The organism is Paenibacillus beijingensis (assembly GCF_000961095.1).
Classification (GTDB): domain Bacteria; phylum Bacillota; class Bacilli; order Paenibacillales; family Paenibacillaceae; genus Paenibacillus_O; species Paenibacillus_O beijingensis.
Map to the genome: position 1 here is coordinate 5,423,952 of NZ_CP011058.1, position 228,569 is coordinate 5,652,520.

The window sequence follows — 228,569 nt, forward strand, 5'->3', positions numbered from 1 at the left end:
TATGGAGTGAAGCTTGACCCTGAAACCGAAGTCGCGATTCTGTTCGGCGGCAAAACCGGTCTGATTGAAATAAGCCAGTGCCTGCTCAATCCCGGCGATTTGTGCCTTGTGCCTGACCCGGGCTACCCGGATTACTGGTCGGGCGTCGCGCTCGCCGGCGGGCGGATGACGTATATGCCGCTATTGGAGAGTAACGGCTTTCTTCCGGATTACAGCTCGGTCTCTCCTGAAGATGCGAAAGCAGCCAAGCTGATGTTCATTAATTACCCGAACAACCCGACCGGCGCCGTGGCGGACGCTTCCTTTTATGCGGATACCGTCGCTTTTGCCGAGAAAAACAACATTGTCGTCGCCAGCGATTTCGCATACGGAGCGATCGGTTTCGACGGACGCAAGCCGTTCAGCTTTCTCCAGACTCCGGGCGCAAAAGAAGTGGGTGTGGAATTTTACACCCTTTCCAAAACGTACAATATGGCGGGCTGGAGGGTTGGCTTCGCCCTCGGCAATGCGAAGATCATTTCGCTGATCAATCTCATTCAGGACCATTATTATTGCAGCCTGTTCGGAGGCATTCAAGAGGCGGCGGCGACGGCGCTTATCGGACCGCAGCAGTGTGTAGCCGAATTGAACGACAAGTACGAGAGCCGCCGTGAAGCCGTATACGGAGCGCTGTCGGAAATCGGCTGGAAAGCGGCCCGCCCGGGCGGATCGTTCTTCTGCTGGCTGCCCGTGCCGAAGGGCTGGAAATCGGAGCCGTTTGCAGATACGCTGCTTGAGAAAGCCGATGTCGTCGTTGCTCCTGGAGTCGGCTTCGGTAGCCACGGCGAAGGCTACGTGCGGCTCGGGCTGCTCAGCGACGAAGCGCGCCTCGTAGAAGCGGTGCAGCGTATCGGCAGGCTCGGGTTATTCGGCTGATTCGGCGTAAAATAAGACGGCTTAGAGCCGCTTCCACTTTACAGGCCATGTCAGAACGTGGTATGCTGATGGAACAGTTGAACTTCAAAACGTATTGACGGGACCATTAGGCAGTAAGGACGCGCATAGAGAGTAAATTTCTCGGCTGCAAAAATTTACCGCGTCTCCTGACCGAACCCACCCCTGAACGGCCGGCGATGAGCCGGACAGCGCCTGCTGTTACCAGGCCCCAAGACGGATGGCGCGCCACCATGAGCGCCGTCAATAAAGGTGGTACCGCGGAAGCGTCAGACTTTCGTCCTTTTTAGGACGGGAGTCTTTTTATTTTATATCTGAGGATGTGAGTTCCGATGGCGGAATCCATTGTAGTAAAAATCGGCAGCAGTTCCCTGACGTCCGGAGCCGGCGAAATAAACCGCGAGCGGATCGCGTTTTACGCGTCCGAGCTCGCCGCACTTCACGCTCTCGGATATCAAGTGCTGCTCGTAACATCGGGGGCGGTTGCGGCGGGCTTCCGCACGATCGGCTACCCTTCCCGCCCGAAGCATCTTCATGAAAAGCAGGCGGCCGCCGCAGTCGGGCAGGCGCTGCTGATGCAGGCTTATCAGGAGATCTTCGGCGGACACGGAATCGGTACGGCGCAAATATTGCTGACCCGGCCGGACTTCGCCAGCCGCAGCCGGATGAACAATGCTCTAATGACGATTGAAGAGCTGCTGCATCAGCGGATACTTCCGATCATCAATGAGAACGACACGGTCGCGACGGACGAGTTGAAATTCGGCGACAACGATATGCTGTCGGCACTGGTGGCCAATCTGGTCAAAGCGCAGCACCTGTTTATTCTGACCGATACGGACGGGCTGTATACGGCTAACCCCCGCCATGACCCGAATGCCCGCAAAATCGAGCATGTCGAGCAAATTACGCACGATTTGATGCAAATTGCCGGCGGAGCGGGCACGGCGGTCGGCACCGGCGGCATGCGTTCCAAGATTGAAGCGGCGCGCATCGCCATGCGCGGCGGCGTGCCGGTATTTATCGGCCGTCTCGAGCAGGCGGGCGACCTGCTGCTTGCGCTGCAGGGCTCGGATAAAGGCACTTATTTTCATACCGATCAGCACTCGCTGCCGCTCAAGAAGCAGTGGCTCGGCTTTCATTCGCTGTCGCAGGGCACAATCGCCGTCGACGACGGCGCCGCCAAAGCGCTGCTCACCGGAGGCAAAAGTCTTCTTCCCGCCGGCGTACGCTCGGTTGAAGGCGATTTCCACCCCGGCGACGTCGTCGACGTTACGGGCTTAAGCGGCGATCCGATCGGCCGCGGCGTCGTCAACTATGCGGCATGGCAAATTCAAGCGGTCGCAGGGCTTTCCACAGAGGAAGTGAAGCGCCGCGTCGAGGTGAACCGGATCGAAGTTATTCATCGCGACGAATGGATCACATTAGCCAATTAAAGGCAACGATAAAGTGAAACGGAGAGGAGCAACGAACTAATGAGCGTAACGACGAACGAAGTGCGCGACAAAGCGAAGCTCGCGCGATCAGCCGCAGAAGAGATGAACCTGCTGACAACGGAGCAAAAAAACGAGGCGCTCGCCGCCATGGCCGACGCCTTGATTGCGAATACCGCCGCCATTATCAGCGCCAATGAACTCGATCTTAAGCGGGGCAAGGAACAAGGAACGCCGGCTTCCCTGCTCGACAGATTGGCCCTTAATCCGGCGCGCATCGAAGGTATTGCCGAAGGATTGCGCCAGATTATCGCACTGCCCGATCCGGTTGGCGACAATCTGGAAACGATTGAACGTCCGAACGGACTGCATATTGAGAAAATCCGCGTTCCGCTCGGCGTCATCGGCATTATTTACGAGGCGCGCCCGAACGTGACGGTCGACGCAGCGGGACTTTGCCTCAAGACAGGCAACGCCGTCGTCCTGCGCGGCGGGTCGGCGGCACTGCTGACGAACCGCACCGTTGTCGACGTGCTGCGCACCGCCCTGTCGGCAACCGCCGTTCCGAAGGAAGCGCTGCAGCTGATCGAGGATCCGAGCCGCGCTTCGGTCGACACGATGCTCAAGCTGAACGGACTGCTGGACGTCATCATTCCGCGCGGCGGCGCCTCCCTGATCCGCAACGTCGTGGAAAATGCGACCGTGCCCGTCATCGAAACGGGTGCCGGCATTTGCCATACGTTCATCGACGAAAGCGCCGATTACCGGATGGCTTCGGATATCGCGTTCAATGCGAAAGTGCAGCGGCCTTCCGTATGCAACTCGATGGAAACGCTGCTCGTGCATTGCGCCTTCGCCGCTTCCCACTTGCGGAAGCTGGCGGACCGGATGCTGGAGGCCGGTGTGGCGCTCAAAGGATGTGCGGAAACACTCCGGATCGTGCCGGAAGCTTCGCTCGCAACGGATGCCGATTATGCGACGGAGTATAACGATTACGTTCTGAACATCCGGATCGTCAGCGGCATCGACGAGGCGCTGCGGCATATCCGCAGGTTCGGCACGAAGCATTCGGAATGCATCGTCACCGAAGACGCGGCGAATGCCGACCGCTTTCTGCGCGACACCGATGCGGCGGCGGTTTACCATAATGCGTCCACCCGCTTTACGGACGGGTTCGAATTCGGATTCGGTGCGGAAATCGGCATCAGCACCCAGAAGCTGCATGCGCGCGGCCCTATGGGGCTGCCGGCGTTAACAAGCACCAAATATATCGTTAAAGGCAGCGGGCAAATCAGACAATAATGAAGCTGAAAATTATGGCGAACCCGCCGGATACGATTTAGCTTTTGCATTAACAATAAAAGGCTTCCTGCAAGGAGGAACGGCAATGACTATAAATTCCATAACCGAAGCGGACTCGGTACAGAGAACGGGTGTTTCCGGTCTCAGCCTCGTCTTCTACGGAGCGGGATCGATGGCGGAGGCGATTGTGAAAGGGCTGCTTCATAAGCGACTGACAACGCCCGGTCAAATCGGCATGTTTAACCGGAGCAACGCCGAGCGGCTGGAACAGCTGCGGAACCAATACGGCGTATATACGGCTTTGGAGCAAAGTGACAAAGAAAAAATGCTGCAAAGCGCCGATATCATCTTCCTGGCCATAAAACCGAAGGACGCGGCGGAATCGCTCCGCACGCTGGCTCCTCTTCTGAACGGCCGCCAAATGATCGTTTCGCTCATCGCCGGATTACCAATCCGGACCATTGAACGGCTCCTTGGGCAAACCGTGCCTGTTATCCGCACGATGCCCAATACGAGCGCAACAGTTGGCTTGGGGGCGACCGGCCTTTCATTTTCGGATGCGGTAAGCGCACATCAGCGCGATCTGGCCGAAGAGCTGTTCCGGGCCGTCGGAATGACGGCAGTCGTCGAAGAGCCGCAGCTCGATGCGGTTACCGCCGTATCGGGCAGCGGTCCGGCTTATATTTACTATATGATGGAGACGATGATGGCTGCGGGTCAGAAGCTCGGCCTTTCGCCGCAGGCGGCGCGCGAACTGACGCTTCAAACGGTGCTCGGCGCGGCGCATATGGTGATCGAAACCGGCGAAGAGCCGGCGGAGCTGCGCCGCAAAGTGACGTCGCCGAACGGTACGACCCAGGCTGCGATCGAGACGCTTGAATCGCACCGCTTCTCCGAAGCTTTCATGCATGCGATGGAACGGTGCATGAACAGAGCCCGCGAATTGGGAGCTGAAATTGAAAGGAGCGCCGGTGAATGAGCGAGCGATTGAACGGATATTGCACCGCAACATACCGCTGCTACGACGATAAAGCCGATTTTCATAAAAAAGCGCTGTCGATCGCCGTCGGACTGACGGTCGGCAGCTGGACCGACCTTCCGGAAGCGCGCAAAGCGGAGATGGAAAAACATTTGGGCCGCGTCGTTTCCGTGGAAGTGCACGAAACGGACCGTCCGGGAGAGCGTTATGCGGACATCCGCATCGCGTATCCCGACATCAACTTCAGCCGCGATATTCCGGCGCTGCTCGTCACCATATTCGGCAAACTGTCGATGGACGGACGGATCAAATTGACCGACATCGACGTCTCGGGCGATTTTCTGACCGCTTTTCCGGGTCCGAAGTTCGGCCTGGAAGGTGTTCGGGAGCTGCTTGGCGTGCACGACCGTCCGCTGCTGATGAGCATTTTCAAATCGGTCATCGGCCATGATCTCGACGGGCTGCAAGAGCAGTTTTACAAGCAGGCGCTCGGCGGCGTCGATCTGATCAAAGATGACGAGATTTTGTTCGAAAATCCGCTTACCCCGCTCGAGAAACGGGTTGAAACGTGCATGGAAGCGGCGCGGCGCGCGTCCGCACAGACCGGACAAAAGCTGCTCTACGCGGTCAACCTGACCGGTCCGGCTTCCAAGCTGGCTGCGCAGGCGCGCAAAGCGATCTCAGCCGGTGCTAACGCGCTGCTGCTCAACGTGCTCGCTTACGGCTACGATACGCTGCATGAGCTGAGCAGCGACCCGGAAGTCAACATCCCGATCGCCGCGCATCCGGCGCTTGCCGGCGCGCTCTACCCTTCGCCGCATTACGGCATCGCCGCACCGGTGCTGCTCGGCAAGCTAATGCGGCTCGCGGGAGCCGATCTCGTGCTGTTCCCTTCCCCTTACGGCTCCGTCGTCATGCCGAAAGAGGAAAATATGGCCGTCAAAGAAGCGCTGCTTCATCCGCTGTCAACGTTGCGGACAAGCTTCCCGGTTCCTTCCGCCGGCATTCATCCGGGACTTGTGCCGCTCATTTTGCGCGACTTCGGATCGGACGTTGTCGTCAACGCCGGCGGCGGCATTCACGGCCATCCGCTCGGTACCGCAGCCGGCGGCGAGGCGTTCCGCCAGGCCATCGCGGCCGCTTTGAAAGGCGTGCCGCTGGCGGAAGCGGCCGGAGAGCCGGGCCATGAACCGTTGAGAGCGGCGATTGACGCATGGGGCGTGAAGGAAGCATGAGTACGGATCGAAAAAAAGTTATTTTTTGCGATTTCGACGGGACGATTACGGTCAATGACAACATTGTGGCGGTCATCAAGCATTTTAATCCGGAAGGCTGGGAAGCGATTGTCGACGACATTATTCAGCAGCGCATCACGATTCAACAGGGTGTAGGCGCTTTGTTCCGCCTGCTCCCCGCTTCCATGAAGAAGGAAGTGGTCGATTATGCGATCGGCAATGCAACGATCCGCGCCGGTTTCGCCGATCTGCTCGCATACTGCAAACGCCAAGACATTGAATTTTATGTCACGAGCGGCGGCATCGATTTCTTCGTTTATCCGCTGCTGGCGCAATTCGGCATTCCCGAAGACCATATTTACTGCAACGGCAGCGATTTCAGCGGCGAAAGGATTGAAATTACGTGGCCCCACTCCTGCGACGACGAATGTGCAAGCGGCGGCTGCGGCATGTGCAAGCCGGCCGTTATCCGGCGGTTCCCGCAGGAGCACTTCGAAAGGATTTTGATCGGGGACAGCGTAACCGACTTTGAAGGCGCGAAGCTGGCAGAGCTTGTTTTTTCCCGCTCGCATTTGACCGAGAAATGCCGGGAGCTTGGACTCCCTCATGTCGAATTTGAAACGTTCCACGATATCATTGCCCATCTGGAGCAGGAAAGGACTACGGTACGATGAGTCATGCAGTCATTACACTGGAAGAAAAACAGCGCGCTTACGCGCAGCTTCACGAGGTGAAGGCGCTCTTCTCGCAGCGCAATTGGTTCGCCGGAACGAGCGGCAACCTGTCCGTACGTGTGGGCGATTTTTCGCCAGAGCAGTTCCAATTCGCCATTACGGCCAGCGGCAAAGACAAGTCGCAGCAAACGCCCGAAGATTTTCTGCTGGTGGACCAAAGCGGGAAGCCGAGCGAGCCGACCTCGCTTAAACCGTCTGCGGAGACGCTCATCCACTGCGAAATTTACCGGTTAACCGGCTGCGGAGCCATTTTTCATGTGCATACCGTGTTCAACAACGTCATTTCGGAATGGTTCTGGGACCGCAAATCGGTTCCGGTGGACGGCGTCGAATTGATCAAAGGGCTCGGAAATTGGGAAGAGGAAGCGCACATCGACATTCCGATCGTCTCCAACTTCGCCGATATTCCGCGCATCGTTCCGGAAATTACAGAGCGTCTGCAGCACGACATTCCCGGAATTATGCTGCGCAAGCACGGCATTTACGCATGGGGTAAAAACGCGTTCGAAGCGAAGCGCCACCTCGAAGCGTTTGAGTTTATTTTTGAATATGTTTACCGGTGGGAGCTGCTGAACCGTTCCCGCTGAGCGGCCTTTAATAAGAGGCTGTCCCATAAGCAGGCTTTATGTCGGGTTTCAAGCCCTTCTGCTTCAAAAACGTAAACGAACCGATCAAGGAGCTATCCTTGGCCGGTTCGTTCGTTTTTATCGCTCTGCACGAAGGGCGACTTTTCAAAAGCATGCGTTCGCTCGTACATCTTTTTTCTTTTTATTTTTAGACTGGAGTTAAAATTCCTGCAAATATACTTTTTTTGTCGGTCCCATCTTTCGTTCGGGCGATAAAACCTGGGAATTCCTGCACCATCTCGAAGGTTTTCCCTCCAGATAGGCAATTTGGATCGATAATACCTGCACAATCGCAGGTTTAGCGATAAGGATCCCCGACTCTGCGCTGGTTTAGCGAGAAAAGGAAAGGAGCTCCTGTTCCGCTGCTTTGCCAGCGGAACAGGAGCTCCTCTTTTGTTATATTTAGGACGAGCTCAATCCGCTTCAGCCTCTGCCCCCGCGGAACTTCGCCGCATGGGCGCGCGCTTCCTCGACGCTGTTCACCCGGTTGCGGCTCCATTCCAGTAATATCCGGTCGATATAGCGAAAATGGAGCTTTCCTGCGAAAACCGCTTCCTTCAGCGCAAAGCGGATCAGCTCGTCGGGATAGCGGTCTTGATCGAGCCAGCCGCTGATCGTCTCACATTCCATCGGCGAAAGAGGACGGCCGAATTCCTGCTCGAACAGCGTGAACATATCGCCGCCCGTTTGCATCTGCTCGCCGTGCAGCGGTTGGAAAGCTGCGGACGCCGTCCTTTTGCCGCCTCCGGAGCCCAATTCCCGCTGCGCCGTTTCACCTTCTGCAAGCTCCTCTTCGGCCGCCCATAGAGCCGCCCGCTGCAGCCATCCGCTCCAGTTATAGCGCTCGTAGAGGATACCGGAGACGGGATCGAGCGCTTCGTCGATTTCCAGCAGTCCGTCCTTCATCAGCTTGCCAAGCAGCTGCACGACCGTCTTCGGCGAAGTGCCGAGCCGGTGAGCGATCTCCTCCGGCGTCGGAAATTCCTTGCTTTCCGCTTCCCGGAACGCCATCAGCTGCAGCAGCAGCATCGCATCCGTATCCGTCAATCCCAATTCCCGATAAGAGCGGAGCAGCAGATGCGGTATGTAGACGCCTCGTTCCCCCAGCATTGCCGTCATTCCCCGGGCGTACGCTTTCAAGATGTCACTCATAAATTCATCCGCACCTTTTTGTAACATTAAAATGCCGGAGCATGCGCGCAGCGTTAATAACCTATCGGCGCATGGTCCGGCATCGTTCATCTATTGCTGCCTAATTGTCGGTTTATGCTTCAGCCGATACCAGCTTGAACGTATCGCGCGCAATGATCAATTCCTCATTCGTCGGCACGACAAGTACGCTCACCCGGGAATCCGGGGTGGAAATGATGCGCGCTTCTTTGCTGCGCTGGGCATTCAGCTCCGGATCAAGCTCAAGTCCGAGGAACGTCAAGCCGCTGCAGACCGTTTCTCTGAGTACGGCGCTATTCTCGCCGACGCCCGCCGTAAATACAAGCGTATCGATGCCGTTCATTGCCGCCGCATATGCTCCGATATATTTGCGTACGCGGTACGTATACATATCAAAAGCCAGCTGCGCGTGGCTGTCGCCTTCTTTCATCGCATCCGTAATTTCCCGCATGTCGCTGCTAAGGCCCGAGATCGCCATCAAGCCGCTGTGCTTGTTAAGCATCGAATTGACTTCGCTGAGCGTCAGATCTTCTTTATTCATCGTATACGGCACGATCGCCGGATCAAGGTCCCCGCTGCGCGTACCCATCATCAGTCCTTCGAGCGGCGTCATCCCCATGCTCGTGTCATACGACTTGCCTTCCAGAACGGCCGTACAGCTAGCGCCGTTTCCGATATGGCAGCTGACCAGCTTGAGCGACTCCAGCGGCTTGCCGAGCACCTTCGCCGCCTTGTCGCTGACGTAAGCGTGGGAAGTGCCGTGGAAGCCGTAACGGCGGATTTTGTGGCGCTTGTACAGCACCATCGGAATCGGGTATAAGTAAGATGATTGCGGCATCGTCTGATGAAATGCCGTATCGAATACGACCGCCTGCGGCACGCCTGTGAGCACCGCTTCAACCGCCTGAATGCCCATCATGTGAGCCGGATTGTGAAGCGGAGCCAGATCGAACAGATTGCGGATTTCAAGCTTGACTTCCGGAGTCACCAGCGCAGACTCGCGGAATGTTTCGCCGCCGTGCACGATCCGGTGTCCGACCGCGTCGATTTCATTAATGGAAGCAAGCACACCGACTTCCGGATCGGTAAGCATGTCCATCACGCGGCGCACGGCCGTCGTATGCTCGAGAATTTCGCTTACGGACCGCACTTCCGGTTTGCCTGCCGGCTCATGTGTGACGATGGAAGAATCCATCCCGATCCGCTCCACGCGGCCGCTGGCCAGAACGGACTCGTCGGTCATGTTATAAAGCTGATATTTTAGCGATGAACTGCCTGCATTGATTACGAGTATTTTCATGTCCGGTCCCCATCCTTATCATATTGGAAAAACCCTGCGCCCGATTTGACGCCGAGCTGGCCTGCACGCACCATTTTTTTCAATATAAACGATGGCCGGTACTTCAGCTCCCCATATTCGCGGAACATTGTCTCCAGAGCGGCTTCAACGGAATCGAGCCCGAACCGGTCCGCCATTTCGAACGGCCCGTGCTGGAACGAATAGCCGATTCGCATCGCACTGTCAATATCTTCAACCGAGGCGGTTCCTTCCTCGAGTACATGAAGGGCTTCGTTAATGAAAAGGCAAATGAGGCGCGTCGTAATAAATCCGGGCGATTCAAACACCATGACGCCTTTTTTATCAATAACCTGTTCCACAAATTGTTTCGTCCGGTCAAACGTCGAGTCGGACGTTTTCAGGCCGCGCACAATCTCGACCACGTCCACCTTGAACACGGGATAAACAAAGTGCATGCCGATAACCCGTTCAGGGTGTGCCGTTACACTGGCGAGCTCCGTCAAGCTAAGCGTCGACGTGTTACTTGCCAGAATGACGTCCGGTCCTACGATGCGGTCGATTTGCTGGAACACGCTCTTTTTCCGTTCCAATTCTTCGGACACGGTCTCAATAATAAGCTCGCAATCCGACAGCTCCTCCATCGCTTCGCAGCGGTTAATCCGGTTAAGAATAAGCTTCTTCTCCGCCTGCGTGAGAGCCCATTTTTCAATTTGCTTATCAAGGCTCATTTCGATCATCGAAATGCTGTAGTTCAGCTTTTCTTTCGTCTGCTCAAGCAGATAAACATCCAATCCTTTGTAAGCCAGCATTTCAGCAATGCTTTGTCCCATTGTGCCGGCTCCGATAACGCCTACTTTACGTACAGTCACTGTCATTCTCCTCTTTGCGGGTTTCTCTCTTTAAGTTGCCACACCATTGAAATCTTAAGCCCTTATCCCATAAGTTTATAACGTTTTGACGAAAAAAAGAAGACGGACAAAGCGTCCGTCTTAAGATTGTCGAAATTTGAACCGTTTTTCGCGGATTATGCCGCTATTTTTGTTTTATTTGTGAATATTCAAGATAAAAAGGAGCGCTGCAGCTTGTCGGGTCAACGGTTAACACCCCATACGGCTGCGTTACGCGCTTTGAATCCCGGATGAAGTCATCATATCGCGGAAACGGTCGCCGTGCAGCGTTTCTTCGGTGATGAGGATGCCGAGCGAATGCATAAACAAATCGCGCTGTTCGGCAAGCATCCGTTTCGTCCGATCCATTAACCCGTCCAAAATGGAGCTTGTCACTTTTGCCCAGCCGTCGGGCGTCATCATGCTGGCGTCAATGATGCCGAGCTCGGTGAGCCCCGATTCCACCATCGTGCGTACGATGCTCATCGCCTGGTCGAAATCGCCGCGCGAGCCGGTGCTGCGGCCTCCGTAAAACATTTCTTCCGCAGCCGCTCCTCCAAGCGCGATCATAATTTGCGCTTCGAGGAAATCCTGCGTGTACAGGTAACGGTCCTGCTGCGGGTTGTGCCGGACGTAGCCCAGCGCCTGTCCGCGCGGGGAAAGCGCCACCTGCGACACGCTCCCGGGGCGGACCATCTCGGCGGCGATCGCGTGGCCAAGCTCATGAATGGCAACGCGTTCCCGCTCTTCGTTTGTCGCTTCACGGTCGGTCTTCTCGCCCATCATCACTTTGTCGATCGCCATCGACAAATGCTGCTGGCCGATGAGCGGCTTCGCTTCGCGGAGCGCATAAATGGCCGCTTCATTCATGACGCTTTCCAGCTGGGCGCCGGAAAATCCGAACGATTCTTCCGCTACCCGTTCAAGACTGGCATCTTTAGCCAGCGGCTTGTTGCGGCCATGAATATTCAAAATATGCAAACGCCCTTTCTTATCCGGCAGATCGACGCCGATATGGCGGTCGAAGCGGCCCGGACGCAGCAGCGCGCTGTCCAGCATTTCCTTGCGGTTGGTGGCGGCGATGAGCAGAATGCGCGGCGATTCGTTCGTATGAATGCCGTCCATCTCCGTCAGCAGCTGATTGAGCGTTTGATCGTATTCGCGATGCTGGCCGCCGTCGCGCTTGCCGCCGATGACGTCGATCTCGTCAATGAAAATGACGGCGCTTGCCTTGCCCGCCTTCGACGCCTTTTTGCGTGCTTCCTTAAACAGGTCGCGGATCCGTCCGGCGCCGACGCCAACATACATTTCCACAAATTCGCTGCCGGATGCGGCGACATAAATCGAGTCCGTATAATGAGCGGCGGCTTTGGCAAGCAGCGTCTTCCCCGTTCCCGGCGGACCGGTCAGCAGTATGCCCTTCAGCGGCCGGATGCCGAATTTGGCGATTTCCTCATGGCGAACGAGAAAATCAAGCGCTTCAATCAGCTCCTGCTTCGGGCGCTCCTGTCCGCCGATATCGTCAAACGACAGGACGGCCGGAGCTTTTCCTTTCGATTCGCGCGCGCCTCCCGCAGCGGCAAGCTGTCCTCTGGAGCGCAGCACATAAAAGATGCCGCCGGCCATCAAAATGGCGAACACAATCGGTAAAATATTAATGCCGCGAGTGAGTAAGAACAGGAGCAGTACAGGAACGAAACCGGCCAGTATTTCCCATTTATACTTACGCACCAGGCCACACTCCTATCTTGTCGCCGATTCTCGGCAGTACGATATATTTGACGGCCGAGTCCAGTTTCATCGTAATATATACATTCTTATCGTCCATATCCGACGTGACAACAAGTCCTTTGTGCGTCCGTTCCAGCTTCTCCATCGCTGCAGGTATTTCCGAATAGCGCCTGCTCTCCATCGCTTCCGCAATGGTGAACAGCTCACCCGACCAGATCTGATCCAGCTTGGCGCTGGATTCGCTCGTAATGTCCAGATTCAGCTTACGGCCGCCAATCGCGTTCTTGCCTTTCTCCGCAATCTCCTCGTATAAAGAACGGAGATCCGCATCGCTGCCGAGCGTCAAGTTGACCGTAACCGTATCCGTGCCTACGACCGGCTTGACCGATTCCACACCGGGAAGCGAACCGATCGCTTTCACCAGCGGTCTTTCTACCGCCGTATGCTCATACAGATACCAGCCGCCGAACAATAAAGCAGCGGTTACGATCATCGTCGTAAACACGGGCAGCAGCTTCAGCTTCAACATGATGAATAATGCCCCCTTCCTGCCTGGTAGCCGACTTATTCGCGGCTAATCGGTATATTACAATTGCTATACTCTAGTATATCATTGTTGAAAAATAAAAGTATAGTTGAGCTGCAATAAGGAAAGTATACCATAGCGCCAGCGGCGGGGGGCGTGTAATATCAGGAAACGTCAGGTTGAATATTTTGCCGGCAGTCTATAAGTCTCAATCAAATTTCCGCTGCGGAAATCGTAGAAATCGTAGAAATATTTGCGCGCCCCGTTCTCGATGCGGGAATAGAGCAATTCCCACGCGGGCTCCCCATTAATCATGCCGGAGATCGAATGGGTAATGTCCACGTCCGGACTTTGCGCAAGCAGCCGGTCGCGGATGCTCTTCGCCGTTTGGGCTTCCGAAGCCGGAATGGTGCTCAGCACCTTCCCGTCTCCATACCAAATGTAGAACGCTTCGCCGGAGCCGTTCACGCCGCGAGTCACCCATACTGTCCGGTCCCACACATATTTGTGCGCCTCATCTACGGAAGCCAAGCTTGCTTTTTGCTTGACTTCGGCCATTATTTGAGCTTCTTCGCTCCAGCGCGGCGCCTGCATCGAACGATACTCTGCATTGAGCAGCAAGACGATGATCAATGCGAGAACAGTAATGAGCACCGTCCACTTGGTGCGCGACATGAGCGGCGGCCGTTTGTAATCCGACCTCATCAGCCGTTCAACAGCCTTTCAAAACATTGCTGAGCTTCATATTTAATCCGCTCCTCGTCGAGCAGCGTGCATTTTCCGCCCTTCACAACCTGGCGGCCGTCTACCCATACGTGCGCAACGTCGCGGCCGGAAGCGGAATAGACCAAATGCGAAACCATATCGCTTTGCGGATAAAAATGCGGTTGATCCGTATCCAGCGCAATCAAATCGGCCTTCATGCCGGGCTTGAGCACCCCAAGCTTATCGCCTTGACCGATCGTGCGGGCGCCGTACACCGTCGCCATGCGCAGCGCTTCAGCAGCCGGCACGACCGTCGGGTCGAAGCCGGCGCCTTTATGGATCAGCGCAGCGAGGCGGATTTCGTCGAACAGATCGAGGTTGTTGTTGCTGGCAGCGCTGTCCGTTCCGAGCGAGACGGTTACTCCGGCGCGCAGCAGCTCCGGCACGCGGGCGACGCCGCTCGCCAGCTTCAAATTGCTTGCCGGGTTGTGGGAAACACCGACTCCCCGCTCCGCGAGCAGGGCGATTTCCTCATCGGTCAAATGAACGCCGTGCGCCACGAACGACGGGCGCGAAAACATGCCGAGCTTATCCAAATGCTCCACCGGACGGCAGCCGTAATCGCGCACGTTCTGCTCGACCTCGGCCGCCGTTTCCGACATATGCGTATGCATCGGCAAATCGAGATCGTGGGCGGCCTGGACGAACTGCTCAATGAAAGCGGGCGGACAAGTGTACGGAGCATGCGGAGACATCATCGTCGTAATGCGCCCGTCTGCCGCTCCTCTCCAGTCCTTTGCGAACGATACCGCTTCTGCGAGCTTTTCCTTTTGCACTTCGGGCGGACAGAGCCCGATCGCGCCGCGCATCAGCACTCCTCGCAAGCCGGCCTGCTCCACCACCTTCGCCACTTCGTCCATCCGGTCGTACATATCGACGAAGGCGGTCGTGCCGCTCTTCAGCATTTCGATAACGGCCAGAGCCGTTCCCCATTTGACGTCCGCAGCGGTAAACTTCGCTTCCATCGGCCACATTTTGTCCTGCAGCCATACCTGCAGATTTTGATCGTCTGAGTACCCGCGCAGCAGCGACATCGCCGCATGGCCGTGCGTGTTCACAAGTCCGGGCATGAACAGGAGGCGGCGGCCGTCCACTTTGTCCGTGATTTGCTCCGATCCTTCGGGAGCCTCCTCCCCGACATATACGATCTTGTCGTCCTCCACGACAAGATAGCCTTTCACTAGCGGGTTGCTCTCATCCATCGTAATGAACGTCCCGTTCTCGATTATCCATTTGCTCATTCGTATTCGGTCCCTTCCCTGTCCATATAATAAGCCAAGCTCAGCAGCTGCGTCGTGAAATCGGCGTAATGAATCCGCACGTCCTCGGTCGATTTCAATACGGCCGGCGCAAAATTCAAAATCCCTTCAATGCCCGCTTCCACGAATTGGTCCGCTACATTTTGCGCTTCGGATGCGGGGACGGTAATGATGCCGATCCGGATGTGGCCCTGCTCGACCGTCTCCTTCAGCTTGTCCATCGGCAGCACCGTAAGCGAGTTGATCGTGGTCCCGATCTTGTCCGGGCTGGCATCAAAGATGGCGGTAATCTTCATGTTGTCCTTCAAGTAAGTATTGTAATTGCACAAGGCGTGCCCGAGGTTTCCTGCGCCGACGAGCGCGACGTTCAGCGTCTGGTCGAGCTTTAATATTTGGCGGATTTTTTCGATCAAATAGGTGACGTCGTAGCCGATGCCCTTGCGGCCGAATTCGCCGAAATATGCAAGATCTTTGCGGATTTGAGCGGGATTGAGCTCCAGCTTCATGCCGAGCTCCTGTGAAGATACCGTTTGCACATCCCGCGAAAGAAGCTCGTTCAACACCTGCAAATAGACCGGAAGCCGCCGTACGACGGCTTCGGATATCGTTTTGCTCATCTTCATGGTCCTGTTTGCGTCTCCTTTCGCTCCTCCGACAGCCATTCTCTCATCCGCGGCACCATCTGCCCGACATGCATATGCTCGATCTTCGGACCCGGAAGCGAATAAAGAAAATATTTGCCGTAGTACGTTTCGATTACCCGGGTATCATAGATCAGGACAATCCCTTTATCTTTGGCGGTCCGGATCAGCCTGCCGAAGCCTTGCTTGAAGCGGATGACGGCCTGGGGAATCGACAGCTTCATAAACGGGTTTTGCTTCGCCTCCTGCAGCAGCTCCGCTTTCGCTTCCTGCAGAGGTTGATTCGGAGGCTGGAATGGCAGCCGGACAATCGCCAGGCAAATCAGCGCGTCGCCCGGAATGTCGACCCCTTCCCAGAAGCTGCTCGTGCCGAGCAAGACCGACGCCGGCTGCTGCCGGAACCGTCTCGTAAGCTTGCTCCGGTTGCCGCTGTCAATGCCTTGCCCGAGCACGTTGATGCCGCTGCCGGCCAGCGCATCTTTCAGCGGGTCGTATACTTGCTTCAGCATCCGGTAGGATGTGAACAGCACAAGCATCCGGCCCCCCGTTTCGCGCGCCGCTTCGGAGAGCGAATCGACGAGCGCGCTTAAATAAGCCGGATCCGGCGTGGCCCCCTTGAGGACCGGAAAATTTCGCGGAATCATGACAAGCGCCTGATCCCGGTATTGAAACGGAGAAGGCAACTGCACCGTTTTCAGCCGTTTCTCATCCAGTACGTTCAGCCCGAGCTGCTCGCAAGCATACTGAAATGACTTCTGCACGGAAAGCGTTGCGGACGTCATGACGACACTCTTTTTTACATCGAAAAAATATTGCCGCAGCTGCTCGCTCACGTCTGCAGGAACCGCAAAAAGATGGACCGACTTGCTGCGGTACGACGCGCTCGCCTCGATCCAATACACCGTTTCCGGCTTATCCGCCCGCACGAACAGGCGCAGCTCATCCCGCAGCCGGGCCGCGTCTTTGACCGCGCCGCTAAGATCGGTCAGCGTCCCCTGCAGCGACGAATCGTCCAGCCGGTCTTTCATTTCCGTAAACAGCTTTTCCAGCGTCTTGGCCGCAGAGTTCAGCTCCGCAAACAAATTCGCTTCCTCGGCGGCGATCGCTTCCCATCCCTTCGGCAGCTGCCCGGCGCGCAGCCGGTATACGGCCTGACCGGTTTCGCTTTGTGCGGACGGTGACGATCCGGCGAGCTGATACAGCATTTCGAACAGCCGGTCCCACATCTCCTTGAGTTCTCCGAAAACGGGCACAATCGTATCGATCGTTTCCGTCCAGGCGGGAACTTTGTCGTCGCTCTCGCCCGCAATCCTTAAGCGCAGCTGCGGCAGCAGCCCGCTGCGGGAGTCTTTTGCCATCCGGGTAATGAAATTGACAAGGGAAAAATAGGAAAGCTGCAAGCCAAGATGCTTGCCCGCTACTTCCTCCAAATGATGCGCTTCATCGATGACCAAAAATTCATACGTCGGAAGAAGCCGGTTGTCGGCGCGAATGTCGGTGAACAGCATGGAATGGTTCGTAATGACGACATCGGAAATGTTCGATTCCTGTTTGGCGCGGTGATAGAAGCAGCGTTTGAACCACGGACATGCCCGGTTCAAGCAGGAATCGGCATCGCTGGCTACCGTTTCCCAGAAATCCCCGCCCTTGTTGCCGAAGTTCAGCTCTTCCTGGTCCCCTGTTTCCGTCTCGCCGAGCCAGACGGTCATTTGGGCGGCCGTCAGCCGGTCTTCGGCGGGCGAAACAAAATCGTTTGTCTGAATTTTACTTTCAAATTTGCGCAGACAAAGATAATTGCCTCTTCCTTTGAAGACGGACGCTTTGAACGGAAAAGGAAGCACTTCTTGCAGCAGCGGCAAATCACGCTGCCGGATTTGCTCCTGCAAATTGATCGTATGGGTGCTGACGATTATTTTTTTCTCTTCTTTTACCCCATAATATAATGACGGTATCAAATAACCGAGCGATTTGCCCGTTCCCGTTCCCGCTTCGATGAGCAGATGGCGGCTTTGCTGGAAAGCGTCCTCGACTTCGCGAAACATCGTTTGCTGCGCTTCCCGTTCTTCATAATCGGGAAAAATAGAGCGGAATTTGTCCTGCACGCCGCTTAAATATTGCTCAAACGATACGCCGTCGAGCGCGCCTGAATCTTCATCGGCGTCTCTTGGCGGCTTTTCTTCCGTCCATTCGCCCACTTTAAGCGCGAACTGCCGGAAATAACTATGCGAATCGGGATCCATCGGATTCACCGCTTCTCTGAGCGCCAATTCCTCCTGCAGAAACCATGCCAAATCGTCATCCCGCATAAACCCGGCGAAGCGCTGCAAAGTGAGCAGTGGCAGGGAACGGATTTTTTTGACGCATTCAGAGAACAGAATCGCCGTCGCCATCGCGTCGCTGTCCGCCCGGTGATGCTGGTCGTGGCGAATGCCGAAGTGCTCCGATACGCTGCCGAGCTGATAAGAGCTCAGCGTCGGATACAGCATACGGAGCATTTCGACCGTATCGAGCCTTCGTCCCGTAAAGGACGAATAGCCGCAGCGGTCAAGCGCACGGTTCAAAAAGCCTGCGTCAAAGCTGACGTTATGCGCCACGAGCACCGCATCGTCAAGAAGCGGAATTAACGAAAGGAGCATTTCGTCCGTTTCGGGGGCATCCTGCACCATCGAATCGTCAATTCCCGTCAGCTGTGTAATAAAAGCAGGGATGGGACCCGACGGCCGGACGAACGAGTTGAACGTCTGAACGACATTCATCTCTTCATCCAGCAGTACGAGTCCCACTTGAATCATATCGTCATCGGCGCCTGTGCCGGTTGTTTCCAAATCCAGTACCGCATAATTCATGGAGATTGGTTCTTCCTCTCACAGACAAGTCAGCTCCGCACTCCCGAAATAAAGGGATAATTGACCGGGAGTTTCTTTGCATGACTTTAAGTTGTTTAACGGATCCGTAAAGCTCGGATCGGTCTGATGGGCTTTTAAAAAATAATGCTCGGCATATTCCAAATTAAGGCGGATCGCTTGAATGCAGCCCAGCGCATTAAGGCCAAGCGCCCGCCATTTCGGATGTTCCGTCAGTTCCACCAACAGGCGGAAATGCCGTTCCGCGTCGCCCCACTGCTGAAGGTGCATGAGCGACATCGCCAAAAACAAACGGGCCAAATTGCATTCCGGCGATTCATGGACGGCCTGCTGGAATTGATCGGCGGCCTGCCGGAACATAAATAATTTGAAAAATCCTTGCCCTTTGGCCACATACTCGGCAATTTGCGAGGAGGATGCGAACAGGACGGCCGGTTCCGCCTTGTCCTGCTTCTTGGGCGCGCCTTTCGCCGCTTCCGCTTGATGCGGCACTTCGGCTGAAACAGCCGCGCCTTTAGCAGACGGGGCGGCAGCCGCCTGTACCGTCCCGGCTTCTGCAAGCTCGGCAGGCGTCAGAGCCGCTCCGATCGCAGCCGCCGTTTCGGGATAGGCGTCTCTAAAGTCCGCCATCTTCTCCTCCAGTTCCAGCCAGCACTCGATAAAATTGTCGCTCATGGAACGGAGCATTGCAAGCTGTTCGCATAATTCGCGCTTGTGTTCTTCATTTGCGCCGGGATAACGGGAAATGATGCCGCTCAACATGTCGTTCATCGCCGTAAACATGTGTTGAATCATTGTCAGCACCCGCCTTTGTTGAAAATCAATGAATGAAGCCGCCTGCTAACCCGAAAACCGTCCTTAGGAAACGGTCCTGCAGGTAACCTCATTCTTTGTTTCGGCGGGTGTTTTCATACCCGGTGCCAGCCTTTGCATAAGTCAGGCACGGCGATTGCAGGCAATCCTTTATAAAGTGACGGCGTGAATTTCTTCCGTCATCGTTTGCACGGGCACATTGTTTTGATCCAGGATAATCACTTTCGGTTTGTGGACGCGAGCCTGATCCTCCGCCATGCCGGCATATGAAATAATGATGACGGTGTCGCCCGGCTGAGCCTGTCTTGCGGCCGCCCCGTTCAAACAAATGACTCCCGAGCCGCGGGGGCCGGGAATGACATACGTTTCCAAGCGGGCGCCGTTGTTGTTATTGACGATCTGTACCTTTTCGTTGGCCCAAATATCCGCCGCTTCCATCAAATTTTCGTCGATCGTAATGCTGCCGACATAGTTCAAATTCGCTTCGGTCACGGTCGCGCGGTGCAGCTTCGATTTCATCATCGTTCTAAACATGGCTGCTGATCTCACCTTTCGCCGGATTCATAATCATGTTGTCAATCAGTCTCGTCGCGCCAAATTTGACGGCGAGCGCCACAATAAGCGGCTGCTCCAGCCCCGAAAGCAGCTGCTCCCCGTCCGGCTGCTCCAAAGAAGGATAATACAGCACTTCCGCATAATCGATCACGGCCATCGGAGCCGAAGCGATGCTTGCATGAATGCGGCTTGTTAATTCCTGAACCGTAAGATCCGGCTTCCGCATCCATTCCCGCGCCTGCCGGAGCGTCGCGGACAAAATGAGCGCCTGGCTCCGCTCTTCCGGAGACAGATACTTGTTGCGCGAACTGAGCGCGAGGCCGTCGGCCTCGCGCACCGTCGGACAAGGGACGATCTCGATGGGCATATTCAAATCGTTTACCATTGTCGTAATAACCGCAACCTGCTGGGCATCCTTCATTCCGAAATAGGCGCGCCGGGGCTGAACGATATTGAACAGCTTGCTGACAACGGTGCCTACCCCGTCGAAATGCCCGGGGCGGGAAGCGCCGCACAGCCTTTCCGTCACTCCCGATACGAGCACCGTTGTTTGCGGTTTGACCGGGTACATTTCCTGAACGGACGGCATAAACACCAGATCGGCCCCCACTTCAGCCGCGATAAGAAGATCGCGCTGCTCGTCGCGCGGGTAACGGTCCAAATCTTCGCCCGGCCCAAACTGCAGCGGATTGACGAAAATGCTCAAAACGGTAATATCGTTTTCGCGTTTGGAACGGCGCAGCAAGCTGGCGTGGCCTTCGTGCAAATAGCCCATCGTCGGCACAAAGCCGACGGTCAGAGCCGCGTTTGCCCAACGGAGCTGCTGCAGCTTTTGCTTCAAATCGTCGATCGTGCGGCAGACGGTGACAAGGTCTGCCGGACTTGTTGTCGTCATTACGCTCATAATGCTGCGCCTCCTCCGTAAAGCTGCTTCATTATGACGCTTTCCATCGGGAAGGCGTGCTTTTCCTCGGGAAAAGCTCCGCTTCTTACGTCGCCCACATATTGGCCGATCGCTTCGCGGATTGTGCCGCCGACGTCCGCGTATGTCTTCACAAACCGTTTCGGCCGGTACGGCGAGGCGTATTGGATCAAGTCGTGGAAGACGAGCACTTGGCCGTCGACGCCGCGCCCCGCCCCGATGCCGATCGTCGGAATGCCGATCGAAGAGGTAATCGCTTCGGCCAGCGGCTCCGTTACAAGCTCCAGCACAACCGCAAACGCGCCTGCCTGCTCGAGTGCTTTGGCGTCTCGAATGAGCGCTTCCGCTTCTTTTTCCCATTTGCCCTGCACTTTAAAGCCGCCCAGCTGATGAACGGATTGCGGCGTAAGACCGATATGGCCCATCACCGGAATTCCGGCGCGGACGCAAGCGGCCACTTCCTCCGCTATATCTTCTCCGCCTTCAATCTTTACCGCGTGCGCATGGCCTTCCTGCATCATTCTCGCAGCTCCTCGCAACGTCTCCTCACGGCTGATGCGGGCGGTCATAAACGGCATGTCCACCACCCGGAACGTCGACTGCGCGCCCCGCGCTACGGATCGGGCATGATAAACCATATCGTCCAGCGTTACCGGAATCGTGGTGTCGTAACCGAGCACGACGTTCCCGAGCGAGTCGCCGACGAGAATCATATCTATTCCCGCTTCTTCCGCCAGCCTGGCGGACGGGTAATCGTAAGCGGTCAGCATCGTTAACGGCTGCCGCTGCTCTTTCATGTTCTTCATCTTCGTAATCGTAAGCGGTTGACTCATGACACTTTGTCCCCTTCCCACCGCCGCCTTCAGTGGCGGGGTGTATCATAGTTTGAACACAAATAAACCTTTTAGCCGCCGCGTAAAAGGTCCGCAAACCAAAAAGGAACATCTGCATCCCGCAAAGCTTCCTTCTGTCTCGGTCCAAGCGGCTCAGAGCAGAATACGCATTGCCTTCCGTCAACTGTTACGGTATTAAAGGCACCTGACTCCAAGTGCGGTTCGAGATCCGATACCGCCTTAGGTCAGCTTCAGTATAGCAAATTAAACGGAACCCGTAAATGCGCCGGCAGCCGGGCGATCGAGGGTCAGACTCCCGGGTGCACGCAGTTTATCCGATCGGCTAGTCCCGGTTTTCCGGTTCCCCCATCTCAGCCGAAAACACCGTTCTTTCGGTGCCGTCGCTCTCGATCACCTTCAGTCCGCCGGCATCGTGCAGCCCGACCGGCACGCCTTCGATCTTCCCCTGCGGCGTAATCAGCACCGCGGGCTTGTGCAGCGACACGCTGAGCGCCTCCCACAGCAACCGAACCGGTTCAAATCCGCTGCTTTCATACGTTTGGTAGAGCTGCTCCCATTCGTTCAGGAACGAAGCGATAACGGCCGTCCGGTCGATAGCGGCCCCCGAAGCGATCCTCAGCGAAGTAGCCCGCGGAAGCAAATCTTGCGGATAATCGTCTTCCTCTAAATTGACACTGATGCCGATGCCGGCGATCACATAGCGCAGACGCTCTTCTTCGGCTGCCGATTCCAGCAAGATGCCGCTTATTTTTTTACCCTCTATCAACAGATCGTTTGGCCATTTGATTCCGATATCGAGCCCCGTCAAAGTGCGCAGGCTGCGGCAAAGCGCAACCGCCGTAAGCAGCGTCAGCTGGGGGGCAAAATGAATCGGCAGCCGCGGACGCAGCACCATGCTCATCCAGACGCCCTTGCCTGCCGGCGATACCCACTGTCTTCCCATTCTGCCTCGTCCGCTCAGCTGCTGTTCGGCAATGACGAGCGTTCCATCCGCAGCTTCTTCCTCGGCAAACTGCCGCGCGACGTTTTGCGTGGAGTCGACGGAGCCGAGCAGATGAATCCGCCGCCCGAAAGAAACGGTCGTCAGCCTTTCCTGAATACGCTCCGCCGACAAGCTGTCGGGCTTGGACCGAAGCCGGTACCCGAGACGACGGGACGCATCGAAACGGTATCCCTTTTCTTCCAGCTTGCGAATTTGCTTCCACACAGCCGTCCGGCTTACATTGAGCTCCTGGCTGAGCGCTTCGCCGGAAACGTATCCGCCGTCATGCTGCTCAAAATAGCGGATCATTTGTTCAACGTTCATGATGCTCGTTCTCCTTCTCCCTGCTCCATTGCCTGCACCAATCGAGCAGCGGCTCCCGCTCGTTCGCTACATGATCCATCGCCACTTCCAGCAGCAGCCGCCTCATAAGCGCTCCAAGCCACGGTCCGGGCCGCTCCTGCAGTTTGCCGGCAATTTCCCGTCCGTCCACGTTCAGCGAAGCAACTCCGTTCTCTGGAATCTGCATCGTCCACTGCCGCAAGCGGGCAAGCCGCTCCGGCCGCTCCGGCAATCGCGTCATTCGCTCCGTCATATCGAGCCAGCTGCGGACAGCCGTTATGCCGCAGGCAAGCGCCGCGGACACCCACATCTTGCGCATGCTGAAGTCGTCCGGTTCGGGATTCGACCACCACTCCTTCGCCTCCGCGTCGACCGCTTCGTGAAAAATAAGCTTACTCATGAGCGCATCGGCCCTTGCCTTCGAAAACTTTAACCTTCTAAACAATTGGCCAGCCGATTTGGAATCGGCTTCCAATGCAAGGCTCAGCGCCGCCCAGCGGTCGTCGGCATCGGGCAGCAGCGCCAATCCGCCCAGCGCGGCGGGACGCGCTGCCGTGAAGGCCGGTGGCAGCGGCTCTTTCGTATGCGACAGCAGTCCGCTGGCATGCAGCCAAGCTGCAGCCGATGCGGGGGACGGCCCCTTCATCATTTTGTCCAGCTCCGCTCCGACCCGTTCCATCGCAATATAACGGAGCAGCGGAGCGCATTCCCGCAGCGCTTTCCAAGTACGGTGTGAAATGGAAAAGCCGAACACCGAAGCGAAACGGATGGCGCGGATCATCCGCAGCGCATCCTCCGTGAACCGTGAGCGGGGGGTTCCAACCGCGCGGATAACGCCACTGCGCAAATCTTCCAGCCCGTGAAAAGGATCGATGATCGTCCCTTTCGGATCGAGCGCCATCGCATTGACGGTAAAATCACGGCGCAGCAGATCTCCGTGCAGATCAGCGATAAACTCAACCTCCTGCGGCCGCCGGTGATCGGCGTAACCGCTCTCGGTGCGAAACGTCGTCACTTCATACAGTTTGCCGCCTGTCTTTACCGTGACGGTGCCGTGCTGTAAACCGGTCGGTATCGAATCCGGAAACAACTCCATAACGTCTGCCGGCAGTGCGGAAGTCGCAATATCGACATCGGCAAGCGGCCTGCCCGCCGCCGCGTCCCTGACGCAGCCGCCGACAAAAAAGGCTTGATAGCCGTTAGCCGCCAGTCTGTGCAGCAGCGGGAGCGCTTCCTGAATTAAAGCAGGCAGCGGCTCCAGTCTGCCGCTTGGTTGTACCGGCATGAGATCACCTCCGGCGTCAGTCTTCGCACACCGCCGGAACGGGAACGGGGGCTTTCATTCCCAGCACGCGGTAATAGATTTGCTCGTATTCGTTTGTAATCAGCTTGTCGCAAAACCGGTTCCGCGCCCGCGCAATGCAAGCTTCGGAAAATTTGCGGTACATCTCCGGATTGGTGAGCAGCCTGACTGCATTGCGCGCCATGTCGGCCGTATCTCCGATCGGTGACAGAAAGCCGGTTTCGCCGCTCGCGACCAGCTCGGGAATACCGCCGGCGAGCGAGCCGATTGTCGGGACGCCGCACGCCATCGCTTCGAGCGAGACAAGTCCGAAGCTTTCCTTCTCGGAAGGAAGCAGCATCAAATCCGCTAACGAAATCACTTGCGCGACATCCTCTTGTTTGCCGAGAAAGTGAACGTCGTTCTCCAATCCCAGCTGTCGGATCTGCCACTGAATCTTGGACAGCTCCGGCCCTTCGCCGACGAGCAGCAGCTTAGACGGGACATGCTCTCTTACCCGCTTGAACACATCGATCACATCTCCGACCCGTTTAACCGGGCGGAAGTTTGAGATATGCATCAATATCTTTTCGTTCTCGGCTGCATACTCGGAGCGGAAAGCTGAAACATCCCGCGGATAGTAAATCCGTTTATCGACAAAATTGTAGGTCAGATCGATCGGAACCGAAATATCGAGCAGTTCCTGCGTTTCCCGGATGAGGTCGCGGGAGACGGCGGTTACGGCATCGCTCTTGTGAATGGCAAGCCGAATCAGATCTTTGAGCGATTCGTCCTGTGCGAGCACCGTTATGTCCGTTCCATGCAGCGTCGTCACGGTTTTGAAACCGTCGCCCGCCATCTGCTTGGCGATATAAGCGCACACCGCATGCGGAATCGCATAATGAACGTGCAGCAGGTCAAGCTGCTGCATCTTGGCCACTTGGGCCATTTTGCTGGCGAGGCTGAGATCATAAGGCGGATACCGGAATACGTAATAATTATTTACCTCTACCTCATGAAAAAAAATGTTTTTATGAAACTGTCCGAGGCGGAACGGAATACTGTGCGTAATAAAATGAATTTCGTGCCCCTTTTCCGCCAGCAGCTTGCCGAGCTCCGTCGCGACGACTCCCGAACCGCCCAGTGTCGGGTAGCAAGTAATGCCGATCTTCAGTTTTTTCCCCATAGCTTCACCCCCGCGGTTTTCATTTTGGAATCTATTCAATGTCGCCCACGGGCAGTTATTATTCCTCGGTAAATAACGACACGGCATGGGGGTTCTTAATCGCAAAACCTTCGGCCGAGCTCCAGCCCCTGGCTTGTCCCAGCAGCGAGTCCCTCGCCTCCACTCTTTCCAAATAACGCTGGTTAAGCGGCGTCTGCACAATATCGCTTCCGGGGCCGCCGCTCTCAAACTGGGACCGGTAAGCGGACAATGCGGTTCGCTTAATGTCGCTGTAGCCGCTTATGTCGACGACAAGCGAAACATCTTTAATGTCGTTAATATAATAATAAACCAATTGCTTCACTTGAACCGGGGGAAGCTCGGGCATGTACCGTCGCAGCTTGGCGTTGAATACCGCTTCTTCCACCAGCGCGCTGCAGGCGTTATGGTCGGGATGGCGGTCCTGCCAGTATGGCGCGAATACGATCCGCGGCTTGCGCAGCCTGATTTCGGCTACGATCGCGCCGATTTGCTCCGGAAGGGGACGAAGTCCGCGGTCCGGCAAATTGAGACAGCTCCGCGCAGAGATTCCGAGCGCAGCCGACGCCGCCTCGGCTTCCTGCCTTCGCAGCTCCACCGTACCGTTCGAGGACATTTCCGCCGCCGTCAAATCGCAGATGCCGACCTTCAAACCGGCTTGCACATGCTTCGCGATCGTCCCTCCCATCCCGATCTCCGCATCGTCGGGATGAGCGCCAAAGATAAGAATGTCCACCTGCTCGTTGTTCATGATCGCTTACTCCGGTTTATACTTATGAACAAGCTCGCGCCAGGCGAAATCGCCTCTTTGCAGCGCTTTTACGAGCAGCTCGGCCGTCGCGATGTTTGTCGCAAGCGGAATCCCCTGCACATCGCATAGACGCAGCAGCGCGTTGATATCCGGCTCGTGAGGCTGGGCCATTAACGGATCGCGCAAAAAGATGATCAAATCCATCTCGTTGGTTGCCACCATCGCCCCGATTTGCTGATCGCCGCCGAGCGGTCCGGACATGAAGCGGTTAATGGTCAGCTCGGTTCGTTCCATAATGCGCGAACCGGTCGTTCCCGTCGAATACAGTTTATGCTCTTTAAATACCGGTTCATAAGCGGTTACGAAATTGACCATCTCATCTTTTTTACGGTCATGGGCAATGAAAGCAATGTTCAACATAGTAATTACTCCTCTCTGAAAAAACGCATCGTTGTTAGTCCATAATATGTTCGAAACCGTAGATAAGGCCCTCGTAGTTCATCACCTTTTTGATTGCGTGATTGACTCCAGGCATATATCCGGCACGATCGTAAGAGTCGTGGCGGATTTTGAGCGTTTGGCCGAATGCGCCAAAAATAACTTCCTGCTGTGCGAATACGCCGGGCAAGCGGACGCTGTGGATCCGGAAGCCGTCGTAATAACCGCCGCGCGCGCCTTCGATCAGCTCTTCTTCTTTCGGATTGCCCTGCTTCATCTCACGGCGAACCTGCGAAATCAACTCGGCCGTTTTGACGGAGGTGCCGGACGGCGCATCAAGCTTCTGATCGCCATGGTATTCGATAATTTCAAGATGGGGAAAATATTTGGCGGCTTCCGCGGCGAATTTCATCATCAGAATGGCGCCGATCGAGAAATTGGGCGCTACCAGGCCGCCGATGCCTCTTTCCTTGCACAGCTTGTCCAGCTCGCGAATCTGCTCCTGCGTCAGTCCGGTCGTTCCGACGATCGGACGGATGCCGCGCGTAATGGCTTCCAGCGTATTGGAATAGGCCGACTGGGGCACCGTGAAATCGACCAGCACGTCAATGTCTCCCCGGCCGAGCGCCGTTTCCAAATCCCCGTCCACCGTAATGCCGCACGGCTCCGTTCCGGCCGCAGTACCTGCATCCGCTCCTTTGGCGGAAGGAGCCATTGCGGCAGCAAGCGAAAGCGACTCATCGGCGAGCACCATTTTCACGACTTCTTTACCCATTCTTCCGGAAGCGCCTGCCACGGCCACTTTAATGCTGCGGTTCATATTCAAATCACCTGTTCCTTCGTTAGTTTTGTCTGCTGATGCGGATCTTGCGCAATCGTTGTTTCCGTCTGGCCTTGGCAAGCAGTTTCACCGTTTCCGCGTGCTGCGGCTCCAGCCTGAGCGCTTCCCGGGCGTACTCTACCGCTTCATCGAACCTGTTCATCCTCAAATAGGCCGATGCCAGCTGATAGTACGCTTCAAAGCAGAGAGGATCCAGCTCCACTGCGCGCCTCAGCATTTCGATAGCCGACGGCGGTTCAACCGAGCCTCCGATCGTCATCGCTTTGAAGTCGATCACGAGCAGCTTCGCCTGCACGGTGCGCAAATGATATTCGTATTCTTCCTGCCCCGGATCCAGTTCCACTGCTTTTAGGACGCATTCAAGCGCTTTGTCCCATTTTCCGCTGCGGGCGCATGATATCGAGCATTTATAATGATACGAAGCGTTGCCCGGATCAGCGGCAATCGCCATTTCAAACCACCCGATCGCCCCTTCAAAATCGCCGTCAAGGATGAATTCGTAAGCCTTCTTCACGCAGCTTTCACCATCCATCCGCCCATCCTCCTTTCGTTTTTGCGAAGCAAAAACGGTTTGCAAGCCAATGCTTTGCAGGTGATGGTACAGCATATGTATCAATTAGGACTGCGGTTCGCTATTTTTTCGGGTCCAGCGGTCCGCGTCGCGCGTATTGAATTTGTGCATGATTTTGTCATGAGCTTCCGTCAGGCTGATCCCGAGTGAGTTGGCAAAGCAGGATAAAATGAACAATATATCGCCCAGTTCCATTTCGATGGAATTGTCCGCTTCGTCCGGTTTTTTCGGCTTTTCGCCATATGTATGATTGATTTCCCGGGCAAGCTCTCCGACTTCTTCGCTCAGTCTTGCCATCAGCGATAGCGGGCTGAAATAACCCTCTTTAAATTGCGAAATATAGCGGTCAACCTCGCGCTGGATTTCCGTTAGCGATTTCTCTGCCATGTCGAAAGCCTTCTTTCTTCAGGTATCAGTTCCTATGTTATCGTAAAGAGGAATTGAAAACAATGCTTTTTGCCGGGACGAAAAAATGACATACTAGGAAAAGCCGCCGGCAATGGTCTTGCCTCCGGCTAAAACTTAAGTACAATGAACTGCGTCCGCTGCGAGGGCGGATCATTCTTCAGATCGCTGTTGTCCTTGGATTTCTTGAATTAATACTAGAAATCCAAGGGCAAAGGCGAACGCTCCGCTTCTCCAGAACGATTCCGCCCTCTCCGCTGCTTTCATCGGATTTAACGATTGCCTCCGGCAAAACCTAAGCTTATGCTTACGAAGTGGTTTTGCCTCCGGCAAAACCTTAAGGAGGTTCAATATGTCAATACTGAAAAGAGGCGGCCGGCTCCGGACCATTATTCCCGTCCTGTTCGGCTGTGCGGTGTACGCCTTCGGGCTGCAATATTTCGTGCTGCCGAATCAGTTGATGGAAGGCGGCGTTACCGGAATTGCCATCCTGCTCAACTATGCGCTCGGACTAAAGCTGTCGATTATGACGATTGTCCTGAACGTGCCGCTGTTCGTGCTCGGACTCCGCGTTCTCGGAAAATACTCGATGATGATGACCATTATCGGCACGGTCGGCTTGTCGCTGTTTTTGGCCTTATTCGAAAAAGCGATTCAATTGGGCTGGATCGTCCCTTTCCGGACGTCGCAGGATTACATACTGGCAGCGCTGTACGCGGGGGTAACGCTCGGGGCCGGGCTCGGCATCGTGTTCCGGTTCGGAGGAACGACAGGGGGCGTCGATATTGCCGCCAGAGTCATTTCGAAATCAAAAGGCTGGAGCATGGGCCAAATCATTCTCGCTTCCGATGCCATTATTATCGGATTGTCGCTGCTTTACATCCCAATCGAAAAAGTGCTTTATACGCTCGTATCCGTCTTTATCGCGTCCAAGCTGATCGATTTCATTCAAGAGGGAGCCTACGCCGCAAAAGCATTTTCCATTATTACCGTTCACGGCGCGGAAATTGCCCGGGCAATTACAAAGGAGATGGAAAGAGGAGTGACGTTGATCCCTGCAGTGGGAGCTTACTCGGGGGGAGACAAGCAGATCGTCTACTGCGTCGTCTCCCGGCAGGAAATCCGCATGCTGAGAATGATCGTTACCGGTATCGATCCGCGCGCATTTATCGTCATTAACGATGTGCACGACGTGCTCGGGGAAGGATTCAAAGACTCCTGACAACACTCCAAAGCGAGAGAGTCCTATTTACGGACGACTCCAAGCTTTTGCTCCGGTTGCTTCTTTCTCGGATAAATAAGCACGCCGTTCTGTCCACCCCGGTAATTTCGCCATCCGACCAGAGCCAGCACAGCCGAAACAAACCAAACGATAACATAGATCCAGAAAGGAGGCGAAGCGGCCGGGAAATCTGCGGCGATTACCGGCTTTTCGTTTATCGTTCCGAACTCAAACAACCCCTTCATCGAGCTTTCCAGCGATTGTATCGCCTGCATGGTCAACGCCTCATGAAAATGCTCGTTGTTTGCATGCTGCAGCAGCCGGGCCGTATAGCCGACCTTTTCCTCCACTTCTTCCACGGTTTGGCGCGGTCTTGTCATGAGTGCCGCCGGTTTCAGCAGTGTCCAGTGCTCGGCAAGCAGCGACATTTCCGCATGCCCCTCAGATCCGCCCCCCTGTCCGTCAAGCCGGCTCTTCCATGCGTTCGACAACCTGCCTAAATCTTCAAGAACAATGCCCTTATATTCCTGCCACAGCGGCGAATCGGGGTTTGCCAGCGCGTCGGAAGCGAGCCGGATTTGCGAGGCGGCAACCGTCAGTCCGTTATCGCCGCTACCGCTGCCGGCAATCGTGAACGCGCGCTCCCCTCTTTCCAGGCTCTTCTCCAGCGCAGACCAGCCTTCCTCGGTACCGAGCATGCGCAGTGCGGGCTGCTTTAGCCACATCTTCGTATCGCGAAGGGCGTAATAGCTTTGCTGCCGGTTTCCATACTTGACCAGCTCATACAGCTTGCCGGACGTCATCTGGAACTTGCGCACCGTCGTATTTGGCTCGGTGCGCCCGGCCGCAGGTTCGGCGTAAGCGCCGCGCAGCGCGCCGACGGCAAGCAGCGCCGCGCACAGCATCATAATGATCCAAGGCCGCCGCTTCGGCATGGACATCCCCTCCTGCCTTACACTATGACGGAACCTCCTGAATTAGACCGCTTTCCTCCTTTTGCCTGATGCGGCGAAATATGACGAGCAAATATACGAGAAGCAGACTGAACACGGTCAACCCGACCGTAAATACGCAAATTGCCGGCACGTTATCGTCAAGCACGTCCGGCAGCCACGGATAAATGCCATAACTGTAATCGACGGCGTCATTAATAAACAGCCAGCAGGCTGCTGCCAATGCCGCCACACGACCGAAGCTCAGGAACGAAGCAAAAATAACCGCTTCAACAGCCATGCTGAGATGGGAGACAACCAGCATCCAATGCTGCCACTCCAAAATGTCGCCCTGAGCCGCACCGGCAAAAATCATGACGACCGCCCATATGCCGTATTTGATTGAGGCGACGGCGCCAAGCGCTTCGACAAACGCCCGGACGACGGTCCGCGGCGGAGCGGCCGGGCGAAAAATCAGGTAGAGCAGTGACAATGTAAAAAACAGACTGGCAGTAGGACTGTCCGGCACGAAAACAAGCTGCCAAAGAGGATGACCGCTGCGGCTCGTATATACGAGCTGATTCCAGTACCATTCATACCCGTAAGCTGTGCCCAGCAGATTGACAATAAATAAAGTCCACAAAACCGGTCGGCTCGTCCAAAAGGTTCTGCTCCAAAAATACGACATTTGCATCTTGCGCCTCCAGTTCATCAACTAATCTGTAAACGGTCATTCAGGCTCGCGGCTAATAGACCGATTTTGGGCATTTAAAAGCCCATTCTTAATTTAGCACTTTAAGGTATGAACTTCCAACAATGAAAAAACCCGACCGCTTTGGCGCGATCAGGTTTGCGAACGGTTATTCGGCTTTCTTCTGTTTGGCAAGCCACGATGCCAATTGGTCGATCTCGCCTTCGTTCAGCGTGTCTTTGAATGCCGGCATGTTGCTGCCTTTGCCGTTCGTCACGATATCGACCAACTGTTCCTTTGAATATCGTTCCCCGATGCCGTGCAAAGACGGGACCTGGCTTCCGCTTCCCTTTAAATCGGTGCCGTGACAGCTGATGCAGGCCGCTTTCTTCGTCAGCTCGACGGCCGGATCATTCGGATCGACCAGAGCCGTTTCAGCTTCGGGTGCAGAAGGCTTCTGCTCTTCGACGCCAGCCTTGCCCGCCTGCGCCGCTTCGCGCGCTTTTTCCTCCCGTTCGATATGCTCCGGAACCGTGTTTGTCAGTTTCAGCTCATACTGATAATGATCCCACGATACTTTCGTCAAATAAATGACGGAGATGAGCGACAGCAGCATCAGCGAAGCTGCGACGGGCCGGCGGTAAAACCGCCTTTCCTTGCCTGTGTCAAGGAAAGGAGCGAGCAGCAGCGCCCCGAACGCGATGCCGGGCACGCCCACAACACCCAGAACGACATAATCGCCGGATACCCACGGGTATTTGAGCAACTGGTACAGGAATAGGAAATACCAGTCGGGCATCGGAATAAAAGCGGCGTTCAAAGGATCTGCAGGATAACCGAGCGGCGCCGGCTCCGCAATCGTCAGAACGAGAAAGCCGACAAGGACGACTGCGCCTACCATCCATTCCTTCAGCAGGAAATTCGGAATGAACGCTTCCGATCTGCCGGGATAGGAAGAATAATCGGGCGGCACCGGCCTTTCGCCTTCTCGTTTGCGGACCCTGGAATCGCCGACGTAAACAACTTTTTCGTTCGATTTACGGCCATGCGCCATCTGATCTCCCCCTTACGTTTTTTCCGTTTAAAAACCACTTTACATCGAAAGGCCGTGGCTTACAGCGGTCCGGAAATGCCCTGCTTGCGGATCATAAAGAAATGTGCCGCCAGCATGGCAAGGAGGGCGCCCGGAAGGAAGAACACATGGATCGCAAAAAAACGGGTCAACGTCATGGCGCCGACAATTTCTCCGCCCTGCAGAAAGGTGCTTATATACGGGCCGATCCAAGGCACGGAATGCGCAATTTGAATGCCGACCTTGGTCGCAAAGTAAGCCTTGTTATCCCACGGAAGCAGGTATCCGGTAAAGCCCAGGCCGAGCATAATGAAAAAGATCAGCATCCCGACCACCCAGTTCATCTCGCGCGGCGCCTTGTACGAGCCGGTAAAAAAGACGCGGAGGGTATGTAAAAACATCATCACGATGACGAGGCTCGCTCCCCAGTGGTGCATTCCTCTCACGATGGAGCCGAAAGCCAATTTATGCTGCAAATAATCGACGCTTGCGTAAGCGTGATTAATATCCGGAACGTAGTATATTGTCAGAAACATGCCGGACAAAATTTGGATGACGGTAATAAAGAAGGTCAGTCCCCCGAAACAATAAACGAAAGCGGAAAAGTGATGCGCCGGATTGACATGCTCCGGAACCTCATGGTCGGCCACATCTCTCCACATCGGCGTCACGTCAAGACGTTCGTCGATCCAGTTGTATACGTTTTTAAACATACCTGCAAACGCCTCCTTGTTATACCCGTCTATTGGGAACAATTTCGCCGAGGTATACGTATCCGTTTCTGATGTCCACTTCATATTCGTCAAGCGGCGCCGGCGCCACGACCAAATTTTTGCCGTCGACGGTGTAGCGCGCTCCATGGCAAGGGCAGACGTATTCATTGTTCTTTTCCGTATTCCAGTTGATGGTGCACCCAAGATGCTTGCAGACGGGGGAGAGGGCGAATATGTTACCGCTCTCATCTTTCATAATCCAGGCCGATTGCTCAGGATCGCTAACATACCAGCCGTCGACCTGATGGATTTTAAAATTGAATACGGCAGGTTCCATCGTTTTAATCTCCGATTCCGCCACTACCTTAATCCAGTTGCCCTTTTCTTTCTTCTCCAATAGAGGATCGACGGCGAACCGGATCATCGGAAGCACAGTGCCCATGGCCATGAAAGCGCCTGCACCTCCAAGCGTGTAAGTTAAAAACTGCCGCCGCGTCATCTCATTGCGCCTTCTTGGATGGTGCGCAGTCTCGTTCGATTCGTATTGATCCACCCAGATAACCCCCTATGCCAACTGATGTTGAACCAGGACATTCCGAATAATAGCTCAGGCTTACAATAACATGAACGATATGAACATTACGGTTGTCCCCAGAGCCGACGCACCCCCGCATTCATTTCGTCCGCGCCGTGCTTGCCGCCCAGCACCAAATCCGCATGCATCAAAGCCGGGACCTGTTCCAGCAGCGTAAGCGCAATAACATAACGAAAACCGCTTTCCTTGAGCCTGCTGCAGACGGCATCCAATCCTTCCGTTAACGAAGCTTCATCGGCTCCCGTATAATGGTATGCCGGATACGTGACGATTCTTCCTTTAAAAGGAATTTCGAGCAGGTACAGCAAATCGCGAAGCCGCTCCAGCGTTTCGGTCACGATGTAAGGGGCTTCATTTCCGGACAGTCCTGTGACGGGCAGCAGACAGGTGTCCAAATACGGCTGAAGTTCGAACCACGTCTCCCGGGGCAGGTCATTGAACTTCAATGTCGGGCACACCTCCTTTTGCAGGCATGGAGCTGCCGTTTCATACGGCCCCCGGTTAAAGGCTTGTCACCATTATCGTAACGTCTTTGTCCGATTTTGCCAATCACTTTTTTTTACAATTTAAGCGTTTTCTTATCTTCCGCTGCCCATAAAGCAGCCCCCGCCTGTTCGGAACATGAATTCCGCATTGGCGGGGGCTGCTTCTGCCGAAAACCTATTAAAGTTTTAAAGCACTCCATTCCGATGACAGACGACGAAACGTATCCTCGTCCCCCTGTTCGAGAGCGCTGTCGATTGCTGCATACAGCTTTTCCGTCCTGTACTTCAGTATCGCCTCGTCCAGTATCATTTCGGCAGCAAGGCCCAGCATCGTTTCGTAATTTAATTTCATTTTATCCATAGGATACACACCTCCATGTACGGATTAAGAGATCCTATATCTGTTGCCGACTACCGTGCTGATTCCACTTTCATGTTCCCGGACGTCTCTACTGTTCATGGATTGCTTACGGTATTGTCTGAACTAGAGTATAGGCTTAAGAAGCGGCGGCTCTACTGAAATTATATTCAACTGCTAGCGTGACGCCCGTATATTGGCCTTTGTTTGAGCGGAATGTTTCTTTGCCTATCCCGGCAATCCGTCCGCTCCAAGGCAGCGGACTAGCGATCCCGCGGCAGTTCGATATAATCGTGGTGCTCGACGTGAACGCCTGCAACAACCGCTTTCCCGAGCCGAGTCATGACCGCTACAGCGCCGTAATTCGCATCTTCACCGATTCTGAGCAGCCCCAAGTGCAGCATCATGGACAAAATTCGTTTATCGAAAACATCGTCCGGCGTATCGTAAAAATACGATTTTATGTAAGGGGTCAGCGCACTGCGGAGCGAATCGACGGTCACCCATTGCCCGGCCAGCGCATCGATCCAGTGAACGAACGACAGCAGATTCGGTATCGCCCCTTTGTACAGCCTGAGCCAGAAGCGGTACAACTGAGTCGGTTCATCGCACCGTTTCTCTTTCACCCATTCTTCGCCTGCAGCCGTCAATACGAGGCTGCCGTCATTCTCTTCAATCCTCGAATTATAGTAGCAATAGTCGTAGAGAAGCGACATCCGCTCCGGATATTCCCGGAATCTGCGGCCGTATCCGAATCTCCATGCCGTCTTTTGCGGTAAATCCTCGCGGACGCCGAAGCTTTCGATTGCCGCCTGAATGCTGCGCCGGTACATAAACCCCTCCGCAGTCAGCGGCACTTCATTGTGGCGGACAAACCGGAGAAACGCCAAAACGTCTTCATTTAGCAGCTGCTGCTCATCCCGGTAAACGGACGGCTCGTCCGTATAAATCAAGCCTGCCGCGAACCGGCGGCGCATCGTTTCCTGGAAACGGCGCTTCAGGTCGTCCGGTACCTGGAACAAGTAACGGTCGGGTCCGGCCAGTCCGTTGAACAGCCATCCCTGATGCTTGAACCTGGCAATAATATCTCTCGGGCTGTCGCTGGGCACTTCGGCTTTCGCTTTCGCTTTCGGTTTCGACTTTGATTTGCGGTTTTTGGCCGGCTTTGAGTCCGTCTGACCCGCACTGCTGGCTTGCGGTTTGTCTGCATCGAATTTGCTGTTGTGGACTCTCGCAATAAGCTCTTCCAGACTGAATGCATTCCGTTTCTCAAATAGAAGAGAGTTGATGAACCGCAGCTCTTCCAGCTTCATGCTGCCGATCTGCGCCTCGAACACCTCTTTACGCCCAACCGTTGACAGAATCGACTGGATAAGCTCGTTTTTAGAGTTTCCGTTGCACTCGCAGCGGTACGCATCCGCGATCCGGTTAAGCTGCTTGATGTCCGCATATCCCAGCATATCCGCAAGATTCATCCGTCGACTCCTCCTTTCTGATCCAAGCTAACAACATCTCAATTTGGTCATCCGGCATCGCTTGTTGTACTACCATTATGGGAATATATTCGAAAAATATAACCGCCCTCAAAGCGAATCGTGCAATTGCCGGTCCATTCAACACCAAACCGATGCATCGCTCTTCTTACGTAATGAGCGGTCAATGTCTCGCGGAGAAAGTTTCGGGGGGAACTCTAAGAAAGTATTTAGCGCGAAATAGTTCGTCGCTATATTTTTGGCTGTGTCGAAGGCGTCTGCATCTGACCCGGAGCATTAGCACGAAGCCAAACCGGTGCCGGAGTTTCGCCAAACTTCCGCAGCATGTTCAAGCCCTTGCCTCTATCCATTATTAAAAGCCCCAAACGATGCCAACCGCCGGTTCTCGCAAATTCATATCGTCTGAGGTCCTGCCGGCTTGTCCCGGCTTAAATCTGAAACTTTAAGGCACGTACGGTAAAATACGTATGGTATGGTAAACGATGCACGCCGTAAACTGCATCCATTTGCAGCAAGCCAATTGGCCGAATATCTGCGGACACAGACCAGCATCGCATGGCTTACGAACCGAGTCATCGTTATTTGTACATTTTGAACCTGTTCCAAGCTCTAACGAATCATAGAGTCACTATTCTACTCCTATCGACTCGGTTGGGTTGTTTTTGATGAAATAATGATTGTAGGGTTCGTTATCGCACAAGAAGTCTAATTATTCCTGAAATAACGTTTTTACGATTCTTTAGCCAGTTTCATAAGCCGTTCACTGCCGTTCACTGCTCGAAGACTCCACCTACGTCAAGATTGTCCCAAACCCTGCGGCCATAACTAAAAACCAAAAACGAGGCGGAAGACTACTCTCACCCCGTAAATTTATAAAATTCTATTATGTTAACAAAAAACGAACCGGCCAAGGATAGTCCCTTGATCGGTTCGTTTTCGTATTATGAGGTCAGCCAGAAAATTTCTGGTTGGCATTTCTTCATCGTCGTTATACGAAGGCCTTAGCCTGGTGTTCATTTTCGGTTTTTGAAGCCGGGACAGCTCCATGTGCCTGCCGCCGGGGGCAGCGGTTATTGAAGATGAAGCGTGCAGTTATGTAGTACCGGATCCCAACGATTGTCCTTGAATTCCAGCACGGAGAAGGACATATTGCCTATGTACGAATTGTCCAAATGCTCGCACATCAAAGCCAGCATCTGGGCAAGATAGCTTCCGTGCGAGACAACGAGCAAATTGGCTTCCGGCATATTATTGCGCCACTTTGCCAGAAACGCAGCCGCTCTATCCTGTACGGAAGCGTCGCTTTCGACGCCGGCTTTGCTGCTGGAGCGCCAATCCGCGCCCCACGTCTCGATTCTTTCCGCCTCGGTCGTGCCTTCGATAAGGCCGAACGAACGCTCGCGCAGCAAAGGCTCGCCCGGCAAGAGCGGGACGCCGATCGCCTCGGCCACGATTCGGCCCGTTTCGGCCGCGCGCGACAAATCGCTCGTTACTACCGCGTCCCAACGTTCATTTTCTCTGACCAAACGGTCTGCGAGCAGGCGCGCTTGCGTAAGTCCTTCTTCATTCAACGGAATGTCCGTTTGTCCCTGAATTTTGCCGAGGGCGTTCCATTCCGTTTTGCCATGACGAATTAATCCGATTTTCATTGCCGCCTGACGCCCTCCTTGTACGATTTCAAAAGCTGGTCAATGGCGCGTACGAGCCAGCCAGTTCAGCATCAGCATCGCCATAATCAATCCGAGAATCGACAGCGCAATCCAATACTGCGGATAGGTCGGCACCACTTTAAGCACAAGCGGATCGCTGATGCTCGCAACGGGAACGTCCGCGTAATAGGCTGCGGTAAACGCGCTCCCTTCGGATGCGTTGGCCGTTTCGATCAATCCCGTCATTTGAGCCGTATCCGGGGAAGCCGTCTGATTGTTAAATACGAGAACAAGCAGCGCCGTCGCGAACATGGCCATGCAGCAGGCAACGGCGATAGCCGCGTTGCGCCTGAAGCTGCGCGTGAATTGATACGTCTTATGGTAAACCGGCATATACCAGGTCTGTTCGGCGTAAATCCGCTCCATCACTTCCCGGTTGATATGGTCGAGCGGCCCGGTTATGTCTTCGCTCTCGGAAAGGTTGCGGATCAGCGCCTCGCTTTCCTCCCATAAGCGAAACTCTTCCTTGCAGATTTCACAGTGCTCCAGGTGCGTATCGACGTCCAATCGCTGGGAATCGTTCTCCGGGGCGTCCCAGTACACGCTGAAGAGCTCCTGCACTTCATGGCATTTCATCTCGTTCGCATCCCTTCAAATTCATCACTCTGCGTATCTCCGAAGTAAGGCTCCAGCTGCGATTTGACACTGGCCCTTGCACGGAATAACAGCGATTTGACGGAACTGACGGTTTGTCCCAAAATGGCAGCGATTTCCTGATAATCCAATTGGTCATATTCACGAAGTATAAGAGCCGAGCGCTGCTTTTCGGGCAGACTGTTTATCGCTTCGCGAACCAGGTTCATCCTCTCGGACTGCAGCACCAATTGTTCCGGCACCGTTTCAGGCGGCGCAACGGGCAAGTATCCCGTTTCCTCGAGCGATACGTTTACGCTGCGCTGTTTGCGCAGTTCGCTCAAAACGGTATTTCGCGCTATGGTGTACAGCCAGGTGGAGAACGAAGCGTCCACTTCGCGGAAGGAATGAATGCTGCGGTAAGCTTTATAAAACGTTTCCGAACAAAGATCTTCCGCCAGCAATTCCAATTTGGCACTCTTCAGCATATGAAAAATAAAACTCAGGATTTTGCGCTGGTATCGCCGCATCAATTCCGAATATAGCTGTATATTGCCGTCCTTGATTTCTCGAATTAACTGGGAATCGGTCATGACAGGCGAAAACCTCCTTGCCTGTAGGTCCTCCCGATCCGGTATATATATTTTACCGAGTCGGCGGTGAAAAGTTGCGGTGCACCGGGGTATAAAGTTCATTTTACATGAAAAAGAGGCATAAGCCTACAAAGTTTGCGCTTGTACGTCCATATTTCGAGTTGCTGCGACCAAAATCCTGCTTCCGTTTTCGACAATCGATCACTAACTAATCCATATTTTTACATCGTAGCCGCACGTTAGTATTGTATCACAGTACAAAGGCGGCGTCGCCCTTTATTTCTCGGGCAAGTACAAAAACACGAAAAAACGCTCCTCGTTAAGAGAAGCGTTCATCGCGTTGCCTTTGCTTTCAGCCCGTTTAGCCGATCCACAAAGCGTCGAGCGAATATTGGCCTGCGCCTGTCAGCGCCACGCCTAGAGCGACGGTTAGAAGCACCAGGTTGTATTCATAGCCGTTTGCCGTCACCCATAAGCCGTTTGCGCCGTGCACCTTCACAATCGCGACCAGCATCGGTACGATGATCAGAACGGCTCCGACCCATGTGAGCAAACCGGCTCCGAACAGCAAACCTCCGATCAGTTCCCCGGCTCCGGCCACAAAAGCGACAAGCGTTCCCGGCTTCATGCCGATCGACTCAAACCAGCCGCCAGTTCCTTTCAGTCCGTATCCGCCGAACCAGCCAAACAGCTTCTGCGCTCCGTGACCGATAAACAATAGTCCGATAACGACCCGAATAATAAGAAGACCCCAATCCAACGTATTCATATTTCCCAACCCTTTCGTTTATGTGATCTTGAATGAACTGCTTATGAACTTATATTAATGCCACTAACTTACTTTTGTCAAGTTAATAATTATATGATTGCAACATTTATTTATTCACCTTATTACAAAGCTTAAACCTGCTTGCCTCACACCCAATGCTGCACGCTAGAGGCTAGAGGATCCGTGCCTCTCTCTCGGCACGCCAAACAAAAAAAACCGCCTCGTAAGAGGCGGCCCGCACGACAAATGCGAATATTGGATAGGAGTGGAGAGAAACCATACTGTACTTTTATTATATGTATCCGTTTTCATTTTGTCAATAAGCGCTTTCATTTTTTTGTGAGTTAAATAAATTGACGTCATAATCGCTCTTCTATGTTAAAAGCTGAGCGGCTGGTTTAATGACAAGGGAGGGTTAGAATCGCCTGCCCTAACCAGCCGCGTCATACTAAGGCAGCCGCTTTAACATCATTCTTTTAAAATCGAACCGAATGATTAAGTCCTTCCAGCAACGTGACGGCCTGATCCAAGTCTTCCTGCGTGCGGAACGACAGCCTCAGCACCCCCGGCACATCCTCGCGGCTTTCGATAATTTGCAAATTGCTGAGGTTGATTCTGCGGCTGCCAAGCTCCGTTGCGATCCGGCCGATAATGCCGGGATGATCCGGCACGTCCACGTAGCATTCGTATACCGACTGAAGCATCCCTTTGCGGCGCTCGGGAAGCTGCCTGCGGAACTCTCCCGCCGTCCGGAACGCTTCGCTTACGCCTTCGCCGTCTTCATCGCGCAGCATTTGCGCGAACCGCTTCATTTCCTCCTGCCATTCCTCAATAAGCTCCAGCAGGACATGGCGGTTATTCAGCAAAATGTCGCGCCATACGACAGGTTCGCTCGATGCGATGCGCGTAATATCGCGGAATCCCCCGGCCGCGAGCGAAGCGTACAGGCCGTTCGTTTCGTTATGCTTCCGCACCTGATTGACGAGTGCGACCGCAATCAGATGCGGAAGATGACTGATCGCCGCCACGATTTCGTCGTGCTCTCCGGCATCGACGCGCACAATTTTGGCGCCGGTGTGACGAAGCAGCGCGGACAAGCGCTCCAGCGCATCAATCGGCGTGGCCGGCTCGGGCGTAAGCACGTAAAACGCATTTTCAAACAAATGCTGCGACGCCGCCTCCACTCCGGAACGCTCGGAACCGGCCATCGGATGGCCGCCGATAAATACCGCAGGCTTCAGGTCGGCCGCGCGCGCACAATCGGTTACGGACGATTTCGTGCTGCCGACGTCGGAAATGATGCACCCCGCCTTCAAATCCATGGCACTGAGCTGCCGGATATAGTCATCCAGCACACCTACCGGCACGCATAGAAAAATAAAATCCGCCGCTTCGGCCGCTTCCCGCAGCGAAGTCGTCGCCGAATCCACCACGCCTCTTCGCACATACTTTTCCGCAAGCGAAGCATCAGGCGAATGTCCGATTACGTTTAAACCCGGTTGACCTTTTAAACACAGCGCGAGCGATCCTCCAATCAGCCCGACGCCGCAAATAACGATTGTCGTTTCCAATTAATCTAGCACCGCCGCTTCCTGCAGCACCTGTTTCAAATGCGGCATTATATTTTGCATTCCATCTAAAAAAAACCGTCCATGAATGCCCAACGATTATTTTCGCATATCTTTCAGCTGTTTTAAAGTATTTTTGTTCGTATTTACGGGTGCATGCGAAAAAAGGGCCGGAGCATCCGCGCACATACGCGAAAGCGCCGGCCCTTAAGCTTTGCGAAAGCTGCGGATCGTTAGCCGGTCGGACTTAACGTCCCCCCGTCCCTCAAACTCTTAATCCGTGCACGAAGTCGTAAATTTGCCGCAGCCCTTCCTCTTTGCCCTCAGGCTGGCTAAGAAGCGGCAGAACCTCTTCGATTTTGCGCACGATGGCGCTGCCGACGATAACGCCGTCGCTCTGCCCCGCGAAACGCTCGATCTGCTCGCGGCTGGAAATGCCGAAGCCGACGGCAATCGGCAAATCGGTCGCGCCGCGGACCGATTGCAGGAATTCGTCGATGCCGCTGTGGAAATCGGAGCGAACGCCGGTTACGCCGAGCGAAGATACGCAGTAGACGAAACCGCGCGCTTTGCTTGCGATCCGGGCAACCCGTTCGTTGGAAGTCGGCGCCACGAGCGGAATGAGATGAATGCCCGCCGCTTCCGCCAGCTGGCGCATCTCGGCATCCTCTTCAATCGGCAAATCGGGAATGATGAGGCCGCTGATTCCTTTTTCCTTGGCAAGCGCGATAAACGTTTCAAGACCCATTTGCAGAACCGGATTGTAGTAGGAAAACAAAATAAAAGGGAGCTTGACGCCGGCCGCACGCGCATCCTCGGCCACCTGCATGCAGTCGCGGATCGTAATCCGGTGCTTCAGCGCCCGTTCGGAAGCGCGCTGGATGACCGGTCCGTCGGCGAGCGGATCGGAATAAGGAACGCCAAGCTCAATCATATCCGCTCCCGCTTCCTCCAGCTTCGCAATAATTTCAACCGAAGTCTTAAGATCCGGATCGCCCATCGTCAGAAAAGGAATGAGCGCCGGCTTGCCGTTCTTCTTTAAAGCTGCAAAAACCGAGTCGATCAAATTCATTGCGCTTTCCCCCCCAGATAGCCCATAATCGCTTCCACGTCCTTGTCCCCGCGGCCCGACAAGCTGATTACCACAGTCTTGTCGCTGGACAGCGTCGGTGCCAGCTTCATCGTCTGGGCGACGGCGTGGGCCGATTCAAGCGCCGGGATGATGCCTTCCGTACGGGAGAGCAGCTGCAGCGCCTCGAGCGCTTCGGCGTCGGTAATCGGTACGTATTCCGCTCGTCCGGAGTCTTTCAAATACGAGTGCTCCGGTCCGATGCCGGGATAGTCCAGTCCGGCCGAGATCGAATGCGCCGGCAGCACCTGGCCTGCCTCATCCTGCAGCACATAGCTGAGCGAGCCTTGGAATACGCCGTGACGCCCTTTGGTCATCGTAGCGGCGTGCTCTTCCGTTTCGACGCCGCGCCCGGCCGCTTCCACGCCGATCAGGCGAACGGATTCATCGCCTACGAACGGGTAGAAAATGCCCATCGCGTTGCTGCCGCCGCCGACGGCCGCGACGATATAATCCGGCAGCCGTCCTTCCTCTTTCAGCATCTGCTCGCGCGTCTCGTCGCCGATAATGCGCTGGAAATCGCGCACAATCATCGGGTACGGATGCGGTCCCGTTACCGAGCCGAGGATATAGTACGTGTCGTCGACGTTGCTGACCCAGTAACGCAGCGTTTCGTTACACGCGTCCTTCAGCGTGCGCGTTCCGGACAACACCGGCACCACTTCGGCGCCGAGCAGATTCATGCGGAAGACGTTCAGCTGCTGCCGCTTCGTATCCTCTTCACCCATAAACACCTTGCATTCGAGTCCGAGCAGCGCCGCAACCGTCGCCGATGCGACGCCGTGCTGGCCCGCTCCGGTCTCGGCAATAATTTTTTTCTTGCCCATCCGTTTGGCGAGCACGCCCTGGCCGATCGTATTGTTGATTTTATGGGCGCCCGTGTGGTTAAGGTCTTCGCGCTTCAAATAAATTTTTGCGCCGCCCAAATGCTTCGTCAATCGTTCCGCGTAATAAAGCGAAGTCGGCCGTCCCGAATATTTATCAAGCAAATAGCGGACTTCCGCTTGGAATTCGGGATCTTTAGAATAATGCCGGTACGCTTCTTCCAGCTCCATCAGCGCGTTCATCAGTGTTTCCGGCACGTAACGCCCGCCGAATTTGCCATAACGTCCGTTTGAATCCGGTACCTGGGTCATGATCGCATCACCTTTCCTGTAAAAGCTTGAATTTTTGTTATGTCCTTGACACCATCGGTTTCCACGCCGCTCGATACGTCGACGCCGTCCGGACGGTAACGTATCGTTAACTCTTCGACATTGCCGGGATGAAGACCTCCCGCCACATAAAGATGAGCGCCGATTTCGAAAGCGGCCTTCTTGTAGACTTCAATAACGGACCAGTCGAACGTTTTGCCGGTGCCGCCCCCGGCCGTATCGAGCAGCACGGCGTCTACGGCGCCGGCGTACGGCGCCAGTTTGGCGCGAGCCGCCCTTTCCGTATCGCCTTCCGCCGCCGAAAATGCCTTCCATACTTCAAGGCCGAAGCGCCGCTTTACTTCCCGCGACTGCTCCGGCGTTTCCCCGCCGTGCAGTTGGATAACATCCAGCGGAACCTCCAACAAGACGCGCGCAAGCTCTTCAGGATCGGGATTTACGAACACCCCGACCGTGCGCGGAGCCGCTCCTTTGTCGTTCCTTAAGGCTCTGACGTCCGCCGCCAGCTGAAACGCCTGCTCCGGTGTCACCCGGCGCTTGCTGGGCGCAAACACGAAGCCGACTTCGTCAACGGCAAGTCCGTCCATGCCGCGGATCGTGGCGCTGTCCCGGAGACCGCAAATTTTGACGCGAACGCCTCCGCTCGCCTTCGCCCCTCCACTCATGAGCGGACCGCCGGCCCCATCAGCCGTTCAACGGCTTCGCCGACATCGCTCTGGCGCATAAAGTGTTCGCCGATGAGCACGCCTTCGGCGCCCACCGATTGCAAATAAGCCAAATCCTCCGGTCCGGCGATCGCGCTCTCGCTGATGACGTTAACGCCCTTTGGAACAACGCCGATCAGGCGCTCCGTCGTTTTCAGGTCGGTCACGAACGTATGCAGGTCGCGGTTGTTGATCCCGATCAGCTCAATGCCTTCGATTTGCAGCGCCGTCTCCATTTCGCGCTCGTTGTGCACCTCAACCAGCACATCAAGGCCGATGGAACGGGCGGTCTTGTACAGCTCGCGCAGCTGCTCCAGCGTCAAAATCGCCACGATCAGCAGCACGGCATCGGCGCCGATCGCTCTCGCTTCGTAAATTTGGCGGTAGTCGATCACAAAATCTTTGCGCAGCAGCGGCACCTTCACCGTCTCCCGCACCAGCGTCAAATAGTCATTGGAGCCCTGGAAATAGTCGCGGTCGGTCAATACCGAGATGCAATCGGCGCCGGCCTGCTCGTAAGTTTGCGCCAGTGCCGCCGGATGAAAGTCCGCGCGGATCAGCCCTTTGGAAGGTGATGCCTTCTTCACCTCGGCGATCAGTCCCATCGGACGGTTGCGCCCCGTCGTCAAGACGCGCGTAAAGCCGCGGCACTCCGGCATGGCGGAAACCGTCCGTTCATAGTCGGATAGCGAGAAGCGTTCCGCCAAAGCGGCAACCTCCGCACGTTTGGTCGCAACGATTTTATCGAGAAACATGAGCCAACTCTCCTGTCTTTTGAATAAGCTGCCGCAGCTTGGCCGCAGCTTCGCCGGAATCGATCATTTCCGCGGCTGCGGCAACCCCGTCCTGCAAGCTCGCAGCTTTGCCGCCAACATAAATGCAGGCGCCGGCGTTGGCGAGCACGATATCCCGGTAAGCGCCCCGTTCTTTGCCGTCAAAAATCGCATGAATGATGCCGGCATTGACGCTCGCGTCGCCGCCTTGAACCTCGCTTAGATCGCGCTTCGCAAGGCCGAGCTCCTCGGGCGTCAGCTCGTAGGTGCGGACTTGGCCTGCGGACAGCTCGGATACTTGCGTCGGAGCCGAAATGCTGATTTCATCCAGGCCGTCCAAACTGCTGACGACCATCGCCCGCTTCAGCCCCAGCTCCCGCAGCACTTCCGCCACCGTCTCCGTCTTTGAACGGTCGTACAGCCCCAGCAGCTGCCGGTCCGCGCCGGCGGGATTGGCCAGCGGCCCGAGCATATTGAATATGGTCCGAACGCCCAGCTCCTTCCGCGGCAGCGCGGCATGGCGCAGCGACGGGTGATGCATCTGCGCGAACATGAAGCAAATGCCGATATCGCGCAGACACGCTTCGGCCTGCTCCGCGTTTAGCGTAATTTGCACGCCCAGCGCCTCCAGCACGTCCGCGCTGCCGGCTTTGCCGGACATGGCGCGGTTGCCGTGCTTGGCGACACGTACGCCGGCCGCCGCGGCGATGATCGCCGATGCGGTCGAAATATTGAACTTGTGAACGCCGGAGCCACCCGTGCCGCAAGTGTCAAGCAGCCCTTCCCGCTCGGTTTCGACCCGGCTGGCGAATCCCCGCATCACTTCCGCAAAGCCGGTTATTTCTTCTTTCGTTTCGCCTTTCATCCGCAGCGCGACCACAACGCCGGCAATTTGGGCCGGTGTCGCTTCACCGCTCATAATCGTTTCCATAACCGCGCCCGCTTCCAAGCGGGACAAGTCGCGGCCTTCCAGCAGCTTGTTCAGCACATCCTTAATGGTAACTTTCGCGCTCATTGTACGAAATCCTCCCGGGAATTCAGGACATAGTCGCTGTTAATGATCGAAACGAAATCATCCGGCACTTTATTGGTCGGAAACACAGCTTCGGCCATGCGGATCGCCTTCAGCATCCCTTTCGCTTTGTTTACCGTCTCCATGTACTCGCTCTCCGCAACGGAATCCCACACGATGCCGGCCCCGGCCTGTACGTACGCTTTGCCGTTCTTGAAAATAATGGTGCGGATCGTAATGCACGTATCCATGCTCGCCCCGCTGAAGCCGAAGTATCCGATCGCGCCCGCATACGCGCCGCGCGCTTCGTTTTCCAGCTCGGCGATTATTTCCATCGCCCGCAGCTTCGGCGCTCCCGATACCGTTCCCGCCGGCAGGCAGGAAATAAAGGCGTCGAAGAAATCTTTATCCTGCCGGATCGTCCCGCTCACGTTGGAGACGATATGCATGACGTGCGAGTAGCGCTCGATTTCCATAAAGGAATCGCACTTGACGCTTCCGAATTCCGATACCCGCCCGATATCGTTGCGGCCCAAATCGACAAGCATCAGATGCTCCGCCCGTTCTTTCTCGTCGGCGAGCAGCTCCTTCTCCAGCCGCAAGTCTTCGTCCGGCGTCCCCCCGCGGGGCCGCGTGCCGGCGATCGGCCGCGTCTCCACCTTGCCCGCGTCCACTTTGACGAGCGATTCCGGCGAAGTGCCGACGATGACCTCATCGTCCATTTTCAACACATACATATAAGGGGAAGGGTTCGTCATGCGCAAAACGCGGTAGACTTGCAGCGGATCGACATCCGTTTCGATACTGAACCGTTGGGAAAGGACGACTTGAAAAATGTCGCCGGCGCGGATATATTCCTTCGCCCGGTCCACGTTGGCGATAAACTGCTCCTTCGTCACGTTGGACTGCACGTCGCCCAGCTCCGGATCGGCCGGAATGACGCCGCCCGCAGTGAGCGGAAGCGGAACGGGCTGCTGCAGTTTCTCCAGCGTCGCGTTGATTTTCGCGCATGTTTGTTCATATGAACGGGCAATGTCCGCATCCGTCGCCCCGTCCTCGATATGCACGTTGCCGATCACTTGAATTTGCTGCTTGAAGTGGTCAAAGACGAGAATCTGATCGCAAAACATAAACTGCAAATCGTTCATCGCCAAATCGTCAACGCGGTGGGCAGGCAGCTTCTCGTAATATTGCAGCAGATCGTAGCCGAAAAATCCGACCGCTCCGCCGGTAAACGGAGGCAGATCCGGCAGCTGGGGGCTGCGGAACGAACGCAGGTGCGCTTTCAACAGCTCCAGCGGCTTGTCGGCCAATATATATTTCTCGCCCCGGCGCTCCAGCACCATCTTGCCCGACTTCCCGGACACCATCATAAACGGATCGGTTCCGATAAACGAATACCGCGCCCATTTGGCTCCGCCCTCCACGCTTTCCAGCAGGAAAGCGCGGTTCTCCTTATAAAAATGCTGGAACAGGCGGATCGGCGTCTCCGTGTCCGCCATCAGCTGACGGACGATCGGAATCAGGTTGTAAGTGCCCGCCATCCGGATGACGCGCTGCAGTTCGTTTGGCATGATCGATTCTCCTCCGGGTTTGAATTTTGCATGAAAAAAGCTCCCGCCGTAAGCGGAAGCGTTCGTTATATGAGTATATAAGATGGCCAAAGAGAACCTTTAACAAACAGGCAACGCAAGAGATAATATGCCTCATCTGCGCAACATACCTGTAATGGCCGCCTATATCCGCATACGCATCCTCAATAACGGACCGTATATCGAACCGCCGCCAGTCTCAGCTCTTCTCGTCTCAAAAAACGCTCATCTCATCTGTACTCATCGATACGTTCAGCTAGGCTGATTACTCATTCTGCACTCGGTATTGCTCTCAACTGTCTTTCACTATACACCGCGATGCGGTTCTGCGTCAAGTTAAGGAACGTTTATTATGCCTTGCTCAAATCCGGCCGCAGCACTCGCGCGCCGCCCAAATAAACGTGATTGATTTCCGCCTGCCCTTTATCTGTGTTGACAAGCACCATCAGCCGGATGCATTTCTCCAGGCTGCCTTTAACCGGAACTTCCAGCGAGCACATCAGCGGGACAAGCTCCCAGCCGCTCAAGCGGCGGATGGCAACCGCCGGAAAAGTATCGTCCAAATCCGTTGTTACCGTAATAAAAACGCTGCAAATATCTTCGGGCAAAATGGCGTTTTCAGCCACAATCTGCTCCACCATCTCGGATGTCGCCTGCAGAATCTGATCTCTATCGTTGGCTTCGACCGTTATGGCTCCGCGTATTCCCCGTACACTCATGCCCAATCGGCCTCCTGTTTCAACTCATTCACGATGTCGCGAATCATCGTTACATCGATCTGTTTATTAATTTCCACCTTGCCGATTGCAGTCGGAACGATAAACGTTACCGTGCCTTCGCCAAACTTTTTGTCGTGCATCATCGCTTTCATAATGGCATCGGTATCGTATTGCTCCGGCAGCCGCACCGGAAGCCCGCATTTGCCCAGCACGCGCCGGGTCACCGTATACACATCTTCCGGCGCCCCCAGCCGCACGCCCAGCTTGGCGGAACCGATCATGCCGATCGCGATCGCTTCACCGTGCTGAAACTCACCGTAGCCGGCGACCGCTTCCAGCGCATGGCCGATCGTATGTCCGAGATTGAGGATCGCCCTCAGACCGTTCTCCCGCTCATCCTGCGATACGACAGCCGCCTTGACGGAGCAGCCTTTGTAAAGGGCATATCCGAGCGCCTCGGCATCCAGTGCAAGCAGCTTCTCCGCATTGTTGTCGCACCAGGTTACGAATTCCGCATCCCAGATGAGACCGTGCTTCACGACTTCCGCAAGTCCGGAGCGCACATCCCGGGCCGGCAGCGACTGCAGCGTGCTTAAATCGTACAGCACCAGCTCCGGCTGGTGAAACGCGCCGATGATATTTTTGGCAAGCGGATGGTTGACCGCGACTTTGCCGCCGACACTGCTGTCATGAGCCAAAATCGTCGTCGGAATTTGCACAAAACGGATGCCTCTCATATAAGAAGCTGCGACAAAACCGGCCAGATCGCCGACGACCCCGCCTCCGAGGGCGACAATCGCCGATTTGCGGTCGAGACCCGCTTCCAGCGCTTTTGCCGTGAGCGATTCCAGCATCGCCAGCGACTTGGAGCTTTCGCCGGAAGGCACTACCGCGCTGGCAGCGGTGTATCCGCCATTCTGAAGGCTTGACATGACGCCGTTCAAATAATGCTGGGCGACATGATCGTCGGTCACGACAAGCAGCGGCGACTTGCGGCTGATGCCGTGCTTGTCGAACAGGGACGCGATATCGTTTAAGATACCTTCTCCGATATAGATTGGATAGGAGCGTTCACCTAGATTAACCATCAGCTCACGCATCTTAGTAACGCCCCACTTGTTCCAGATACGAATTGAGGTTGGCGCGGATTTCCTCGATGGAATCGCCGCCGAATTTCTCCAGAAACGCGCGCGCCACTTCCCAGGCGACGACATGCTCCATAACGACGCTGGCAGCCGGAACGGCGCAGCTGTCGGAGCGCTCCACTTGAGCGGTAAACGGTTCTTTCGTGTCGATGTCCACGCTCGCCAGCGGCTTGTAAAGCGTCGGGATCGGCTTCATGACGCCGCGCACGACGATCGGCTCGCCCGTCGTCATGCCGCCTTCGAAACCGCCCGCGCGGTTGCTGGCGCGGTGGAAGCCTTTTTCTTCGCTGTACTTGATTTCATCGTGCACCTGCGAGCCGCGCAGCTGCCCCGCTTCGAAGCCGATGCCGATTTCGCAGCCTTTGAACGCGTTAATGGAAACGACCGCTCCGGCAATGCGCGCATCGAGCTTGCGGTCCCACTGCACATGGCTGCCGAGTCCGACCGGAACGCCTTCCACGATGCATTCGACAACGCCGCCGATGGAATCGCCGTCCGCTTTCATCTGATCGATGTACGCCGTCATTTTGTCTTCGGTTTCTTTGTCCACGACGCGCACCGAAGACGCTTCCGTCCGCTCGATCAGTTCGTCAAGCGGCAAATTATTCGGCGGCGCTTCGATTTCGCCGATCCGGATCACTTGTCCGCCCACTTTAATGCCGAATTCGGCGAGCAGTTGGCGGGCAACGGCGCCGACGGCGACGCGCGCAGCCGTTTCCCGGGCGCTGGAACGCTCAAGCACGTTGCGCAGATCCTTCAGATTGTACTTCAAGCCGCCGTTCAAATCGGCGTGTCCGGGTCTTGGCCGGTGAACGCGCCGCTTCTCTTCGTCACCGCCCTCGATCGGTTCGATATTCATGACCGAAGTCCAATGCTTCCAGTCGTTGTTGGCAACGACGAGAGCGACCGGAGCGCCCGTTGTGCGCCCGTGGCGCACTCCGCCGACGATATTCGCCGTATCTTTCTCGATTTGCATGCGCCGTCCGCGGCCGTGGCCTTTCTGGCGGCGGTGCAGTTGAAAATTCAATTCTTCAAAATCCAGCTGCAAATTGCTTGGCAATCCTTCAATAATAGCGGTCAGCTGAGGACCGTGTGTTTCACCTGCTGTCAAATAACGAAGACTCAAAGTCGACTTCCCCCTTTAGAAAAAAAGCAAGCGCATCGCAAGGCGCCTCTTCTTGCCGGCCTAAAACCGGCGCTGTACTGCCGTAAAACATCTTTGCCCATTATAGTATAGGCAGGGCGGTTTGACAAGAAAACCCGCGCAGCGACAACGGCTGGCGGGTTTGTGTCGAAGGTTGGTGGATATGAGGCAACGATGCAAAGCTCAATCCTGTTTGCGGTAAAAAAACGTCTCCACCGTCTCGAACCGGTACTGTCCCGGCGAAAAAATCTGTTCCGTACTGCCGACGAACAATATTCCGCCGGGCTTCAGCGCCTGCGAAAACTTGCGATAGAGCAGATGCTTCGCTTCTTCCGTAAAATAAATCATCACGTTGCGGCATATGATCAGATCGTAAGGTCCGCCGAAATCATCCTGCAGCAAATTTTGCTGCCCGAAGCGGACGGAGCGGCGGAGCGTTTCCGCAATCGAATAGCCGTCCGCCTCTTTCTTGAAATACCGGTCCAGGTAGAAAGGCGGAACGTCCTTAACCGAACGCTCATGGTACAAATCGGCCTTTGCTTTCACAAGCACGCCCGCGTCGAGATCCGTCGCCTCAATCGAGCATCGCTCAAGCGCGTTCAGCCGGTGCATAATCATCGCCAGCGTGTACGGCTCCTCTCCCGTTGAACAGGCGGCGCTCCAGAAGCGGAGCTTGGCGCTCCCGCGCAGCATCTCCGGCAGAAACCGCTGCTCCAGCGCTTCCCACCGGGCTCTGTTGCGCCAAAATTCCGATACGTTGATCGTCATCCGGTCCAGAAACTCGTCCATCATCGACGAGTTGGCGGCCATCGCCTGCCAGTAAGCGCCAAACGTCGCGAAGGCGTATTTGTTGCGCAGCGTCGTCAGGCGGCGTTTCATCTGCGCTTCTTTATACTGGGAAAGATCAATTGCAGTGCTTGCTTTAATGCGGCTTATAAACTGCGCAAAGTCGCGGTCTTCCATTCCCCGGTTCCCCCGTGTTTCGTTTGGTGCGCCTTAAATCCAGCTCTGGATGCTTTTTTCGTATGCCACAAGCTCCTTCTGCTCGAAAAACAGGTTGATTTCCCGCTCGGCGTTCTCCGGAGAATCGGAGCCGTGGATCAAGTTGAAATTCGTATGTACGGCGAAATCGGAACGAATCGTTCCCGGCGCGGCATCGCGCGCGTCCGTTTTGCCGATCAAAGCGCGCGTCAGCGCAATCACATGATCCCCCTGCCATACCATCGCAAATACCGGTCCGGACGTAATAAAATCGAGAAGAGGCGGATAGAAAGGTTTCCCTTCATGCTCGGCGTAATGGCGCTCCGCAAGCTCCCGGCTGACAAGCATGAACTTGGCGGCGACGAGCTGCAGCCCTTTTTTCTCAAAACGGGAAACGATTTCGCCGATAAGACCTCTTTGCACTCCGTCGGGTTTAACCATCAAAAATGTTTGTTCCATCATAAGTCCTCCCTTGTGTCGAGTTTGGCCGTTCCGGTACCTTGCGTACTGCAACTTGCGACGGATCGCTTATTAATAGTTGCGGGTATTGATAAAATGGGCGATATCCGTCAGATTTTTCTTCGCCGGAAGGTCAGGCAATCCCTGCAAAGCATGGAGCGCTTTGCCAATATAATTTTCGGCAAGCTGCTCAGCTTCATGAATGCCGTGGCTGGAACGGATCAAATTGATCGCCGTGCGCGTGTCCGCATTGCCGTCGTGATCGCGGATGATCCCGATTTCACGATACAGCGCATCGCGCAGAGACGGCTCCCGCAGCGCCAAAATAACGGGCAGCGTAATGTTTCCCTGACGGATATCGGATCCGGGCGGCTTGCCGATTTGTTTCTCCGTGCCGAGCAGATCCAGCAGGTCGTCGCGGATTTGGAACGCCATGCCGACGTTGTAGCCGTACCGGTACAACCGGTTGCATACATCGCGCTGCGCCCCGGCGGCGATCGCACCGAGCTGGCAGCTGATGGCGATCAAGAGCGCCGTCTTGCGCCGGATGCGCAGCAGGTAGTTGCGGACGCTTTGCTCGGTGTTGAAAAAATCGCGAATCTGCTCCATTTCGCCGATGCACATCTGCACCATCGCTTTGGACAGAATCTGGTGAATTTGCGGATTGCCGAGCTCTGTCACGATGGTCAGCGCCTTTGCAAATATGTAGTCACCCGTATACATGGCGATCCTGTTGTCCCATTTGGACTTGACCGTCGGCTGCCCCCGCCGGGTTTGGGCATCGTCGATGACGTCGTCGTGGACCAGGCTCGAGCTATGAATCAGCTCCAGCGTAACGGCAATCCGCTTCAACACGTCCAGCCTGTAGTCGCCGAACTTGCCCGCAAGCAGCACAAAAACGGGACGGATCCGTTTGCCTCCCGCTTTGAGCAGATGAAGCGACGTTTCGCCAAGCAGCGTCCGGTCGCTCGCCACGCTGCGCTCCAATTCCTGTTCGATTTGGTTCAAATCGCCTTTCATCTTGGCGTAAAGATCAAGTAGTTTCATTCATTCACCTGCTCAGCAGTTTGGGTCGGACGAAAAAATTCCAGCTTCACTTCCCGCTCCAGCAAACCGAGACGCCTCGCGTAACGGAAGTAAAGTTCCAGACCGGCTTGCCGCCCGGAATCGAAATCATATTTCAATCCTGAAAAATAACCTCTCCAGTACATCTCGTCGCCGCCAATGAAGGAGACGCCTTTATGAATTAGCGGCTTTAGATTGCGCAAGCTCCGGAGCTTGCTGGCCAGCATCGACCGGTAAACGGCATCGACCGCTTCGGGATTGCGCTGCGCCGATTCCTTGCGAACGGCGGCAACGGCATACGTCATGCCCAGGCCCGTCCACTCCTGCCAAAGCCGCCCCAAATCGAGCACCTGCAGCTCCCGGTTGCTCCAGGAAGCCCGGATCGCCGAATCGCCGATCAACAGCGCCGCATCCGCCGACCGCAGCATCGTCTCCAAATCCGGCTCACCGGTAATGTAAGCCGGATTTCCTTTCAAATGCAAGCTCATCAAAATTTTGAGCAGATTGACGGAAGTGGCTGAAGTCGCAGTGAGCGCGATCGTTCCCTTCAGCACATCTTCAAGCGGTTTTTTCATAAACAGCAAAATCGACTGCACAGGTCCCTCGGAGCTGACCGACAAGTCGGGCAGGAGGACGTACTCATCCGCATTCGCCCCGTAGGCGAACGAGGAGACGGTGGACATATCGAGTCCGCCTTCCCTCAGCATGCGGTTCAGCTCTGCCGGGACACGGTAGACGACTTCATATTGAGGCGTGCGGTCCTGCACGTAATGATACAGCGGCCAGGCATTGGCATAATCGATACGTCCGATGGCGATGCGGTGATTAGCGCTCATTCGGCTCATCTCCCCATCTTCTGTACAATTGATGATCGATTCCCATCACGTCCAGCAGCTTGCCTACGAGAAAGTTGACCATATCGTCAAGCGTCTGCGGCCCGTAATAAAAAGCCGGCATCGCTGGCACTATGCTGACGCCCATTCGGGAGAGCGTCAGCATATTTTCCAGATGAATGGCGTGCAGCGGCGTCTCGCGCGGCACAAGAATGAGCCTGCGCCCTTCCTTCATCGCAACGTCGGCCGCCCGGGTGAGCAAGTCGTCGGAAATGCCGTGCGCAATCGAAGCGAGCGTGCCCATCGAACAAGGGGCGATGACCATTCCTTCCGCCTTGTACGAACCGCTCGCAATGTTTGCGCCGATATCGGCGTTCGGGTAATAATGCAGCCGTCCTCCCGCCAGCGCCGCCCCGAACTTCGCTTCAAGCGCATCCTGCCGCCGCGCGGCGTTCCAACCCTGCTCCTCCTTGAGCACGCGCCACCCCGCATCTGTCACGACCAGCTCCACGTGGGCATCCGCGGCGAGCAGCTCTTCGATGAGCCGCACGCCGTATATGGAACCGCTCGCGCCGGTAATGCCGACAACCCAGCGGCCGCTTCCCCCAGATGCCGAGCGTTTCGTTACCATTGCCGCAGCACCACCAGATCCAGCAGCGTGAACGCCAGCATGACGATGCTGAGCGTACCGTTCATCGTAAAAAACGCCGTTTGCAGACGGCTCATGTCGGCCGGCTTTAAAATCAGATGCTCGTAAAACAGGATCGCGACCGACAGCACAATGCCGATCAGGTACAGCCAGCTCAAATCCGTCAGCATATATAAAGCGATAAAGCTGGCGGCCGTAATGACATGAAACAGCTTGGCCAGCCTCAGCGCACCCGCGACGCCGAACCGCGCCGGTATGGAGAAGACGCGTTCCCGGCGGTCGAATTCGAAATCTTGAAGGGCGTATATCGTGTCAAAGCCCGCGAGCCAAAAAATGATGCCGACATACAGAATCCAGGCCGGAGCCGCGAACTCTCCCGTTACGGCCACCCAGCCGCCAAGCGGAGCGAGTCCGATCGTCAGGCCGAGAATAAGATGACACAGCCATGTAAAGCGTTTGGAATATGAATAGATGACGAGCATAAAGACGGCGATCGGCATCAGTTTCAAACAGATCGGATCGAGACGGGAGGCGGCAATAAACAATAATATAAACGAGATGATGACGAAAAATGCGACTTCGCCGGTCTTCAGCAGTCCGGCGGGCAGCGCTCTTTTTTCCGTGCGCGGATTTTTGGCGTCGATCGCCTTGTCAATGAGGCGGTTAAGTCCCATTGCCGCACTGCGTGCGCCGAACATGGCGAGCGTAATCCAGCCGATGTCCGCCCAGGAAGGGAGCTCGCCGTTCATCGTCACCGCGCCGAGCAGCGCTCCCATATAAGCGAACGGCAGGGCAAAGATCGTATGCTCGAATTTAATCATTTCCAGAAAAATGTTCAGTTTGCGAATCATGCTCCGTCTGTCTCCTTTTTCCCGATATGCAGCGCCGCGATTCCTCCGGTGAGCGAATACGCGCGCACATGGCGCAGGCCGGTTTCGCGGAAAATATCCGACAGTCGGTTCATATCGGGAAACGCTTTAAGGGAGTCCGGAAGCCATTTGTACTGCTCGTACGACTTCGCAACCAGCTTACCGACCAGCGGAAGCAGCCGTTCGAAATAAAAATAATAAAGCGATTTAAACGGCTGCGTCGTCGGCTTGGACAGCTCGAGGCAAACGACTTGCCCGCCCGGTTTGACAACGCGCTGCATCTCGCGCAGCACCTGCATCAAATCGGGAACGTTGCGCAGGCCGAATCCGATCGTAGCGTAATCGAATGTGTTGTCTTCGAACGGAAGCTGCATCGCGTTGCCGCGGATGAGCTCGACCCGCCGCTCCAGCCCAAGCTGCTTCAGCTTGTCGGCTCCCACATCGAGCATGCTTTGGCTGAAGTCCAATCCGACGACCCTGCCGGTGCCGCTTGCTTGCGCGATTGCGATCGTCCAATCGCAAGTGCCGCAGCACAGATCGATCGCCGTCGCTCCGGACTGCACGTTCATCTGTTTCATGGTGAATTTGCGCCAAGCCTGATGTCTGCGGAAACTGAGCAGATCATTCATAAGATCGTATTTGGGCGCAATTTTTTCAAATACGGCGTGAACATGCTGTTCCTTTGCTTTGGGATCCATTAGAACGAAAGTCACCTCATCTCGGTTAACGTCGGCGCTGTCGCCGACAAAGGGTACAGCAGCTTTTCTTTCAACTGCAGCAGCTCGGCCGCAAGCTTGTCCGAGTCAAGCCGCCGCGCCAATGATTGCAGATGCTCCGCGCAGCCGTGCAGCTTGTCCGTCAGCTTGCCGCGGATGTCGAATTTGATGGACAGCGAATGGATAAACGCAGGCTGCAATTCCGCATGCTCCGTAAGTAGCCGGCGTTCTTCCTCGTTGCCGTTCTCCAGCACATGCCAGTATCCCCAGCTGCCTGTAAACCGGTCATCCGTACGCGCCAGTTCATCGCGCACCGCTTCGCAGAGGCATACCGTTTGCAGCAGTTCCGGCCAGTTGGAAACGTATTTCTCTTCGAGCAGCGCCGCAAACCCTTCAAACATCCCCGCTTTCAGACGGGCGGTTTCCACGATATACTCTTCAGCCGTCAGGTTAAGCTGTTTCGCCTTCACGTATAAACCCGTTTTCATCCGGTTCACTTCACAGATGGCTTCGCTGAGTCGCCCCACCATCTCGATCTGTCCCGCCTGGGACAGCAGCTGGTAGAAACGGCTGCTGAAATAATCGCCGGCCAAAATGCGCAATTGGCGGGAACGCATATCCTTTAAAGTTAAAGGAGCTTCTTCAACATCGACCATATCGTGAGTGTCGAGGCCGAGCTGGACAAGCGATACGACCAGCGAATACAGCTCGCTGTGCTTGGCGGCAAAGCGCTGCCGGTTCAAAAAAGCGAACAGCAGGCGGATGCGCGGATCGGGAAAAGCCGGCAGCTCGGTATGCCGCTGGATCATGTCGTAATCAACATATTTTTGGGCTATTTCGGGAATGCGGTAAGGTTTCATCGGGTAAGCCTCCGAACAGAACGGACCATAGCCGCTCAATAATCTAAATTATTATAGCATAATTATTGACACGAGTCACAGTCCGCTCCTTGTTCTTCACAATTCGTTAACGGGTGGAGAACAAATACGGCCACTCGCGCGTGCGGCATGAATAAACGTTACAGGGACGAAGAGCCGAAGCGCGCATCCCATTCGCTCGTAAAGTGGAGACGGAGCCGGTTCCTCCACTCCCGGTTTCGAACCGGGTCGGTCGGAGGCGCTTCCTCCCCCTTATCCTTCAGCCAGGCATCCGATTTGCGCACATCCGCAGAGAACAGCAAATCTCCTTCCGCGAAAGCGGCGGGTGCATCTCCCGGTGCCGAAGCGGCCTGTTGACCGGCCGGAAACTCCGAAGAGCAGCGGACAAGCAGCCGGCTGACGTTATCGACCTGGCGGAACGCCAAATGGACGAGCTTGTTCACATCGCGGAACCAATCGTCCGAATATCCGCCCTCTGCCGGAACGACCAGATCTACGGACAGAACGGCGTTATTCCATCCGACTCTTGTCATTCGCTGGGAAAGCTCGAGCCCGGTAAGCAGATCGACCAGATTGCGGTTGTTCATCCGGCCCTCCGCTTCGGGGTTAAAGACCATCATCTCCCTAACCGCAGCACCGCTCCCGTTTCCGTCCGTCTGTTTAAACGGCAGCAGCCCCAGCAGCAGAACGGCCGCAAGCGCCGCGGCCCATGCGGCGAGCATACGAATGCGGACACTCATCTTTTCCATCCCCCTCTTAGGGCCGGTCCGTCATTCCCGCTAACGGCAACCTACGAACCTAATTACCTCTTAAACTAGTATATAAACAAAAAAAGCAGGCTATGCCTGCTTCTCACGCGCGATTCGTTTATTGGTCGGTTTCGATTGTGCCGTACTTGGTCATGACCGTCGCTTTGCCGCGAATTTTGATGGCAGACGTATGGTCGGTGAATTGGGCAATGAGAATTTCACCTTTATCAAGCTTCTCCGTATGGTGGAATTTCGTATCCAATCCGCGTGTGAGGCCGATAACCTGCACTCCCTGATCTTTAGCTTTTACGACGATGTATTCACCCTGCATCGCATCCACTTCACATCCTCCTCTCTGCTTCCCGCTCACTCTAGCAAAAACTGCTCTCCCGCAGCAGACAGGAAAGCAGTTAGGTAAACGTTATGTATGGTCGGAGTAGCGGGATTTGAACCCACGGCCTCACCCACCCCAAGGGTGCGCGCTACCAGGCTGCGCTATACCCCGACAGCAACATAAAAGATTCTAACCGAATATGAAATGCATTGTCAATAGACAATTGAATAGGAGCGGGATAGAAAACGCCCGAATGAAATTCATTCGGACGCGGGCAGTTAATTATTCGCCCGACACCAGGTCTTTCAACGATTTCCCCGGTTTAAACGCAGGCATTTTGCTTGCTGCAATATCGATTTCTTCTCCGGTTTGCGGGTTGCGGCCTTTACGCGCCTGACGTTCCCGAACCTCGAAGTTGCCGAAGCCGACCAATTGAACTTTGTCGCCGCTTTGCAGCGCGTCGGAAATCGCGTCAAAAACCGCATCTACTGCTTTCGTTGCGTCTTTTTTGGACAATTCCGTTGCTTCAGCCACTTTCGTAATCAAATCCGCCTTGTTCATTGATTTTCACCTCCCTGAAAAAAACGCTCTGACATCCTCAATATCATTCTGTTTAACCGAAAACTGCAAAAATATACCTCTGAAAGCGGAACAAACTTATAGTAATACAGCCTTTAGCCGATTTCAAGTATAAAAGGCAACAAAGTCGCGCATTCCGGCCGTTTGCGCACCGATGCTGCCGCTCTGGCGCCGTTAGCCCGCTTTTCGCCTGTTCAGATGGATAAACGTCACTGAAAGCGCGAGCACGAGCACGCCGCCTTTAATAATATCGTTCGTATAATACTGCACGCGCATCATCGTCAAACCGTTCAACAGCACCCCGATTAACAGGGCACCGAAGAACGTTCCGATCACATTGGGGCGACCGGCTCCAAGCACCGAGTATCCGATAAACACGGCAGCCACCGCTTCCATCAGCACGGGAGCGCCCGCATCCACCTGGCCGCTTCCCGTACGCGCCGCGAACAGGATACCGCCGATCGAAGCGAAGATGCCGGCGAGAACGTATGCCGCCGTGCGAATGCGGCGGACGCGCACGCCGGAAAGTCTTGCCGCTTCTTCGTTGCCGCCCGTCATCTCCATTTGCCGCCCGAAGCGTGTATATTTAAAGAACAGGTATACAAGCACAAATGCGACGGCCATCAGCAGCACCGTAACCGGAATGCCGAGCAACTTCCCTTGCCCAAGCCACAAAAAGGACGCGCTGATTTGGCCCGGAGCGGTGGAACCGTCCTGCATCGCCATATTGTTGTAGATCGAATACCCTTTCGTGAAGGTCCGGTGCACCCCGGAGACGATATACAGCATCGCAAGGGTGGCGAGCATGTCCGGAATGCGGATGCGCACGATCAGCAGCGCATTGATCAATCCGACCGCGGCGCCGACCGCAAGCGAAGCGATAATGACGACGACAAGCGGCATTTGGTACCATACCATCAGCGCAGCGGAGAATACGGTCGTCATGGAGACGGTAGAGCCTACCGACAAGTCAAACCCGTCCACCGTCAGCGAAAACGTAACGCCGAGCGCCACAAAAGCGGTAATGGCAATCGATCTTAAAATGTCCGTAAGATTGGCATAAGTGAAGAAATACTCGTTCCACAGCGAAAAAAAGATGATGACCAGCCCGATGACGATCAAGGAGCCGTATTTGAACACAAAGTCAAGTAATTTCGAATTCACGCGATACCCTCTCTTCCTCCGCTGGCATGAATCAGCAGATCCTCCTGCGTCGCTTCGCCATGACGGAATTCCTTTACGATTTTTCCGTCGCACATGACGAGTATGCGGTCGGCGATGCCGAGCGCCTCGGCGAATTCGCAGGTGAAATAGACGATTGCTTTACCCTGCTGGGCGAGATCTCCGATAATTCGGAAAATGTCGCTCTTCGCGCCGATGTCGACCCCTTTGGTCGGCTCGTCGAACAAATAGACGGAAGCCTCTGTCGGCAGCCATTTGCCGATGCTTACCTTCTGCTGGTTGCCGCCGCTGAGGTGGGCGGTCTGCTGGCGCGGGGACGACGTTTTGATGCCCAGCCTTTCGATGAGCCCGGCCGCATTGGCGGCTTCCTTCCTGCCGGAAAGAACGCCGAGCTTCGAAATCGCCCGCAGAATGGGAAGGCTCAAATTCCGCTGTACGGAATCGGAGACAAGTATCCCCTGCTTGCGCCGCTCTTCCGGAACGAGCGCCAATCCGCCCTTGATCGCATCGGCGGGGCTGCCCGTAGGGACCGGCTTTCCGTCCACCTTCACCTGTCCCGAATCATGGGGGTCGGCGCCGAACATTGCGCGCGACAGCTCGGTTTTGCCTGCGCCGACCAGCCCGACGACAGCGATGATTTCGCCGCTGCGGGCATTAAAGCTTACTCCCTGCACACGCTTGCCACTGCGCAGATTGTCCACCTCCAGCCGCACGCCGCCGATGGCAGCCTCGGCCTTCGGATATTCCTCTTCGAATACGCGACCGAGCATCGCCTGCACGACCGCTTCCTGGCTCGTAGCGGACGTATTCTCGGTCATCACCTTGCGGCCGTCCCGCATCACCGTAATCCGGTCGCAAATCCGGAACACTTCCGGCAGCCGGTGCGAAATGAAGATAACGCCGATGCCGTCCGCCTTCAGCTGCTCCACGACACGGAAGAGCCGCTCAGCCTCTTCCAGGCTGAGCGGCGCGGTAGGCTCGTCCAGTATGACGAACTTCGCTTTCTCCGTAAGCAAGCGGGCGATAAGCACCAGCTGTTTTTCCGCAAGCGTCAGTTCGGAAGCGGGCTTGCGAACCGGCAGCGAGGTACCGAGCCGGGCCAGCACGTCCGCCGCTTCCCGCTCGACCTCTTTCCAGTTCACGAACAATCCGCCGCCGGCTCCCGCGATCCGGTCGAGAAGAATGTTTTCGGCGACGCTTAAGCTCGGTACGATTGCGGTATCCACTTCCTGGTATACGCAGTGGATGCCGTGGCGCTTTGCATCGCCCGGCGACGAGATGTGGGCCGGGCTTCCGCCGATGTCGACCGTTCCGCCGTCAAACGTATAGGCACCCGACAAAATTTTCATCAGCGTGCTTTTTCCGGCTCCGTTCGCTCCGAGAAGGGCATGCACCTCTCCTCCGCGCACCTCGAACTCGACGCCTTGCAAGGCGGGCACCCCGGAGAAGGACTTGGTGATGCCGGACATCGATAGTATATTCGCTTTATTCATTCCAACCATCTCCTAGCTTTCGCCGTTAACTTATCGGCCCGTTGCTTTGCTAACCGGATTATTTCGCTGCGGATCCGCCCGATTTAACCATCCAATCGGCGATACCCTGCTCGTTGCTGCCCCATTCCTTCACATAGCTGCTGAGCTGGGCGGTGTTGATTTTTTCATCAGGCAGCTGATCGCGGCTGACGTTAACAGCATTCAGAACGACTTTGTCTTCGGTTTTGTCGCCGTGCAGCTTCTGATACAGGTAGCGGACTTGCACGCGTCCGATATCTTTCGGATCGACGGCGGCCGAAGCTACCCAAGGACCCGTTTTATCTTGAATAAGCTGCAGATCTTCGTCGCTCATATCGATGCCGTATACTTTGATTTCATTGCGGCCCGCCTGCTGAATGGCGCGTGTTGCGCCTTTAGCGAATTCGTCCCACGATGCCCATACCGCGGAAATGCTGCCTTTTTCCGGATTTTGCTTCAAGATCGCTTCCATTTGCGTTTGCGCGTTCAAAGCCGCGTTGTTCGCATCGCCGAAGGCGGCGATTTCTTTAATGTCCGGATTAGCTTCCAGAAACGATTTGTATGCGATTTGGCGGCGTTCCATCGGTGCAAAACCGGCAACCCAGATTTTGACGATATTGCCTTTTCCGCCGATGTCCGCTTTCAATTGGTTCAGCGTCAGCTCGGCCATTTTTTGGTCGTCCTGCTGCAGCACGGTAACGCCCGGAATGTTCAGATCCGCGTCAAACGAAACGACGGGAATTCCTTTGTCGACCGCTTTTTTCACGCCGGCTTGCAGCGCCTCTGGCGTCCCGTGGTCGGTAAGGATGGCGTCGAAGCCGCCGTTGATCGCCGAATCGAGATTGGAAGCCATTTTGGCAAGGTCGTTGTCCGAAACGAACACTTGAACGGTTCCGCCGAAGTTTTTGACCTGCTCCTCTACTCCGGCAATATATTGCGCGGAGAAGGTGCCTTGGTTGAACTGCATCACAAGCGCGATCTTTTTGCCTTCAAGCGATTTTTCGTTGCCGAGCGTTATTTTCAACGCGTCAGTCTGCTCGGCTGCGGTTGCTGCCGCGCCGGTATTTGTCTCGTTTCCGGACTTTTTCTCCGAATTTCCGCACGCCGAAACGACCAGCAGCATAGCAGCCGCCAGCAGCAGCAGAGCGCGTTTACCCCATTTGTTCATCTTTGTTTCTCCTCCTGTGCTTCTATCAAGCCATGTAATCTATTAAATCTAAGGCTTATCATACCACGTTTTCCAAGCAAGTCAATCGGAATTTAAGGCAAATGTCGACTGTTACCGAAAAAACGCGCAATTGCCATTATAAAATGCCGCTGCCCGGATTGCAAACTTTTTACATGCGAAAGGCAGCATTTAACAAAGCAATAAATACGAAAAAGAAACCTCCATCACCACTTTTCATTGTGGTCATGGAGGCCGTTTTGCCGGCGGTACTGCACCAGCGCCGCTTCGATTATAAAATGATGGCGATCAGCCCGCCGGAGCCTTCGTTAATAATCCGTCCCAGCGTTTCCTGCAGCTTATAACGCGCATTGTCGGGCATCATGGCGATTTTTCCTTGTATGCCTTCGCGGACGATCGAATGAAGCGAGCGGCCGAACATGTCGGAATCCCACACTTTGATCGGATCGTTTTCGAAGTCCTGCATCAAGTAGCGCACAAGCTCCTCGCTTTGCTTTTCCGTGCCGATGATCGGCGCGAATTCCGATTCCACGTCAACGCGGATCATATGAATGGACGGCGCGGTCGCCTTCAGCCGGACTCCGAAGCGCGAGCCCTGCCGGATCAGCTCCGGCTCGTCAAGCGCCATTTCCGCCAGTGTCGGGGCGGCGATGCCGTACCCGGTCGTTTTGACCATTTCGAGCGCGTCGGCAAACCGGTCATACTCCCGCTTCGCATGGGTGAAGTCCTGCATCAGCTGCAGCAGGTGGTCTTTGCCCCTTATTTCGACTCCGACCACTTCCATCAGGATTTGGTCGTACAGCTCGTCGGGCGCGTACAAATCAATCTCGGCAACCCCTTGGCCCATATTCATATCGCTTAATCCGGCCCTGGCGATAAAGTCAAATTCCATAAATTGGGATACAACCCTGTCCACATCCCGCAGGCGGCGGATATCTTTTACCGTATCCCGGACCGAATTTTCATAATTGCTGCGCAGCCAGTGATTTTCGTTCAGCACCATGACCCAGCTCGGAAGATTGACGTTGACTTCATGGACCGGAAATTCGTAGAGCACTTCGCGCAGGACGGACATCACTTCTTCTTCGCCCATGCTCGCCGCGCTGAGCGTCATGACCGGAATATCATATTTATTCTGCAGCTCGCTGCGCAGCTGAAGCGTATCTTCGCTGCGCGGCTTCGTTGAGTTGATAATCAGCACGAACGGCTTGCCGACTTCCTTCAGCTCGGCAATGACCCGCTCTTCCGCCTCGACGTAGGAGCTGCGCGGAATTTCGGCAATCGTGCCGTCCGTCGTCACCACGACGCCAAGCGTCGAATGCTCCTGGATCACTTTGCGCGTACCGATCTCGGCCGCTTCCTGGAATGGGATCGGCTCCTCGAACCAAGGGGTTGTAATCATGCGCGGACCGTTCTCGTCCTCGTAGCCTTTGGCGCCTTCAACGGCATAGCCGACGCAATCGACGAGGCGCACGTTCACTTCGAGTCCTTCGGCAACCTTGATCCGGACCGCCTGATTCGGCACGAATTTCGGCTCCGTCGTCATAATCGTTTTGCCGGCAGCGCTTTGCGGCAGCTCGTCAATCGCCCGGACACGGTCTACATCGCTCGTAATATTGGGAAGCACAACTGTCTCCATAAAGCGTTTGATGAACGTCGATTTCCCCGTCCGGACCGCGCCGACAACGCCAAGGTATATATCACCGCCCGTGCGTTCGGCAATGTCCTTGAAAATGTCAATTTTCTCCACTTCAGTTTCCCCTCCCCATTGAATTTCCGGTTCGCCGCCATCCACCGGTCAATCGGGCAGGCAAGCGACGCAACTCGTACATGCTGTGGACTAGTAATAGCATATTGCCCGGATTCCCCGTTTATGACGGATCGTGCGGGAAAACTTTGAGAGCCGGGTCTTCGCACCTTCCCTTTCAAGATTGAGATATATGAGAACCGGAAATAAAAAAGAACCTCATCACCGGCGGCATGGCGGATGCCGCAGGCAATCAGGTTCGATGTAACGGGTATCTTCAATCGCGCCGGCTATCGATTCGTTTCGGGCAGCTGCGGGCGCGGTTCGCCGCGCACGAGCTTGTACACGGGAGACTTCACCGGCACGAAATCGGTCTGGTCCACAAGCAGAATCCGCAGATCCGTATCCGCCGGCATACCGGCCAAGCCGTTTTTTTGCACCGCAGCCATAATGTCACGGGCATAGTCGGCGTACACCCGCCCGCTGCCGTCCATCATGACCGGAACCGGATTGCCGGAATACATGCTCCGAACCGAAAGCGCGCTCCGTCCCAGCTTCGCGTAATCGACCGCGTTAAAGCCGGGATACGTTTCCTCTCCCTTCGGCAGATTGCCGCTATGGGAGGCGCTATAGTCGCTCACCCAGCCTTGAATGTCGGCCAGCTGCTGGTAGACGAGCAGCGACATCAGCTTCACGCGCGGTTTTGTTTGTTCGTCTAGCACCAAAAAATAGTAGCCCCCTCCGCTCTCGAATGCGGCCGCAGGAAGGGTATCCAAATAACGCATCCGCTGCAGCTTGCCGAGATCGACGACAAATTTTTCATAGAACGGCGTGCTTTGATCGCTGTTCTTGATCGGGAGCAGCCCGGTATCCCGCTTATAGTCATCCACTGCGGCCTGAACGGCTCGCACCGCATCCTTTGAGACTGGTCCCCCTTGCGCGCGCCGCTCCTGGGGGTACATGCAGCCGGATAACGAAAGCGCAATCATAATAACGGTCAGCAAAAAAACGCATCTTCCGGCGGAGCGGGGGGCTCCCGCAGCCCCGCTCTGATGCGGGAGAATTCGGTTCACAATCATCGCGTAACGGCTCCTTTACCATCCGAGATCGTCTTCATCCTGTTCGGCCTTTTCCAACTGACGCCTTACGGCGGCTTTGAGCGGATCTTCCGGCACCGAAATGACCGCGTTGCCGGTCACCTTCGCCTGGCAAGCAAGCCGCGTGCGGCTGGAGTCCAGACCCGCAAGCTTCCGCTTCTCCAACAGTCCCGCAGGAGACAGTCCGTCCCCAGCCGTCCCGCCGCCGGAAGCGACATCGACTTTGCACATGAGACAGCCTGCTTTGCCCCCGCAGCGGGAACGGATTCCGATACGCGCCTGACGGGCCGCGCCCAGCACCGTCATGCCGGGGCGCACCGACACTTTGCGCCCCTCGGGCAAAAAAGTAACTTCATAAGTCAATTGCCCGCCCCCGCTTTCATGCCTTCCAGCCACTTCCGCGCCTCTGCGACCGCCTCCGGCGAAAACCGGTTCCGCCGCTCGATCTCCGCAAGCACCCGGCCGCTTTCGGCTTCGCGGCCGAGCGCCGGCCCGATCAAAGTGCAACGGTCCTCCCTCGCGCGCAGCAGATTGAACCAGAACTCATGCGCGAGCGGAGCAATCGTAACGTCGCGCCCTAAGAGCCGGACATTTTCTCCGTAAGGACGCAGCACTTCGCGCACTTCCGCGCGGTAGCGGCACCCTTTGGCGGTAACGATAAAACCGCCGACCAGCTCGACCTCCACCCCATGAATGACATAATGACTTAACAGGGAGCGATACATGTCCGTCTCGCTCCAAGCCGGTACATCGACCGCATACCGCTCCAAACCGCGGTGAAGCGCACGCGCATCCTCTTCGTCGGCGTACAGGTCCAAATCGCGGGGCGCTGCGGGAAGCTTCAGTCCGCGCAGCAGAAGGCCGGAGCTTCCGCCGACAACCCACTGCGCTCCCCAAGCGCGTCCCGCTGCAGCCGCAGCTGCCAACGCTTCGCTTATTTGCTGCCGAACGTCCATTCACATCCCTCGCTTTCCCGCTTGCTCTTAAACTTTCGCATTCGCTTTTGATTCAGTATGTACGGAAATTCCGCTTCGAACCGGGAATTATACGATAATCGAAAATACGCCGAGCAGAAAACCGGTCATCAGAAATCCAAGCGCAATGATCGTCAATACGATTCTGAGAAAGCCTTTCGTTTTTAGTCTCGCAAACGTAATCAATACCGCCGACACGACCATCAGGCCGATGCCGACGAGCGAGATCCACATGACCGTCATCGGATCCATAGCCCAGCCACTCCTGACATGAACAGATCAATTCCGTTAAAGCGATTATACCATTCAAGCAAAAAAAGGGCCAAACCGTTTAGGCCGCTCTCCTTCGATGACAAAAAACAGGAGGCTGCAACGATTTGACCCTTTAGCGGACGCAGGCGACCGTTATTTTTTCAGCATCATCTTCATCAACGATTCGATGCTGCCCATATTTACGCCGCTTGCCTTGACAGTCTTCACGATATCGTTGATTGTCGCTTCCGTCACAGGAACTTTAGCCATGGCGGCGACCTGCTTCACGAGCTTGCGCAGCTCAGCCTCGTTGTGAAGCGTGTCTTTCGTCACGCCGCTGGCAAGCTTCTTCACTGAGTTCTCGGAGATGGCTTTTCCGGTTTTTTTGTTGACAGCGCCCAAAACATCTTTGGAAAAATCTTTATTCACCGTAATCCTCCCTTAGCCATTTGCTCTGGCATAGCCTTCCGGTTCAAGAAGCATAGCTATTGCCTTTCGCTTGCATCATATGAGAGGGATACGGGAATGGTGTAGGCTATTATATCTCGTTGGTACGGGTCCGTCCCATTAAATCTTCGACGGCCGCCCGCGGCGATTTGTTTTCGAACAAAACCTGGAACAGCTGCTCGGTAATCGGCATCTCTACTTCATAACGCTCCGCCAATAGATGGGCAGCGCGCGTCGTCCGGACCCCTTCCACAACCATGCCCATCTTTTGCAGCACTTCTTCCAGCGTACCGCCGGCGGCAATGAGCGAGCCCGCCCGCCAGTTTCTGCTGTGCGGGCTGGTGCAGGTGACGATCAGATCTCCGACGCCTGCCAGACCGGCAAATGTTAGCGGGTTCGCGCCCATTGCGGCTCCGAGCCGGCCAATTTCCGCCAAGCCGCGCGTCAGCAGCGCCGCTTTCGCATTGTCGCCGAATCCGAGACCGTCGGAGAGTCCGGCTCCGAGCGCAATAATATTTTTAATGGCGCCGGCAACTTCGACGCCGACGACATCGCTGTTCGTATAAACGCGGAAATCGGTATTAATGAGCGCATCCTGGGCTTTCTCCGCCGCTTCCTGCGACTCGGCGGCGACGACGACCGTCGTCGGCTTGCGCTCCACAACCTCCTCCGCATGGCTCGGACCGGAAAGCACGACGATTTCCGCCTGAGGACGGTCAAGCTCTTCGGACAGAACGGTCGACATCCGCTTCAGACTTTCCGCTTCGAATCCTTTGGCGGCATGAATGACCAGCGTGTCGTTCTCCAAATAACGGGATGCCGACTGCGCCACCGCCCGCATGGCGGACGAAGGGGCCGCAAACAGCGCCAGCGCCGCTCCGCGCAGCGCCGCTTCCATATCGGTTGTTGCCGTTACCGCTGCAGGCAGAACCGCTTTCGGCAAAAACCGGGTATTCGTATGCCGGACGTTGATTTCATCCGCCTGAGAGGCGTTGCGCGTCCAAATGCTGACTTCATATCCGTTATCGGCCAGAACGGCTGCAAGCGCCGTTCCCCAGCTGCCCGCAACAAGTACTGCCGCCTTATTGCCCTCGGCATGACGCTTTGAATTTACCGGCATCGTGATTACGCCCCTTTCTTGGCGCCAAGCTTGTTTTCCCGTCCTTGAACCAGCTTGACGATATTGGTGCGGTGGCGGATAAAGGCAAACGCGCACAGAATGAGGCTAATCCAAAACAGCGGTAGCGATAAATTCATCATGAGAATAAATGCCGGCGCCAAAACCGAAAATACAAGCGAGCCGAGCGAAACATAACGGGTCAGCGCAATAACGGCAATCGCGGCGATTCCGGCATACAGTCCCGGAAGAAACGCCAGCGTCAGCATAATGCCGACCATGGTGGCGATCCCTTTGCCGCCCTTAAAGCGGAAGTATACCGGCCAGTTATGGCCGACGATAGCGGCCAATCCGCATAGCGCGGGCACCCATTCCGAATCCGGCACAAGCCAGCGGCCGAGCAGCACCGCCGCGACGCCCTTTAAAATATCGAGCACAAAAACCGTTATGCCCGGACCTTTACCAAGCACCCGCAGCGTATTGGTGGCGCCGGCGTTTCCGCTGCCGTGCTGCCGAATGTCGATGCCTTTCAATAAACGGGCGGCAACAATGCTGAATGAAATGGAACCGAGCAAATAACTGATGATAACAACCGCGAATGACAGCAACGTTCTTCTCCCCTAATCTTCTTCCGATTTGCGGCGCGTAAACAAGCGGACTGGCGTTCCTTCGAAGTCAAACGCCGCCCTGATTTTGTTTTCCAAATACCGCTCATACGAGAAATGCATGATTTCCGGCGCGTTGACGAAAATGACAATCGTCGGCGGCCGTACCGACACTTGCGTCACATAGTTGATGCGCAGCCGCTTGCCTTTGTCGGTCGGAGGCGGGTTGATCGCAACCGCGTCCGCCACCACGTCGTTGAGCAGATGCGTCTGAATGCGCATCGCATGCTGCTCCGAGACGTGATTGACGACCGGCAGCAGCTTATGCAGACGCTGCTTCGTTCTCGCGGACAAAAATACGATCGGCGCATAAGTCATAAACAGAAATTGTTCGCGGATCTTTTGCGTGAACTGCTGCATCGTCTTGTCGTCCTTCTCGACGACATCCCATTTGTTCACGACAAAAATACAGGCGCGTCCCGCTTCATGCGCATATCCGGCAATATGTTTATCCTGCTCGATGATGCCTTCTTCGCCGTTGATTACGATAAGCACGACGTCCGCGCGTTCAATCGCTTTGAGCGCACGCATGACGCTGTATTTCTCCGTCGACTCGTACACTTTGCCGCGCTTGCGCATGCCCGCCGTATCAATGAGCACGTAACGCTGGCCATCCCGTTCAAAGGGCGTATCGATCGCGTCGCGCGTCGTGCCGGCGACGTCACTGACGATCACGCGCTCTTCGCCGAGCAATGCGTTCACAAGCGAAGACTTGCCGACGTTCGGCCTGCCGATCAGAGCGACGCGGATCACGTCCTCATCGTACGGATCCTCTTCGATTTCCGGAAGCTTCCCGACTGCCGCGTCCAGCAGATCTCCAATGCCGGTACCGTGCGATCCCGAAATGCCGATCGGCTCTCCGAACCCGAGGCCGTAAAATTCGTACACATCGTCAGCGCGGCCCTGGTTGTCCACTTTGTTGACGGCTACGACGACAGGCTTGTGCGAGCGGAACAAAATATGCGCCACTTCCTCGTCAGCCAGCGTCAAGCCGGATTTTGCATCGACCATGAAAATGATGACGTCCGCTTCTTCAATGGCCAATTCCGCCTGCATCCGGACCGACTTCATAATTTCATCTTCGCCTTCAATCTCGATGCCGCCGGTGTCCACGATGTTAAATGCCCGGCCGTTCCATTCCCCGGTTCCGTAAAGACGGTCCCGCGTTACGCCCGGTTTATCTTCTACAATTGCCAGCCGGTCACCGATTATCCTATTAAAAATCGTTGATTTTCCCACATTCGGCCTTCCTACGATGGCGATAACGGGTCTTGCCATAGTTAACACTCCTCCAAAAATTCTAACGCCTATCATCATAGCAAAAAACAGCGGTCTTGGCTAACATTTCAATTTGAACAGCAGCTTGGGTTTAAGGAGGCGCCAATTTGTGATTGACGATGACGATCGAGCCGTTCTTCAAATCGTGCGCATTCGCATCCATAATCTTTTCCAGCAAAAAAGCGGTTTGTTCCATTCCGGCCGGATCTTTTTCGATAAAAACAGGCACGCCTCCCGCAACCTTGCCGCCATCGGATGTGACGACTGCAACGATTCTAGCCATTTTCCGCCCCCTCTTTGCGGTTTACATCCGCTTTGGTCGGCATTCTTACGGCCGCCTCCAATACCGGGACGCGGCTTGCGACTTCGATCGCTTTGGACGTATCCTTTTCCTGCGGAAGAATAAGGACGATGAGCCGTCCGTCGTTCATATCAAGCTTGGCCTGGGGCATCAGCGCCGGTTCGCCGTCATCGCGGTAAACGCCCAGTATCGTCGACAGGTCATACAAAATCGCCTGCCTCTGTCCCATGTTACTGAGCGTCGCTTTGCTATTGGCATTGAAAGGCTTGATGATCAGCCCGATTCCGCGCTGTTCAATAATGCTCCGGTTGCTGGAGAGACCGATATTATTGATGACCATGTCCCCGACATACAAGTCGGGACCATCGAACCGGACGGATGCCGATTCAATGGACGCAATATGCGACAGCGGTTTGCCGGAACGAAGCTTGTACACGATGCCAAGAGAAATGACCCCGATCAAAGCGCCGAAGAACAGGTTAAATGCGGTACTGAACAGACATGACAGCAGCGCGGTCATAATGACGAGGTAGTTGCGCCCTTCAAAAACCATCGCGATGCCTTCAATATACGTCGGACCGCGTGAAACAAGTTCCATGCCGTCGATTTTTGTCAACGTTTCCCGTTCCATATTGCGCACATCTCGGAACTGCTGGGCCGCCAAAGTAAGGAAGGTGATCGCCGTGTAATTTTTTTGATACAGGGCCGGAACGGCCACCGCGCCCAGTGCCGATGCAATGACACCGAGCGAAATATGGATGATGCGGCCGTGCGGGTGTGTCGGATATTGACGGTAATCGGAGCGCAGCAGCAGTAGCCTTGCACTAACGCCGAATATCATCCCGAGCAAAACGCTGATCAGAAATTTGTGCTCATCCAAATATTCAAGCCAGTCGTTCACGCCTCACACATCCCCTTCGCGATTATTGAACAGCAGTGCCGCAAGCGCCGCGAAATAACGGAATACGATACTCGTCAATCGGGCCGATGCAAGCGCCAGGAAGTAGCCGTCCCACCAGTTCCACGAACCGGCTTCAACCACAGCTCCCGTCAATATGCTTGCCGATAGTATGGACTTGACGGCAGAAGCGAGTGTAATGACAACGAATTGCTGTCCCGCCTGCTGCACGAGCAGCGTTGCCAAACTGCCGCACAATAGAGGCACATCCAAACGCGAATCGAATATTTCCAGCAGCGGGTCGCTATTGTACAAAGCTTCGACCCAGACCCAAAACATTCCGAGCAGCACCGAGCAAAAAAAAATATAACCCGGATGGCGGCCCCGCACTCCCCTCATGCAAACAAATACTGATGCGCCAAGCGTCCAGAGGACGCTACCCCGCAAAATAAACGCTCCTCCCGCCAAGACCGAGACTGCAGGCTGGGTTACGAACCAGCCGGCGGCAAAGAAAGCCGCCTGCTTCCAGGTCAATTCTTCGGCCAATTCCCGGTTCCAGCCCGTCGTCAGCAAAATAAATGAAAGCAGCAGTAAAAAAAAGGTTATGTATCCGTCGTGAATCCCATTCACTATGCATCACCTCTGTTGCATCTATTATGCGCTATCCTGGTGAGCCTGATTCGATCAAAGCGAAGCAGAAACGGACCGTCCTCCAGCGAGGACGATCCGTGCGTTCATTTTACGAATTCCATTAAGAAAAGCCCGTCTCACAGTTGTCACCAAACATCGGCTTAAAATGCAAAGAAAGGGGGCGCAAGGCGCCCCCCTCCTTATTGTTCAATCACTTGAATTTGCTCAATTTATCGCCGAAACGCTCTCCAAGCGTAAAGCTCATGCTTTGGTTGCTGAGGCTTACGTTCGGATTATTCAGGTCTTCTTTCGGTGCGCGCGAAGGCTTCTCGGCGCGCGGAGCCGCTTCCGGAGCTTCTTCCGTTTCCTTAATGCTGAGGCTTACGCGCTTCTCGGCCGGGTTGAAGTCGAGAATTTTCGCCTTCACTTCCTGACCTTCCTTCAACACTTCAAAAGGAGTCGCGATATGACGGTGCGCAATTTGCGAAATATGAACAAGTCCTTCTACGCCAGGAGCGATTTCAACGAAAGCGCCGAAGCTTACGAGACGGCGAACCGTGCCCGTTACAACATCGCCTGTGTTGAACTTGCCGTTAACCGATTCCCATGGACCCGGTTGAGCGGCTTTGATGCTGAGGCTGATTTTGCCTGCGGCCGGATCGACTTTCAGCACTTTAACGCGGACTTTGTCGCCTTCGGAAACGACATCCTTCGGATGCGCAACGTGCTGGTAAGACATTTCGGACACGTGCACGAGACCGTCAATGCCGCCGATATCAACGAATGCGCCGAAAGGAGTCAGGCGTTGAACCGTACCTTCGATTTCTTGGCCCGGCTCAAGCGCAGCCATAATGGCTTGTTTGTTTTTCTCGAACTGCTCTTCCAGCACTTCTTTCGCCGAAAGAATCACTTTGTTGTTTTCGCGGTCGAGTTCTTTGATTTTCACCGTGATCGTACGGCCTTTGTAATCGCTGAAGTCTTCCACGAAATGACGCTCCACCATGGAAGCCGGGATAAAGCCGCGAACGCCGAGGTCGACGACAAGGCCGCCCTTTACAACGTCGGCAACGATAACGTCAAGCGTTTCGCCGTTTTCAAACTTGGATTGCAGGGAGTCCCATGCTTTCTCGCTGTCGATTTGACGTTTGGAAAGAACGAGCTTCTCTTTCTCGTCGTCGATGCTGACCACTTTCAATTGCACTTCTTGGCCGATTTCAACCAGCTCAGAAGCGTTGTCGTGCTGTACCGACGAAAGCTCGCGAAGAGGAATAACACCGTCATATTTATATCCAAGGCTAACAGTTGCTTGGTTATCTTCGATTTTTACGATCGTGCCGGTTACGATATCGCCCTTCTTAATGGACACGATATTTTCCAGCGCATCCTGGCTGATCGTTTCGTTTGCTTCGGCTGCTGCTTCGGTGCCTTGCTCCACTTCGACAGAATCCTGAATCTTCGTTTCTTCTGACATAGAAATAACCTCCTCAGTTCATACCACAACTTTATTTAAACCCATATTGCACCGTTGAAACAGGAATAAGGGATTTAAAACGTAAAACTTGTCGGCGCCCGTCCGCCGCGTTTATGAAAGCTTGCGGATCGCGCTCATAATTTCGGCTGTAACCTGCTCCAGCGTATAGGATGAAGGATGGTCGATAAAGGCTGTAAGATCGACAGGCTTGCCGTAAGTAACACGCATTTTGCGAAAAAGCTTGTATGTCCCGGTCACTTTCACCGGTATAACCGTCGCTCCGCTGCGGAGCGCAATCATCGCCGCGCCTTTCTTTCCCGATTCGGACTTGCTGTTGCGCGTCCCTTCCGGGAAAATCCCCATCACGCCGCCGTCCTTGAGCAGCGCAATCGCGCCGCGGATCGAATCTTTGCTGACGCCGCCCCGTTTAACCGGAAACGCACCTAAATTGCGGATAAGCGTTCCCAACAGAGGAACGTCGAACAGCTCGGCCTTCGCCATATAGTGCACTTTGCGCGGCACTTTGATACCTACTGTCGGCGGGTCGAAATTGCTCAAGTGGTTCGATGCCAAAATAACCGGACCTTCGGATGGAACGTTTTCCAGCCCTTTTGCTTCCAGGCGGAACAAAATTCCGTATATAACCAAAAGAAGCCTTCGGCAAATACGGTAAACCATTTACTTCGCCTCCGCCAATTTAGTACGGCTCAAGGAAACAATAGCGTCGGCCACTTCATTAATCGACATCGACGTACTATCGAGCAGAATGGCATCGGGAGCGATCTTCAAGGGAGAAAATTCCCGCTGCTCGTCCATTCTGTCACGTTCTGCAATTTCCTTCTCCAGCTGCTCAAGAGTAACGCCCAGCGCGCTGCCCGCTTCAATAAAGCGCCGCTGCGCCCGCTCCTTCACGGATGCCGTCAAAAAAACTTTCAGTTCGGCGCCCGGCAATACGCAAGAACCGATGTCGCGCCCATCCATGACGACACCTTTATCCTTCGCAAGTTCCTGCTGTTTGGCGACAAGCAGCGAACGCACCTTTTCGCTGGCGGCAACCTGGGACACATGCAGGTTGACGTCGCGGGAACGGATCTCGGCCGTTACGTCCTCCCCGTTTAAATAAACGAGCTGCCCTTCCTTGCCCGGCGCAAGCGTTATCGTCAGACCCGACGCATGAGCCGCCAGAGCAGCCGTATCGAGCGGATCAATCCCGGCACGCCGGGCGCTGAGCGTAACGGCCCGGTACATGGCGCCCGTGTCGATATAAACATAACCGAGCTGCGCGGCAACGGTGCGGGCAACGGTGCTCTTGCCTGCTCCGGCAGGTCCGTCGATCGCAATGTTAATGCGCTCGTCTGCGCCATCCCGATGAATACTCAACGTTCGTTTCCTCCAAGCATTACAGACTGATGCAGCCGCCAAATGACGGTATACTCAATAAAAAAGCAGGCTCTGCCTGCCTAATTAGTATACCACAACCCATTAAGAGATGCAAAAAAGGTCAGCGGATCGGCGTTCCTTCGAGCCTTTCGACTTCCGTCACCCAGTGACGGAAAGAATCGCTGCGCAGCCCGATTTGAGAAAGTACAAGGAGAACGAGCAGCGCGATCGCAATGAGGCGCAGCCATTTATCCGCCGCGTCATGCCACCGGCTTTTTCTTTGATTTGCCATGGACGCCAATACCGCCTTTCAACAAACGATGTCGATGGGTAGTTTTCCCTGCGGTCGCATAAGTATGCGCCTCATGATGGTTTTTAGCGAAAGCGGGCGGCGGAAAAGCCCGCTTCTTCGGAGCAAGCAAAACGGCCCCCGTTCTGCGGAGGCCGTTTCCTAATGTTATGTCGATATCGGCGTCATTCCGGGCATTTCCTCGATCGCTTCTTCGGCTCCCGTATCGGCATTGATATAGATTCGGTAGTAAGCACCGTTTATTTTTCCCGCAAATTCGTAACAAAGCGTTTCCTGACCGATATCGTTTTTAATGAGGGCCAAATGCCCCTCGGCGCTTTTCAGATCGGGATTCAGCGCTTTGCGCGCCGCGCTTTCCGTCAAAGCCGGTTTCTTGAGCTTGCGGGCGCGGTGCTCGTAAACATAGTCCCCTGCCTGCAGCCCGACCACTTGGCCGTTGTCGAGCGCAACCTTAACCGTAATCATTTCAGGGTAAATGAGGATCCCGTTTTGGGTTGAAACGTAGGTGAACACGCCTTCGTTTCCGTATTCGTCGTAACTGACGGGCGTCATTCCTTCATAGCCGTGGTTGGTCAAAAATTGATCCGCATGCTTCCGCGCTTCTTTTAGACCCATCGTTTTGGCGCTAATATCCCGCGGATGGATGTACCAAAGCAGCTCTCCGCCCTGTTGGGTAAAATCCAGACTGATGTTTTTACCCGATTTCGGCTCGGCTACAATTGCGGAATAAGAGGCGTACTCCGTTCCTTTGCCGTTCTCGACGACACGTATTCCTTTCGTCGACGGCAGATCCAGAAATTTAGCCGCACGGGACGCAATTTCCTGAGCCGACACCTTTTTGCCCGACAGCGATTTGAAGGTACGCTTCTGATACATGCTGGCGACGGAAGGACCCCAATTGATTTCCGGATATTCGCTTACCTTTTTGTCCACCGTCTTGAATCCGTCGATAATCGTATTGTCCTCGGCCGACTTCTCCGTGGCAATCGCGCTCTCCACATCCATCCAGCGCAAGTTTTTGGCCAGCACCTTGTCCTGCATTGCCTGCAGATCTTTCGTCAGCTCGCCCGATTTGGCGTACAACGTTTTCATCGTGGCGTATTCCTTGTCGGTAAGCGGCTGTTTGGTCAAATCGCGAACGGACGTTTTATAGGCGAAGTTTGAAATGTGCGATAAAAAGTCTTCCGTCTTGTTGAAGGGCAGCAGCGTCAGCGGCAGTTGATTGATTTCATTTTGGGCTTCGCTCGTCAAACGCCAAACATTGACCAGCCCTTTGCGGTGAAACGACTGCGAGGCGGAGTTGACCGCCAGCGTATTGCCGAGCTGATGGTGCAGCTGGTCCATATGGTATGACAAATCGTGAAACGCCCGCTGATATTGATTTTCCGCTTTGAGCAGCACTGAATTTTTTTCTTGATGTTCCTGATACCCCCAATAGATGGAGCCGATAAACAGCAAACTCATAATCGGGAAAAGCACGGCGCTCAGTCTTTGGTACATAACGTATAAGCTCCTTTCTTGTCCATAAGCTGGTGTTAGTTTGCTTTGCGAAAGGAAGCTTTATACATCAGACGCCGGATAATCGGTGAGAAAAAAGAAAAGCCGCGCGGGATAAGCGCAGCTTTCACATGGGAAGTTCTTCGATTTCGAAATCGTTCACGTTATTGCATAAGCACATCTTGAAGCCGGTGTCTACCTTGCCGTGATCCCGCTTGCCGCGCAGAACGAATTTCTCGCCGCAAACGTTGCAGCGGATTTTCACCTTCACCCTGTTTTCAACCATGTGAGCTCCCTTTCGATGTCGAGTTAATTCTTTATTATTATGAACGAGAGCATTACAATTTAACCTCTTCTTCACGACCGACAATCCGGAACGGGGAGCGTGCGTTGGCCCTTCTGATTTTGCTCAGGCCCCACGCCCAAAGAAACGCCATGAAAGGGATTAATACCCACACCCATTCCTTAATTTCCGAAACCATAATCCAGTCGTAAATGCCGTGCCACAAAATAGGCAGCGCAATCGAAACGGCCAAGAATACTTTGCGGCGGGTGCCGAGGGCAAATTTGGCTTTGCCAAAATAGTATCCCATCGAGATCGCGAACAGCGCATGGCCCGTTACCGGCAGCAGCGCCCTTACAAGCAGCGTTCCGAAGGTCGAAGGTGAAAACACCGCATACAGCACGTTTTCCAGCGTCGCAAATCCGAGCGAGACGGAAGCGGCATACACGATTCCGTCGTAAGGCTCGTCGAATTCGGTGTGGTTGAAAATAATGTGGTAAAGCAAAAACCATTTGACCAGCTCCTCCACACCTGCGGACAGAGCGAATGAAAATACGAACGGATGGCTGCTGCCCCACCACAGCTCGAGCCCCCGCTGGATCACCATAATGGGCAGCACGATCAATACCCCGAGCAGAAACATCCGGATGACCATATGAATCGGTTCCGTATCGTAGCGGTCTTTCAAATATAAATAGGTGAGCAGCGAAACGCCGGGTGCCACCGCCGCAGCAAGAACGGAAAACAACAGCATATCGTTCTCACCTCCTTCGTTAGGTTCAACTGTTAATTTCCGCAATTAAATTGCAGGTTCGTTCAAACCCAGCCTCTGTAACGAACCGCTTCCGCCATCTTGCGCACGCCAACCATATAAGCGGCCAGCCTCATATCGACGCCGCGGGACAGATGAAGGTCGTGGACGTCTTTAAAGCCGCGCAGCATCATCCGTTGCAGTTTATCGTCCACTTCTTCTTCCGTCCAGTAATAGCCCTGGTTATTTTGCACCCATTCAAAATAGGAGACGATGACGCCGCCCGCGCTGGCGAGCACATCGGGAATAAGCAGAATGCCCCGCTCGGTCACGATGCGGGTGCCTTCCAGCGTCGTCGGGCCGTTGGCCGCCTCCACAATGATCCGGGCACGGATGCGTCCGGCGTTCACTTCCGTAATCTGGTCTTCGATGGCCGCAGGAACAAGCACGTCGCAATCAAGCTCGAGCAGTTCTTCATTCGTAATCGTATCTTTGAAAAGGTTCGTGATCATTCCGAAGGAATCGCGCCGGTCCACAAGATCCGGAATATCCAGTCCTTCTTCATTATACAACGCTCCATGCACATCCGAAATAGCGATTACGCGTGCGCCGGCCTCATGCATGAATTTTGCCAGGTAGCTGCCGGCATTGCCGAAGCCTTGAATCGCGATGCGTGCTCCCTTCAGTGCGATCCCTTTGCTCATCAAAGCCTGCTCGATCATAATCGTGACACCTCGCGCCGTTGCGCTTTCTCTGCCCCTGGAGCCCCCCAGCACAAGCGGCTTGCCGGTAATAAAACCGGGCGAGTCGAATTCGCGAATGCGGCTGTATTCGTCCATCATCCATGCCATAATTTGAGCGTTGGTCATGACGTCCGGCGCCGGAATATCTTTCGTCGGTCCGACGATTTGGCTGACGGACCGGACATAACCGCGGCTGAGCCGCTCCAGCTCGCCAAAGGACATGCTGCGGGGGTCGCAAATGACCCCGCCTTTGCCGCCGCCGTACGGAAGATCGGCAATGCCGCACTTAAGGCTCATCCAGATGGATAATGCTTTCACCTCGTCTTCGTTGACGGCAGGATGAAACCGGACCCCTCCTTTCGTCGGCCCAACGGCATCGTTATGCTGGGCGCGGTATCCGGTAAATATCCGGGTTTTGCCGTTATCCATCTTCACCGGGATTTTAACGGTCAACAAACGGATCGGCTCCTTGAGCAGATCCACCATGTCATCGCCGTAACCCAGCTTGCGAAGCGCTTGTTCAATCACGATCTGTGTCGAAGTCAGGACATTCTGATTCTGTATCTCGGACACGTAAGCCCACCGCCTTACATCAATGTTGTATCAGTATAGACACGTCGCGAACCTGCTATGCGGGCGCACAAAAGAAGAGCATGCTGCGTAAGAATTCGATCCTCGCGCAGATGCTCTCTTATATGAGGGTGCATTATGGTTTGAAATGAGTACAAATCTGCTTGACGGCGCCGGAAGGCATAATGACTTTCCCATATTCCTCCAGCATCGCATACGTGACTGAAGTCGCTTCCCCATATTCCGCGAGCAGTGCGATCAGGGCGTTCTGCTGCGGCTGTTCCACTAATGCCGATTCGAAGGTCAGAATATATTTCCCGTTATAGGAGTACAGTCTGCCGTCCTCGGTTAATCGGGATGAATGGAGCTGTCTGGCGACGGAGATAACGTCTTCGAAATCTCGAAACAGATACATAATGTTATCGCTCTGCTCCAATGTGACTTCCATTTCATACAGTTCTTCTTCGCCGTCATCGTCCTCGACGGCTTGGCCTTCCTCGACGTGTCCGTTCATCTTGCCGCGGGTTACAATCACTACCATGCCCTGTGCGGGAAGCGCGAACACCTCCACGGCCAAGGGACCGTTGACGTCGAATCCGAGTTCACTGTAAGCCTGGTCCATCATCTCGCTGAACAATTCATGCACTTTCGGAATTTCGCGCCACATATCATCCTTCTGGATCCCTCGTTCCAGCAGGTCGTCGAACGTCAGAAATATCCGTATTTTGTCTTGCCCCAGCCGTTCGATCTTCATGACAGGATCCTCCTCTGCAGCATCGGATATAACAGCGTATGATACAATTTCCGATAGGTGCCAAAATCGTGCTATATAACTATGTTACCATGTCTGTCCCCGGATTGCACTACGAGCGAAAAAAAAAGAACCGCTGTCCGCCGGAACTTCACCGGGTAGGACTTACGATTCTTTATACGAATTATTCATGGAAAAGTTTCATTGCGGTCGAGATCATTGTTTAGTGCGCCGAACGGCTGCCGCTTCCGGATTCGGCCAATATTTTTTCCGTTTCCCTTTTCACTTCGGGATCGCTGCTGACGATCGATTCGATGCTCGACCACGCTTCTTTATGGTCGGAAGCTGCGGCTGCCGTGTCCGGCTTGCCGGCCGTTTTCCCGCTTACTCCGCGGGTGGACACGCCCAGCATCATTCCTTTACCCATGTTCGTCCACATTTTTCCCGCTGCCGCACCTGCAAGAGCGGTCATTCCCGGCTTTCTGCTCGCCACATAAAACACTGCGGCCGCTCCGCATAATGTACCCAATAAAAATCCGCCAAATTTCATGAACGGCTTCCTCCTTATCTAATTATCGTCTTCCTGCGTAGTTTGCCCCCCGTATCCGCATGTCATTCCGCAAAGCGGACCCTTTTTCGTTTATGCAAACAAGCTATTGTGTAATATGGTAAGATGATACGACAATTGCACCGTTACGGACGGTGATTTACCTACTTGGAGGTTGACTGCATCCATGAGATGGAATTGGAAGAAGACCGCCCCACTGCTTGTCGCTTTATCGATGGCTGTATCCGCCGGAGCATGTTCTTCCGGATCCGGAAACGGGTCCGGACCAACATCGGCGGCACAGGGCGGCTCCGGTGAAAGCGCGGCAAACGAATCGAGCCCTGCCGCAACCGGAAACGCAGGGGACGGCCCCGGACAAGAGCAGAATCATGAACAAAGCGGCAATGCCGGATCGGGACAACAACAAGAAGAGGCAAGTAACGGTTCGGCCGGCAAGACAGGTTCGACAAGTTCGACAGTCACGTCGGGCTCGTCCGGCACGAAAGGCGCGCAAGCCACGACAGCGACAGGCACATCCGGCGCAGACAAAGGCACATCCGGCACAGGCAAAGGCGCATCCGGCGCCGGCGCGGCTGCTGAAAAAAAGCTGCTTTACAAAATGACGCCTTCCTACCGGTTCAAGCCGATTAACGACGAAGCACCGAGCAAAGTCGTCCTGCTTACTTTCGACGACGGTCCAAAGCAGAAGGAAGAGCTGACCAAGATTCTGGATGCGCTCGATAAACATAATGCCAAAGCGATTTTTTTCGTTAACGGTTACCGTGTCAAACAAAATCCCGATCTGCTCACACTCATAGACGAGCGCGGGCAAACGATCGGGAACCATTCGTGGGATCATATCGATTTGAAAAAAGAGACCGAACAAGAGGTACAAAAACAGATTTCGGGCGTTCAGCAGATCGTGAAGCAGACTACCGGCCGCAGCCCGCAGTTTTTCCGACCTCCGTTCGGAGCGGGCGGGGACACGGTCAAAGCGATCGTCAAAAAAGAAGGCATGCTGTTCATGACTTGGTCGGACGGCTCATTGGACTGGACTGAAGAAAGCAAAAACAAGCCCGATGCGGTCATCCGAAACGTGCTCGACCAGCTTCATCCGGGCGCCAACATTTTGATGCACGAGCTGCCGTGGACGGCGGACGCGCTGGATGAACTGCTTACGAAGCTGGAAGCGAAAGGCTACGGGTTTATCGATCCCGCCACGATTGATGTGAAAGGATCGCTATCATAATAGGTTGCGCCTTAGCGTGAACAGATGCGTTTCGGGCGGTACGCCCAGCCGGATCGGCGCTTTCGACGTGCCGTAGCCGCAGCTGACAAACAGCCGGACCGGCCGCGGTCCGGTTGTTGTTTCTGCAAGAGCGGATGTCCCGCCTTTATTTTCCAGCGAAAACCATCCTTTGCAGTAGGTGCGAACGCTGCCCGGACGGATAACCGGGCCGTATAACGGCAGCACCATCTGGCCGCCATGCGTATGGCCGCTCAACACGAGATCGACATCCGCCCCGTTAAGCCGGTCGGCAATAATCGGGTCATGCGCGGCGAGCAGTGTAAAAACGCCGGATGCCCGGCGGTCCGCCAGCGCCGTCTTCAAGCTGTCGCGCTCGGTAAACGGATCGTCCACGCCGGCAAGCCGGATCCGCTCCCTGCCGCGGGAAAGAAAGACCGATTCATTTTTAAGCGTCCGCACGCTTTCCTGCTGCAGCAGTTTTTGCAGCGGCTTAATGTTGTCGTCATAATCATGATTGCCGTACACCATATATACGGGCGCAATAGCAGCCAGACGCCGGACGTTATGGCGCACGCGCTCCAGCGGCACTCCCTTTTCCCTCACATCTCCGCCAATGAGCACGAGATCGGCGCCTCCCGCCTGCTGCACCATGGCGATTAATGACGGATGGAGCTTTCGGCGGTGAATATCGGAAATAAAAAAAATGCGGAAACCGTCAAATGCGGGAGGCAGCCGCTCGAAGGAAATCTCTTCCTCCTGCAACCGGTTTCGGTATGATTCGAACACCATGTACGCTGACAGGACGATCAGCGCGAGCACGATGAAGACCGCGGCAGTCCAGGCAAAGATCAAGTTATTTTACCCCTTCCTGCCCGATTGCAGGCTGCACTTGTTTTTCTTGCGGAAAAGCGTTCCTTCCCCACATCAGAAGAGCCGCGACCAACAGAACGAATAATATAAATAACGAATTATAAAACCATTTGGAAAATTTCTGGCGGCTGGAAGGATGTTTTTGTCTTCTGGGCGGCAGCCTTTCCTCGTCATCTTGGGCTCGCCTGGGCTCCTTTGACTGCGCCTTGCGGCCTGCAGCCCGCGATCCGAACTTTTCCATTCTACTCATTTGTCACTTTGTCCCTCCGGTAGCGGATAATAAGTCCCATCACACTGTCCACCACAAAATGCGCGGCAATCGGCGCCCAAAGCGTTCCGGTATGAATATAGATGAAGCCGAGTCCGTAACTGATCGAAAACACCAATCCGGTCGGAATCCAATGTTTAAGGTAACGGACATGAATTGCAGCAAACAGGATGCTCGTCCAGTATGGGCCGAACGCATGCTGAATGGCGCCGCGAAACAAAATTTCTTCGCAAACGGACACGATGAAGGACAATACCAATATATGCCACAGCGGGCGTTTGCGGAAAATCCGTTCGTTTACGCCTCCGTCATCCGTCGCTTCCTCCGGCACCCAGCGCGATATAAGAAGGTCGACGGCAATGACAAGAACTGAAAGTCCCAATCCCCAGACAAGAAAGGTAAAATCAACGGGAAACTTTACTATCGAGACCGGATTGCGGCGCTGTAAAAAAATCCAGATCAAACCGATAATTAAAGTGATAGCCTGCGTCGCATATAAATTGATAAGCAGCATCCGGTCGTTGATCTCGTCAACGGACACTTTGCGCACACGGATGTTGCGGAGGTCGAATTTTTTCATAGTTTCCCGCCTGTCAATAAAGGTTTGGATTCCCTTTTTACATCTTCTGACCTAATCTTAGGCCACATCAAAATGACATACTTCGTCCCAAAGAAGGAGATTCTTATGCAGAAACGTTTGACCCGCTACGAAATGCTGTTCACACTCGGATTTCTGTTTATGCTCGTTTGTGTTGTCGCCGCATTCTTTTTCGGCGTTCAAGTCGGTACCGCCAAAGTCGAAAACCGGGCCGAAATGAACCCGCTCGGAGCCGCTTCCCCCGCCAAGCCGTTCGCGTATCAGCAGCAGGATTTGGTCTCTTTTTATCATACCGTATATTTGCCGTTCCGTGAATTTCAGAGCGTATGGATAGACTCGCTTGACAAGCTGGAATCCGGACAGCTCGCTTCCTCTTCCTCGGTGCTGAAGGAACTCGGACAATTGGCCCGCCGCAAAGGGTTGGAAACGGAGGCCGCCCAAGTTTCCGCCGCATCGCCGCTTCTGGTGCAAGCGCGCTCGGAATACAGCCGCAGCTTGTCGCTTATCGCGGAGGCTGCCGACAACTTGCGGAAATCCGCCGGTCAGTCATCGTTATTGAAAAGCATCGAAGCCGATTCCGACGTAGCCGAAGCGAAACGTCTGGCGCTGCTCGCCCAGCGCGACTTTTATGCCGCAATGGAAAAATGGGGCTCGTCCGTCGACCCGAAAATTCCGGGCGATTATAAACAGCCGGCCGTCCTGGAGCTGTCCAAGTGGAAAAGCCTGCCGCTCACCGTCAAAAACAAGCTGATCGCCGAGCTGCTTTTGAACCGGGGCAAGTGGACAACCTATATGCCGCATGATTTGACCAGCCGGATCGACCAGCTCGTCCGTTCGGGCGAAGCGGGCAAGCTGAAAATGCAGTCCATGAACGCCGCAGCCAGCCTGCTGATCGGCACCGATGCCGTCCGCAGCGGCGATTTCCTTGCCGGTAAAGCGAAGCTTTATGCAAACGAAACGTTGCCGCAGCTGCCGTTTTTCATTCCCGTCGTCAACTGACGGGAGGCGCGGCCGTTCACCTTCGCCGCTTTCGTTCTTAATCGTATTGAAATCCTTGCAGATGGGCTACGGCGGCCATACCGCCTTCGACATTATACAGCTTGTCGTAGCCTTGCCCGCTTAAATAACGGCATACCGCTTCGCTGCGGACGCCGTGTGCGCAAATAATATATAGCGATTTATTGTCATCAAGGTCTCCAAGGCAATGCGGAACCGTATTCATCGGTATCAGCTTCGTTCCTTCGAGATGGTAATAGTCCCATTCTTCAGCTTCTCTGACGTCGATGATTTGGTCGGCTGTAATTTCGCCGGCCGAAAGCTGAGAGAGCAAATTTTCCGCAAAAACGGATTTCCAACGTTCCATTTCCAGTCTCCCCCTACTTAAAGCAATGCTTGAATCATAACGAAAATTTCACATTTCATCAAGTTTTGACATTGCAATGTGACCTTGCCTTGCTATAGAATAGAGAACGTTAAGTTAGGAACGGCCAGTTACACCTTTTCGCGCCTGCCAACGGCGCAAGTACCTATCGATTTCAGCACAATGTTTAACGCTTAATACCGTTGTTGTCAGTTAAGGAACTCTCGTCTCCCATTGCACGATGGTGCCGGGAACGGGGTTTTTTGCTTCTCATATCCAACTATCACTAGGAGGCAAATCAACTATGTTTAAAGTGTTAGTGTCCGATCCGATCAGCGACATGGGAATCCAGCAGCTTATGGATGCACCAGACGTCGCAGTGGATAAAAAAACCGGACTAAGCGAGGACGAGCTGGTCGCCATTATCGGTGAATACGACGCGCTTCTCGTACGCAGCCAAACCCGTGTGACGGCCCGTATTATGGAAGCCGCCAAATCGCTCAAAGTCGTCGGCCGGGCCGGCGTCGGCGTTGACAACATCGACTTGCAGGCAGCCACCCAGCGCGGCATTATTGTAATCAATGCGCCGGACGGCAATACGATCACCACGTGCGAGCATACGTTTGCGATGATGATGGCGCTCGCCCGCCACATCCCGCAAGCTTACGCGAAGACGGTTGGAGGAACATGGGACCGCAAGTCTTTCCTCGGCGTCGAGCTTCGCAACAAGGTGCTGGGCGTTCTCGGCATGGGCCGTATCGGCAGCGAAGTGGCCAAGCGCGCCAAAGCTTTCGGAATGGAAATTTTGGGCTATGATCCGTTTCTTACGGAAGAAAAAGCGGCCAAGCTCGGTATTAAGCTTGCGTCTGTCGATGAGATCGTACGGAATGCCGATTTCATGACCGTGCATACGCCGCTGACGCCTGAAACCCGCCATATGATTGGACCGGATCAATTTGCCGTCATGAAGAAAGGAATGCGCATCGTAAACTGCGCGCGCGGCGGAATTATCGACGAGCAGGCGCTTGTACAGGCGGTCAATGAAGGAATCGTGGCCGGAGCCGCATTCGACGTATTCGAATCGGAGCCGCCGGCACCGGATCATCCTTTCCTGTCCAATCCGAAAATCATCGTAACGCCTCACCTCGGCGCCTCTACTGTGGAAGCCCAGGAAAACGTTGCAATCGATGTGTCGGAGCAGGTGCTTCACATTTTGCGCAACGAGCCGTTCCAGAATGCGGTCAATATGCCGCCGATTCCGGCAAACGTCATGACGAAGCTGCAGCCTTACTTCGAGCTCGGCGAGAAGCTGGGTTCCTTTATCACTCAGCTTTTGAACGGTGCCGTGGAAGAAATCAACATCAGCTTCTCCGGCGAGCTGGCTGAAGTCGACACGCAGCCGCTCACGCGTTATATTGCCAAAGGCATCTTCGGTCACCATCTCGGAGCGGATCAGGTTAACATTATCAACTCCCTGCATCTGGCCAAAGAGCGCGGCGTTAATATCGTAACGAGTCAGTCACAGACGGCCAAAGACTTCACCAACCTGATCACCGTCTCGCTGCGGGCGAAAAACGAAACGCGCCTTGTCGCCGGAACGCTGCTGACAGGATACGGTCCGCGTATCGTCCAGATCGACCGCTTCACGGTGGACGTACCTCCGGTCGGCCATCTCGTGCTCATCTCGCACAACGACAAGCCGGGCATCATCGGACGGATCGGAACGCTGTTCGGATCCAAGGAAGTCAACATTGCGACGATGCAGGTCGGACGTCAAATCGAAGGCGGCGCAGCCATTATGGTGCTGTCCGTAGACAAAGGCGTGCCAAAGGAGCTGCTGTCGGAGATGCTGGAGCTGCCGGATCTGAACAAAGCGAAAGAAATTATTTTGAGCTAACGCCGGATAGCCGGTATACGACAAAGACGCCGTTCATCAGACGAACGGCGTCTTTTTTGCGCTGTTGGACCAATACTTGCCCGGCGGCAATTGTCATCGAATCGCTTCGATTACCTCGTCAAATTTTTTTTGCCGGTCAACGAGTTGCGAAAAGGTAAGCATGTAGCCGTCCGGATCGCGCACGACAAATTCTTTTGCATTCCAAGGACGGATTACTGGTTGTTCAATAATGTCCGCCCCCGCGCTCAGCGCCTTCATGGCAATGGCGTCAACGTCTTCCGCCGCGAAATTGACAACGATACCCAAACCTTTTGCTTCATTTATTTCGTTAGCGGCCACCAGCATTAAATCATGATACTTCGCTCCCCGCAAATGAGCCATTCCCGTCATTTGAAACACCGCTTCAAAGTCCCATGCTTCCTTGTACCATTTTACAGCGTGATCCAGATCCCTTACCTGCAGTTTGACAAACATTGGCATCGGATAAAATTCCGTCATCGTCATCCTCCTCGTATTGATATTGACATCGCTGAAGACAATGATGATTGTATAGGATCACGCGACGTGAGACTCAAGTCATGTTTATAGTTATGCTACGCTTCACCGCACGCTGGGAGCTCGCACAAATGGAAATGCGTCTGGGAAGGAAACGCCGGAATACCCGCTTGTTAAATGGCTTACGGACAGAGAATTCGCTATTTCATGGAAATGACGCGAATTTATTATGCAACCGAACCGAGGGGCACATATTCATCGCTTGACCGTATTTGGCCAGTTTATCTGCCCCATAACGGTTCTGGAGAGTGAACGGACACATGCAGAGAATGTATATGATTTTTCGGATACATATACAGAATCAGGGTTCAAGTCACGTTTTGTATATGAACTTTCGAATAGAATCGACTGATTCGGTGTGTGTCCCGCTCATTATGTATGATTTTTCGCATACATTTTGTGGTCTCCCGCAGATTTTCGAAGTTATGAACAGTTAATCGACAGGCTCCTGGAGTCCGATTCCTTTTGAGAAATGGTCATTTTTCGTTAATTAACGGCGGTGAGGTCCGCTTAGGTCCGCTTAAGATTCGCTTGTATGGATCGCTTCTACACTTCTACTTATGAACGTGCCTCATGAGATTCCATCTTTCTGATACGGCTTCTCTTTTGCACAGATACATGATCTTGATTACCATCCCATCCGTTCTTTAAGAGAAACGATTTGCGCGATATGATGCCGGCCGTGCCAGGCATATCTTTGGGTTGCAACATTAAGACTCATTACGCCGTGAGTGAGGCTCGTGAATGTCCTTTTGAAGTCTGAGGAGTGTAAGGAACGAAGTAAATCCGCAAACCGAATGTGGAGCGATTCCAGGAGAACCAGCGAAGTTTCAACAGGTGTCCTGTAATCACTCCGTTCGGCCCACAAATCTTCCCGGTAAGACCCGGCAAGCGGGCTATCCTCAGTCAGTCCTCTCTTGAACCGAATATAGGCATTCATATCGTTATCTGCCATATGGTGGACGACCTGCAGCACTGTCCAGCCGCCGGGACGATAGGGTGTAAGCAGCTGCTCCATCGTTAAGTTTTGTACCGCCAGACGGAGAATGCTTGGTATTTCTTTAATTTCCTCAATACATCTGCTTCGTTGCTCTGCAGTCGGACTGTCGATCGGTTCGAAATGCCCGATCGGATAACGATAATGGTCTATTGGCTCACCCCTAATCCGTTCATTTTGACTGTACAAAAATTCGAGAATCATCGGTGTCTTTCCTTTCTGCGGGTTCGGAGAATGCCCGAGCAGAGGGCGATTAAACGTCCCAGAGTATGTATTCAGCGGAATAGACCGAAATAAAAAAATTTCATTTGTTGTTCGCATCGAATTGCCTTCTTTACTGCTTCAGGAATCTCCAGTTGTAGCTTCACAACACAACGCTTTTTCATGTCTCCTGCTTCTCGAAGCTCTCATCCCTCCCCGATTTATTTCGACGTAAAGCGGAGATCAGCGATTCCGCATGTTTTAGGCCCAGTTCGACTAAACCCGGTTCGATTCGTTCCGGCTGAGGATTCGATGGATGTCTGGTTATTTCCTAACGGCTGCCATTGCCGCTAATTTGATGAAAATGACCCCTTTGAAATTCTAACGGAGATGAGCGCAGCTATTGGCTGCAAGAATAGCCCTTTTTAGGCGGAAACCATCAAATAAGGTCTCTCACAACCGCTACATTTTGCAAAAGGGCATTTTGAGCCCAATAAGGTCTTTGCGAGCCGTTAGCTCTCGAAGGTCGAGGAGCGCAATTCCCTCTCGAGGTGCGACGGCTGAATCTGCGACCCCATCGCTGCCAGCAATGCGCTCTATCCACACTTCTTAGAATTCGCAAAATTTCCTAATTAACAAAAAACGCCCGGCAAACCGGGCGTTAAGACAGCAGGCGTTCGTCTTCGATTGGGAGCAGCAGCGTGAACGTCGTGCCGACACCGAGCGTGCTTTCCGCTTCAATGCGGCCATGATGCGCCTCTACGATATTTTTGACGATGGCAAGACCGAGTCCGGTCCCGCCGGATGCGCCGCGTTTGCGCGCCTTGTCCGCCTTATAGAACCGTTCGAATACGTACGGCAAATCTTCGGCCGGTATACCCTGCCCTTCGTCCTTGACGGCCACCTCGGCAAACGCCGCGCCGTTCACCGTTGTGGGGCGGCACGTTACCGTGATGGCGGATCCTTCCGTACTATGACGCAGCGCATTGTCCAGCAGATTCGTCATCACCTGCTCCAGCCTGTCCTCCTCGGCCTGGGCGAGTATAACCAGTTCGCCTTCCGGCTCATAGGCAAGCCGGATACCCCTCTCTCTCGCGTAGACCTGGAACTTGCGGACGCCGCGCCGCAGCAGCTCGTCCAGGTTCACGGCGTGAAATTCAAGCTCCACATGCCCTGCTTCCATCCGGGCGAGATCGAGCAGGTCTTTGACCAGCCTTCCCATCCGGAGCGATTCGTCGTGAATGACCTGCACCAGCTCGCGCCGCTCTTCCGGCGAGGCGGCGATATCGTCCAGCAGCGCTTCGCTGTAGCCTTGCAGCATCGAAAGCGGCGTGCGGATTTCATGCGACACGTTCGCGACAAAATCCCGCCTGAGCTTCTCGACCTTGAACTCTTCCGTCACATTGCGCATGACGGCAACGGCGCCGCGGACCGTTCCCATTGACTTTAACGGCGCCATGACGACGGACCAAACCGCGTTTTGCACGTGAATTTTTTCGCTTAAATCCCTGCCCTCGCGCGTCACTGTCCCGAGCAGCTCGAGCAGCGGCTCCGGCGCCGTTCCGGGCGCTGCGGAAGCCTCTTCCCCGTTCCAGTCGATCCTCTTCCACTTCTCAATCAGCTGCTCGCCCTGCGGGTTCGCCAGGATGACCTTGCCTTCCGCATCGAAAGTGACGACGGAGTCGGCCATTGAGCGGAGAATGCTGGAGAGCTGTTCTTTTTCATGATTGAGGTCCGTGATCATACTGTCGAGCTCGGCTCCCATACGGTTAAACGTCCGCGCCAGATCGCCGATTTCATCGCTTGAGCGGATCGGGACTTTCGCCCGGTACTGCCCCTGCGAGATCATGTCGGCCGCCTTCTTCAAATGCAGCAAAGGCTGCGTAATTTTCGTGGACAGAAAAAAGGCAAACAGCGTCGACAGCAAAAAGCCGATGATGCCGATATAAACGAACAGCACTTTGACCCGGTACGGCTCGCTAAAGGCGATGTCGATATATTGCAGCAAAAACATGCCCAAAATGATCAGCACGACCGCCACGAGCAGCATAATCGTAATCCACAGCTTGCCGACGACGCTTCTCCAGAGCCAGCTCATTTTCATCGCTTACTTGGGCACTTCCAGCTTATAGCCGACGCCCCAGACGGTCGTAATCATGGAAGCGGCCTCGGACGATACTTTGTTCAGCTTCTCGCGAAGCCGTTTCACATGCGTGTCAACCGTGCGCAGATCTCCGAAAAACTCGTAGTTCCACACATCCTTCAGCAGCTCTTCGCGCGAAAAAACTTTATCGGGCGATGTGGCCAGATAATGCAGCAGCTCGTACTCCTTCGGCGTTAAACTGATTTCATGCCCGCTTGCCGTTACGCGGTGGGCATCGTGCTCAATGACGAGGTGCGGAAACACGATATTGTTGCTCGGGCTCACTTCTTTGGACAAAAACGCGGTTGCGGACGAGCGGCGCAAAATCGCTTTTACCCGATAGATAATTTCCCGCGGGCTGAACGGCTTGACCACATAGTCGTCCGCTCCGACCTCGAAGCCTTGCACGCGGTTCATCTCCTCGCCCTTGGCGGTCAGCATCAGAACCGGGGTCGCTTTAATTTGGCGGAGCCGGCTGCACACTTCGATACCGTCGATGCCCGGGAGCATGACGTCGAGCAGGATCAAATCGTAATCGCGTCCCGAAGCAAGCTGCAGCGCGGTCTCCCCGTCTTCCGCCTCCTCAATTTGATACCCTTCTTTTTCCAGATACATTTTGAGCAGTCTCCGGATCCGTTCTTCATCGTCGACAACAAGAATCCGGTGAATAAAGTCGTTCATTACTTTCTCCTTTCAGGCGCTAAACACCGGCATAAGAATGAAGTCCGGCAATGACAAGATTGACGCCGATCAATGTAAACATAATAATAACAAAACCGATTACCGCAAGCCAAGCGGACGCTTTGCCATGCCAGCCTTTGGAGAGGCGCAAATGCAGGTAGGCGCTGTAATAAAGCCACGTGATCAGCGCCCACACTTCCTTCGGATCCCAGCCCCAAAAGCGCGACCAGGCGATATTGGCCCATATCATAGCAAAAATCAAAGCACCCAGCGTAAAGATCGGGAATCCGATCGCAATCGCCCGGTAGCTGATTTCGTCGAGATCTTGCGGATCGATATCCTTCGTCAACGGATGAATGGCCGCACCAAGCTTGCGGCGCAGCAAAAGGCGCAACAGCCCGTACAGAATGCCTCCGCTAATAAAGGACCAAATGACCGTGTTGAGCTTGCGGGCGGCACCTACGCCGTGCATCCAGGACGGCGCTTCAAACAGCGGCCGCTTCATGCCCAGAAAGGGCTCCATTGCAACCTCAGTGCTGTTGTAAGGCTTCACGATGGGAGGCATGGCGTATTTGACTTGGCTCGTATCGCTTTGCTGCTGGCCGCTGTCGGCAACGGGCACCTGCTCCCGGGTAAAAACGGCTTCATACCCGAAGCCGCGGAACACGAACACGGTTATAATGAATCCGCACGCCACCACGATCATAAACAGCGCAAACTCCGCCCAAAACTGCTCGCGCCGCGCTTGTTTCGACGCGGAGCCGTAGTCGATCGTCCGCAGCAAATAGATAAGTCCCGCCGCGAAGCCGACCGCCAGAAACGCCTCGCCGGCAGCGGCCGTCGTGACGTGGATCTTGAGCCAAATCGACTGAAGCGGCGGAATGAGCGGCTGCACCTCCTGGGGGAATACGGAAGCGTATGCCACGATAATAATAACGAGCGGCAGCGCGAACATGCCCAAGATCGGTTTGCGGTAGAGCAAATAAATAATGATAAAAGCTACCATGATCGCCATGCCCAGAAACGTCATAAACTCATACATGTTGCTGGTCGGAATATGGCCGCCCCCCGCCCAGCGCGTAAAGAAAAACAGCAAATGACCGCCCAGACCGGCCCCGGCAGTTGCAAACGCAATCCGTCCCCAGCGCCGCTCATGGTCGGCAGCATTGCGGTTGTTCCATTTTTTCCCTGCTATAGCCACAACATAAAACAGAAACGCGAAGCAGTACAAAAAAAAGGCGAAAATAAACGCATAGCTGCTGAAATCGATCAAATTCACGTATGATTCCCCCCGTTATCAAGCGACTCCGGCTTGACGTCGATGCCGACCTTGGCTAAAGCGGCGGAAGTTTCGGCACGCAGGCCATACCAGTTTTTGTTCGTGTGGGCGCCGAGCGCAACGCTGCCTCCGTCGATCCGCAGCCAGATGCGCCGATGCTGCCAATAAGCGCCCATAATGAGACCGAGCATCGATATTCCAAGCCCCGTCCATATGTAAGGCATTGCCTTGTCTACCCGCGCGTTCAAAAAGGTGGTGTACTCCGTAAACGAAACGCGGTCCATCCCTTCCACTTTAATTTCAAACCGGTCCGCAATCGCCTTGTTGATCTGATCCTGGCTGAACGCCGCCTTATCCTTCTGCAGCGGGAAATAAATATAAGGCTCGCCGCCTGCGGCAAGGCCCGGACCTTGAATGACAAACACAAACGCCGGCGCTTTCGGATCGCGCGACTTCGTAATCGGCGCTCCGTCTTCGCCGATGGCAAACTCCATGAAATTTTGTTTAAGCGTAAGCGAATAAGGGCCGATCCTGTACTCAAGCGGCGGATTGTGCATCGGCAATTCGAACGGGCCGTAGGCTTTCCCGCTTTTTTTGTCCACGAGCACGGGCTTGACCGCTTTCAGCACCGGCGTATTGTCGTAATCGAACTGGAACAGCTTGAGCCCTTTATATTCGAGCGGGCTGTTCACCTCGATATTGTGCCGAGCCACTTCCTTCAGCTCGGGCTCGCGGGTTGTACCGCCGCAGGCCGACGTGCAGCTGTACAATACCGCCTCGGTCCGGTACAGCTTCGCGCGGGCTTGTCCTTTGAGCTCTGTCGGCAGCTCATTCTCGCTGTAAAATTGCACCGTAAACTTTTCATTTTTGACATAATAGTTCGTACCGGTGATTCTTACCGTATCCCCTTCCGGAATGGTGACGTAACTGTCCATCTGCCACCCCGGAATCGCGCGCGCCAGCACCGCGAGCAGAAACACGATAAGACCGATATGGTTGATGTACGGACCCCAGCGGCTGAAGCGGTATTTCTCCGCCAGCAGTGCGTCGCCTTCGGTATAAACGCGGTATCTTTTGCTGCGCAGCTGGGCCGCGAATGCTTCGACCCATGCATCCGCATCCCCTTCCACCGGACCTTGGTAAACCGTTTTTTGCCGCAGGATGAAGCGGGGATGCTTGCGGATCTGCTGCTTTTGAAGCGCGTTATAGAGCGGCAGCACGCGGTCGAGGCTGCATACGACCAGCGACGTTCCGATCATGACGAGCAGCCCGATAAACCACCACGAATTGTAAGTATGGGATAAACCGAGCGCATAATAGAGGGCGCCTAATGGGCCGTAATTGTCCGCATAATAAGTCGACGGATCGATATTAAGAAATGAGTCCTCCTGCGGAAAAATCGTCCCGAGCGAAGCTCCGATCAGCGTAATGATAATCAGCCAAACGGCGATTTTAACCGAAGAAAAAAAGTTCCAGATCCGGTCGATCATTCCCGGATTGCTCTTCTGTGAACGGCGGGCGACGCCGTCGTAACGCATTTCGAGCGGGATGCCGGCATCGGCCTCGCTGTCGCCTTGCGGCTTGCCGCACGATTCGCACAGCACCGTTCCCGTCGGATTTTGGTGCCCGCATTCACACTTTGTATTTCGGAACACTCCTTCCCCTCCCAGCGAAAGCGTGTGAAAAACGTTATTTCCCCAAAAGCAGCGCGATCTGCTCGTCGATTTGCGCTTCCGTCATGCCCCCGACGAAAATATGCCGCACAGTCCCGTCGCTGCCGATAAAAAATGTGGTCGGGTATTGGCGCAGCCCGTAGCTGCGCTCCGTCTGCCGGTTCACGTCACGCAGAATGGGGTAGCTAAGCTGGAAGCGGCCGACAAAATTGCGCACCGTCAAGTCGTCCTCGCTTAAGTTGACCGCGAGAATGGTTAGCCCGGTCGCTTTCCATTTCCCGTACTGCTTTTCGAATTCCGGCATTTCCTTCACGCACGGAGGGCAAAAGCTGCCCCAGAAATTGAGCACGACCGGCTTGCCCGCATAGTCCGACAGCCGGTGCTCGCCTCCGGCCAAATCGGAGAGCGCGAATTCCGGAGGCTGTTTGCCGGTCGCCGGCAGCGAGCTCCCGCCGGCAAACAGCGTATTGCCGACCGCGTAGCCCCCGAGCAGCAGGACGCCGAGAAAAATAATAAGCTGAACCGGCCTACGATACGAGCCCATCGAGCCGTCCCCCTTTTAAAGAAAGCGTTTTATTCTTTTTCCACGCAAGCAGAAACGGTTATCGCCGTCATCATGGGCGACCGAAAGATTCACGGTGAAATATGAGAAAACCTCTTTCGAGGCCTCTCAGGGATGAGCGACCGCGTTTAAAGGTAGGTTTTATCGCCAAGATAGAATTTGATTTTCGCAACTGCGAAATTTATAAATTCTATCTGTGGTAAGAAAGTATAAGCGTGAAACGTTATACTTTCTTATAGGTTAAGATAGACCGGCCTTAGGGCAGCCGGCATATCTCTATTTCTTATGAGCTTTCGATTTCTTGTTCGCCGCGTCCTTCAGCTCTTTCACTTCCTGGGGTGTCAGATGGCGGAAGCGGCCTCTTTTCATGTTTTGCAGCCCCAGCTCTCCGAACCGGATCCGCTTCAGCCGCACGACAGGATGGGAAATCGCGTCGAACATCCGTCTTACCTGACGGTTCCGTCCTTCGTAAATCGTAATCGTAATGGTGGACGAATTATTATCCGGATCGACATCGTAATACTCCACCTCCGCCGGAGCGGTCATGCCGTCTTCAAGTTTGATGCCTTTCTTCAGCTGATCGAGCGCGGAGCCGTGCGGCACCCCTTTTACGGTCGCCAAATACGTCTTGGGCACGTGATGGCTCGGATGGGTGAGCAGATTCGCAAACTCGCCGTCGTTCGTCAGCAGCAGCAGCCCTTCCGTATCGTAATCGAGCCGGCCGATCGGATAGACGCGCTCCTTGATGCCTTCCAAATAATCGGTCACCACTTTGCGGCCCTGCGGGTCCGTGGCGCTCGTAATGACGCCTTTCGGCTTGTTCATCATCAAGTAAACTTTTTTCTCGCTGCGGATCGGCTTGCCGTTCACCGTAATGATATCGGCGGACGGATCGGCTTTCGTGCCGAGCTCCGTAACCGTTTGCCCGTTAACCTCAACTTGTCCGCTCTGGATTAATTCCTCGCATTTGCGGCGCGAAGCGACCCCCGCCTGCGCCAAAATTTTTTGTAAACGTTCCAATAGATTCACCTCAAGCTCAATCATAACGATTACCGGGAAAAAGCACAAGCGCCGCTTGTCAGCAGCGCTTTAGCCGAAAATATATAAGCAAATAAAGACGGCGGCCAGAAACCCGACCGCATCGGAAAACAGTCCGACCTTAAGCGCATAGCGGGTGCGCCGGATGCCGACGGCTCCGAAATAAACGGTCAAAACATACAGCGTCGTGTCGGTGCTCCCCTGAATCGTGGAGGCGATGCGGCCGATCATCGAGTCGGTGCCGTAGGTCTTGATCAGGTCGCTCGTAAAGGCAAGCGAACCGGCTCCCGTAAGCGGCCGCAGCAGAGCGAGCGGAAGCACTTCGCCGGGTATGCCGATGAAGTGCAGCAGCGGCTGAATCGCTGCAGTGATCGCATCCATCGCGCCCGAAGCGCGAAACATGCTGATCGCCACCATCATGCCGACAAGATGGGGGATAATGCCGATCGCGGTCCCGAAACCTTCCTTCGCCCCCTCGGTAAACGTTTCGTAAACGGGAACTTTCCGGAAAGCGGCGTACAGAGGAATAAAAACGATAATGGCGGGAATCATCCATGCCGACAGTGTTGTGATCAATTCATACAATAGACTCACCCTTTCGACCAGGCGGTCACAGACGTATTGCTTGCGCGGGCTTGCGATTGTCATGTCCAGCCCTATAGCTTACGCATTACGCGCTATTCGCGGATTGTCAAAGCGGGGGACCCATGCCGCCCTGACCCGGCCTGCCCCCGACGGATTGGCCGCCGTATCCGCTGCCGGCCGCGCCTCCCATCCTATTTGGGCCGGGTTTGGCGGCAGAACCGGACTTTGCGGCGGAACCGGCCAAAAAGGAACCGGCCGGTTTCCCCACCGGCGGCTTCTGCGGAGGCTGCCGCCTCCGGTACCAGCGGTCGGCCGCAATGGCGGCTGCGGTAGCGACGGCCGTTGCGGCAAGCGTTGTGCCGACGATATCGGCGGGGCTGGCGGAACCGTAATTCATCCGGATCGCAATAAGCGTCGTCGGAACAAGCGTAATGCTCGACGTATTGAGCGCCAGCAGCGTACACATGGCGGGGGAGGCCGTTTCTTTGTCGGCATTAAGCTTTTGCAGCTCCTGCATCGCCTTGATGCCCATCGGAGTCGCCGCGTTGCCGAGGCCGAGCAGATTGGCGCTCATGTTGCTCATAATATATCCCATCGCGGGATGGTTTTTCGGCACGTCCGGAAACAGCAGCCGTACGAGCGGCCCCATCAGCGATGCAAGCTTGCGAAGCAAGCCGGCATCTTCTGCAATACGCATCAGTCCAAGCCAGAATACGAGTATGCTTACGAGCCCGAAGCAGATCGTTACGCCGCTCTTGGCCCCTTCGAACGCCGCTTCGGTTACCGCCTCCATCCGTCCGTTGACGGCGGCCGTTACAAAACTCGCCGCGATAAAAAACAACCAGATCCAGTTGACCATTGCCCAAGTCCCCCCGGAAAAAACGATTGTGACCCGCCTTAGCCTGCGCCCGCGCGAAGCAGCGCCATAACGACCGAGCGGAATGCTTCGCTCAGCGTTGCCGTGCCTTGCCTCCATTCGAAAGTTCCGCCGATCCGCCGCGACAACGCGGGTTTATCGGATCCCTTTGTTCGCTTGTCATCCGTTTCATACACCGGTACGGTGCCGATCTTCACACCGTTCAAATACCAGTCGATACGCCCGCGCTCCCCGAGCCTGTAAGCGGCGGTCGGCTGCGCCGAATCGAGCAGCACAAGCCTGGAGGAAACCGCGCCTTCCTCATCTTTCGCCAGCGGATACCGGAAGGTGCGTCCCGCCCGCAGCGAATATCCGGACACGCCCTGACCTTTCTCCGCCAGATTCGTCAGCGGATAATGATGGTAACCATAGTCTAGCAGCTTTTGGTGATCGGCCCAGTCGTCTCCGTCGTTGAGCGTTACCGCGGCGAGTCTTTGGCCGCCGCGAGTCGCCGAGCTGACGAGGCAGCGCAGCGCCGTTTTCGTATAACCGGTCTTAACGCCGTCCGCACCGTCATAGAAAGAAAGCATCTTATTTTTGTTTGTCCATTTGTAATCCCAGGCATCGTGAGGGTTTGGCGCCGTTTTCACCCGGGTGGCGACAATTTCGGAGAAAACGGAATTGTGCAGCGCATACGCGGTCAGCTTGGCCAAATCGACCGCAGAGGAGTAATGCCCATCCTGATCGAGACCGTGCGGATTCATAAAGCGGGTGTTTGCAAGGCCGAGCCATTCCGCCTTCTCGTTCATCAGACGGACAAAGCCTTCCTCCGATCCGCCGACATGCTCGGCAACGGCGGTCGCGGCGTCGTTGCCGGAGCGCAGCATCAAGCCGTAGAGCATATTGTGCAGCGTCATCTCTTCCCCAAGCTGCAAATAAATGGACGATCCCTCTTTGCCGACGGCCCGCTTGCCGACTTTGACGACATCCTGCAGCTTGCCCTCCTCAATCGCAACGATTGCCGTCATAATTTTCGTCAGGCTGGCAATCCTCATTTCTTCCGTGCCGTGGTCTTCATACAAAATGCGCCCCGATTCCACATCGATGAGGGCGGCAGCTTTCGCATGCGTCGTTATTGTTCCGGCCGATTGCGCCGGCTCAGCATTCGCCGAACCCTGTACTGCGGAATAGATCGTCATGCCTGCCAGCAGCAAAACTGCCAGCGGTTTTTTAAGCCGGGCCATTAGTGTGACTCCTCCTCATTGACAGCCGGTAAACCTGCGGCGTGCCGCAAGTTTACCGCTCGTCCTTCTCTAATTGTATGCCTCGTTGCTGCAGGTTATGAACAAGCTTTCTCAGCTCCGTTTTGAACGAATTGCGGAAGAAGAAAAAAACTGCCCGCTCGGGGCAGTTTCGTTAAACCAGTTGATCATTGTTGATACCCGATGTCGTGATCGGAGTAGTTATTGTCGTATTCATCGTGCCTGTGGCGTTGCTGCGGAACATGGTCTGAATTTTGTCCACCACTTGCGGCGCCGCATCGATTACCCGTTCCATCAAATGGGTTTGGTTATCAAGCGGTACGACTTTAACGCCTTGCACACCTACGACGAGAAAGGCAATCGGAGTAATCGACACCCCGCCGCCGCTGCCGCCGCCGAATGGAAGCGCAACGGCGGCATGGGCCGCATCGCTGCCGGCCTTCGCTTGGCTCCCGTTCATCTGGATATCGCTGCCGCCGGCCACGAAGCCGAAGCCCACTTTGCTGATCGGCATAATAACGCTGCCGTCCGGCGTCTGTACCGGATCGCCGACAATCGTGTTGACGTCGACCATCTGTTTGATGTTATCCATTGCCGTCTGCATCAAGCCTTGAATAGGATGTTCTGCCACAGCTTTACGCCACCTTTCGCTCTTTTCATGCGGAGAAGAAGTTGTAGTCCGGCAAGAATAGCATAACCGAAGCGGATTTGAGCTATGCAGGACCATTCGGTGGAAAAATGTGCTCGGCGGTAATCCGGCTCGACGGTAAGCAGCGGAGTCGAGGTGAGACGGACAAGCTGCGAAATGACGCCGATTGACGTTGTTTTGAGCGACCAGATCATGCCGGTAATCATCGCGGTCCACATGGCGTCGTCCACTCCAACCGATGTGTTCCATTTCCACTCCTTAAGGTTAACCCTTCGCAGCATTTGACGTATCCAGCCCGTCAAATCTTCCGTTCGCAGCAGCATTTTTTTCGAGTTTTCAATCATTTCGGTCATTTTCTGGACGTCGATTCGGTCCAGCAGCGACTCGTATCCTTCACCCCCGATATCCAGCTTGTCATTTTCTTGCCGAAAGTCGAACCCCGTTCCGGTAAACCGCAAGATCGGAATTCTCTTCTTTAAATAAATAAGGCCAAAGAGCGCCCGGACGCTAAACTCCATGTCGTCGTCGCTTCCCACCCTTCTAATCTCCCCCCTGATCCGAATGGGAGCGGTCATCAGAGCGGCTGCGAGCAGCAGCAAAACAACCAATGTGATGATCCAGCCGTAAAGATATCCAAGCAATCTTATTCCCCCGATTTCCTTATTTGGCTGAATATAGTATGGGGGCTGGAGCGAAAATTCATTCCTTTTTGCACCAAAAAGAAAAAACCTGCGGTTATTCCGCAGGTTCAAAGCCGGTCTCATCCGGCAGATCATCCCGATTCGATTGACGGCTTTCCAGCTTGTCAAACAGCAGTTGCGTCTGTTCGTCAAGCACGTCTTCCGGATCGACAACGGACGGTTCCGGCAGCGCCGCAAGCGAAGGCAGCTCGAAGTAATCCAGAAAGGCTTTCGTCGTCCCGTAAAGAATCGGCCGGCCGATTTGCTCGGCCCGGCCGACTTCTTCAATGAGGTCTTTGGCCGCGAGCGTCTGGATGGCGCGTTCGCTCTTGACGCCGCGGATTTCTTCGATCTCCACGCGCGTAATCGGCTGCCGGTAAGCGATGATCGAAAGTGTCTCCAGCGCCGCCTGGGACAGGCTGCTGCGCGTGGGAGAAACCGCCATCCGTTCGAAATACGGCGCATGGTCCGGATGGGTCGTCAGCCGGTAAGCGCCGGCGACCTCCGCAATGCGGATCCCCCGTCCGCCGCGTTCCATCTCTTCCTTCAAATCTTGCACCAGCTCGGAGCTGGTCGCTGCGTCAACTTCCATAATATCGGCAAGTTGTTTGGCGCTGAGACCTTCGTCCCCGGCCATAAACAGCAGTCCTTCAATAATCGATTTCAACTTCGGGTAATTCAAACTCACGTTCCGGCGAATCCCCTCTCCAATTGATGACGATATCTTCAAAGAGCCGGTGCTGGAATACCGTTACCTGTTTCATCTTCATCAGTTCCAGTATGGCGAGGAACGTTACGACAACCTCGTGGCGGTCCATATCCTGCCGGACCAGCTTCGAAAACCGGACGGTTTCATGTTCACGCAGTATATCGGCAATGTCCCGGATCCGGTCCTTGACCGATATTTCATCCCTGTGCACCGTTGCAACGGCGTTTCGCCGCGTAGCCTTGCGAAGCGCCTTTTGAAACGCGGCGATCAAGTCCGATAGCTGAAGCCCTTCGACCGGATTGACGGGGGACGCCTTCATAAACGTCGTCATATCTTCCGGCTCTTTGCTGTATACGAGACTGCGCGCCGTCTCCTTGCCCCGAAGCTGCTCCGCGATCTTCTTAAATTTCCGGTATTCGACCAGTTTCTGAATGAGTTCGTCCCGCGGATCGAGCGAATCGTCGTCGTGCCAGTCGTCGTATCCGTCATCTTCCAGAATCGGAGGCTTCGGGAGCAGCTGCTTGCTCTTCATCGCCAGCAGCGTCGCCGCCATGACGAGAAACTCGCTCGTCACGTCAAGCTCCAGCTGCTGCATGGCGTTTAAAAATTCCATATATTGGTCCGTAATATCACTGACGGATATTTCATGGATATCGATTTCGGCTCTATCGATCAAGTGCAGCAGCACATCCAGCGGCCCCTCGAAAGCTTCGAGTTTATAGTGCACGCTCAACGGGGTTCACTCAGCCTACGATCGCTTTGGTCAAGTTGGCCATTTCGATCGCCGAAGCGGCCGCTTCCCAGCCTTTATTGCCGGCTTTCGTTCCCGCGCGCTCAACCGCCTGCTCGATCGAATCGGTCGTCAGCACGCCGAAGATGGTAGGCACGCCGGTTTTCAGCGCGATTGCGGACACGCCTTTCGCCACCTCGTTGCACACGTAATCAAAGTGCGGCGTGGACCCGCGGATGACGGTTCCAAGCGTAATGACGGCGTCGTACTTGCCGCTCTCCGCCATTTTTTGGGCAATGAGCGGAATTTCGAAAGCGCCCGGCACCCATGCGACTTCAACTTCATCTTCTTCGGCGCCGTGACGTTTGAGCGCGTCCAGCGCTCCGCTCAGCAGCTTGCTCGTAATAAACTCGTTAAATCTGCCTACGACGATACCATACTTAAGACCTTGCGATACGAGATTTCCTTCAAATACTTTTGCCATAACGTTTCTCATCCTTTCATATCAGGCCGGGCAACCGCCCGCTCGGGGTCAAATTTCAAAATCGAGCAAATGGCCAAGTTTCGTTTTTTTGGTGTATAAATAGTTCGTGTTATCCTCGTTGCGCTCCACCTGCAGCGGCACCCGCTCGAATACATCAAGCCCGTACCCTTCAAGCCCTTTAATTTTGCGGGGGTTGTTGGTCAGCAGGCGCATGCGCCGCACGCCGAGATCTTTCAATATTTGCGCGCCGATGCCGTATTCCCGCAGATCGGGGGCGAATCCCAATTTAATATTCGCGTCGACCGTGTCGAATCCCTGCTCCTGAAGCGCGTAAGCTTTCAGTTTGTTAATGAGTCCGATTCCGCGGCCTTCCTGGCGCATATAAAGCAGCACGCCCCGGCCCTCCTGATCGATCTGGCGCAGAGCGGCCGCCAGCTGCGGCCCGCAGTCGCAGCGGTGCGAGTGAAACACGTCGCCGGTCATGCATTCGGAGTGGACGCGCACCAGTACCGGTTCGCCGCTATCCACATCGCCCTTCACAAGCGCGACATGCTCTTTGCCGTCAATTTCGTTCGTGTATGCGACGGCCCGGAATACGCCGAAATCGGTCGGCATGTTCACTTCCACGGCACGCTCCACGAGCTGCTCTTTGTTGCTGCGGTACAATATGAGGTCGCGGATCGTAATCAGCTTCAATTGATGCTTGCGCTTGAACTCAATGAGATCCGGCAGCCGGGCCATCGTGCCGTCTTCCTTAATGATTTCGCAGATCGCCGCTCCCTGCTTGGAGCCGCTCATGACGGCCAGATCGATCGCGGCCTCCGTATGGCCGGCGCGCCGCAGGACGCCGCCTTTTTTGGCAATGAGCGGAAAAATATGTCCCGGTCTGCGGAAGTCGTCCGCCTTGGCCGCGTCGTCCACAAGCGTCCGCACCGTCATCGCCCGTTCATGGGCGGAAATGCCGGTTGTCGTATCTATGTGGTCGACCGATACGGTGAACGCCGTGCCGTGATAGTCGGTGTTCCGGGATACCATCGGCGGCAGCTCGAGCGTCTCCGCCCGTTCGGCGGAAATCGGAACGCACACGAGGCCGCGCGCCTGCGTAATCATGAAATTGATGGTGTCCGCTGAAATGTTTTCCGCGAGCGCGATCAGATCGCCTTCGTTTTCACGGTCCTCGTCATCGACGACGATAATCGTTTTGCCTTGTTTCAAATCGAATAACGCGTCTTCTATCGTATCAAAAACATCATTCTGTTTCTCTGCGTCAATCATCGCTTACGTTCCCTACCTCTCTGCTAAAGTGCATCTATCCGGTATTTGCAAAAAATTTACATAAATCCGTTATCCGCCAAAAAAGCGGCGGAAAGGCTGTTTCCTCCCTTTCCGGCCGAGCCGCTCGGGACGGCGGATTCACCGCTGCGGCTGCCGTAATGGAGCAAATGATCGACATATTTGCCCAATATATCGCACTCGATATTGATCGTGTCGCCCGCTTTTTTATCCTGCAGCGCCGTTTCGCGCAGCGTGTGCGGAATGATCGATACGGCGAACGTTTCGTTATGAACATCGAATACGGTAAGGCTGATGCCGTCAATCGTCACCGATCCTTGCGGAATGATGTAACGCATCCGCTCCTCTTCGGACGGCTTTATCCGGTATACGACCGCGTTGGCGTCGGCTGTGCGGGATACGATGACGCCCGTCCCGTCCACATGCCCCTGCACGATATGGCCGCCGAAACGGCCGCCTGCGGCCATCGCCCGCTCCAGATTGACCCGCTGGCCGAGCTTCACTTCGCTCAAATTGGAATGGCGGTATGTTTGGGGCATGACGTCTACCGTAAAGGAAGCGCGGTCGAAGGAGACGACCGTAAGACAGACGCCGTTGACGGAAATGCTGTCTCCGTCTTGTACGCCTTCCAGCACTTTCGATGCCCCGATCGTCAGCAGCATCGCTTCCCCTTGGCGGCCGATCCGTTTCATAACGCCCGTTTCCTCAATTAATCCCGTAAACACAGCTAATGCCCCCTTATGTTAAACGATTGCCCAGCGGAATTCGCCGCCGGTTGGCCGGATAGCCGCTCAGGCAAATGTCGCTTCCGTAACGCTGTACATCCAGCTCTTCAATTTCAATCGCCTCGGACATTTTGTCAAACCCGTGCAGCTGGAAAGGGACCGGAGCGTTTGCTCCGCCAATCAGCTTTGGAGCGATAAATAGCAGCATTTTATCCACCAGGCCGGCATCGAGCATCGCCCCGCTAAGCGTGCCGCCGGCTTCGAGCAGCACCGAGCCGATCTCCAATTCGCCGAGCCGCTTCATCGCCTGAGTCAGGTCAACCTTCGGTCCCGCCCCGCATACGACGACCTTCACGCCTGCCGCCTCCAGCGCCTCTCTTTGGGACGCATCGGAGGATTCGGTCGTCACAATAACGGTCGGCGCCGCCTGGTCCTGCACCAGCTTCGCTCCGAGCGGCATCCGTAAGGCGGAGTCGACAACAATCCGCACGGGATGGATTCCGGGAACCGGGAGCCGGGTCGTAAGCGAAGGGTCGTCGGCAAGGACGGTGCCGATGCCGACCATAATGCCCATATGCCGGTGCCGCAGCATGTGGACCGCTTCGCGCGACGCCGGGGAGGTAACCCAGCGGCTGTCCCCCGTTTTCGCCGCGATTTTGCCGTCCAACGTAGAGGCGCTCTTGAGCGTCACAAACGGCAGGCCGGTTGTAATGAATTTATTGAAGGCTTCATTGAGCTTCATCGACCTTTCGCCGAGCACGCCCACTTTCACTTCGATGCCCGCCTCGCGCAGACGGGCAAGGCCGCGTCCCGCCACCAGCGGGTTTGGATCGGTGCAGGCAACGACTACTCGGGCTGCCTTGGCGGCTATTATCCGCTCGCAGCACGGAGGCGTCTTGCCGAAATGGCTGCACGGCTCGAGCGTCACGTAGACGGTCGCCCCTTCCGCTTCTTCACCCGCCATATTGAGCGCATGCACCTCGGCATGTCCGGTGCCCCTTTTCAAATGCGTGCCGACGCCGATGATGCGGCCATCCTTGACGACAACGCAGCCGACGACCGGATTGACCGACGTTTGACCGAGCGCCTTGGAAGCCAGGTTTAACGCAAGATCCATATAAAACTCGTCATTTAAAATATCCATAGCAAAAAACCCCCAAAGGCTTACTGGCCTCGGGGGTAAGAGAGTGTAGTAAAAGACATCTTCAAAGAAAGCATCCAAATGCCGACGTATAGCGTTCTGTATCATGCTCCCGCATAAACGCCCGCTTCAAACGATACTGGAACGGACGAAGCGAAGTATTATGCTCCCGTTAAAGAGAGAAAGGAACAGAATGCGAATCATCAGACGTTAACGGAAGGTTGTGAAAAAAAGCACGCAACCGTCACCAAATAGGCGATGCCAAAAAACTTTGAAGGCGTCTCCTTCTCCCATCCAGACTATACTGTCGGTCCCGGAATTGCACCGGATCCACCTTCGCCGCACGTTTTCTCTCATCGGTTGAGCATCGAAAACATTGCAGGTCCGGGTCACGGACTGACGGATAACGAACGCCCGGTTGGAACCGCACACGTCTGTTAGCCGATCACCGCCGGTTGGGAATTACACCCCACCCCGAAGGAAAGCCAAATGAATTTTATTACCAATAATAATTCGTGTTGACTGCATAGTACCACCATAGAAATAAAAAAGCAAGGATTTTCATCCCTGCTTACTTGCATATGTTGTTATGAACCGATTTCATTTCCTGTTGTCCCGCGGTACATATGGGAGTGGGGAAACCTTCCGTTCACGGTCGTAAATCCTTCAAAATAGTGATAGTGCCCTCCCCCGGGAAAGCTGACGGCCGGCCCTGTCGTTCCGCGTACAATGTGCGTATGACCGTCGTTCATCGACGTTACCGCATAATATTGATGTACGTGCTGAACGCCGCTTTCCGCAAGCTCCGTCGTACCGGCGTAATAATGGCTGTGTCCGTTGTTGAAGGACGTCATTCCTGAAAACGGATGCTCGTGAACCGGTCTGCCATCCCAAGATGTAATATACAGCTTATGAGAATGAAGCGGGTCAGAACCGTCCGAGTGAACGACAAAACCTGAAACAGGGATCTCCATTCCGATATTTCCTTCCCAATGATTTTGATATTCTATTGTATAGAGATACGGCGGGAGCGGTTTGGGCTGATTCCCAATAGACGCAGGAAATAATCGGAAGAATAATTCGTTCGAGAAAAGGAAAAAACAAGTCGGTAACCAATACTCCATAAAAAAGTGAGGGCACAGAATTGAAAAAAACAGGATCGCTTTTCATGATGATCACTTGCTTGGCGCTCGTGCTTTCGATCCCGGCTTTTGCAAACGGATCGGCCAATTCCGAAGTTGCTGCAAACTATGACACCACACGCATGGGCAACACCGTGAACAACAACGGCACGAACTGGGATAGAAACAATTACCGGGCAGCCGCTACCGACGATAATGATATTGACTGGGGCTGGCTTGGTCTGATCGGACTCGCCGGATTGGCGGGGTTAAGAAACAGGGACCGCGAACGTACCTGATGCGTCCGGAATGATGCCGGCATCAGGCAACCGGGCCGGCGATCGTTCATCCGCAATCCGAAAAAAAACGCCGGAATCTTGTGACAAGAATTCCGGCGTTTTTTTATTCTGTTCGACCGATAAGGTTAAGCGGTGTAAACTTCCACTTTCTCCATCTTGTCGCGGCCTTTAAAGGCGTCGACAAACTCCATCCCTTTCACCACTTTGCCGAATACGGTATGCTGACCGTCGAGATGCGGTTGCGGCTGGTAGCAAATATAAAATTGGCTGCCGCCGGTATTGCGTCCCGCATGGGCCATCGCCAGCGTTCCGCGCTCATGTTTGTTCGGGTTGATCTCGCAGTTGATCGTGTAGCCTGGGCCGCCGGCGCCGGTGCCGTCCGGACAGCCTCCTTGCGCGACAAAACCCGGGATGACGCGGTGGAAGTTAAGTCCGTTGTAGAAACCTTCGTTTGCCAGCTTCTCAAAGTTGGAGACCGTGTTCGGAGCGTCCTTTTCGAACAGATCCAAAATTACCTCTCCGCCGGTTGCCAATGTTATTTTCGCTTGTTTCGCCATCGTTATCGCTCCTTGTCCGATATTGAAGGGGCTGGGGCTATGTTAGCGCAGCCAGCCCGCCGGATTCCTATGCACGTCTACCATCATACTATAATTTACCGCTGCAAGCAAAATAGAGAACGGCCGGCGCACTGCTTGCGCCGGCCGTTCCAAAACTGAAATCATGCTTACGATTAGTCCCGTTTATCCGTTCGTCAGCGCCGACTTGCGAAGACGCTCCGGAATGACGTCGCCCGCGATAATGTCGCTCAGCGTTTCACGCTTGACGGCAACGTCAGCGGCCCCGTCCCGGACGAACACGACAGCCGGGCGGCGGATGCGGTTATAATTGCTTGCCATCGCATAGTTATAGGCGCCTGTACAAAATACGGCCAGCAGATCGCCGCTCTTCGCCTGCGGAAGCTCCAAATCCCAAATGAGCATATCGCCGCTTTCGCAGCATTTGCCCGCAATGGAGACCGTCTCGGCAGCCGGCTCGCCCGCGCGGTTGGCAAGCACCGCCTCGTATTGGGACTGGTACAACGCCGGACGCGGATTGTCCGTCATACCGCCGTCGACGGAAACGTATTTGCGCACGCCAGGAATATCTTTGCTTGTGCCGACCGTATACAAGGTCGTTCCGGCATCGCCTACGATGCTGCGGCCCGGCTCCACCCAAATTTCCGGAAGCGGATAGTCCGCCTTCGTAAAGTTGGTGCGCACAGAATCGGTAATCGCTTTGATGTACTCCGCAACTTGCAGCGGTGTATCATCATTCGTATACCGGATGCCGAAGCCGCCGCCGAGGTTGATAACCTGGAACGTGTAGTTCAGCTTCGCACGTACGTCAAGCGCAAATCCGCATACTTTGTCCGCGGCCATCCGGAAGCCTTCGACTTCGAATATTTGCGAGCCGATGTGGGAATGCACGCCAAGCAGATGGAGATGCTTAAGGCCGGTTGCTTCTTCCACCGCCTGGAAAGCGGCCCCGCCCTGCAGATCGAAGCCGAATTTGGAATCTTCCTGCCCGGTTGAAATATAATCGTGCGTATGCGCCTCCACCCCCGGCGTAATGCGCAGCAAAATGTTCACTTTCTTGCCTTTATCGCCGGCGAGGGCGTTCAAGAGCCGCAGCTCCGTGAAATTGTCGACGACGAAGCAGCCGATCTCCGCATCGAGCGCCATATTAATTTCTTCCGGCGTCTTATTGTTGCCGTGAAAGTGAATGCGCCCGGCCGGGAACCCGGCCTGCAGAGCGGTATACAGCTCACCGTCCGATACGACGTCGAGCGACAGCCCTTCCTGCTCGGCGATGACGCACATCGCCAGCACGCTGAACGCCTTGCTCGCGTAGGCCACCTGAAATTTCAGGCCGGAAGCGCGAAATGCCTCAACATACTCCCGTGCACGCTGGCGGACGAGCGCCTCGTCCACAACATACAGCGGCGTTCCATATTCGCGGGCAAGATCGGTCGTATCGCAGCCTCCGATTTCCAGATGCCCTTTATCGTTGATTTTACTAGTACCGTGAAAATACATCCATTTTCCCCTCATCTTTCTCCAATCGTGCTTAATGTATGCCAAAGTTGTACCCATTGGCACCAGTATAACGCAATGTGGACAGAAAAGAGAAATGGATTTTTTTGAAACGTTTACGAGCGGCCGTTTCCGGTCGGCATTTTGTCCCGCTGCTGAGGACGGAGCAAATTCGGTCTCGTTTTGCTCTCCAGCACGGGCATACGAAATATAATATTGAGCAGCGCTTTGGCGTCAAACGGAATGAACGGCCACAAGTACGGGCGGTTGAACGAGCGCTGGAAGCATAACAGGAGCAAAATGGCCGTTATTCCGACGATAAATCCCGGCACTTTAAAGATGGCGACCGACACAATGAGCACCAGACGGACGATCCGGTTGGCAAGTCCGAGCTCATAGCTCGGCGTGGCGAACATGCCGATCGCCGAAACGGCCATGTACAGAATGACTTCATTAATGAACAGCCCCGATTTGACGGCGATATCGCCGACCAGAATTGCCGACACAAGCGACATCGCGGTCGCCAGCGGCGACGGGGTATGAACGGCAGCCATCCGCATCAGGTCCACGCCGAATTCCGCCAGCAGAAATTGCAGCACGAGCGGAATTTTTCCTTCTTTCGACGGGCCGATAAAGCTCAGATTCGGCGGCAGCAGCTGCGGCTGCAGCACGTACAGGAACCAGAGCGGAAGCAGAAACATGGAGACGAGAATGCCTAAAAACCGCACCCAACGCAGGTAAGTGCCGATAAAAGGCGTTTGCCGGTTTTCTTCAACATGCTGCACCAGGTCGAAGAACGTTGTCGGCAGAATCATAACGCTCGGCGTCGTATCCACAAATACGGCCACATTTCCTTCCAGCAGGTGCGATGCCACCACATCGGGCCGCTCGGAATAGCGGACAAGCGGAAACGGGCTCCAGCCGAGCCTGACGGTCGCTTCCTCCAACTGCTTGTCGGCGAGCGGAAGTCCGTCGATATGGACCGCTTTAATTTTATCGCGGATCGATTCGACCAGCTCCATATCGGCAATGTCGTCGATGTAAGCGATGCAGACATCGGTTTGCGTCCGTTCGCCCACACGCACGACTTCGTAGCGCGCCCGCGGATCGCGCAGCCTTCTGCGAACGAGACTGACATTGACCATGAGCGTCTCGACGAAACCGTCCCGCGATCCGCGCACGACACGTTCGAGCGACGGTTCCTCGGGACCGCGCGCCGGAAAGCTTTTGGCGTCGATAATAAGCGCGCGGTTTTCGCCTTCAATGAACATCGCCGTCGATCCTGCGAGCACGTTCGTCATCATTTTGTTCCAGTCCTCTTCCGGCTCCACCTGAACGGCCGGAACATACAGGTTCATGAACGAATGGAGCGCATCGGAAGTCATATTTTCCCCATGCAAATAGGAAAGACGCTTAAGCACTTCGGTCAATGCGATATCTTTGGCGAGCCCGTTCATCATAAAGAAAGCGGTGCGGGTGTCGCCGAGCGTCATCTCGCGCACGACAACATCGAAGCTTTTCTTGTAGCCGACCTCATCCTTCAAACGGCAAATGACATCCTCCATCCGGGATGGAATGATCGATTGCCGCTGCACAGACTGCTCCGGCTCTTCATTCCCCGTTTCCTCCGAGCCTGAATGTTGGCCCAGCGGATGGGAGGAGCGCACATCCAAAAATATTTCGTCGCCAAGCAGCTCTTCCGTTTCGTTCTCCGTACCCAAGCGAACCATTTCCGCCGCAGCATCCGCTTCATCGACCCGCGTTATTTTTTTCCAATTCGTCATTTCGTTCACCCACCGCATTCATTATCGTCTTAAGCTACCACTGGAACATCAGCCAATCGAACAGCGAGCCGAGCGTCTTGCCCAGAACCATAGCCATCACGAGCGCGGACAAATAATTGGATAACCCCATTCGTTTGGCAAAAATCGGCAGCACGTTCATCACTTCCGTTAACGCCGCCGCCAGCATGCCGATGAACATTCCATTGAATATGCCCGTAAGCGGCAAAATGAGAGGACCGGGTAAAAACATCCGCCAATTGAAAAAATCGGCAAACGTCCAGAACATCGATCCTCCGACGATCGCCGTCTCGAACCATAACGATTTCCGGTACGCATTCGCAAGCTGCGCAAGCCGGGGAATAAGGTCGAACACGATGAGCAGCGCCACCATGCCGCTTCCGACCGCAAGCCCTCCCGCAAATCCGAGCAGCGCCATGAACAGATCAAACGCCGCCTCAACCATCGCCGCGTCCGTCCACTCGTCCCGACATTTTGCGCATTTCGTCGGCGATCACGTAGGCGTTGACATTCTCTTGGTACATAAAGAGCTCCACTTCAAGCGGATTCGGCTCTTCGTTGAACCTTTTTTTGAACAGATGGTTAAAAAAAACGATCATGCCGAAGCCGATTCCGAGCGAATACGGAATTTGAAACCAAAGCGGATGCTCGCTCTTCCGTCCCGTTATCAGCTCCGAGATGCGCTGGTGCACCTCCTTCATACTGACGTCGGTATGAAAATTCATAATAGCCAAACCCGCTCCGAAAAAAAGCAGCAGCCACGACGCAATCAGCACCGCAATGCGCGTTTTGGTCCCCTTGCCTTCCACCGTTACAAGTACCTGCGGGTCGCCGTAAGCCTCCACCTCGAGGCCCGGGTCGGAGTCTTTCAGCGCTTTGACGATCTGCAGCACATCGATGACGACGCGGTTGCCGTCCTCAAGCTTGTGCCTGTAAAGCGGCAGCGCCTTATACCGCTCCTCCTGCCCCGGCTCCGCCAGCAGCCGGGACGCCTGTCCCAGCGTCAGCGTCCCGCCCGGGGGCAGCGAAATTCTTTTTTTCAGCCTTATGTAAAGCCTGGAAGCGTGCTTGCGCATCTCGTTCGGTTCCAATAGTGAAGCCCCCCTTCCTTGTTGTGCCGCTATAACCGCCAGCCTTTGTTAGTATGGGAAATCGATGCAAAGGATACTCATGCTTCCGCCAGTAAAATACGGCAAAAGACCAAACCGCCGCTATTGGGCGATTTGGTCTTTAATGGACTGCAATATTTTTTTCTCCAGCCGCGACACCTGCACCTGCGAAATGCCGAGGCGACCGGCGACCTCCGACTGCGTCTGATCGCGGTAATATCGTAAATAGACGATCAGTCGCTCCCTCTCCGACAGTCCGCCGATCGCCTCACTGAGCGCCAGCTTGTCGAACCACCGCTCCTGCGAATCGTCGGCGATCTGGTCCATCAGCGTGATCGGGTCGCCGTCATTTTCGAACACCGTTTCGTGAATGGAAGTCGGCGGCTTGTTCGCTTCCTGGGCGAACACGACATCCTCCGGCGTCAAACCGAGAAATTCAGCCACCTCGCCGACGGTGGGCAGCCTGCCGAGCGTCTTGGACAGCTCGTCCTTCGCCTTGCGCACCTTGTTCGCCGTCTCCTTAAGAGACCGGCTTACTTTCAGCGTTCCGTCGTCGCGCAAAAACCGTTGGATTTCCCCGATGATCATCGGCACCGCGTAGGTGGAAAACTTGACATCATAGGAAAGATCGAACTTGTCGACCGATTTAAGCAGCCCGATACAGCCGATTTGGAACAAGTCTTCCGGTTCGTAGCCCCGGTTCATAAACCGCTGCACAACCGACCATACAAGACGGATGTTGCACTGGACGAGCGTATCGCGGGCGAGCGTATCGCCGGTTTGGCTCAGCGCGATCAGGCGCTTCACTTCCGCATCCTCAAGATAGGGCTGAGCGGTTTGTTTCAAATCCACATCCATGCGGTCCAACCCCTATACGCCTAGTTGTAAAGCGCTTTTTTTGATTCAATGCGCTTCAGCATGGCAATTTTCGTTCCTTTTCCGGGCTCGCTCGTAACCTCGAAACGGTCCATAAAATTTTCCATTATCGTAAAGCCCATACCCGATCTTTCCAGTTCCGGCTTGGAAGTGTACAGCGGCTGCCTGGCCATCTCCAGATCTTCAATTCCGCGGCCTTCATCCGATATCGTAAGACTGACCGTATCGTTCTCAATGACGCCCTCGATCGTGACCATGCCGGCGCTGTCGTTGTCGTATCCGTGAATGATCGCATTGGTTACCGCCTCCGAAACAACCGTTTTCAGATCGTTCAGCTCATTCATCGTCGGGTCCAGCTGGGACACGAAGGCGGCGACCGCAACGCGGGCGAACGCTTCGTTCTCCGAACGGGCGCTGAAGACCAGCTTCATTACATTGGCAGCTTGCGGAGTGTTCATAGCGCGACCTCCAAACTTGTAAGCGCCAAGCGCTCGTTGTCGTAAATCGGCATGATTTTGAATAAGCCTGACAGCTCAAACAGCCGGTGCACACCGGGACTGACATCGCAGACAACCATTTTGCCGCCTTTATTTTTCAGCAGTTTATACCTTCCCAGAATGACGCCAAGACCTGAGCTGTCCATGAACTCCAGCCCCTTCAAACTGAGAATGACGTGGGAGCTGTCCCCCCTCATGATGGCGTCTTCCATCTGGTAACGGACCTTATCGGCGGTATGATGGTCCAGTTCGCCGTGGAGACGGACGATCAGCACGCTGCGGCGATGCTCCAGTTCAACCCGAAGACTCATTCCTTGTTCAACTCCTCTTCGTTGATAGACAAGGGATTCTCCGCACCGGGCGCCTTCTCCTGCCCCGCGACAAAACTAGAAGCAGGCCGCTAAAGGCCGACAAATTGCGCTAACCTGCGCTCGGGTCCGCCTGTCAGGGCGCTACAGGCAGCAGCGGACGATCATGAGAACAGGCTTCCGCAAGTGCGCTTGAACAGCTTCCACCAGCTTGCTTTTTCAACCGAGACGGGCGCCTCGACCGGAAACTCCTTGATCACCTCGTTGCCCCGGTAGACGACAAGCTTGCCGATCGGCTGCCCGATGCGAACCGGAGCCTTCAGCTTCCCGTCCAGCTTCAGCTCATGACGGATATCTTTGGGTTCGGCGCCTTTTTTCATCAAAATGCTGTAGTTATGCTTCGCGGTAAGCTCAAGCTCGGGAACATGCCCTTTCTCGATCGATACCTTACCCATCGGATCGCCCTCCTTTAATACCGGGTAATTGGTGTATTGGGCGAAGGAGTAATCAAACATGCCCGACACTTCCGCATTGCGCGTCTTTGTATTCGGTTCTCCCATTACGACGGCGATAACTCTCATATTGTCGCGGCGCGCGGTCGCCGACAGGCAAAATTTCGCCTCGCTTGTATATCCCGTTTTCAGCCCGTCGGCACCGCTGTAGAAGCGGACCAGCTTGTTCGTATTGACGAGCCAAAACGGCTTCTTGCTGGATTGGCGCAAATAATCCTGATATTTACCGGTATATTTCGTAATTTCGGAGTGCTTCAGCAGTTCCATCGACATGATGGCGATGTCATGCGCCGAGGAATAATGATCGGCAGCCGGCAGTCCGTTGCAGTTGGCGAATCGGGTATCCTTCAGCCCCAGCTGCTTCGCCTTCGCGTTCATCATATTGACGAACTCCGCTTCCGTCCCCGCGATCTTCTCCGCGAGCGCCACCGACGCATCGTTGCCCGATGCCATGGCGACTCCTTTGAGAATATCGTCGACGCTCATTTCTTCGCCGGGCTCAAGGAAAATCTGGGAGCCGCCCATTGAAGCGGCATATTCGCTGGTGGATATCATATCGGTCAATTTGATCTTGCCGTCGTCCAGCGCTTCCATCGCGAGCAGCATCGTCATAATTTTTGTAATACTGGCGGGAGGCAGCTTATCGTGGCTGTTTTTTTCATAAATGACCGTTCCGCTGTCGGCGTCAATTACAATTGCAGACTTGGCGGACGGAGCGAGATCGGGACCGGCAGCTCCGCCGGAGCCGGGCTGCTTTGCTTGCTGCGGTTCCTCGGCCCATGCCGCTCCCGGCATTAGCAGAGCAAACGCGATCGCACAGATGAACCATTTCTTTTTCGCTTGTCTCAAGTTGATTCCCCTCCTGATATTGTGCGGCGCCGCACCGCCTACCGCAATCATCGTAAAGGCGCCGTAATGACGCCGGATACGCAAAATCGGCGCAGATATAATTCCAGCATTGACCAGAAGAATGAAGATTATTCCAAACCCGATGGGGAAGGTATGTTCAGACTGGTTCTAACGGAATCGGCTATTGAATATTTATTTGTTATAGTGTATATTTATACAATCCTATCAAAAAGGTTGGGTGCCCGATGTTTAAAACAATCGAACGGTGTTCCCTGCATGCCTGGCCGGCACTGCAGACGACCTGCGAAGACGGCTGGCTTTTGCGCTTTGCCGAAGGATATACGAAACGCGCCAACTCAGTCAACGCATTCGATTCCGGTAACGAAGCGGATTTGGCCGCCAAAATTGCAGCTTTCGAAAAACGATACGCCGATGCGGGATTGGATTCCGTGTTTAAAATAACGCCGTTTGTTCCGGAATCGCTCGATACGGAGCTTGCGCGACAAGGATATACCGTTGTGGAGCCGTCGTGCGTTCAATTGCTGGACGGCCTGGATCAAATCGGGGAACCGAAATTGCCGGATGTGAACATGCAGCGGGATTTAAGTCCGGAATGGCTGCGCCTTGTGTCCGCGATGAGCGGCCTGTCCGGGAAACAGGCGGAGGTCATGCAGCGGATGCTGGCGTCCTCCGAGCTGACGACGGGCTACTTTGTTTTGTCGCACCTGTCGGTTCCGGTAGCTTGCGGGATCGGCGTCGTCGAAGGAGAATACGTCGGATTATTCGATATCGTAACCGCCAAGCAATACCGCAACCGGGGTTACGCGGAACAATTGATTCTTCATATCTTGAAGTGGGGCAAATCGTGCGGAGCATCCAAAAGCTATGTGCAGGTTGTGGAGTCTAACGCGCCGGCGATGAGACTGTACGAGAAACTGAAATATAAACAGATCTATCCTTACTGGTACCGGGTTAAAACGATTGCACAGATCGAGGAGGAACAGAAGCCTGCCGCCGCCTGGAAGGAATGGTTAAGCCGATTTCCGTCCATACAAAGCAAAACGGTCTCTTCCTGATTCAGGATGAGACCGTTTTTTCAAAGAAGGTAAACCGCTACTGCGCGGCCGTCCGCTCGGTTCCCGCCGCCGTTACAACCGACAGCACGAGCGGGCGCAGCTTAGGCGGCTCCGGCGTTATGGTAAACGCGCCCAGCAACCGTTCCAGCGCTTGACGCACGGCAGGCTCGCTCTCCGGAGCAGCCGCGTGAACGCGGGCCAGCGCTTCGCCGGCCGCAACGCGATCGCCGACTTTCAAATTCAGCACGATGCCGACCGCATGATCGATCGTATCGTCTTTCGTCGCGCGGCCTGCGCCGAGCATCATTGCCGCAATGCCGAGCTCTTCGGCGTCGATCGCGCCGATATAACCTTCGGCGGGCGATTTCGCCGCAAAAACATACTCCGCCTGCGGCAGCCGCCGCAAATCGTCAACGAAAGCGTCATCGCCGCCCTGCGCGGCGACGAACTGGCGGAACTTCGCAAGTGCCGCGCCGCTTGCAAGCAGCTCCCGGACCAGCTTCTTCGCTTCGTAAATATCCGCCGCCTTGCCGGCGAGCACCGTCATGTGGGCTGCCAGCTCAACGCACAGCTCCGTCAAGTCTTCGGGTCCCTTCCCCTGCAACGTCGCCACCGCCTCCGCCACTTCAAGCGCATTGCCGACCGCAAAGCCGAGCGGCTGGTCCATATCGCTAATGACGGCGGCCGTGTTGCGTCCGACCTCGGTGCCGATTTCGACCATCGCGTGCGCAAGCTCTTCCGACTGCTCCACCGTTTTCATAAATGCTCCGCTTCCGGTCTTTACATCCAGCACGATGGCATCCGCGCCGGCGGCGATCTTCTTGCTCATGACCGAACTGGCGATAAGCGGAATCGATTCCACCGTCGCGGTCACGTCGCGCAGCGCGTACAGCTTCTTGTCGGCAGGAGTCAAGTTGCCGCTCTGTCCAATGACGGCGAGGCCGATCTCGTTTACCTGCCGGAAAAACTGCTCCTGCGTCAGCTCCGTCCGGAAGCCGGCGATCGACTCCAGCTTGTCGATCGTGCCGCCGGTATGCCCGAGGCCCCGCCCGGACATTTTGGCTACCGGAATGCCGGCCGCCGCCACAATAGGACCGAGGATGAGCGTCGTCTTGTCGCCGACACCTCCCGTCGAATGCTTGTCCGCTTTAACGCCCGGTATCTGCGATAAATCGACCGTATCTCCGGATTCCGCGATCGCCAGCGTTAAATTTGCGGTTTCGACCGGTGTCATTCCTTGAAAATAGACGGCCATCGCCCATGCGGACATTTGATAATCCGGAATGTCCCCGCGGCAATACCCGTCAATGATCGTTTGTATTTCCGCAGCGGTCAGCTCGCCGCCGTTTCTCTTCTTGTGGATCAAATCGACCATGCGCATTTGTGCCTACCCCCTAGTTGCCTCTTCCTCGCCGCCTGCACGGGAAGCAAGCTGCTCCGCCTGTACACGGACGATAAGCATGTCCAGCCTTTGGCTGAGATGCAGCACTTTCTGATGCAGCATCGTATTGTGCAGCATCGCTTCATTGACCATTTGGCCGCGCAGCCGTTCAATTTGTAAATGCAGCTTTTTATCCATGGTTTCCTCTCCATATATCTATCTCTTAATGGACATTATACGACGAGGACTTTGTTAAAATTGTCACTTTGAGTCGAGTGAATTATTACAATTTTGTTACAAAAACGAACACTACAGCTGCGGAATAAGAGCATTGACATAGTTGATAAACAGCGTTTTAACACGCTCCGTCGTCTCAATCACTTCCGTATGCGACAACGGTTGATCCAGGATGCCTGCGGCCATGTTCGTAATACAGGAAATGCCGATCACTTCAAGACCGCTGTGGCGGGCCGCTATCACCTCGGGAACGGTCGACATCCCGACGGCATCCGCCCCCATGATGCGCATCATGCGGATTTCCGCAGGCGTCTCGAAAGAAGGGCCGATCACCGCAAGATAGACGCCTTCGCGCAGCGTGAAGCCTTGATCTTCCGCCGTGCTGCGGGCAATGGCGCGAAGCCTTCTGCTGTACGCTTCGGACATGTCCGGGAAACGGACGCCGAGCTCGTTGTCGTTAGGGCCGACTAGCGGGTTGCGACCGGTCAAGTTAATATGATCGGAAATGAGCATCAGATCGCCCGCTTCGTATTCGGTGTTGATGCCGCCCGCCGCATTCGTCACGAGCAGTTTCGCCACGCCGAGCGCTTTCATGACCCGCACCGGAAACGACGTCAGTTCCGGCCCGTAGCCTTCATACATATGGAAGCGGCCGCGCATCAATACGACGGACCGTCCCGCCAATTTGCCGATCATCAGCTCTCCGGCATGGCCTTCCACCGTCGATATCGGGAAATGGGGGATCTCCTCATACGGAATCGTAACGGCGCCTTCTATGTAATCGCCTAACATCCCGAGACCGGAACCCATAATGAGTCCGACCTCAGGCTTGTCCCCCGTGCGGGAAGCAATAAATTGCGCCGCTTCCTGAATGTGTGTCGCATTTAATGGATTCATCGGATTTGCGCTCCTCCAGCTAAGATGATTGTTATTTCAACAGCGGCAGCATGCTCGTTCCGTTGCCTGTACCCGGTACCCCGAAATTATCGGCGATTGTCGCGCCTACATCCGCAAACGTCGTTCGAATGCCGAGCGGTCCCGCTTGTTTCAGCGAAGGGCCCGCAATAAGCAGCGGCACGTATTCGCGCGTATGATCGGTGCCCGTATGAACGGGATCGTTGCCGTGATCCGCCGTCACGATCAGCAGATCGCGCGGCTGCAGCCTCTTCAGCAGATCCGGCAGCGCGCGGTCGAACGCTTCCAGCGCGCGGCCGTATCCTTCCGGATCGCGGCGGTGCCCATACAACGAATCGAAATCGACCAGATTCGTAAAGAGCAGACCGCGGAACGGCGATTCCAAAAGCGAAGCGGTCTTCTCGATGCCGTCTTCGTTGCTGACGGTAGGAGCGGCGGCCGTGATGCCTTCCCCGCTGAAAATATCGTTGATTTTGCCGACGGCGATCACATCGAATCCGGCCTGCTCGAGCGCATTCAGCACCGTCGGCTCGGGCGGCTTGACCGCGTAGTCATGGCGGCCCGATGTTCGCTTGAACGTTCCCGGCTTGCCGGTAAAAGGCCTCGCGATCACGCGTCCGACCGCATACTGCGGATCGAGCGTCAGCTCGCGCGCGATTTCGCACGCCCGGTACAGCTCCTGGGGCGGAATGATGTCTTCGTTTGCGGCGATCTGAAACACGCTGTCGGCGGAGGTATACACGATCCAGGCGCCGGTGCGCAGCTGCTCTTCCCCCAGCTCGTCCATAATTTCCGTGCCGCTTGCCGGCTTGTTGCCGATCACTTTGCGCCCGGTCTGCTGCTCGAACGCTTCGATCAGCTCCGCCGGGAAACCGTCCGGAAAGGTACGGAACGGAACCGTCACTTTCAGGCCGGCCAACTCCCAATGTCCGGTCATCGTGTCTTTGCCGACGGATGCTTCGGCCATTTTGCCGTAATAACCGGCAGCGGTTCCTTTCGGTTCCCAGCCCGGCAGCTCGGCGATCCGGTCGAGTCCGAGCGCCCTCATATTCGGCAGCGAAAGATCCTTCACGCGTTCGATAATATGGCCGATGGTGTGAGCCCCGGCATCGCCGAACTTAGGCGCGTCGGGCATTTCTCCAATTCCTGCACTATCCAGTACAATCAGGGCAATACGGTCAAAACGCAAAGGCTTCACCCTCTCAGCAATTATGTCATGTACATCTGGCATCGGGTGGGCTCTCCCGGCGCTTTTCTTCAGTTTTTGCCGGAGCGGGGATGCGTCCGGTCATACACTTCCTTCACGCGCGGCCGGGCCACGCTCACATAAAGCTGGGTCGTCGCGATGTCCGCGTGCCCCATCATTTCCTGGACCGCGCGCAGGTCGGCCCCGTTCCCGATCAGATGTGCCGCGAAGGAATGGCGCAGCGTATGCGGCGTAATATGTTCGCCATCCCGGATACCGGCTTCGCGCGCATAATTTTTCACCATTTTCCAAAATCCTTGGCGCGACAGCCGCGTTCCGCTATGGTTCAAGAACAGCGCCCGCCTGTCGGCATCGCTCTGCTTGTCCGAACCGGCCGCCAGCAGGCTGTTCCTGCCGCGCTCGATATATGCCGTCACCGCATCGGCGGCAATCTTTCCTACCGGGACGATCCGCTCTTTGGAGCCGGGCGCGGTGCAGCGGATATATCCGAGCGCCAAATCCAGGTGCTCCATATCGAGGGAAACGAGCTCCGTCACCCGGATGCCGGTCGCATACAGCAGCTCCAGCATCGCTTTGTCGCGAAGTCCGGCCGGAGTTTCGGCTCTCGGCGCGTTCATCAGCACCTCCGCTTCCTCCTGGGACAGCACCTTCGGAGGTTTGGGCTCCAGCTTGGGCGATTCCACGTAAACGGACGGATCTTTATCGACGATTCCCTCGCGAATCAAATAACGAAAAAAAGACCGGATCGAGACGGTCCGCCTGGAAAGCGTCGAACCTTTGCGCCCTTTGCTGCGCAGCTGGGCCATATATCGCAGCAAATGATGTTTGTTGACCGCGGCGAGGTCCTCCACTCCCTGTTCCCTGAAAAAAGACAGCAGAGAGGTTAAGTCGCGACGGTAAGCATCAAGCGTGCTTCCGGAAACATTTTTTTCTTCCGCCAAAAAAGAAAGATACGATTGCAGGTTTACGTCCATGAAGGTTCCCTTTCCTTTGCGTAGTCGCGCCCATCCCGCTATAGGTCAGCTTCCATCCATGCTTGTCAATAGTTCTGCGCCGGGCGCACTAATTCCTTCTTATTCCCCGTACCAATAAAACCACCGCAGCCTGTCCGCGATCGAACCGCCCTCCTGAGGCGCGACATGGCGATGGAACACTTTCACCGCGCCGCCTTCAGGCGTCTTGTAAGGGTCCATCGGCGCGATCAGCAGGGCGGCCCAGCGGTATCCTCCAAACGCTAAAAACGTCAGCACAATAAAAACGATCACAAACAGCAGCCGGCGTAACCAAGTTCGCAGCGACACGATCATCGTTCAGCCCTCCTTCTTACAGACAACGTTATGAAAGGAGCGTGAAAAATAGTACGGGCCGTTTTAAATCAATCCGTCCAGCGGCGTGAACGGCATTGCTGCAGCTGCAGCGACCTTTTCGTGCGTAATGCGGCCGGCGCAGGTGCTGACGCCTCTTTGCCCTGGTCAACGGCAACGTCCACAATAACGGACCCCAGCTTCATCGTGCCGCCATCTCTTCCGTTACGAAATGAGGCGCGCGCCCCTTATCGTAACCTTGCAATCAACTCGTTTTGCCCAATCCGACCCGCGTTCAGAGCCATAGACTGTTTCAGATGAACAGGAAGGAGCTACAAGCGATAATGAAGGAACTTGTGCGGACGGTATGCCGATACGCCCGTAAGAAAGCGGGCGCGCATACGGAGCGCCATCTGATCGTGATGAACAGCGCCGAAGGCTACGACCGGTTGCTTAGAGGGCTCCGGGAGGCGGGCATCACTCCTTTGAAAGCGATTCGGGGGAGCAGAATGATCTGTTGTTACTTGGATCGCAGAAGTAATTTAAAATCTCTGCGGAAACATTCGCATATCAAATCGCTCGAAAAAGATGTCCGGGTGCGGGCACTTGCCTTGAACACCGCAACCGCTGTCAAGATTACCGATCCCCGCAGGGCTTCCGCCCGGCAGTCGCTTGCTTTTAACCCGCGCATAACATGGAATATCAGCCGGGTTCAGGCGCCGGCCGCCTGGTTGCGCACCCGCGGAAGCGGCATCCGCCTGGCGATTATCGACACGGGAATCGCTGCTCATCCCGATCTGCACGTAAGGGGCGGCACGAATACGATCGGCGGCAGGTCGTTCCGCGACGACAACGGTCACGGCACTCATGTTGCGGGAATAGCGGCGGGGCTTGGCCGCACCGGGATGCCGGCCGGCGTCGCTCCCCGCGCTTCGCTGTATGCGGTGAAGGCGCTGAATCGCAACGGTTTCGGTAATATTAGCGACATTGTGGAAGGAATTGACTGGTGCATCCGCAACCGGATGGACGTCATTAATATGAGCTTCGGTCTTCAAGGCGAGCTTCAAGGAACGGCCCTTCATGACAGCATTATCCGGGCCAAACGGAGAGGCATCGTTCTCGTAGCCCCAGCCGGAAACAACGGACCAAACAACCGGATAATCGACTTGCCGGCGCGATATCCCGAAACGATCGCTGTCGCTTCTTCCTCCATTGAAGACCGGATCGACGGCTTCAGCAGCCGCGGAGCCGGAATCGATCTTTCCGCTCCCGGCCGCAATATCGTTTCCACCTGGCTTGGTCGCGGCTACGCAATCAGCTCCGGAACGAGTATGGCCTCCCCCCATGTCGCGGGCGGGGCGGCTTTATTGCGGGCCAAATATCCGCAGCTGCTGCCGGACGGCGTCCGTCTTATGCTGCGCAGCCGGGCGCGCAAGCTCCCCGGTTTCTCAGCCCGCGCCCAGGGAGCGGGACTGCTGCAGCTCGCATCGATCGCAGAAAGCCGCGCAAACGACCGCAGCAAGTAGCCGCTAAATAAGAAAGCTCCTGCAAAGGTAGGTTTGAGCTTACTGATCAAACATACGGATGCCGGAGCTGTTATTCGGTTGATTTGGCGTTATCGTTCTTTTCCCGGCATCGTTTGCAAATGCCTTGAAAGTCGAGACGGTGGTCGAGAACCGTAAAACCGAACTCCCGTTCAAGACGTTCTTCAAGCGGTCCGAGCCAGTCTTCCTTAATTTCATCCATTGTGCCGCATTGTACGCAAATTAAATGATGATGATGATGTTTGCTGCTGTCCGTACGCAAATCGTAACGGGCGACGCCGTCGCCGAAGTTAAGCTTCTCTACGACGTGCAGCTCGCTTAAGAGCTCCAGCGTCCGGTATACGGTAGCCAGTCCGATTTCGGGGGCTTTATCCTTAACCAGCATAAATACGTCCTCGGCACTGAGATGATCCTCTTCATTTTCAAGCAGTACCCTTACGGTGGCTTCTCGCTGCGGGGTTAACTTATAGCCCTGCGACTGGAGTTGTTGTTTGATTTTATCAATCCGGGCTTCCAATGACTTCCCCCCTCGCACGTATGTCCGGCGCGGGACGCCGGAACATATGCTTTCATTATAGGGGCTAACCGCAAATAATGTCAAACCTGTTTAGCCGGCAGCGGCGGGGGAAACGAGCGGCGCCGCCCACTGCATAAGCGACGGCGACAAGTACGCGTCCACAAAGGCCGCTCCTACCAAAGCGAGGAACATGACGGCCATTGTCGTGACGAACGAGACGGCCGGCCGCAGCAGCGGGCCTTGTCGTCCGATCAGACGGCTGCGGATTACGACGAGCGAGAAGGACAGCGCCGCGACGCTCGCAACCATCAGCGCGGGTACCGCCAGCAGATTGGGCGGCGCGACCGAGACGAGCGAGAACAGCAGACCTTTCCACGCATGCTGGCTTATTAAAGTGCCGATCGTAAAGCCGACCAGCACCCCTTTTAAAAAATCGAGCGCCAGCACAAACGGCATCCCCACGACCGTCAAGCCAAGCACCCAAATGAGCAGCAGCCATTTGGCGTGAAACCATAAGCTGCTCCAGAACGATTGCGCTTCATTCGGGAAGATACCGGCTGAAATGTACTGGATAAAGCTTGACAGTTCATCTCCCAGATTTTGCTGCTGTTCGAGCGTGAGCGCCCCTACCATCAGCGTGCCGAACACAACTCCCACTGCAAATAATATAATGACGAACAGATACAATGTCAGCTGATGTTTCATTTGCGGCAGCAGCTGCGGGCTCATGTTTGGTCGTCTCCCTTCATTCCGTTCGATACAGCATTGTATGTCCCGAAGGGAGCTTCTATGAGAGGGAGGATGTGAAAAAGGAGCGCTGGGATGGCAGGTTTGATCTTCCGATCGCTGTAGCATGGTGAGCAGGCCGCTGCGCGGCTGACTTGTGATTCCGATCGCTGTTGTAGACGGATCGTTTTCATTTGTAATTTTTATCAAGGTAACGATCCGTCTACAAAGGCGAACGCTGGCGCTTCTCCATTCACAAGTCAGCCTCTCCGCTCGTTCTCACCATACGTTTCAAGTACCAGGGACAATGGCGATCGCTTCGCTTCTCCAGATTCAAACCTGCCCTCTGCGCTTTCCTTTTTCACTTGGGAAGGGCAGGAAAGGCTGCGCGGTAGCCGTGCTTGCCGAGTAAAACAAGTGAAAACAAATCCATTTTATTGAATCTCGTGCCCGTTGCGTTACAGACTTTGTGTTCCGACCACTGCACAGGCGAATGAAGCTCTTTTTGTTAAACGATGCGCCCCGTTAATTGATACAGCTCCCAGACATAGAGCGCCATTACCGTCTTGGCGTCGCTGATCAGCCCGTCCGCCATATAGCGCTTCGCCTGCTCCAGCGTAATGGCTTCAACCTGCAGCTCTTCGTCCTCGTCGGGATTCATCGTGCCTTGCTCGAGCGCATCGGTAAAGTAAAGATGAAGAATTTCGTCGGCGAATCCCGGCGATGTATAAAAGGAGCTGACATGGCGCAGTTCCTTTGCGCGGTAGCCGGTCTCCTCCTCCAGCTCGCGCTCCGCCGCAACCGCTGGATCTTCACCCGCATCAAGCTTGCCGGCGGGAATTTCGATCTGGTATTTCTCCATCGCCTTGCGGTACTGGCCGACGACGAGCAGCTTGCCGTCCAGCAGTGCCATAACGGCGGATGCGCCGGGGTGACGCACGATTTCGCGGGTTGCGGTTCTGCCGCCGGACACCTCAACCGTGTCCACCTGCAGCGAGATCACTTTACCTTGAAAAATATGTTCCGTTGACAGCGTAGCTTCAGGTTTTTTACCGTTTATGCCGTGTTCCGTCGTCATCGTCAAAATTCCTCCTGTCGGTTATGAGAAAATTGGATAATCATGACCATCATAACTTGTCCGTCTTCCGCATACGCTGAATCAAATATCGAAACAGGATGTGGCGACGATGAAAAAATATATTGGTTCCAAAGAAATCCGCCTTGTCGGCAAAGCGTGGGAAATCCGTCATTCGTTGCGCCAGCTGGACAAGCGGGATGCGGCGGCAAGCGTACAGCAGCGGCGCTCTCTGGCTTCTTATTTGGCACACGCTTCCTCCAAAGCGTAAGTCACGTGCTGATGAGCGGCAAAGATTAGCAGAAAAAAAATCAGTCCGTCAACTGCAACGGACTGATGAAAGCGGCGGTTAGGCGGTTACTCCGCCGCTGTCTGCCGGATGATTTGTACGACCAGTTCCGCCGTTTTCGCCAGATCGTCCGCCTTGATCTGCTCTTTGGTCGTATGAATATGTTCGTAGCCGACGGCCAGATTGACGGTCGGAACGCCTAAGCCGTTAAAAATGTTCGCGTCGCTTCCTCCGCCGGAATGAAACGTCCGGGGCGTCAGCCCTACTGCTGCGATCGCCGTTTTGGCTACTTCAACGACCGGATCGGACTCACCGTGCGTATAAGCAGGATAGACCAGGCTGCTTTTCAGCTCCGCGCGGGCTCCGTTCTCCTCGGCTGCCGACTCCAGCGCCTGACGCATCGCTTCGATCTGCTTTTCCAGCTTGCTTGCGGAAATGCTGCGCGCCTCGGCGGTCAAAAGCACATAGTCGCACACAATATTCGTTGCGCCGCCGCCTTCGAAACGGCCGATGTTGGCCGTCGTTTCCTTGTCGATGCGGCCCAAAGGCATGCGCGCGATCGCTTTGGAAGCGACCTGAATCGCGCTGATGCCGTCCTCCGGGTTGACGCCGGCATGGGCCGAACGGCCGTAAATGTGCATCGTAATTTTCGCCTGGGACGGTGCCGCAACGGCGATATCGCCGACTTTGCCGTTGGAATCGAGCGCGTAGCCGTACGCAGCTTGCAGCTTGTCCGCGTCCAGCGCCCTTGCTCCGACGAGTCCGCTTTCCTCGCCCACCGTAATGACGAACTGTACCGTTCCGTGCGGGATCTCCTGTTCTTTCAACACCCGGATCGCTTCCAGCATCGCCGTTAAGCCGGCCTTGTCGTCGCTGCCGAGAATCGTCGTACCGTCGCTGCGGATATAACCGTCTTCGTCGAGGCGGGGCTGAATTCCTTTGCCCGGCGTTACGGTGTCCATGTGCGAAGTGAAAAAGATAACCGGCGCCTGAACGCCTTCCGTCGCGGGCAGCGTCGCAAAAAGATTGTTCGCCCCATGCCCGGTCTTCGCCGCCGCATCGTCCTCCTCCAGCGATAATCCCAGCTCTGCGAATTTGGTTTTCAGAACGCGGCTCATTTCCGCTTCGTGCCCGGTTTCGCTGTCCACCCTCACCAATTCCATGAATTCTCCGATCAACCGTTCCTGTTTGACCATATCGGCTTTCCTCCGCTCCCCGAAATCGTTAAAATAGAATGTGAACCTTGATTCAACTGTTAAGACAAGCATGCCAATAAGACAGAAAGGAGTTTCAATATGCCTAACCGTTTGATGAGAATCGTCGTCTACGTGCTGCTGATCGCACTGCTGATTACGACCGTGCTGTCCGGGATCGGCTGGATGTTTTCCTAGCCCGGGTCCCCGGATTTGACCGGCCACGCGGCCGCATCCGGCCGTCGGAATCCAAAGATGCGGCAGAAGTGCGGCAGCAGCTCGTGCGCCGCCTGTTCGACCTCCATATGAATGCCCGTCAAATCGGCAAATGAGGTCACGCCGTACTGTTGAATGCCGCAGGGCACGATTCCGGCGAACCCTTCTGCGGCGATTCCGGCTTTAATATTAAGCGCAAATCCGTGGCTTGTTACAAATCCGCGGCGCGTGCGCGCTTTATTGAATTTGACGCCGATGGCCGCAATTTTTTCATCCCCGACCCAAACGCCCGTAAACTCGCTTTTCCGGCCTCCGGTAATGCCGTAGCCTGCAAGCCAGTCGATAATGGACTGCTCCAGCTTGCGCAAGTACCCGTGCAGATCAAGACCGACCGCATCCAAATACAATAGCGGATAACCGACCAACTGACCGGGACCGTGGTATGTAATGTCTCCGCCGCGGTCGATTTCAAAAACGGATATCCCCCGCTTGTCCAGCTCTTCCTTCCCGAGCAGCAGATGCTCCGGATGTCGGTCCGATCCCAGCGTATAAGTGGGAGGATGCTGAAGAAGGAGCAGCGTTTCCGCCCGCTCCTCCCGGTCAATTTCTTTTACATATCGCTTCTGCAAATCCCAGGCCTCTTCATAGCCGATCATCGGAATATATTCAACGTCCAGGGCGCCCGTTTGGAATTGATCCGTTGTCACCGTTAATCGCCTCCCGCTAGTAAAGCTTGGTTTCGATAGTGAAGCTTTCGAGATTTTCCTTTACCCGCTGCAAAAATCTTCCGCAAATGACGCCGTCCAAAATACGGTGGTCGAGCGATAGGCAAATGTTGGCCATGGAACGGACCGCGATCATATCGTTAATGACAACCGGTTTTTTGACGATCGATTCAAAGGTCAAAATTGCCGCCTGCGGATAATTGATGATTGGATACGAAAGAATCGATCCGAACGAACCGGTGTTGTTCACCGTAAAGGTGCCGCCCTGCATATCCGACAGCGTAAGCTTGCCTTCCCGCGTTTTGCGGGCCAGCTCTTCGATCTCGCGGGCGAGACCGGCCACGTTTTTGTGATCGGCATTGCGGATGACCGGCGTCAATACGGAATCTTCGGTGCCGACCGCAAGCGATACGTTAATATCACGCTTGACGATAATTTTATCGACGGCCCACACGGAGTTCATAATCGGAAAATCTTTGATCGCGCTGACGACTGCCTTCAGCAGAAACGCCAAATAAGTCAAGTTGACGCCTTCACGCTGGCGGAACTCGTCTTTTAGCTTGTTGCGCAGCACGACAAGGTTCGTCACGTCGACCTCGATCATCGTCCACGCATGCGGAATCTCCGTTACGCTTTGGCGCATATTGCGCGCAATGGCGTTGCGGATCGGCGTAACGTCGATAAAATATTCGCCCCGTCCCGGAAACTCGTGCCCTTCCACTTCAATCGAAGGAATGCGCGGCGTCTCCGTTAAATGCAGTCCCGTTGAACGGACAGGCACACGGGAATCATACAGCTCGTCCTGAGCCTGTGCGGCAGGTTGCTGTCGAGGCGCTGCTGCTGCCGGCTGCTGGGCGGGCGTTGTTGCCGTCGCCGGCCGCTGCGCGGGTGCCGCAGCCTTGGAAGGCCGGCCGGATGCCAAGTAGGCCAGCACGTCTTTGCGGGTAATGCGTCCGCCCATCCCGGTTCCGCTTACTTCGCTCAAGTCGATGCCGTGCTCGGCCGCGAGCTGATTCACAGCGGGCGAATAGCGGCCTGCACTGCCTCGGGATTGGACGGCACCGGCAGCGGCCGAGACCGGACTAGGGCGAGCGGCGGAAACGCTCGGCTCCGTTCCGGCGGTAGCGGCATCTGCGGAGCCGTCCTCCCCGTTCTCCTGCTCAACCTCCACGATACAGATCGCCGTGCCGACATCGACCGTTTCCCCGCCGGCAACTAATATTTTAACCAGTTTGCCTTCGATCGTGGACGGTATTTCAGCGGTAACTTTATCGGTAATAATTTCGCAGATCGGTTCGTACATGCCGATCGTATCGCCCGGCTGCTTGAGCCATTTGTCGATCGTTGCCGAGACGACCGACTCCGCAAGCTGCGGCATTACAATTTCGGTTACGGCAGTTGATTTCATGGTGACCTCCTCAAGTTTTTGCGAAAGCAAAAACACTTCGAAAGCGTTTAATACAGCGCCAGCTGACGCATCGCTTCCTTCACTTTATCCTTGTTCAGCATAAAAAACTTCTCGCCGACCGGATTAAACGGCATTGCCGGCACATCGGGTCCGCACAGACGGGCGATTGGGGCATCCAGCTCATACAGCAGCTCCTCGGCAATAATAGCCGCCACTTCCGCTCCGATGCCGCCGGTCTTGTTGTCTTCGTGGATAATAAGCACTTTGCCTGTGCGGCTGACCGCTTCCAAAATGCTTTCTTTGTCCAGCGGCTGCAGCGTGCGCAGATCGAGAATATGGGCGCTGATCCCTTCCTGAGCGAGCTCCTCGGCGGCCTGCATTGCAAAGTGCAGCGGCAGGCTGTAGCTGATGACCGTGATGTCGTCCCCTTCGCGCAGCACGTTCGCTTTGCCGATCGGAACGACATAATCGTCTTCCGGCACCTCGCCGTTAATAAGCCGGTAACACTTTTTATTTTCAAAGAAAAGGACGGGGTCCGGATCGCGGACGGCCGCTTTCAGCAGTCCTTTCGCATCGTAAGGTGAGAAAGGTGCGACGATTTTCAAGCCGGGCGTGCCGAAAAAGACCGATTCCGGGCACTGCGAATGATATAGACCGCCGAACACACCGCCGCCGATCGGCGCACGGACGACAAGCGGGCAGCTCCAGTCGTTATTGGAACGATAGCGGATTTTTGCCGCTTCGCTTATGATCTGGTTGGTCGCGGGAAACATAAAATCGGAATACTGCATTTCCGCAATCGGCTTCATGCCGTACATCGCCGCGCCAATTGCAACGCCGGCGATCGCCGATTCCGCCAGCGGCGTGTCAAGCGCCCGGTATTCGCCGAACTGCTCAAACAAGCCTTTCGTCGTCGTAAACACGCCGCCTTTGCGCCCAACATCTTCGCCGAGCACGAACACGTCGTCATCGCGCTCCATTTCTTCTTTCATCGCAAGTCGGATTGCGTCAATATAATCCATAACCGGCATCGTTACTTGCCTCCTTGTCCGGCATCGTCCGCATACACATGCCATAACGTGCTTTCGGCAGGCGCGAAAGGCGCTTTGTCGGCATACGAGGTCGCCTCGTCAAGCAATTCGCGCAGCTTCTTCTGCAGCACCTCATCCCGCGCCTCGTCCCAAAGGCCGCACTCGATCAAATACGCTTTGAACCGGATAACGCCGTCCTTCGCGCGGTTCTCTTCCACTTCTTCCTTGGTACGGTACGCAAGGTCGTTGTCCGAAGTGGAGTGCGGCGACAAGCGGTACATGAACGCTTCGACCAGCGTCGGCCCTTCTCCGGCCACCGCCCGCTCGCGCGCTTCCTTAACGACGCGGTATACTTCAAGCGGATCGTTGCCGTCGACGCGAATGCCCGGGAACCCGTAGCCGAGCGCCCGGTCGCTCACTTTGCCGCCGATCTGCTTATGCATCGGTACCGAGATGGCATACTGATTGTTTTCGCACATCAGAATAACCGGCAGCTTGTGCACCCCGGCAAAGTTGCAGCCTTCATGAAAATCGCCTTGGTTGCTGGAGCCTTCGCCGAACGTCACGAAGGAGACAAAATCTTTTTTCTTCATTTTGGCGGCCAGCGCAAAACCGACCGCATGGGGCACCTGGGTCGTAACCGGGCTGGACCCCGTTACGATCCGCAGCTTTTTGTGGCCGAAGTGGCCCGGCATTTGCCGGCCGCCGCTGTTCGGATCTTCCGCTTTGGCAAAGACGGAAAGCATCAGCTCTTTGAGCGTCATTCCAGCCGTCAGTACAACCCCGTAGTCGCGGTAATATGGCAAAAAATAGTCTTTTTCTTTATTGAGTGCGAAAGCGGCTGCGACTTGAGCCGCTTCCTGTCCGACTCCCGACACGTGGAAATTAATTTTGCCGGCCCGCTGCAGGAGCAGCACCCGCTCATCGAATTTGCGCGCCGTCAGCATCATTTCATACATGGCGACGACCGCTTCGTCACTGAGTCCGACTTCCGAATGACGGAAGCCGAATGAATTTTGGCTCATGAGGAAATCCTCCTTCAACCACCTGTTAATACCAGGTACTAATACTTGGCTACACTCATTATAACGCTTTCCGGATAAAAAGAAAACAGCACCTTAAAACGCCAGCGCCTTGCCGTCGACAGCCAGCATCGCTTCCCCCAGCGCTTCCGACAACGTCGGATGCGGGTGGATCGTTGCGCCCACTTCCCAAGGGGTCGCATCCAGCACCTGCGCCAGCGCCGCCTCCGAAATCAGCTCGGTCGCATGCGCCCCAATCATATGCACGCCGAGAATGTCGCCTGTCTTCTTGTCGGCGACCACTTTGACGAACCCTTCCGGCTCACCGAGCACGACCGCTTTGCCGATGGCCGCGAACGGAATTTTAGCCGTTTTCGGTTCGAAGCCGCTCGTTTTCGCCTGCTCATCCGTGTAACCGACCGAAGCGATTTCCGGACGGCTGTAGACGCATCTAGGAATGTAGCGCGAGGATGCCGGCGCCGGATTTCTTCCGCAAAGGTGCTCCACCGCAATGATGCCTTCGTGCGCGGCGGCATGCGCAAGCTGCATGCCCCCCGTAACATCTCCGATCGCGTATATATGCGGTTCTCCCGTTTGCTGCGAAGCGTTAACGGCTACAAAGCCGTCCTGAACCCGGATGTCCGTATTTTCAAATCCGAGCTCCTCGACATTGGCCTGACGGCCAACCGATACGAGCATTTTACTTGCGGACAGGACGACATTCCCTTCGCTCGTTTCCGCTTTGATCGAAGCTTCTCCGTTGCCCTTCGTTACGCTGTTAACATCCAAACGAACACCGGTCAAAATGCGCACGCCGCGGCGTTTCAGCGCACGCGTCAGCTCGGCGGACACTTCGCCGTCTTCACCGGGCAGCAGTCTCGCCGCCGCTTCGACCAGCGTCACCTCGACTCCGAAGTCGCGGAGCATGGACGCCCACTCCACGCCAATTACCCCGCCGCCAATAATAAGGATCGAATCCGGGAGAGTTTCCATTCGCAGCGCATCATCGCTGGTCATGATCAGTTCGCCGTCCGCTTCCAGCCCTTGGAGCAACCGCGGTCTGGAACCGGTAGCGATGATCAGATTTGTGTTCACGACCGTTTCCATCTCGCCGTCCGGAAGCTCTACGGCGACGGATCCGCTTTTGGGCGAGAAAATGGACGGACCGATAATCCGCCCTTTGCCGTTAATGACTTGAATGCCGTGTTTGCGCATCAAATGCTGAAGTCCGCGGTACAGTTGCTCCACCTTTTCGGTTTTCTGCTGCTGCACGGTGCCGAATTGAAGCGAAACCGCGCTTTTATCCACTTGAATTCCATATTTGTCCGCATGAAGCAGCGTCGAATAAACTTCGGCACTCCGCAGAAGCGCTTTGCTTGGAATGCAGCCTTTATGTAAGCATGTTCCGCCGAGCTTGTCCATCTCGATGATGGCGACGCTTTTCCCCATCTGTGCGGCTTTGATCGCCGCCGTATATCCGCCTGGGCCGCCTCCGAGAACGGCGACATCCACTTGAATTGCCATTTTGTTTTCCCTCCGTCAGTTGCTGCAAGCCGGTCTTGCCAGACTGTTATGATAGGATAATGTACATTGCTCTATTGTACCTTTTTTTGCGGGAGAAAACACGTCCGGCGAATAATGCGGTTTCACGCGGGGAAGCGATGGACAGATATAGTTGAAAACGGTATGATGAAAAATAATGCCTGATCCGTCACTGAAGGAGAGAGACGCAGATGAAGCTGGTCATTTCGCGTTTTATTGCAGTTCTTGTTCTTGTGATTCCGGGAATAGTGGCTTGTATCGGTTTTCTAAAAATGAAAGACTCCACCTTTTCTTACTTTGCCCAATTTGGCGACGATCGGATCGTGCCGGAATTTAACTGGTTCATGTTTATTGCCGGCTTTGTCATGTTTGCGGCAGGCATCGGCTTTATCGGCGGATGGATTTTTTTCCGGGACCGGAAGCATAATTACGTCGCAGCCAAGTTTAACAAAAAGCGCTCCGGCTCCAACGTATAACCGCCAAGGCAGCCGCACAGGCAATACCGCTCCCCAACTTGTACAATATAACAGACTACGAGGAAAAGAGTTGCTTGTCATGTCTTTTATTTGCATCCAACATTCTACCCGATAAGTATTTTTTCTTCGGGATATTTGAAATTAGCTTGCGATTGTTTTTTGGTCAATGCAAACGCCAGCGTTAACGGACCCAACCGGCCTACAAACATTAAAAGAATAATAATCAATTTCCCGAATGAACTTAATTCCGGGGTTGCGCCCAAACTTAATCCGACCGTTCCGAATGCCGAAACCGCTTCGAATGCCAGGTTCATCAGTGAAATATCCTTCTCTGTTAACTCCAGCAAAAATACCGCACTGAATATGATAATAACTCCAATCATCGAAATCGAAAGGGCACGAAAAACCAGTTCATTGGATATTCTTCTTTTGAACACGTTTATGCCGTCTTTCCGTGTGATAAAAGCCCAGACAACAAGAAGAAGGAGCAGGAATGTCGTTATTTTTATTCCTCCGGCAGTACCCCCGGTCGCCCCTCCGATAAACATCAATGCCATCGTAAGAAGAATCGAATCATTTTTCAACTGGGTTAAATCCAGCGTATTAAATCCTGCCGTTCTCGGCGTTGTCGCATGAAAAAACGAAGCCAATATTTGATCTCCAATCGACAATTGACCTAACGTATCGGGATTCCGGCTTTCAATTCCAAAAATCAAAATCGTGGCAACGATATTGATTATTAGTGTGGAAATTAACGCTAATTTGGTATGAAGCGACCATTTGCGGAAATTAAATTTTTTATGGGTCACATCCATAATTACCGTAAATCCAATACCGCCTAAAATGAATAATGAAGCAATAATTAAATTAATTGCAGGATTGCCGACCCATTTGCTTAAATTATCGAATTCCAATCCAAATCCGGCGTTGTTAAATGCGGATATTGAATGGAATAACCCATAATAAAGCGCTTTTGGCCAACCCATTTCATTTGACCAAGCAACGGCTAATAAAAGCGCCCCTGCCCCTTCGATAAAAAAGGTTGCGGTAAGGATGATTTTAACCAATTTGACTAAGCCGGATAATGAAAATTGGTTCGTTGCGCTTTGAATCAGCAATCGTTCCGATAATCCGATTTTTTTGCCTAATAGAAGGGCGATTAAAATTCCGAATGTCATAAACCCTAGACCGCCGATGGTAATCAGAACCATAAGCACAACCTGTCCAAAAACCGTAAACGTTGTACCCGTATCAACAACGACCAATCCGGTAACACATACAGCGGATGTTGCTTCAAATAAAGCATCCATAAATGCAAGTCGATGCTCGGGATGCGTAGAGATCGGTAACATTAAAAGGAAGGTGCCAAACATAATCGTGATGACAAAGCCGATTGCCAACGTTTGCGGAGGACTCAGCTTTAAATGGTTCCATTTTTTATATTTTTGTACGCCTAACATGCTTCACCTGATTTCTGTTTCATAAATTTATATTCCGACTATGCGCGAACGGGTGTTCCTTTGCTGATTTTATTTTCAAATTCTTCGATTTGTTCATTTAAACCAATCACAACAATGATATCTTTTTCTTCAAGAATAATATCGGCTGAGGGAGCAATAACGATTCCTTTTTTCTTGTTTACCGCCACGACGCTTAACCCGAATTTTGCCCTTAAATTTAATTCCATCAGCGATTGTCCAGACAATCGAGCTGGAATGCCTATTTCAGCTATGGAATAATCTTTGGACAGTTCTATATAATCGAGTATGTTTGGTGAAATCAATTGATGCGCGACTTTGGCCCCCATATCTCTTTCCGGAAAAATCACTTTCTCGATCCCGATCCGTTCCAGAACTTTGCCATGTAAGGTGGATAAAGCTTTAGCAACGATCATCTTAACCCCGAGATCCTTTAACAAAATGGCTGTCATAATACTGGCTTGAATATCATCCCCGATTGCAACTACCGCACAATCAAAATTGCGAATCCCGAGTGAACGGAAAACATCTTCCTCAGTCGAATCGGCTACAACACAATGGGTCAATTTAGTGGCCATATCGGCAACGATTTCTTCATCCTTGTCTATTCCCAATACCTCATAACCGCTTTCCGTCAGCGTCAGAGCTAAACTTGAACCGAATCTTCCTAAACCGATAACAGCAAATTGTTGTTTCATAATAATTTCTCCTCGTTCCCTTAATTGGTCATAACGGAGGGTAATTTTGTACAATTTCCATCGATATTAATAATTCCTAAATTTTAAGTCGACTATCCAGACCACTGTCAAAAATCTGTCCGTTACTTTAAACGTTAAAATTGACAATAAAAAACCACAGAGGTAAGATACCCTGTGGTCGGATAGCGAACTCAATGTTTCACGCTCCTCCCTCAATCCACGCTTACGAGGTTAGCTGCCGGATTCGGGCGGCTCACTCGAAGCGCTTGATAGAAAACTGACTGGAAGAACAATACAGCATGAAGTTATCAAGCTGAAATTCAATATCGGTCATAAAAATACCACTCCCTTATTGTTTTTGAAACCCAATAAAGAAGCGGTATTAGTTGGCTTATTATTCAGAAGTTTATCGGTATAGATTCCGCAAGTTAGGATATTAGTCGTCAAAATTGTTCTGGTTGTAAACGAATTCCAAATCCGCGCTATCCCTTGTTATACCGTTACTCTTCCCTCTTTCACGATACCTTATGCTCGATCCGCAGCTTGTCGGCGACCATCGCGATGAACTCGCTATTCGTAGGCTTCGATTTGCTGATGTTGATCGTGTAGCCGAACAGGTGGCTGATGCTGTCGATGTTGCCGCGCGTCCAGGCGACTTCGATCGCGTGGCGGATCGCACGTTCGACGCGGGACGGCGTCGTTTTGAATTTTTCGGCGATCGCGGGATAAAGCGTTTTGGTAATGGCTCCCAAAATTTCGATGTTGTTATAAACCATCGTGATCGCTTCGCGCAAATATTGGTATCCTTTAATATGCGCCGGAACACCGATTTCATGAATAATGCTCGTAATGTTTGCGTCCAAATTTTTTCCCTTTTGAATCGGCACGACGTTGGACTTCGAATTATTTGTCGTTGTGACGTTATAAGAAGATGCGGACGAGACGACCGTTTGGTTGCCGATCAACTGCCGGATCCGGTTGGCAAGAACTTCCATATCGAACGGCTTCAAAATATAATACGAAGCCCCGAGCTGTACCGCTTTTTGCGTAATGTTTTCTTGACCGAAAGCCGTAAGCATAATGATTTTTGGCATGGGCGAAATGTTCATTTCACGCAGCCGTTCCAAAACACCGAGTCCATCGAGATGAGGCATAATAATATCTAAAATAAGAATATCCGGAGGGCGGTTTGCTTCATTCAGTTGACGCAGCACTTCCTCGCCGTTATAGGCAATGCCGGCCACTTCCATATCCGCTTGGTCCGAGATATATTCGGATAATAAATTCGTGAACTCGCGGTTATCATCCGCCAAAAGAACTTCTATTTTTTGCAAGATCATATCCTCCTCAATCTATTTTTATGTGGAGTGTCAGCCTTTTTCTTCCTGCTAGAAAACAAATTCGACACCCCGGTTGAAATTCCTCCTGTCGAAAATTCTTTTTCTTTATTTATTTTGAGCAATCCTTTATAATAAAGAATTTATTACATTGTCCGTTCTTTTTCGTTTAATTTCGACATCCTGCAATAACGTTTAAAAAAAATCTTAAGGCGTTAAGCCGCCTTAAGATTTTGGGAAGCCGAATGTCTGCCGGATTTAAGGAGCACGCCCGCGTCTTGCAGCATCCATTCGATAAAGCATCCGTATCCTGAAGAAGGGTCGTTCACAAAGACGTGAGTTACGGCTCCGATCAGCTTGCCGTTTTGAATAACCGGACTGCCGGACATTCCTTGAACGATGCCGCCCGTCAGTTTCAGCAGCTTAGGATCGGTTACTTTAATGACCATTCCTTTTGTTGCCGGGTTCGTCTGTTTGCTTACATGCGATATTTCAATTTTAAACCGTTCCACCTTCTGGCCGTTCAAAACGGTAAGAATTTCGGCAGGCCCTTCCTTTACTTCTTCGGCAAACGCTACCGGCACCGATCGGTTGTCGTAGCTGTGATCGGGCAGTTCTTTCATTTTGCCGAAGATGCCAAACGATGTGTTATGCTCGATATTGCCTAAAATTTTGTTTTCATTGACAAAGTGGGCCCTTTTCTCTCCCGGTTCACCGCTTTGGCTTTTATTGATGGAGGTGACGTTCGATTGCAATATTTGCCCGTCCCCTACCTCGATCGGAGTACCGGTATCCAAATCGGTAATGATATGTCCCAGCGCCCCATAGACCCCCTGATCCGGAGCGTAAAACGTGAGCGTTCCTACGCCGGCGGCCGAATCGCGAATATACAGCCCGAGACGCCAAGATTTATCCTCCGCATCGAATACCGGCTGCAGCTCGGTTTCGATCAGCTTTCCGGAACGCTTAATGAGCAAATGAAGCGGTTTGTTTGCGGCGCCCGCCTTTTCGGCGAATGAGGCAACCTTTTGAACTTCACGTACAGGCGTTCCATTAATTTTTACGATAAGATCGCCAAGCTTGATTCCTGCCTTCTCTCCCGGTGAAACTTTACGAACCATTTTATCATTCACTTGATGGTGGCCGACGACAAGCACCCCGGCAGACTTTACTTTCACGCCGATCGTTTGCCCGCCGGGAATAACGCGAAGATCGGGAACGACATTGACTTTAACCGTTTTAAAAGGAATTTTGCCGAATAATTTCAACCTTAAAGTCGTTTCTCCGCTGCTGTTCGATTGAATCGATATCGGTTTGTTCAGATCGACAGGCAGCGAGCCCAGACTTGAACCGTTGACATGCACGATGCGCGGGTCGACGGTCATAACTGCATGAACGGGCATACCATAGTCCAACCGCTTCATTTGCCCAGAAAACAACCGAACTTCATTCGGGAATGCGGCGAAATGCTGAAACGGGGCGGAGCTTCCGATCATGCAAACGACGAATACGAGAACTAATCCAAACCATCGCTTCCGCTGTTTGGCGCTCAATGATTTCACGCTCCCTGTAGTTCCATCGCTTGACGAGAAAGGTTTTCGCCATTTGCGTACCTATAAGGTACCCCGCCCCCCCTGTTTTATGTCCGCAAAAACATTCCCTGGCTGCCTTTCATTACGCCCCTTTCTGCTGATCGGCCAAGTGAAGCATTTCCTGTGCGTGGTGCCTTGTTTTTTCCGTCACTTCCACTCCGCCGAGCATGCGCGCAAGCTCTTCGATCCGCTCTTTATCGGTCAGCTCCTTGACCGAGGTCGAAGTGCGCTCGCGCTCGATATTTTTGCTGATTTCGTAATGATAATCCGCCATACAGGCGACCTGCGGCAGATGGGTGATTGAGAACACTTGACATTGCGAAGACAAACGCGACATTTTTTCCGCAATCGCCTGCGCAGCCCGTCCGCTTACCCCTGTATCCACTTCGTCAAAAACGAGTACCGGCACTTGGTCGATCTTTGCAAAAATGCTCTTCAGCGCCAGCATAATACGGGACATTTCCCCGCCCGAGGCAATTTTGCTGAGCGGCTTGAGCGGTTCACCGGGGTTGGGAGCGAGCATGAAAGCAGCCTCATCCAGCCCGTTGACGCCTAGGCGCAGCTGCTCGCCGGAATGAAGCTGTTCCAGCTGAACCTGAAAGATGGTCCGGCTCATGCCGAGCTGCTTCAGCTCGGCTTCAATGGAAGCGGAAAGCCGATCACCCGCATCTCTCCGTTTATCCGAAAGCCGTTTTCCAAGCTTGACCGCCTTGGCATGCAGCTTCTCCGCCTTCTCCGTCAGCTTCTGCAAATGCTCGTCGCGGTTTTCGATCAAATCGCGTTCGGTCGTAATTTTGGCCGCGTAGGCGAGAATGTCGGGAATCGATTCGCCGTATTTACGCTTTAACGTATGGATCAGATCGAGCCGGTCCGATATTTCGGCAAGCCGTTCAGGGTCGCTCTGAACGCTATCCTTGTAATCCCTCAATTGAAACACGGCATCCTCGGCTTGATAAAAAGCAGACTGCAGCTGTTCCACGATCGGATTCAGGGCAGCGCCGTCATAGGCGCGAATATCCTCCAGCTTTGCCAGCGCCTTGCTGAACGCATCCAGCCCTTCCGCGCCGAACAGCAGCGAGTATGCCCCCGAAACGCTGTGCATAATTTTCTCCGTATGGGATAGCTTGCTCTTCTCCTCCGCAAGCCATTCCTCTTCGTCCGGTTTTAAATTCGCCGCTTCGATTTCTTCGATTTGAAAACGGTACAAATCAAGCAGCTGCATATTTTGGCGTGTTGATTCCTCGACTTGCCGGAGGGCGGCTTTCACTTGCTGATAGTCGCCGAACACGCTTTGATATTCGGCTTTTAAATCGGCCAATTCAGCGCCGGCAAATAAATCGAGCCATTCCAAATGGTGCTCGCTCTTCAGCAGCGACTGATGCTCATGCTGTCCGTGAACGTTCACGAGACATTCGCCCACTTCCCGAAGCATCGTCATATTGACGATGCTTCCGTTAATACGGCACGCGCTCTTGCCGGTAATAGACAGCTCGCGTTTAATGATCAACAAATCTTCGGGCGACGCCTTCAGCCCGAGTTTGTCCATCACTTTCCAGGCAGGGTGATCGCTTGGGAGCTCGAACATCGCTTCCATCTCCGCTTTATCGCATCCGTAACGCACCATATCCGAGGAGCCTCTTCCGCCGACCAGCAAACTAAGCGCATCGATCAGAATCGATTTCCCGGCGCCCGTTTCACCGGTTAAGACATGAAACCCGTTATGAAACTCTACCGCTACCTCTTCAATTACCGCTAAATTACGAATTGACAATTCACGAAGCATAAGATGAACACCCCTTAATGAAATGGTTGTTAATACATCAATTCATCATGCCATGAAGCGTCTGGACCAGCTTGCCGCTCTGCTCCCTGCTTCTGCATATAATCAGGATCGTATCGTCGCCGCAAATGGTACCCATCACTTCGGGCCAGTCCATTCCGTCGATCAATGCGCCGATCGTGTTGGCCGTCCCCGGCAAACATTTCATGACGACCAGATTGTCGGTATAATCGATATGGAGAAAATGGTCCAGCAGCGCCCGCTTCAGCTTGTTGACCGGTACGGCCCGCTGTTCCTGCGGCAACGAATATTTGTATCGGCCGTCCTCGGCCGGAATTTTAATCAGCTGCATCTCCTTAATATCCCGCGATACGGTTGCTTGAGTCACCTGCAGCCCTGCGTTGCGCAGCGACTCCACGAGCTCATCCTGGGTTTCGATTATCTCCTGTGCAATAATCTCCCGAATTTTTACTTGCCGCAGTCCTTTCATCATTGACCTCCTAAAAACTCATGTTTGTATGTTAGCTCGCAGCACTCCGGCTATTGATTGTCCAGTAAAAATTTCACCATTCGTACCGATCCGTCCCTCATGTCCACAACCAGAATGCCTTCCATTTGCGGCAGCAGCAAACTGTATACGAGCAGCCGGTCTCTCAGCCCGCTTCCCGTCCAATTCATCGGTTGCCTCTCCCGCGCCATCTTGACGGCATACATTAAACCGTCTTTCTCGGCAATATAATCCACATAAATCCGGCTCTGCAGCGGTTTGCCGTCCAGCTCCAATTCAATCGGGAGCCGGTGTTTGCCTGAACTTACGGCATAGCCGCAGGACTCCAGAAGCAGAACCGCCTCATCATCGGGTTCAAGCGGTTCTCCGCTGCCCAGAATCAGCCTGTTCACTGCCCTCGGCTCATGGAGCCAATGATACAAAGCCCGGTAAATCCAATATAACACCAACACGGAGGCTGCAATCATAACCAGTCCGTCCATGTTTCTCCACTCCCATCTCCCCGCTGTAATAAATTCCTTATTATTTTCGAGTTGCGGGGAGAAGATTCCTCTTATCGATTATAAATCCGCACGTCACACGAACGCTTGTTTGGTTTTTTTAGTTTACCAAATGATTCGGGTATCTGTAAAGTAGGCGCACAGGCCATTTTAAGAACGACGCCCATGAGAAAACCTCTATCGAGGCCTCTCAGGGATGATTGTCCGCGTTTAAAGGAGGTTTATCGCCAAGATAGAATTTGATTTTTGCAACTGCGAAATTTATAAATTCTATCTGTGGTCAAAAAAAGACCGGCTATGCATAAAGAAGCATAAGCCAGTCTTTTAAAGCTGCCGCATATCAGGAAAACGTCGATCCCGCTTGGCGGACGATGTCGGCAATGGCGGCTTTGTCCGCCGTCACCGCTCCCGGCTCGTTCTCCCATTTCCAGTAAGCCAGAAATTCAATATTTCCTTCGCCGCCCGTAATCGGAGAAAAGGTAAGGCCGTGAAGCGAGAAACCCGTTTCGGAGGCAAAAGCGAGGACGCTGCTCAGCACCTCTTCATGAACGACCGGATCTCTTACGACGCCCGACTTGCCGACTTTCTCGCGGCCGGCTTCGAACTGCGGCTTGATGAGCGCAACGACGCCCGCACCAACATCCAGCATTCCCGACAGCGCAGGCAAAATAAGCTTCAGCGAAATAAAGGAGACGTCGATGGAAGCAAAATCCGGGGCCGGACCGTTCAATCCTTCCCGGGTTAAATAACGAAAGTTCGTCCGCTCCATTACATTCACCCGCTCGTCCTGCCTGAGCGACCAGTCGAGCTGATTGTAGCCGACATCGATCGCATAGACGTAATGGGATCCGTGCTGAAGGGCGCAGTCGGTAAATCCGCCCGTCGATGAACCGATATCCAGCATGACGGCTCCTGTTAAATCAAGACCGAACGTCTTGATCGCTTTTTCCAGCTTCAAGCCGCCGCGGCTGACGTAAGGATGGACGGCGCCTTTGACTTTGATGTCGCTCGTGCGGTCCACCTTCGTACCGCTTTTGTCCACAGGCTCGTCATTGACGAGCACCAATCCGGCCATCAGCGCCGCTTTCGCTTTTTCCCGGCTTTCAAAAAAACCGCGTTCCACGAGCAGCACATCGATTCGTTCTTTAAGGTTGGTCATCTATCTTCTTGCTCCTTTAAACGGCATTCGGACAAGGCAAGAGCCCCTGTTTCGATGAATCATCGACTATTAAGGGGCTCCGCATATCGTTAATCTAGTGTTGATTTGTTGCGCGCTTGCGCTTCGGCAGTGCGCCGATCACTTCGGCGGCAAGCTTCTCGGCCGTAAGTCCTGTCTCCTGACGCTGCTCTTTAATCGTTCCATGCTCAATGAACAGATCCGGTACGCCGATAATTTTTACTTTCAGTCCCGTTATGCTGTGAAGGGAGTAAAATTCCAACACCGCGCTGCCCAAACCGCCCATCTCCGAGCCTTCTTCCATGACGAAGATGTTAAGTCCTTCTTCAGCAAGCCGAAGCAGCATCGCTTCATCCAGCGGTTTGATGAAACGCGCGTTGACGATGCGCAGTTTGATCCCTTCGCGGCGGAGCAGCTCCGCCGCTTCTTCGGCCGTCTGCAGCATCGGGCCGATCGCAAGCACAACGGCGGAATCGCCCTCGCGAACCGTTTCCCATGTGCCGATCGGAATCGGCGTCATGACCGGATCGATATCGACGCCGAGCCCGTTAATTCGCGGATAACGGACCGCAATCGGCCCTTCGTTGTAATCGACCGCCGTCTTCAGCATGTTGCGCAGTTCGTTCTCGTCTTTAGGCATCATGAGCACCATGTTCGGAATGTGACGCAGGAAGGCGATGTCGTAGACGCCTTGATGCGTTTCCCCATCGGGTCCGACAAACCCTGCACGGTCGATTGCGAAAATAACGTTGGCCTGATGGCGGCAAATATCGTGCACGACCTGGTCGTACGCCCGCTGCAGAAAGGTCGAATAGACGGCAAATACCGGCTTCATCCCTTCAAGCGCGAGCGCCGCCGACATCGTTGCCGCATGCTGCTCGGCAATGCCGACATCGATCATCCGTCCCGGAAACCGCTCCGCAAACTTCAGCAGTCCCGATCCGCCCGGCATTGCCGGCGTAACCGCGATGATGCGATCGTCGAGTTCCGCCAGCTCGATCAAGGCGTCGCCGAACACTTCCGTGTACATCGGAGGCCCGACCGCTTTGAGCACTTGGCCGGACTCGATCTTATACGGAGTGATGCCGTGCCACTTATGCGAATCCGCCTCCGCAGGCAAATAGCCTTTTCCTTTAACCGTCACAACATGAATGAGTACCGGGCCCTGCACGCTTTCCACCTGCTGAAGCACCTCCAGCAGCTGATTCAGATCATGCCCGTCGACCGGACCGAAGTAATGGAATCCGAACTGTTCGAACAAAATGCCGCTGACCAGCAAATATTTGAGGCTGTCCTTGAAGCGCTCGATTGTCTTCGCCAATTTGCCGCCGATGGCGGGTATCCGGTTGAGCGTTGATTGCACTTCTTCCTTGGCCTTCTGGTAATGGCGGTCGGTGCGGATTTTGCCCAAATAACTGTGCAGCGCGCCTACGTTAGGGGCGATCGACATTTCGTTATCGTTCAGAATGACGATCAGGTTTTTCTTCTCGTGCCCGATATGGTTAAGCGCCTCCAGCGCCATCCCGCCGGTCAGGGCGCCGTCACCGATTACGGCGACGACTTTGTTCGTTTCGCCTTTTAAATCTCTGGCGAGCGCCATACCCATCGCGGCCGACAGCGACGTGCTGCTGTGACCCGCTTCCCACACATCATGCTCGCTCTCGGCGCGTTTGACAAATCCGCACAAGCCTTTATATTTGCGCAAAGTACTGAAGCGGTCCATCCTGCCCGTCAAAATTTTGTGCACGTAGGATTGGTGACCGACATCAAAAATAAATTTATCCTGCGGACTGTTGAACAAATAATGAAGCGCCAGAGTCAATTCAACGACACCCAAGTTCGGCGCGAGATGACCGCCCGTCACGGAAAGATTGCGAATAAGAAATTCGCGAATTTCGCCGGCCAGCTGTTCCAGTTCAGGTACGGTAAATGCTTTCAGATCCTGTGGTCCGTTAACGTTGTCGAGCAGCACATTACTTTCCTCGCTTTCATGAACAACTGTTTCTTCGTCGTCCGATAAACATCAGCATTTTCAATCATTATAACACAGCCTTCGCCACGTTTCCTAGGAATTGACACATGAGCTGCCCGTTCGCCGAAGTCAGTGATCCCGCCGCATCAGGTAATCGGCAATGCCAAGCAGACGGCTTGGGCTGGCCAGACCGGCTTCCCGAACGGCTTCCTTGGCGCCCAACGTCAATTTCTCCACGAGCGAGCGGCTTTCGTCCAGACCGATCAAATACGGGTACGTTACTTTTCCCTGTTCGACGTCGCTCTTTGTCTTCTTACCCAGCTTCGCCTCATCGCCAATCAAGTCCAAAATATCGTCCTGGATTTGAAAAGCGAGACCGAGATTCCGCCCGTAGAGTGCCAGCGCATCCAGCTGCTTGCCGTCCGCCCCGCCGACCTTTGCCCCGGCCGTAACCGAAAACACGATCAGATCGCTCGTTTTGTGCAAATGAATATATTCCAGCTCCGAGGCAGAGGTCAGCCCCTGTTCGCCCATAATATCGGCAGCTTGTCCGCCTACCATGCCGGCCGCTCCCGCATACCTGGCCAGGTCCGACGATACGGATAACAGGACGCCCGGATCGATTCCGTGCTTTTGCCCTTCCGTCACAAGATAGAAGGCGTGGGTGAGGAGGGCATCGCCGGCCAGGATCGCCATCGCTTCCCCGAACACTTTATGGTTCGTCGGTTTTCCGCGGCGGAAATCGTCGTCGTCCATCGCGGGCAAATCGTCATGAATCAGCGAGTAAGTATGTACCAGTTCGATGGCGCAGGCGATGGAAAGCGAGGCCTCCGCGTCCTTCTCCTGCCCCCGGACCGCTTCTGCAGCAGCCATGACAAGTACCGGACGCAGTCGCTTGCCTCCGGCCCGAAGCGAATAATCCATCGCTTCCCGTAATTTGGGAGGTACATCCCACAAGGCGGGCACCGCTTCACGAAGCGCACCTTCAACCTTGGCAGCCGCCTGAGCGACATAATCTTGCAGCGTTAGCTGTTCACTCAAGCCTGTTCCCCTCTGTCTTCGCTTGCCGGCGCAAACGGTTTTTTCTCGAAGCCCTGCTCCGATTCAATGAGCATTTCGATTTTTCGTTCCACCTGCTCCAGTTTGCCGCCGCACAAGCGCGACAGCTGCATCCCCTCCTGAAACAGCTCGATCGCCGTTTCCAGCGGCACTTCGCCGCTCTCCAAACGGCTCACGATCGATTCCAGCCGCTCCATTGCCTGTTCAAAAGTGAGATCTGCGGCCTTATTCTCCGTTCCCATCGGTACCATCCTCCTTGATCGACCATACGTGAGCATCCACCGTTCCGTCCGTCAGCTTTACGCGCAGCAGGTCGCCGGGCTGAATGTCCGCGATGGAGCGGATGATCGTTTTACCTTTGTCGTCATAGACGAGACTGTACCCGCGCGACATCACTTTCAGCGGACTCAGCGCATCCAGATGTCTGATCGCCGCACCAAGCTTGTGCCGGTTATCCTTCACGGTTAAGGCCATCGCCCCCTCGAGCCGTTTGACGTTATCCCGCAGCCGCTCGGACTGCCGCAGCGCCCTCTCGCCGGGATGAGCCGCCGCAAGCGCCTGCTGCAGCCGTTCGAAACGGCTTCTCTCCCGTTCCGAGCGGCGGATCATCCGCTGCTGCAGCCGGTCCCCGAGCCGGTCCAGACGCTCCGCATGCTCCAGAAGGTAACGGCGCGGATGCAGGAAAAAAGGCGACCGGCGGGCACGCTGCAGCCGCTCTCTCCGCTGCCGCACCTGAAGCGAAAGCGCCTGCTGCAGCCGCTGCCGCTGCCTTACAAGCTGCTGACGCAGCTCGGCCAAATTCGGCACGGCCAGCTCGGCTGCGGCCGTCGGCGTCGGCGCCCGCAGATCAGCGACAAAGTCGGCAATCGTGAAGTCCGTCTCATGTCCGACGGCCGAGATGACAGGGATCACGGAAGCCGCGATCGCTCTTGCAACGATCTCTTCATTAAAAGCCCACAGCTCCTCGAGCGAGCCGCCTCCGCGTCCAACGATGAGCACGTCCGGCGGCTGAAAGGCGTTGAGCGCTTCGATTGCTTTTACGATGGAAGGGGCGGCGCCTTTTCCTTGTACAAGAACAGGATAAACAAGGACGTTTGCGGAAGGATAACGGCGTTCAAGCGTAATTAAAATATCGCGGATCGCCGCGCCTGTCGGCGAAGTGACGATTCCGATTGTAGCCGGGTAGGCCGGAATCGGCCGCTTCCGTTCCGCGGCAAACAGCCCCTCCGCTTCCAGCTTCTGCTTGAGCTGCTCGAAAGCCAAATAAAGACTGCCGATACCGTCTGGCTGCATCGCATTTACATAAAATTGATAATTGCCGTCTCGTTCATAGACCGATATATTGCCCCTGGCAATGACTTTCGTGCCTTCGCGGGGAATGAACGGCAGCCGCTGGTTGTGCGAAGCAAACATAATGCACTTCAAGCGGCTGTCGCTGTCCTTAAGCGTAAAGTACATATGTCCGCTGGAATGGTGGGTGAAATTCGATATTTCACCGCGCAGCCACACGTCGCCGAGCAGATGGTCCGATTCCAGCTTCATCCGGATGTAGCGGTTTAATTCTTTGATGGAATAAATGCGCGGCGCACCCGCCATAACCGCATCACTCCCCGATACGGTGCGCCCGTTTGGCGGCTGTGAGCGTATTTTTCATCAGCATCGTGATCGTCATCGGACCGACGCCTCCTGGAACGGGGCTAATCGCTCCCGCTACGTCCAAGCAATCGTCGAAATCGACGTCGCCCGCAAGCTTGCCGTTCTCGAGACGGTTGATCCCTACGTCGATTACAACCGCTCCCGGCTTGACGTATCGTTTGTCAATCGCCTTGGCCTTCCCGATTGCGACGACTAAAATATCGGCGCTGGAAGCGATTGCTTCCATATTGGCCGTGCGGGAATGGCAGATCGTTACGGTAGCGTTCTCGCGCAGCAGCAGCATCGATACGGGCTTGCCGACAATATTGCTGCGGCCGATGACGACGGCATGCTTGCCGGCGATATCCGTGCCGCTCCGTTTGATCATCTCGATGACGCCTGCCGGCGTGCAAGGAAGAAGACTGTCATCGCCGATAACGAGATTGCCGACGCTGACAGGGTGAAATCCGTCCACATCTTTGTCGACGCTAATCGCATCGATAACCGCTTTTTCGTTAATGTGGCGCGGCAGCGGCAGCTGGACCAAAATGCCGTTGATCGTGCTTAGATTATTCAGCTTGTCAATGAGGGCCAGCAGCTCCCGTTCGGACGTTTCGGCCGGAAGCCGGTGAACTTCGGAATAAAACCCCATATCGTGGCACGCCTTTTCTTTGCTGCCGACGTATACTTTGGACGCCGGGTCTTCACCGACCAGCACGACGGCCAGTCCGGGTACGATGCCAGACTCTTTCAAACGCGCCGTTTCTTCCTGAATTTCGGCTCGGATTTGTTCCGATATCGGTTTGCCTTTTATAAGCTGTGCTGTCATGTCAAATCTCTCCTAACCGGTTTGAATAACTGTACCGCTTCTTTTTAAAACGGACCGCTTTCAGCTACGCCCGTTTTTTCAGCTCGTCCAACGCTTCGAGCACCCGGCCGAGCACGCCGTTGACAAACTTGCCGGATTCCTCGGTGCCGAAATGCTTGGACAGCTCGATCGCTTCGTTGATGGCGGCCTTTGGCGGCACATCGTCACGGAATACGAGCTCATAACATGCAAGGCGCAAAATTTGTTTGTCCACTCTCGACAGACGGTCAACCTGCCAGCCGGTCAAATACTGCTGCAGCATATCGTCGATCGCCGCTTTGCGCTCCGCGACGGAGGTGACAAGCTCGCGAGCAAACGCCTCCGTTCGGGCCGCTTCGGCTGCATCGACGCCGATCTCATTTTCCGTATCGCGGGATTCCTCCAACAGCATATCAACCGCTTCCTGCGCCGACACGACGTTCATTTCCATCTGGTACAGACTCTGTACCGCTATTTCACGCGCTAACCTACGTTTCATTTTACCTCCCGGAATATCGTTAATGAAAAAACCTCTACCCGTGCCATTCATGGATGAGCGACCGCGTTTAGAGGCAGGGCTAAAAAAACCTATGGTCTCCTCCCTGCTCCGAACCAGGCGCTGCCTGCAGCGCAATTCGGTCCGGAGTACGGAGGAGATCACAGGAATCATCTGAAAGGACGGAACCGCTCGGTCATCCATTCCGCTAGCCGCTGCCAAGGAAAAAGAGGACCGCTCCCCGTATCTCTATGTTTGCCGACGAGATAGCCGATCCAAACGAGCAGCGCAAAAAAAAGCATATTCCAAAAACCGACGAACAAATAAAGAAAGCCGAAAAACAATCCTGCAACAACGCCCGCAGCCCGGCCTCCATACATCTCCCACAATTGTTTCCACATCGGAGCTTAAGCCACCTCTATTCCACGCGGCTCTTAAACGCGGCGCTCTGAATAATATTCGCCACGAAAACCGACACATTTGCAACCGGAATACCCGTAATTTCCTCCACATGCTCTTTGACGGCGCGCTGGATGTCCTCGGTTATGACCGGAATGGATGTTTCGCCGTCAACGACGGTACGAATCGCAATGTCCAGTCCCGCCTCCTCGATGCGGATTCTAGCCCGCATATCCTTCACGCAGCGCTGGCGCGAAGCTGCTTTCAGCGTCAAATTTTCGACCGTCTCGAGCGAAATTCGGATATCTCCGAAATCGGTGCGCTGATCGATGGACGGTGCGGAAGAAGACCCGCGGCTGATCGATACGGCCAAAAGACGAAGGCTGATGATAAAAACGACAACCGTCAAGGCGATGACGGTAACCTGCGGCACGGATCCTTGAACGTAAACTTCCCGGATGAAAGAGCCGACGAAACGGTTCGGAACCGCTCCCACGACCGCCAAAAAAACAATAACGGATACAACCGCGATAACTAAACTGTATAAAAAGAGAAGGAACTTGTCCACTATTTTGCCCAAGCCTAAGGCGCCTCCTTCAATGAGCGTAATGAAACCCCCTTGCGCCGAGCGGCATGCCCATTCACAAGGGGGTGTGTATGGAATCAATAAGCTGATTATTTGACTCGGATAGACGTATCCTCTTCTTCCGGCTTCTCAGCGGTTTTAAAATAGACGTCGTGAATATGCACATTGACTTCAACAACGCTCAAACCGGTCATCATCTCGATCGAACGTTTGACGTTGCGCTGAATTTCTGAAGCGACCTCCGGGATCGGATTGCCGTATTCCACAATGATCGAAACGTCGACTGCCGCTTCGCGCTGGCCGACTTCCACTTTAACGCCTTTGGACAAGTTTTTGCGACCAAGCAGCTCGGCGATCCCGCCGGCCAATCCGCCGCTCATGCCGGCTACGCCGTCTACTTCCACCGTTGCCAGACCGGCGATCACTTCAATCACTTCCGGAGCAATTTGAATGGTACCGATGTCCGTCTTTTCATAATCCGCCGCCATCGTACTCATGATGGTGAACACCCCCATAAATTAGCGTCTTCCGGCCCGCGGCCGGAAGCTCATCCGATACTTATTTCTATACTATAGCATTCCGCGGGAATTATGACAAACCACCGCTTTCAAGCCCTGCAATGTCGTCCGTCCGCCTGCGCTGCAGGGCGGGCACGCAATCGTTATTCCTGCTCCGCGCTCCAGTCAGGGCGGTTCACGTCATGCTCCTCAAGAAACTTGATGTCGAAATCGCCTTGCACAAACTTCGGATGCTGCAGCAGCTTCAAATGAAACGGAATCGTCGTGCGGATGCCGTCAATGGCAAACTCCGACAATGCCCGCTTCATACGGGCGATTACATCTTCACGCGTCGCCCCCCATACGATCAGCTTCGCGATCATGGAATCGTAATGCGGGGAAATCGTATAGCCCGGATATGCGGAGCTGTCGACGCGCACCCCGATGCCGCCGGGAGGCAAATAAAACTCGATGTTCCCGGGGGAAGGCATGAAATTGCGGTCGGGATCTTCTGCATTGATGCGGCATTCCATCGACCATCCGTTTATCTTCAAATCCTGCTGCCGGAACGACAGCGGGTTGCCTTCGGCGACGGAAATCATCTCGCGGATCAGATCGATGCCCGTAATCATTTCCGTTACGGGGTGTTCGACCTGAATACGGGTATTCATTTCCATGAAATAAAAATCGCCGGTCGGCCCGAGCAAAAATTCAAGCGTGCCCGCGCCGGAGTATTCGACCGCCAGCGCGGCGCGCACAGCCGCTTGTCCCATCCGCTCGCGCTGCTCTGGAGTCAAAACCGGGCAAGGCGCTTCTTCCACCAGCTTCTGGCGGCGCCGCTGCACCGAGCAGTCGCGCTCGAACAGATGAACGGCATTGCCGTGCTTGTCGGCCATAATTTGAATTTCCACGTGCTTCATGCCCGTCAAATACTTTTCCAAATAGACGCCGGCATTGCCGAACGCCTTCTGCGCTTCCTGCTGTGCGGTCGTAATTTGCTGAATCAGCGTCTCTTCGTCCTCGGCGATCCGGATGCCCTTGCCTCCGCCTCCGGCCGTCGCTTTAATAATGACCGGATATCCGATCGAGCGGGCAACCGCCACCGCCTCATCCAAATCTTCGATCAAACCGTCCGATCCCGGTATGACGGGCACGTCGGCATCCTTCATCGTCTGTTTGGCGACCGCTTTGTCGCCCATGCGGTTGATCGCGGACGGAGAAGGTCCGATAAACGTAATGTTGCACGATTCGCATATCTCCGCAAAATTGGCATTCTCGGCCAGAAATCCGTATCCCGGATGAATGGCATCGCAACCGGTCAGCGTGGCCACGCTCATAATATTGGTCAAGTTCAGGTAGCTGTCCTTGGAAAGGGTCGGCCCGATGCAGTAAGCCTCGTCCGCCAGCCGGACATGAAGGGAATCCCGGTCCGCTTCCGAGTAAACCGCCACCGTTCCGATTCCAAGCTCGCGGCACGCCCGGATAATCCGGACCGCGATTTCACCGCGATTGGCAATAAGAATTTTTTGAAATTTCACGCTGCAACTCCTCTCTGGCAGTTATTCCGGCTTGACGAGGAACAATGGCTGGCCGTATTCCACCAGTTGACCGTTCTCCACGAGAATCTCTACGATTTCGCCGCGCACTTCCGCCTCCAGCTCGTTCATCAGTTTCATCGCTTCCAAAATGCAGACGACCGATTTTTCGGTGACGCGGTCGCCTTTATTGACATAAGGAGGGTTGTCCGGCGATGAAGAGCGATAAAAAGTGCCGACCATCGGCGATACGATCGTATGCAGATTGTCTTGCGGTGCCGCAGGCTGGGCCGCTGCCGGAGCCGCCGTTTCAGCCGCGGGAGCAGGTGCGTTCGGGACGGCTGCCGGCGTATATGTATTCGTTGCAGGAGCTGTCTGGACGGCTACGACTTCCGTCTTGCCCGGCTTGCGGATCAGCAGGCGAGCCCCTTCATTTTCGATTTCGATCTCTTGAACGGAAGTCTGATCAATCAACTCGATCAACTCTTTGATCTCGCTCAATTTGAACATTCATTTCACTCCTTCAGGTGGTTGCGAAGCCCTAAATCCGCTTCGTAAGTTCCGCTTCATCGGTGATGCCCGACGAAGCCTCATATTCGGTTTGCCAACTTCATGCACACCGGTTCATTGCCATAACGCTAGTATTATAGCATAACGGCAAGTGCAACACTATTGCAAATGCGCCGGTTTCGCCGGAAACGAAGATGAAAGCCCCGCAGAAGGCTTATCTCCACGGAGCTTTCATCATATGGCTTATAGGCCGGAAGCCGCTTGCAGCGATTACGGCACGTACTGGATCGAGACGGCCTCGGCACCTATTCCGAGCTCTTTCATCACCAGATCGAGAATGTCGGCGGCCTGGCTTTTATCCATCTTTTCGCTTTGCACGACGATTTTGTAGTAATTGCCCGCTACGTCTATCGCAACGTTTTTATACTGCTTCGTCAGCGTCTCCTGGATGCCGGTCAGCTTCGTATGCTGCCCTTCGAACTGGTTCAGTTCTTCCACCGCTTTGGACGCCTGTTCGGCATCCTGATCGACGTCCGAAATTTGGCTCATCAGCTTGTCATACTGCTCCGCATACCGCTGCTCGTTCTTTTGCTGGATCTCGTCAAAATAATTGGCGGCCTGCCCTTGCGATTCCCACTGCTCCAGCACTTCCTTGTCGGTTTTGGCTTCGTTTTGGACGGCGCCGCTTTTCCCCCCGTCCGCGGCAGATCCGTCCTTGGCCGCATTATCCTGCTGCGGATCGGCCTTTTGCCCCCCCGCATCATCGCCCGCAGTTCCCGTCTTGCCCGCATCTCCCGTTTTGCCCGCTTCTCCCTGCTTGGCGTCTCCTTCAGAGCGGTGCGAGCCGGAGCCTGCCGGGTCCGAGGCGGAGTTGCCGCTGCCGCCGGCGGTAACTTCGCTGACGACAATATCGCTTTCCGCCCCGCTTTGCGTCGATCCGGCCGTTTCCGTCGCATCCTTTACGGCGGCGCTTTCCGTAAGCAAATCGGTTTTCCCCGCCGTATCTTCGGTGAACAAATAGTAAGCGGACAAAATCACCATCAGACTGAGCATCGATACGAGCCAAATTGTTTGTCTTTTCGAATTCATGTGAACACCCTCCTCATTCTTTCGCTTTATTTACTTAAGCGCGCCCCTTTTGTTTATTGCTGTTTTCGGGGCACGATCGAAATCGAGCTTACCGGCACATCCAATCCCTTCTCCACCGCATCCAAAATTATGCGGCGCACCGTCGCATTCTCCGCGCCTTTAGCGACAACGAGAACCCCCCGAATCTCCGGCTTTATTTTTTTCACCAGAACGGGGGTTTGCTCCCCGGACTGTTCGTACATGACGATCTGGCCGTCCCTCGTTACCTGCGTCACATGTCTCCGGCCGCCGTTTTTGTCGTTTTCGTCGGTTATTTGCTGGGACTCCTTCTCGTTCTTGCCGTACACGATCTCCTCCGTAGAATCGACGGTGACCATGACGCTGACGCTTCCTACCCCGACAATCTGCTCCAATATTTCCTTCAGCCGGCTCTCCAGCGGCTGTTCGATCGAGCTGAACGAGTTGTCCGCATCCGGTCCCTTCCCGCTCCAGGCGGGCTGATCGGTCTCTGCTGTCGAAGTGCTGCCGCTGTCGGTCGGTTCTACCTGACGGAATGTCAGGAAACTGTTGACGATCATTAGTCCCGCACCCAAACATCCGATCAGAAGCAGCCAGCGAAGCGTCCGCACCCGCTTCGTGCCGCCGGGTCCGCCGCCGGCAAGCGACTCCAGTTTCTGCAGCCATTTGGCCACCGCCCTCTCCTCCTCTATCCCGGCCAAAGCGTATTTCCTTCCGGCTTGTTTCGTTCTCTCAGGCGGCGGTTACCCGAACCTGTTCCGGACCGATCGACCACATCTTCGATACGAGGTCGACGATGGCGGCCGCTAAGGCGGCTTGATCCGGGGAGAGCGCGCCGCTGCCGGCTTCATCCGCCTTTTTGTCCGCTGCGCTTTGCTGCCGCTCTGTGCCTTCCGCCCCGATTCCGGCGGCAGTATCAATCGCTTCACCGGCTGTTTCGTCCGCCTCGTTTCCAGTACGGTCCGCCTCGCCGGCGGGAGACTGCGGGGGTTGATCCGGCGCTTCGACCGAGACGTCCACCGCAACCGGCGTTACCGGGTCGACCGCTTCCGTTCCGCTCGCCTCTGCGCCACGATTGCCTGCGGATTCGGAGGAAGCCAGCGTAACCGTTACCGATTGCAGCGTACCTTCTCCGGCAGCGTCAAAGGCGAGCTGCGCTTTGACCGAGGAGACGGCAGCCCCTAATCGGTCTTGAACGGACTTCTTGATTGCCGTTTCGATATTTGCTCTTGCGAGCTCCGCCGTCTGCTGCCGCCGCTCGTCCGACAGCCGCTGCGCTTCTTTCGTAATATCACTCAAGGTAGGCATTTTCACTTCGTTCATTGCGCTGCTCTCGTCCCAATTGCGGAATCCTTCCGCCACCTTCTTGTCAAGATCGCCCTGGAAAATGCGCATAATCGGCGTCAATATCGTCAGTAAAATAATGAGTCCGACGACAAGTCTGACATAACGCTGCATCGCTTTGTTCGGAAGCAGAAGATCGATGATCGCCGCCAGCAGCACAATGGCGATGATGTCCCGCAGCCAGCCGCTGAGCCATTCAAGCACCGACGCCCCTCCCCCGTTAAGCCCCGTTACCGCATCATGATCATCGCGTTCCCCGCCGTCAAAATGATGGTCACCGCCAAAAAAAACATCAGCGCCACGGCGCCCAAAGCGCCGAATACAAGCAGCATCGTTTTGCCGATCGTCTGCAGGCAGGCGGTGACCGGACTGTTGCCGAGCGGCTGCAGCACGGCGGCGGAGACGTTATAAATGAGCGCCAGCGTCAATATTTTGATCGCCGGAAACGCGCACAGAAACAGCAGAATGATGACGCCCGCCAGACCGATTGCATTTTTCGCCAGCATCGAAGCGGAAATGACGGTATCGGCCGCGTCCGAAAACGCTCTGCCCACGACGGGAACGAAACTGCTGCTTACAAACTTGGCGGTGCGCAGCGTTACGCTGTCGGCGACCGTTCCGGCTGCGCCCTGAAACGAAATCACCCCAAGAAATACGGTGAGCATAACGCCCAGCAGACCGGCACCGATATTCCGCAGCAGATTCGCCAGCTGCGTCACTTTGAACTTCTCCGAAAGCGAGCTGGCGATATGAAGCACCGCTGAGAAGAACAACAGCGGAAAGACGATGGAGTAAATAAGCGTGCCGACCGTATGAACCATAAAAACGATGACCGGGTGCAGGATCGTGACGGTCGCCAAGCTTCCCGTGGATGCGATCAGCGTCAGCAGCAGCGGTACCATCGCCATCATGAACTGGATCATGCCGCCGATTGCATCCTTGGCGTATCCGATCGCCGTATAAAAGCTGTTGACGGCTAGCACAATCAGCACCATGTAGGCGACGGAGTAGGCGACCTTGCTTACGGCGTTGCGCTCGAAGGCGCTTTGCAGCGTTTCCAGCATCGAGCTGAACACGGCCAGCAGCACGATCGACACGACCAGCTTGCCGTTATACAGCACTTCATGCAGCGCGTAGGAAAGGAGACCTTTGATAACCGACGACAGCTTCAGACCGTCTCCTCCGGGGGTAATCATTTCAATAAAGCCGGGCAGCTGCCGGTCGGGAAAATAGCCCCCGTATTGTTTGACGAGACGGTTCCAGTACGCTTCCACCTCGTCCGTGCCGCTGCTTTCCACCTGGCCGGCCGCCAGCCGGCCGGCAACATCCGCTCCCTCCTGCGCCCCGTTCACCGGGACGTCTGCGGGGCGCTCACCCTCTCGGGCGTCTCCGCTCGGCGCGCTGCCGCCCGTTGATACGGCGGCGGTGTCCGTGCCGGGCAGATCCGCCGCAGCAGCAGCCTCCTGCGGGAAGAAGTGCCCTATAAGCAGGATGAGGGCAACGGTGAAGAAGCGCAGTATACGGGACGGATACATAAAGGGTTCAACTCCCGCCCGGCAGCAGGTTAACCACCGTTTCGACAATGACGCCGATAATGGGCACCGCCATAACGAGGATGAGAACCTTGCCGGCAAATTCGATTTTGGATGCGACGCTCTCCTGACCTGCATCTCTTACGATTTGAGCCCCGAATTCCGCTATATAGGCAATTCCGATCATCTTCAAAATCGTCTTCAAGTATACCGTCGGAATGCCTGTCCGGTCGGCCAGCTCCACCAGCATGGAAATGACCGCTTCGATGCGCCCGATCAGGTACAGAAAGATGAACAGTCCGGTAAAAGCCGCGAGCAGAAAAGCGAAGATCGGTTTCTGCTCTTTAATGACCAGAATTAATATGGTGGCGAGAAGACCGAGTCCGACGATTTGAATGATTTCCAAGCGGGTTCACCCTCTTGCGGCGCGCCGAGCCGGACGCTTCTTCTGGCGTGCCGGAAACGCTTTGCTCTTGCTACTGGAATAAAAATATCGTTTTGATTTCCTGGAACAACTCGTTCAGCAAACGGACGACCATAAAAAGTACGACCACAAATCCGATTAGCGTTACCCAGTGCGCCATATCTTCTTTTCCCATCTGCTTTAGCACCGTATGAATCATTGCGACGATAATCCCGATGCCCGCAATTTGAAAAATGGCGCTGATATCCATGCTCATTATTTGCGGCACCCCACTAAACCATCAAGATGACAACCAGAGCGGCAACGAGAATTCCGAGGCTTTTGGACATTTTTTCGTACCGCGCCTGGTCGTCTTTCGCCGCATCCTCTTCCGCCTTCAGCTGCAGCATCGCCAGCCGCAGATGCTTGATCTGGTCTTCGCGGTCGCTGAGTCCGAGCGCCGATCCGAGCCTCAGCAGCACCGCCTGCTCACCGGAGCGCATTGCGGTTTGCGGCCAGCAGCTGCGGACCGATTCTTCCCAGCATTCCCGAAACGCGGGCCCTTCGGGCGCCAGAAGCCGCTCGGCGGCGCCGCTCAGGATGGATGCGACCGGTGCCGGCACATGGCCGGCGGTGCGGCGCAGCGCTTCGGGCAGCGGCGTGTAGCCGTAGCCGATCTCCGTCTCCAGCCGCTGCAGCGCGTGGGCGAGCTGACGCAGCTGACGCGGGCGCTCGGCAAACCGGGCCGCTTGCAAAAAGCCGATCATCGTGCCTGCCGCAAGGATGAGAATCGCGCCGATCCACTTAACCATAAGCGCCCGGCTCCTCTCCCCGGAGCCCCTTGTCGCCTGCGGCAGCGGAACCCGCGAGATTTCCCCGCGCCGTCGGCTCCCTCGCTGCGGGAATGCCTGCAGCCGCTCCCCGCAGCGGAATGACGCTTGTGAGAAAGCCGGTCCCAGTGCCGCGGCTCAGCACAACGGCGAACTGAAACATCCCTTCCTCCAGCAGCGCGCGCAGTATCGGGCGTCCGCGCGCATCGTCGAGATTGTGCGCGTGCGCCGTCACGACGACGGCAACACCCGCATGTCCGGCCTCCCGGATGGCCTGCACGTCTTCCGCGCGCCCGATTTCGTCTGCCATCAGCACCTCCGGCGACATGGAACGGAGCAGCATCATCATGCCTTCCGCTTTCGGACACGCATCCATCACATCGGTGCGCGGTCCGACATCGAAAGTCGGCACGCCGCGCACGGATGCGGCGATTTCCGAACGTTCGTCCACGATGCCGACTTTGCGGCCCGGCCAATGGGCCATCTCCGCGCTTCCCCATAACCCGGCGCTCACCGAGCGGGCCAAATCGCGCAGCAGCGTCGTCTTCCCCATGCGGGGCGGAGCGATAAGCAGCGTCGAGGCGATATTTCGTTTCGGGCGGTCGGCGAGCTTTGGCAGCAGCCGGTCCGCAGCTCCGATTACTTCCCGCGCAATGCGCACGTTGAATCCTCCGATATCGCGAATCGCCCGGACGGATCCGCCTTCAAGCACGGTCCGTCCCGCAAGCCCGATCCGGTGGCCGCCGGCAACCGTAATGAAGCCTCTTTTCAATTCTTCCTCCATCGCATAAAGCGAATGGTTGGTCAGCTTCTCCAGCAGCTTCCGGCACAAATTGTGCGAAGGCTTGTACGCCAGCTGCGGCTGTGCCGTCAGCGTCCCGTCGTCTTCGGCGAACCATGAACGCCCCCCGCTGACGATTTCCAGCGGACGATGCTCGCGGATGCGGATTTCCTCCAGCTCCTGTTTGGCCGCTTCAGGCATCCGCTCCAGCAGCGCCGTCAGTTCGGCGGGCAGCAGATGCGCAACTTTCGTCAGCATAGTTCAGCCCTCCCGGATGTTTGTCCTTCGTAGTTTTAAATGTATGCCCAGGCGATTGAAATATGTCTAGCAAATAGGTGCGGCTGATAGAATCTCTCATTTTTTCAAAATGCCGATCAGCAAACATCCGATACCTGCCGCCACCCAAATCAGTTTGGACGGCGACAGCTTATCCGACAATCCCGCCAGCCCGATCGTCGTCGTCGAGATTAGAATAATGGGGCCGACAAAGGCCAGCGACGAGTTGACGATCATCGCTTTATCGATCTGGTTCAGCCGCAGCATGAGCAGTGCCGCGAGAATTTCGATCGAACCCGACAAGATGCGCAAGCTTGCCATGCTGAGCACAATTTTGTCCAACATGCCGTTCCTCTCCTTTCTTCTGCCCTTTACAGCCTATGCGGACATGTCCGCGATTATGGACGGTAATCGGAAAAGGTTCGTTAAAATGCATCCGACAGGCACCTGCCCATACTTGATTGCATATACTATAGCGTATTGACTATTATCCCGGCCGAATAGGCTCAAGCGAGGAGATAATACGAATGAAATCCGTAGCACCGACAAACTGGCATCCATTGTTGCGAGACCCCGGAGCTCATCGGGAAACAAAAGGCCGGAAGCCCGGCACGGCGGCCGGAATGACGATGATCATTGACAAAGGACTCGGTTCCGCCGCTTTTTGCGATCTGCTGGAAACGGCCGGTTCATATATCGATATTGTGAAACTCGGGTTTGGGACGGCCGTTCTCTATGACGATGAGCTGCTGATCAAAAAAATCCTGCTTGCAAAAGCAAAAGGTTTAACGATCATGCCGGGCGGAACGCTGCTGGAGCGGGCAGTCAGCAAAGGGGTCGTTTCATCTTTCTTTGAAATGATTTGCAAATTCGGGTTTAACGGTGTGGAAGTTTCCGACGGAACGATCAACTTAAGCCGGGCAAAACGAACCGAACTGATCCGGGAAGCGGCGGCCAGAGGACTGACGGTCTACAGCGAATACGGCAAAAAGATTGCCGGTTCCACGATTGACATATCGGAATTTTTATTCACCGCGGATGAGGACTGGAATGCGGGTGTGGAGCTTATTACAGTCGAAGCGAGGGAGTCGGGGCAAAATGTCGGTCTCTTTGACGAAAACGGCCGCTGCCGCGAGCATACACTTGCGCAGTTGAAGGAAGCGATCGGCGAACCGGAGCGCATTTTATGGGAAGCGCCGCTGAAACCGCAGCAGGTTTTGCTGCTGCACACGTTCGGCCCTCAAGTTCATCTGGGCAATATCGCACCCGCAGACGCTCTCGCGCTGGAAACGATGCGACGGGGGCTTCGCTCCGATACGTTCGAGTTCGGAGATAGGCATGAGCCGATAGTCTATATGATCTGACAAGATTGTATACACGGGGAAGGCGGTAAGTTTCATGCATGTACGCGTAATTTCGAATGTAAACGAAGCGAGCTCGGTCACGTTCATTCACCGGACGGCGGTCGTCATCGATGTGCTGAGGGCATCCACGACGATGGTCGCGGCGCTCGCGATGGGAGCGGAAAGCATCACGCCCGTCGAGACCGTACTGGATGCGAAAGCGATGCGAAAGCCCGGCGAGCTGCTCGGGGGGGAGCGGTTTGGCCGCTCCATTCCGGGATTCGATCTTGGCAATTCGCCCGAGGAATACGACCGCAAAACGGTACAGGGCAAGCGCATCCTGTTTACGACGACGAACGGGACGCGGGCGGTGCACAAAGCGCTGCGCGCCGATTTCGTCCTGGTCGGCGCCTTTGTCAATGCGGCCGCTTGCGCCGCGTCCGCCGTCTCCTTGAAACGGGACGCGGTACTGCTGTGTGCGGGCAGCCATGATGAATTCGCCCTCGAAGACGGACTGTGCGCAGGTCTGCTGCTGCACCGGCTGCAGGAAATGACCGGCAAGCTGGAAACGGACGATTTCGGTGCTGCTATGCTTGGCCTGTACGAAAGCAAACGAGAGCGCATCCTCGAGATGCTGCGGCAATGTGCGGGCGGCCGCAAGCTGATCAAGCTTGGCCATGAGCGGGATGTGACGTTTTGCAGCTTTAGCGACACGATTCCTTGCGTGCCGCGCCTATCCGGGGACCGGTTGGTTGCGGATCGTCAGAACTAGTTCGGATCGGCGTTTGCAGGCCGGAACAAAGGACGCATAAGCGGCAAGCTTGTATCATACTTATGAAACAGGCTTGCCGCAGCAAGCGGCATCCGAGTCCGTCACATGTCAGGAGCCTGTCTATGAACGGTGAAATTTTACTCGTTGGCCTGATCATTATCGGCTTGATCGGCCGTTCGCCCATTATTTCCACCGCTGCCTGCATTCTGCTTGTCGTGAAGCTCGTTCACCTCGGACGTTACTTGCCGGCCATTGAACGGCGCGGCCTGGAGCTGGGGCTGCTGTTTCTGACGTTCAGCGTGCTCGTGCCATTCGCCGCCGGCCGGATTCAGCTGAAAGATTTAACGGCAGCGCTGTCTTCCTGGCCGGGGTGGCTCGCCTTAATCGGCGGCGCTGCGGCTACTTATGTAAACGGCAAGGGGCTGGAGATGCTTAAATTCGACCCCCAGCTTATTGTCGGCCTCGTACTCGGCTCTATCCTAGGCATTGTATTTCTACGCGGCATTCCCGTAGGCCCGCTGATGGCTGCTGGCATAACGGCGATATTATTCAAGGTTTTTTCCTGGATTGCCGGAAAAATGTAAGCTTTATCCCGAAGCCCTTTAAAACGCAAAAGAAAGCAGCCCCTCTCTTAAGCGGAATGCGTAAAGAGAGGAACTGCTTTCTTTTTTGTTTTCATTCGCATAAACCTATGAGGCCTGCCTGACACCGCTTATCGGCGATCCTGCGGACCTCCGACGAACACCTGCTCGGCCGTATCGAGCCCGTATGCGGTATGAAGCGCGCGTACCACGTCGCCAAGCGGCTCGGAATCGATGACGCAGGACACTTTGATCTCGGAAGTGCTCACCATCTTGATGCTGACGCCAATGCTCGAAATCGCCTTGAACATCGTGGCCGCCACTCCCGGATTGCTCACCATTCCCGCGCCTACGATGGACACTTTCACAAGATTCGCCTCGGAAGTCGTCTCGAGGTAAGGAACTTTCGAGCGGATGCTCTCGATTACGGCAATCGCCCGCTCACGGTCGTCGCCGCTGACGGTAAACGAAAAGTCGGCCTTTCCGCCCTGAACGCCGCTTTGTACGATAATATCGACGTCGATTCCGCTTTCGGCAAGCGCTCCGAACATTCCCGCAAGCACGCCGGGAACATCCTCCACGCCCAAAACGCTGATTCGAGCCACATTTTTGTCAAACGCGATACCGCGAACGACCACGCCTTGCTCCATGACCGCTTCCTCCTTCACACTCGTTCCTTCGTTATGCGTGAAGCTGGAACGCACGACCAGTTTCACGTTATTATGCTTGGCATACTCCACCGCGCGCGGATGCAGAACAGCCGCTCCCAGATGGGCAAGCTCCAGCATCTCGTCATAGGATATTTCATCCAGCTTGCGCGCATTTTTCACGACGCGCGGATCGGTCGAATAAATGCCGTCCACGTCCGTATAAATTTCGCACACGTCCGCCTTGACCGCCGCCGCCAGCGCAACCGCCGTCGTATCGGAGCCTCCGCGTCCAAGCGTCGTAATTTCGCCGTCCTCGGTCATCCCTTGGAATCCGGCGACGATGACGATATTCCCCTCTTCAAGCGCTTTGAAAATCCGCTCCGGCTTAATATCGGTAATGCGCGCTTTCGCATGCACATCCTCCGTCCGGATGCCGGCTTGCCAGCCGGTAAGCGATACCGCTTGATGGCCAAGCCCGTGTATCGTCATCGACAGCAGGGCAACTGATATTTGCTCCCCTGTCGTAAGCAGCATATCCATTTCCCGCGCCGGCGGATTCGGATTCAGCAACTTGGACTGATCGATCAGATCGTCCGTTGTATCCCCCATCGCCGAGACGACGATGACAACTTTATTGCCTGCTTCCTTCTTTTCGATAATCCGCTGCGCAACTCTTTGCATTCGTTCCGTCGTGCCGACCGAACTGCCGCCGAACTTCATCACAACCAACGACAAAGCCGATTCACTCCCAACCTTGACTTTTGCATACAGAATTATATTATATCACACTTGCCCAAATCTGTGATAAAAAAGTTAGCTTCCACCGTCGTCACCGTAAGCTGAAACGGCAAAAAACCGTCCGATGGAGTCGGACGGCTTCAGAGCAGCGCTTAAGCTTACGCGCGGGAAATATAGTGCCCGTCGCGGGTATCGATCAGCAGGACGTCGTCTTCGTTGATGAACAGCGGAACCTGCACGTTCAGGCCCGTTTCAAGCTTGGCGTTTTTCGTTGCGCCGGTTGCCGTATTGCCTTTAATGCCCGGTTCCGTTTCGATTACTTTCAACTCGACGCTGTTCGGCATCGAAATCCCGATGATTTCGCCCTGGTAGCTGGAAATATTGACATTCATGTTTTCTTTCAGGAAGTTGAGCTCCCATTCCAACTGATCCTTGTCCAGGTTGAACTGGTCATACGTTTCGTTATCCATAAACGTGTATTCGTTGCCGGAGTTGTACAGGTATTGCACCTGACGGTTCTCGACGTGTGCGCGGCCGATATTTTCGCCGGCGCGGAACGTTTTTTCCACGACGTTGCCGTTGCGGAGGTTTTTCAGCTTGGAGCGGACGAAAGCCGCGCCTTTGCCCGGTTTAACGTGCTGGAACTCGATAACCGAGAAGATGTCTCCGTCCACTTCGACGGTAAGGCCTGTTTTGAAATCGTTAACTGAAATCACTTCTAAATTCCCTCCTAGTAGTTAGCGGTACGATGCCGCGGGCCCTCAAGCAGGACCTCAAAGTTGTCATTGCAAAACAAGAAGCTCTTTCGGCGAGGAGGTCAAAATCCGGATCCCCGTATCCGTAATGAGAATGTCGTCCTCGATCCGAACGCCGCCGAAGCCGGGAATATAAATTCCGGGCTCTACCGTTACCGTCATGCCGGGCACAAGCACGGTATCGCTGCGCATCGACAGCCGCGGCTCCTCGTGAATTTCCATCCCGAGACCGTGGCCCGTGCTGTGGCCGAACTGCTCGCCGTACCCGTAGCGGGCAATGACATCGCGCGCCAGCGCGTCGGCTTCCTTGCCCGTCATGCCGGGACGGATGTTCTGCAGCGCATTCATCTGCGCCTCCAGCACGATGTTGTAAATGTCCCGGTGCCGCTCCGACGGCTTGCCGACCACCACGGTTCGGGTCAGATCCGAGCAGTAGCCATGGTAGTATGCGCCGAAGTCCAGCTTGACGAATTCGTCCGTGCCGATGATTCGCTCGCTGGCGACCCCATGTGGCAGCGCCGAACGCTCCCCCGAGGCGACGATCGTGTCGAAGGACGAAGACGTCGCGCCGCGGCTGCGCATGAACATTTCCATCTTCAGCGCAATGTCGCTTTCTTTCACGCCGGCGGCGATCAATCCGATAATATGCGCAAACGTTGCATCCGCAAGCTCGGCAGCTTCCTGCATGATCGCAATCTCGGATTGCTCCTTGATGACCCGCAGCCCTTCCACGATGCCGGCGGAAGGCACAAGCTCCACATCGCCCAGCGTCCGGCCATAGCGCACGAAGTTTCCGTAAACGGTATGCTCCTGTTCAAACGCCAGCCGCTTCGCGCCGCTTTCGGAAAGCAGATCCCTTACGGTCTCCAGCGGATTGACCGCATGCTCGACGATCGTAAAGCCGGGCGCCTGCTGCTCCGCCTGCACCGTGTAACGGAAGTCCGTAAGCAGAAAGGTACCTTTCTCCGTCAGCAGCACCATTCCGGACGATCCCGTAAAGCCGCTTATGTAACGCCGATTGTGGCCGCTTCCGATCAGAAACGCTTCAAGCCCCAGTTCCGCCAGCTTGCTCCTTAACCGTTCCACCCGCTTATTCGTCATATGCGCTCCCCCTTCGCTCGTATCGTCACTTGCTTTGCCGAGGCTGAACCTCTAAGACCGCAAATTAACGCTTTTATCCTGCCCGGCCGTCAAGATGACGGACCAACGCGGACAAACCAAGCTCGTAGCCGTGCGCACCAAAGCCAGCAATCTGCCCGATAACGACCGGAGCGGTCACGGATATATGACGGAAAGCTTCGCGCTTATGAATGTTGGACATATGCACTTCCACCGCCGGGACATCGACGGACGCCAGGGCGTCCCTGATCGCGTAGCTGTAATGGGTAAACGCGCCGGGGTTGATCAGGATGCCGTCTGCTTGTCCGTGCGTCTGATGAATCCGGTCAATCAAATAGCCTTCGTGATTGGACTGGTAAAATTCCAGCTCCACGCCCAGTGCGGCAGCGCATTCCCGCAGCATGGATTCGATGCCGGACAGCGTGAGAGTCCCGTATACGCCCGGTTCGCGAACGCCCAGCATGTTCAGGTTCGGGCCGTTAAGTACGACGATTTTACGCACCGCGCACCTCCAAACAAGTGTGGTGAAAAGATAGCTGCTGCGCCGATGTTTCCTCCGCGCAAAAGATCTTAGCCATTTTACCACAAATGCCGGGCAGTTGAGAAGAGCTTCAAGCGGCGGGTTCGCGCGAAGCCTCGTCGTGAAATTCGAATGCGGTCGTATAGCCTATAAATACCCCCCAGAGGATGAAAATACACAGTTCGGTCAGCAATGAATTCCATCCGAGGAGCGTCACCGGTTTCGTTGCTCCAAGAAGCGGTCCGATCACGCTGAAGATGACCGCCCACCATAGCAGTCCGTACAAAATCCCCGGCATCGGACCGCCGGCAAACCCCAGCACCAGCAGATAAAGGTACGCCGCCAATACGGAAAATAGAATAAAGCAGGCTAAGCCTGTTACGTGTCCCTGCATGGTAAGCAGAAACGAATGACGGAAAAAGGGCTCCGCCATCAGTCCCGGAATGACGCGGGTAAACTGCAAATAATATAACGCAAGTCTTGCGAGCCCCCAAATCACTCCCGCATAAAGGCCAAGCTTTAGCTGAAAAATCCAAGGATTCGTCGGGTGCGAGCCGTAATCGCTGCCGCCGCTCGATCGATTCATGACCGTTTCCTCCATTCCTAGATTGTCGCGTTTAGTATGCCAAAGGAAAGGGTGCGGTAAACAGCAAAAAAAGCTTTTTCCCTTGCCCGTCAAGTGGCATTCGCGCGGTAGATCAAGTACAATAGAATTGGTAGAAAAAGCTGCAGAGAGCGCCTACGCGCCTGCATGATCAACAAGAGGATGGTGACCGTCTTTTGTCGCAACAAAACACATCGATTTATGGGGGACAGGCCGTCATCGAAGGCGTCATGTTCGGCGGACGCAACGTCAACGTAACGGCCGTACGCCGTAAAAATGAAGAAATCGTCTATTATGAGGTGCCTAGGCCGGAGCAGAAACCGTGGTATCAGCCTCTGAAAAAAATCCCGTTCGTCCGTGGAATCGTCGGTATTTTGGAATCGAGCGTGAAAGGATCGCAGCATCTTAACTTCTCGCTCGAAGCATACGCCGAAGACGAGCACGGCGAGGACAATCAGGATCCGGCCAAAGCAGCAGCTCCGAAGAAAGCGGAGAAATCCGGCTGGAGCCTGTCCATGATCGTCGGCGTTGCCGTAGCCAGCATCATTTCGTTCGCGGCGGGCAAGATCGTATTTACACTGGTGCCCGCAATTATCGAAGAGCTGCTATTCGAACAGGCATTCAAGAATATAATAATACACAACCTGATTGAAGGTCTGATCAAAATCATTTTTCTGCTGGGCTATCTGTACATTATTTCCTTAACGCCGCTTGTGAAGCGTCTGTTCCAGTACCACGGCGCCGAGCATAAAGTCATCAGCGCGTACGAGGACGGCGCAGAGCTTACGGTCGGCAATGTGCAGCGCTACACCCGACTCCATTACCGCTGCGGCAGCAGCTTTCTGGTTTTTTCCGTTATCGTCGGCGTTATCGTGTATTCATTCTTCGATTGGGACAACATGTGGGAGCGCATCTATATCCGGCTGCTGCTGCTCCCGCTGGTGCTCGGGGCTTCGTACGAGGTGCTCCGCCTTACCAATGCGGTCCGCGATGTGCCGGTCCTCCGTTATCTCGGTTATCCCGGCCTGTGGCTGCAGAAGCTGACGACAAAAGAGCCGACAGACGACCAGGTAGCCGTTTCAATCGCTTCCTTCAACCGGATGAGGGAACTGGAAGGCCGGCTTGCCGGCCGCTAAGCTTAGGTAAGTTCATAACCGAATCGGATTGCAAGAAAGGGTGGGCTAAAATGAAACGTAACAACAGAATGAGTGCTTCGGTTTATATCGTTCTCGGTCTGGCCGCCATCGGTGTTTTTTTCCAACTGCTGCAGCATCCGTCTACAATGATTATTCCGGTCGTTGTGTTTGGACTGATTTTCATCCTGTACAAATTTCCGCCCGCCTCTTTGCGTTCGCGTCCGAAGGTCAAACAGCCGGTAAAGCAGGCCAAAACGCAGCAAAAGCCGAAGCCCCGCAGTAAAACGGTACCTTTCCGCGTGATCGAGGGCGGCAAGGACGACGACAGCATGCCGAAGTACCACTGATTGCGGAATGCACCGCTTACCTAACAAAAAGAACGTCCGCCATACAATCGGCAGACGTTCTTTTTTTGTTCCCGCAGCTTCCCGGCTTAATCGCTGTCGAGCTCGGTGCGGATCTTTTTCAACTCTTCCAGCCTTCCGCTGTCACGCTTCAGAAACTCCACCAGCGTCTCGATACAAGTGATGGAATCCCAGCTCAAATGATGCTCGATGCCTTCGACGTCGCGGTAAATGTTCTCCTCTTGGACACCGATCGTCGCGAGGAACGTTTCCAGCAGATGATGGCGATCGACGAGTCTTTTCCCCATCTTCTTGCCTTTGTTCGTCAGAACGAGTCCGCGGTATTTTTCGTAGATGAGATAGTTGTCCTTGTCCAGCTTCTGTATCATCTTCGTAACGGAAGAGGGATGCACCTCAAGCCCCTCCGCGATATCCGAGACACGGGCGTAGCCTTTTTCGTCAATGAGTTTATAAATCCGTTCCAAGTAGTCTTCCATGCTCGGAGTTGGCACAAGAAGAACCCCCTAACCTGCTGCATACACCTTCTGTTCCGGCGTTGCTCTTAGTATTTTACACTGACGGGCAGTCAGCCGCAACTCATTCTCAGCTCCCCGCATCCGTTCTCCTGAATGTTACAGGGTTGCCGGCGCCCTCTTTTGTCACAATAATGAAGAACCGTACATCGCTTAAACAATCCAGATTTCATCTCGAGGAGGCCGGTCCATCATGAGACCTATTGCTTTGGAGCGCCCGGGTGCCGGCAGGTCAAAGCCGTTCGTTCCCGATCTCGTTTATTTTGAACCCGATTCGCTCCACTATCCGAAGGGCGAACGGATTATGGAGTGGGTAAAAAAAGAAAACATCCCTTACCGGATGACGACATCCCATAACCGGATTACGAATCTGCCGGGCGAGACGGAGCTGGAGAAGTATAAAATCGCCAAACGGACGCTTGTCGTCGGCATCCGCAAAACGCTTAAATTCGACACGTCAAAGCCGTCGGCGGAATATGCGATCCCGATCGCCACCGGCTGCATGGGACATTGCCATTACTGCTATTTGCAAACGACGCTCGGCGCGAAGCCGTACGTCCGCGTTTACGTGAATACGGATGAAATCATGGATGCGGCGCGCGGTTATATTCAGGAACGAATTCCGCAGCTGACCCGGTTCGAAGCGGCATGTACGTCCGATCCGGTCGGGCTTGAACCGATTACCGGCAGTTTGCGGGAACTGATTGAATTTATGGCGGGCCAGCAGTATGGGAGGCTGCGGTTTGTAACCAAATTTCATCACGTCGATTCGCTCCTGGACGCCCGGCATAACGGTCATACGCGCATTCGCTTCAGCGTCAATGACAAATATGTGATCCGCAGCTTTGAACCGGCCACCTCGACCTTTGAGGAACGGATCGAAGCGGCCGGCAAGGTCGCCAGGGCCGGCTACCCGCTCGGATTCATTATCGCCCCGATCATTTGGCACGATGGCTGGGAGGACGGGTACGCCGAGCTGATCCGCTCGCTTGCGCAGACGCTTCCTGCCGAAGCGGCACGCGATCTGACGTTTGAGCTTATTCAGCACCGGTTTACGAAGACGGCGAAAAGTACGATCGAGAAACGATATCCGAAAACAAAGCTGGAAATGGACATGGACAAGCGGAAATACAAATGGGGACGGTGGGGTCAGGGGAAATACGTCTACCCCGATGAGCAAGCGGGCGCCCTGCGCAGCTTTCTATCCGAGCGCATCGCAGAGCATTTCCCGCAGGCGTCGATCGAATATTTTACGTGACATGGGAAAGACGTGACATGCAATAGCTTAAAAGCAAACGGGGCTGTCCATAATGGACAGCCTTCGCAATTTGGGTATCGGTACATACGCAACATTACTGCATACCCTTTATTTTGGGTTTTGGCACACGCAACTTCACGGCATACCCGTAAACGGATTTAGACTTGTTTTCGCTTACAAACGTCAGCACCGCTGTTCTAAACAAGCAATCGCTCTGCACAAAGGGGGAATTGTTGAAAAGCATGCGATCGTACATCTTTTTTCTTTTTAAATTGCGACGATGTTAAAATTCCTGCAAACATACATTTATTATCGACCCCAGCTCACGTTCAGGCTATAAAAGCCCGAAATTCCTGCACCATCGCAGGTATTCTCTCTGGACATGCGATTTCGCTCGATAATACCTGCACTATCGCAGGTTTAGCACACGAAGGGACCTCCAACCCCCTTTGCCGGCAAGATTGGAGGTCCTTTTGCGTCATATTTGGGACCAGCTAATCCAGTGAATTTCGGACCAGCTCATCCAGGGGAACACTTATGAGACAGCCCTATATGAGGTTGCCGAAGCTAATAAGACTCCTCTGCCCTTCATCCTTTCGGTTTAACGAATAAAGACGCCAGAAAGGAAAATATTATCGCGGCCGATATACCGGCGCTCGTCACTTTGAATATGCCGGTTATGATGCCGATCACGCCGCTTTTATGCAATTCCGCCAAAGCGCCGTGCACCAGCGCATTGCCGAAGCTTGTGATCGGTACGGTAGCGCCTGCGCCGGCAAACCGGATAAACGGGTCGTAAAGGCCGAGTCCGTCTCCAATTGCCCCAAGCACGACCAACAACGTCATCGTATGTGCCGGAGTCAGCTTAAACACGTCAAAGCATATCTGTCCAAAGACGCATATCAAGCCTCCGACGACAAAAGCCCACAAGTAAATCATTTCCGCTCCGCCCCGCTTTCGATCGAAACTGCATGTGCGATGCAAGGAATGCTTTCCCCCTGCTGGAAAGAAAGCGGCGAAAGAAGCGCGCCGGTCGCCACAACGAGTAGACGTTTCAATTCCCCTTTGCGCATCCGGTTCAGCAAGTGGCCGTAGGTTACCACCGCCGAGCAGGCACAGCCGCTCGCGCCGGCCTGCACCGACTGCTTTTCGTAATCGTAGATCATCATTCCGCAGTCCTTATATTCGGTTTGCTGCATCGGAACCTTATGCTTTTTAAACAAATCGCAGGCAATTTCATACCCCACTTTGGACAAGTCACCTGTCACAATTAGATCGTAATGCCCGGGTTCAATCCGGAAATCGCGAAGATGCGCCTGGATCGTATCGACGGCCGCAGGAGCCATTGCAGCACCCATGTTGAACGGATCCGTAATGCCCATATCGATGACCCGGCCGATTGTCGCCGACGTTACGCAGGGGCCGTCTCCTTTTTGCGAAATGACGCTTGCTCCGGCTCCGGTCACCGTATATTGCGCAGTCGGAGGCTTTTGGGAGCCGTATTCGGTCGGATAACGGAATTGTTTTTCGACCGACGCATTATGGCTGCATGCGCTGGCCAGCGCATACTTTGCCGAGCGCGAATTGACCAGATTGGCCGCAAGCGCCAAGCTTTCCATGGACGTGGAGCATGCCCCGAAAATACCGATGTATGGGATCGTTAACGTTCGTGCCGCAAAGCTGGTGCTGATGACCTGATTCATCAAATCGCCGCCGATATAGAAATTGATCTGCTCCTGCGTCAAGCCGGCATTTTCAACGGCGAGCTTGGACGCTTCCTCAAGCAGCGTTCGTTCCGCTTTTTCCCAGCTATCCTGTCCGAGCCTTATGTCCCCGTGAATGATATCGAAATCGTTCGCCAAAGGACCTTGTCCTTCAAACGGCCCGACGACGGCGGCTCTGCCGGCAATCGTCGGTTTGTTTTCAAACAGCCAGCTTTGATGACCTTTCAGCATGCTCAGGATCCTCCTCCGGCGCCAGGATTAAAGAGCCAATGCAGAATGCCGATAAAAAAAGCGGCAACGACGCCGAAAACGATGACGGGACCGGAAAGCTTGAACATCTTTCCGCCGACGCCAAGGACAAGTCCTTCGCTTCGATGATCAAGCGCCGCCGACGCCATCGTGTTGGCGAATCCGGTAACCGGAACGGCTGAACCCGCCCCGGCCCACTGCGCGATTTTATCGTATACGCCGAAACAAGTAAGAATTACCGAAATAAGAATCAAAACGGCAACCGTCGGATTGCCGGCATCTTCCTTCTTGAAACCTGCCCAATGAACAAACATATCTTGAATCCCCTGGCCAATCAAACAGATGAGCCCTCCGGCAATAAAAGCGCGGATGCAGTTTTGCAGAACCGGCCTTGCCGGCTCTCTTTTTGTGGCGAGTTCTTTATATTCCTGCTGAACCGGAGTCAGCTTTTTCTTTTGTTGGTTTGCCATAAACGGGTCTCCTTTTGAAATGAATCAGTGATGCAGCAAAGGCTTTACGTCCGAAATGACATGCTGCAGCTCCTTTGCACACTGTTCGTACATGTTCTTTGCCTCTTTGTTTTGGGTTGCCAGACCGAACATTTCCAGATCCGCCTCGCATTTTTTCAATGTCGCATATAAAGCCGCCTTCAGCTGCGGCTCGGGCACTTTAATCTGATCGTCAAACAAATCGACATATAATTGCCCGTAAGTATCGACTTGGCCAAGAAACACATTGTCAATCGAGACGCCAAGCTTCTCCAGCTCCGTATTCAGCCATGCCCGGTTTAAACCGATTGTGGCAAGCGGCTCATCCATTATTTTACCGTCCATAATAACGGCTTGCGGCTCTTGTTCCGGACCGACTTTAATCCCGAGGTGCTTCGGCGTTAAAGGCTGGTTTTCTCTCGTGAGCAGGGCGTTGATGTCGCCGCTCGGCTCCATGACCGCGAATTCGACATCGGCCACTTTAAAAATATTCCGCTTGCGCAGCTGCTCCATCAGCTCATCGGTCGTTAAGCGCTCCTTTTTCAAGTTATCTTCGAGCACCTTACCGTCCTTAATGAGCACCGTCGCTTTGCCGTCAATGATATCCCTTGCCATTTTGCTTTTCATCTGTAAAAACTCAATGCCCGTTGAAACCGCAACCCATACGCCGAGCGAAACGAGCCCCAAATACCATCTGGCGTCTAAATCCAGCGAAATATATGCCGCTATGCTGCCAATCGTAATCCCGGTAATATACTCAAAAAAGGAAAGCTGGGAAATTTGTCTTTTTCCCAACACTTTCGTTAAACAGAATAGGACGGCTACGGCAAATAAAGTGCGCAAAGCAACTCCTAACCAGTCAGGCATTGATTTCATTCCTCCCTTCAGTCAGCACGTTTATCAACACACCAAATTATTTGTTAAAACCGCCAAACTAAAACCGTTAATGATTTCCCTCGAAGGAAATGAAGCCGAGCAGCCTGAGACATTTTGGACTCTGGCATTAAGGTGGGAATTTTTTCCGCGAATTTTTAGCAGGCGAGTGAGTTAAATTAGATTTCGTTAGTTAAAAAAGGGTGGTGAGAACGAACTGACATGCCTCTTTCCCCACGAATGTATCATTGGTTTGTCCGTCCGCGATGGTTCACAAAAAAATATATTCACGACCACATCGAAAGCCATTTCAATTTGGATAACAAAACCGTTCTCGATTTTGGGTCGGGCACCGGCGCAAATTGCTGCATCTGCAAACCGGATTTCTATCTAGGCATCGAGCCGGATGCAAACAGGGTCAATCTTGCGAAGCGGCTTTACCCTCAGCACAACTTTACCGTTTTTGATGAAAAACGGATTTCGGCGCCAAATGACTCGATTGACTATATATTTATCGTTGCCGTTTTGCACCACATCGCCGATGAGCAGATTAAGGACTACTTGCTGGAATTTGAACGGATCTTGAAACCAGGTGGGAAAGTCATCGTCATGGAACCTTACCTGTGCGAGCGAAAAAAATGGAACAACCGATTTATGAACTGGTACGACGACGGGGAGCATATACGGAACGAGGACGGATATTTGCGCTTATTTCAAACGGGTGATTACGACTGCCAAGTGTTGAAAAAATTTACAAAGTGTTTCCTGTACAATGAACTATTTTTTGCTGCCACGCCCAAGAAAGGAGCCCGTCCGGAATTCGCGGCCAGCATTCAGCCTTCCTGGGAAGGAGGTGAAATCTATGACAGTCTCGTCCCAAGTTAAAACGTGCGTCGCTTCTTTGAAAAGCGCGCAAGCGAGTCTCGAACAATTTGCACTGGCAACGCAAAATCAAGAAGCGAAGACACTTTTTACGAATGCGGCGCAGCAAACGCAGCAAATCGTTCAGCAAGTGGAAGGCCGTGTTCAACAACTGGAAACGGAAGAGCCGCAATATAAAGGATTTTAAAACTAAAATTAGCTCCTTCTGCCAATTCCGAATCGCAAGGGAGGAAATCAATAGATGACACAACAAATCGACACCAACGCCTTGAAAAAAGCGGAGGCAGCTTCATCTTTGGCGAAAGACATGATCACGATGGCAATCGAGCAATCCGCAGCGAATCAGACAATGTGCGAAGAGGCGTTGAATCAAGCCTCAAACGAAATTACACAGGCACAAACGGCAATCAATCAAGTGAAAAGCGCGCTGCAAAACGCAAAACAAGCTCAGCCGCAAGCGAAATAGTCCGCCTGCGAAGCCGGTTCCTCCGCCGGGGAACCGGCTTCGCAACATTTTACGATAAGGATGTCCAGCGAAATGGCTCAAATCAGCATAAACGGATGCAGCATGCATTACACCGATCTCGGAGAGGGAACGCCGATTCTGTTCATCCATCCTCCGATTTTGACCAGCATGAATTTTTTATATCAGCTCCGGGGGTTGTCGTCCCGGTTTCGCACGATCGCTTTTGATATGCGCGGACACGGACAAAGCGAACCTTCGAAGAAAGCGGTCACGTATCCGTTAATCGTTGACGATATCAGGCAATTAATGAACCGGCTGAACATCGAAAAAGCTTTTTTGTGCGGCTACTCGACAGGCGGATCGATCGTGCTCGAGTTTCTGCTCGCTCATCCCGACCGTGCATTGGGCGGAATCGTCATTAGCGGAATGTCGGAAGTAAGGGACTGGAAATTAAAAAGCAAAATATCTTTTGGGCGCATCCTGTCCCAAATCGGAGCGGTCGGCACGCTGTCCCTCTCAACGGCCTGGACCCAAGCGGATAAACGGTTATACTTGTTCGGCCGATTGTTTAGCGAAGCGAAAAAAGGGAATGCCAAAAATGCGGCGCAATATTACAAATACAGCTTGCATTATAACTGTACCGCGCAGTTAGGAAACATCCATTGCCCCGTATTGCTCCTATATGGAGGAAATGACAAGCTGTTTCATCCGTACGCCAAGCTGCTGCATGAGCGGCTGCCGGATAGCGAGCTTGCGTTTATTAATGACGCCGATCACCGGCTGCCTACGAAAGAAGCCGGTAAGTTGAACGCATTGATCGGGAGGTTCATTGAAAAGCATGCGGGCCTGGTTCAGCAGCCGGAAACCGGATTAGAACTTCAACCACGATGGGGTAATGCTGTTCAGCCATACGGTGATGTCGGTCATCCGGTCGGTAAAGAGCAGGATGCCCATCAGCAGCATGACGGCGCCTCCGATTTTCATCATGCCTGATGAATAGCGGAGGATAAAACGGGAAGAGCCGATGAAAAAAGCGAGGATGAAAAAAGGGATCGCAAAGCCAAGCGCATAAGCGGTTGTCAGCTCAAACCAGGTGCCCGGCGACGATGCGGCAAGCGCCAGTATTGCCGTCAAGATCGGACCGATGCACGGCGACCAGCCCGCTGAGAATCCGATTCCGAATATAAAGGAGCCCAAATAACCGGATTTGAGACGAACCGGCAGTTTGATGTCCCGCATCAGCAGCCGCGGCTGAAACAGCCCGACCAGAAACAGCCCCATCAATATAATGAGAACGGCGGACAGCTGCCGGATCAGCTGCTGATAATCGCTGAACAGATCGGCAAAGGCATTGGTCCCATAGCCCAGCGTATAATAAACGACGGAAAACCCGATAATAAAAAACAGCGTGTGCGACATCGTACGCAGACGGATTTCGCGGCTGCGGCTGTCGCTTTTGAGCTCGGCTACGGAAATGCCCGTTATGTAAGAAAGATAGGATGGATAAAGCGGCAGGCAGCAGGGAGAAATAAAGGACGCGATCCCGGCCGTAAAGGCAAGCCAAACGTTAACGTCGACCATTAAATAAGCCACCTCCGAAGTCCATCATAGATTTGCCCCGCTACCCTTTCAAGCCCCGCCTGAACAACAGCAGTATCAGCAAAACGGCAATCAGAAGCATGACAACCGAGCCCCCCGGAGCGAGGTTGAAAAAGCCCGCCGCCAGCAGCCCGCCTATGACGGCTAGTTCCGATACGACACAGACGATAATGACCGACTGTCTGAAGCTGCGCGCCACGAGCAGGCTGCATGCCGCCGGGATGGTCAGCAGCGCCGACACGAGCAGCGCGCCGACGATTTTAATGGAAGCGCTGATGACAAGCGCTGTTAAAATGCTGATCATTAAATTGTAATAGCGGACCGGGAGCCCGCTAACGGCTGCCGCTTCTTCATCGAACGTAAGCAGAAACAGCTCTTTGATTTGCAGCCGGACGGCGATAAGCACGACGGCCGTAATTGAGGCGATAACAACGAGATCCGTCGTATTAAGCGTATAAATGCTGCCGAACAGGTAGCTGTTCACGTTCATGCTGAAGCCTCTGTCAAGCGTAAACAAGATCGAGGCAAGCCCGATGCCGCCGGACATAATGATCGCAATCGAAAGCTCCGCGTACGTTTTGTACGCTTTCCTCAGCTTCTCGATAAACAGCGCCGCCAGCAGCGCGAATACTAGCCCGACCGCAACCGGATAAATGCCGGTTAAAAAGCCGAGCGCGACGCCGGCAATCGATACGTGCGACAAACTGTCGCCGATCATCGACAGCCGCCTCAGCACGAGAATGAGCCCGATAAGCGGCGCGGTAATGCCGATCAGGACGCCCCCGACCAGCGCCCTTTGAAAAAACTCGCTAGCTAACAAATCCAACATGAATGCCTTCTTTCCCGCTCTCCATCACGTGCCGCAGCCCTTTGAGGCTGTGCGTCAAATCCGTCTCCGCGCAGTCTTCCAGTTCGTGTGAATGCTTGACGTAAAATTTAAGCTTGCCGCTTTCCGTTTTGGGCTCTTCCCCGAGATACGAGCGGATCATTTCCATATCGTGCGACACCATCAGAAACGTTATATTGTGGCGGTTGTGCATATGCTTGATCAGATGGAAAAAGCCTTCCTGCGTTTCCGCGTCGATGCCGACCGTAGGCTCGTCCAGAATAAGCAATGACGGATTATTGATCAGCGCCCGCGCCAGAAAGGCCCGCTGCTGCTGTCCGCCCGACAGCCGTCCGATCTGCTTATCCGCCAGATTGGCGATCGCCAGGGCGTGCAAGGCGTCCTCGCACCGCTGATGGTCGTCCTTCGTTACTTTGCGCAGCAGCTTGTTGCGGCCGTACAGGCCGGAGAGCACCACTTCGCGCACCGTTGCCGGAAAAAGCGGGTTAAAGGCGTTTTTTTGCGGCACGTAACCGATCCGGTGCCAATCGCGAAAGCGCGATATCGGCGTGCCGAACAGACGGATTTCGCCTTTGTCGGGCTTCAGCAGCCCCATAATCATTTTGAGCAGCGTCGTTTTGCCGGCGCCGTTCGATCCGATCAGGCCGACGAAATCCCGTTCCATAACCGAGAAATTCAAATTGCTTATAACCGGCTGCTGCTCATATGAAAAGCCTATGCCGTCAAGCGAAATAATATCACGGTGGCATCCGGATCCGGCAGATGAATCAATCGATTGCTCCATCTCGCTTCCCTCCTAAAAAGTGTTTCTGTTTATTGCAGCGCCTGTTTCAGATGCTTTAAATTTGTCTCCATCAGCGAAATATAGTCCGTTCCGTCTTTATCCTGCTCCGGCGTCAGCCCTTCGAGCGGGTTGAGCACAAGCGTGCCGACATTCGCTTCGCGCGCCAGCGTATCGGCCAGCTCGGCGGATACGAGCTCCTCGAAGAAAATCGTCTTCACTCCGTTATCTTTGACAAATTTGGCGATGTTAAGCAAGTCCTGCGCGCGCGGCTCCGCATCCGGCGAGAGCCCCATAATCGCTACCTGCTTGAGACCGTAATCGCGGCACAAATAACCGAACGCCTGATGGGAAACGACAATCGCTTTGTTTGGCATCTTGCCGAGTTCTTCGATGTAGGATTGGTCGATCTCCGTCAGCTTGGCTGCAAGCTTCTCGTAATTCGCATCATAAACGGACTTATTCGCGGCGTCAACCGAAACGAGATAGTCTCTCACATTGCCGGCCATTACGAGCGCCGATTTGGGACTCACCCACGTATGCGGATCAATGCCTTCGCCGTGCTCGTCGTGATGTTCTTCTTCGTGGTTATGCGCTTCTTCTCCGTGCGCCTCCCCCTCACCGACTTCAAGCGCTGCCGCTTCTTCCTCTTCTGCCGTCAGCAGCTTGATCCCTTTGCTCACTTCTCCGGTCACCGTCTTTCCGTCCTTCGGCAATCCCTGTACAAAATCAGCGACCCAGCCCTCAAGTCCGGCACCGTTGTACAGAAACAGCTCGGCGTCCCCAGCCGTTTGCAAATCGCGGCTTTTCGGCGTCCAGTCATGCGGCTCGACACCGGCCGGAACGAGATTGACGACATTCGCTTTGTCCCCGCCGATTTCCTTGGCTAAAAAGTAAATGGGGTAAAAGCTGGTGACAACGTTCGTTTTCCCTTCCACAAGCCCGCTCTTTTGACCGCCGCAGGCCGATACCACTGCGACCATCGCCAGTACGCTTATGAGAGCACCCGTTTTCAATAGCCTCCGGATAGGCAAACGCCATCCGTAATTGCCCGAGCGCGGGCGCTTCCTGTCATTGTTCTGAAAGCGGGTGGACAGCTTGTCATTTACCCGCTCGTTAATCGATCCATGTAGGTTATTGGTCATCATCATTTGGCTCCATTCGTTCCCTTTTTCGTAATTGTTACAATTACGATTTAAATTATAAGAACAGAAGCGCTCATTTGTCAACCGGAAGCAAAGAAATCGCCGCACGGCTTCAGGCCGGCGGCGACAAAACGAAACGAACTTATTTTACGACAGCTCCGTTAGGCATATCGTCGGGAACGGTGGCGAGCGTCAGCTGATCGCCCGCGGAAGCGGCCAAAATCATCCCTTGCGACAATTCGCCCCGCAGCTTCACCGGCTTCAGATTGGTAACGCAAATGACTTTGCGGCCGACCATCTGCTCCGGGGTGTAAAACTTGGCGATGCCGGAAACGACCTGCCGCTGCTCAAACCCAAGATCGAGCTGCAGCTTCAGCAGCTTATCCGCCTTCTTCACCGGCTCGGCCGCAATGACCTGAGCGACGCGCAGCTCGACTTTGGCAAATTCGTCGATGCCGATTTCCGGCGCTATATCCGGAGCGGACTCCCCGCCGCTGCCGGGTGCGTCCGGCTGACCCGCCGCCGATGCCGCCCCTCCGGCATCGTCCGCTTTCGGTTCGGCGGATGCGTCCGAAGCCGCGGCGGCTGTCGGCGCCGCTCCCCCGGACATCGCGGCGGCAATAAACGCCACCTCCTCGGCGACATCGAGACGCGGGAAGAGCGGCTCCCCTTTGCCGACGGCGGTGCCGCCGGGAAGCCGTCCGAACTGCTTGGCGGATTCCCATTCGGTGAGCGCCCCTTCTTCTACGCCGAGCTGGCGGCGCATCGCCTGCGGCGTCGTCGTCAGGAACGGCCCGAGCAGAATCGAAATGATGCGCAGCGATTCCGCCAAATGATACATGACGGAGGAGAGCTCCGCCCGCTTTGCCTCATCCTTCGCCAGCGTCCACGGCTGGGTTTCGTCGATATATTTGTTCGTGCGGCTGACAAGCTGCCAGATCGCCGACAGCGCTACGGAAAACTCCATCCGCTCCATCGCCTCTTCCGCCAGCCGGATCGTTTCGGCGGAAAGCGCGGCGAGCGGCTCGTCGAATGCCGTCACGGGACCGGCATAATCCGGAATGATTCCGTCCAAATATTTGCCGATCATCGCTACCGTACGGTTCAGCAGGTTGCCGAGGTCGTTCGCGAGGTCGAAGTTGATCCGCTCCACAAACCCCTCCGGCGTAAAGGTGCCGTCGGCGCCGAACGGCACTTCCCGCAGCAGGAAATAACGGAGGGCGTCCAGCCCGTAGCGGTCGATCAGCATAACCGGATCGATAACGTTCCCTTTCGATTTGGACATTTTGCCGTCCTTCATCAGCAGCCAGCCGTGCGCAAACACTTTTTTCGGCAGCGGCAGATCGAGCGCCATCAGCATGATCGGCCAATAGATCGTATGGAAGCGCACGATTTCCTTGCCGACGAGGTGAACGTCCGCCGGCCAAAACTGGCGGTATTTCGCATCGTCGTCCGTACCGTAGCCGAGCGCGGTAATATAGTTGGAGAGCGCATCGATCCAGACGTATACGACGTGCTTCGGATCTCCAGGAACTTTGACGCCCCAATCAAACGTCGTGCGGGATACCGCCAAGTCCTCGAGACCGGGCTTGATAAAGTTGTTGATCATTTCGTTTTTGCGCGATTCCGGCTGGATGAATGAAGGGTTCTCCTCATAAAAAGCAAGCAGCCGGTCGGCATATTTGCTCATCCGGAAAAAGTAGCTTTCCTCTTTCACAAGCTCGACGGGACGTCCGCAGTCCGGACAGTTTCCGTTTACAAGCTGCCGTTCGAGGAAAAACGATTCGCAAGGCGTGCAGTACCAGCCTTCGTACGTCCCTTTATAAATGTCTCCCTGCTTCAGCAATCGGTCGAATATGGCCTCAACCACCTTTTTGTGGCGCTCCTCGGTCGTCCGGATGAAGTCGTCGTTGGAAATGTCCAGCTTTCGCCACAAATCTTTGATGCCGGCAACGATTTCGTCGACAAACTGCTGCGGGGTCGTCCCCTTTTCCTGCGCTTTGCGTTCGATTTTTTGGCCGTGCTCGTCCGTTCCGGTCAGATACCAGACATCGTAGCCGCGCAGCCTTTTGTAACGGGCCATGGCGTCGCCAGCCACCGTCGTATAGGCATGGCCGATATGCAGCTTGTCGCTCGGATAATAGATCGGCGTTGTAATGTAAAAGCTTTTTTTATGATCGCTCATCGTTCTTCCTCCTCTTAACGGCTTGTTTGCAGGCATCAAAAAAACCCCCGCCCCAATATGGGACGAGAGTTCAGCACTCACGCGGTACCACCCAATTTTCTCCCGCAAACACCGCAAATAGAAATAGATATGCGTTGCCGCAGAAGCTTCATGACGCCGCCTGTATAGGACGGCACGCCGTTAACGCCGGCTGCTTGCGCCGTAAGCTTACGCCGGAACACGGATGCCCTGCGCTCGCAAACGGACCCTCCCGGACCATCTTCCTTCCATCGCTCCTTGCCGGCTCGCAGCGTAATGCCCGGCTCTCTGGATAGGCGCCGATCGGAAGTACTCATCCGTTCATCGGAATAATAGTATTTACACGTAATGGAGAATTCTGTTTAAGCAGACTATACCGAAAACAAGGCCATATTGTCAAGAATGGGAGTACGGATGGCCCTCCGCTTCAGCCGCCGGGGGAACGGGATCGAAGCCGCCGGGGTGAAATGGATGGCATCTGCCGATCCGCTTCAGCGCAAGCCAGGAGCCTTTGCCCGGCCCGTGCTTCTCCAGCGCTTCCAGCGCGTATGCGGAACAGCTCGGATAGAAGCGGCAGGTCGGCGGCTTAAGCGGCGAAATGACTTTGCGGTATACATGGACGGGAGCCTGCATCACCTTGATGAGCATACGATCCTCCTAAAGTTTTTGCGAAGCAAAAACCGCTTCGTAAGCATAAGCTTTAAAACAAAATGCGCGTATACGTTCATTTTGCCCCAATTGATTCGTTCCGTCAACGTTTCGAAACGCTGCCGAGTTCAAACCAAGAAACCCGCCGGCCGGTTTAACCGGGGCGGGCTTCAAAGCGTGGAAGAACGGGAGGTCCATTCTCAGGAACGAAGTTCCGGCAGCGGCTGGAACATCATCGTAATCGGCAGATTGCTGCCGGATGCGACCGTGAACACAATATCGACCGTTTCGGCATAGTTGCCGGAGCGGTACAGAACGGCCGCCTCCCCGTTATCTTTCAAGATGCTTATGTTTGTGATTGGAACGATTTGTCCGTTGATTAGGAAGGCGCCGGCATAATGGCCGCCTCGCGCATTGAGCGAGACAAGCGTGCGGGGTGCAAGCTTCAGCTTCATTTTATAAACGACGCCGAAATTGCCCGTATTGAGCTCAAGCAGACCGGTCATGCCGTCGATGCCGTCCAGGTTCGGATCCAGTTTGTTGTCGCCGAGAACGATACGCTTCGGCGTCTCTCCCAGCATTTCGCCGATATCGATATTTCGCGTCGCATTGTTGAACGATCCGCGCACATGTTTGTTATCGCGATCCATCAGGCTAAGCGATTCGACCGCTTTAAGCGGATCCTTGGACGCTTCGACGAAAACGATCCGGTACCTGAGCGTCCGGTCTGTTACCACGTCGGCATAGCCGGAATAAACGAGATCCGGCTTGATCGTCGCATTGATTTGCGGCAGCACCAGTTTCGTTTCGCCCGGTTTTACGCTCGTCCAAATCGTGGCCGGATTGGAAGCGAGCGAATTCAGGTAACGGATCGTTGACATTTTACCCGTGCTGATTTCCGACTTGTCCGGCCCCCCGGTACCCATAGAGCTGTAGCCGAACCGGGCCGTTTGATAACCGTCATTCGTGACGAGAAGATACATTTTCAGATTGGACCCGGTTTTGTTGAGATGATGGAACATCAGCCGCACTTTGCCGGAAAACTGGTCATCGTAAGCGACGCCTTCCTGGATTAACGTTTCGGGACTGTTGCTTCGTACCATCATGGCGTCTTCCGATTGGAAATCATACGAAACCGTCGGGATGCCCAGCACCGAGCCGCCGTCCACCGGATATTTGTCGCCGATCTTCGTAAACAGCTTGTTGTATTCTTCCTGCGAGTAGAGCACCTCATCGGTAACGGTAATCGTCTTGGCCACCGTGCCGGACAGCCCTTCGCCGTCTGTGACGGTCAGGGAAATCGTCTTCTCGCCAGACTCGAAAAAGACATCCGGAGGGCTCGCCGGACTGACGCCGCCTGCCCATTCGCGCTTCACAATATTGTTGCCGTCATCGGTGCTGAGATCGGAGTAGGCAATCGGCTCGCCGATGCGGTACGTCGTCTTGTCCGTTGCAAAATCGGCCACCGGCGGCTGATTCGGCGCCACAACCGTAATCGTGACCGAATACGGGTCGCTCCAGTTGCCCTTCTCGTCATAGACAGTGCGCGTAATCGTGTACGTGCCGGGCTCGGTAAACACATCCTGCCTGCCCTCCCATTGCTCGCCGACGATTTGCAGTCCGCTTGGCGAGAACGACTGATCCACATATGTAACCGTGTCTCCGGTATAAATTTTGGCCGGCAGGACGGAGAACGCGGCAGACGGCTTCGGCTGCACAATTTGCCAGGTCAGCTTGTAATCCGTGCCTGAGAGCGACAGCGTGCTCTTGGTCAAGTTTGCCCAGGTGCGGAGCGGCACCATCAGCGAGCCGTTCAATATAAACGAGGCGCCCTGCGAAAGGACGACGCTGCCGTTTGCCGTGACCGCCTTGCTGTTCACTTTAAAGCGGATTTCGTTCTCGCTGTTTTGGGCAACCGATTGCTTGGCTGCCGCATCATACGATATCCGGTAGCCGTACCGGGCAGCCAGCGAGCTGAACGCCGCATAAGCGATGCCGTCTTTTATCGTTGCAGGCTGGGCGGATGTATAGTTGACTCCGTTCAGCACCATAACCGTACTGTTTTTCTTTAACAACAGGGAGTGGTATGCGCTTTCAGCAGCTGCTTTTTCACCCTGCCACGCAAATGGTAAGACAAGAAACGAAAATACCAACAACCATTTAAACGATTTCATGCTACGTCTCCTTTTCCGTTACGCTCTTCTATGCTTGCCGCATCAAAGGCAATACGTAAACATAAACGCATCGGAACCGGAAAAGTTGCGAATATTCCCTTCATTTGGAAAAAGACACCATTCTGACACATACGCAGCGCAAATCAGCGCACGCTGCATGAAGTGTCAGCCGCATGCAAACAAGATAAGAGAGTGCTATAGCGATAAACGATAAACGATAAACGATAAGCTGCAGCAGCGTTATAGAAACCACCCGCTCAAGAGCAAATAAAAAATAATCGAGCTGACGGCGGCCCCTCCGAAACTGAACCATGCTACACGGTAACGCTGCTGGAACATGCGCAGCACACCGACACTGATCAGCGAAAAAATAAGCAGTAAAAATACGGCGCCAAACACAAACAACGAAAGCGATACGTCACTCACATCGGCAATCACACACCGTCACTCCCTTCCATGCTGTATCCATTATAAAGGAAGCGGTTACCAAACGCTATCGCTCTGTTTTCGAGGACGCCGTCCGTCTATTCCGATCTACTTCGATCTACTTCGATCTACTTCGATCTATTCCGATCTAATCCAATCTTATCCGATCTATTCGTATCGAATTGCCGTCTCCAAATAGCTCCGGTTGAACGGGCGTTTGCGGAGCTTTACTTTAAGGATTCCGTTGCGGTAAGCCGCTTGACAGGCCCTTGGAATGACCGGCTTCGGTAGTTTGATACGCTCTTCTTCCTGACCGGGCAAGCCCGTTATTTTGAGGCGGTCCTCACGAACAAGCAGCCGCAGACTGTCGGGGGCCGCAGCTTGGGGCAGTGCGATTTTGACGAGCAGATGACGCTGCGTTTCCACGAATTCGGCGCGGCTTTGGCCGCCTTCGTTCTGCCGCTGTCCCTCCATTGCGGATGTCATCATCTGCCTGACCAAACGCCCGACCCAGTCCGCTTCCTTCATCATGTCGAACCCTTTGGGCAGCTGCTGTTTAGCCAGCCAACTCTGCATGTCTTCCCATTTCGAGCCCACCGTCTGCACCTCCTTCGCTTCCATAGCCTATGCGGGACAGAAAGGACCCGTGACTGCAAGGCGGGGTAGGAGCTAAGAACATCTGGGCGTTTGCCGCATATGATGCATCAGAATGAATTTCCGAAGGAGTGACGGAACATGCCATCCGTAGTCGGATTTGTCAATATTGTAAGCATCGGCTCCAGCGGCGTCGTACAGTTTGGCGATACCGTTCAAGTGTCTCCCTCCAGCACCTCCAAAACGTACGCCGGCTCGGGCTCGTTTTTGACCGGCAGTCTGGCCAACGCCAACAACGGCGTCAGTGCCACCAACACGCTGGATCCGGACGTTCAGGATAGTCCGAACAACAAAGTCGCCGCCGGCGCGGGTAACGTCGTATGAATCTGACCGTCCACCAGACCATTACGATCAACCAGCTGCGAGTGGAGAACGTCAACAACAGCTCGGTGCTGCAAATCGGCAGCGCCGGTTCGATCCGCTCTTACTCGCAGCTCCTTAACACCGGCGGTTTCACCCAACCGGCGCCGCAGTTGGACGAAAGTGCGCTGTCCTTAGTGCCGCTGCCGCATCCCACTTGACGCAAGGGGGAAATCATGATGGATCATCCGTTTCCGGACTGGCACAAAAAAATGGATCCGGCGCAAAACGGAGCGTTTTCCGGCTATCCCGGGACTTTTCAGAGGATTGTTCCAGAGAGCGGCTTCGTTCCAGGTTCGTCAATTGGATCCGGATCTTTTCCGGGAATCAGTCCCCTAACTGTACCTGGGTCTGTTCCCGGTTCTTTTCCGGGTTTTGCGGCGGCTCATGGGCTGTCGGTTCAAAAGTATGGACCGGGCGCTTCCCAACCGTCCTTGCAGGCGGACGGCAGCTGCATTAACCCCGGCCAACCGCTGCTGCAGCAAATGCAGATGACGCTGGAGGCGCAGCAAACGCAGCTCGTGCAGCTTCAGCAGCAGGTGGACCGGCTTTCGCGCCGCCTGCAGGAAGTTGAAGAGAAGCCCTCTTGTACGATTGAAAAACTGGAGTATCATTTTGACCAGTTGAAGGTAGAAAAACTGGACGGTACGCTGAATATCGGAATGACGCCGCCCGGCTCCGGCCAGCTGGAAGAGCTCGGACAGCTTTCCATTCCGAATCATGTACAAGGCGGAACCGGCGTATTTCCGTCCCCTTCCGGACCTGTGTCCGTTTCTTCCCCTGCCGCGGGTCCGCAAACCTTTACGCCGCAGCAGATGCAGTCGCCCCATCTCCTGCAGCAGGCGATGGCTCAGGCCGATAATTATATGGATCAGCGCGCATCCGGCGTAATGGAACAAATGGAGGCTGAATTCGGACTAAAGCTTGACACGCATCACCGGCAGATGGTGCTGGTCGACATCCGCAAACAGCTTCCGGCGCGCATCCAGCATTATTTGCAGCACTACCGCAATGAGGAGAAGGGGAGACGTCAAGATGAGAAGACGGATCCCCAGCAGATCATGATCGATCAGGTGACGGACTGTACGTTGCGCGATGCGGAAGCAGCCATCCGGCAGTATTTGAAACGAATCGCATCAGAGCGAAGCGGCGCCGTTAATGGAGGATCCAGCCAATGAATTTCAACGTTACCAATTATGCGCTGAACGTCGGCAGTATCGAGCTTACAGGAGTCTCAAGCGCTTCCCTGCTTCAAATAGGGGACACCGACTGCATCAACTTGTATTCGTATTTCGACACTCCGCCGGAGAGCGTTATTATCGGTCCGTTTGCTCCGCTGCCGCCGCCGTCCTCCTCTTCGCCGGCCGAGCCTGAAGAAAGAGCGGATAACGACGGTAAGGCCGGTTCAAGTTCCGCAATTGCGCCCGCAAAATCCGTATCAACAACAACGCCGGCCGCCGCCCATGCTTCTTCCGTCTCGGGAAACAGCATGACGAAACCGGCCGGGAAACGGAGCTGACGATCCGGTGACTGCCCACGACGATAATATCCGTACCGCAGAAATCGGTTCGATCGACATCATTCTCGTTTCGCTCTCAGGGGTCGTTCTGATCGGAGATACAACCGACATTAACGCCAAGCTGAGAGCGCTCGCCGTCCAGCGCCAGATGGATCATACGGCGGGCGGCACCGTCGAGTTTGAAAGCTTCGGTCTGTTTTCGCTCCCCCAGCCCGCTCTGCGGCCAATCGGCGAACGAGGAGTTAAGGTAAACACCGTAAACGAATGCCCCCGCATTTGTGTAGGGTCCATAAAGACGATGTCGGTTGGCGCCTCTTCCGTATTGCTTGCGGGCAACACCGTAAACTTTACCGGCGACGCGCGGATCAAACATTTCCGTCAATTTTCCGGGCCGCTGCCTTATTCCTTAACGGCTTACGTACCAAGCTCCTCTACTACCGATGATTGAACAAGTCGGCTGCATGAATCAAGCGGATCCAGGGACAATTGACTATGCCAAGCCGTACGTTCGCCGCATACACTGTTGCTGTGACCCGAAGCGGTCACGTTAATTCCAATACCATCTGGAGGTATGCGCGGCATGAGTTACCCGGTAGCAGGAGCTGGCGTTGGCTGCAAATTCAAGGGAACCAGCGCAGGAGTCGTCCTCGTTCTGTTCATCCTGCTGGTCATCGTCCTGAAGACCTGTAAATTCTTTTAATTCCGCTCCATATGAGAAAAAGCTCAAGACGGCTCTGCAGCGGCAGGACCGTCTTGAGCTATCTAAACGTAAGGAAAAGAACAAATAGGCCGTTATTCGATCCGATCGTTAAGCAGCACCATATGAATATGATCTTCCCATTTGCCGTTAATGTTCAAGTAGCGGCGCGCCAGCCCTTCGTCTTGAAATCCCAGCTTGCGGACCACCTGCAAGGAAGCTTCATTGCGCGGCATTATGTTCGCTTCAATCCGGTGCAGCCGCATGTCTGCGAACGCGTGGCGGACAACCGCCCGGATCGCTTCGGTCATAAAGCCTCTGTTCCGCAACCCGCTGTCCATTTTGTATCCCAAGTGGCACGATTGAAACGCTCCCCGCACAATATTGCTCAGCGCTACCGAGCCGATAATCCGCTCCTTGTCGCTCTTCTGGACAAGCCACACCTTGAACAGGCGCCCTTCCGTCGACTCCCGTTCGTCACGCGCAAGCAGCTCCGCCTGCATCGGTTCCGTATAGTACTGCGGAGTGCGTTTAATTTCCCATTGCTCCAGATCAGCCGCGTTTCGCTTCACAAAATCAAGTATAACCGGGGCGTCCGTATGATCAGCCGAGCACAGCAGCAGTCTTGCTGTTTCCAGCAGTCTTTTCATTGTTGTTCCCCCTTGCGTTAACGCACGATTTGCCTGCCACGGCTTGTTTCCCGGTTTACTCGATATGCCTGTCGTTCTTAACCAGCCGAGTCCGGATCGTTCCGAAATTGGATGCGCCTGCTGCGCCGGAGCCGGCTGCAGCAGGCGCAATGAACAATCGATGCATTCAACCGTCATGCTCCAAGTCAAGGGCTGGCGGTCAGCTCCGCATACTTGTGGGCATACTTGCATACGCTTTGCACAAACGTCGCGTGCGACCAGGTGAGCGGCGCCACGGAGAGCGGGCTGCCGTCGTACGGGTTGAGCTGCTCCGGCAGCACGCCGCTCGGCAGAGCGTGGGAAACGACCCATTCCAGCGTGCGGCGCGCCCCTTCCAGATCCGACAGTTTGCGCGCGCAATCGATTTCGAAATTGGCAATCCAGAGCGTGCATATGATCCAAGGGTTGCCCGGCACCTTGTCAATCTCCCCGGATTGCTGGAAGTAGTAGTCATTCGTATAGCGGGCGATGCCTCCGACATTCGTCCGGACCGCGAGCCCCTCCTTAATCGCATTCATCGTACGGACAACCCGGTCGTCGTCGGCAGGCAGCACGCCGAATTCCAGCACGGCGAACAAGCTGCTCTCCAGCGTCATATCTTTCACCCAGCGGCCGTCCTTTTGGATCAGCCCGCGGGCGAAACGCCCCTCTTCATCATTCCAAAGATGGGTCAGAATCCCTTCCTTAATCGATTCCGCCGTATTGCGGTAATGATCGCTTCGTTCGTAATCGCCGAACAGCTCCGTGAAGAAAGCGGCTGCCATCATGCCGCCGTATACGGAAGCGGCCGTGTACGTCCAAATGCCGTACCGCTCTTCCCACAAGTCGTAGCTCGGCTTCGGCAACGAGAGCGAATGCTCCATATATTGGCTCAAAAACGATGCCGCCTTGCGGATCAAATTGCTGTACAGCGACTGCGGAAGCTCGATCACCTGATGACGGGTATAGTCGCGCCAGAGCGCGAACAGGACAAGCGCCGTCTCGTCTTCCTGAATCGGCAGCCTCCGGCTTCCTTGCACAATATAAGGATGCCAGCTCGAACCGACCGTTCCGTCGGGGTTGAACTTATGGTTTAAATAACCGTCCGGAGTCAGTGCCTTGGAACAGAAGGTGAAAAATGGGGCAATGACGCTCTGGTAGCCGGCCAGCGACATCGCATCGGCCACCAGCGCCCCGTCGCGCGGCCACATGTAACTGTAGTGATCGCGATTATACTGGAGAATGTCCGTATCGTTGGCGGCGATAATGGCGCCGCGCTCGTCGATTTGCGTCCGGACCATCAGCAGGCTGATCTTGAACATGCGCGCGACGCTTTCGGGCAAGTTGCCGAGGTTCGTCTCCGCCCGGCCCAGCCAATGATTCCAATAAATGACGATCCGGCTGAGCAGCTTTTCGGGATGATTGTCCTGCACATACTGGTTCAGTTCCTTCACTTCTTCCAAGCTTTGGCCGATCGACATCCAGTAATAGATCGTCTTCTGGCCTCCGGCCGGAATGATCGTGCGGAAGCTCATCGTGGAATCTACCGAACCTTGGGCGATGGCATTGCCCATCAGCACGCCGTCCTCGGCGTCGCGCCATGTCCCTTCCGCGGAATGAAACCGTTTAATGCCGGTGGAGTACTGCATCATTCCGCCTTCGTCGGAGAATCCGTTAAACATGAAATACGAGGAGCGCTTATAGTGAAACAGCGTGTGGTTATCGGGGTAGTAAGCGGCCGTGTCGCCGACCTCGGTACCGTCGATCATCAAATCCTGATTGAAAAAAAGGCGGTATTCTTTCGTTTCCGGCGATTGGTTGCGGATGACAACCCGTTTAATATAGATGCATTCCCGCTGGTGAATGCCGTCATTCATTTGCAGCTCGACGCCCAGTCCTTCATGGCGGGCTATTACATTGGTCACAAGCGAATCTTCAATATAATCGAGGCTGAATTCCCAAGCGGGGTCATCCAGCCAGGAGAAAGCCCCGCCGGCCCACAGACCAACGCGGCAATACTGGCCTCCCACATGATTAAGCTGACCGACATAAGGATAAAAGATATCCCGGATATAACAGTTCGAATCCAAGTTGAGCAGCATTTTACCATTTCCGATTACGAGGTGACGGGCCATGATTCCTGCTCCTTTCGCTTCGAAGCGAGTTGTTCATAAATCGCGAGATAGGCCTTTGCAGAACGGCTCCAGCTGTAATCATCCTTGGTTCCATTGAGGACAATGCTCTTCCATGCGTTCTCGTCCTTGTACAGTCGAAGCGCCCTTTGTATCGTATACAGCATTTCGTGGGCATTGTAACTTGAGAAACTGAAACCGCTGCCTTCTCCAGTATATTCATTATATGGCCGGACCGTGTCGACTAGTCCGCCCGTCTCGCGCACAATCGGAACGGTACGGTAACGCAGCGCAAGCAGCTGGCTCAGTCCGCAGGGCTCAAACAGCGAGGGCATCAGATACATGTCGGAGCCTGCATAAATCCGTCTGGCCAAGCCGTCGTCGTAACCGAGCCGGACGGCGATTTTATCCTTCCGGTGTTCTGCCGCATAGCGGAACATCTCCTCATAGCGCCAGTCTCCCGAGCCGAGAACGGCGAACTGCACCGGTTCGTCCAGCAATTCTCCGAACACGCCCTCGATCAAATCGAACCCTTTCTGCTCCACCATGCGCGATACGATCCCGATGACAGGGATTTCTTCCGATTCCGGCAGCCCGAGCTCTCGCTGCAGCGCCAGCTTGTTGCGGCGTTTGCGCGGGAGCGAATTGCGGTACGGCGTGTCGATCGCCGGGTCGTTCATCGGATCGAACAAATCCGTATCGATCCCGTTGACGATGCCCGACAGATCGCCCGCCCGCCAGCGCAGCAGCCCGTCCAAGCCTTCCCCGTAGAACGGATGTTGGATTTCGTTGGCGTATGTCTCGCTGACCGTCGTCAGCTTGTCCGCAAACTGCAGGCCTCCCTTCATGCAGTTGGCCGCATCGTTATGTCCGAGACCGTAATCGTCGAAAATTTCCGGTCCCATGCCGATCAGATCCATCATTTTCTCTTTGCCGAATATGCCCTGGTATCTCAAATTGTGAATCGTAAATACGCTGTACGTGCCGGCGAAAGCCGGGTCGAAGGCATAGCGCCTTCTAAGCAGGAAAGGGATAAGACCCGTCTGCCAATCGTGGCAGTGGATGATATCGGGACGGAAGTCGAGGCGGCGGATACTCTCCATGACCGCGGAGCAAAAAAACACAAACCGCTCCGGATCGTCCTCGTAACCGTACAAGCCGTGCCGGCGGAAATAATATTCGTTATCGATCAGGTAATAAACAACGCCGTCGACGACGCCTTTGAGCAGGCCGCAATACTGTATCCTCCAGCCCAATTGGACGGAGAAGACGTCCACCGTCTCAAACCGTTCGAGGAAGTCCCACGGGATATCCTCGTATTTGGGCATGATGATTCTTGTATCGGCGCCGCGGCCGCAGAGCGCCTTAGGCAAGGCGCCCGCGACATCGGCCAGGCCGCCCGTCTTGGCGAGCGGCACCGCTTCGGATGTGGCAAATAAGATATTCATGTTCTTTACTCCCCCTATCCGTTCGTTGTTATTGCCGGTTCAGATCACGATGCGTTTGCCGGCCATAAAGGGCTGTTCATCGGCTCCCCGTATGTCCCGTCCCTCTTCGACCCGGGCGTCTTTGTCCAAAATCACACGATCCAGGCTGCTTCCCGCTCCGATTTGCCCGTTCTGCATCACGATGCTGTTACGGATCACCGCTCCTTTTCCGACGTGCACCCCTCGGAACAGCACGCTGTTGATCACCGTTCCTTCGATAATGCAGCCGTTTGCAATCAGAGAGTTTCCGGTTTTGGCCCCATCAAGGTAACGGGTCGGCGGCTCGTCTTTAATTTTGGTGTAAATGGCGGACGGTTGAAAAAACAGCTCTTTCCACACTTCCGGCCGCAGCAGCTGCATGCTGTTTCGATAATATGCATTTACAGTATTTACCACACCGAGGTAACCTTTATACTCGTACCCGTGTATATGGAGCTCGCCGATTCTTGAGAGGATCGCGTGACGAACAAGATGATCCTGTCCCCGCGAGAGCGACGATTCCACCAGATCCATCAATAAATTTTTCTTCATGACGTAAATTTCCATCGAAACGAGGTCACTTTCCATTCGGCCGTAAGGCTCCTGCATCGCGATCACTCTGCCGCTTCCGTCCAGCTGCAAAGTGCGGGCCATACCGCCGAGAATATCGCTTTGACGTTTGTACACGACGGTGATATCCGCACCGCTTCGTTCATGCTCTTCAATAACCGGACCAAGGTCGATGTTGCACACGATATGGCTGCGGGAGATGACGACATATTCAAGCGGGCTGCGCTGAAAGTAATCCCGGTGCTGAAAGAAATGATATAAATCGCCGCGGCTCAGTTCACTGACCGAATCGGTGACCGGCGGCAAAATAAACAGACCGCTTTGGCGGGTATGCAGATCCCAAGGCCGGCCGGCGCCAAGATGATCCATCAGCGAGCGGTATTTTGTATGTGCGAACACCGCCACCTTCGATATCCCGGAGCTGACCATGCTGGATAAAATAAAATCAATCAGCCGGTACCGCGCCCCGAACGGCACGGTGGCGGGGCAGCGTCCCTCCGTAAGACTTCCCAGCTCGTCGGCTTCCTGAATCAGATTTATAACGCCCATCGCCTTTTTGATCATGGCTGTTCAACCTCCAGCTGGGATTGTCCGTTTGTCACTAATTCATCGCTGGCTACGACTGTAATCGCCTCTTCGTCCGGGTCGCCGATCGTAACTCCGGCCTCGATTACGGCTCCTTCGCCGACTATGGCGCGGTAAATTTTCGCTCCGGCTCCTATTTGCACACCCGGCATAATGACCGACTGGTTTACGATGCTATCCGGTCCCGTCTCTACGCCGTTGAACAAAACAGAGCGGTCGACTTCCCCTTCGATTACGCATCCTTCGGAAATAATCGAACCTGAAACGGCCGCTTCCGCTGAAATGTAATGACCCGGGCGGTTGGCGTTCACCGTGAAGATGCGCCAGTTCCGGTCGGACAAGTCGAGCTTCGGCTCCTGGCCGAGCAGATCCATGTTCGCTTCCCATAAGCTTTCAATCGTGCCGACGTCTTTCCAATAACCATGGAACGGATACATATGGAGACGTATGCCGTCTGCAAGCATGGCCGGAATGATATCCTTTCCGAAATCGTGACCGGACAGCTCGTCGGCTTCGTCGTGAATCAAATACTTCTGCAGCACCTTCCACGAAAAAATATAAACGCCCATGGATACGATGTTGCTGACGGGATTTTTCGGCTTTTCCTCAAAGTCGACGATCGAGTCGTCTTCGCCGATATGCATGACGCCGAAGCGGCTCGCGTCTTTCAGATCCACTTGAAGTCCGGCGATCGTCACATCCGCGCCGCGCGCCTTATGATGCTCCAGCATATGCTGATAGTCCATCTTATAGATGTGGTCGCCGGAAATGATCAGCACGTAATCCGGTTCGTACCGGTCGATAAAACCCATGTTTTGATAGATGGCGTTGGCCGTACCTTTGTACCAGTCGCCCCCCATCTGCTTGACATAAGGCGGCAGAATTGCCATTCCGCCGTTGCTGCGGTCCAGTCCCCATGGGCTTCCGATACCCAGATAACGGTTCAGGACGAGCGGTTGGTACTGGGTGAGCACGCCGACCGTGTCAATACCCGAATGGGCGCAATTGCTGAGAGTGAAATCGATAATCCGGTATTTCCCGCCGAAATGTACGGCCGGTTTGGCCATATCCTTGGTCAGAACGCCGAGCCTTTTCCCTTCCCCTCCAGCGAGCAGCATGGCGATCATTTCCTTATGTCCCATGGACTCCAACTCCTTGTTATTGTTTGCCCCGCGGCTCGAAAGCCAGAATCAGAAACGATAGCGGGGGTAAGTGCAGCGTAATGCTGTGATCGAAGCCGTGCATCGGAACCGGCTTGCTGGAGTAACCCGTTGGAATTGTTGAACTGCCGCCGCCATACTTTGCATCGTCGCTGTTCAGAAGCAGCTTGTATTTGCCTTTCTCAGGAACTCCCACTCGGTATTCCGGATAATCGGTCTTCGAAAAATTGCCGATCATCACGGTGAACCGGCCCGTGTCGGTATCCCTGCGGATGAAAGATATTATGGACTGCTGCCAGTTGTTGACATCGATCCACTGAAATCCTTCCGGCCGGAAATCGTCTGCCCACAGAGAAGATTGCTTGAGGTATAAGCTGTTCAGCTTTTTTGTATATTCCTTCATGAAGGAGTGAGATTCATACCCGAGCACCATCCAATCGAGAGGCTCGGTATCTTTCCACTCGTCGAATTGACCGAACTCGCCGCCCATAAAGAGCAGCTTCTTTCCGGGATGACTGATCCAGAAAGCGTAAAACAGACGCAGCTGCGCAAATTTTTCAGAGTACTCGCCAGGCATTTTATTTAATAAGGAACGTTTCCCGTGCACCACCTCGTCATGAGACAGCGGAAGCACGAAATTTTCGGAGTAAGCGTACATGATCGAAAACGTGATGAGGTTATGATAGTTTGGACGCTCGGACGGGTCCATCTCCATGTAACGGAGCATGTCGTTCATCCAGCCCATGTTCCACTTGAAATTGAACCCCAGACCGCCCATGTATGTCGGTGAGGTGACACCCGGCCATGCGGATGAATCTTCCGCAATCATGAGCGCATGAGGATAATAATGAAAGATCGTTTCGTTCAGCTTTTTCAAAAAGGCTACCGCTTCGAGATTCTCATGGCCACCGTACCTATTGGTCGTCTGGAGCTCCGGCGGTTTGTCGAATCTAAGATCGGTCATGCTCGCAACCGCGTCCACGCGAATCCCGTCGATATGGTAGACATCCATCCAGTACAGCGCGTTGGAGATGAGAAAGCTCTGCACTTCCGTACGTCCGAAGTCAAAGGCGTTTGTCCCCCACAGCGGCTTTTCCGCCCGCTTCGGATCCGATCCTTCGTACAAGGGCGTCCCGTCGAACAGCCTCAGGCCGTGGTCGTCCTTGCAGAAATGGCCGGGCACCCAATCCATAATGACGCCGATCCCCCGTTTGTGGCAGCGGTCGACGAAACGCATCAGCCCTTTCGGACTGCCGTAACGGCTCGTCGGAGAGAAGTAACCGGTCATTTGGTAGCCCCAGGACTTGTCGAAGGGGTGTTCGCCGAGCGGGAGCAGCTCGATATGCGTGTAGCCCAGCTTATGAACATAATCGACCAGATCGGTCGACAGCTCGTCATAAGTGTAAAATAGTTCCTTGCCTTTCAGCTTCCAGGATCCCAAATGCACTTCATAGATGAGCATCGGCTGCCGGTAAGGCGGATTGCTTCTTTTGGCTTCTTCCCAAGCTTCGTCCTTCCATTTGTACCCGGAGAGGTCCGTCACGACGGAAGCCCTGCCGGGCCTCAGCTCGGATGCAAACGCATATGGGTCGGCTTTAAGCAGCTTGTGGCCGTCCCGGGTTATCATTTCGTACTTGTATAGCGTTCCTTCTCCAATGCCGGGGATGAACAATTCCCACACTCCCGTACTGCCTGCCGCTTCCATCACATGGGAAGAGCCCTGCCAGCCGTTGAAATCGCCGGCTACCCGGACTTCGGCGGCATTTGGCGCCCACACGGCAAAGCGGACTCCTTTCCGCTTGCCTTCACGCCGGATATGAGCTCCGAGCGTGCGGTAGCTGTGGTGCAGATCCCCTTGATTAAACAAATACAGATCGCGCATGGACAGGCCACTGGGCGTCTCCGTTACCATCATCTGTTGGCACCTCCGGACGGATTCAATGAATGCGATTACTTGCTTCGAATGAAACCATGCCGCGATTTAGTTTCATTATAGCGAAATTAATGCAAATTGGACACCGTTTTTCTGCTTTCCCCTCCACACCGTTTCAATGATAAAACGTTTCCATCCGCTCGCTTTCGACTCTCCTTTTTAACCGAATTGATGCGCTTCCAAACAAGCAGTGCAGAGCGGCTTCCCCGGTCAATGAAAGCGTTTTTGTTTTGCGGAAATCCCTATCTGGGGAACCCGTTATTTTTCTTTTCGCCAACGATAAATCCGTCTCCTTTTTTCGATCCCTTTTTTTATCAAAAAAGTTTTAAAAATGGAGATTTGATGAAGAAACCGCTCCAGCAAGCGAACATATTCCGCAAACGGCGAGGGGCCGCCCCCGAAGGTCGCATAGACCTTTAGGGGCGGCCCCTTTCGTGCCGCCTGTGGTTAGGCGACAGCGGAATGCTGATTTTTCGACCGGCGCTGGCGCGCCGATTTGCGGAAGAACATCAGCTCATAGATGCAAGGCACAATGATAAGCGTAAGCGCCGTGGCGACGATCAGACCGCCGATGACGACGATTGCCAGGCTTTGCGATACGATGCTTCCGCTCTCCGTGGAACCGAACACAAGCGGCAGCATGGCGCATACGGTAGCGACAGCGGTCATCAGTATCGGCCGCATCCGTGTCGACGCCGCTTCGAGCAGCGATTCGCGGATCGTCATTTGCTTCTCGTTTTGCTTCACGCGGTCAATGAGCACGATCGCATTCGTAACGACGATGCCGATCAGCATCAGTGCGCCGAACATGGCGGTAAAGTCGGGCTTCACGCCTGTGACGACGAGGCCGAGAACGGCGCCGATCGCCGCCAGCGGAAGCGAGAACATGATCGCGAGCGGAGCGCGCAGCGTCTTGAACGTGAGCACCATGATCAGGTAAACGATGCCGATGGAAATCAGTCCGATCATACCAAGATCCGAGAAATCCTGCGACTGGTCGGCCGATGCGCCGCCAACGGCCAGGTTGACGCCCTGCGGAGGCTTTAACTCCGATACCGCTTTATTAATATTGGCGCCGACAACGGAAAGCTGGCTTGGTTCAGCCGTAGCGCTGATGCGGATGTAAGGTTTGCCGTCCTTGTGATAGGACATCGTCGGCTTTTCTTCCTTCACCCATTTGGCCACCTTCGATACCGGCTGCGGACCGCCATCGGTCATCACAATCAAATTGTCCAGGTCGCTTTGCTGCTTCGGCTTAAGCGCCGGCTCCAGCACAACCTGCAGCTGGCCGTCGTCCGTCGTGAGCGCACCGATCGGAACCGGGTTGAGCATCCCCTGCAGCTGGCCGGCAATATCGCCCGCTTTGGCCACAGCCGGATCGACTTCAAGCGTGTGTACCGTCTTCGTATCCTGCTGGTTGCTCGACACTTTAAGCACATCTTGAATCGGCTTGATTTTGGCCATTACTTCGTCCGCCGTCTTCGAAATTTGCGCCAAATCGTCGCCGGTCACGTCAACGAACACTTCGGTAGAGCTGCCGTCCGAGAACATGTTCATCGCCCCGGCATTCAGATCGGCGCCCGGATAGTTCGCACGCTCATTCTTCACCGCTTCGATAATTTTCTCGGCGTCGGCCCCTTCTTTCATTTGCACCATGAACGTAACAAGCGTCGGCGACGAGACCTGGCCGTACTTCGCGCCGTCGGCGCTGTTGCCCATTTGCATCCAAACCCATTCCTGGCCTTCCTGCTTCATGAGGAACGACTCCAGCTTCTTCCCTTCCTCCTGCACCAGGGCGATCGGCGTATCCGGCTTGTATTCAAGCGAAACGTTTAAGTTGGATGCGCTGGAGGAATCGATGGCTCCTTTCGGCATCGCGAAATAGGCGCCGATCGAACCGACGAGCAGCAGAAACGCCGTGACAAGCGGAAGCCATTTATGGTTCAGGTTCCAAGCGAGAAACTTCGAGAACCGCTCGGACGGTTTATGTTCGCGCAGCTTCACATTTTTCAGAATGCCGGCGCTCATAAGCGGAATGACCATCAGTGCGACCAGCAGCGATGAGAGCAGCGAGTACGTTACCGTCAAGGCAAAAGGAAGCAGGAACGATTGCAGCGAACCGCGCAGCAGCCCCATCGGCATGAACACCGCGACTGTTGCTAGTGTCGAAGCCGTAATCGCGGTCGAAACTTCCCGGGTCGCATCGATGACGAGCGCCGGCGAGAACGATTCTTTTTGCAGCCTGCGGAAAATATTTTCGATGACGACAATGCTGTCGTCCACCAGACGGCCGACAGCCACGGCAACGCCGCCCAGCGTTAAAATATTCAGCGTAACGCCCGACACGTCCAGCAAATATAGCGTGAGACCAAGCGACAGCGGAATCGAAACGATCGTGACAAGCGTTGCCCGGATATTGCGAATAAAAACGAGAATGACGAGAGTTGCGAACAAGGCGCCCATCAATACTTCGCGCATCATGCTGTTGACGGAATGAACGACCTGCTCCGACGTGCTGATGACCACTTTCAAAGTCGCGCCGGGAATATCCTTATTCAGCTGCTCGATCGTATCTTTCACGCCATCGCCGACTTTGACGGCATTTGCGTTGGCGCTTTTGGATATCGTCAGCATGAGCGCGTCTTGACCGCCAATCCGGCTGACGCTTTCCTGATCGTTGATCTGTTTCACATCGGCGACGTCGCCGAGCGTTACCCCTGGTGCAACGGGAAGCTTTTTCAGCGTCTCGACATCCTTCAGTGTGGAAGCAACGTTCAGATTGACCGAAGCTCCGTCCAGTACGCTTTCTCCGACCGATGCCGATGCGTTTCTTCCTTGAAGCACGCCGTACAGCGCCTGCAGCGGAACGCGGTGCGCCGCCAGCTTCGCTTCATCCGGAACGACGCTTACTTTCGGCTGCGACTTGCCGGACAGCTCGACCGTTCCTACGCCGTCAATGTCCCGGAATGCGTCGATGACCTGCTTCTCGGCGTTGTCGCGCTCGAGCTCTCCCATACCGTCTTTAAACGAAAGCGTCACAAACGAGATCGGAATCATCGAGGTGTTGAACTGGATGACATACGGCGGCGAAACCCGCTCCGGAAGCTGGACGGCGTTTACCGCACGCTCCACTTCGGCTTTCGCGTCTTTCATATTCGTTGCGGAATCAAAGGAAAGATTGACCTGCGAATACCCGTCACCCGATGTGGAGAAAGCGTTCGTTTTCCCCTTGACGCCCGATACGGCCTGCTCCAGCGGACCGGTGACAAGCGATTCCATCGACGCTGCGTCGTACCCCGGGCCGATCGCGGTAACGGTTACCATCGGGTTGTCCGCTTCCGGCAGAAACTCCATCGGAAGCTTAAAGTAACTGAACACCCCTAAACCAAGCACCATGACCACACATAGAATCACCGCCGCTTTGTTGCGAAATGCTCCTTGAATTAATGACCTCACCACTCATCTTCCCTTCCACTCTCTCTTTTTTGTACTGCTCTGGTTTTATTTTCTAAATTACTTTCATTACAAGCATAAACGTTCGTCTAACTTCCCGGAAACGGCTGGGGTCTGATTTCCTACTGGACTAAAGTCGGAGGCCCGCTCAGCCCACAGTCTCGTTCTAAGCCGCGTGCCGTTACTCTTTCAAACGTCAGGCAGGCCAGTTTCCGGATGCGTCGTTAACCAAAACAAGGGGCTGTCCCATATGCATGTTTTCGTCGTATTTCAAGCCCTTCTGCTTCAAAAGCGTAAACGAACGAACCGATCAAGGGGCTATCCTCGGCCGGGTCGTTCGTTTTGATCGCTCTGCACGGAGAGGTAATTTTTGAAATACATTCGTTCGTACATCTTTTTTCTTTTTATTTTTCGGCTGCGTTAAAATTCCTGCAAATATACTTTATTTGTCGACCCCATCTCTCGTTTAGGCGATAAAAGCCGGGAATTCCTGTACGAGCGATCGCAGGTTTTCCCTCCAGACAAGCAATTTCGATCGATAATTCCTGCACAGCCGCAGGTTTAGCGAGGAAAGGACCTCCGACTCCGCTTTGCCAGCGAAACTGGAGGTCCTCTTGTGTCCTATTTAGGACTCGCTCATTCATGTGCCTCTTGTTCATTCATCAATCGTTCAGCTCTTGGCGCCCGCCCGTAGCCCCAAAATAAGCGCGATAATGATGAGGATAAAAGCGGTCAGCGCCATCAGCGGAATCGTAATGAAACCGAACCAGTTCAAATAATCGACGTTGCAAGGAATGCCGCTTCTGCACGGGGCGATGCGCGCAAGGCCGGGAAACCAGATTTCCGCATTGTGATAGAGAGAAATGAGACTGCCGAGTACTGCAATCGGCAGCGCGTAGACAAGCATGCCCCGGTCGCCGCGGTAGCTCGCCATGCCGAGCAGAATGGCGAGCGGATACATAAAGATGCGCTGATACCAGCACAGATCGCACGGAATGAATCCGGCGATTTCACTGAAATACAAGCTGCCTAGCGTCGCGACGAGGGCGACGACCCAGGCGGCATAGAGGCTGTAACGGGATGCAAACGACTGCGTTCTCTCCGCCGAATAAACGGTATTTTCCATTTTCACAGCGGCTCCTTATTTCAGTGCGTCGTCAATGACGTTTTTCAGTTTGGCGTAATCAAGCGAATCGCTGACATTCAATTCTTTGCCGTTCAGGAACAGGGTCGGCGTTCCCCCGACATTCAGCCGGCGTGCCAAATCGTATTCTTTCTTCACGTCGTCCCGGTAAACGCCGGCATCGAGGTCGCTTTTCAGCTTGTCGTAATCGATGTCCAGCTTCGCATCTTTGGCGACCTGCACGAGATATTCGGGCGTCGCCCATGCTTCCTTCTCATCTTTCTGGTTCGCGTACAGAGCGTCGTAGTAAGGCCAGAACGCTTCCTTGTTTTGATGAAAAACGGACAGTCCGGCTTCGGCCGCCGTCGAGGAATCGGGACTGATAATCGTAAAGTTGGCAAAATAGATCGCAACCTTGCCGCTGTCTACGTAATCTTTGACGAGCTCAGTCTTGATCGAGGCTGCGAAATACTGACAGGTCGGACATTTGAAATCGCCGAATTCCACGATTTTAACCGGGGCGTCGGCACTGCCCAGCATCGGCATCGATTCATATTCGAAATCGACAGGCGCCGACTGATTGCGAATGCCAAGCACAATGACGGCAATAATGATGACAAAAGCAAGTGTAAGCCAGACGAGCGCTTTATTCGAACCGCCTTTCTTCGGAACGCTCTTCCTCGAAACGTTGTTCCTCGAAACGTTGTTCCTCGAAACGTTCTTCTTGCCGGCGATCGTTTTCTTCGAAGCGTTGCCCAAAACGGTGCCCATCCTTTCTGTATGTTCCGGCTCACGAATCGAATCCGGAATGCGGGTTCATTAAGTTACTGTAACAATTATAGTTAGCGCCGAGCGGCGGCGTCAAGGCAAGCCCCTTGGGACGGACAACGGACCGATGCCCGTTCGGCTTAAGGCCTCCGGCACCGGTTAAGATGAATAGAATCCGATGTCGTCAAGCATCACTTTCCCGCCCGACACATTGTTGAAATAAAACGTGATTTTCACGAGTTCGCCCGGATCGACCCCCGGTTCCGCTCGGATAAACGCGCTGAAAGGCAGTTCGCACGTCTGAAACACCGCTTCCGATGCCGATTCATATTTGCCGTCGTTCATTCGTTTATCGAGCCATCCGAAGCGCGTAAATTCCGTATGGGGCGGCCTTTTTACCTCCATGAAGCCGGAGAGAGGAAGCCGCACCGCTTCGCCGCTTCGACTCTCGAGTTCTACCTGCGTCTGCAGCCCCGCGGCGGAGGAAGAGGCCGGCAGTTCCCACGTCCGGTCGGCGATGGAAAACGTCAAGCCTTTCGCCTGCGCGGCCGCTTGTGCTGCATCCGCCCCGACCGTTACGGTGAGCGAAGCCGGACGGGATGCGGCGCCGCTACCCGTCCATGACAGCACGACGGCCTTTGTCCCTTTTTGCTGCCCTTGACGGTCTTTCGTCTCCACTTCGGACCATACGGCGGCTCCGCTCGCTGCAATCCGCCCTCCGAATTCAGCGGTCGTTTTGTCCGAATCTTCGTCAAATGTTGCCAGCGGCGTATATCCGCCGTCCCCGTACCTGCTGAAATAATTCGTCTCCGGCAGCCAGGCGCTACCCGTGCGGTAATCTTTGAATAAAGGGTTATATTCGTAAGCGCCGTGAAAAATCCGTTCCAGAAAAGCCGATACGTACACTTTGGCGATTTCCCGCTGCTCATTGCCGCTCAGCATGTGGTTTTGGCTCAGCAGCAATCCGTCCGGAAGCGAGTCGTCCATCGTGCCCCACTCGGTGTTAAAACGGCTGTGATTGGCGTCCGCAATATATAACGACGCTTTGATGGCGTCCTTGCCGCTGCCGATGGAGCTTCGAATATATTGGCGGTCGCCGTAGAAATCGTTCACATCGCCGTCCCGCGCCCCCTGCAGCGTTAAATAACTGACATCTTTAAGCTCGGCCTTCTTTCCGTTCACCTTCATGTCCGTCGGCGCAAGCGCAATAACCGCTTTTATTCCGCGATATGGCGCTCCTGCCAGCGACCGGTCTCCCGCAAACCAGCGGGAAGCGTCCGCCGCCATCGCTGTCGCCTGGCCGCCGCGGGAATGTCCGATCAGCGCGATTTGATCGATATTCACTTTTCCGAAAAACGGACTGTTCGCCGTCTTATCCCATTCCTGAATTTGCTGCAAATGCTTCAGAAGCATCCAGGCTCTCGCCTTCATATCGTTATCGGGGATGCCGGACCAAACGGAAAAGTTCAAAAAATTTTCGTCCACGGAGACGGCGATAAAGCCCCGGCTTGCGAGCAATTCGCCTAAATAGGCGTACCCGCCGTCGGACGGCTGTTCCATCAAATGATTGCCGTGCACGATCAGCGCGAGCGGGAAACTCCCCTCTCCCGCCGGCATCCAGACGCGCCCGCCCAGAGGCAGGGCGGTCTCGTCAAAGCCCCAGTAAAGCTTCTTCAGGAACGGCCATTTGGAAATATACGACGAGGCATCGACGGATGGCGCTATGATGTCCGCCTGATCAGCGAATTCCGGCCGCCGGCCGCTGCCGCTGCCGTAAGTAAAAGAAGTATAGGCGTAAGGGCCGGCGGCGGCGGGATTGGCAATGCCCGCTTCGTTCGCCCGGTCATAGCTCACGGCCGTTACTGCCGGCTCCGAGACGGCATTTGCAAGCGGGATCGCGGCACCGGCCAGCAATAGGAGCAGAACGAGCGCCGCTACCGCTCTCTTGGCCATGCGAGAGCTGAGCCCCGGGCCCGTTCGCAGCCGGAGGCTCACCGCACCGGCGATCAATCCCGCTGCCGCCCCTGCCAGCGTATAAGCGGCCGCAATGGCGGCCGAGGCGGCGAGGTCCAGTTCAGCGAAATGCAGCACAACCCAGCTGCCTACAAATAGATACAGTGCGCAGCCCGTAAAGAGCCGGGGCACCGGTAGGGCGAGCAGCGCGAGCAGCACAGCGAAGATGACCGCGGCCAGTCCCATTGCGGCCGTCCCGAGCGCCGCAAACAGCAGTACGTCCAGCGCCGCGCCGAAGCCCGTCGGCATTCCGAGTGCGCACGCAGCACTGACGAAGGTCGCCGCCGCCCACAAGCCGGAGACCGACAATCTCCAGAACGGCGTATCGTAACGGGAAAAAAGCCGCGCCCGTCCGACCAAACGCATCCAAATATCGTTCATACGGAGCTTTTGCCGCGGCAGCGGCTGTTCCAGCTCAGGAATCATCCGTCCCTCCCTCGGAGAATATCGCCTTTACTTTCTCCCTGTTTGTCTTCGACGTAAAAATATAAACGAGGTCCCCGTCGTGCAGCCGGGTGCCGTCATGCAAAGGAACCGCTTCCTGTTTGCGGATCAGCGAAGTAACAAGCGTACCTTCCGGCAAATGAAGATCCTTCAGCCGTTTTTCCGCCGCACCGGTTTGACGGTCTACCTGCATTTCAATAATTTCCATATTCGCCTTTCCGACCGGCACCGCATCCAGCACCTGCACCTGCGATTCGTCCACCGGACCTTCCAGACCGAGCTTGCGCGCCACAAACGCCATCGTCGGCCCTTGTACGAGCGCGGAGATGAGGACGATGAAAAAGACGATATTAAAAAACAACCGGCTGAATTCCAGTCCCGAAAGCAGCGGATAAGTGGCAAGGACGATCGGAACCGCCCCTTTCAGCCCCGCCCACGAAAGAAACAACGTTTCCTTGAATGAGAATTTCATCCAGAACGTGCTGGCAAAAACGCCGATCGGCCGGGCGATAAATAACAAAATCGCAGCCAGCAGCAGGCCTTGCCAAGCGACGCCAAGCAAATCTTGCGGATAGGCGAGCAGCCCCATCATGACAAACATCAGAATTTGCATCATCCATGCAAAGCCTTCATTGAATCGCGATATCGTAAACCGGTACATCAAGTTCTGGTTGCCGATGTACAAGGCGGCAATATAAACCGACAGCAGTCCGCTTCCGTGAAGATAGGCGCTCAAACTGTACGAGAATATTCCGAATGCGATGACCGCCACCGGATACAGCCCGGACACGTCGAGATTGATTTTGTTGATGCAGCGGACGGCAACGATGCCGATGACGACGCCGACGACCAGGCCGATCCCTATCTCCAGCGTGAGGTTCAGCAGCAGGCCGGGCACGGACGTGTCCGGTTTTTCGATCAGTTCGATTAATGATACCGTTAAAAATACCGCCATCGGATCGTTCGTGCCCGATTCCGCTTCCAGCGTCGACGTCAGCCTGCGGCGGATATTCCGATTGCCGAGGACGGCAAATACGGCGGCAGCGTCGGTGGAGCCTACGATCGCTCCAAGCAGCATTCCTTCCAGCCAGCCGATATTCAGCATCAGCTTGGCAGCGGTCCCGACGACCGCCGTCGTCAGCACCACGCCGATCGTCGCCATCGACAAGGAAGGGGCGATCACTTTGCGGATATGCTTCCATTTGGTCTGCATCCCGCCGTTGAACAAAATGACGATCAGCGCCAGCGTTCCGAACGTTTGCGTCAGTCCGGTATCGCTGAAGAAGACGTAATTGCCCAGAACGAGCCCTGCCCCGATAAAAAACACCAAATAAGGAAGGCCGAATTTGGAGGCGAATTTGGTAGACAATACGGCGGCAAACAATAATAACGCAAACAGCAAAATCGTTTCATCTGTTGTGAACAATGGCCATCACCCCGGGGATTGATGTCTTCAATACTTTTAATTTCACCTTATTACCCCGGGATAACCGTTTCTGACCCTTCCAGCTGTCTTCAGTATAGCATAACGGATGCGGCCGGCAGCGATCGTCTATCATCACCGGCATTCATCCGCGGTTACGAAAATTGATCGTCCATCATCAGCATTCATCCGCGGTTACGAACGTCGATCGTCCATCATCAGCATTCATCCGCGATAACGAACGGTACGCGCCTTCCATTCATCCGCCAGCATGCCGTATACGGCATGATCGTGGTAACGGCCGCCGCTGTATTCCTCCTGTCTTAATACACCCTCCTGCGTAAAACCGAGACGTTCCGGAATCGCGCGGCTGCGCGCGTTGTCGACTCGGGCCCGTATTTCAACGCGGTTCAGTTCCAATGTAATCATCGCGTAATGGACCATCTCGGTGCAAGCAGCCGTCATAATGCCTCGGCCTTGGCGGTCCTCGCTGAGCCAGTACGCAATCGACGTTTTGCGGTGCCTCCAATCGATCTCTTGAAAACTGACGACCCCGATGACGTTCCCCTGTTCGAAAATTCCCGCCGAAAAACCGTCGTTCTCCGCAAACCGGTTCATATCGAACTCAATTAACGCCTTCATATCGTCAGCCGTCTCCGTATATTCCACCCACGGAAGCCACCGATATAAATAATCGCGGTTTCGGTCCACCGTATGAAACAGAGTGCGGGCATACCGCGCTTCGAGCAGACGCAGCTCGATGAGGTCGTTTAATTTGCAGGAAAACATGAACGAAGCTCCTTCTGTTTTCTATTTTTGCTCTATCATAGCACAGTTGCGAAGGCCTCCATCCTATCGAATCGGCGGAAAAATAGCGGTCTTGTTTTCTTTTTTCCAGCTTTTCGCTAAAATAGAACCGTATGAGAACCGTTGAATGGAGGAAGCGCGAATGGGATCTGATTTTATGACTCAGCTTGACCGCTATGCGGAATTGATCGTCAAGACCGGCGTAAAAATACAACAAGGCCAGACATTGGTCATCAACGCCACCTTGGATGGTGCGGAACTCGTCCGTCTGCTCGTTAAGAAAGGCTACGAAGCGGGGGCTTACATGGTGAAGGTCAACTGGTCCGACGATACGGTGTCCCGCCTCCGCTACGACCTGGCGCCGGATGAGTCTTTTTTGGAAGAGCCGAAATGGTATGCGGGTGAAATGCTGGAGCTCGTCGAGAAAGGGGCTGCGGTCGTCAGCATCGTTTCTTCCAATCCCGATCTGCTGAAAGACGTTCCTCAGGAGCGGATCGTCAACCATCAAAAAACGTACGGCAAAGCATTACATAAATACCGTCAATATGCGCAATCCGACAAGTTCAGCTGGTGCGTCGTCGCAGCTCCTTCCCGGGCTTGGGCGGCTAAAGTGTTCCCGGGGTCGACGGAAGAGGAGCAAATGTCCAGCCTCTGGAAAGCGATCTTCAAGTCCGTCCGCGTCGATCAGGACGATCCGATCGCAGCCTGGGATGAGCATATCCGAACTCTCAACGAGAAATCCGACTATCTGAACGCCCGCAAGTATAAAAAGCTGCATTATACCGCCCCCGGCACCGATTTGACGATCGAGCTTCCGGAAGGCCATCTGTGGGTCGCTGCCGACAGCATCAACGAGAAGGGCATTCCGTTCGTCGCCAATCTGCCGACGGAGGAAGTGTTCACCGCCCCGAAAGCCGACGGCGTGAACGGTTATGTGTCGAGCACGAAGCCGCTCAGCTACGGCGGCAACCTGATTGACGGCTTCACGATTACGTTTGAGAACGGCCGCATTACGGACGTGAAAGCCGAGAAAGGCGAAGAGACGCTGCGCAATCTCGTCGAGATGGACGAAGGCTCGCACTACTTGGGCGAAGTGGCGCTCGTGCCGCACCAGTCGCCGATTTCGCAGTCCAATATTTTGTTTTACAACACCTTGTTCGACGAAAATGCTTCCAACCACTTGGCGATCGGCAGCGCCTACGCCTTCAATCTGGAAGGCGGCAAATCGATGTCGCAGGAAGAGCTGAAGGAAAGAGGCCTCAACACCAGCATTACCCACGTCGACTTTATGATCGGCTCCGCCGACATGGACATTGACGGCATTACGGCTGACGGCGAGGCCGAGCCTCTTTTCCGCAAGGGCAACTGGGCAATATAGGGAAGAATGGTGAACGCAGCGCGGTGAACGAAATGCGGTGAACGATGTGCCGCTGCGCGCGCGGGTTTAATCTTCCGATCGCCACCGTCCCCGGATTCCTGGATTCCATGAACCCTTAACAGGGTTGGAATCCGGGGACAAAAGCGACCGCTGCCGCTTCTCCAGATTCAAACCCGCCCGCTCCGCTCGCTGTTAACCATTCTTCCGTGGGGAAGAAAAAAGATTAAGGATCGGATGATTTGGGCCGATCCTTATTTTTGTATGGGAACCGGTTGTATTCGCCGGTTGAGACGCTATAATTTTAATAATGAAAAAACAAAAAAATAATATAAATATTGCAGGTGATGATCATGAACATTAGCTTGGAGCGGATAGAAGACAAAATCGAATTTTTCGAAGCTTTCGATTTGCGGACGCTGGAGAAGAAAATCGAGGAGCAGATCGAAATCAACAAGGCGCTGCTGCTTGGCGTTCATGCCGTCCAGCATCAGGCGGTCTTTCATGCCGACAGAGGCAAAATGATGTACAGCGCCGTTGTTCATTTCAAGGCGAAGTAAAGAAGCGGTACAGCGAGCGGCATTAGCCCAGCGCCCTGAATAGCGTTACTTGACTCGGTCGGCTACTGTGGAGGACCGAGATCAGCCTCGGCAGTAGCAAGAACTGCCAGGGCCGCCTCCCGAAACAACAAAGAACAGCCTGACAGCTTCTGCCTTGTTCAGGCTGTTCTTTTTTCACGAACATATGGAACTGAGGAGCGAAAATGAATATTTCGAGTTTGCTGTACCGATCCAGAGACTCGCTTCGAAGTTCTTCATAGAAAACGATTTTTGCCAGAATAGCCAGCTCCATATCGCCAAACGCATGGAAAAGGGCATCATACTCATCCCCATACAAGCAGTCTGATTCAAGCATATCGAGGTAGTCATGCAAGGAATGAAAGCTAGATAAGATCAGCTTGACTTTGTCCTCCTTACTCTCGCATGCTTTGTCTCTTCAAAGCATTGTGTGACCTTTTGCACGCCTCTTTCATAAATTTGGCGAACATCGATCGTTTTGAGATCCATGATCGCCTTCTCCGGCACCTCCAAGCTGAGCAGATACGCGTCTGCCGCATACATAATAGAGGTCAGGATGCTTTCGGCCGTTTCCGTTGTGACCGAGGTACTTTCACCCCGGGTGTATTTCCTGATCCACCGTTGATGATAAGCTTCAATTCCATTCTTCTTATAACTAACTGCCCGTCGCCTTCACTCCCGCTTGCTCCAGCTTGCGGATCGCTTCGATATCCGTCTTCGGGTCGGTGATCAAATAGCCAAGCTCGTCCACTTCCGCAAACCTGAAGAAAGCGACGCCGCCGAACTTGGATGAATCGGCCAGCGCAATGGTTTCCTTGGCATTGCTTATCATCAGACGCCGGATATCCTTGGCCGAAGGATGGTCGAACAGCGGCTGCTCGGTCTGCATGGGCTTCCGCTTTGCGGGCAAGCCCCAAGTCTTTGTCCGCGGCCGCAACCAGCTCTGCATGCGGATGGCTGCTGTAATTCCCCGCATTAGAGGCAAAAAAAGAACCCGTCGCACGGACGGATTCTCGGTTTCTTGCGGTTTCTTGCGGTTGCTGGCTGTGTTTCGGTCAATTGGTATATTGAGCTCTTGAGAACTTCCATCGTTTATTTTCGGCCCTGTGTTGCCGTTCGTCACTCCTGCTTCAAATACCGCTTATCTTTAAGGAACAGCCGCCAAAACCAAATGAATACCGGCACCAGCACAAGCGTGCCGGCCGCATACCCGACCAGCAACGACCGGAACATTACCGCATTGGTAATTCCCTGCTCCACCGTCAGATGGGGATAAATGATATACGGCAGGTGAGCGGAGCCGTATCCAAAGCTGGCCAGACCGTACTGGATAATGACGCAGACGACGGCGGCGCGCGGCACGCCGGTTCGTCCTCCGCCCGCTTTCCACCAAAGTGCGCTGTATCCGATGGCAAAGGCAGCGGCGGACAGCATAAACCATGACGCCCGCTCCCGCATCCGCTCCACCAGCCAATGGGCTTCGGGGACCATCGAAACGGCTGCAAGTATGCCGGTCAGCAGCGTCAGCGGACCAATCGCAACGGCGATGTGGCGGTATACCCGGTATGTCGCCTCATCCTCCGCCTCGCGGGCGAAATCGGCGAGAAAGAGCGCGGAAAGAAACAGCTCCGTCGCGATGCCGAACGCGAGATGCGCGTATTCGGTGCGGCTCATCAGCAGTTTTCCGGTCAGTACAGACGGATGTCCGTCCGTCATTTCCACAAATCCGCCGAGCGTAACGGGCAGCAGCGTAATGAGCAATCCGGGAATGAGAAGCCCGGTAATGCCCGATACGAAACGCAGCAGGGGGACGTATCGCGGCGACATATGGGAATACACCATAAATGTGCTGCGCAAGGTGAGCAAAATGAGAACCAGGCATACCGGCGTCACGAGCAGCGTGCCCAGCAGCGGCATCGCCAGCGGAAAGAAGCCGACCAGCGCGACGACAAGAAGCACGAGAAATACGTTGGTTACTTTCCATGAGGGAGACAGGTAGCGGTTGGCGATGTCCGCCGCATTCGTATCCGCTCTTTGGCCGAACACCATCGCCCAGAAACCGGCTCCGAAATCGATCGAGCCGAGAATGGAATAGACGAACAAAAAGCACCAAATGATGAAGATCGCCAGCGTTGAATCGGTCATCTGCAGACTCACCCCTTCGTTCCCGCAAGCTCCCGGGCGACGGGGTGCCGTTTGAAATAAAACAACATGACAGCGGACGTCGCAAACAGCAAAAAGGTATACAAGCCGATGAACAGCACAAACAGCGCCCCGAGGTTGCCGGCGGTCGTCGCCGCTTCGGATGTGCGCTGAATATGATAAATCGTCCACGGCTGACGCGCGCTGCAGCTGAAGATCCAGCCGGTCTCGATCCCGATCAGCGACATCGGGCCTGTCAGCGTCAGCACCCGCAGCAGCCAGCGCGGATAATCCCTCTTGCGCAGCCTCCGGTACAGCAGGGCGCCGAAGGAGAGCACAATCAGCACCGTGCCGATCAGCACCATCAAATTAAAGAGCGTATGGACAAACAGCGGCGGCCAATTCTCGCGCGGAAAATCGTTCAGCCCCCTTACGACTGTATCAAACCGGTTGCCCGCCAAAAAGCTCAGCGCCCACGGAATTTCGATTGCGCCCACCACCTCCTGCTTCTCCTCGTCCACGAAACCGCCGATTGCAAGCGGCGCGTGCGACTGGGTCTGGAACAGCCCTTCGGCCGCCGCAAGCTTCTCGGGCTCGTTCTCGTGCAGCATTTGCGCGGTTTCGTGACCGTTAACCGCCGTTGCCAGCGACATGACGCCGCCGATGAGAAGGGCAAGAAACAGTCCTTTTCGGTGGTAGATATACTCGCGCTCCGCTCTGCCCTTGCGCAGCAGCTTCCAGGCGGCGACGGAAGCGACGGCGAACGCTCCGGTCATGTAGGCTGACGCCACGACATGGATCGAGGTCGTCACGAAGCTCGGATTCCATACGGCCGCCCAAGGATCAACATCGGTCACCTGGCCGTTTGCAATCGAAAAGCCGCGCGGCGTGTTCATCCAGGCATGGGCATCCGTAATCAGCACCGCGGAAGCGCTGGCGCCAATGGAAACAAACACGACGCTGACGATCCGCATCCACGGCGTGAGCCGGTCCGCGGCGTACACGTAGATGGACATGAACAGCGCCTCCAGAAAGAACGCCCATATTTCAATCTGGAACGGAAGCGATATGACCTGCCCGACAATTTCCATAAATCCCGGCCACAACAGCGCCAGCATGACCCCGACGATCGTTCCCGACGGAATGGCCACCCCGAGCAGAATCGCCAAGGCGCGCGTCCAGCGTTTGGCCATCGCGGCGTAATCCGGATCTTTTTTGACGTGAAACAGCACCTCGGCTGCAATGATCATCAGAGGAAGCCCGACACCGAGCGTCGCAAAAATAATATGAAACGCCATGGACGAACCGAACAGCGACCGTGCCAGCGTAACATTATCCATCCATCATCCCGCCTTCCAAAAAATTACTCGACCTAGTATTGGAAGATGCTGTATGAATTATGTATGCTGTTTGGCGGTATCCGGCTGCTGCGCCCGTCTCGCCGCCCCATGCCGGTCTTCAGGCCACAATTTGGCTTGCAGTATCAAGCCGCCGAAACCGATGAGAGCGGTTGCCAGACCGAGACAAACAAAGGCGCTCCCGGCTCCGGTCATGCGGACCAGCACGCCGCCGGCAAGCGGAGCGGCGAACATCACAATGCCGGTTATCATATTTTGGATGCCGAATACGCGCCCGATCATTTCCGGAGGCGTTTCTTTTTGCAGCACGACATTATGAGTGAGCATATACAGCCCGTTGCCGATTCCGATCAATCCGCCAAGCGCCAGCAGCAGCGCTTCTTCGGCGCCCGCTTTCAGGCTGCCGAGCAGGGCGATGCCTGCGCCGATTAGTATATAGCCGCCTCCGAGGCCCCAGCCGTAGCGGATCCGTCCGAACCGGTTTATCACGAGCATTACGCCGACCGCTCCCGCCCCGATCGCCGCAATCAGCGGGCCGAGCAGCGACTCGTCGGCAGGCGCGATTTCCCTCAGCAGCGTCGGAAACTGATAATCGATCATAAGAATCGCCGTTAATCCGAAAAATCCGAATAGTGTGGTATGCAGCACGATTTTGGCTCGCAGCAGGAACATCCATCCTTCTTTCCACTGCTCCAGAAATTTTGTCCGGTCCGTTTGACCCCGCTGCTCCGGGGCCTTCGGCTCTGCAAGTGTGCGCAGCGGCAGCAGCAGAAAGAAGGACAACAGCCTTGCGGCCGCATTCAGAATGATGCATGCCTCGGGAGAGATGGCCCCAAGCGTTGCCGCACCGAGCAATGGACCGGCAATTTTCGAGCTTTGGTTGACCAGGCCGTTCCAAGAGGAAGCCTGAAGCAGCTCCGATTCACGGACGGTACGGCGGGTCAAAGCTTGCTGCGCCGGAGTATGAAACACGCCCATCGCCGTCCGCAGCGTCAGCACCGGCAGCAGCCATGTTATATTCGGAACCGCAAGTGCGGCCAGCGTAAGCGCTGCGATGATGATGTCGCAGATCAGCATGATGCGGATTTTGGACATGCGGTCGGCCATCGGTATGCGACAAGAACTTGAATTGCAATCCCGTCAAACCAGTCTCCGAAAGAAGCGAGCGAGTAAGCGCCGAAGAGGCGCAGGAAGATGCGGTTCGACCAAAGCGCCGAACGCCGCTTGCGTAGAGTTGTCATTTTTCCCTCCGTTAAAAGCCGATGTATAGCGCCATTGTAACGGAGTTCGATCAGAACAATGTCAGAGGAGACGTCAAACCTGAAGCGCCCTTCCCTGTTCACCGCCTTGCAAGCACTGAACGATCATCGCTTCCAACCGGTCACGGTGCTTCTCCAGCCCGTACTCCCGGTCCAAGTCGGCATAGACAAGTGTATATTTCCGCAGAAGCGTCTCCTCGTTCGCATAATAGGTCAAAAAGTTCAATATCTGCTGCACTGACCATAACTGCAGCGGTGCGTTGCCGGCCATGCCAAGCATGTCCAGTCCATCGCCGAGCATCTCCGCGGCTTCCGCACGTTGTCCCATCCCGAGCAGACGCAAGCCTTTCACGACCCGATACTGACCGATCTCACGCAAATACGGAGCTTCCCCCAGCATGCCTTCGATCGTGTCAGCCAAACGGTCCGCCGATTCCCCGTTTCCAGCAAGCAGATGCACATACATCTCCGCAATGGCTGCCGGCATCGTAAAACCGTGCAGTCGGTCAGCTTCGATCGTGCGGCGGGTCAGTTCAAGCCTCTCGATCGCAATATCGGTTCTGCCGCATTCGGCATACAGATCAAGCACGTTCAAAATGAGCATCTCCCGATGCTGCTCCGCGGACAGCAGGCCGGATTCCAACGCTTGCTCGTAAAGCTCCAGACAGCGCCCGGACTCCCGGGCCGTCACCCGGAACAAAAGCAGCATCCCATAGAGCCTCTGAGCAATCGGAAATTCGTCCGTATCCAGAAACCAGGCTATGTCTCCTTGCAGAAAGCGGATATAAATCCGGTAAAACGGATCCAGCTTGAAACCAAGCTCGTCCTGCTGCGAGGCAAGCGCCAGCATCGATTTCCCCTGGCCGAACAGATGGTATTTCTTCAGCATGAGACGCATATTTTCATTCAGCTCGGCATCATGCAGCGACGGATTGAGCGGCGCCTGCCGTTCCTTTATGGTGAGCGAATAGCCGTACCCGCGCACGGTATTAATGTCCAGCGACGGCCACCGCTTCAATTTTTTGCGCAGCCGGTATATATGGTCGTCGACCGTACGTTCAACCGGATATTCCAGCGGCCAAACGCGATCCAGCAGCTGCTCTCTCGTAAAGGCCCGGCTTTCATTCTCGTATAGAAACTTCAACAGCTCAAATTCCTTTTTCAGCAGCATCATCCGCTCCGGCCCGCACATGACGGCAAAACGATCCGGTTCAAAATAAATCCGCGCCATCCGATCCACCCTTTTCGTTCTCAGCTTTCCACCCAGCATAACACAAAAAAGGGGCGATCTTCACCGGAAGAAACGATGACCTCCGTCCATCCGGCACGACAGCCAAATTGCAAAGTAAATGTAAATAAGCCCGAAACGGGTAGGCAGATGAAGTGAAATTGCCTATAATTTACACGTATCCAAACAGAAGGGAATGGGAAACGTGGGCGAAACGAACCAAACGGCATATTTAAGGCCGCTTATAATCGGACACCGGGGAGCTGCCGGAGAAGCGCCGGAAAATACGATGGCGTCTTTTTTGCTTGCGGTTGAGCAGGGATGCGATATGATCGAGCTGGACGTACATTTAACCGCTGACGGTAAGCTTGCGGTTATCCATGACGAGACGCTGGATCGGACGACGGACCGTAAAGGCATTATTCGCGGGAAAACATATGCGGAAATTAGCGAAGCGGATGCGGGAAGCTGGTTTGCGGAACGGTTTCGCGGCGAACGGGTGCCGCTGCTCGAAGAGGTATATGAAGCGGTTCCGCAGCATGTACAAATCAACGTCGAGGTGAAAAATGGTTACGGCGGCGCAATCGAGCCCGTTATGGACGCATTCCTCGGCGATGGAGACCGGCTTCAGCGCACGGTTGTCTCTTCGTTCGACCATAAGCTGCTTGCCCGCATGAATCGAAGCCGCACAGATTTGAAGATTGGCCTGCTCTATGCCGGAAGATTGATCGACCACGCCGGCTATGCCGGAATTATGGGCTGTCCCGTCTATTCGCTGCATCCTCATTTTCATTCGATTGACGCCGAAGATGTTGCACGCGCCAAAGACGCGGGGATTGCCATTTATCCTTGGACGGCAAACCACGAAGCCGATTTGCAGTCGCTGATCGATCTCGGCGTTGCAGGCATCATAACCGACTTCCCGGTCCGGCTGAAGCGGATGCTGGAGCAGAGCTGAATGTATCCGATTCCCGGCTTACAGCATTCCGTAAGGATGTAATGTTACCGAGCCGGGAATCGTCCCCATAATCGCTATTCCTTAACCGCCCCCATCGTTATTCCGCTCACAATGTACCTTTGAATGGCAAATGAAAACAGCATGACCGGCAGGCTGAACGTAACGGCTGCGGCCGTCATCGGGCCCAGATCCAAATTGTAGGCGGTCAAAAACTCGGACAACCCGACCGGCACCGTTTTGGCCGACGTGCTCGTCATCATTAGCGCCATCAGAAAATCGTTCCAGGACAGCATATAGCCGAATATTGCCGTTGTTGCCAGACCGGGCAGCGAGATCGGCAATATGATTTTCATGAACGCGCCGAACCGTCCGCAGCCGTCGACGCGCGCCGATTCGTCAAGCTCCTTCGGCAGTCCGTCAAAGAAGCCGATCATCATAAAGATGACAAACGGGATATTGATGCTCGTATAGACCAGTACGAGCGCGAGTTTCGTATCGTACAAGCCGAGCCGGTTAATGATCCGGTACATCGGCACCGCAACGCTGATCAGAGGCACAAGCCGCACGCCCAGCGTCAGCATAATAAACAGATTGCCGAGCCGGGAATGAAGCCGCGACAGCCCGTAAGCGGCCATCGATCCAAGGAATACGCTGATCGCGGTGCTGCAAATCGAGGTCATAAAGCTGTTGCCGAAATAGGAAACGATCGGTAGCACGTCGAACATCGTCCGGAAATTGTCCAGCGTAAACACCGAAGGAACAATCGTCGGCGACGAGGAGATGACTTCTTCGGGCCGCTTTAATGAAGAAAGAATCAAATAAAGATAAGGGAAAAGAAAGGCGGCTGCGAACAATGCCGTGATGAACATCACGACAGCCGTCGCCGGCGTTCTTTGCCGCTTTGCCAATGCCGTCATAAGAGGAACCCTCCTGAAAATCAGACTTCTTTCTTGCCCGGATTCCATACCCGGTTCATGAAAAAACCGCAGACGAGCAGCATCGCGAGCATAAACAGCACCGCGAGCGCACTCGCATATCCGGTCTGATTGTAGCGTGCCATCGCATTGTAGATCATCGTGCTCAGGACGGAGGAGGAGAAGCCCGGCCCCCCTTGCGTCAAAATCCAAATAATATCAAACGAGCGGGCGGCGTCAATCATCCGGATTAGCACGGCGACGACGATAACCGGCTTCAGACTCGGCAGCGTAATATGCCAGAAGCGCTGGCTCCTTCCCGCTCCGTCGATATGCGCCGCTTCGTATAAGCTGCCCGGAATGCCCTGGATGCCGGCCAGCAGCACGAGCATCATAAACGGCGTCGTCAGCCATACATCGGCAATCATGCAGGAGAACAAAGCGAATTTGCTGTCGGACAGCCACAAAATGCTGTGCGGGGAATTCAGGATGCCAAGGCGGTACAGAATCGAATTAATGATGCCGAACTGGTCGTTCAGCATGAACTTCCAGATCAGACCGCACACAAGCGGCGCAATCATAAGCGGGCTTAAGAACAGCGTGCGCGTCAGCTGGCTGCCTTTAAAGCCGGTGGCCAGCAGCAGCGCAAGCACAAGCCCGATCAGCAGCTCGATCGTAACCGCTCCGATAACGAAGATTACGGTGTTGTACAGCGATAAATAGAAGCGCTCGGATGTAAGCGCATTCACATAATTGTCGCCTCCCACAAAACGCGTGCCGGTTTTCGAATCGAATACGCTGTCCCGGATCAACAGCGCCATCGGGTACAGAAAGAATAACACCATAAATACGGCAGCCGGAGCAAAAAACAGCAAAGCGGCTTTCCGGTCGTTTCGCGTCATTAAGACATCATCCTTTAAAAATGAATGCGGCGAAAGGATAGGTCAGATCAACCTATCCTTCTCCGATGTGCATCAAGTTACTGTCCTTCAATCTCGTTAATGAGATCGGCCGCTTTGTCGAGCGCCTCCTGCGGCGATTCTTTGCCGGAGAGTGCGGCCTGCAGCGCCGGGACGAGCGCTTCGCTCTCGATTTCGTTCCAATGTTCCAGCACCGGCCGGTTTTGCGTCTGCTTCGCCGCCAGTGTTTCGCTTAATGCGGGCAGATGCGCATATTCCGGCTTCGTTCCGTACGCATCGAATACCGATTTCCGCGCCGCCACTCCAAGCGCCTTCATAAACAGCTCGTTATGGTCATAAATAAACTTGATATACTGCTTCGCGATATCCTGTTTCTTGGAAGAAGCCGGGATCACTTGATACCACGGACCCGGAACGACGCCCACGCCGGCTTCGCCGCCGATCATCGGAGCGGCGCCCACCTTGCCCGCCACCTTCGATTTGGCCGGATCGTTGGAAGGAACGAAGAAGTGCCCCCACGCCAGCATCATCGCCAGCTTCCCGTTCCAGAACAGCTCGGACGTCTCGGAGGAAGCCATATTGAGGGCGCCTTCCGGAACCGATTTGTCTTCGTTCAGCATTTTCGTCAACAAATCGAGCGCATCTACGTAAGGCTTCGTATTGACGAGAGCCTTGCCGTCTTCCCCGACGACAAGCGGTCCGGCTCCGGCCTGTGCCGCATGGTCGAGCCAGCTCGCCACGGAATCGCCGTTGTTCATGCCGAATACGCTCGTTCCGTAAAGATCGTTGACGCCGTCGTGATCCGAATCGCGGGTGAAAAACTTGGCCGCATCCCGGTACTCCTGCCAATTCGTCGGCGCTTTCAGTTCATAGCCGTACTGCTCTTTAAAGGCTGCTTTTTCCTTAGGGTCTTCGAACAAGTCTTTGCGGTACAGCAATATTTTCGAGTTGGTCCACACCGGCATGCCGAGTATTCGGCCGTCGACGGTTCCGCCCTGAATGAGTCCCGGATGCAGATCGTCCTTGACCTCGCCCGTCATCAGATCATCTACCGGAGCAAGCCCTCCAGCGAGCGTGGAAAACCATAAAATGTCGATCGTGGCCACATCGTAAGAACCGGATTTCGCTTTCATCTCCGCATTCAGCTTATCGTACACGCCGATATATGGAACCGCTTCCACTTTGATCGAGTATCCAGTTTGCTTTTTGAATTCATCCGCCGTTTCGTTAACGACCGTGAAGGCGGGGCTGCCGCCTTCCACCAGTACGGTCAAAGACTTCTCCTTGGCGTTGCCGGCTTCAGACCCGTTATTTTGACCGCTGGCCCCGCTGCTGTTGCAGCCCGATAAGATGATGCTGATTGCAAGTGCGGCAGCTGCGGCCGCGGACAATCCCGTTTTTTTACCGCTCGACATTGTTTTTCGACCCCCCTAGGGTATTATTATCGATCCCAGAGACCATGCTCCGGCCATCTGCGCGGCAGTCTTTGATCCACGGACGGCAAAGCTTCAAAAGGTTTATGCGGTTCGAGCTGATACCAATAGGCGACGCTGGAATATTCGTTCCCCTGGTCGTTCGCGTGACCGTGCTCGATCGTGACCCGAATCGATTTCTGGAAGCGGACCGGATCTTCAATATGGAACCGGTACAAGCTCCATTTGCCGAAATGCTCCTGCACGTCGCTGCCGAGCGATATGCCGTGATAAGGAGCCGCGTATTCGCCGCTAGGGAATCCCCACGCCGCATTGAAGTAATCTTCCGTTCCGGTGCCGTGCAGCGACGGCGGCCAAATTTCCCCGTCGATAAAGATCATGTCATCTCCTTCGCCCGGCCACGTAAACTGCTGATTCGAGGCGTCGAAGTTATCGATATTCAGCACGCAGCCGACATAATGTCCTTTTCCTTCGGCATCGAGGATGACGTAGTTTTCGTCGCCGGTCAGATTGACGCCCGGCAAATCCCACGGCGCAGGATCGGCAAGGTCGGATTGATGCACGATTTTGCTGCAAGGATTTTCATGGTTCCATTTGGCGTGGAATCGCCCAACGTCGCCGGGCAGCGGCTCATCGGTCAATTCATAATCGATGTAGTAGAACAGGTTCTCGATTCTGGATTCGCTTTCATTAATGATTTTAATGACCGCTCCGTCCGAAAACGGCATCGGAAAATAACTGTTCATCGCGGCGGCAAACGGCCCCTTCGGTCCCCGTTTCTCGCCGAACACCATGCTGATCGGCAGCGAGACGAAATGTTTGCACGTCGCATGCCCGATGCCGAAGAAGTCGCCGAGAGGAACTCTGACGCTCGGATTTTCCTCTCCATCCCAATACATCTCAAGCACGAGCTTGCGGAGATACCGGGGCGCATAACAGCGGGTCGTCATCCAAATATGTTTGATGCATCCCGCTCCTTTTATATCCGCCATCGTGTATGTCTCCCCCGGCTCCACAACTCTGAAGTCGCGGTTGCCTCCCGTACGGTCCCAGCTTGATTCGCGCAAGCTGCGCGCATCCTTGATCAAGGGCAGTCCTCCTAACGGACTGTTCGGCTGCCAAACGTTCATCGGTATTTCCTCCTGTAAGTTCGAAATTTATCGGCGCCATCCATATGCGGGTTCACCGATTAAGCAACGAAAAACGCTATTGTAGGCGCTTTCATTTTCTATAATGTCATTGTATAGTAGGAACAGAAAGAAGTCGTTGGCAAAGGTTTTTGAAATGTTGTTATTAATTGCTTTTCATTCACAAGTCCGAAAGGAATAAACCGATGCATATTCAACAGCTTTCCCCTTATATCCGGGTGGCGATGGACAGCAAAGTTCCTTTTCCGTGGCAGCTGGAAGAACGGGTGCTGTACGACTATGAGCTGCTGTATGTGATGGAAGGACAAGTCAGCGTCACCATTGAAGATCAGGAATACGAAGGGCTGCCCGGGGACCTGTTTCTGTTCCGTCCGAAACAGCGCCATTCGATCCGGAAAGTCGGCAGCGGCCTGCTCCGGCAGCCGCATCTGCACTTCGATCTGATCTATCAACACGACAGCCCCGATGTCAGAGTTTCGTTCAAGCCGTTGGCAGCAATTGCTGAGGAAGAGAAGCGGTGGTTCAGGGAAGATTTGCTCGACAGCTTCTCCGTCCCTCTCTCCAGCCATTTGCGGCTGCGAAATCCGATCGTCATCGAGAAGATGCTGCTTGACATTATTAAAGAGCATCAAATGAAGCTTCCGTTCTACGAAATGAACGTCAAAGGGATGTTCATCCAGCTCTTCATTCATCTGCTGCGCGAAAATTATTGGAACGAAAACCCGCATGTGCTGACGAACATGGATGAGCTGGTGAAGCTTCGCAATTACTTGAAGCATCAGGCGGATCAAAAAGTTAAGCTGGAACAATTGGTCGACTTTTCGGGCATCAGCAAATATTATTTAATCCATCTGTTCAAAAAAACGTTCGGCATGAGTCCGATCCAATATCACCAAATGCTGCGGATTGAGAAAGCGAAGGAGATGATTCAATTTACGGATGAGCCGCTGTCGCTCATTGCCGAGACGGTCGGCTATCCCGATCTCCAATCGTTCAGCAAAGCGTTCAAAAAAGCGGACGGCGTAAGCCCCTCCTTTTACCGGAAGCGAAACGGTTGACACAAACAGCGGAGCGGGCAGGTTCAATAACCCGCCCGCCCTGCAGCGTTAGCTTTTCACCGGCACGTTGACATCGTCCACATTGATATGCCCCCAACCTCCGGTATTGCTGTCGACGATCTTCATGTAGCACTGCGTTCCGATATAGGCCGACGCATCCCAGATGACCCGCGAATACGCTTCGCTGTTGCTGCCGGTCGCCTTCAGCAACTCGGCGCCGTCGGAGACGCGGACAAGCGACGCGTACAAGCTGCCGATATTGTCGCCTCCGCTGATCAGGAAGTCGATCTTCCCGCTGCCGCCAAGCGTAAAGTTTGCCGACTTCAGCACCCCGACCTCGCCGTCTCCGCCTTCCTTGTAGTTCCATAAATGATATTTACCGCTTTGCTTAAACGGACCGCCCCAGCCCCAGTTCGTGAGGCTTGTCACATCTCCGACGCTGAATGCATTGCCGCTGACGACGGTCCAGCCGGTCAAATCGCCGGATTCAAAATCGTGATTCACCAGCTCCGACGTGCCGCTGAGCGGATAAACCGCCAGACTGTTCAGTGTGACATTGCCGCCCGTCGCGTACAGCTCCAGACCATTATCCGCAAGCGCCGGGAAAATTTGATCCGTGATAACCGCTTTGCCGTCGTTGCCGAACGCTTCCACCGAGGAACGGTCGACGACGATCCGGATTTTGATTTTGTTGTCTTCCGCCGACAAACTGGCCTCATGCCGCGCCGCGAAGGTGCTGTTAAATTTGGCGTCCCCCGAGGCCGTCCGGTCGACAAACAGCTTCGAATTCGTTTTGTCATACCCGATAACGGTTGAATGGCCCGCGCCTTTACGCACTTTGAATCCGTACTCGGTAGCGGTAGCCGTATTATTTTGGAATTCGGCAACAATTTCCACCGCACTGCCGGAAACGCCTGAGAGCAGATTGCCGCCGCTCGGCGTAATCGTTTGACCCGTCCAGCTGCTGCCCGCACCTCGCAGTGCGTTAAATTCGGCGACCGGCGTCTGTGCAAGCCGCACGGCGGAGCCAATCGTCACGAGCTTCGCTTCGCGCGGAACGGTCATGGCGCTTCTCCAGATCGACGTCGGGATGCTTTGGGCGTAATTCCAGTTGTTCATCCACCCGAGCACGATCCGGCGGCCGTCCGAGGCCGGAACATCGCTGAAGGAAATCGCGGCGTAATCGTCCGAGCCGTAATCGCTCCACAACGTTGTGCTTGCCGGATTGTCGTTCGTAAAGTCGGTTCCGTCAAACTGGCCGACGAAATATTGCGTTCCCGAACCGCCGGCCGGCGCCCCGCCGCTGATGCTTACCGTCAGCACCCATTTCTTGTTGCCCGTATTGCCGTCGACCGGCAGCTGATATAAATCCGGGCATTCCCATGTGCCGCCATGCGAACCTGCAGCGCTGCCGAATTCGTTTGCATACGTCCAGCTATTCAAGTCGGGGGACGTATAAAAGCGCACCCTGTCGCCCGCCGAAATAACCATGACCCACTTGCCCGTTTCTTCATGCCAGAGCACTTTCGGATCGCGGAACACGGTCAGTCCCGAAGGCATCGATATGACGGGGTTGCCGCCATATTTGGTCCACGTCCTTCCCTTGTCGTTGCTGTAAGCGACGCTCACAACCTGGCCCCCCGCCTTCTCGCTTGTATAGACGGCGACCAACGGCTTGTCGGCTCCGGTTTGAAAGCCGCTCGTATTGTCCGTATCGACGACGACGGTGCCCGACCAGGCAAATCCGTTCGTATCCGGCTCCAGCGCAATCGGCAGATCGTGCCAATTCACAAGATCGGTGCTGACGGCGTGGCCCCAATACATCGGCCCCCACGTCGTGCCCGTCGGGTTGTGCTGGTAGAACAAATGGTACTCGCCGGCGTAATAGACGAGCCCGTTCGGGTCGTTCATCCATTTGCGGTCCGGTGTAAAATGGGCTTGCGGACGATATTGCTGATAACGGTCGCCGGTTGTAATATCAGCAGCCGTATTATAGACGTGAAAATCGTCCGTGTTGATATGGCCCCAGCCGCCGGTCGCGTTATCGACGATTTTGATATAGACCTGTTCCCCGAGATAAGCGGAGGCGTCCCAGTAAACCCGGGTATAGGCTTCGTCATTAAAGCCGGTCGCTTTCATCAGCTCAGCCCCGTCGGACGCCCGCACAAGCGATACATACAGATTGTCCGGGTCATTGCCCCCGCCGAGTAGAAAGTCGATCCAGCCGCTGCCCGCCAGCGTGAACGTCGTCGATTTGATGGCGCCGACCTGGCTGTCGCCTCCGTCTTTAAAATTCCACAGGTGGTACGTTCCGTGCTGATTGAACGGACCTCCCCAGCCCCAGCCCGTATCGCTTGTCACATCCGCGTTGCTGAACGCATTGCCGCTGACGGTTGTCCAGCCTGTCAAGTCGCCCTGCTCGAAATCGGGGTTTGTAATGTTCGTGACTTCAGGCTCCTGCGTCGGAACGTTGACGTCGTCCAGATTGAGATGCCCCCAGCTTCCGGTGGCGTTATCGACGATTTTAATATAACATTCCGTTCCGATGTAGTCGGATGCGTCCCACTTAATCCGGGTATAGGCTTCCCTGTCGCCTCCGGTCGCCTTGAACAGCTCCTTGCCGTCGGAGGAACGGACAAGCGCGACATACAGGTCGTAGATGTTGTTGCCGCCGCCGACCAGAAAATCAATCTGACCGTTTCCGCCCAGGATGAATTTTTGCGAGCGCATGGACCCTGTTTGCGGATCGGAGCCGTCCTTCACTCCCCATAAATGGCTGCTGCCGCTTTGGTTGAACGGCCCTCCCCAGCCCCAGTCACTGGCTGTCGTCACGTCCAAATTGCTGAAGGCGTCACCGCCCAGAATCGTCCATCCGGACAGATGATCGTCAAATTCGTGATTGATCAGTCCGCCGTGCGCCGGCTCGGCCGTAACCGTAATCGCGCTGGTGCCCGTGAAATTGCCGACCCTCGTCTTGGCCGTAATGGTCGCCGTTCCCGCAGAGATTGCCGTTACTTTACCGTTCACGACGGTCGCCACCGCCGGATTGCTCGACGTCCAGATCACATCTTTGTTCGTCGCCCCCGCCGGCGCGACGATCGCGGTCAGCTGCTCGCTGTCGCCCGCGATGATTTGCTTGCTGGACGGATTGACCGTGACGCCCGTCGGATTAACGAGCGGATAAGCCGAATTCATCGCCCATACTTGAAGCGACTTCACCGTAACCGTATTGGAATCGGCATTGGCCCACAGCTGCAGGCCGTTGGCATCGCCGCGCGTCGGGTAGGCTCTTGTTGTAAGCGATTTTAACCCATTCAAATACGCTTCCACCATCGAACGGTCCACATAAATATGCAGCTTAATATTTTCCGATCCGATGTTGACGACGCCGCCCTGATACCACTTTTCCACATCCGGGTTCAAACTGGAATGCGTCCGGTTTACAAAAAACTCCTTCGAGCTCTTCTTGTAATAAACGATCGTCTCTTCCTCCGCTCCCGGCGAGCGGCGCAGGCTGAATCCGACCTCGTTGGCCGATCCCGGATCGATCTCGGCTTTAATTTCGTACATATCGGAATAGACGCTGCCGAGCACCGTGTTGGCGGAATCAAAGCCGGTATCCGTCGTAATGTTGACCAGCTGCGAGCCTCTTAGCGACTGCAGCTCGGAAATCGGCTCGACGCCGAGCTTGCCGTCCGGACGCAGCGAAACGTGAACGGGCAGGCCGAAGTTGTGCGCATATCCGGCGTTGTAATCCATCGTCGCCGTTCTTCTGCCCTGCGCGATGCTGTAAATGACGGCTCGGCCGTCAGATGTAACCGTTCCGGCCGGACCGGTAAAGTGTTCGCCCACATCGAGCAGCTGCGGCTCCGGATCGTCGGGCGTAAATTTGGCTGTTTCCGGGTTCCATGTGCCGATCCAGTAATACGTATAGCGGGACTGGTATTCCTGACGCGACATTTTAGCCGGATTGATCAGGAAAATATATTTGCCGCCGCTGCCCAGCGGCAACAGGTTCGGCAGCTCCCATACCCTTCCGGTCTCGGGATAAGCCGCATAATCCCCAACGTACAAGTCGCCGCGGAACGTCCACCCGCCCTCGAGCGTCGGGTCCGTCGTGGAGTATACGAGCGCGGTTCCGCCGACGTCGTTGCCGCTTCCGTCTTTTTTGCCCGAGGTGACGAGCATGAACCAGGTGTCCCCGTCCTTGAATACGAACGGATCGCGGAATTCGCCCGGTATGCCCTCGCCCGACCCTTGATTGACGATCACTTTGGAGCTTTTCGTCCAGCGGTTCAAGTCGTTGTCGCCGTCCTGCAGGAAGGTGCTGCGTGCGATATTGATCCGCTGGTTCGGCGACTGCCGGTCGTCGCCGGCCGTATAGAAGATGACCGGAACGCCGTTGCCGTCAAGCGCCGAGCCGCCGGCCCACGCGCCTTCGGGATCGACATCGAATCTGCCCGGAATGACCGCGTCTTTGGCATCTCTCCAGTGCACCATATCGTCGCTTACGAGATGTCCCCAGCGGATATGATTCCAGAACGGACCGCGCGGATTGCTTTGATAAAAAACGTGATACTGCCCGTTGAAATAGATCGCCCCGCCCGGTTCGTTTTGCCAGCTGCCCGGCGGCTCGGCATGAAACTGCGGCCTCTGGGTGTCGGCGGCCAGTTTGCTGCGGTCGATCCGGTTGTTGGCCGTTGGCAGGTTCCCGCCGAGTGCGCTCAAGTAGCCGTTGTACGCGTTTTGGACTTCCGCCGCTCCAAGCGCCTGGTTGCGGATTTTCACTTCGTCGATCAGTCCGCTGAATGCGTTTAACTGAAACCCGTACAGCCAGAAGCCTTGATTGTTGCGTCCGATCAACAGGTCCGTATCACTGGGCAGAATCGTTTCGCCCGCCGGGAAGTTGGCCGACGCCACCTGCTTGCCGTTCAAATAAAGGGCAGCCTTACCGGTCGCGCTTTCGTACGTGGCGACGACGTAGGACCATTCATCCAGCGGCAGCAGACTGTCCGTCTTGATTTCACGCCAATCGGCGCCCGTTCCGAACTGGAATCCCCATGTGCCGTGGCGGTAATTGCCAAGAATAAAACCTTCTTTCGCTTCCCGGTTATGCTGGTTGACGATTGCGGACAGCCGCCCCTCGTCGCCATGCTCGAAGTTTCGCGGCGCGACCCATGCTTCGACCGATATCGCTTTCGTCGGTGCCGGAATCTTGTCCGCCGTGCGTGTAATCCAGGTCGAATATCCGTCGAACAGCAGCGCTCCGCCGCTGATGCCGTCGCTACTCCACAGCGGATCCTGCGAAGGCTGGTAAACGCCGTTATTCAGGTGATACGACACCGGATCGGAAGTGCCGGTGACCGTTTCGGCTGCCGTGGTGCCCGTTGCCTCATCAAGCTTCCACTCGCCGATCAGACCGCCTGCGAATTTGGAGTTGTAGACGTTGAAGTCGTCCACGTTCAAATGTCCCCAGCCGCCGGTCGCATTATCGACCAGCTTGATGTACAGGTCCTGACCAAGATAAGCCCCGGCATCCCAGAACACGCGCTGATACGCCTCGGAATTGCTTCCCGTCGCCTTCATCAGCTCCTCGCCGTCCGATGCCCGGACGAGCGCCGCGTACAGGTTGTTCATATCCCGGCCGCCGCCGATCAAAAAGTCGATGCCGCCGTTGCCGCCGAGCGTAAACGTGCTGGACTTCAATACGCCGGTCCCGCCGTCGCCGCCGTCTTTAGCCCCCCACAAATGGTATGTACCGGCGTGATGGAATTTGCCGCCTTGGCTGTAGTAATCTTCGTGCACCAGACTGCTTGGGGCGAACGCATCCCCGCTCACATTGATCCAGCCGCGAATTTCTCCGGGATTCAAATCGGTAAATTCAAAGTCGTGGTTGTACAAAGCCGGCTCCACATGCTGGTTGAGCGAAGCCGTCTGCGGCACATTTACATCGTCCAGGTTGATGTGGCCCGCTGCCGAGCTGTCGACGATTTTAATAGATACAACCGTCCCGACATAAGCCGAAGCATCCCAGTTCACCCGGGAATAGGCGTCCGTATCGCTGCCTGTCGCTTTGAGCAGCTCCTCGCCGTCGGAATCGCGGACAAGCGCGACATACAAGTTCGTATTGTCGTTGTTGCCGCCGATTAAAAAGTCGATTAGGCCGTTCCCACCGAGCGTAAACGTCTCGGACTTCAGAACGCCTGTTTTGGAGTTGTCGCCTCTGCCGCCCCAAATGTGCCAGAAATTGTGCTGATTGAACGGCTGCTTGTTCCAGTAATCGGTATCCGCCGCCACATCCCCGCCGGCGAATGCGCTGCCGCTAACGACCGTCCAGCCGGTTAGGTCCCCGGTTTCAAAGCTCGGATTTTCAATGGTATTGGGTGAAGCATGAACGACGGAGGCGGGAGCTTGTAACCCGATCATTGCGGATAATAGAGCGATAACCAGTATTCGTGCCGTCAGACTAGTCAATACGTTTTTCGTTATCATCTTTGTTTTCCTCCACGATGGATAGTAGTCAATCCGTTTCAACCTCGCTTATACCTTTGTCCAATGCTGTCGCCTGCTGCGTTTCGTCATCCAAGACCCCCTTTATTGTTAGCGCTTTCAAACTATTTGGGATTGAGGAGTTTCATGTCGGCTCATGATGATAATAAGTTAAATCGATTGCGCAAACGTTTGCGTAAGCGCTACCATTAACTTATGGGTTTATAATATATTCCGCTCTTTTACGTGTCAATGAGATTTTAGAACCAGCTTTTGGCAAAAACTGACGGCATTGCGGCAAAAACGCGGAAAAAGCGCAAAAAAAGGGGCCTTCCCTATCAGGGAATCCGCCCCAAACGCTTCCATTCGACTCGTATCGAATCATATTCCGTTCCGTTTAAGATAAAGCTTGCATCATATGCACTTGCCCGATTTGCGGAACGAATCCCGCTTCTTCCAGCGCTTGGACGAGCTGCGTCTGGCATTTATCTTTTACAGCGGTTTTTTTGATTTAGGCAGCAGTTCGGGCAGATCAAGCACTTCCGACAATGTCACCATCATTCCCGAGCCGATAAACATGCTTGCATTGGCCGCGGAATTGTTTACTCCCGCCCGCTCAAGGCGGTCTTTAACGATTTCATAAATGTGTGAAAACTGCGTCCTTACCGCATCGCGAATGGCAGGCTCCGACGTCGTAAACGATTGCATCGTCACCAGCATTTCATCCCGGTGCGATTCGATCAACCGGTTAAACTGCTGCCCCATCGTATCCAGGATCAGCTCCTTGGGAGCGTCAACGGCCCGGAACGCTTCCTGCAGCCGGCTCACCGCCCGTTCCAGTACGGCGATAAACAGTTGTTCTTTTGATTTAAAAAAATGAAACACATACGGCTGCGTTACGCCGACCGCACCTGCCACATGCGCGGTTGTCGTTTTGTAATAGCCTTGAGAGGCGAACAACGTCACTGCTGCGTCAATAATTTGTTCTTTACGGGAAGGAGTCGCATCCATTCGTGGCGGCATCTTTTGTCCAACACCTTTATTGATTATTTATCAATAAATTAAATCTTTACGCTCCTTTTGTCAACTTTTAGCCGTCTTATCCGTTCGATAATACGTCCTCAATATTGCACCAGCGCCGCGCCCCAAACGGCGCCCGCGCCGAATGCGGTCATTAATAACGTATCCCCGCGTTTGATTCGTCCGTCTTTTACAGCCATACAAAGCGCAGTAGGAATGGTCGCCGAGCAGCTGTTTCCAAGATAACGGACGGTTTTAATCATTTTCTCTTCCGGAACGGAAAGATTGCGCGCGACCGCGTCGATAATCCGTCCATTTGCCTGATGGGGAATGAACCAGTCCACATCTTTCTTCGTATAGCCGCTGTTTAGCAGCACTTCTTCCGAACCCGACGTCATCGTATTGACCGCCGTTTTAAATATTTTGCTTCCGTCCATAACCATCTTTGCTTTATGTTCCTCCGAAGCGCGGTAACGGCTGCCGCCGCCGGGAACGAACAGGGCGCCAAAGCATTCGCCATCCGAACGGAGCAGCGTTGAAATAATGCCCGCTCCCCCGGCCTCCCCGCCTCTCGAGATGACGGCCGCTCCCGCTCCATCGCCGAAAAGAATGCTCGTATAAGGATCGCTGTAATCCGTTATTTTCGTCAACGTATCTGCGCCAACGACCAAAATATGCCTGTGCGTTCCCAGCTTGATGTACTGCTCGGCGATCTGGAGCGCGGACAAAAAGCCGACGCAGGTGGAATGAACATCCAAGGCGCTTATGTGCCCACACCCCAGCTTATGCTGAATTTGACAGGCGACCGGAGGAAGAATATGATCCGGCGTCTCTGTCGCGACAACAATCATATCCAGATCGGCCGGATCGATTCCGGCATTCTGTACCGCCTCCAGCGCCGCCGGATATGCCAGGTCGGAGGTGGCCTCGCTATCTTCGCTTACGCGCCGCTCCTTGATTCCGGTTCGGCTCACAATCCAATCGTCCGTAAGCGATACAAGCTGCTCCAAGTCCGCATTCGTGATCCTTTTGGCCGGCAAGTAGGAGCCGACTCCGCTTATGACGGCCTTATACATGATTCGCTCCCCCCGTCACTGTTTCGGTTTCCGCAATGCGCGGGACATATGAAGCACCTGCGAAGCCAACGCTTCGATCCTCTCCAGCACGGAAGGATCCGCAATTTCATTGTTTCCGTTAAAATGATCCCGGTGCGCATAGACGTAATCCGGAGCGGTGTACGCTCGAAAATAGCCGGCAATCGGCTTCAATTGATTTTCGATGACAAGATAATGCTGGTATGTACCGCCCGTTCCGATAAACCCGATCACCTTATGGCGAAAAGCGTCCGGCGGCACCAAATCAAACAAGTTTTTTAGCGGAGCGGCTAACGAGGCTTGAAAAATCGGCGTTCCGATAATAAAGCAATCGGCCGCCAAAACCTTGTTCACCGCCTCCTGCGTATCGTCGTTATACGCCTCCATCTTCCGGCCGTCACAAAATTGAACGTCGTAATCCCGCAAATCCAACAGTTCCGTTTCCAGATCATGATCCAGCAGCGCGGCCTGCCTGACGACATGGCTTACAACGGCGTGCGTCTTCTCCCCGATAATCGTTCCCGATATTCCCAGCAGCTTCATGCTCCCCGCCCTTTCTTTCATCGATTCAATCGATAAGCTTCATAACGAGCCGGTCATACAAATGCGGTTTCGTCCGGCGCATAAAAGGCCTGCTTCTTGCCGCAGCGGTCATATCCGGATCAAACCGTCCGATCAGCGGTTCATCACCCGAGCCCGGGCCCCCTTCCATCTCGAGCTGCCGGTGCAAAAACAGCAGGCTGCCTGCCGCTTCCGACGGCAGCGCATACGCGATAACGGCATCATTTTCAAAAGCCCAAATCCGCTTCATCCAATTGCCCCCGCTACCCATGCCAGTCCCGGAAACCGCGATAATATCCGCTCCTTGTTTGGCCAGCACCCGATACGATTCCGGATATTCCGCATCGTGCTCCGTCAACAAGCCGACTCTTGCAAAAGGAAGCTCGAAGGTGCACAAACGCGGCTTGTCATCCGTCCGCTCCCGGACTGTGCGATGAACCTGGCGGCAGCGGCCAACCGTCTGTTCCGGACCGATCATATATGCCGAAATATCGCGGACGGCGCCGGTATGCTCCGCTATGCTTAACGCCATATATCCTTGGTAACGTATCGCCAAAAGCTGCACTTCCGCCAGCAGCCGCTCTGCTTGAGCGGAATCCGCTGGATCGCGCACTTGAATTTCCGGAAGGACGTACAACCGGTTCCCTGTCGTGAGACGGCCCTCCGTTTCTTCCAGCAGCGCGTGCAGCCGATCCGGCAAGCCGGCGGTGAATTCCGGTTTCTCCAAAGGAAAAACGATGATTTCAAAAGGAGCGGGAGCGCCGATCGGCAGCGTCTCGCCTTCTTTCCACAAATAAGGGCTGAGCAGCAGCTCCTGGTAAGCTTCCGGCTTCCGCGCGCTCGTAAGCTGTTGTCTTGCCGCTGCGTCAAGCCGAACCGTGCCGTAAACGATGCCCTCACCGGATACGAGCGAATGCTGCACGCCGCCATCCGGTTCAATAACGGCGCTTCCCCCTGTGAACCGGGCGCCTCTTTCCGTGTCCGAACGGTTGGAAGCGACCCAGTACACGCCGTTTTCTTTCGCTCTCAAACGCCACGTGTTGCTCGGCTCGTTATTTCCGGCTCCGACCCAATTGGTCGGAAAAGCGATGATATCCGCCTGCTGCAGCGCCGCAATCCGGGCAGGCTCAAAATACATCGCATCCATGCAAATTAATAGCGCAATATTGCCGATCTCCGTTGCAAATACCGGAATGCCGTCGTTGCCTTCGCGCGCCCACCTAGGGTCGGCGGCAAACAGGTGCGTTTTGCGGTATTTGCCCGCCACGCCGTCAGGCCCGATGAGCACAGCCGAATTGTAATAGGCTCCGCTTACGGCATCGACCTCCGGCAATCCGACGGCGGCATAGCAGCGGTACTTTTGCGCCACAGCTTGCAGCGCTTCCGTCGTCGATCCCGGGATTGTTTCGACAAAGGGGGAAATCTCCTCCCTGTCGTTCCAGACGTAGCCGCTTGAAGCCATCTCGGGAAAAACGGTCAGCATCGCTCCGTTCTCCGCCGCTTCCTGCAGCAGCTTAG

General features: G+C 54.7%; 236 protein-coding genes, 1 tRNA gene, 2 pseudogenes and 1 riboswitch (2 of these 240 cut by a window edge). Of the genes and pseudogenes, 36 read left to right on the forward strand and 203 right to left on the reverse strand.

All coding sequences use genetic code 11. From position 1 onward, the window contains the following. The 7 genes from VN24_RS24460 to mtnB form a co-directional block, all read left to right on the forward strand. Positions 1–915, forward strand: the 3' portion of a protein-coding gene (locus tag VN24_RS24460) for a pyridoxal phosphate-dependent aminotransferase (protein WP_045672547.1). The gene continues 279 nt to the left of window position 1, outside the view; 915 of the gene's 1,194 nt are visible here — the last part of the coding sequence; its start codon lies off the left edge, out of view; the stop codon is at positions 913–915. Between the two features lie 350 nt (positions 916–1,265). Further along, on the forward strand, positions 1,266–2,369 hold the full coding sequence (proB, locus tag VN24_RS24465) for a glutamate 5-kinase (protein WP_045672548.1): 1,104 nt from the start codon (positions 1,266–1,268) through the stop codon (positions 2,367–2,369). 39 nt (positions 2,370–2,408) lie between these two features. Continuing rightward, a complete protein-coding gene (locus VN24_RS24470; RefSeq protein ID WP_045672549.1) occupies positions 2,409–3,668 on the forward strand; it encodes a glutamate-5-semialdehyde dehydrogenase in 1,260 nt (419 codons plus the stop codon). An 85-nt stretch (positions 3,669–3,753) separates the two neighbouring features. Beyond that, positions 3,754–4,647 (forward strand): pyrroline-5-carboxylate reductase, encoded by an 894-nt coding sequence (gene proC / locus VN24_RS24475; RefSeq protein WP_082084122.1) that lies wholly within the window; start codon positions 3,754–3,756, stop codon positions 4,645–4,647. Beyond that, the gene (locus tag VN24_RS24480) at positions 4,644–5,882 is read left to right on the forward strand and encodes a 2,3-diketo-5-methylthiopentyl-1-phosphate enolase (protein ID WP_193790086.1); all 1,239 of its coding nucleotides are present in this window, start codon (positions 4,644–4,646) and stop codon (positions 5,880–5,882) included. The genes proC and VN24_RS24480 overlap by 4 nt, the downstream gene beginning before the upstream one ends. Beyond that, positions 5,879–6,556 carry a 2-hydroxy-3-keto-5-methylthiopentenyl-1-phosphate phosphatase gene (locus VN24_RS24485; RefSeq protein WP_045672550.1) on the forward strand — a complete coding sequence of 226 codons (678 nt, stop codon included), beginning with the start codon at positions 5,879–5,881 and terminating at the stop codon, positions 6,554–6,556. Before VN24_RS24480 ends, VN24_RS24485 begins: the two co-directional genes overlap by 4 nt. Beyond that, the gene (gene mtnB, locus VN24_RS24490; protein WP_045672551.1) at positions 6,553–7,203 is read left to right on the forward strand and encodes a methylthioribulose 1-phosphate dehydratase; all 651 of its coding nucleotides are present in this window, start codon (positions 6,553–6,555) and stop codon (positions 7,201–7,203) included. The genes VN24_RS24485 and mtnB overlap by 4 nt, the downstream gene beginning before the upstream one ends. Positions 7,204–7,665: 462 nt before the next feature. Here the strand turns inward: mtnB and VN24_RS24495 are convergent, their stop codons facing one another. The 21 genes from VN24_RS24495 to VN24_RS24595 form a co-directional block, all read right to left on the reverse strand. Next, entirely contained in the window at positions 7,666–8,394 is a 729-nt protein-coding gene (locus tag VN24_RS24495; protein WP_045673678.1) for a DnaD domain-containing protein, read from the reverse strand. Between the two features lie 112 nt (positions 8,395–8,506). Further along, the gene (locus tag VN24_RS24500) at positions 8,507–9,712 is read right to left on the reverse strand and encodes an acetate/propionate family kinase (RefSeq protein WP_045672552.1); all 1,206 of its coding nucleotides are present in this window, start codon (positions 9,710–9,712) and stop codon (positions 8,507–8,509) included. After that, positions 9,709–10,581, reverse strand: coding sequence for a 3-hydroxyacyl-CoA dehydrogenase family protein (locus VN24_RS24505; RefSeq protein WP_148505302.1), 873 nt, complete (start codon positions 10,579–10,581; stop codon positions 9,709–9,711). The genes VN24_RS24500 and VN24_RS24505 overlap by 4 nt, the downstream gene beginning before the upstream one ends. A 249-nt stretch (positions 10,582–10,830) precedes the next feature. Beyond that, entirely contained in the window at positions 10,831–12,330 is a 1,500-nt protein-coding gene (locus VN24_RS24510; protein ID WP_045672554.1) for an AAA family ATPase, read from the reverse strand. Continuing rightward, on the reverse strand, positions 12,323–12,859 hold the full coding sequence (locus VN24_RS24515) for a hypothetical protein (RefSeq protein ID WP_052703139.1): 537 nt from the start codon (positions 12,857–12,859) through the stop codon (positions 12,323–12,325). Before VN24_RS24515 ends, VN24_RS24510 begins: the two co-directional genes overlap by 8 nt. Before the next feature lie 171 nt (positions 12,860–13,030). Then, positions 13,031–13,561 (reverse strand): cell wall elongation regulator TseB-like domain-containing protein, encoded by a 531-nt coding sequence (locus VN24_RS24520; protein WP_045672555.1) that lies wholly within the window; start codon positions 13,559–13,561, stop codon positions 13,031–13,033. After that, on the reverse strand, positions 13,561–14,868 hold the full coding sequence (locus tag VN24_RS24525) for an amidohydrolase (protein WP_045672556.1): 1,308 nt from the start codon (positions 14,866–14,868) through the stop codon (positions 13,561–13,563). The genes VN24_RS24520 and VN24_RS24525 overlap by 1 nt, the downstream gene beginning before the upstream one ends. Then, a complete protein-coding gene (locus VN24_RS24530) occupies positions 14,859–15,503 on the reverse strand; it encodes a redox-sensing transcriptional repressor Rex (protein ID WP_045672557.1) in 645 nt (214 codons plus the stop codon). The genes VN24_RS24525 and VN24_RS24530 overlap by 10 nt, the downstream gene beginning before the upstream one ends. Further along, positions 15,500–18,367: an ATP-dependent DNA helicase DinG gene (gene dinG, locus VN24_RS24535; RefSeq protein ID WP_045672558.1), complete on the reverse strand. Its 2,868-nt coding sequence runs from the start codon at positions 18,365–18,367 to the stop codon at positions 15,500–15,502. The genes VN24_RS24530 and dinG overlap by 4 nt, the downstream gene beginning before the upstream one ends. Positions 18,368–18,385: 18 nt before the next feature. Continuing rightward, positions 18,386–19,180 (reverse strand): tetratricopeptide repeat protein, encoded by a 795-nt coding sequence (locus VN24_RS26635; protein ID WP_052703140.1) that lies wholly within the window; start codon positions 19,178–19,180, stop codon positions 18,386–18,388. A 168-nt stretch (positions 19,181–19,348) separates the two neighbouring features. Continuing rightward, positions 19,349–19,732, reverse strand: coding sequence for an aspartate 1-decarboxylase (gene panD / locus VN24_RS24545; RefSeq protein WP_045672559.1), 384 nt, complete (start codon positions 19,730–19,732; stop codon positions 19,349–19,351). Next, a complete protein-coding gene (gene panC / locus VN24_RS24550; RefSeq protein WP_238590770.1) occupies positions 19,725–20,657 on the reverse strand; it encodes a pantoate--beta-alanine ligase in 933 nt (310 codons plus the stop codon). The genes panD and panC overlap by 8 nt, the downstream gene beginning before the upstream one ends. Beyond that, positions 20,654–21,508, reverse strand: a complete 855-nt coding sequence (gene panB, locus VN24_RS24555; protein ID WP_045672560.1) for a 3-methyl-2-oxobutanoate hydroxymethyltransferase — start codon at positions 21,506–21,508, stop codon at positions 20,654–20,656. The genes panC and panB overlap by 4 nt, the downstream gene beginning before the upstream one ends. Positions 21,509–21,851: 343 nt before the next feature. Further along, positions 21,852–22,835 (reverse strand): biotin--[acetyl-CoA-carboxylase] ligase, encoded by a 984-nt coding sequence (locus tag VN24_RS24560; protein WP_045672561.1) that lies wholly within the window; start codon positions 22,833–22,835, stop codon positions 21,852–21,854. Next, a complete protein-coding gene (locus VN24_RS24565) occupies positions 22,825–24,138 on the reverse strand; it encodes a CCA tRNA nucleotidyltransferase (protein ID WP_045672562.1) in 1,314 nt (437 codons plus the stop codon). The genes VN24_RS24560 and VN24_RS24565 overlap by 11 nt, the downstream gene beginning before the upstream one ends. A gap of 16 nt (positions 24,139–24,154) precedes the next feature. Next, the gene (gene bshA, locus VN24_RS24570) at positions 24,155–25,321 is read right to left on the reverse strand and encodes an N-acetyl-alpha-D-glucosaminyl L-malate synthase BshA (RefSeq protein WP_045672563.1); all 1,167 of its coding nucleotides are present in this window, start codon (positions 25,319–25,321) and stop codon (positions 24,155–24,157) included. A gap of 58 nt (positions 25,322–25,379) precedes the next feature. Then, positions 25,380–26,090 (reverse strand): bacillithiol biosynthesis deacetylase BshB1, encoded by a 711-nt coding sequence (gene bshB1 / locus VN24_RS24575; RefSeq protein WP_045672564.1) that lies wholly within the window; start codon positions 26,088–26,090, stop codon positions 25,380–25,382. A 6-nt stretch (positions 26,091–26,096) separates the two neighbouring features. Continuing rightward, the gene (mgsA, locus tag VN24_RS24580; RefSeq protein ID WP_045672565.1) at positions 26,097–26,510 is read right to left on the reverse strand and encodes a methylglyoxal synthase; all 414 of its coding nucleotides are present in this window, start codon (positions 26,508–26,510) and stop codon (positions 26,097–26,099) included. Between the two features lie 34 nt (positions 26,511–26,544). Next, positions 26,545–27,348, reverse strand: coding sequence for a 4-hydroxy-tetrahydrodipicolinate reductase (gene dapB, locus VN24_RS24585; protein ID WP_045672566.1), 804 nt, complete (start codon positions 27,346–27,348; stop codon positions 26,545–26,547). Between the two features lie 22 nt (positions 27,349–27,370). Beyond that, entirely contained in the window at positions 27,371–27,901 is a 531-nt protein-coding gene (locus VN24_RS24590; protein WP_045672567.1) for a tetratricopeptide repeat protein, read from the reverse strand. A gap of 84 nt (positions 27,902–27,985) precedes the next feature. Beyond that, a complete protein-coding gene (locus VN24_RS24595; RefSeq protein ID WP_045672568.1) occupies positions 27,986–28,327 on the reverse strand; it encodes a nucleotide pyrophosphohydrolase in 342 nt (113 codons plus the stop codon). A 370-nt stretch (positions 28,328–28,697) separates the two neighbouring features. Between VN24_RS24595 and VN24_RS24600 the strand changes: the two genes are divergently transcribed. Then, positions 28,698–29,567, forward strand: a complete 870-nt coding sequence (locus VN24_RS24600) for a YitT family protein (protein ID WP_045672569.1) — start codon at positions 28,698–28,700, stop codon at positions 29,565–29,567. A gap of 23 nt (positions 29,568–29,590) precedes the next feature. Here VN24_RS24600 and VN24_RS24605 read toward each other — a convergent pair whose 3' ends face one another. From VN24_RS24605 to VN24_RS24890, 59 genes are all read right to left on the reverse strand, one after another. Next, positions 29,591–30,502 carry a sporulation protein YpjB gene (locus VN24_RS24605; RefSeq protein ID WP_045672570.1) on the reverse strand — a complete coding sequence of 304 codons (912 nt, stop codon included), beginning with the start codon at positions 30,500–30,502 and terminating at the stop codon, positions 29,591–29,593. A 22-nt stretch (positions 30,503–30,524) separates the two neighbouring features. Next, entirely contained in the window at positions 30,525–31,193 is a 669-nt protein-coding gene (locus VN24_RS24610; protein WP_045672571.1) for a DUF1405 domain-containing protein, read from the reverse strand. Positions 31,194–31,359: 166 nt separating this feature from the next. Beyond that, positions 31,360–32,244: a menaquinol-cytochrome c reductase cytochrome b/c subunit gene (locus VN24_RS24615; protein ID WP_045672572.1), complete on the reverse strand. Its 885-nt coding sequence runs from the start codon at positions 32,242–32,244 to the stop codon at positions 31,360–31,362. A 59-nt stretch (positions 32,245–32,303) separates the two neighbouring features. After that, positions 32,304–32,975, reverse strand: a complete 672-nt coding sequence (gene qcrB / locus VN24_RS24620; RefSeq protein ID WP_045672573.1) for a menaquinol-cytochrome c reductase cytochrome b subunit — start codon at positions 32,973–32,975, stop codon at positions 32,304–32,306. Positions 32,976–32,994: 19 nt separating this feature from the next. After that, positions 32,995–33,474, reverse strand: coding sequence for a QcrA and Rieske domain-containing protein (locus tag VN24_RS24625; RefSeq protein ID WP_148505388.1), 480 nt, complete (start codon positions 33,472–33,474; stop codon positions 32,995–32,997). A 140-nt stretch (positions 33,475–33,614) separates the two neighbouring features. Then, positions 33,615–34,016, reverse strand: a complete 402-nt coding sequence (locus VN24_RS24630; RefSeq protein ID WP_045672575.1) for a DUF2487 family protein — start codon at positions 34,014–34,016, stop codon at positions 33,615–33,617. Between the two features lie 217 nt (positions 34,017–34,233). Next, complete coding sequence (locus tag VN24_RS24635; RefSeq protein ID WP_045672576.1) at positions 34,234–34,416, reverse strand: IDEAL domain-containing protein; 183 nt, start codon at positions 34,414–34,416, stop codon at positions 34,234–34,236. A gap of 260 nt (positions 34,417–34,676) precedes the next feature. After that, on the reverse strand, positions 34,677–35,888 hold the full coding sequence (locus tag VN24_RS24640) for a hypothetical protein (RefSeq protein ID WP_045672577.1): 1,212 nt from the start codon (positions 35,886–35,888) through the stop codon (positions 34,677–34,679). 1,088 nt (positions 35,889–36,976) lie between these two features. Further along, positions 36,977–37,555 carry a histidine phosphatase family protein gene (locus VN24_RS24645; RefSeq protein WP_045672578.1) on the reverse strand — a complete coding sequence of 193 codons (579 nt, stop codon included), beginning with the start codon at positions 37,553–37,555 and terminating at the stop codon, positions 36,977–36,979. A gap of 39 nt (positions 37,556–37,594) precedes the next feature. Beyond that, positions 37,595–38,191, reverse strand: coding sequence for a zf-HC2 domain-containing protein (locus VN24_RS24650; protein WP_045672579.1), 597 nt, complete (start codon positions 38,189–38,191; stop codon positions 37,595–37,597). Further along, positions 38,188–38,781: an RNA polymerase sigma factor gene (locus tag VN24_RS24655; protein ID WP_045672580.1), complete on the reverse strand. Its 594-nt coding sequence runs from the start codon at positions 38,779–38,781 to the stop codon at positions 38,188–38,190. The genes VN24_RS24650 and VN24_RS24655 overlap by 4 nt, the downstream gene beginning before the upstream one ends. Positions 38,782–39,142: 361 nt before the next feature. After that, positions 39,143–39,550, reverse strand: coding sequence for a DoxX family protein (locus VN24_RS24660; protein WP_045672581.1), 408 nt, complete (start codon positions 39,548–39,550; stop codon positions 39,143–39,145). A 476-nt stretch (positions 39,551–40,026) separates the two neighbouring features. Continuing rightward, positions 40,027–41,121 carry a prephenate dehydrogenase gene (locus VN24_RS24665; protein WP_045672582.1) on the reverse strand — a complete coding sequence of 365 codons (1,095 nt, stop codon included), beginning with the start codon at positions 41,119–41,121 and terminating at the stop codon, positions 40,027–40,029. A 262-nt stretch (positions 41,122–41,383) separates the two neighbouring features. After that, positions 41,384–42,190 carry a tryptophan synthase subunit alpha gene (gene trpA / locus VN24_RS24670; RefSeq protein WP_045672583.1) on the reverse strand — a complete coding sequence of 269 codons (807 nt, stop codon included), beginning with the start codon at positions 42,188–42,190 and terminating at the stop codon, positions 41,384–41,386. Beyond that, a complete protein-coding gene (trpB, locus tag VN24_RS24675) occupies positions 42,187–43,383 on the reverse strand; it encodes a tryptophan synthase subunit beta (RefSeq protein ID WP_045672584.1) in 1,197 nt (398 codons plus the stop codon). Before trpB ends, trpA begins: the two co-directional genes overlap by 4 nt. Then, on the reverse strand, positions 43,380–44,066 hold the full coding sequence (locus VN24_RS24680) for a phosphoribosylanthranilate isomerase (protein WP_045672585.1): 687 nt from the start codon (positions 44,064–44,066) through the stop codon (positions 43,380–43,382). The genes trpB and VN24_RS24680 overlap by 4 nt, the downstream gene beginning before the upstream one ends. Further along, positions 44,063–44,860 carry an indole-3-glycerol phosphate synthase TrpC gene (gene trpC, locus VN24_RS24685; RefSeq protein ID WP_045672586.1) on the reverse strand — a complete coding sequence of 266 codons (798 nt, stop codon included), beginning with the start codon at positions 44,858–44,860 and terminating at the stop codon, positions 44,063–44,065. Before trpC ends, VN24_RS24680 begins: the two co-directional genes overlap by 4 nt. Continuing rightward, on the reverse strand, positions 44,847–45,893 hold the full coding sequence (gene trpD, locus VN24_RS24690) for an anthranilate phosphoribosyltransferase (protein WP_045672587.1): 1,047 nt from the start codon (positions 45,891–45,893) through the stop codon (positions 44,847–44,849). Before trpD ends, trpC begins: the two co-directional genes overlap by 14 nt. After that, entirely contained in the window at positions 45,890–47,464 is a 1,575-nt protein-coding gene (gene trpE / locus VN24_RS24695) for an anthranilate synthase component I (RefSeq protein WP_045672588.1), read from the reverse strand. Before trpE ends, trpD begins: the two co-directional genes overlap by 4 nt. 368 nt (positions 47,465–47,832) lie before the next feature. Further along, positions 47,833–48,201 (reverse strand): chorismate mutase, encoded by a 369-nt coding sequence (gene aroH / locus VN24_RS24700; protein ID WP_045672589.1) that lies wholly within the window; start codon positions 48,199–48,201, stop codon positions 47,833–47,835. Beyond that, the gene (aroB, locus tag VN24_RS24705; protein ID WP_045672590.1) at positions 48,198–49,301 is read right to left on the reverse strand and encodes a 3-dehydroquinate synthase; all 1,104 of its coding nucleotides are present in this window, start codon (positions 49,299–49,301) and stop codon (positions 48,198–48,200) included. Before aroB ends, aroH begins: the two co-directional genes overlap by 4 nt. A gap of 1 nt (position 49,302) precedes the next feature. After that, positions 49,303–50,472, reverse strand: a complete 1,170-nt coding sequence (aroC, locus tag VN24_RS24710; protein ID WP_045672591.1) for a chorismate synthase — start codon at positions 50,470–50,472, stop codon at positions 49,303–49,305. A 201-nt stretch (positions 50,473–50,673) separates the two neighbouring features. Continuing rightward, positions 50,674–51,453, reverse strand: a complete 780-nt coding sequence (locus VN24_RS24715; protein ID WP_045672592.1) for a CheR family methyltransferase — start codon at positions 51,451–51,453, stop codon at positions 50,674–50,676. Between the two features lie 33 nt (positions 51,454–51,486). Then, complete coding sequence (gene ndk / locus VN24_RS24720) at positions 51,487–51,930, reverse strand: nucleoside-diphosphate kinase (protein WP_045672593.1); 444 nt, start codon at positions 51,928–51,930, stop codon at positions 51,487–51,489. A gap of 72 nt (positions 51,931–52,002) precedes the next feature. Further along, a complete protein-coding gene (hepT, locus tag VN24_RS24725) occupies positions 52,003–52,977 on the reverse strand; it encodes a heptaprenyl diphosphate synthase component II (RefSeq protein ID WP_045672594.1) in 975 nt (324 codons plus the stop codon). Further along, complete coding sequence (locus VN24_RS24730) at positions 52,974–53,831, reverse strand: menaquinone biosynthesis protein (protein ID WP_045672595.1); 858 nt, start codon at positions 53,829–53,831, stop codon at positions 52,974–52,976. The genes hepT and VN24_RS24730 overlap by 4 nt, the downstream gene beginning before the upstream one ends. After that, positions 53,821–54,459 carry a UbiX family flavin prenyltransferase gene (locus VN24_RS24735; protein ID WP_045672596.1) on the reverse strand — a complete coding sequence of 213 codons (639 nt, stop codon included), beginning with the start codon at positions 54,457–54,459 and terminating at the stop codon, positions 53,821–53,823. The genes VN24_RS24730 and VN24_RS24735 overlap by 11 nt, the downstream gene beginning before the upstream one ends. Then, entirely contained in the window at positions 54,453–55,328 is an 876-nt protein-coding gene (locus VN24_RS24740; RefSeq protein ID WP_045672597.1) for a UbiA-like polyprenyltransferase, read from the reverse strand. The genes VN24_RS24735 and VN24_RS24740 overlap by 7 nt, the downstream gene beginning before the upstream one ends. Then, positions 55,325–56,044 (reverse strand): demethylmenaquinone methyltransferase, encoded by a 720-nt coding sequence (locus VN24_RS24745; protein WP_045672598.1) that lies wholly within the window; start codon positions 56,042–56,044, stop codon positions 55,325–55,327. The genes VN24_RS24740 and VN24_RS24745 overlap by 4 nt, the downstream gene beginning before the upstream one ends. Positions 56,045–56,055: 11 nt before the next feature. After that, a complete protein-coding gene (locus tag VN24_RS24750; protein WP_045672599.1) occupies positions 56,056–56,922 on the reverse strand; it encodes a heptaprenyl diphosphate synthase component 1 in 867 nt (288 codons plus the stop codon). Positions 56,923–57,080: 158 nt separating this feature from the next. Beyond that, positions 57,081–57,680 (reverse strand): hypothetical protein, encoded by a 600-nt coding sequence (locus tag VN24_RS24755; RefSeq protein WP_045672600.1) that lies wholly within the window; start codon positions 57,678–57,680, stop codon positions 57,081–57,083. Positions 57,681–57,807: 127 nt separating this feature from the next. Next, positions 57,808–58,020 (reverse strand): trp RNA-binding attenuation protein MtrB, encoded by a 213-nt coding sequence (gene mtrB / locus VN24_RS24760; RefSeq protein ID WP_193790140.1) that lies wholly within the window; start codon positions 58,018–58,020, stop codon positions 57,808–57,810. 97 nt (positions 58,021–58,117) lie between these two features. Then, positions 58,118–58,194 (reverse strand) — tRNA-Pro (locus tag VN24_RS24765). A gap of 111 nt (positions 58,195–58,305) precedes the next feature. Beyond that, entirely contained in the window at positions 58,306–58,584 is a 279-nt protein-coding gene (locus VN24_RS24770; protein ID WP_045672602.1) for an HU family DNA-binding protein, read from the reverse strand. A 192-nt stretch (positions 58,585–58,776) separates the two neighbouring features. Beyond that, a complete protein-coding gene (locus VN24_RS24775) occupies positions 58,777–59,766 on the reverse strand; it encodes an ABC transporter permease (RefSeq protein ID WP_045672603.1) in 990 nt (329 codons plus the stop codon). After that, entirely contained in the window at positions 59,763–61,277 is a 1,515-nt protein-coding gene (locus VN24_RS24780; protein ID WP_045672604.1) for a sugar ABC transporter ATP-binding protein, read from the reverse strand. The genes VN24_RS24775 and VN24_RS24780 overlap by 4 nt, the downstream gene beginning before the upstream one ends. A gap of 58 nt (positions 61,278–61,335) precedes the next feature. Beyond that, on the reverse strand, positions 61,336–62,463 hold the full coding sequence (locus VN24_RS24785) for a sugar ABC transporter substrate-binding protein (RefSeq protein WP_045672605.1): 1,128 nt from the start codon (positions 62,461–62,463) through the stop codon (positions 61,336–61,338). 289 nt (positions 62,464–62,752) lie between these two features. After that, positions 62,753–64,231, reverse strand: coding sequence for a stage IV sporulation protein A (gene spoIVA, locus VN24_RS24790; RefSeq protein WP_045672606.1), 1,479 nt, complete (start codon positions 64,229–64,231; stop codon positions 62,753–62,755). A gap of 287 nt (positions 64,232–64,518) precedes the next feature. Continuing rightward, the gene (locus VN24_RS24795; protein WP_052703141.1) at positions 64,519–65,307 is read right to left on the reverse strand and encodes a hypothetical protein; all 789 of its coding nucleotides are present in this window, start codon (positions 65,305–65,307) and stop codon (positions 64,519–64,521) included. Positions 65,308–65,322: 15 nt separating this feature from the next. Then, positions 65,323–65,688, reverse strand: coding sequence for a 2Fe-2S iron-sulfur cluster-binding protein (locus tag VN24_RS24800; protein ID WP_045672607.1), 366 nt, complete (start codon positions 65,686–65,688; stop codon positions 65,323–65,325). Further along, positions 65,685–66,281, reverse strand: coding sequence for a nucleotidyltransferase family protein (locus VN24_RS24805; protein ID WP_045672608.1), 597 nt, complete (start codon positions 66,279–66,281; stop codon positions 65,685–65,687). Before VN24_RS24805 ends, VN24_RS24800 begins: the two co-directional genes overlap by 4 nt. Before the next feature lie 87 nt (positions 66,282–66,368). Further along, positions 66,369–66,551 (reverse strand): DUF2768 family protein, encoded by a 183-nt coding sequence (locus VN24_RS24810; RefSeq protein WP_045672609.1) that lies wholly within the window; start codon positions 66,549–66,551, stop codon positions 66,369–66,371. Between the two features lie 153 nt (positions 66,552–66,704). Next, positions 66,705–66,980: a stage VI sporulation protein F gene (locus VN24_RS24815; protein WP_045672610.1), complete on the reverse strand. Its 276-nt coding sequence runs from the start codon at positions 66,978–66,980 to the stop codon at positions 66,705–66,707. Between the two features lie 109 nt (positions 66,981–67,089). Next, entirely contained in the window at positions 67,090–68,118 is a 1,029-nt protein-coding gene (locus tag VN24_RS24820) for an NAD(P)H-dependent glycerol-3-phosphate dehydrogenase (RefSeq protein WP_045672611.1), read from the reverse strand. Positions 68,119–68,123: 5 nt separating this feature from the next. Next, positions 68,124–68,723, reverse strand: coding sequence for a glycerol-3-phosphate 1-O-acyltransferase PlsY (gene plsY, locus VN24_RS24825; RefSeq protein WP_045672612.1), 600 nt, complete (start codon positions 68,721–68,723; stop codon positions 68,124–68,126). 12 nt (positions 68,724–68,735) lie between these two features. Further along, complete coding sequence (der, locus tag VN24_RS24830) at positions 68,736–70,058, reverse strand: ribosome biogenesis GTPase Der (protein WP_045672613.1); 1,323 nt, start codon at positions 70,056–70,058, stop codon at positions 68,736–68,738. 91 nt (positions 70,059–70,149) lie between these two features. Further along, positions 70,150–70,341 carry a capping complex subunit for YIEGIA gene (locus VN24_RS24835; RefSeq protein WP_045672614.1) on the reverse strand — a complete coding sequence of 64 codons (192 nt, stop codon included), beginning with the start codon at positions 70,339–70,341 and terminating at the stop codon, positions 70,150–70,152. Further along, positions 70,334–71,200 (reverse strand): YIEGIA family protein, encoded by an 867-nt coding sequence (locus tag VN24_RS24840; RefSeq protein WP_045673683.1) that lies wholly within the window; start codon positions 71,198–71,200, stop codon positions 70,334–70,336. Before VN24_RS24840 ends, VN24_RS24835 begins: the two co-directional genes overlap by 8 nt. A gap of 63 nt (positions 71,201–71,263) precedes the next feature. Then, positions 71,264–71,887, reverse strand: a complete 624-nt coding sequence (locus tag VN24_RS24845; protein WP_045672615.1) for a YphA family membrane protein — start codon at positions 71,885–71,887, stop codon at positions 71,264–71,266. A 211-nt stretch (positions 71,888–72,098) separates the two neighbouring features. Then, entirely contained in the window at positions 72,099–73,358 is a 1,260-nt protein-coding gene (rpsA, locus tag VN24_RS24850; protein WP_148505305.1) for a 30S ribosomal protein S1, read from the reverse strand. Positions 73,359–73,469: 111 nt separating this feature from the next. Beyond that, positions 73,470–74,036 carry a lysophospholipid acyltransferase family protein gene (locus VN24_RS24855; RefSeq protein WP_045672616.1) on the reverse strand — a complete coding sequence of 189 codons (567 nt, stop codon included), beginning with the start codon at positions 74,034–74,036 and terminating at the stop codon, positions 73,470–73,472. Next, a complete protein-coding gene (cmk, locus tag VN24_RS24860; RefSeq protein WP_045672617.1) occupies positions 74,037–74,738 on the reverse strand; it encodes a (d)CMP kinase in 702 nt (233 codons plus the stop codon). It lies immediately after the preceding gene. A 121-nt stretch (positions 74,739–74,859) separates the two neighbouring features. Further along, on the reverse strand, positions 74,860–75,030 hold the full coding sequence (locus tag VN24_RS27765; RefSeq protein ID WP_158453709.1) for a hypothetical protein: 171 nt from the start codon (positions 75,028–75,030) through the stop codon (positions 74,860–74,862). A 165-nt stretch (positions 75,031–75,195) separates the two neighbouring features. Beyond that, positions 75,196–76,548 (reverse strand): germination protein YpeB, encoded by a 1,353-nt coding sequence (gene ypeB / locus VN24_RS24865; protein ID WP_045672618.1) that lies wholly within the window; start codon positions 76,546–76,548, stop codon positions 75,196–75,198. A gap of 124 nt (positions 76,549–76,672) precedes the next feature. Next, the gene (locus VN24_RS27875) at positions 76,673–76,831 is read right to left on the reverse strand and encodes a hypothetical protein (RefSeq protein ID WP_169751054.1); all 159 of its coding nucleotides are present in this window, start codon (positions 76,829–76,831) and stop codon (positions 76,673–76,675) included. Positions 76,832–76,883: 52 nt separating this feature from the next. Continuing rightward, complete coding sequence (gene prsW / locus VN24_RS24870; RefSeq protein WP_045672619.1) at positions 76,884–77,582, reverse strand: glutamic-type intramembrane protease PrsW; 699 nt, start codon at positions 77,580–77,582, stop codon at positions 76,884–76,886. Positions 77,583–77,644: 62 nt separating this feature from the next. Further along, positions 77,645–78,895: a Glu/Leu/Phe/Val family dehydrogenase gene (locus VN24_RS24875; protein WP_045672620.1), complete on the reverse strand. Its 1,251-nt coding sequence runs from the start codon at positions 78,893–78,895 to the stop codon at positions 77,645–77,647. A gap of 133 nt (positions 78,896–79,028) precedes the next feature. Then, entirely contained in the window at positions 79,029–79,646 is a 618-nt protein-coding gene (locus VN24_RS24880; protein WP_045672621.1) for a genetic competence negative regulator, read from the reverse strand. Between the two features lie 220 nt (positions 79,647–79,866). Next, a complete protein-coding gene (locus VN24_RS24890) occupies positions 79,867–80,193 on the reverse strand; it encodes a hypothetical protein (protein WP_045672623.1) in 327 nt (108 codons plus the stop codon). A gap of 184 nt (positions 80,194–80,377) precedes the next feature. Here VN24_RS24890 and VN24_RS27180 point away from each other — a divergent pair, with 184 nt between their 5' ends. Next, positions 80,378–81,439 carry a polysaccharide deacetylase family protein gene (locus tag VN24_RS27180; RefSeq protein WP_238590771.1) on the forward strand — a complete coding sequence of 354 codons (1,062 nt, stop codon included), beginning with the start codon at positions 80,378–80,380 and terminating at the stop codon, positions 81,437–81,439. Here the strand turns inward: VN24_RS27180 and VN24_RS24900 are convergent. The 3 genes from VN24_RS24900 to VN24_RS24910 are packed head-to-tail and all read right to left on the reverse strand — an operon-like array spanning position 81,434 to position 83,157. Then, on the reverse strand, positions 81,434–82,291 hold the full coding sequence (locus VN24_RS24900) for a metallophosphoesterase (RefSeq protein ID WP_052703142.1): 858 nt from the start codon (positions 82,289–82,291) through the stop codon (positions 81,434–81,436). The two genes, VN24_RS27180 and VN24_RS24900, sit on opposite strands and share 6 nt — an antisense overlap. Before the next feature lies 1 nt (position 82,292). Beyond that, positions 82,293–82,559 (reverse strand): hypothetical protein, encoded by a 267-nt coding sequence (locus VN24_RS24905; RefSeq protein ID WP_045672624.1) that lies wholly within the window; start codon positions 82,557–82,559, stop codon positions 82,293–82,295. After that, on the reverse strand, positions 82,552–83,157 hold the full coding sequence (locus tag VN24_RS24910) for a CPBP family intramembrane glutamic endopeptidase (protein WP_045672625.1): 606 nt from the start codon (positions 83,155–83,157) through the stop codon (positions 82,552–82,554). The genes VN24_RS24905 and VN24_RS24910 overlap by 8 nt, the downstream gene beginning before the upstream one ends. Before the next feature lie 105 nt (positions 83,158–83,262). Here VN24_RS24910 and VN24_RS24915 point away from each other — a divergent pair, with 105 nt between their 5' ends. Beyond that, complete coding sequence (locus VN24_RS24915) at positions 83,263–84,174, forward strand: hypothetical protein (RefSeq protein WP_045672626.1); 912 nt, start codon at positions 83,263–83,265, stop codon at positions 84,172–84,174. Between the two features lie 37 nt (positions 84,175–84,211). On the opposite strand, the gene VN24_RS24920 is transcribed toward VN24_RS24915, so the two are convergent. Next, positions 84,212–84,538 carry a rhodanese-like domain-containing protein gene (locus VN24_RS24920; RefSeq protein ID WP_045672627.1) on the reverse strand — a complete coding sequence of 109 codons (327 nt, stop codon included), beginning with the start codon at positions 84,536–84,538 and terminating at the stop codon, positions 84,212–84,214. A 301-nt stretch (positions 84,539–84,839) separates the two neighbouring features. Between VN24_RS24920 and serA the strand changes: the two genes are divergently transcribed. Next, positions 84,840–86,432 carry a phosphoglycerate dehydrogenase gene (gene serA, locus VN24_RS24925; protein ID WP_045672628.1) on the forward strand — a complete coding sequence of 531 codons (1,593 nt, stop codon included), beginning with the start codon at positions 84,840–84,842 and terminating at the stop codon, positions 86,430–86,432. Positions 86,433–86,525: 93 nt separating this feature from the next. On the opposite strand, the gene VN24_RS24930 is transcribed toward serA, so the two are convergent. The 20 genes from VN24_RS24930 to VN24_RS25025 all read right to left on the reverse strand — a co-directional run bounded on the left by VN24_RS24930 (position 86,526) and on the right by VN24_RS25025 (position 105,649). After that, on the reverse strand, positions 86,526–86,930 hold the full coding sequence (locus VN24_RS24930) for a VOC family protein (protein WP_045672629.1): 405 nt from the start codon (positions 86,928–86,930) through the stop codon (positions 86,526–86,528). A gap of 685 nt (positions 86,931–87,615) precedes the next feature. Further along, positions 87,616–88,188: a YfiT family bacillithiol transferase gene (locus VN24_RS24935; protein ID WP_082084125.1), complete on the reverse strand. Its 573-nt coding sequence runs from the start codon at positions 88,186–88,188 to the stop codon at positions 87,616–87,618. Positions 88,189–88,846: 658 nt separating this feature from the next. Further along, on the reverse strand, positions 88,847–90,289 hold the full coding sequence (locus tag VN24_RS24940) for an ATP-binding protein (protein ID WP_045672630.1): 1,443 nt from the start codon (positions 90,287–90,289) through the stop codon (positions 88,847–88,849). Positions 90,290–90,292: 3 nt separating this feature from the next. Continuing rightward, positions 90,293–91,009, reverse strand: coding sequence for a response regulator transcription factor (locus VN24_RS24945; RefSeq protein WP_045672631.1), 717 nt, complete (start codon positions 91,007–91,009; stop codon positions 90,293–90,295). Between the two features lie 19 nt (positions 91,010–91,028). Further along, positions 91,029–92,288 carry a cytochrome c biogenesis protein CcsA gene (ccsA, locus tag VN24_RS24950; RefSeq protein WP_045672632.1) on the reverse strand — a complete coding sequence of 420 codons (1,260 nt, stop codon included), beginning with the start codon at positions 92,286–92,288 and terminating at the stop codon, positions 91,029–91,031. After that, the gene (gene resB / locus VN24_RS24955) at positions 92,285–93,943 is read right to left on the reverse strand and encodes a cytochrome c biogenesis protein ResB (RefSeq protein ID WP_045672633.1); all 1,659 of its coding nucleotides are present in this window, start codon (positions 93,941–93,943) and stop codon (positions 92,285–92,287) included. The genes ccsA and resB overlap by 4 nt, the downstream gene beginning before the upstream one ends. 34 nt (positions 93,944–93,977) lie before the next feature. After that, on the reverse strand, positions 93,978–94,505 hold the full coding sequence (locus VN24_RS24960; RefSeq protein ID WP_045672634.1) for a redoxin domain-containing protein: 528 nt from the start codon (positions 94,503–94,505) through the stop codon (positions 93,978–93,980). A gap of 294 nt (positions 94,506–94,799) precedes the next feature. Further along, positions 94,800–95,543: a pseudouridine synthase gene (locus tag VN24_RS24965; protein WP_045673688.1), complete on the reverse strand. Its 744-nt coding sequence runs from the start codon at positions 95,541–95,543 to the stop codon at positions 94,800–94,802. A 69-nt stretch (positions 95,544–95,612) separates the two neighbouring features. Further along, complete coding sequence (locus tag VN24_RS24970; RefSeq protein WP_045672635.1) at positions 95,613–96,146, reverse strand: spore maturation protein; 534 nt, start codon at positions 96,144–96,146, stop codon at positions 95,613–95,615. A 106-nt stretch (positions 96,147–96,252) separates the two neighbouring features. After that, positions 96,253–97,005, reverse strand: coding sequence for a nucleoside recognition domain-containing protein (locus VN24_RS24975; protein WP_045672636.1), 753 nt, complete (start codon positions 97,003–97,005; stop codon positions 96,253–96,255). Between the two features lie 38 nt (positions 97,006–97,043). Further along, positions 97,044–98,246, reverse strand: coding sequence for a D-alanyl-D-alanine carboxypeptidase family protein (locus tag VN24_RS24980; RefSeq protein ID WP_045672637.1), 1,203 nt, complete (start codon positions 98,244–98,246; stop codon positions 97,044–97,046). Positions 98,247–98,418: 172 nt separating this feature from the next. Next, complete coding sequence (gene ytfJ / locus VN24_RS24985) at positions 98,419–98,895, reverse strand: GerW family sporulation protein (protein ID WP_082084126.1); 477 nt, start codon at positions 98,893–98,895, stop codon at positions 98,419–98,421. Then, entirely contained in the window at positions 98,868–99,554 is a 687-nt protein-coding gene (locus VN24_RS24990; protein WP_158453710.1) for a DUF2953 domain-containing protein, read from the reverse strand. Before VN24_RS24990 ends, ytfJ begins: the two co-directional genes overlap by 28 nt. 94 nt (positions 99,555–99,648) lie before the next feature. Further along, entirely contained in the window at positions 99,649–100,275 is a 627-nt protein-coding gene (gene scpB / locus VN24_RS24995; protein WP_045673690.1) for an SMC-Scp complex subunit ScpB, read from the reverse strand. Then, a complete protein-coding gene (locus VN24_RS25000; RefSeq protein WP_045672639.1) occupies positions 100,244–101,035 on the reverse strand; it encodes a segregation and condensation protein A in 792 nt (263 codons plus the stop codon). Before VN24_RS25000 ends, scpB begins: the two co-directional genes overlap by 32 nt. Before the next feature lie 10 nt (positions 101,036–101,045). After that, positions 101,046–101,516: a 6,7-dimethyl-8-ribityllumazine synthase gene (gene ribH / locus VN24_RS25005; protein ID WP_045672640.1), complete on the reverse strand. Its 471-nt coding sequence runs from the start codon at positions 101,514–101,516 to the stop codon at positions 101,046–101,048. A gap of 48 nt (positions 101,517–101,564) precedes the next feature. After that, positions 101,565–102,791, reverse strand: a complete 1,227-nt coding sequence (locus VN24_RS25010) for a bifunctional 3,4-dihydroxy-2-butanone-4-phosphate synthase/GTP cyclohydrolase II (RefSeq protein WP_045672641.1) — start codon at positions 102,789–102,791, stop codon at positions 101,565–101,567. Between the two features lie 56 nt (positions 102,792–102,847). Continuing rightward, positions 102,848–103,534, reverse strand: a complete 687-nt coding sequence (ribE, locus tag VN24_RS25015; RefSeq protein WP_045672642.1) for a riboflavin synthase — start codon at positions 103,532–103,534, stop codon at positions 102,848–102,850. Between the two features lie 13 nt (positions 103,535–103,547). Next, positions 103,548–104,678: a bifunctional diaminohydroxyphosphoribosylaminopyrimidine deaminase/5-amino-6-(5-phosphoribosylamino)uracil reductase RibD gene (gene ribD, locus VN24_RS25020; protein WP_045672643.1), complete on the reverse strand. Its 1,131-nt coding sequence runs from the start codon at positions 104,676–104,678 to the stop codon at positions 103,548–103,550. Positions 104,679–104,953: 275 nt separating this feature from the next. Beyond that, a riboswitch (FMN riboswitch) is annotated at positions 104,954–105,161 on the reverse strand. A gap of 101 nt (positions 105,162–105,262) precedes the next feature. Continuing rightward, positions 105,263–105,649, reverse strand: a complete 387-nt coding sequence (locus VN24_RS25025) for a YmaF family protein (protein ID WP_045672644.1) — start codon at positions 105,647–105,649, stop codon at positions 105,263–105,265. 170 nt (positions 105,650–105,819) lie between these two features. Between VN24_RS25025 and VN24_RS25030 the strand changes: the two genes are divergently transcribed. After that, positions 105,820–106,095, forward strand: a complete 276-nt coding sequence (locus VN24_RS25030) for a WGxxGxxG family protein (RefSeq protein WP_338012202.1) — start codon at positions 105,820–105,822, stop codon at positions 106,093–106,095. A gap of 125 nt (positions 106,096–106,220) precedes the next feature. Here VN24_RS25030 and VN24_RS25035 read toward each other — a convergent pair whose 3' ends face one another. The 9 genes from VN24_RS25035 to VN24_RS25075 form a co-directional block, all read right to left on the reverse strand. Then, complete coding sequence (locus VN24_RS25035) at positions 106,221–106,652, reverse strand: peptidylprolyl isomerase (protein WP_045672645.1); 432 nt, start codon at positions 106,650–106,652, stop codon at positions 106,221–106,223. Between the two features lie 183 nt (positions 106,653–106,835). After that, on the reverse strand, positions 106,836–108,170 hold the full coding sequence (lysA, locus tag VN24_RS25040) for a diaminopimelate decarboxylase (protein ID WP_082084128.1): 1,335 nt from the start codon (positions 108,168–108,170) through the stop codon (positions 106,836–106,838). 113 nt (positions 108,171–108,283) lie between these two features. After that, positions 108,284–109,897: a spore germination protein gene (locus VN24_RS25045; protein ID WP_148505390.1), complete on the reverse strand. Its 1,614-nt coding sequence runs from the start codon at positions 109,895–109,897 to the stop codon at positions 108,284–108,286. Between the two features lie 88 nt (positions 109,898–109,985). After that, on the reverse strand, positions 109,986–110,414 hold the full coding sequence (locus tag VN24_RS25050; RefSeq protein WP_045672647.1) for a stage V sporulation protein AB: 429 nt from the start codon (positions 110,412–110,414) through the stop codon (positions 109,986–109,988). Beyond that, the gene (locus VN24_RS25055; protein ID WP_338012203.1) at positions 110,407–111,060 is read right to left on the reverse strand and encodes a stage V sporulation protein AA; all 654 of its coding nucleotides are present in this window, start codon (positions 111,058–111,060) and stop codon (positions 110,407–110,409) included. The genes VN24_RS25050 and VN24_RS25055 overlap by 8 nt, the downstream gene beginning before the upstream one ends. A gap of 120 nt (positions 111,061–111,180) precedes the next feature. Then, on the reverse strand, positions 111,181–111,936 hold the full coding sequence (sigF, locus tag VN24_RS25060; protein ID WP_045672648.1) for an RNA polymerase sporulation sigma factor SigF: 756 nt from the start codon (positions 111,934–111,936) through the stop codon (positions 111,181–111,183). Positions 111,937–111,956: 20 nt separating this feature from the next. Beyond that, positions 111,957–112,412: an anti-sigma F factor gene (gene spoIIAB, locus VN24_RS25065; RefSeq protein ID WP_045672649.1), complete on the reverse strand. Its 456-nt coding sequence runs from the start codon at positions 112,410–112,412 to the stop codon at positions 111,957–111,959. Further along, a complete protein-coding gene (spoIIAA, locus tag VN24_RS25070) occupies positions 112,409–112,762 on the reverse strand; it encodes an anti-sigma F factor antagonist (protein WP_045672650.1) in 354 nt (117 codons plus the stop codon). The genes spoIIAB and spoIIAA overlap by 4 nt, the downstream gene beginning before the upstream one ends. A 161-nt stretch (positions 112,763–112,923) precedes the next feature. Then, on the reverse strand, positions 112,924–114,066 hold the full coding sequence (locus VN24_RS25075; RefSeq protein WP_045673694.1) for a D-alanyl-D-alanine carboxypeptidase family protein: 1,143 nt from the start codon (positions 114,064–114,066) through the stop codon (positions 112,924–112,926). A gap of 299 nt (positions 114,067–114,365) precedes the next feature. Between VN24_RS25075 and VN24_RS25080 the strand changes: the two genes are divergently transcribed. Beyond that, positions 114,366–115,196, forward strand: a complete 831-nt coding sequence (locus tag VN24_RS25080; RefSeq protein ID WP_052703144.1) for a GNAT family N-acetyltransferase — start codon at positions 114,366–114,368, stop codon at positions 115,194–115,196. Between the two features lie 37 nt (positions 115,197–115,233). On the opposite strand, the gene VN24_RS25085 is transcribed toward VN24_RS25080, so the two are convergent. From VN24_RS25085 to VN24_RS28500, 7 genes are all read right to left on the reverse strand, one after another. After that, complete coding sequence (locus tag VN24_RS25085) at positions 115,234–116,577, reverse strand: pyrimidine-nucleoside phosphorylase (protein ID WP_045672651.1); 1,344 nt, start codon at positions 116,575–116,577, stop codon at positions 115,234–115,236. A gap of 6 nt (positions 116,578–116,583) precedes the next feature. Beyond that, positions 116,584–116,775, reverse strand: coding sequence for an aspartyl-phosphate phosphatase Spo0E family protein (locus tag VN24_RS25090; RefSeq protein ID WP_045672652.1), 192 nt, complete (start codon positions 116,773–116,775; stop codon positions 116,584–116,586). Positions 116,776–116,886: 111 nt separating this feature from the next. Then, complete coding sequence (locus VN24_RS25095; RefSeq protein ID WP_045672653.1) at positions 116,887–117,711, reverse strand: purine-nucleoside phosphorylase; 825 nt, start codon at positions 117,709–117,711, stop codon at positions 116,887–116,889. A 31-nt stretch (positions 117,712–117,742) separates the two neighbouring features. Beyond that, positions 117,743–118,960: a phosphopentomutase gene (locus VN24_RS25100; RefSeq protein WP_238590773.1), complete on the reverse strand. Its 1,218-nt coding sequence runs from the start codon at positions 118,958–118,960 to the stop codon at positions 117,743–117,745. Positions 118,961–118,986: 26 nt separating this feature from the next. Next, complete coding sequence (xerD, locus tag VN24_RS25105) at positions 118,987–119,910, reverse strand: site-specific tyrosine recombinase XerD (RefSeq protein ID WP_045672655.1); 924 nt, start codon at positions 119,908–119,910, stop codon at positions 118,987–118,989. A gap of 99 nt (positions 119,911–120,009) precedes the next feature. After that, on the reverse strand, positions 120,010–120,243 hold the full coding sequence (locus VN24_RS25110) for a DUF4227 family protein (RefSeq protein ID WP_045672656.1): 234 nt from the start codon (positions 120,241–120,243) through the stop codon (positions 120,010–120,012). A 68-nt stretch (positions 120,244–120,311) separates the two neighbouring features. Beyond that, positions 120,312–120,446 (reverse strand): hypothetical protein, encoded by a 135-nt coding sequence (locus VN24_RS28500; RefSeq protein ID WP_274520400.1) that lies wholly within the window; start codon positions 120,444–120,446, stop codon positions 120,312–120,314. Positions 120,447–120,584: 138 nt separating this feature from the next. Here VN24_RS28500 and VN24_RS25115 point away from each other — a divergent pair, with 138 nt between their 5' ends. Continuing rightward, the gene (locus VN24_RS25115; RefSeq protein ID WP_045672657.1) at positions 120,585–121,766 is read left to right on the forward strand and encodes a S8 family peptidase; all 1,182 of its coding nucleotides are present in this window, start codon (positions 120,585–120,587) and stop codon (positions 121,764–121,766) included. A gap of 70 nt (positions 121,767–121,836) precedes the next feature. Here the strand turns inward: VN24_RS25115 and fur are convergent, their stop codons facing one another. The 3 genes from fur to VN24_RS25130 form a co-directional block, all read right to left on the reverse strand. Continuing rightward, positions 121,837–122,301, reverse strand: a complete 465-nt coding sequence (fur, locus tag VN24_RS25120; protein ID WP_045672658.1) for a ferric iron uptake transcriptional regulator — start codon at positions 122,299–122,301, stop codon at positions 121,837–121,839. Positions 122,302–122,391: 90 nt separating this feature from the next. Next, positions 122,392–123,030, reverse strand: a complete 639-nt coding sequence (gene spoIIM, locus VN24_RS25125) for a stage II sporulation protein M (RefSeq protein WP_045672659.1) — start codon at positions 123,028–123,030, stop codon at positions 122,392–122,394. Positions 123,031–123,535: 505 nt separating this feature from the next. Next, positions 123,536–124,105: an NUDIX hydrolase gene (locus VN24_RS25130; protein ID WP_045672660.1), complete on the reverse strand. Its 570-nt coding sequence runs from the start codon at positions 124,103–124,105 to the stop codon at positions 123,536–123,538. Positions 124,106–124,214: 109 nt separating this feature from the next. Here VN24_RS25130 and mciZ point away from each other — a divergent pair, with 109 nt between their 5' ends. After that, positions 124,215–124,373 carry a Z-ring formation inhibitor MciZ gene (gene mciZ, locus VN24_RS27185; protein WP_082084132.1) on the forward strand — a complete coding sequence of 53 codons (159 nt, stop codon included), beginning with the start codon at positions 124,215–124,217 and terminating at the stop codon, positions 124,371–124,373. An 86-nt stretch (positions 124,374–124,459) separates the two neighbouring features. Here mciZ and VN24_RS25135 read toward each other — a convergent pair whose 3' ends face one another. Next, positions 124,460–125,587, reverse strand: coding sequence for a M20/M25/M40 family metallo-hydrolase (locus VN24_RS25135; RefSeq protein WP_045672661.1), 1,128 nt, complete (start codon positions 125,585–125,587; stop codon positions 124,460–124,462). A gap of 99 nt (positions 125,588–125,686) precedes the next feature. Between VN24_RS25135 and prli42 the strand changes: the two genes are divergently transcribed. Next, positions 125,687–125,782: a stressosome-associated protein Prli42 gene (gene prli42 / locus VN24_RS27525; protein WP_148505307.1), complete on the forward strand. Its 96-nt coding sequence runs from the start codon at positions 125,687–125,689 to the stop codon at positions 125,780–125,782. On the opposite strand, the gene lipB is transcribed toward prli42, so the two are convergent. The 5 genes from lipB to lpdA form a co-directional block, all read right to left on the reverse strand. Beyond that, entirely contained in the window at positions 125,779–126,507 is a 729-nt protein-coding gene (gene lipB / locus VN24_RS25140; protein WP_274520401.1) for a lipoyl(octanoyl) transferase LipB, read from the reverse strand. The two genes, prli42 and lipB, sit on opposite strands and share 4 nt — an antisense overlap. 16 nt (positions 126,508–126,523) lie before the next feature. Then, positions 126,524–127,933: a dihydrolipoamide acetyltransferase family protein gene (locus tag VN24_RS25145; RefSeq protein WP_045672662.1), complete on the reverse strand. Its 1,410-nt coding sequence runs from the start codon at positions 127,931–127,933 to the stop codon at positions 126,524–126,526. 47 nt (positions 127,934–127,980) lie between these two features. After that, positions 127,981–128,964: an alpha-ketoacid dehydrogenase subunit beta gene (locus VN24_RS25150; RefSeq protein ID WP_045672663.1), complete on the reverse strand. Its 984-nt coding sequence runs from the start codon at positions 128,962–128,964 to the stop codon at positions 127,981–127,983. 2 nt (positions 128,965–128,966) lie between these two features. Then, positions 128,967–129,989, reverse strand: coding sequence for a thiamine pyrophosphate-dependent dehydrogenase E1 component subunit alpha (locus VN24_RS25155; RefSeq protein ID WP_045672664.1), 1,023 nt, complete (start codon positions 129,987–129,989; stop codon positions 128,967–128,969). 93 nt (positions 129,990–130,082) lie between these two features. Further along, positions 130,083–131,510: a dihydrolipoyl dehydrogenase gene (gene lpdA / locus VN24_RS25160; RefSeq protein ID WP_045672665.1), complete on the reverse strand. Its 1,428-nt coding sequence runs from the start codon at positions 131,508–131,510 to the stop codon at positions 130,083–130,085. 209 nt (positions 131,511–131,719) lie between these two features. Between lpdA and VN24_RS25165 the strand changes: the two genes are divergently transcribed. Beyond that, complete coding sequence (locus tag VN24_RS25165; RefSeq protein WP_045672666.1) at positions 131,720–132,004, forward strand: DUF2627 domain-containing protein; 285 nt, start codon at positions 131,720–131,722, stop codon at positions 132,002–132,004. A 104-nt stretch (positions 132,005–132,108) separates the two neighbouring features. On the opposite strand, the gene VN24_RS25170 is transcribed toward VN24_RS25165, so the two are convergent. The 28 genes from VN24_RS25170 to VN24_RS25305 all read right to left on the reverse strand — a co-directional run bounded on the left by VN24_RS25170 (position 132,109) and on the right by VN24_RS25305 (position 157,228). Further along, the gene (locus tag VN24_RS25170) at positions 132,109–133,464 is read right to left on the reverse strand and encodes a TrkH family potassium uptake protein (RefSeq protein ID WP_045672667.1); all 1,356 of its coding nucleotides are present in this window, start codon (positions 133,462–133,464) and stop codon (positions 132,109–132,111) included. 38 nt (positions 133,465–133,502) lie between these two features. After that, positions 133,503–134,180, reverse strand: coding sequence for a potassium channel family protein (locus tag VN24_RS25175; protein WP_045672668.1), 678 nt, complete (start codon positions 134,178–134,180; stop codon positions 133,503–133,505). A 515-nt stretch (positions 134,181–134,695) separates the two neighbouring features. After that, complete coding sequence (gene spo0A, locus VN24_RS25180; protein WP_045672669.1) at positions 134,696–135,514, reverse strand: sporulation transcription factor Spo0A; 819 nt, start codon at positions 135,512–135,514, stop codon at positions 134,696–134,698. A gap of 218 nt (positions 135,515–135,732) precedes the next feature. Beyond that, complete coding sequence (spoIVB, locus tag VN24_RS25185; RefSeq protein ID WP_045672670.1) at positions 135,733–137,070, reverse strand: SpoIVB peptidase; 1,338 nt, start codon at positions 137,068–137,070, stop codon at positions 135,733–135,735. A gap of 121 nt (positions 137,071–137,191) precedes the next feature. Then, complete coding sequence (gene recN, locus VN24_RS25190; protein ID WP_045672671.1) at positions 137,192–138,892, reverse strand: DNA repair protein RecN; 1,701 nt, start codon at positions 138,890–138,892, stop codon at positions 137,192–137,194. Positions 138,893–138,929: 37 nt separating this feature from the next. Then, positions 138,930–139,379, reverse strand: a complete 450-nt coding sequence (gene ahrC / locus VN24_RS25195) for a transcriptional regulator AhrC/ArgR (protein ID WP_045672672.1) — start codon at positions 139,377–139,379, stop codon at positions 138,930–138,932. Positions 139,380–139,429: 50 nt separating this feature from the next. Further along, positions 139,430–139,879 (reverse strand): hypothetical protein, encoded by a 450-nt coding sequence (locus VN24_RS25200; protein WP_045672673.1) that lies wholly within the window; start codon positions 139,877–139,879, stop codon positions 139,430–139,432. 358 nt (positions 139,880–140,237) lie between these two features. Beyond that, a complete protein-coding gene (locus VN24_RS25205; RefSeq protein ID WP_045672674.1) occupies positions 140,238–141,056 on the reverse strand; it encodes a TlyA family RNA methyltransferase in 819 nt (272 codons plus the stop codon). 94 nt (positions 141,057–141,150) lie between these two features. Further along, positions 141,151–143,046 carry a 1-deoxy-D-xylulose-5-phosphate synthase gene (gene dxs, locus VN24_RS25210; protein WP_045672675.1) on the reverse strand — a complete coding sequence of 632 codons (1,896 nt, stop codon included), beginning with the start codon at positions 143,044–143,046 and terminating at the stop codon, positions 141,151–141,153. A gap of 129 nt (positions 143,047–143,175) precedes the next feature. Further along, on the reverse strand, positions 143,176–144,087 hold the full coding sequence (locus VN24_RS25215; protein WP_045672676.1) for a polyprenyl synthetase family protein: 912 nt from the start codon (positions 144,085–144,087) through the stop codon (positions 143,176–143,178). Continuing rightward, positions 144,084–144,347 carry an exodeoxyribonuclease VII small subunit gene (gene xseB, locus VN24_RS25220; RefSeq protein WP_045672677.1) on the reverse strand — a complete coding sequence of 88 codons (264 nt, stop codon included), beginning with the start codon at positions 144,345–144,347 and terminating at the stop codon, positions 144,084–144,086. The genes VN24_RS25215 and xseB overlap by 4 nt, the downstream gene beginning before the upstream one ends. Continuing rightward, on the reverse strand, positions 144,331–145,701 hold the full coding sequence (gene xseA / locus VN24_RS25225; protein WP_045672678.1) for an exodeoxyribonuclease VII large subunit: 1,371 nt from the start codon (positions 145,699–145,701) through the stop codon (positions 144,331–144,333). The genes xseB and xseA overlap by 17 nt, the downstream gene beginning before the upstream one ends. Before the next feature lie 7 nt (positions 145,702–145,708). Further along, positions 145,709–146,569, reverse strand: coding sequence for a bifunctional methylenetetrahydrofolate dehydrogenase/methenyltetrahydrofolate cyclohydrolase FolD (folD, locus tag VN24_RS25230; RefSeq protein WP_045672679.1), 861 nt, complete (start codon positions 146,567–146,569; stop codon positions 145,709–145,711). 64 nt (positions 146,570–146,633) lie between these two features. Then, complete coding sequence (gene nusB / locus VN24_RS25235) at positions 146,634–147,086, reverse strand: transcription antitermination factor NusB (RefSeq protein ID WP_045672680.1); 453 nt, start codon at positions 147,084–147,086, stop codon at positions 146,634–146,636. Positions 147,087–147,253: 167 nt separating this feature from the next. Next, positions 147,254–147,484 carry a DUF2273 domain-containing protein gene (locus tag VN24_RS25240; protein ID WP_045672681.1) on the reverse strand — a complete coding sequence of 77 codons (231 nt, stop codon included), beginning with the start codon at positions 147,482–147,484 and terminating at the stop codon, positions 147,254–147,256. Positions 147,485–147,501: 17 nt separating this feature from the next. Further along, the gene (gene amaP, locus VN24_RS25245; protein ID WP_045672682.1) at positions 147,502–148,062 is read right to left on the reverse strand and encodes an alkaline shock response membrane anchor protein AmaP; all 561 of its coding nucleotides are present in this window, start codon (positions 148,060–148,062) and stop codon (positions 147,502–147,504) included. Positions 148,063–148,157: 95 nt separating this feature from the next. Beyond that, on the reverse strand, positions 148,158–148,565 hold the full coding sequence (locus VN24_RS25250; protein WP_045672683.1) for an Asp23/Gls24 family envelope stress response protein: 408 nt from the start codon (positions 148,563–148,565) through the stop codon (positions 148,158–148,160). A 164-nt stretch (positions 148,566–148,729) separates the two neighbouring features. Continuing rightward, on the reverse strand, positions 148,730–150,103 hold the full coding sequence (gene accC, locus VN24_RS25255; RefSeq protein WP_045672684.1) for an acetyl-CoA carboxylase biotin carboxylase subunit: 1,374 nt from the start codon (positions 150,101–150,103) through the stop codon (positions 148,730–148,732). A 21-nt stretch (positions 150,104–150,124) separates the two neighbouring features. Continuing rightward, positions 150,125–150,610 carry an acetyl-CoA carboxylase biotin carboxyl carrier protein gene (accB, locus tag VN24_RS25260; protein WP_045672685.1) on the reverse strand — a complete coding sequence of 162 codons (486 nt, stop codon included), beginning with the start codon at positions 150,608–150,610 and terminating at the stop codon, positions 150,125–150,127. Positions 150,611–150,880: 270 nt separating this feature from the next. Next, positions 150,881–151,699, reverse strand: coding sequence for a SpoIIIAH-like family protein (locus VN24_RS25265; protein WP_045672686.1), 819 nt, complete (start codon positions 151,697–151,699; stop codon positions 150,881–150,883). A 53-nt stretch (positions 151,700–151,752) separates the two neighbouring features. After that, complete coding sequence (gene spoIIIAG, locus VN24_RS25270) at positions 151,753–152,391, reverse strand: stage III sporulation protein AG (RefSeq protein ID WP_045672687.1); 639 nt, start codon at positions 152,389–152,391, stop codon at positions 151,753–151,755. 58 nt (positions 152,392–152,449) lie between these two features. Then, positions 152,450–153,265: a stage III sporulation protein AF gene (gene spoIIIAF, locus VN24_RS26640; RefSeq protein ID WP_052703145.1), complete on the reverse strand. Its 816-nt coding sequence runs from the start codon at positions 153,263–153,265 to the stop codon at positions 152,450–152,452. 26 nt (positions 153,266–153,291) lie between these two features. Continuing rightward, a complete protein-coding gene (gene spoIIIAE, locus VN24_RS25280; protein ID WP_082084134.1) occupies positions 153,292–154,596 on the reverse strand; it encodes a stage III sporulation protein AE in 1,305 nt (434 codons plus the stop codon). Positions 154,597–154,603: 7 nt separating this feature from the next. Next, positions 154,604–154,999: a stage III sporulation protein AD gene (gene spoIIIAD, locus VN24_RS25285; RefSeq protein WP_045672688.1), complete on the reverse strand. Its 396-nt coding sequence runs from the start codon at positions 154,997–154,999 to the stop codon at positions 154,604–154,606. 70 nt (positions 155,000–155,069) lie between these two features. Then, positions 155,070–155,273 carry a stage III sporulation protein AC gene (gene spoIIIAC, locus VN24_RS25290; protein ID WP_045672689.1) on the reverse strand — a complete coding sequence of 68 codons (204 nt, stop codon included), beginning with the start codon at positions 155,271–155,273 and terminating at the stop codon, positions 155,070–155,072. 16 nt (positions 155,274–155,289) lie between these two features. Next, positions 155,290–155,808 (reverse strand): stage III sporulation protein SpoIIIAB, encoded by a 519-nt coding sequence (spoIIIAB, locus tag VN24_RS25295; RefSeq protein ID WP_045672690.1) that lies wholly within the window; start codon positions 155,806–155,808, stop codon positions 155,290–155,292. Next, the gene (spoIIIAA, locus tag VN24_RS25300) at positions 155,801–156,865 is read right to left on the reverse strand and encodes a stage III sporulation protein AA (protein ID WP_045672691.1); all 1,065 of its coding nucleotides are present in this window, start codon (positions 156,863–156,865) and stop codon (positions 155,801–155,803) included. The genes spoIIIAB and spoIIIAA overlap by 8 nt, the downstream gene beginning before the upstream one ends. Before the next feature lie 96 nt (positions 156,866–156,961). After that, positions 156,962–157,228 carry a YqhV family protein gene (locus VN24_RS25305; RefSeq protein WP_045672692.1) on the reverse strand — a complete coding sequence of 89 codons (267 nt, stop codon included), beginning with the start codon at positions 157,226–157,228 and terminating at the stop codon, positions 156,962–156,964. A gap of 182 nt (positions 157,229–157,410) precedes the next feature. Here VN24_RS25305 and comA point away from each other — a divergent pair, with 182 nt between their 5' ends. The 3 genes from comA (at position 157,411) to VN24_RS25320 (ending at position 159,582) form a co-directional block, all read left to right on the forward strand. Further along, entirely contained in the window at positions 157,411–158,247 is an 837-nt protein-coding gene (gene comA / locus VN24_RS25310) for a phosphosulfolactate synthase (RefSeq protein WP_045672693.1), read from the forward strand. A 34-nt stretch (positions 158,248–158,281) separates the two neighbouring features. After that, positions 158,282–158,998, forward strand: a complete 717-nt coding sequence (locus VN24_RS25315) for a 2-phosphosulfolactate phosphatase (RefSeq protein ID WP_045672694.1) — start codon at positions 158,282–158,284, stop codon at positions 158,996–158,998. A gap of 122 nt (positions 158,999–159,120) precedes the next feature. Further along, positions 159,121–159,582 (forward strand): DUF441 domain-containing protein, encoded by a 462-nt coding sequence (locus VN24_RS25320; RefSeq protein WP_045672695.1) that lies wholly within the window; start codon positions 159,121–159,123, stop codon positions 159,580–159,582. 128 nt (positions 159,583–159,710) lie between these two features. Here the strand turns inward: VN24_RS25320 and VN24_RS25325 are convergent, their stop codons facing one another. The 5 genes from VN24_RS25325 to VN24_RS25345 all read right to left on the reverse strand — a co-directional run bounded on the left by VN24_RS25325 (position 159,711) and on the right by VN24_RS25345 (position 163,947). Next, the gene (locus VN24_RS25325) at positions 159,711–160,964 is read right to left on the reverse strand and encodes an aspartate kinase (RefSeq protein WP_045672696.1); all 1,254 of its coding nucleotides are present in this window, start codon (positions 160,962–160,964) and stop codon (positions 159,711–159,713) included. Between the two features lie 161 nt (positions 160,965–161,125). Beyond that, on the reverse strand, positions 161,126–161,683 hold the full coding sequence (efp, locus tag VN24_RS25330; protein ID WP_045672697.1) for an elongation factor P: 558 nt from the start codon (positions 161,681–161,683) through the stop codon (positions 161,126–161,128). Positions 161,684–161,749: 66 nt separating this feature from the next. Next, a complete protein-coding gene (locus VN24_RS25335; RefSeq protein ID WP_045672698.1) occupies positions 161,750–162,823 on the reverse strand; it encodes a M24 family metallopeptidase in 1,074 nt (357 codons plus the stop codon). 73 nt (positions 162,824–162,896) lie between these two features. After that, entirely contained in the window at positions 162,897–163,343 is a 447-nt protein-coding gene (gene aroQ / locus VN24_RS25340) for a type II 3-dehydroquinate dehydratase (protein WP_045672699.1), read from the reverse strand. 109 nt (positions 163,344–163,452) lie between these two features. Further along, entirely contained in the window at positions 163,453–163,947 is a 495-nt protein-coding gene (locus VN24_RS25345; RefSeq protein WP_148505309.1) for a YqhR family membrane protein, read from the reverse strand. 194 nt (positions 163,948–164,141) lie between these two features. On the opposite strand from VN24_RS25345, the gene VN24_RS25350 reads away from it, so the two are divergent. Beyond that, a complete protein-coding gene (locus tag VN24_RS25350; RefSeq protein WP_045672701.1) occupies positions 164,142–165,101 on the forward strand; it encodes a DUF1385 domain-containing protein in 960 nt (319 codons plus the stop codon). Positions 165,102–165,151: 50 nt separating this feature from the next. Then, a complete protein-coding gene (locus VN24_RS25355; RefSeq protein WP_045672702.1) occupies positions 165,152–165,448 on the forward strand; it encodes a hypothetical protein in 297 nt (98 codons plus the stop codon). An 86-nt stretch (positions 165,449–165,534) separates the two neighbouring features. On the opposite strand, the gene mntR is transcribed toward VN24_RS25355, so the two are convergent. Next, entirely contained in the window at positions 165,535–165,957 is a 423-nt protein-coding gene (mntR, locus tag VN24_RS25360) for a transcriptional regulator MntR (RefSeq protein ID WP_045672703.1), read from the reverse strand. 214 nt (positions 165,958–166,171) lie between these two features. On the opposite strand from mntR, the gene splB reads away from it, so the two are divergent. Further along, the gene (gene splB, locus VN24_RS25365; RefSeq protein WP_045672704.1) at positions 166,172–167,236 is read left to right on the forward strand and encodes a spore photoproduct lyase; all 1,065 of its coding nucleotides are present in this window, start codon (positions 166,172–166,174) and stop codon (positions 167,234–167,236) included. A gap of 588 nt (positions 167,237–167,824) precedes the next feature. Here the strand turns inward: splB and spoVAE are convergent. From spoVAE to VN24_RS25385, 4 genes are read right to left on the reverse strand one after another with little or no spacing between them, the layout of a single operon-like run. Then, the gene (spoVAE, locus tag VN24_RS25370) at positions 167,825–168,175 is read right to left on the reverse strand and encodes a stage V sporulation protein AE (RefSeq protein ID WP_045672705.1); all 351 of its coding nucleotides are present in this window, start codon (positions 168,173–168,175) and stop codon (positions 167,825–167,827) included. After that, entirely contained in the window at positions 168,172–169,191 is a 1,020-nt protein-coding gene (spoVAD, locus tag VN24_RS25375) for a stage V sporulation protein AD (protein WP_045672706.1), read from the reverse strand. The genes spoVAE and spoVAD overlap by 4 nt, the downstream gene beginning before the upstream one ends. A gap of 2 nt (positions 169,192–169,193) precedes the next feature. Then, entirely contained in the window at positions 169,194–169,679 is a 486-nt protein-coding gene (gene spoVAC / locus VN24_RS25380; RefSeq protein WP_045672707.1) for a stage V sporulation protein AC, read from the reverse strand. Positions 169,680–169,703: 24 nt separating this feature from the next. Next, a complete protein-coding gene (locus VN24_RS25385; protein ID WP_045672708.1) occupies positions 169,704–170,564 on the reverse strand; it encodes a DUF421 domain-containing protein in 861 nt (286 codons plus the stop codon). Between the two features lie 321 nt (positions 170,565–170,885). On the opposite strand from VN24_RS25385, the gene VN24_RS25390 reads away from it, so the two are divergent. From VN24_RS25390 to VN24_RS27190, 4 genes and pseudogenes are all read left to right on the forward strand, one after another. Beyond that, on the forward strand, positions 170,886–171,455 hold the full coding sequence (locus VN24_RS25390) for a class I SAM-dependent methyltransferase (RefSeq protein ID WP_158453711.1): 570 nt from the start codon (positions 170,886–170,888) through the stop codon (positions 171,453–171,455). Then, positions 171,433–171,639: a DUF1657 domain-containing protein gene (locus VN24_RS25395; protein WP_045672709.1), complete on the forward strand. Its 207-nt coding sequence runs from the start codon at positions 171,433–171,435 to the stop codon at positions 171,637–171,639. The genes VN24_RS25390 and VN24_RS25395 overlap by 23 nt, the downstream gene beginning before the upstream one ends. Positions 171,640–171,693: 54 nt before the next feature. Beyond that, positions 171,694–171,918, forward strand: a complete 225-nt coding sequence (locus tag VN24_RS25400; RefSeq protein WP_045672710.1) for a hypothetical protein — start codon at positions 171,694–171,696, stop codon at positions 171,916–171,918. A gap of 72 nt (positions 171,919–171,990) precedes the next feature. Beyond that, positions 171,991–172,755 (forward strand): annotated as a pseudogene (locus tag VN24_RS27190) (alpha/beta fold hydrolase); the annotation flags it as partial. A gap of 33 nt (positions 172,756–172,788) precedes the next feature. On the opposite strand, the gene VN24_RS28320 reads toward VN24_RS27190, so the two are convergent. From VN24_RS28320 to VN24_RS25450, 9 genes are all read right to left on the reverse strand, one after another. Then, a complete protein-coding gene (locus VN24_RS28320) occupies positions 172,789–173,499 on the reverse strand; it encodes a cytochrome c biogenesis CcdA family protein (RefSeq protein ID WP_045672711.1) in 711 nt (236 codons plus the stop codon). A gap of 40 nt (positions 173,500–173,539) precedes the next feature. Beyond that, positions 173,540–174,346 carry a metal ABC transporter permease gene (locus VN24_RS25410; protein ID WP_045672712.1) on the reverse strand — a complete coding sequence of 269 codons (807 nt, stop codon included), beginning with the start codon at positions 174,344–174,346 and terminating at the stop codon, positions 173,540–173,542. Beyond that, positions 174,327–175,148, reverse strand: a complete 822-nt coding sequence (locus VN24_RS25415; protein ID WP_045672713.1) for a metal ABC transporter ATP-binding protein — start codon at positions 175,146–175,148, stop codon at positions 174,327–174,329. Before VN24_RS25415 ends, VN24_RS25410 begins: the two co-directional genes overlap by 20 nt. A gap of 29 nt (positions 175,149–175,177) precedes the next feature. Then, positions 175,178–176,290 carry a metal ABC transporter solute-binding protein, Zn/Mn family gene (locus VN24_RS25420; protein WP_082084268.1) on the reverse strand — a complete coding sequence of 371 codons (1,113 nt, stop codon included), beginning with the start codon at positions 176,288–176,290 and terminating at the stop codon, positions 175,178–175,180. A 142-nt stretch (positions 176,291–176,432) separates the two neighbouring features. Continuing rightward, entirely contained in the window at positions 176,433–178,475 is a 2,043-nt protein-coding gene (metG, locus tag VN24_RS25425) for a methionine--tRNA ligase (RefSeq protein WP_045672714.1), read from the reverse strand. A gap of 414 nt (positions 178,476–178,889) precedes the next feature. Further along, a complete protein-coding gene (gene yidD, locus VN24_RS25430; RefSeq protein WP_045672715.1) occupies positions 178,890–179,141 on the reverse strand; it encodes a membrane protein insertion efficiency factor YidD in 252 nt (83 codons plus the stop codon). Positions 179,142–179,341: 200 nt separating this feature from the next. Then, the gene (locus VN24_RS25440; RefSeq protein ID WP_052703147.1) at positions 179,342–181,315 is read right to left on the reverse strand and encodes a stalk domain-containing protein; all 1,974 of its coding nucleotides are present in this window, start codon (positions 181,313–181,315) and stop codon (positions 179,342–179,344) included. 240 nt (positions 181,316–181,555) lie between these two features. Next, on the reverse strand, positions 181,556–181,753 hold the full coding sequence (locus tag VN24_RS25445) for a hypothetical protein (RefSeq protein WP_045672717.1): 198 nt from the start codon (positions 181,751–181,753) through the stop codon (positions 181,556–181,558). Positions 181,754–181,909: 156 nt separating this feature from the next. Continuing rightward, the gene (locus VN24_RS25450; RefSeq protein WP_045672718.1) at positions 181,910–182,338 is read right to left on the reverse strand and encodes an Hsp20/alpha crystallin family protein; all 429 of its coding nucleotides are present in this window, start codon (positions 182,336–182,338) and stop codon (positions 181,910–181,912) included. 138 nt (positions 182,339–182,476) lie between these two features. On the opposite strand from VN24_RS25450, the gene VN24_RS25455 reads away from it, so the two are divergent. From VN24_RS25455 to VN24_RS25475, 5 genes and pseudogenes are all read left to right on the forward strand, one after another. Continuing rightward, the gene (locus VN24_RS25455) at positions 182,477–182,719 is read left to right on the forward strand and encodes a spore germination protein (RefSeq protein WP_045672719.1); all 243 of its coding nucleotides are present in this window, start codon (positions 182,477–182,479) and stop codon (positions 182,717–182,719) included. Beyond that, positions 182,716–182,916, forward strand: a complete 201-nt coding sequence (locus VN24_RS25460; RefSeq protein WP_045672720.1) for a spore germination protein GerPB — start codon at positions 182,716–182,718, stop codon at positions 182,914–182,916. The genes VN24_RS25455 and VN24_RS25460 overlap by 4 nt, the downstream gene beginning before the upstream one ends. 15 nt (positions 182,917–182,931) lie before the next feature. After that, entirely contained in the window at positions 182,932–183,933 is a 1,002-nt protein-coding gene (gene gerPC, locus VN24_RS25465; RefSeq protein WP_082084136.1) for a spore germination protein GerPC, read from the forward strand. Next, positions 183,930–184,106, forward strand: a pseudogene (locus VN24_RS25470) (spore gernimation protein GerPD); the annotation flags it as partial. The gene gerPC and the pseudogene VN24_RS25470, both read left to right, overlap by 4 nt. Positions 184,107–184,281: 175 nt before the next feature. After that, a complete protein-coding gene (locus VN24_RS25475; RefSeq protein WP_052703148.1) occupies positions 184,282–184,722 on the forward strand; it encodes a spore germination protein GerPE in 441 nt (146 codons plus the stop codon). Positions 184,723–185,066: 344 nt separating this feature from the next. Here the strand turns inward: VN24_RS25475 and VN24_RS25480 are convergent, their stop codons facing one another. The 12 genes from VN24_RS25480 to VN24_RS25540 all read right to left on the reverse strand — a co-directional run bounded on the left by VN24_RS25480 (position 185,067) and on the right by VN24_RS25540 (position 203,498). Next, entirely contained in the window at positions 185,067–185,621 is a 555-nt protein-coding gene (locus VN24_RS25480) for a GNAT family N-acetyltransferase (protein WP_045672722.1), read from the reverse strand. Positions 185,622–185,806: 185 nt separating this feature from the next. Continuing rightward, the gene (locus VN24_RS25485) at positions 185,807–187,774 is read right to left on the reverse strand and encodes a glycoside hydrolase family 15 protein (protein WP_045672723.1); all 1,968 of its coding nucleotides are present in this window, start codon (positions 187,772–187,774) and stop codon (positions 185,807–185,809) included. Continuing rightward, a complete protein-coding gene (gene glgA, locus VN24_RS25490; protein ID WP_045672724.1) occupies positions 187,756–189,219 on the reverse strand; it encodes a glycogen synthase GlgA in 1,464 nt (487 codons plus the stop codon). The genes VN24_RS25485 and glgA overlap by 19 nt, the downstream gene beginning before the upstream one ends. A gap of 39 nt (positions 189,220–189,258) precedes the next feature. Then, the gene (gene glgD, locus VN24_RS25495; RefSeq protein WP_045672725.1) at positions 189,259–190,371 is read right to left on the reverse strand and encodes a glucose-1-phosphate adenylyltransferase subunit GlgD; all 1,113 of its coding nucleotides are present in this window, start codon (positions 190,369–190,371) and stop codon (positions 189,259–189,261) included. After that, positions 190,368–191,534, reverse strand: coding sequence for a glucose-1-phosphate adenylyltransferase (locus tag VN24_RS25500; protein ID WP_045672726.1), 1,167 nt, complete (start codon positions 191,532–191,534; stop codon positions 190,368–190,370). The genes glgD and VN24_RS25500 overlap by 4 nt, the downstream gene beginning before the upstream one ends. Positions 191,535–191,550: 16 nt before the next feature. Continuing rightward, positions 191,551–193,464, reverse strand: coding sequence for a 1,4-alpha-glucan branching protein GlgB (glgB, locus tag VN24_RS25505; protein WP_045673704.1), 1,914 nt, complete (start codon positions 193,462–193,464; stop codon positions 191,551–191,553). Positions 193,465–193,932: 468 nt separating this feature from the next. Then, positions 193,933–196,941 carry an efflux RND transporter permease subunit gene (locus VN24_RS25510; protein ID WP_148505311.1) on the reverse strand — a complete coding sequence of 1,003 codons (3,009 nt, stop codon included), beginning with the start codon at positions 196,939–196,941 and terminating at the stop codon, positions 193,933–193,935. A 667-nt stretch (positions 196,942–197,608) separates the two neighbouring features. Next, positions 197,609–198,064, reverse strand: coding sequence for a disulfide oxidoreductase (locus tag VN24_RS25520; RefSeq protein ID WP_045672728.1), 456 nt, complete (start codon positions 198,062–198,064; stop codon positions 197,609–197,611). Positions 198,065–198,079: 15 nt separating this feature from the next. Further along, entirely contained in the window at positions 198,080–198,820 is a 741-nt protein-coding gene (locus tag VN24_RS25525; RefSeq protein WP_238590774.1) for a DsbA family protein, read from the reverse strand. Positions 198,821–198,988: 168 nt separating this feature from the next. Continuing rightward, a complete protein-coding gene (locus VN24_RS25530; RefSeq protein ID WP_052703149.1) occupies positions 198,989–201,268 on the reverse strand; it encodes an alpha/beta hydrolase family protein in 2,280 nt (759 codons plus the stop codon). Next, positions 201,258–202,712: a potassium/proton antiporter gene (locus tag VN24_RS25535; protein WP_045672730.1), complete on the reverse strand. Its 1,455-nt coding sequence runs from the start codon at positions 202,710–202,712 to the stop codon at positions 201,258–201,260. The genes VN24_RS25530 and VN24_RS25535 overlap by 11 nt, the downstream gene beginning before the upstream one ends. Positions 202,713–202,934: 222 nt before the next feature. After that, the gene (locus VN24_RS25540) at positions 202,935–203,498 is read right to left on the reverse strand and encodes a GNAT family N-acetyltransferase (protein WP_045672731.1); all 564 of its coding nucleotides are present in this window, start codon (positions 203,496–203,498) and stop codon (positions 202,935–202,937) included. A gap of 160 nt (positions 203,499–203,658) precedes the next feature. On the opposite strand from VN24_RS25540, the gene VN24_RS25545 reads away from it, so the two are divergent. Together VN24_RS25545 and VN24_RS25550 are read left to right on the forward strand one after the other, a co-directional pair. Beyond that, positions 203,659–204,894, forward strand: coding sequence for an aminopeptidase (locus VN24_RS25545; RefSeq protein WP_045672732.1), 1,236 nt, complete (start codon positions 203,659–203,661; stop codon positions 204,892–204,894). A 350-nt stretch (positions 204,895–205,244) separates the two neighbouring features. After that, entirely contained in the window at positions 205,245–205,451 is a 207-nt protein-coding gene (locus VN24_RS25550; protein ID WP_045672733.1) for a YrzA family protein, read from the forward strand. 393 nt (positions 205,452–205,844) lie between these two features. On the opposite strand, the gene VN24_RS28750 is transcribed toward VN24_RS25550, so the two are convergent. The 6 genes from VN24_RS28750 to VN24_RS28505 all read right to left on the reverse strand — a co-directional run bounded on the left by VN24_RS28750 (position 205,845) and on the right by VN24_RS28505 (position 211,459). Continuing rightward, the gene (locus tag VN24_RS28750; protein ID WP_420798637.1) at positions 205,845–206,108 is read right to left on the reverse strand and encodes a DUF6179 domain-containing protein; all 264 of its coding nucleotides are present in this window, start codon (positions 206,106–206,108) and stop codon (positions 205,845–205,847) included. Between the two features lie 16 nt (positions 206,109–206,124). After that, the gene (locus VN24_RS25560) at positions 206,125–206,358 is read right to left on the reverse strand and encodes a DeoR/GlpR family DNA-binding transcription regulator (RefSeq protein ID WP_158453712.1); all 234 of its coding nucleotides are present in this window, start codon (positions 206,356–206,358) and stop codon (positions 206,125–206,127) included. A gap of 230 nt (positions 206,359–206,588) precedes the next feature. Then, positions 206,589–207,614: a cytochrome d ubiquinol oxidase subunit II gene (locus tag VN24_RS25565; protein ID WP_045672736.1), complete on the reverse strand. Its 1,026-nt coding sequence runs from the start codon at positions 207,612–207,614 to the stop codon at positions 206,589–206,591. Between the two features lie 8 nt (positions 207,615–207,622). Then, positions 207,623–208,951 (reverse strand): cytochrome ubiquinol oxidase subunit I, encoded by a 1,329-nt coding sequence (locus VN24_RS25570; RefSeq protein WP_045672737.1) that lies wholly within the window; start codon positions 208,949–208,951, stop codon positions 207,623–207,625. A 57-nt stretch (positions 208,952–209,008) separates the two neighbouring features. Next, on the reverse strand, positions 209,009–210,064 hold the full coding sequence (locus tag VN24_RS25575) for an MFS transporter (RefSeq protein WP_338012204.1): 1,056 nt from the start codon (positions 210,062–210,064) through the stop codon (positions 209,009–209,011). A gap of 219 nt (positions 210,065–210,283) precedes the next feature. Continuing rightward, positions 210,284–211,459 (reverse strand): winged helix-turn-helix domain-containing protein, encoded by a 1,176-nt coding sequence (locus VN24_RS28505; RefSeq protein WP_045672738.1) that lies wholly within the window; start codon positions 211,457–211,459, stop codon positions 210,284–210,286. 202 nt (positions 211,460–211,661) lie between these two features. On the opposite strand from VN24_RS28505, the gene VN24_RS25585 reads away from it, so the two are divergent. Continuing rightward, positions 211,662–212,414: a glycerophosphodiester phosphodiesterase gene (locus tag VN24_RS25585; RefSeq protein WP_238590775.1), complete on the forward strand. Its 753-nt coding sequence runs from the start codon at positions 211,662–211,664 to the stop codon at positions 212,412–212,414. 74 nt (positions 212,415–212,488) lie between these two features. On the opposite strand, the gene VN24_RS25590 is transcribed toward VN24_RS25585, so the two are convergent. The 4 genes from VN24_RS25590 to VN24_RS25605 all read right to left on the reverse strand — a co-directional run bounded on the left by VN24_RS25590 (position 212,489) and on the right by VN24_RS25605 (position 216,811). Continuing rightward, on the reverse strand, positions 212,489–213,331 hold the full coding sequence (locus VN24_RS25590) for a carbohydrate ABC transporter permease (RefSeq protein WP_045672740.1): 843 nt from the start codon (positions 213,329–213,331) through the stop codon (positions 212,489–212,491). A 20-nt stretch (positions 213,332–213,351) separates the two neighbouring features. Next, positions 213,352–214,230 (reverse strand): carbohydrate ABC transporter permease, encoded by an 879-nt coding sequence (locus VN24_RS25595; protein WP_045672741.1) that lies wholly within the window; start codon positions 214,228–214,230, stop codon positions 213,352–213,354. Positions 214,231–214,307: 77 nt separating this feature from the next. Then, positions 214,308–215,663 carry an ABC transporter substrate-binding protein gene (locus tag VN24_RS25600; RefSeq protein ID WP_045672742.1) on the reverse strand — a complete coding sequence of 452 codons (1,356 nt, stop codon included), beginning with the start codon at positions 215,661–215,663 and terminating at the stop codon, positions 214,308–214,310. 26 nt (positions 215,664–215,689) lie between these two features. After that, positions 215,690–216,811: a glycoside hydrolase family 172 protein gene (locus VN24_RS25605; RefSeq protein WP_045672743.1), complete on the reverse strand. Its 1,122-nt coding sequence runs from the start codon at positions 216,809–216,811 to the stop codon at positions 215,690–215,692. Positions 216,812–217,014: 203 nt separating this feature from the next. Between VN24_RS25605 and VN24_RS25610 the strand changes: the two genes are divergently transcribed. Continuing rightward, a complete protein-coding gene (locus tag VN24_RS25610; protein ID WP_045672744.1) occupies positions 217,015–217,887 on the forward strand; it encodes an AraC family transcriptional regulator in 873 nt (290 codons plus the stop codon). 48 nt (positions 217,888–217,935) lie between these two features. Here VN24_RS25610 and VN24_RS28330 read toward each other — a convergent pair whose 3' ends face one another. The 5 genes from VN24_RS28330 to VN24_RS25635 form a co-directional block, all read right to left on the reverse strand. Then, a complete protein-coding gene (locus VN24_RS28330) occupies positions 217,936–224,379 on the reverse strand; it encodes a GH32 C-terminal domain-containing protein (protein WP_238590776.1) in 6,444 nt (2,147 codons plus the stop codon). A gap of 489 nt (positions 224,380–224,868) precedes the next feature. Then, a complete protein-coding gene (locus VN24_RS25620; RefSeq protein WP_148505313.1) occupies positions 224,869–225,399 on the reverse strand; it encodes a TetR/AcrR family transcriptional regulator in 531 nt (176 codons plus the stop codon). Positions 225,400–225,497: 98 nt separating this feature from the next. Continuing rightward, complete coding sequence (locus VN24_RS25625) at positions 225,498–226,472, reverse strand: 3-oxoacyl-ACP synthase III family protein (protein ID WP_045672746.1); 975 nt, start codon at positions 226,470–226,472, stop codon at positions 225,498–225,500. A 15-nt stretch (positions 226,473–226,487) separates the two neighbouring features. Beyond that, positions 226,488–227,033, reverse strand: a complete 546-nt coding sequence (locus VN24_RS25630; protein ID WP_045672747.1) for an NADPH-dependent FMN reductase — start codon at positions 227,031–227,033, stop codon at positions 226,488–226,490. A 25-nt stretch (positions 227,034–227,058) separates the two neighbouring features. Further along, positions 227,059–228,569 carry the 3' portion of a nitrilase-related carbon-nitrogen hydrolase gene (locus tag VN24_RS25635; RefSeq protein ID WP_045672748.1) on the reverse strand. It continues 100 nt past the right edge of the window, so 1,511 of the gene's 1,611 nt are visible here — the last part of the coding sequence; its start codon lies off the right edge, out of view; it ends in the stop codon at positions 227,059–227,061.

What these genes read in the sequence shown, in the direction of transcription:
- proB (WP_045672548.1), top strand. Translation starts at nt 1,266, where the DNA reads ATGGCGGAATCCATTGTAGTAAAAATCGGCAGCAGTTCCCTGACGTCC.
- VN24_RS24470 (WP_045672549.1), top strand. Translation starts at nt 2,409, where the DNA reads ATGAGCGTAACGACGAACGAAGTGCGCGACAAAGCGAAGCTCGCGCGA.
- proC (WP_082084122.1), top strand. Translation starts at nt 3,754, where the DNA reads ATGACTATAAATTCCATAACCGAAGCGGACTCGGTACAGAGAACGGGT.
- VN24_RS24480 (WP_193790086.1), top strand. Translation starts at nt 4,644, where the DNA reads ATGAGCGAGCGATTGAACGGATATTGCACCGCAACATACCGCTGCTAC.
- VN24_RS24485 (WP_045672550.1), top strand. Translation starts at nt 5,879, where the DNA reads ATGAGTACGGATCGAAAAAAAGTTATTTTTTGCGATTTCGACGGGACG.
- mtnB (WP_045672551.1), top strand. Translation starts at nt 6,553, where the DNA reads ATGAGTCATGCAGTCATTACACTGGAAGAAAAACAGCGCGCTTACGCG.
- VN24_RS24495 (WP_045673678.1), bottom strand. Translation starts at nt 8,394, where the DNA reads ATGAGTGACATCTTGAAAGCGTACGCCCGGGGAATGACGGCAATGCTG.
- VN24_RS24500 (WP_045672552.1), bottom strand. Translation starts at nt 9,712, where the DNA reads ATGAAAATACTCGTAATCAATGCAGGCAGTTCATCGCTAAAATATCAG.
- VN24_RS24515 (WP_052703139.1), bottom strand. Translation starts at nt 12,859, where the DNA reads ATGTTGAAGCTGAAGCTGCTGCCCGTGTTTACGACGATGATCGTAACC.
- VN24_RS24520 (WP_045672555.1), bottom strand. Translation starts at nt 13,561, where the DNA reads ATGAGGTCGGATTACAAACGGCCGCCGCTCATGTCGCGCACCAAGTGG.
- VN24_RS24530 (WP_045672557.1), bottom strand. Translation starts at nt 15,503, where the DNA reads ATGAAGATGAGCAAAACGATATCCGAAGCCGTCGTACGGCGGCTTCCG.
- dinG (WP_045672558.1), bottom strand. Translation starts at nt 18,367, where the DNA reads ATGAATTATGCGGTACTGGATTTGGAAACAACCGGCACAGGCGCCGAT.
- VN24_RS26635 (WP_052703140.1), bottom strand. Translation starts at nt 19,180, where the DNA reads ATGATTCAACACATGTTTACGGCGATGAACGACATGTTGAGCGGCATC.
- panD (WP_045672559.1), bottom strand. Translation starts at nt 19,732, where the DNA reads ATGTTTAGAACGATGATGAAATCGAAGCTGCACCGCGCGACCGTGACC.
- panC (WP_238590770.1), bottom strand. Translation starts at nt 20,657, where the DNA reads ATGAGCGTAATGACGACAACAAGTCCGGCAGACCTTGTCACCGTCTGC.
- panB (WP_045672560.1), bottom strand. Translation starts at nt 21,508, where the DNA reads ATGAGTCAACCGCTTACGATTACGAAGATGAAGAACATGAAAGAGCAG.
- VN24_RS24560 (WP_045672561.1), bottom strand. Translation starts at nt 22,835, where the DNA reads ATGAACGTTGAACAAATGATCCGCTATTTTGAGCAGCATGACGGCGGA.
- VN24_RS24565 (WP_045672562.1), bottom strand. Translation starts at nt 24,138, where the DNA reads ATGCCGGTACAACCAAGCGGCAGACTGGAGCCGCTGCCTGCTTTAATT.
- bshA (WP_045672563.1), bottom strand. Translation starts at nt 25,321, where the DNA reads ATGGGGAAAAAACTGAAGATCGGCATTACTTGCTACCCGACACTGGGC.
- bshB1 (WP_045672564.1), bottom strand. Translation starts at nt 26,090, where the DNA reads ATGAACAACGAGCAGGTGGACATTCTTATCTTTGGCGCTCATCCCGAC.
- mgsA (WP_045672565.1), bottom strand. Translation starts at nt 26,510, where the DNA reads ATGTTGAACATTGCTTTCATTGCCCATGACCGTAAAAAAGATGAGATG.
- dapB (WP_045672566.1), bottom strand. Translation starts at nt 27,348, where the DNA reads ATGAACCGCAGCATTAAAGTGGCCGTGGCAGGCGCTTCCGGAAGAATG.
- VN24_RS24590 (WP_045672567.1), bottom strand. Translation starts at nt 27,901, where the DNA reads ATGGATGGTGAAAGCTGCGTGAAGAAGGCTTACGAATTCATCCTTGAC.
- VN24_RS24595 (WP_045672568.1), bottom strand. Translation starts at nt 28,327, where the DNA reads ATGGCAGAGAAATCGCTAACGGAAATCCAGCGCGAGGTTGACCGCTAT.
- VN24_RS24600 (WP_045672569.1), top strand. Translation starts at nt 28,698, where the DNA reads ATGTCAATACTGAAAAGAGGCGGCCGGCTCCGGACCATTATTCCCGTC.
- VN24_RS24605 (WP_045672570.1), bottom strand. Translation starts at nt 30,502, where the DNA reads ATGCCGAAGCGGCGGCCTTGGATCATTATGATGCTGTGCGCGGCGCTG.
- VN24_RS24610 (WP_045672571.1), bottom strand. Translation starts at nt 31,193, where the DNA reads ATGCAAATGTCGTATTTTTGGAGCAGAACCTTTTGGACGAGCCGACCG.
- VN24_RS24615 (WP_045672572.1), bottom strand. Translation starts at nt 32,244, where the DNA reads ATGGCGCATGGCCGTAAATCGAACGAAAAAGTTGTTTACGTCGGCGAT.
- qcrB (WP_045672573.1), bottom strand. Translation starts at nt 32,975, where the DNA reads ATGTTTAAAAACGTATACAACTGGATCGACGAACGTCTTGACGTGACG.
- VN24_RS24625 (WP_148505388.1), bottom strand. Translation starts at nt 33,474, where the DNA reads ATGACGCGGCGGCAGTTTTTAACTTACACGCTTGGAGGTGCAGGCGCT.
- VN24_RS24635 (WP_045672576.1), bottom strand. Translation starts at nt 34,416, where the DNA reads ATGGATAAAATGAAATTAAATTACGAAACGATGCTGGGCCTTGCTGCC.
- VN24_RS24640 (WP_045672577.1), bottom strand. Translation starts at nt 35,888, where the DNA reads ATGAATCTTGCGGATATGCTGGGATATGCGGACATCAAGCAGCTTAAC.
- VN24_RS24645 (WP_045672578.1), bottom strand. Translation starts at nt 37,555, where the DNA reads ATGAAAATCGGATTAATTCGTCATGGCAAAACGGAATGGAACGCCCTC.
- VN24_RS24650 (WP_045672579.1), bottom strand. Translation starts at nt 38,191, where the DNA reads ATGAAATGCCATGAAGTGCAGGAGCTCTTCAGCGTGTACTGGGACGCC.
- VN24_RS24655 (WP_045672580.1), bottom strand. Translation starts at nt 38,781, where the DNA reads ATGACCGATTCCCAGTTAATTCGAGAAATCAAGGACGGCAATATACAG.
- VN24_RS24660 (WP_045672581.1), bottom strand. Translation starts at nt 39,550, where the DNA reads ATGAATACGTTGGATTGGGGTCTTCTTATTATTCGGGTCGTTATCGGA.
- trpA (WP_045672583.1), bottom strand. Translation starts at nt 42,190, where the DNA reads ATGAATTTGATCGACTCGGTTTTTGCAGCTTTAAAGAAGAACGGCAAG.
- trpB (WP_045672584.1), bottom strand. Translation starts at nt 43,383, where the DNA reads ATGACCCAGGTACCGGATTCAAACGGACGTTATGGCAAATTCGGCGGG.
- VN24_RS24680 (WP_045672585.1), bottom strand. Translation starts at nt 44,066, where the DNA reads ATGAGTGGAGGGGCGAAGGCGAGCGGAGGCGTTCGCGTCAAAATTTGC.
- trpC (WP_045672586.1), bottom strand. Translation starts at nt 44,860, where the DNA reads ATGTTTCTCGATAAAATCGTTGCGACCAAACGTGCGGAGGTTGCCGCT.
- trpD (WP_045672587.1), bottom strand. Translation starts at nt 45,893, where the DNA reads ATGAGCGCGAAAGTTACCATTAAGGATGTGCTGAACAAGCTGCTGGAA.
- trpE (WP_045672588.1), bottom strand. Translation starts at nt 47,464, where the DNA reads ATGCCAAACGAACTGCAGCGCGTCATCCGGATGGCGGGCACTTACAAC.
- aroH (WP_045672589.1), bottom strand. Translation starts at nt 48,201, where the DNA reads ATGAGTGTACGGGGAATACGCGGAGCCATAACGGTCGAAGCCAACGAT.
- aroB (WP_045672590.1), bottom strand. Translation starts at nt 49,301, where the DNA reads ATGCGTGAGCTGATGGTTAATCTAGGTGAACGCTCCTATCCAATCTAT.
- VN24_RS24715 (WP_045672592.1), bottom strand. Translation starts at nt 51,453, where the DNA reads ATGGAAGACCGCGACTTTGCGCAGTTTATAAGCCGCATTAAAGCAAGC.
- ndk (WP_045672593.1), bottom strand. Translation starts at nt 51,930, where the DNA reads ATGGAACAAACATTTTTGATGGTTAAACCCGACGGAGTGCAAAGAGGT.
- hepT (WP_045672594.1), bottom strand. Translation starts at nt 52,977, where the DNA reads ATGAAACTACTTGATCTTTACGCCAAGATGAAAGGCGATTTGAACCAA.
- VN24_RS24730 (WP_045672595.1), bottom strand. Translation starts at nt 53,831, where the DNA reads ATGAGCGCTAATCACCGCATCGCCATCGGACGTATCGATTATGCCAAT.
- VN24_RS24735 (WP_045672596.1), bottom strand. Translation starts at nt 54,459, where the DNA reads ATGGTAACGAAACGCTCGGCATCTGGGGGAAGCGGCCGCTGGGTTGTC.
- VN24_RS24740 (WP_045672597.1), bottom strand. Translation starts at nt 55,328, where the DNA reads ATGATTCGCAAACTGAACATTTTTCTGGAAATGATTAAATTCGAGCAT.
- VN24_RS24745 (WP_045672598.1), bottom strand. Translation starts at nt 56,044, where the DNA reads ATGGATCCCAAAGCAAAGGAACAGCATGTTCACGCCGTATTTGAAAAA.
- VN24_RS24750 (WP_045672599.1), bottom strand. Translation starts at nt 56,922, where the DNA reads ATGAAACCTTACCGCATTCCCGAAATAGCCCAAAAATATGTTGATTAC.
- VN24_RS24755 (WP_045672600.1), bottom strand. Translation starts at nt 57,680, where the DNA reads ATGAGTGTCCGCATTCGTATGCTCGCCGCATGGGCCGCGGCGCTTGCG.
- mtrB (WP_193790140.1), bottom strand. Translation starts at nt 58,020, where the DNA reads ATGCAGGGTGAATACATCGTCGTAAAAGCTAAAGATCAGGGAGTGCAG.
- VN24_RS24770 (WP_045672602.1), bottom strand. Translation starts at nt 58,584, where the DNA reads ATGAACAAGGCGGATTTGATTACGAAAGTGGCTGAAGCAACGGAATTG.
- VN24_RS24780 (WP_045672604.1), bottom strand. Translation starts at nt 61,277, where the DNA reads ATGAATAAAGCGAATATACTATCGATGTCCGGCATCACCAAGTCCTTC.
- VN24_RS24785 (WP_045672605.1), bottom strand. Translation starts at nt 62,463, where the DNA reads ATGAACAAATGGGGTAAACGCGCTCTGCTGCTGCTGGCGGCTGCTATG.
- VN24_RS24795 (WP_052703141.1), bottom strand. Translation starts at nt 65,307, where the DNA reads ATGATTGTGAACCGAATTCTCCCGCATCAGAGCGGGGCTGCGGGAGCC.
- VN24_RS24805 (WP_045672608.1), bottom strand. Translation starts at nt 66,281, where the DNA reads ATGGACGTTCGGCAGCAAATAAGCGAAGCGTTGGCAGCTGCGGCTGCA.
- VN24_RS24810 (WP_045672609.1), bottom strand. Translation starts at nt 66,551, where the DNA reads ATGGATCCGATGACGGTCATGTGGATCTCGCTCGTCGGCATCGGCCTG.
- VN24_RS24820 (WP_045672611.1), bottom strand. Translation starts at nt 68,118, where the DNA reads ATGCCGGTAAATTCAAAGCGTCATGCCGAGGGCAATAAGGCGGCAGTA.
- der (WP_045672613.1), bottom strand. Translation starts at nt 70,058, where the DNA reads ATGGCAAGACCCGTTATCGCCATCGTAGGAAGGCCGAATGTGGGAAAA.
- VN24_RS24835 (WP_045672614.1), bottom strand. Translation starts at nt 70,341, where the DNA reads ATGGCTAGAATCGTTGCAGTCGTCACATCCGATGGCGGCAAGGTTGCG.
- VN24_RS24840 (WP_045673683.1), bottom strand. Translation starts at nt 71,200, where the DNA reads ATGATATTCGGCGTTAGTGCAAGGCTACTGCTGCTGCGCTCCGATTAC.
- rpsA (WP_148505305.1), bottom strand. Translation starts at nt 73,358, where the DNA reads ATGTCAGAAGAAACGAAGATTCAGGATTCTGTCGAAGTGGAGCAAGGC.
- VN24_RS24855 (WP_045672616.1), bottom strand. Translation starts at nt 74,036, where the DNA reads ATGGTTTACCGTATTTGCCGAAGGCTTCTTTTGGTTATATACGGAATT.
- VN24_RS27765 (WP_158453709.1), bottom strand. Translation starts at nt 75,030, where the DNA reads ATGGCAAATCAAAGAAAAAGCCGGTGGCATGACGCGGCGGATAAATGG.
- ypeB (WP_045672618.1), bottom strand. Translation starts at nt 76,548, where the DNA reads ATGTACCAAAGACTGAGCGCCGTGCTTTTCCCGATTATGAGTTTGCTG.
- VN24_RS27875 (WP_169751054.1), bottom strand. Translation starts at nt 76,831, where the DNA reads ATGGTTGAAAACAGGGTGAAGGTGAAAATCCGCTGCAACGTTTGCGGC.
- prsW (WP_045672619.1), bottom strand. Translation starts at nt 77,582, where the DNA reads ATGCTGTTGTTTTCCGTTCTTGCTGCGGCGGTGGCACCCGGCGTTTCG.
- VN24_RS24880 (WP_045672621.1), bottom strand. Translation starts at nt 79,646, where the DNA reads ATGAAGATCGAACGGCTGGGGCAAGACAAAATACGGATATTTCTGACG.
- VN24_RS24890 (WP_045672623.1), bottom strand. Translation starts at nt 80,193, where the DNA reads ATGAAATTTGGCGGATTTTTATTGGGTACATTATGCGGAGCGGCCGCA.
- VN24_RS27180 (WP_238590771.1), top strand. Translation starts at nt 80,378, where the DNA reads ATGAGATGGAATTGGAAGAAGACCGCCCCACTGCTTGTCGCTTTATCG.
- VN24_RS24905 (WP_045672624.1), bottom strand. Translation starts at nt 82,559, where the DNA reads ATGAGTAGAATGGAAAAGTTCGGATCGCGGGCTGCAGGCCGCAAGGCG.
- VN24_RS24910 (WP_045672625.1), bottom strand. Translation starts at nt 83,157, where the DNA reads ATGAAAAAATTCGACCTCCGCAACATCCGTGTGCGCAAAGTGTCCGTT.
- VN24_RS24915 (WP_045672626.1), top strand. Translation starts at nt 83,263, where the DNA reads ATGCAGAAACGTTTGACCCGCTACGAAATGCTGTTCACACTCGGATTT.
- VN24_RS24920 (WP_045672627.1), bottom strand. Translation starts at nt 84,538, where the DNA reads ATGGAACGTTGGAAATCCGTTTTTGCGGAAAATTTGCTCTCTCAGCTT.
- serA (WP_045672628.1), top strand. Translation starts at nt 84,840, where the DNA reads ATGTTTAAAGTGTTAGTGTCCGATCCGATCAGCGACATGGGAATCCAG.
- VN24_RS24930 (WP_045672629.1), bottom strand. Translation starts at nt 86,930, where the DNA reads ATGACGGAATTTTATCCGATGCCAATGTTTGTCAAACTGCAGGTAAGG.
- VN24_RS24935 (WP_082084125.1), bottom strand. Translation starts at nt 88,188, where the DNA reads ATGATTCTCGAATTTTTGTACAGTCAAAATGAACGGATTAGGGGTGAG.
- VN24_RS24940 (WP_045672630.1), bottom strand. Translation starts at nt 90,289, where the DNA reads ATGAAAATGAGCTGGCTCTGGAGAAGCGTCGTCGGCAAGCTGTGGATT.
- VN24_RS24945 (WP_045672631.1), bottom strand. Translation starts at nt 91,009, where the DNA reads ATGAACGACTTTATTCACCGGATTCTTGTTGTCGACGATGAAGAACGG.
- VN24_RS24960 (WP_045672634.1), bottom strand. Translation starts at nt 94,505, where the DNA reads ATGGGCTCGTATCGTAGGCCGGTTCAGCTTATTATTTTTCTCGGCGTC.
- VN24_RS24975 (WP_045672636.1), bottom strand. Translation starts at nt 97,005, where the DNA reads ATGGTCAACTGGATCTGGTTGTTTTTTATCGCGGCGAGTTTTGTAACG.
- VN24_RS24980 (WP_045672637.1), bottom strand. Translation starts at nt 98,246, where the DNA reads ATGGCCCGGCTTAAAAAACCGCTGGCAGTTTTGCTGCTGGCAGGCATG.
- ribH (WP_045672640.1), bottom strand. Translation starts at nt 101,516, where the DNA reads ATGGCAAAAGTATTTGAAGGAAATCTCGTATCGCAAGGTCTTAAGTAT.
- VN24_RS25010 (WP_045672641.1), bottom strand. Translation starts at nt 102,791, where the DNA reads ATGATTGACGCAGAGAAACAGAATGATGTTTTTGATACGATAGAAGAC.
- ribD (WP_045672643.1), bottom strand. Translation starts at nt 104,678, where the DNA reads ATGGATATTTTAAATGACGAGTTTTATATGGATCTTGCGTTAAACCTG.
- VN24_RS25025 (WP_045672644.1), bottom strand. Translation starts at nt 105,649, where the DNA reads ATGGAGATCCCTGTTTCAGGTTTTGTCGTTCACTCGGACGGTTCTGAC.
- VN24_RS25035 (WP_045672645.1), bottom strand. Translation starts at nt 106,652, where the DNA reads ATGGCGAAACAAGCGAAAATAACATTGGCAACCGGCGGAGAGGTAATT.
- lysA (WP_082084128.1), bottom strand. Translation starts at nt 108,170, where the DNA reads ATGTATTTTCACGGTACTAGTAAAATCAACGATAAAGGGCATCTGGAA.
- VN24_RS25045 (WP_148505390.1), bottom strand. Translation starts at nt 109,897, where the DNA reads ATGGTTCGCTTGGGTACGGAGAACGAAACGGAAGAGCTGCTTGGCGAC.
- VN24_RS25050 (WP_045672647.1), bottom strand. Translation starts at nt 110,414, where the DNA reads ATGGTTGAGGCGGCGTTTGATCTGTTCATGGCGCTGCTCGGATTTGCG.
- sigF (WP_045672648.1), bottom strand. Translation starts at nt 111,936, where the DNA reads ATGGATGTGGATTTGAAACAAACCGCTCAGCCCTATCTTGAGGATGCG.
- spoIIAB (WP_045672649.1), bottom strand. Translation starts at nt 112,412, where the DNA reads ATGAACACTCCGCAAGCTGCCAATGTAATGAAGCTGGTCTTCAGCGCC.
- spoIIAA (WP_045672650.1), bottom strand. Translation starts at nt 112,762, where the DNA reads ATGAGTCTTCGGGTTGAACTGGAGCATCGCCGCAGCGTGCTGATCGTC.
- VN24_RS25075 (WP_045673694.1), bottom strand. Translation starts at nt 114,066, where the DNA reads ATGCCGGGAGCGGCATGGGCCGAGGAACCGCAGCAAGCAAAGCAGCCC.
- VN24_RS25080 (WP_052703144.1), top strand. Translation starts at nt 114,366, where the DNA reads ATGTTTAAAACAATCGAACGGTGTTCCCTGCATGCCTGGCCGGCACTG.
- VN24_RS25085 (WP_045672651.1), bottom strand. Translation starts at nt 116,577, where the DNA reads ATGCGCATGGTCGATTTGATCCACAAGAAGAGAAACGGCGGCGAGCTG.
- VN24_RS25090 (WP_045672652.1), bottom strand. Translation starts at nt 116,775, where the DNA reads ATGGATAAAAAGCTGCATTTACAAATTGAACGGCTGCGCGGCCAAATG.
- VN24_RS25095 (WP_045672653.1), bottom strand. Translation starts at nt 117,711, where the DNA reads ATGAATCCATTAAATGCGACACACATTCAGGAAGCGGCGCAATTTATT.
- VN24_RS25100 (WP_238590773.1), bottom strand. Translation starts at nt 118,960, where the DNA reads ATGCCAGATGTACATGACATAATTGCTGAGAGGGTGAAGCCTTTGCGT.
- xerD (WP_045672655.1), bottom strand. Translation starts at nt 119,910, where the DNA reads ATGGACGTAAACCTGCAATCGTATCTTTCTTTTTTGGCGGAAGAAAAA.
- VN24_RS25110 (WP_045672656.1), bottom strand. Translation starts at nt 120,243, where the DNA reads ATGATCGTGTCGCTGCGAACTTGGTTACGCCGGCTGCTGTTTGTGATC.
- VN24_RS28500 (WP_274520400.1), bottom strand. Translation starts at nt 120,446, where the DNA reads ATGAAGCTGGGGTCCGTTATTGTGGACGTTGCCGTTGACCAGGGCAAA.
- VN24_RS25115 (WP_045672657.1), top strand. Translation starts at nt 120,585, where the DNA reads ATGAAGGAACTTGTGCGGACGGTATGCCGATACGCCCGTAAGAAAGCG.
- spoIIM (WP_045672659.1), bottom strand. Translation starts at nt 123,030, where the DNA reads ATGAGCCCGCAGCTGCTGCCGCAAATGAAACATCAGCTGACATTGTAT.
- VN24_RS25130 (WP_045672660.1), bottom strand. Translation starts at nt 124,105, where the DNA reads ATGACGACGGAACACGGCATAAACGGTAAAAAACCTGAAGCTACGCTG.
- mciZ (WP_082084132.1), top strand. Translation starts at nt 124,215, where the DNA reads ATGAAAAAATATATTGGTTCCAAAGAAATCCGCCTTGTCGGCAAAGCG.
- VN24_RS25135 (WP_045672661.1), bottom strand. Translation starts at nt 125,587, where the DNA reads ATGGTCAAACAGGAACGGTTGATCGGAGAATTCATGGAATTGGTGAGG.
- prli42 (WP_148505307.1), top strand. Translation starts at nt 125,687, where the DNA reads ATGCCTAACCGTTTGATGAGAATCGTCGTCTACGTGCTGCTGATCGCA.
- VN24_RS25145 (WP_045672662.1), bottom strand. Translation starts at nt 127,933, where the DNA reads ATGAAATCAACTGCCGTAACCGAAATTGTAATGCCGCAGCTTGCGGAG.
- VN24_RS25150 (WP_045672663.1), bottom strand. Translation starts at nt 128,964, where the DNA reads ATGCCGGTTATGGATTATATTGACGCAATCCGACTTGCGATGAAAGAA.
- VN24_RS25155 (WP_045672664.1), bottom strand. Translation starts at nt 129,989, where the DNA reads ATGAGCCAAAATTCATTCGGCTTCCGTCATTCGGAAGTCGGACTCAGT.
- lpdA (WP_045672665.1), bottom strand. Translation starts at nt 131,510, where the DNA reads ATGGCAATTCAAGTGGATGTCGCCGTTCTCGGAGGCGGCCCAGGCGGA.
- VN24_RS25165 (WP_045672666.1), top strand. Translation starts at nt 131,720, where the DNA reads ATGAAGCTGGTCATTTCGCGTTTTATTGCAGTTCTTGTTCTTGTGATT.
- VN24_RS25170 (WP_045672667.1), bottom strand. Translation starts at nt 133,464, where the DNA reads ATGTTAGGCGTACAAAAATATAAAAAATGGAACCATTTAAAGCTGAGT.
- VN24_RS25175 (WP_045672668.1), bottom strand. Translation starts at nt 134,180, where the DNA reads ATGAAACAACAATTTGCTGTTATCGGTTTAGGAAGATTCGGTTCAAGT.
- recN (WP_045672671.1), bottom strand. Translation starts at nt 138,892, where the DNA reads ATGCTTCGTGAATTGTCAATTCGTAATTTAGCGGTAATTGAAGAGGTA.
- ahrC (WP_045672672.1), bottom strand. Translation starts at nt 139,379, where the DNA reads ATGAAAGGACTGCGGCAAGTAAAAATTCGGGAGATTATTGCACAGGAG.
- VN24_RS25200 (WP_045672673.1), bottom strand. Translation starts at nt 139,879, where the DNA reads ATGGACGGACTGGTTATGATTGCAGCCTCCGTGTTGGTGTTATATTGG.
- VN24_RS25205 (WP_045672674.1), bottom strand. Translation starts at nt 141,056, where the DNA reads ATGACCAACCTTAAAGAACGAATCGATGTGCTGCTCGTGGAACGCGGT.
- xseB (WP_045672677.1), bottom strand. Translation starts at nt 144,347, where the DNA reads ATGGGAACGGAGAATAAGGCCGCAGATCTCACTTTTGAACAGGCAATG.
- xseA (WP_045672678.1), bottom strand. Translation starts at nt 145,701, where the DNA reads ATGGCGGGTGCGCCGCGCATTTATTCCATCAAAGAATTAAACCGCTAC.
- folD (WP_045672679.1), bottom strand. Translation starts at nt 146,569, where the DNA reads ATGACAGCACAGCTTATAAAAGGCAAACCGATATCGGAACAAATCCGA.
- nusB (WP_045672680.1), bottom strand. Translation starts at nt 147,086, where the DNA reads ATGAAACGTAGGTTAGCGCGTGAAATAGCGGTACAGAGTCTGTACCAG.
- VN24_RS25240 (WP_045672681.1), bottom strand. Translation starts at nt 147,484, where the DNA reads ATGTGGAAACAATTGTGGGAGATGTATGGAGGCCGGGCTGCGGGCGTT.
- VN24_RS25250 (WP_045672683.1), bottom strand. Translation starts at nt 148,565, where the DNA reads ATGAGTACGATGGCGGCGGATTATGAAAAGACGGACATCGGTACCATT.
- accB (WP_045672685.1), bottom strand. Translation starts at nt 150,610, where the DNA reads ATGTTCAAATTGAGCGAGATCAAAGAGTTGATCGAGTTGATTGATCAG.
- VN24_RS25265 (WP_045672686.1), bottom strand. Translation starts at nt 151,699, where the DNA reads ATGAATTCGAAAAGACAAACAATTTGGCTCGTATCGATGCTCAGTCTG.
- spoIIIAE (WP_082084134.1), bottom strand. Translation starts at nt 154,596, where the DNA reads ATGTATCCGTCCCGTATACTGCGCTTCTTCACCGTTGCCCTCATCCTG.
- spoIIIAC (WP_045672689.1), bottom strand. Translation starts at nt 155,273, where the DNA reads ATGAGCATGGATATCAGCGCCATTTTTCAAATTGCGGGCATCGGGATT.
- spoIIIAB (WP_045672690.1), bottom strand. Translation starts at nt 155,808, where the DNA reads ATGGTTAAGTGGATCGGCGCGATTCTCATCCTTGCGGCAGGCACGATG.
- spoIIIAA (WP_045672691.1), bottom strand. Translation starts at nt 156,865, where the DNA reads ATGCTGACGAAAGTTGCGCATCTGCTGCCCGCCGAACTGACGGCGCTG.
- VN24_RS25305 (WP_045672692.1), bottom strand. Translation starts at nt 157,228, where the DNA reads ATGTTGGACAAAATTGTGCTCAGCATGGCAAGCTTGCGCATCTTGTCG.
- comA (WP_045672693.1), top strand. Translation starts at nt 157,411, where the DNA reads ATGAAATCCGTAGCACCGACAAACTGGCATCCATTGTTGCGAGACCCC.
- VN24_RS25315 (WP_045672694.1), top strand. Translation starts at nt 158,282, where the DNA reads ATGCATGTACGCGTAATTTCGAATGTAAACGAAGCGAGCTCGGTCACG.
- VN24_RS25320 (WP_045672695.1), top strand. Translation starts at nt 159,121, where the DNA reads ATGAACGGTGAAATTTTACTCGTTGGCCTGATCATTATCGGCTTGATC.
- VN24_RS25335 (WP_045672698.1), bottom strand. Translation starts at nt 162,823, where the DNA reads ATGACGAATAAGCGGGTGGAACGGTTAAGGAGCAAGCTGGCGGAACTG.
- VN24_RS25345 (WP_148505309.1), bottom strand. Translation starts at nt 163,947, where the DNA reads ATGAATCGATCGAGCGGCGGCAGCGATTACGGCTCGCACCCGACGAAT.
- VN24_RS25355 (WP_045672702.1), top strand. Translation starts at nt 165,152, where the DNA reads ATGAAACGTAACAACAGAATGAGTGCTTCGGTTTATATCGTTCTCGGT.
- splB (WP_045672704.1), top strand. Translation starts at nt 166,172, where the DNA reads ATGAGACCTATTGCTTTGGAGCGCCCGGGTGCCGGCAGGTCAAAGCCG.
- spoVAE (WP_045672705.1), bottom strand. Translation starts at nt 168,175, where the DNA reads ATGATTTACTTGTGGGCTTTTGTCGTCGGAGGCTTGATATGCGTCTTT.
- spoVAD (WP_045672706.1), bottom strand. Translation starts at nt 169,191, where the DNA reads ATGCTGAAAGGTCATCAAAGCTGGCTGTTTGAAAACAAACCGACGATT.
- spoVAC (WP_045672707.1), bottom strand. Translation starts at nt 169,679, where the DNA reads ATGGCAAACCAACAAAAGAAAAAGCTGACTCCGGTTCAGCAGGAATAT.
- VN24_RS25385 (WP_045672708.1), bottom strand. Translation starts at nt 170,564, where the DNA reads ATGCCTGACTGGTTAGGAGTTGCTTTGCGCACTTTATTTGCCGTAGCC.
- VN24_RS25395 (WP_045672709.1), top strand. Translation starts at nt 171,433, where the DNA reads ATGACAGTCTCGTCCCAAGTTAAAACGTGCGTCGCTTCTTTGAAAAGC.
- VN24_RS25400 (WP_045672710.1), top strand. Translation starts at nt 171,694, where the DNA reads ATGACACAACAAATCGACACCAACGCCTTGAAAAAAGCGGAGGCAGCT.
- VN24_RS28320 (WP_045672711.1), bottom strand. Translation starts at nt 173,499, where the DNA reads ATGGTCGACGTTAACGTTTGGCTTGCCTTTACGGCCGGGATCGCGTCC.
- VN24_RS25410 (WP_045672712.1), bottom strand. Translation starts at nt 174,346, where the DNA reads ATGTTGGATTTGTTAGCTAGCGAGTTTTTTCAAAGGGCGCTGGTCGGG.
- VN24_RS25415 (WP_045672713.1), bottom strand. Translation starts at nt 175,148, where the DNA reads ATGGAGCAATCGATTGATTCATCTGCCGGATCCGGATGCCACCGTGAT.
- VN24_RS25420 (WP_082084268.1), bottom strand. Translation starts at nt 176,290, where the DNA reads ATGACCAATAACCTACATGGATCGATTAACGAGCGGGTAAATGACAAG.
- metG (WP_045672714.1), bottom strand. Translation starts at nt 178,475, where the DNA reads ATGAGCGATCATAAAAAAAGCTTTTACATTACAACGCCGATCTATTAT.
- yidD (WP_045672715.1), bottom strand. Translation starts at nt 179,141, where the DNA reads ATGCTCATCAAGGTGATGCAGGCTCCCGTCCATGTATACCGCAAAGTC.
- VN24_RS25440 (WP_052703147.1), bottom strand. Translation starts at nt 181,315, where the DNA reads ATGAAATCGTTTAAATGGTTGTTGGTATTTTCGTTTCTTGTCTTACCA.
- VN24_RS25455 (WP_045672719.1), top strand. Translation starts at nt 182,477, where the DNA reads ATGCCATCCGTAGTCGGATTTGTCAATATTGTAAGCATCGGCTCCAGC.
- VN24_RS25460 (WP_045672720.1), top strand. Translation starts at nt 182,716, where the DNA reads ATGAATCTGACCGTCCACCAGACCATTACGATCAACCAGCTGCGAGTG.
- gerPC (WP_082084136.1), top strand. Translation starts at nt 182,932, where the DNA reads ATGATGGATCATCCGTTTCCGGACTGGCACAAAAAAATGGATCCGGCG.
- VN24_RS25480 (WP_045672722.1), bottom strand. Translation starts at nt 185,621, where the DNA reads ATGAAAAGACTGCTGGAAACAGCAAGACTGCTGCTGTGCTCGGCTGAT.
- VN24_RS25485 (WP_045672723.1), bottom strand. Translation starts at nt 187,774, where the DNA reads ATGGCCCGTCACCTCGTAATCGGAAATGGTAAAATGCTGCTCAACTTG.
- glgA (WP_045672724.1), bottom strand. Translation starts at nt 189,219, where the DNA reads ATGAATATCTTATTTGCCACATCCGAAGCGGTGCCGCTCGCCAAGACG.
- glgD (WP_045672725.1), bottom strand. Translation starts at nt 190,371, where the DNA reads ATGATCAAAAAGGCGATGGGCGTTATAAATCTGATTCAGGAAGCCGAC.
- VN24_RS25500 (WP_045672726.1), bottom strand. Translation starts at nt 191,534, where the DNA reads ATGGGACATAAGGAAATGATCGCCATGCTGCTCGCTGGAGGGGAAGGG.
- glgB (WP_045673704.1), bottom strand. Translation starts at nt 193,464, where the DNA reads ATGGTAACGGAGACGCCCAGTGGCCTGTCCATGCGCGATCTGTATTTG.
- VN24_RS25520 (WP_045672728.1), bottom strand. Translation starts at nt 198,064, where the DNA reads ATGGAAAATACCGTTTATTCGGCGGAGAGAACGCAGTCGTTTGCATCC.
- VN24_RS25530 (WP_052703149.1), bottom strand. Translation starts at nt 201,268, where the DNA reads ATGATTCCTGAGCTGGAACAGCCGCTGCCGCGGCAAAAGCTCCGTATG.
- VN24_RS25540 (WP_045672731.1), bottom strand. Translation starts at nt 203,498, where the DNA reads ATGTTTTCCTGCAAATTAAACGACCTCATCGAGCTGCGTCTGCTCGAA.
- VN24_RS25545 (WP_045672732.1), top strand. Translation starts at nt 203,659, where the DNA reads ATGGGATCTGATTTTATGACTCAGCTTGACCGCTATGCGGAATTGATC.
- VN24_RS25550 (WP_045672733.1), top strand. Translation starts at nt 205,245, where the DNA reads ATGAACATTAGCTTGGAGCGGATAGAAGACAAAATCGAATTTTTCGAA.
- VN24_RS25560 (WP_158453712.1), bottom strand. Translation starts at nt 206,358, where the DNA reads ATGCAGACCGAGCAGCCGCTGTTCGACCATCCTTCGGCCAAGGATATC.
- VN24_RS25565 (WP_045672736.1), bottom strand. Translation starts at nt 207,614, where the DNA reads ATGACCGATTCAACGCTGGCGATCTTCATCATTTGGTGCTTTTTGTTC.
- VN24_RS25570 (WP_045672737.1), bottom strand. Translation starts at nt 208,951, where the DNA reads ATGGATAATGTTACGCTGGCACGGTCGCTGTTCGGTTCGTCCATGGCG.
- VN24_RS25575 (WP_338012204.1), bottom strand. Translation starts at nt 210,064, where the DNA reads ATGTCCAAAATCCGCATCATGCTGATCTGCGACATCATCATCGCAGCG.
- VN24_RS28505 (WP_045672738.1), bottom strand. Translation starts at nt 211,459, where the DNA reads ATGGCGCGGATTTATTTTGAACCGGATCGTTTTGCCGTCATGTGCGGG.
- VN24_RS25590 (WP_045672740.1), bottom strand. Translation starts at nt 213,331, where the DNA reads ATGACGGCATTGGCAAAGCGGCAAAGAACGCCGGCGACGGCTGTCGTG.
- VN24_RS25595 (WP_045672741.1), bottom strand. Translation starts at nt 214,230, where the DNA reads ATGACGCGAAACGACCGGAAAGCCGCTTTGCTGTTTTTTGCTCCGGCT.
- VN24_RS25600 (WP_045672742.1), bottom strand. Translation starts at nt 215,663, where the DNA reads ATGTCGAGCGGTAAAAAAACGGGATTGTCCGCGGCCGCAGCTGCCGCA.
- VN24_RS25605 (WP_045672743.1), bottom strand. Translation starts at nt 216,811, where the DNA reads ATGAACGTTTGGCAGCCGAACAGTCCGTTAGGAGGACTGCCCTTGATC.
- VN24_RS25610 (WP_045672744.1), top strand. Translation starts at nt 217,015, where the DNA reads ATGCATATTCAACAGCTTTCCCCTTATATCCGGGTGGCGATGGACAGC.
- VN24_RS28330 (WP_238590776.1), bottom strand. Translation starts at nt 224,379, where the DNA reads ATGATAACGAAAAACGTATTGACTAGTCTGACGGCACGAATACTGGTT.
- VN24_RS25620 (WP_148505313.1), bottom strand. Translation starts at nt 225,399, where the DNA reads ATGCCGCCACGAATGGATGCGACTCCTTCCCGTAAAGAACAAATTATT.
- VN24_RS25625 (WP_045672746.1), bottom strand. Translation starts at nt 226,472, where the DNA reads ATGTATAAGGCCGTCATAAGCGGAGTCGGCTCCTACTTGCCGGCCAAA.
- VN24_RS25630 (WP_045672747.1), bottom strand. Translation starts at nt 227,033, where the DNA reads ATGAAGCTGCTGGGAATATCGGGAACGATTATCGGGGAGAAGACGCAC.